Annotated in this window: 216 protein-coding genes, 1 tRNA gene, 1 other RNA gene, 10 pseudogenes and 1 riboswitch (2 of these 229 only partly in view); of the genes and pseudogenes, 128 read left to right on the top strand and 100 right to left on the bottom strand. The window is 62.0% G+C overall.

The annotated features are described in order from the left end of the window. The 7 genes from ftsA to ligA form a co-directional block, all read left to right on the top strand. On the top strand, positions 1–553 hold the end of the coding sequence (gene ftsA, locus J0663_RS01720) for a cell division protein FtsA (RefSeq protein ID WP_004668807.1). It extends 779 nt beyond the left edge of the window; only the last 553 of its 1,332 coding nucleotides appear in the window; its start codon lies off the left edge, out of view; it ends in the stop codon at positions 551–553. Positions 554–609: 56 nt separating this feature from the next. Further along, entirely contained in the window at positions 610–2,328 is a 1,719-nt protein-coding gene (gene ftsZ, locus J0663_RS01715; RefSeq protein WP_207242762.1) for a cell division protein FtsZ, read from the top strand. A 261-nt stretch (positions 2,329–2,589) separates the two neighbouring features. Further along, on the top strand, positions 2,590–3,546 hold the full coding sequence (lpxC, locus tag J0663_RS01710; RefSeq protein WP_207242761.1) for a UDP-3-O-acyl-N-acetylglucosamine deacetylase: 957 nt from the start codon (positions 2,590–2,592) through the stop codon (positions 3,544–3,546). Positions 3,547–3,814: 268 nt separating this feature from the next. Next, positions 3,815–4,684, top strand: a complete 870-nt coding sequence (locus tag J0663_RS01705) for an outer membrane protein assembly factor BamD (protein WP_174824440.1) — start codon at positions 3,815–3,817, stop codon at positions 4,682–4,684. A gap of 5 nt (positions 4,685–4,689) precedes the next feature. Further along, complete coding sequence (gene recN / locus J0663_RS01700; protein ID WP_207242760.1) at positions 4,690–6,363, top strand: DNA repair protein RecN; 1,674 nt, start codon at positions 4,690–4,692, stop codon at positions 6,361–6,363. A 92-nt stretch (positions 6,364–6,455) separates the two neighbouring features. Continuing rightward, a complete protein-coding gene (locus J0663_RS01695) occupies positions 6,456–6,992 on the top strand; it encodes a DUF6886 family protein (RefSeq protein ID WP_207242759.1) in 537 nt (178 codons plus the stop codon). 102 nt (positions 6,993–7,094) lie between these two features. Beyond that, the gene (gene ligA / locus J0663_RS01690; protein ID WP_207242758.1) at positions 7,095–9,251 is read left to right on the top strand and encodes an NAD-dependent DNA ligase LigA; all 2,157 of its coding nucleotides are present in this window, start codon (positions 7,095–7,097) and stop codon (positions 9,249–9,251) included. 175 nt (positions 9,252–9,426) lie between these two features. Here the strand turns inward: ligA and J0663_RS01685 are convergent, their stop codons facing one another. Beyond that, positions 9,427–9,963: a GNAT family N-acetyltransferase gene (locus J0663_RS01685; RefSeq protein WP_207242757.1), complete on the bottom strand. Its 537-nt coding sequence runs from the start codon at positions 9,961–9,963 to the stop codon at positions 9,427–9,429. A gap of 270 nt (positions 9,964–10,233) precedes the next feature. Here J0663_RS01685 and J0663_RS01680 point away from each other — a divergent pair, with 270 nt between their 5' ends. Continuing rightward, positions 10,234–10,824 (top strand): 3'-5' exonuclease, encoded by a 591-nt coding sequence (locus J0663_RS01680; protein ID WP_207242756.1) that lies wholly within the window; start codon positions 10,234–10,236, stop codon positions 10,822–10,824. Between the two features lie 78 nt (positions 10,825–10,902). Next, positions 10,903–11,394 (top strand): CreA family protein, encoded by a 492-nt coding sequence (locus tag J0663_RS01675; RefSeq protein WP_207242755.1) that lies wholly within the window; start codon positions 10,903–10,905, stop codon positions 11,392–11,394. A gap of 255 nt (positions 11,395–11,649) precedes the next feature. Here the strand turns inward: J0663_RS01675 and J0663_RS01670 are convergent, their stop codons facing one another. Then, positions 11,650–12,117, bottom strand: a complete 468-nt coding sequence (locus J0663_RS01670; protein ID WP_011426076.1) for a chemotaxis protein CheW — start codon at positions 12,115–12,117, stop codon at positions 11,650–11,652. Positions 12,118–12,119: 2 nt separating this feature from the next. After that, the gene (locus J0663_RS01665; RefSeq protein WP_207242754.1) at positions 12,120–14,084 is read right to left on the bottom strand and encodes a methyl-accepting chemotaxis protein; all 1,965 of its coding nucleotides are present in this window, start codon (positions 14,082–14,084) and stop codon (positions 12,120–12,122) included. Positions 14,085–14,579: 495 nt separating this feature from the next. Here J0663_RS01665 and J0663_RS01660 point away from each other — a divergent pair, with 495 nt between their 5' ends. Continuing rightward, positions 14,580–15,182, top strand: a complete 603-nt coding sequence (locus tag J0663_RS01660) for an SCO family protein (RefSeq protein WP_207244398.1) — start codon at positions 14,580–14,582, stop codon at positions 15,180–15,182. Positions 15,183–15,235: 53 nt separating this feature from the next. Continuing rightward, positions 15,236–16,114: a 50S ribosomal protein L11 methyltransferase gene (locus J0663_RS01655; RefSeq protein ID WP_207242753.1), complete on the top strand. Its 879-nt coding sequence runs from the start codon at positions 15,236–15,238 to the stop codon at positions 16,112–16,114. Positions 16,115–16,520: 406 nt separating this feature from the next. Here J0663_RS01655 and J0663_RS01650 read toward each other — a convergent pair whose 3' ends face one another. Then, positions 16,521–16,694 (bottom strand): hypothetical protein, encoded by a 174-nt coding sequence (locus tag J0663_RS01650; protein ID WP_207242752.1) that lies wholly within the window; start codon positions 16,692–16,694, stop codon positions 16,521–16,523. A gap of 276 nt (positions 16,695–16,970) precedes the next feature. On the opposite strand from J0663_RS01650, the gene J0663_RS01645 reads away from it, so the two are divergent. Continuing rightward, a complete protein-coding gene (locus J0663_RS01645; protein ID WP_207242751.1) occupies positions 16,971–18,806 on the top strand; it encodes an aminopeptidase P family protein in 1,836 nt (611 codons plus the stop codon). A 36-nt stretch (positions 18,807–18,842) separates the two neighbouring features. On the opposite strand, the gene J0663_RS01640 is transcribed toward J0663_RS01645, so the two are convergent. Continuing rightward, on the bottom strand, positions 18,843–19,151 hold the full coding sequence (locus J0663_RS01640; protein WP_207242750.1) for an AzlD family protein: 309 nt from the start codon (positions 19,149–19,151) through the stop codon (positions 18,843–18,845). A gap of 3 nt (positions 19,152–19,154) precedes the next feature. Beyond that, complete coding sequence (locus J0663_RS01635) at positions 19,155–19,886, bottom strand: AzlC family ABC transporter permease (protein WP_207242749.1); 732 nt, start codon at positions 19,884–19,886, stop codon at positions 19,155–19,157. 132 nt (positions 19,887–20,018) lie between these two features. Here J0663_RS01635 and J0663_RS01630 point away from each other — a divergent pair, with 132 nt between their 5' ends. Beyond that, the gene (locus tag J0663_RS01630) at positions 20,019–20,282 is read left to right on the top strand and encodes a DUF2164 domain-containing protein (RefSeq protein WP_207242748.1); all 264 of its coding nucleotides are present in this window, start codon (positions 20,019–20,021) and stop codon (positions 20,280–20,282) included. Positions 20,283–20,297: 15 nt separating this feature from the next. On the opposite strand, the gene J0663_RS01625 is transcribed toward J0663_RS01630, so the two are convergent. Continuing rightward, entirely contained in the window at positions 20,298–20,963 is a 666-nt protein-coding gene (locus J0663_RS01625; protein WP_207242747.1) for a dihydrofolate reductase family protein, read from the bottom strand. Positions 20,964–21,202: 239 nt separating this feature from the next. Here J0663_RS01625 and J0663_RS01620 point away from each other — a divergent pair, with 239 nt between their 5' ends. Beyond that, positions 21,203–22,792: a hypothetical protein gene (locus J0663_RS01620; RefSeq protein WP_207242746.1), complete on the top strand. Its 1,590-nt coding sequence runs from the start codon at positions 21,203–21,205 to the stop codon at positions 22,790–22,792. A gap of 15 nt (positions 22,793–22,807) precedes the next feature. Here J0663_RS01620 and pncA read toward each other — a convergent pair whose 3' ends face one another. Further along, a complete protein-coding gene (pncA, locus tag J0663_RS01615; RefSeq protein WP_207242745.1) occupies positions 22,808–23,434 on the bottom strand; it encodes a bifunctional nicotinamidase/pyrazinamidase in 627 nt (208 codons plus the stop codon). A 283-nt stretch (positions 23,435–23,717) separates the two neighbouring features. On the opposite strand from pncA, the gene J0663_RS01610 reads away from it, so the two are divergent. Continuing rightward, complete coding sequence (locus J0663_RS01610) at positions 23,718–24,065, top strand: hypothetical protein (RefSeq protein WP_207242744.1); 348 nt, start codon at positions 23,718–23,720, stop codon at positions 24,063–24,065. Between the two features lie 21 nt (positions 24,066–24,086). On the opposite strand, the gene J0663_RS01605 is transcribed toward J0663_RS01610, so the two are convergent. Continuing rightward, on the bottom strand, positions 24,087–26,564 hold the full coding sequence (locus tag J0663_RS01605) for an ATP-dependent helicase (protein ID WP_207242743.1): 2,478 nt from the start codon (positions 26,562–26,564) through the stop codon (positions 24,087–24,089). A 236-nt stretch (positions 26,565–26,800) separates the two neighbouring features. Between J0663_RS01605 and J0663_RS01600 the strand changes: the two genes are divergently transcribed. The 10 genes from J0663_RS01600 to J0663_RS01555 all read left to right on the top strand — a co-directional run bounded on the left by J0663_RS01600 (position 26,801) and on the right by J0663_RS01555 (position 40,932). Beyond that, positions 26,801–27,277 (top strand): VOC family protein, encoded by a 477-nt coding sequence (locus J0663_RS01600; RefSeq protein WP_207242742.1) that lies wholly within the window; start codon positions 26,801–26,803, stop codon positions 27,275–27,277. A gap of 406 nt (positions 27,278–27,683) precedes the next feature. Continuing rightward, positions 27,684–29,627, top strand: a complete 1,944-nt coding sequence (locus J0663_RS01595; RefSeq protein WP_207242741.1) for a PrkA family serine protein kinase — start codon at positions 27,684–27,686, stop codon at positions 29,625–29,627. Between the two features lie 12 nt (positions 29,628–29,639). Beyond that, complete coding sequence (locus J0663_RS01590) at positions 29,640–30,914, top strand: YeaH/YhbH family protein (protein WP_207242740.1); 1,275 nt, start codon at positions 29,640–29,642, stop codon at positions 30,912–30,914. Then, positions 30,911–32,461: a SpoVR family protein gene (locus J0663_RS01585; RefSeq protein WP_207242739.1), complete on the top strand. Its 1,551-nt coding sequence runs from the start codon at positions 30,911–30,913 to the stop codon at positions 32,459–32,461. The genes J0663_RS01590 and J0663_RS01585 overlap by 4 nt, the downstream gene beginning before the upstream one ends. Before the next feature lie 395 nt (positions 32,462–32,856). Next, complete coding sequence (locus J0663_RS01580; protein ID WP_207242738.1) at positions 32,857–33,765, top strand: adenylate/guanylate cyclase domain-containing protein; 909 nt, start codon at positions 32,857–32,859, stop codon at positions 33,763–33,765. Positions 33,766–34,054: 289 nt separating this feature from the next. Beyond that, positions 34,055–35,263, top strand: coding sequence for an efflux RND transporter periplasmic adaptor subunit (locus tag J0663_RS01575; RefSeq protein WP_207242737.1), 1,209 nt, complete (start codon positions 34,055–34,057; stop codon positions 35,261–35,263). Further along, positions 35,260–38,415, top strand: a complete 3,156-nt coding sequence (locus J0663_RS01570) for an efflux RND transporter permease subunit (RefSeq protein WP_207242736.1) — start codon at positions 35,260–35,262, stop codon at positions 38,413–38,415. The genes J0663_RS01575 and J0663_RS01570 overlap by 4 nt, the downstream gene beginning before the upstream one ends. Before the next feature lie 271 nt (positions 38,416–38,686). Then, complete coding sequence (locus J0663_RS01565) at positions 38,687–39,685, top strand: flagellin N-terminal helical domain-containing protein (protein ID WP_207242735.1); 999 nt, start codon at positions 38,687–38,689, stop codon at positions 39,683–39,685. A 258-nt stretch (positions 39,686–39,943) separates the two neighbouring features. Beyond that, the gene (locus tag J0663_RS01560) at positions 39,944–40,609 is read left to right on the top strand and encodes a YiaD family glycine zipper/OmpA-like lipoprotein (protein ID WP_064694663.1); all 666 of its coding nucleotides are present in this window, start codon (positions 39,944–39,946) and stop codon (positions 40,607–40,609) included. Between the two features lie 35 nt (positions 40,610–40,644). Next, a complete protein-coding gene (locus tag J0663_RS01555; protein WP_207242734.1) occupies positions 40,645–40,932 on the top strand; it encodes a hypothetical protein in 288 nt (95 codons plus the stop codon). Positions 40,933–40,986: 54 nt separating this feature from the next. Here the strand turns inward: J0663_RS01555 and J0663_RS01550 are convergent, their stop codons facing one another. Further along, on the bottom strand, positions 40,987–41,394 hold the full coding sequence (locus J0663_RS01550) for a DUF2000 family protein (protein ID WP_207242733.1): 408 nt from the start codon (positions 41,392–41,394) through the stop codon (positions 40,987–40,989). A 30-nt stretch (positions 41,395–41,424) separates the two neighbouring features. On the opposite strand from J0663_RS01550, the gene J0663_RS01545 reads away from it, so the two are divergent. Continuing rightward, positions 41,425–42,408, top strand: a complete 984-nt coding sequence (locus J0663_RS01545) for an AraC family transcriptional regulator (RefSeq protein WP_246590352.1) — start codon at positions 41,425–41,427, stop codon at positions 42,406–42,408. A 180-nt stretch (positions 42,409–42,588) separates the two neighbouring features. Beyond that, positions 42,589–43,578: an NmrA/HSCARG family protein gene (locus tag J0663_RS01540; RefSeq protein WP_207242732.1), complete on the top strand. Its 990-nt coding sequence runs from the start codon at positions 42,589–42,591 to the stop codon at positions 43,576–43,578. Positions 43,579–43,626: 48 nt separating this feature from the next. On the opposite strand, the gene J0663_RS01535 is transcribed toward J0663_RS01540, so the two are convergent. From J0663_RS01535 to J0663_RS01525, 3 genes are all read right to left on the bottom strand, one after another. Then, entirely contained in the window at positions 43,627–44,547 is a 921-nt protein-coding gene (locus J0663_RS01535) for a LysR family transcriptional regulator (protein WP_207242731.1), read from the bottom strand. 84 nt (positions 44,548–44,631) lie between these two features. Next, positions 44,632–45,726, bottom strand: a complete 1,095-nt coding sequence (locus J0663_RS01530; RefSeq protein WP_207242730.1) for an AbrB family transcriptional regulator — start codon at positions 45,724–45,726, stop codon at positions 44,632–44,634. A 210-nt stretch (positions 45,727–45,936) separates the two neighbouring features. After that, the gene (locus J0663_RS01525; RefSeq protein ID WP_207242729.1) at positions 45,937–46,839 is read right to left on the bottom strand and encodes a LysR family transcriptional regulator; all 903 of its coding nucleotides are present in this window, start codon (positions 46,837–46,839) and stop codon (positions 45,937–45,939) included. Between the two features lie 92 nt (positions 46,840–46,931). Between J0663_RS01525 and J0663_RS01520 the strand changes: the two genes are divergently transcribed. The 3 genes from J0663_RS01520 (at position 46,932) to J0663_RS01510 (ending at position 53,443) form a co-directional block, all read left to right on the top strand. After that, positions 46,932–47,966 (top strand): aldo/keto reductase, encoded by a 1,035-nt coding sequence (locus J0663_RS01520; RefSeq protein ID WP_207242728.1) that lies wholly within the window; start codon positions 46,932–46,934, stop codon positions 47,964–47,966. A gap of 240 nt (positions 47,967–48,206) precedes the next feature. Then, positions 48,207–49,619: an FAD-binding oxidoreductase gene (locus J0663_RS01515; RefSeq protein ID WP_207242727.1), complete on the top strand. Its 1,413-nt coding sequence runs from the start codon at positions 48,207–48,209 to the stop codon at positions 49,617–49,619. Between the two features lie 113 nt (positions 49,620–49,732). After that, positions 49,733–53,443 carry an AsmA family protein gene (locus tag J0663_RS01510; RefSeq protein WP_207242726.1) on the top strand — a complete coding sequence of 1,237 codons (3,711 nt, stop codon included), beginning with the start codon at positions 49,733–49,735 and terminating at the stop codon, positions 53,441–53,443. A gap of 93 nt (positions 53,444–53,536) precedes the next feature. Here the strand turns inward: J0663_RS01510 and J0663_RS01505 are convergent, their stop codons facing one another. The 4 genes from J0663_RS01505 to ssrA form a co-directional block, all read right to left on the bottom strand. Beyond that, positions 53,537–53,758, bottom strand: a complete 222-nt coding sequence (locus tag J0663_RS01505; protein ID WP_207242725.1) for a ribbon-helix-helix domain-containing protein — start codon at positions 53,756–53,758, stop codon at positions 53,537–53,539. Positions 53,759–53,861: 103 nt separating this feature from the next. Continuing rightward, complete coding sequence (locus J0663_RS01500) at positions 53,862–54,056, bottom strand: DUF4169 family protein (RefSeq protein ID WP_207242724.1); 195 nt, start codon at positions 54,054–54,056, stop codon at positions 53,862–53,864. A 49-nt stretch (positions 54,057–54,105) separates the two neighbouring features. After that, on the bottom strand, positions 54,106–54,618 hold the full coding sequence (locus J0663_RS01495; RefSeq protein WP_207242723.1) for an SspB family protein: 513 nt from the start codon (positions 54,616–54,618) through the stop codon (positions 54,106–54,108). 128 nt (positions 54,619–54,746) lie between these two features. After that, positions 54,747–55,109, bottom strand: a transfer-messenger RNA (tmRNA) gene (gene ssrA, locus J0663_RS01490). Between the two features lie 112 nt (positions 55,110–55,221). Between ssrA and J0663_RS01485 the strand changes: the two genes are divergently transcribed. The 5 genes and pseudogenes from J0663_RS01485 to J0663_RS01465 all read left to right on the top strand — a co-directional run bounded on the left by J0663_RS01485 (position 55,222) and on the right by J0663_RS01465 (position 60,673). After that, complete coding sequence (locus tag J0663_RS01485; protein WP_207242722.1) at positions 55,222–56,016, top strand: thymidylate synthase; 795 nt, start codon at positions 55,222–55,224, stop codon at positions 56,014–56,016. Between the two features lie 12 nt (positions 56,017–56,028). Continuing rightward, complete coding sequence (locus J0663_RS01480; RefSeq protein ID WP_207242721.1) at positions 56,029–56,547, top strand: dihydrofolate reductase; 519 nt, start codon at positions 56,029–56,031, stop codon at positions 56,545–56,547. 149 nt (positions 56,548–56,696) lie between these two features. Continuing rightward, a complete protein-coding gene (hflK, locus tag J0663_RS01475) occupies positions 56,697–57,779 on the top strand; it encodes an FtsH protease activity modulator HflK (protein ID WP_207242720.1) in 1,083 nt (360 codons plus the stop codon). Positions 57,780–57,782: 3 nt separating this feature from the next. Further along, positions 57,783–58,751, top strand: coding sequence for a protease modulator HflC (gene hflC, locus J0663_RS01470; protein WP_207242719.1), 969 nt, complete (start codon positions 57,783–57,785; stop codon positions 58,749–58,751). Positions 58,752–58,958: 207 nt separating this feature from the next. Continuing rightward, positions 58,959–60,673, top strand: a pseudogene (locus tag J0663_RS01465) (Do family serine endopeptidase). Positions 60,674–60,772: 99 nt separating this feature from the next. Here the strand turns inward: J0663_RS01465 and serB are convergent. Continuing rightward, complete coding sequence (gene serB, locus J0663_RS01460; RefSeq protein ID WP_207242718.1) at positions 60,773–61,663, bottom strand: phosphoserine phosphatase SerB; 891 nt, start codon at positions 61,661–61,663, stop codon at positions 60,773–60,775. Here serB and miaA point away from each other — a divergent pair. Continuing rightward, positions 61,662–62,558 carry a tRNA (adenosine(37)-N6)-dimethylallyltransferase MiaA gene (gene miaA / locus J0663_RS01455; RefSeq protein ID WP_207242717.1) on the top strand — a complete coding sequence of 299 codons (897 nt, stop codon included), beginning with the start codon at positions 61,662–61,664 and terminating at the stop codon, positions 62,556–62,558. The two genes, serB and miaA, sit on opposite strands and share 2 nt — an antisense overlap. Before the next feature lie 3 nt (positions 62,559–62,561). On the opposite strand, the gene pdxR is transcribed toward miaA, so the two are convergent. Further along, positions 62,562–64,058: a MocR-like pyridoxine biosynthesis transcription factor PdxR gene (gene pdxR, locus J0663_RS01450; protein ID WP_207242716.1), complete on the bottom strand. Its 1,497-nt coding sequence runs from the start codon at positions 64,056–64,058 to the stop codon at positions 62,562–62,564. 96 nt (positions 64,059–64,154) lie between these two features. Here pdxR and J0663_RS01445 point away from each other — a divergent pair, with 96 nt between their 5' ends. Next, on the top strand, positions 64,155–64,769 hold the full coding sequence (locus tag J0663_RS01445) for a LysE family translocator (protein WP_207242715.1): 615 nt from the start codon (positions 64,155–64,157) through the stop codon (positions 64,767–64,769). Between the two features lie 21 nt (positions 64,770–64,790). Continuing rightward, on the top strand, positions 64,791–65,702 hold the full coding sequence (locus J0663_RS01440; protein WP_259665878.1) for a dihydrodipicolinate synthase family protein: 912 nt from the start codon (positions 64,791–64,793) through the stop codon (positions 65,700–65,702). Here J0663_RS01440 and J0663_RS01435 read toward each other — a convergent pair. Beyond that, positions 65,687–67,714 carry an ATP-binding protein gene (locus tag J0663_RS01435; RefSeq protein ID WP_207242714.1) on the bottom strand — a complete coding sequence of 676 codons (2,028 nt, stop codon included), beginning with the start codon at positions 67,712–67,714 and terminating at the stop codon, positions 65,687–65,689. The genes J0663_RS01440 and J0663_RS01435 overlap by 16 nt on opposite strands. A gap of 325 nt (positions 67,715–68,039) precedes the next feature. Between J0663_RS01435 and J0663_RS01430 the strand changes: the two genes are divergently transcribed. Both J0663_RS01430 and ilvN read left to right on the top strand, forming a co-directional pair. Next, positions 68,040–69,830, top strand: coding sequence for an acetolactate synthase 3 large subunit (locus J0663_RS01430; RefSeq protein ID WP_207242713.1), 1,791 nt, complete (start codon positions 68,040–68,042; stop codon positions 69,828–69,830). 79 nt (positions 69,831–69,909) lie between these two features. Further along, positions 69,910–70,482, top strand: a complete 573-nt coding sequence (ilvN, locus tag J0663_RS01425) for an acetolactate synthase small subunit (protein ID WP_064694644.1) — start codon at positions 69,910–69,912, stop codon at positions 70,480–70,482. A gap of 167 nt (positions 70,483–70,649) precedes the next feature. On the opposite strand, the gene J0663_RS01420 is transcribed toward ilvN, so the two are convergent. Next, complete coding sequence (locus J0663_RS01420; protein WP_207242712.1) at positions 70,650–71,498, bottom strand: aldo/keto reductase; 849 nt, start codon at positions 71,496–71,498, stop codon at positions 70,650–70,652. A 151-nt stretch (positions 71,499–71,649) separates the two neighbouring features. Between J0663_RS01420 and J0663_RS01415 the strand changes: the two are divergent. Further along, positions 71,650–72,242 (top strand): annotated as a pseudogene (locus J0663_RS01415) (LysE family translocator). Here the strand turns inward: J0663_RS01415 and J0663_RS01410 are convergent. Together J0663_RS01410 and J0663_RS01405 are read right to left on the bottom strand one after the other, a co-directional pair. Then, the gene (locus J0663_RS01410) at positions 72,234–72,710 is read right to left on the bottom strand and encodes a DUF2269 family protein (RefSeq protein ID WP_207242711.1); all 477 of its coding nucleotides are present in this window, start codon (positions 72,708–72,710) and stop codon (positions 72,234–72,236) included. The pseudogene J0663_RS01415 and the gene J0663_RS01410 overlap by 9 nt on opposite strands. After that, positions 72,710–73,981, bottom strand: coding sequence for an SDR family oxidoreductase (locus J0663_RS01405; protein WP_207242710.1), 1,272 nt, complete (start codon positions 73,979–73,981; stop codon positions 72,710–72,712). Before J0663_RS01405 ends, J0663_RS01410 begins: the two co-directional genes overlap by 1 nt. Before the next feature lie 315 nt (positions 73,982–74,296). Between J0663_RS01405 and nthA the strand changes: the two genes are divergently transcribed. The 3 genes from nthA to J0663_RS01390 are packed head-to-tail and all read left to right on the top strand — an operon-like array spanning position 74,297 to position 75,910. Continuing rightward, a complete protein-coding gene (gene nthA / locus J0663_RS01400) occupies positions 74,297–74,893 on the top strand; it encodes a nitrile hydratase subunit alpha (RefSeq protein ID WP_246590389.1) in 597 nt (198 codons plus the stop codon). Next, a complete protein-coding gene (gene nthB, locus J0663_RS01395; protein ID WP_207242708.1) occupies positions 74,893–75,552 on the top strand; it encodes a nitrile hydratase subunit beta in 660 nt (219 codons plus the stop codon). Before nthA ends, nthB begins: the two co-directional genes overlap by 1 nt. Continuing rightward, positions 75,539–75,910 (top strand): nitrile hydratase accessory protein, encoded by a 372-nt coding sequence (locus J0663_RS01390; protein ID WP_207242707.1) that lies wholly within the window; start codon positions 75,539–75,541, stop codon positions 75,908–75,910. The genes nthB and J0663_RS01390 overlap by 14 nt, the downstream gene beginning before the upstream one ends. A gap of 3 nt (positions 75,911–75,913) precedes the next feature. Here the strand turns inward: J0663_RS01390 and J0663_RS01385 are convergent, their stop codons facing one another. The 3 genes from J0663_RS01385 to J0663_RS01375 are packed head-to-tail and all read right to left on the bottom strand — an operon-like array spanning position 75,914 to position 77,620. Then, the gene (locus J0663_RS01385; RefSeq protein WP_207242706.1) at positions 75,914–76,696 is read right to left on the bottom strand and encodes an anti-sigma factor family protein; all 783 of its coding nucleotides are present in this window, start codon (positions 76,694–76,696) and stop codon (positions 75,914–75,916) included. Next, positions 76,693–77,208, bottom strand: a complete 516-nt coding sequence (locus tag J0663_RS01380; protein WP_207242705.1) for an RNA polymerase sigma factor — start codon at positions 77,206–77,208, stop codon at positions 76,693–76,695. Before J0663_RS01380 ends, J0663_RS01385 begins: the two co-directional genes overlap by 4 nt. A 31-nt stretch (positions 77,209–77,239) precedes the next feature. Continuing rightward, entirely contained in the window at positions 77,240–77,620 is a 381-nt protein-coding gene (locus tag J0663_RS01375; RefSeq protein WP_207242704.1) for a COG4315 family predicted lipoprotein, read from the bottom strand. 208 nt (positions 77,621–77,828) lie between these two features. On the opposite strand from J0663_RS01375, the gene J0663_RS01370 reads away from it, so the two are divergent. Further along, complete coding sequence (locus J0663_RS01370; RefSeq protein WP_207242703.1) at positions 77,829–78,317, top strand: RrF2 family transcriptional regulator; 489 nt, start codon at positions 77,829–77,831, stop codon at positions 78,315–78,317. 16 nt (positions 78,318–78,333) lie between these two features. Here the strand turns inward: J0663_RS01370 and J0663_RS01365 are convergent, their stop codons facing one another. From J0663_RS01365 to J0663_RS01350, 4 genes are all read right to left on the bottom strand, one after another. Next, on the bottom strand, positions 78,334–79,815 hold the full coding sequence (locus tag J0663_RS01365; protein ID WP_207242702.1) for a cyclic nucleotide-binding domain-containing protein: 1,482 nt from the start codon (positions 79,813–79,815) through the stop codon (positions 78,334–78,336). Positions 79,816–79,909: 94 nt separating this feature from the next. Next, a complete protein-coding gene (locus J0663_RS01360) occupies positions 79,910–80,326 on the bottom strand; it encodes a cupin domain-containing protein (protein WP_207242701.1) in 417 nt (138 codons plus the stop codon). 66 nt (positions 80,327–80,392) lie between these two features. Next, entirely contained in the window at positions 80,393–81,148 is a 756-nt protein-coding gene (locus tag J0663_RS01355; RefSeq protein WP_207242700.1) for an SDR family oxidoreductase, read from the bottom strand. A gap of 61 nt (positions 81,149–81,209) precedes the next feature. Then, positions 81,210–81,689 carry a carboxymuconolactone decarboxylase family protein gene (locus J0663_RS01350; RefSeq protein WP_207242699.1) on the bottom strand — a complete coding sequence of 160 codons (480 nt, stop codon included), beginning with the start codon at positions 81,687–81,689 and terminating at the stop codon, positions 81,210–81,212. Positions 81,690–81,819: 130 nt separating this feature from the next. On the opposite strand from J0663_RS01350, the gene J0663_RS01345 reads away from it, so the two are divergent. Further along, complete coding sequence (locus J0663_RS01345) at positions 81,820–82,746, top strand: LysR family transcriptional regulator (protein WP_207242698.1); 927 nt, start codon at positions 81,820–81,822, stop codon at positions 82,744–82,746. 82 nt (positions 82,747–82,828) lie between these two features. After that, positions 82,829–83,956, top strand: a complete 1,128-nt coding sequence (locus J0663_RS01340; RefSeq protein WP_207244396.1) for an ATP-dependent DNA helicase — start codon at positions 82,829–82,831, stop codon at positions 83,954–83,956. Positions 83,957–84,258: 302 nt separating this feature from the next. Here J0663_RS01340 and J0663_RS01335 read toward each other — a convergent pair whose 3' ends face one another. After that, a complete protein-coding gene (locus tag J0663_RS01335; RefSeq protein WP_207242697.1) occupies positions 84,259–84,951 on the bottom strand; it encodes a MerR family transcriptional regulator in 693 nt (230 codons plus the stop codon). 454 nt (positions 84,952–85,405) lie between these two features. Here J0663_RS01335 and J0663_RS01330 point away from each other — a divergent pair, with 454 nt between their 5' ends. Continuing rightward, the gene (locus J0663_RS01330) at positions 85,406–86,158 is read left to right on the top strand and encodes a pyridoxine 5'-phosphate synthase (protein WP_207242696.1); all 753 of its coding nucleotides are present in this window, start codon (positions 85,406–85,408) and stop codon (positions 86,156–86,158) included. A gap of 246 nt (positions 86,159–86,404) precedes the next feature. Here the strand turns inward: J0663_RS01330 and J0663_RS01325 are convergent, their stop codons facing one another. Then, positions 86,405–87,310 carry an SDR family oxidoreductase gene (locus tag J0663_RS01325; protein ID WP_207242695.1) on the bottom strand — a complete coding sequence of 302 codons (906 nt, stop codon included), beginning with the start codon at positions 87,308–87,310 and terminating at the stop codon, positions 86,405–86,407. A gap of 123 nt (positions 87,311–87,433) precedes the next feature. Here J0663_RS01325 and J0663_RS01320 point away from each other — a divergent pair, with 123 nt between their 5' ends. Next, entirely contained in the window at positions 87,434–87,850 is a 417-nt protein-coding gene (locus tag J0663_RS01320) for a winged helix-turn-helix transcriptional regulator (protein WP_207242694.1), read from the top strand. Positions 87,851–87,944: 94 nt separating this feature from the next. Here the strand turns inward: J0663_RS01320 and J0663_RS01315 are convergent, their stop codons facing one another. The 4 genes from J0663_RS01315 to J0663_RS01300 form a co-directional block, all read right to left on the bottom strand. Then, positions 87,945–89,168, bottom strand: coding sequence for an MFS transporter (locus tag J0663_RS01315; protein ID WP_207242693.1), 1,224 nt, complete (start codon positions 89,166–89,168; stop codon positions 87,945–87,947). Positions 89,169–89,275: 107 nt separating this feature from the next. Beyond that, complete coding sequence (locus tag J0663_RS01310) at positions 89,276–89,899, bottom strand: TetR/AcrR family transcriptional regulator (protein WP_207242692.1); 624 nt, start codon at positions 89,897–89,899, stop codon at positions 89,276–89,278. A 70-nt stretch (positions 89,900–89,969) separates the two neighbouring features. Beyond that, entirely contained in the window at positions 89,970–90,887 is a 918-nt protein-coding gene (locus tag J0663_RS01305) for a bifunctional helix-turn-helix transcriptional regulator/GNAT family N-acetyltransferase (protein ID WP_207242691.1), read from the bottom strand. A gap of 236 nt (positions 90,888–91,123) precedes the next feature. Beyond that, positions 91,124–91,843, bottom strand: a complete 720-nt coding sequence (locus J0663_RS01300; RefSeq protein ID WP_207242690.1) for an aspartate/glutamate racemase family protein — start codon at positions 91,841–91,843, stop codon at positions 91,124–91,126. A 155-nt stretch (positions 91,844–91,998) separates the two neighbouring features. On the opposite strand from J0663_RS01300, the gene J0663_RS01295 reads away from it, so the two are divergent. Beyond that, a complete protein-coding gene (locus tag J0663_RS01295) occupies positions 91,999–92,463 on the top strand; it encodes an Lrp/AsnC family transcriptional regulator (protein WP_207242689.1) in 465 nt (154 codons plus the stop codon). Between the two features lie 316 nt (positions 92,464–92,779). Next, entirely contained in the window at positions 92,780–94,045 is a 1,266-nt protein-coding gene (locus J0663_RS01290; RefSeq protein ID WP_207242688.1) for an NAD(P)/FAD-dependent oxidoreductase, read from the top strand. A gap of 361 nt (positions 94,046–94,406) precedes the next feature. Here J0663_RS01290 and J0663_RS01285 read toward each other — a convergent pair whose 3' ends face one another. Next, entirely contained in the window at positions 94,407–95,453 is a 1,047-nt protein-coding gene (locus J0663_RS01285) for an NAD(P)-dependent alcohol dehydrogenase (protein WP_207242687.1), read from the bottom strand. Positions 95,454–95,656: 203 nt separating this feature from the next. Between J0663_RS01285 and J0663_RS01280 the strand changes: the two genes are divergently transcribed. The 3 genes from J0663_RS01280 to J0663_RS01270 all read left to right on the top strand — a co-directional run bounded on the left by J0663_RS01280 (position 95,657) and on the right by J0663_RS01270 (position 99,405). Further along, positions 95,657–96,565: an AraC family transcriptional regulator gene (locus J0663_RS01280; protein WP_207242686.1), complete on the top strand. Its 909-nt coding sequence runs from the start codon at positions 95,657–95,659 to the stop codon at positions 96,563–96,565. 99 nt (positions 96,566–96,664) lie between these two features. Beyond that, positions 96,665–97,723, top strand: coding sequence for a glycosyltransferase family 2 protein (locus J0663_RS01275; protein WP_207242685.1), 1,059 nt, complete (start codon positions 96,665–96,667; stop codon positions 97,721–97,723). Continuing rightward, positions 97,723–99,405: a hypothetical protein gene (locus J0663_RS01270; RefSeq protein ID WP_207242684.1), complete on the top strand. Its 1,683-nt coding sequence runs from the start codon at positions 97,723–97,725 to the stop codon at positions 99,403–99,405. The genes J0663_RS01275 and J0663_RS01270 overlap by 1 nt, the downstream gene beginning before the upstream one ends. Here the strand turns inward: J0663_RS01270 and J0663_RS01265 are convergent. Further along, positions 99,400–100,404 carry a sugar-binding transcriptional regulator gene (locus J0663_RS01265; protein ID WP_207242683.1) on the bottom strand — a complete coding sequence of 335 codons (1,005 nt, stop codon included), beginning with the start codon at positions 100,402–100,404 and terminating at the stop codon, positions 99,400–99,402. The two genes, J0663_RS01270 and J0663_RS01265, sit on opposite strands and share 6 nt — an antisense overlap. Positions 100,405–100,490: 86 nt before the next feature. Then, positions 100,491–101,525 (bottom strand): sn-glycerol-3-phosphate import ATP-binding protein UgpC, encoded by a 1,035-nt coding sequence (locus J0663_RS01260; protein ID WP_207242682.1) that lies wholly within the window; start codon positions 101,523–101,525, stop codon positions 100,491–100,493. A 152-nt stretch (positions 101,526–101,677) separates the two neighbouring features. Between J0663_RS01260 and J0663_RS01255 the strand changes: the two genes are divergently transcribed. The 6 genes from J0663_RS01255 to J0663_RS01230 all read left to right on the top strand — a co-directional run bounded on the left by J0663_RS01255 (position 101,678) and on the right by J0663_RS01230 (position 108,217). Beyond that, positions 101,678–103,036 carry an extracellular solute-binding protein gene (locus J0663_RS01255; RefSeq protein WP_207242681.1) on the top strand — a complete coding sequence of 453 codons (1,359 nt, stop codon included), beginning with the start codon at positions 101,678–101,680 and terminating at the stop codon, positions 103,034–103,036. Then, positions 103,023–104,015, top strand: coding sequence for an ABC transporter permease subunit (locus tag J0663_RS01250; protein WP_207242680.1), 993 nt, complete (start codon positions 103,023–103,025; stop codon positions 104,013–104,015). The genes J0663_RS01255 and J0663_RS01250 overlap by 14 nt, the downstream gene beginning before the upstream one ends. A 2-nt stretch (positions 104,016–104,017) precedes the next feature. Further along, positions 104,018–104,938 carry an ABC transporter permease subunit gene (locus J0663_RS01245; protein WP_207242679.1) on the top strand — a complete coding sequence of 307 codons (921 nt, stop codon included), beginning with the start codon at positions 104,018–104,020 and terminating at the stop codon, positions 104,936–104,938. Positions 104,939–104,966: 28 nt separating this feature from the next. After that, positions 104,967–105,695 carry a glycerophosphodiester phosphodiesterase family protein gene (locus J0663_RS01240; RefSeq protein WP_207242678.1) on the top strand — a complete coding sequence of 243 codons (729 nt, stop codon included), beginning with the start codon at positions 104,967–104,969 and terminating at the stop codon, positions 105,693–105,695. A gap of 3 nt (positions 105,696–105,698) precedes the next feature. Continuing rightward, a complete protein-coding gene (locus J0663_RS01235) occupies positions 105,699–106,415 on the top strand; it encodes an HAD family hydrolase (protein ID WP_207242677.1) in 717 nt (238 codons plus the stop codon). A 170-nt stretch (positions 106,416–106,585) separates the two neighbouring features. Further along, positions 106,586–108,217 (top strand): FGGY-family carbohydrate kinase, encoded by a 1,632-nt coding sequence (locus tag J0663_RS01230; protein ID WP_207242676.1) that lies wholly within the window; start codon positions 106,586–106,588, stop codon positions 108,215–108,217. A 14-nt stretch (positions 108,218–108,231) separates the two neighbouring features. Here the strand turns inward: J0663_RS01230 and J0663_RS01225 are convergent, their stop codons facing one another. Continuing rightward, a complete protein-coding gene (locus J0663_RS01225; RefSeq protein WP_207242675.1) occupies positions 108,232–108,690 on the bottom strand; it encodes a hypothetical protein in 459 nt (152 codons plus the stop codon). 182 nt (positions 108,691–108,872) lie between these two features. Here J0663_RS01225 and J0663_RS01220 point away from each other — a divergent pair, with 182 nt between their 5' ends. Together J0663_RS01220 and ilvC are read left to right on the top strand one after the other, a co-directional pair. Further along, positions 108,873–109,529, top strand: a complete 657-nt coding sequence (locus J0663_RS01220) for a TetR/AcrR family transcriptional regulator (RefSeq protein WP_207242674.1) — start codon at positions 108,873–108,875, stop codon at positions 109,527–109,529. Positions 109,530–109,580: 51 nt separating this feature from the next. Next, the gene (gene ilvC / locus J0663_RS01215; RefSeq protein WP_004668557.1) at positions 109,581–110,600 is read left to right on the top strand and encodes a ketol-acid reductoisomerase; all 1,020 of its coding nucleotides are present in this window, start codon (positions 109,581–109,583) and stop codon (positions 110,598–110,600) included. A gap of 49 nt (positions 110,601–110,649) precedes the next feature. On the opposite strand, the gene J0663_RS01210 is transcribed toward ilvC, so the two are convergent. The 4 genes from J0663_RS01210 to J0663_RS01195 all read right to left on the bottom strand — a co-directional run bounded on the left by J0663_RS01210 (position 110,650) and on the right by J0663_RS01195 (position 113,154). After that, the gene (locus J0663_RS01210) at positions 110,650–111,237 is read right to left on the bottom strand and encodes a class I SAM-dependent DNA methyltransferase (RefSeq protein WP_207242673.1); all 588 of its coding nucleotides are present in this window, start codon (positions 111,235–111,237) and stop codon (positions 110,650–110,652) included. Next, positions 111,230–111,559, bottom strand: coding sequence for a type II toxin-antitoxin system RelE/ParE family toxin (locus J0663_RS01205; RefSeq protein WP_207242672.1), 330 nt, complete (start codon positions 111,557–111,559; stop codon positions 111,230–111,232). Before J0663_RS01205 ends, J0663_RS01210 begins: the two co-directional genes overlap by 8 nt. Further along, on the bottom strand, positions 111,546–111,794 hold the full coding sequence (locus tag J0663_RS01200; RefSeq protein WP_207242671.1) for a ribbon-helix-helix domain-containing protein: 249 nt from the start codon (positions 111,792–111,794) through the stop codon (positions 111,546–111,548). The genes J0663_RS01205 and J0663_RS01200 overlap by 14 nt, the downstream gene beginning before the upstream one ends. A 259-nt stretch (positions 111,795–112,053) precedes the next feature. After that, entirely contained in the window at positions 112,054–113,154 is a 1,101-nt protein-coding gene (locus tag J0663_RS01195; protein WP_207242670.1) for a branched-chain amino acid aminotransferase, read from the bottom strand. Between the two features lie 301 nt (positions 113,155–113,455). Between J0663_RS01195 and J0663_RS01190 the strand changes: the two genes are divergently transcribed. Further along, positions 113,456–114,676, top strand: a complete 1,221-nt coding sequence (locus tag J0663_RS01190; RefSeq protein ID WP_207242669.1) for an aminotransferase-like domain-containing protein — start codon at positions 113,456–113,458, stop codon at positions 114,674–114,676. 216 nt (positions 114,677–114,892) lie between these two features. On the opposite strand, the gene J0663_RS01185 is transcribed toward J0663_RS01190, so the two are convergent. The 3 genes from J0663_RS01185 to J0663_RS01175 all read right to left on the bottom strand — a co-directional run bounded on the left by J0663_RS01185 (position 114,893) and on the right by J0663_RS01175 (position 117,774). Continuing rightward, a complete protein-coding gene (locus J0663_RS01185; protein WP_207242668.1) occupies positions 114,893–115,936 on the bottom strand; it encodes a DUF2278 family protein in 1,044 nt (347 codons plus the stop codon). A gap of 103 nt (positions 115,937–116,039) precedes the next feature. Continuing rightward, a complete protein-coding gene (locus tag J0663_RS01180; protein ID WP_207242667.1) occupies positions 116,040–117,098 on the bottom strand; it encodes an aldo/keto reductase in 1,059 nt (352 codons plus the stop codon). A gap of 205 nt (positions 117,099–117,303) precedes the next feature. Then, positions 117,304–117,774, bottom strand: a complete 471-nt coding sequence (locus tag J0663_RS01175) for a MarR family winged helix-turn-helix transcriptional regulator (protein ID WP_207242666.1) — start codon at positions 117,772–117,774, stop codon at positions 117,304–117,306. A 200-nt stretch (positions 117,775–117,974) separates the two neighbouring features. Here J0663_RS01175 and J0663_RS01170 point away from each other — a divergent pair, with 200 nt between their 5' ends. The 13 genes from J0663_RS01170 (at position 117,975) to J0663_RS01115 (ending at position 129,067) form a co-directional block, all read left to right on the top strand. Further along, the gene (locus J0663_RS01170) at positions 117,975–118,742 is read left to right on the top strand and encodes an alpha/beta fold hydrolase (RefSeq protein WP_207242665.1); all 768 of its coding nucleotides are present in this window, start codon (positions 117,975–117,977) and stop codon (positions 118,740–118,742) included. A gap of 100 nt (positions 118,743–118,842) precedes the next feature. Beyond that, on the top strand, positions 118,843–119,091 hold the full coding sequence (locus J0663_RS31140) for a hypothetical protein (protein WP_246590351.1): 249 nt from the start codon (positions 118,843–118,845) through the stop codon (positions 119,089–119,091). 42 nt (positions 119,092–119,133) lie between these two features. Beyond that, entirely contained in the window at positions 119,134–119,736 is a 603-nt protein-coding gene (locus J0663_RS01165) for a helix-turn-helix domain-containing protein (RefSeq protein WP_246590350.1), read from the top strand. Between the two features lie 128 nt (positions 119,737–119,864). Further along, entirely contained in the window at positions 119,865–120,611 is a 747-nt protein-coding gene (locus J0663_RS01160; protein WP_207242664.1) for an SDR family oxidoreductase, read from the top strand. A gap of 86 nt (positions 120,612–120,697) precedes the next feature. Further along, complete coding sequence (locus J0663_RS01155; RefSeq protein ID WP_207242663.1) at positions 120,698–121,675, top strand: ABC transporter substrate-binding protein; 978 nt, start codon at positions 120,698–120,700, stop codon at positions 121,673–121,675. Between the two features lie 7 nt (positions 121,676–121,682). After that, complete coding sequence (locus J0663_RS01150) at positions 121,683–123,377, top strand: ABC transporter permease (protein WP_207242662.1); 1,695 nt, start codon at positions 121,683–121,685, stop codon at positions 123,375–123,377. After that, a complete protein-coding gene (locus J0663_RS01145) occupies positions 123,365–124,384 on the top strand; it encodes an ABC transporter ATP-binding protein (RefSeq protein WP_207242661.1) in 1,020 nt (339 codons plus the stop codon). Before J0663_RS01150 ends, J0663_RS01145 begins: the two co-directional genes overlap by 13 nt. A 439-nt stretch (positions 124,385–124,823) precedes the next feature. After that, positions 124,824–125,933 (top strand): endonuclease/exonuclease/phosphatase family protein, encoded by a 1,110-nt coding sequence (locus J0663_RS01140; RefSeq protein ID WP_207242660.1) that lies wholly within the window; start codon positions 124,824–124,826, stop codon positions 125,931–125,933. After that, positions 125,930–126,700 (top strand): NUDIX hydrolase, encoded by a 771-nt coding sequence (locus tag J0663_RS01135; RefSeq protein WP_207242659.1) that lies wholly within the window; start codon positions 125,930–125,932, stop codon positions 126,698–126,700. Before J0663_RS01140 ends, J0663_RS01135 begins: the two co-directional genes overlap by 4 nt. A 326-nt stretch (positions 126,701–127,026) precedes the next feature. Beyond that, positions 127,027–127,938, top strand: coding sequence for a PhzF family phenazine biosynthesis protein (locus tag J0663_RS01130; protein WP_207242658.1), 912 nt, complete (start codon positions 127,027–127,029; stop codon positions 127,936–127,938). 216 nt (positions 127,939–128,154) lie between these two features. Continuing rightward, a tRNA-Lys gene (locus tag J0663_RS01125) sits at positions 128,155–128,230 on the top strand. A gap of 143 nt (positions 128,231–128,373) precedes the next feature. Then, the gene (locus J0663_RS01120; protein ID WP_207242657.1) at positions 128,374–128,670 is read left to right on the top strand and encodes a hypothetical protein; all 297 of its coding nucleotides are present in this window, start codon (positions 128,374–128,376) and stop codon (positions 128,668–128,670) included. 91 nt (positions 128,671–128,761) lie between these two features. Continuing rightward, on the top strand, positions 128,762–129,067 hold the full coding sequence (locus tag J0663_RS01115; protein WP_207242656.1) for a hypothetical protein: 306 nt from the start codon (positions 128,762–128,764) through the stop codon (positions 129,065–129,067). A gap of 370 nt (positions 129,068–129,437) precedes the next feature. On the opposite strand, the gene J0663_RS01110 is transcribed toward J0663_RS01115, so the two are convergent. Beyond that, positions 129,438–129,749 (bottom strand): hypothetical protein, encoded by a 312-nt coding sequence (locus tag J0663_RS01110; RefSeq protein ID WP_207242655.1) that lies wholly within the window; start codon positions 129,747–129,749, stop codon positions 129,438–129,440. Between the two features lie 382 nt (positions 129,750–130,131). Between J0663_RS01110 and J0663_RS01105 the strand changes: the two genes are divergently transcribed. Further along, positions 130,132–130,947, top strand: a complete 816-nt coding sequence (locus tag J0663_RS01105) for a chromate resistance protein ChrB domain-containing protein (RefSeq protein ID WP_207242654.1) — start codon at positions 130,132–130,134, stop codon at positions 130,945–130,947. 1 nt (position 130,948) lies between these two features. Continuing rightward, positions 130,949–132,370, top strand: a complete 1,422-nt coding sequence (gene chrA / locus J0663_RS01100) for a chromate efflux transporter (protein WP_207242653.1) — start codon at positions 130,949–130,951, stop codon at positions 132,368–132,370. Here chrA and J0663_RS01095 read toward each other — a convergent pair. Both J0663_RS01095 and J0663_RS01090 read right to left on the bottom strand, forming a co-directional pair. Further along, positions 132,367–133,698 carry a hemolysin family protein gene (locus J0663_RS01095; protein WP_207242652.1) on the bottom strand — a complete coding sequence of 444 codons (1,332 nt, stop codon included), beginning with the start codon at positions 133,696–133,698 and terminating at the stop codon, positions 132,367–132,369. The two genes, chrA and J0663_RS01095, sit on opposite strands and share 4 nt — an antisense overlap. 156 nt (positions 133,699–133,854) lie before the next feature. Then, positions 133,855–134,247, bottom strand: coding sequence for a VOC family protein (locus tag J0663_RS01090; protein ID WP_207242651.1), 393 nt, complete (start codon positions 134,245–134,247; stop codon positions 133,855–133,857). A gap of 304 nt (positions 134,248–134,551) precedes the next feature. Between J0663_RS01090 and J0663_RS01085 the strand changes: the two are divergent. After that, positions 134,552–134,699: pseudogene (locus tag J0663_RS01085) on the top strand (RcnB family protein); the annotation flags it as partial. A 110-nt stretch (positions 134,700–134,809) separates the two neighbouring features. After that, positions 134,810–135,242, top strand: a pseudogene (locus J0663_RS01080) (nuclear transport factor 2 family protein). Positions 135,243–135,251: 9 nt separating this feature from the next. On the opposite strand, the gene J0663_RS01075 reads toward J0663_RS01080, so the two are convergent. From J0663_RS01075 to znuA, 3 genes are all read right to left on the bottom strand, one after another. Further along, positions 135,252–135,410 (bottom strand): hypothetical protein, encoded by a 159-nt coding sequence (locus tag J0663_RS01075; protein WP_207244577.1) that lies wholly within the window; start codon positions 135,408–135,410, stop codon positions 135,252–135,254. 11 nt (positions 135,411–135,421) lie between these two features. Continuing rightward, a complete protein-coding gene (zigA, locus tag J0663_RS01070; protein ID WP_207242650.1) occupies positions 135,422–136,627 on the bottom strand; it encodes a zinc metallochaperone GTPase ZigA in 1,206 nt (401 codons plus the stop codon). A 113-nt stretch (positions 136,628–136,740) separates the two neighbouring features. Then, entirely contained in the window at positions 136,741–137,832 is a 1,092-nt protein-coding gene (gene znuA, locus J0663_RS01065; protein WP_207242649.1) for a zinc ABC transporter substrate-binding protein ZnuA, read from the bottom strand. Positions 137,833–137,933: 101 nt separating this feature from the next. On the opposite strand from znuA, the gene J0663_RS01060 reads away from it, so the two are divergent. The 4 genes from J0663_RS01060 to J0663_RS01045 all read left to right on the top strand — a co-directional run bounded on the left by J0663_RS01060 (position 137,934) and on the right by J0663_RS01045 (position 140,564). Beyond that, positions 137,934–138,887 (top strand): ATP-binding cassette domain-containing protein, encoded by a 954-nt coding sequence (locus J0663_RS01060; RefSeq protein ID WP_207242648.1) that lies wholly within the window; start codon positions 137,934–137,936, stop codon positions 138,885–138,887. Beyond that, a complete protein-coding gene (gene znuB / locus J0663_RS01055) occupies positions 138,880–139,692 on the top strand; it encodes a zinc ABC transporter permease subunit ZnuB (protein WP_207242647.1) in 813 nt (270 codons plus the stop codon). The genes J0663_RS01060 and znuB overlap by 8 nt, the downstream gene beginning before the upstream one ends. Next, positions 139,689–140,087, top strand: a complete 399-nt coding sequence (locus tag J0663_RS01050; RefSeq protein ID WP_003564680.1) for a Fur family transcriptional regulator — start codon at positions 139,689–139,691, stop codon at positions 140,085–140,087. The genes znuB and J0663_RS01050 overlap by 4 nt, the downstream gene beginning before the upstream one ends. A 78-nt stretch (positions 140,088–140,165) precedes the next feature. Further along, positions 140,166–140,564: an ester cyclase gene (locus tag J0663_RS01045; RefSeq protein ID WP_207242646.1), complete on the top strand. Its 399-nt coding sequence runs from the start codon at positions 140,166–140,168 to the stop codon at positions 140,562–140,564. Positions 140,565–140,579: 15 nt separating this feature from the next. Here the strand turns inward: J0663_RS01045 and J0663_RS01040 are convergent, their stop codons facing one another. Next, positions 140,580–140,948, bottom strand: a complete 369-nt coding sequence (locus J0663_RS01040; protein ID WP_207242645.1) for a hypothetical protein — start codon at positions 140,946–140,948, stop codon at positions 140,580–140,582. 306 nt (positions 140,949–141,254) lie between these two features. Between J0663_RS01040 and J0663_RS01035 the strand changes: the two genes are divergently transcribed. Both J0663_RS01035 and J0663_RS01030 read left to right on the top strand, forming a co-directional pair. After that, positions 141,255–141,656, top strand: a complete 402-nt coding sequence (locus J0663_RS01035) for a hypothetical protein (RefSeq protein WP_207242644.1) — start codon at positions 141,255–141,257, stop codon at positions 141,654–141,656. Positions 141,657–141,854: 198 nt separating this feature from the next. After that, the gene (locus J0663_RS01030) at positions 141,855–142,556 is read left to right on the top strand and encodes a methyltransferase family protein (protein WP_207242643.1); all 702 of its coding nucleotides are present in this window, start codon (positions 141,855–141,857) and stop codon (positions 142,554–142,556) included. A gap of 314 nt (positions 142,557–142,870) precedes the next feature. Here the strand turns inward: J0663_RS01030 and J0663_RS01025 are convergent, their stop codons facing one another. Both J0663_RS01025 and J0663_RS01020 read right to left on the bottom strand, forming a co-directional pair. Continuing rightward, a complete protein-coding gene (locus tag J0663_RS01025) occupies positions 142,871–143,401 on the bottom strand; it encodes a gamma carbonic anhydrase family protein (protein ID WP_207242642.1) in 531 nt (176 codons plus the stop codon). Positions 143,402–143,413: 12 nt separating this feature from the next. Next, positions 143,414–144,109, bottom strand: coding sequence for a fumarylacetoacetate hydrolase family protein (locus J0663_RS01020; protein WP_207242641.1), 696 nt, complete (start codon positions 144,107–144,109; stop codon positions 143,414–143,416). Positions 144,110–144,381: 272 nt separating this feature from the next. Here J0663_RS01020 and J0663_RS01015 point away from each other — a divergent pair, with 272 nt between their 5' ends. Next, positions 144,382–145,134 (top strand): nucleotidyltransferase domain-containing protein, encoded by a 753-nt coding sequence (locus J0663_RS01015; protein WP_207242640.1) that lies wholly within the window; start codon positions 144,382–144,384, stop codon positions 145,132–145,134. Between the two features lie 231 nt (positions 145,135–145,365). Here J0663_RS01015 and J0663_RS01010 read toward each other — a convergent pair whose 3' ends face one another. The 4 genes from J0663_RS01010 to J0663_RS00995 form a co-directional block, all read right to left on the bottom strand. Further along, positions 145,366–146,337, bottom strand: coding sequence for a DMT family transporter (locus J0663_RS01010; protein ID WP_207242639.1), 972 nt, complete (start codon positions 146,335–146,337; stop codon positions 145,366–145,368). A 208-nt stretch (positions 146,338–146,545) separates the two neighbouring features. Further along, a complete protein-coding gene (locus J0663_RS01005) occupies positions 146,546–147,655 on the bottom strand; it encodes a sulfite oxidase (protein WP_246590349.1) in 1,110 nt (369 codons plus the stop codon). A 199-nt stretch (positions 147,656–147,854) separates the two neighbouring features. Next, on the bottom strand, positions 147,855–148,835 hold the full coding sequence (locus tag J0663_RS01000) for an SDR family oxidoreductase (protein WP_207242637.1): 981 nt from the start codon (positions 148,833–148,835) through the stop codon (positions 147,855–147,857). 157 nt (positions 148,836–148,992) lie between these two features. Next, entirely contained in the window at positions 148,993–149,550 is a 558-nt protein-coding gene (locus J0663_RS00995; protein ID WP_207242636.1) for a DUF308 domain-containing protein, read from the bottom strand. A 139-nt stretch (positions 149,551–149,689) separates the two neighbouring features. Here J0663_RS00995 and J0663_RS00990 point away from each other — a divergent pair, with 139 nt between their 5' ends. Beyond that, a complete protein-coding gene (locus J0663_RS00990; protein WP_207242635.1) occupies positions 149,690–150,277 on the top strand; it encodes a TetR/AcrR family transcriptional regulator in 588 nt (195 codons plus the stop codon). A gap of 121 nt (positions 150,278–150,398) precedes the next feature. Beyond that, positions 150,399–150,624: pseudogene (locus tag J0663_RS00985) on the top strand (GNAT family N-acetyltransferase); the annotation flags it as partial. 104 nt (positions 150,625–150,728) lie between these two features. Here the strand turns inward: J0663_RS00985 and J0663_RS00980 are convergent. Together J0663_RS00980 and J0663_RS00975 are read right to left on the bottom strand one after the other, a co-directional pair. After that, positions 150,729–152,699, bottom strand: a complete 1,971-nt coding sequence (locus tag J0663_RS00980; protein WP_207242634.1) for a CHASE2 domain-containing protein — start codon at positions 152,697–152,699, stop codon at positions 150,729–150,731. Continuing rightward, complete coding sequence (locus tag J0663_RS00975; protein WP_207242633.1) at positions 152,699–156,490, bottom strand: FecR domain-containing protein; 3,792 nt, start codon at positions 156,488–156,490, stop codon at positions 152,699–152,701. The genes J0663_RS00980 and J0663_RS00975 overlap by 1 nt, the downstream gene beginning before the upstream one ends. A 130-nt stretch (positions 156,491–156,620) precedes the next feature. Between J0663_RS00975 and J0663_RS00970 the strand changes: the two genes are divergently transcribed. Next, positions 156,621–157,160 carry a Pycsar system effector family protein gene (locus J0663_RS00970; RefSeq protein WP_207242632.1) on the top strand — a complete coding sequence of 180 codons (540 nt, stop codon included), beginning with the start codon at positions 156,621–156,623 and terminating at the stop codon, positions 157,158–157,160. A gap of 53 nt (positions 157,161–157,213) precedes the next feature. Here the strand turns inward: J0663_RS00970 and J0663_RS00965 are convergent, their stop codons facing one another. Both J0663_RS00965 and J0663_RS00960 read right to left on the bottom strand, forming a co-directional pair. Continuing rightward, positions 157,214–157,702 (bottom strand): RidA family protein, encoded by a 489-nt coding sequence (locus tag J0663_RS00965; RefSeq protein WP_207242631.1) that lies wholly within the window; start codon positions 157,700–157,702, stop codon positions 157,214–157,216. Next, complete coding sequence (locus J0663_RS00960) at positions 157,696–158,421, bottom strand: SDR family NAD(P)-dependent oxidoreductase (RefSeq protein ID WP_207242630.1); 726 nt, start codon at positions 158,419–158,421, stop codon at positions 157,696–157,698. Before J0663_RS00960 ends, J0663_RS00965 begins: the two co-directional genes overlap by 7 nt. Before the next feature lie 187 nt (positions 158,422–158,608). On the opposite strand from J0663_RS00960, the gene J0663_RS00955 reads away from it, so the two are divergent. After that, positions 158,609–159,511 carry a LysR family transcriptional regulator gene (locus J0663_RS00955; protein ID WP_207242629.1) on the top strand — a complete coding sequence of 301 codons (903 nt, stop codon included), beginning with the start codon at positions 158,609–158,611 and terminating at the stop codon, positions 159,509–159,511. Positions 159,512–159,904: 393 nt separating this feature from the next. After that, positions 159,905–160,681, top strand: a complete 777-nt coding sequence (locus tag J0663_RS00950; RefSeq protein WP_207242628.1) for a DUF1194 domain-containing protein — start codon at positions 159,905–159,907, stop codon at positions 160,679–160,681. Between the two features lie 295 nt (positions 160,682–160,976). Here J0663_RS00950 and J0663_RS00945 read toward each other — a convergent pair whose 3' ends face one another. Together J0663_RS00945 and J0663_RS00940 are read right to left on the bottom strand one after the other, a co-directional pair. Beyond that, complete coding sequence (locus J0663_RS00945) at positions 160,977–161,666, bottom strand: VOC family protein (RefSeq protein ID WP_207242627.1); 690 nt, start codon at positions 161,664–161,666, stop codon at positions 160,977–160,979. A gap of 149 nt (positions 161,667–161,815) precedes the next feature. Beyond that, the gene (locus J0663_RS00940; RefSeq protein ID WP_207242626.1) at positions 161,816–162,250 is read right to left on the bottom strand and encodes a 6,7-dimethyl-8-ribityllumazine synthase; all 435 of its coding nucleotides are present in this window, start codon (positions 162,248–162,250) and stop codon (positions 161,816–161,818) included. A gap of 80 nt (positions 162,251–162,330) precedes the next feature. Beyond that, positions 162,331–162,473, bottom strand: a riboswitch (FMN riboswitch). A gap of 477 nt (positions 162,474–162,950) precedes the next feature. On the opposite strand from J0663_RS00940, the gene J0663_RS00935 reads away from it, so the two are divergent. Further along, entirely contained in the window at positions 162,951–163,397 is a 447-nt protein-coding gene (locus J0663_RS00935; RefSeq protein ID WP_207242625.1) for an SRPBCC family protein, read from the top strand. 186 nt (positions 163,398–163,583) lie between these two features. Continuing rightward, on the top strand, positions 163,584–163,895 hold the full coding sequence (locus J0663_RS00930) for a GCG_CRPN prefix-to-repeats domain-containing protein (RefSeq protein WP_207242624.1): 312 nt from the start codon (positions 163,584–163,586) through the stop codon (positions 163,893–163,895). 72 nt (positions 163,896–163,967) lie between these two features. Here J0663_RS00930 and J0663_RS00925 read toward each other — a convergent pair whose 3' ends face one another. Continuing rightward, the gene (locus J0663_RS00925) at positions 163,968–164,192 is read right to left on the bottom strand and encodes an alpha-amylase family protein (RefSeq protein WP_207242623.1); all 225 of its coding nucleotides are present in this window, start codon (positions 164,190–164,192) and stop codon (positions 163,968–163,970) included. 179 nt (positions 164,193–164,371) lie between these two features. On the opposite strand from J0663_RS00925, the gene J0663_RS00920 reads away from it, so the two are divergent. The 5 genes from J0663_RS00920 to J0663_RS00900 all read left to right on the top strand — a co-directional run bounded on the left by J0663_RS00920 (position 164,372) and on the right by J0663_RS00900 (position 169,442). Next, complete coding sequence (locus J0663_RS00920) at positions 164,372–165,475, top strand: adenylate/guanylate cyclase domain-containing protein (RefSeq protein ID WP_207242622.1); 1,104 nt, start codon at positions 164,372–164,374, stop codon at positions 165,473–165,475. A gap of 113 nt (positions 165,476–165,588) precedes the next feature. Beyond that, positions 165,589–166,557, top strand: coding sequence for an ABC transporter substrate-binding protein (locus tag J0663_RS00915; protein WP_207242621.1), 969 nt, complete (start codon positions 165,589–165,591; stop codon positions 166,555–166,557). A 20-nt stretch (positions 166,558–166,577) separates the two neighbouring features. Beyond that, positions 166,578–167,582 (top strand): FecCD family ABC transporter permease, encoded by a 1,005-nt coding sequence (locus J0663_RS00910; protein WP_207242620.1) that lies wholly within the window; start codon positions 166,578–166,580, stop codon positions 167,580–167,582. Then, positions 167,579–168,616, top strand: coding sequence for a FecCD family ABC transporter permease (locus tag J0663_RS00905; RefSeq protein ID WP_246590348.1), 1,038 nt, complete (start codon positions 167,579–167,581; stop codon positions 168,614–168,616). Before J0663_RS00910 ends, J0663_RS00905 begins: the two co-directional genes overlap by 4 nt. 7 nt (positions 168,617–168,623) lie before the next feature. After that, entirely contained in the window at positions 168,624–169,442 is an 819-nt protein-coding gene (locus tag J0663_RS00900; RefSeq protein ID WP_207242619.1) for an ABC transporter ATP-binding protein, read from the top strand. On the opposite strand, the gene J0663_RS00895 is transcribed toward J0663_RS00900, so the two are convergent. After that, entirely contained in the window at positions 169,423–170,106 is a 684-nt protein-coding gene (locus J0663_RS00895; protein WP_207242618.1) for a class I SAM-dependent methyltransferase, read from the bottom strand. The two genes, J0663_RS00900 and J0663_RS00895, sit on opposite strands and share 20 nt — an antisense overlap. Before the next feature lie 142 nt (positions 170,107–170,248). Between J0663_RS00895 and J0663_RS00890 the strand changes: the two genes are divergently transcribed. Further along, positions 170,249–170,896 carry an ArsR/SmtB family transcription factor gene (locus tag J0663_RS00890; protein ID WP_207242617.1) on the top strand — a complete coding sequence of 216 codons (648 nt, stop codon included), beginning with the start codon at positions 170,249–170,251 and terminating at the stop codon, positions 170,894–170,896. After that, positions 170,893–172,131, top strand: coding sequence for an MFS transporter (locus J0663_RS00885; RefSeq protein WP_207242616.1), 1,239 nt, complete (start codon positions 170,893–170,895; stop codon positions 172,129–172,131). The genes J0663_RS00890 and J0663_RS00885 overlap by 4 nt, the downstream gene beginning before the upstream one ends. A 10-nt stretch (positions 172,132–172,141) precedes the next feature. Here J0663_RS00885 and J0663_RS00880 read toward each other — a convergent pair whose 3' ends face one another. The 4 genes from J0663_RS00880 to J0663_RS00865 all read right to left on the bottom strand — a co-directional run bounded on the left by J0663_RS00880 (position 172,142) and on the right by J0663_RS00865 (position 175,752). Beyond that, positions 172,142–173,047 carry a LysR family transcriptional regulator gene (locus J0663_RS00880; RefSeq protein WP_207242615.1) on the bottom strand — a complete coding sequence of 302 codons (906 nt, stop codon included), beginning with the start codon at positions 173,045–173,047 and terminating at the stop codon, positions 172,142–172,144. A gap of 154 nt (positions 173,048–173,201) precedes the next feature. Further along, positions 173,202–174,224, bottom strand: coding sequence for an LLM class flavin-dependent oxidoreductase (locus J0663_RS00875; RefSeq protein WP_207242614.1), 1,023 nt, complete (start codon positions 174,222–174,224; stop codon positions 173,202–173,204). A gap of 287 nt (positions 174,225–174,511) precedes the next feature. Continuing rightward, on the bottom strand, positions 174,512–174,949 hold the full coding sequence (locus J0663_RS00870) for a hypothetical protein (RefSeq protein WP_246590347.1): 438 nt from the start codon (positions 174,947–174,949) through the stop codon (positions 174,512–174,514). A 5-nt stretch (positions 174,950–174,954) separates the two neighbouring features. After that, positions 174,955–175,752, bottom strand: a complete 798-nt coding sequence (locus J0663_RS00865) for a DUF899 domain-containing protein (RefSeq protein ID WP_207242613.1) — start codon at positions 175,750–175,752, stop codon at positions 174,955–174,957. A 115-nt stretch (positions 175,753–175,867) separates the two neighbouring features. Between J0663_RS00865 and J0663_RS00860 the strand changes: the two genes are divergently transcribed. The 3 genes from J0663_RS00860 (at position 175,868) to J0663_RS00850 (ending at position 178,880) form a co-directional block, all read left to right on the top strand. Next, positions 175,868–177,088 (top strand): helix-turn-helix domain-containing protein, encoded by a 1,221-nt coding sequence (locus tag J0663_RS00860; protein WP_207242612.1) that lies wholly within the window; start codon positions 175,868–175,870, stop codon positions 177,086–177,088. Positions 177,089–177,116: 28 nt separating this feature from the next. Then, a complete protein-coding gene (locus tag J0663_RS00855) occupies positions 177,117–177,755 on the top strand; it encodes a Vgb family protein (protein ID WP_207242611.1) in 639 nt (212 codons plus the stop codon). A gap of 210 nt (positions 177,756–177,965) precedes the next feature. Further along, positions 177,966–178,880 carry a phosphotriesterase family protein gene (locus J0663_RS00850; RefSeq protein WP_207242610.1) on the top strand — a complete coding sequence of 305 codons (915 nt, stop codon included), beginning with the start codon at positions 177,966–177,968 and terminating at the stop codon, positions 178,878–178,880. A 13-nt stretch (positions 178,881–178,893) separates the two neighbouring features. On the opposite strand, the gene J0663_RS00845 is transcribed toward J0663_RS00850, so the two are convergent. Beyond that, complete coding sequence (locus J0663_RS00845; protein ID WP_207242609.1) at positions 178,894–179,421, bottom strand: GNAT family N-acetyltransferase; 528 nt, start codon at positions 179,419–179,421, stop codon at positions 178,894–178,896. Positions 179,422–179,485: 64 nt separating this feature from the next. Between J0663_RS00845 and J0663_RS00840 the strand changes: the two genes are divergently transcribed. The 3 genes from J0663_RS00840 (at position 179,486) to J0663_RS00830 (ending at position 182,184) form a co-directional block, all read left to right on the top strand. Continuing rightward, positions 179,486–181,228: a sensor histidine kinase gene (locus tag J0663_RS00840; protein ID WP_207242608.1), complete on the top strand. Its 1,743-nt coding sequence runs from the start codon at positions 179,486–179,488 to the stop codon at positions 181,226–181,228. Between the two features lie 10 nt (positions 181,229–181,238). Next, entirely contained in the window at positions 181,239–181,640 is a 402-nt protein-coding gene (locus J0663_RS00835) for a response regulator (RefSeq protein WP_207242607.1), read from the top strand. Between the two features lie 118 nt (positions 181,641–181,758). After that, positions 181,759–182,184 carry a hypothetical protein gene (locus J0663_RS00830; protein ID WP_207242606.1) on the top strand — a complete coding sequence of 142 codons (426 nt, stop codon included), beginning with the start codon at positions 181,759–181,761 and terminating at the stop codon, positions 182,182–182,184. Positions 182,185–182,591: 407 nt separating this feature from the next. Here J0663_RS00830 and J0663_RS00825 read toward each other — a convergent pair whose 3' ends face one another. Beyond that, positions 182,592–183,983, bottom strand: coding sequence for an aminotransferase-like domain-containing protein (locus J0663_RS00825; RefSeq protein ID WP_375337260.1), 1,392 nt, complete (start codon positions 183,981–183,983; stop codon positions 182,592–182,594). Positions 183,984–184,184: 201 nt separating this feature from the next. Here J0663_RS00825 and J0663_RS00820 point away from each other — a divergent pair, with 201 nt between their 5' ends. Together J0663_RS00820 and J0663_RS00815 are read left to right on the top strand one after the other, a co-directional pair. Then, on the top strand, positions 184,185–185,048 hold the full coding sequence (locus J0663_RS00820; protein WP_207242604.1) for a DMT family transporter: 864 nt from the start codon (positions 184,185–184,187) through the stop codon (positions 185,046–185,048). A 172-nt stretch (positions 185,049–185,220) separates the two neighbouring features. Beyond that, the gene (locus tag J0663_RS00815; RefSeq protein WP_207244394.1) at positions 185,221–185,667 is read left to right on the top strand and encodes a DUF4168 domain-containing protein; all 447 of its coding nucleotides are present in this window, start codon (positions 185,221–185,223) and stop codon (positions 185,665–185,667) included. A gap of 175 nt (positions 185,668–185,842) precedes the next feature. Here J0663_RS00815 and J0663_RS00810 read toward each other — a convergent pair whose 3' ends face one another. Together J0663_RS00810 and J0663_RS00805 are read right to left on the bottom strand one after the other, a co-directional pair. Further along, on the bottom strand, positions 185,843–186,229 hold the full coding sequence (locus J0663_RS00810; protein WP_207242603.1) for a cupin domain-containing protein: 387 nt from the start codon (positions 186,227–186,229) through the stop codon (positions 185,843–185,845). A 153-nt stretch (positions 186,230–186,382) separates the two neighbouring features. Beyond that, positions 186,383–186,649 (bottom strand): DUF2277 domain-containing protein, encoded by a 267-nt coding sequence (locus J0663_RS00805; protein WP_207244393.1) that lies wholly within the window; start codon positions 186,647–186,649, stop codon positions 186,383–186,385. A 229-nt stretch (positions 186,650–186,878) separates the two neighbouring features. Here J0663_RS00805 and J0663_RS00800 point away from each other — a divergent pair. Further along, a pseudogene (locus J0663_RS00800) lies at positions 186,879–187,632 on the top strand (beta-galactosidase trimerization domain-containing protein); the annotation flags it as partial. An 81-nt stretch (positions 187,633–187,713) separates the two neighbouring features. On the opposite strand, the gene J0663_RS00795 reads toward J0663_RS00800, so the two are convergent. Both J0663_RS00795 and J0663_RS00790 read right to left on the bottom strand, forming a co-directional pair. Further along, the gene (locus J0663_RS00795; RefSeq protein ID WP_207242602.1) at positions 187,714–187,998 is read right to left on the bottom strand and encodes a hypothetical protein; all 285 of its coding nucleotides are present in this window, start codon (positions 187,996–187,998) and stop codon (positions 187,714–187,716) included. A gap of 304 nt (positions 187,999–188,302) precedes the next feature. Beyond that, positions 188,303–188,896, bottom strand: coding sequence for a hypothetical protein (locus J0663_RS00790; protein ID WP_207242601.1), 594 nt, complete (start codon positions 188,894–188,896; stop codon positions 188,303–188,305). A gap of 61 nt (positions 188,897–188,957) precedes the next feature. On the opposite strand from J0663_RS00790, the pseudogene J0663_RS31130 reads away from it, so the two are divergent. After that, positions 188,958–189,065 (top strand): annotated as a pseudogene (locus tag J0663_RS31130) (dihydrofolate reductase family protein); the annotation flags it as partial. Here J0663_RS31130 and J0663_RS00785 read toward each other — a convergent pair. After that, positions 189,065–189,514 carry a DUF6130 family protein gene (locus J0663_RS00785; RefSeq protein WP_207242600.1) on the bottom strand — a complete coding sequence of 150 codons (450 nt, stop codon included), beginning with the start codon at positions 189,512–189,514 and terminating at the stop codon, positions 189,065–189,067. The pseudogene J0663_RS31130 and the gene J0663_RS00785 sit on opposite strands and share 1 nt — an antisense overlap. A 73-nt stretch (positions 189,515–189,587) precedes the next feature. Next, positions 189,588–189,998: an organic hydroperoxide resistance protein gene (locus J0663_RS00780; protein WP_207242599.1), complete on the bottom strand. Its 411-nt coding sequence runs from the start codon at positions 189,996–189,998 to the stop codon at positions 189,588–189,590. Between the two features lie 406 nt (positions 189,999–190,404). Between J0663_RS00780 and J0663_RS31685 the strand changes: the two are divergent. Further along, positions 190,405–190,626 (top strand): annotated as a pseudogene (locus J0663_RS31685) (DUF2798 domain-containing protein). 94 nt (positions 190,627–190,720) lie between these two features. Here the strand turns inward: J0663_RS31685 and J0663_RS00770 are convergent. Beyond that, positions 190,721–191,635 (bottom strand): LysR family transcriptional regulator, encoded by a 915-nt coding sequence (locus J0663_RS00770; RefSeq protein WP_207242598.1) that lies wholly within the window; start codon positions 191,633–191,635, stop codon positions 190,721–190,723. 245 nt (positions 191,636–191,880) lie between these two features. Between J0663_RS00770 and J0663_RS00765 the strand changes: the two genes are divergently transcribed. Continuing rightward, a complete protein-coding gene (locus J0663_RS00765) occupies positions 191,881–192,981 on the top strand; it encodes an EamA/RhaT family transporter (RefSeq protein ID WP_246590345.1) in 1,101 nt (366 codons plus the stop codon). A 54-nt stretch (positions 192,982–193,035) separates the two neighbouring features. On the opposite strand, the gene J0663_RS00760 is transcribed toward J0663_RS00765, so the two are convergent. After that, the gene (locus tag J0663_RS00760) at positions 193,036–193,797 is read right to left on the bottom strand and encodes an SDR family NAD(P)-dependent oxidoreductase (RefSeq protein WP_207242597.1); all 762 of its coding nucleotides are present in this window, start codon (positions 193,795–193,797) and stop codon (positions 193,036–193,038) included. Between the two features lie 151 nt (positions 193,798–193,948). On the opposite strand from J0663_RS00760, the gene J0663_RS00755 reads away from it, so the two are divergent. After that, positions 193,949–194,536: a TetR/AcrR family transcriptional regulator gene (locus tag J0663_RS00755; protein ID WP_207242596.1), complete on the top strand. Its 588-nt coding sequence runs from the start codon at positions 193,949–193,951 to the stop codon at positions 194,534–194,536. A 266-nt stretch (positions 194,537–194,802) separates the two neighbouring features. Here J0663_RS00755 and J0663_RS00750 read toward each other — a convergent pair whose 3' ends face one another. The 11 genes and pseudogenes from J0663_RS00750 to J0663_RS00705 all read right to left on the bottom strand — a co-directional run bounded on the left by J0663_RS00750 (position 194,803) and on the right by J0663_RS00705 (position 205,579). Then, on the bottom strand, positions 194,803–195,444 hold the full coding sequence (locus tag J0663_RS00750) for a hypothetical protein (protein ID WP_207244392.1): 642 nt from the start codon (positions 195,442–195,444) through the stop codon (positions 194,803–194,805). Positions 195,445–195,632: 188 nt separating this feature from the next. Continuing rightward, complete coding sequence (locus J0663_RS00745) at positions 195,633–195,971, bottom strand: slr1659 superfamily regulator (RefSeq protein ID WP_207242595.1); 339 nt, start codon at positions 195,969–195,971, stop codon at positions 195,633–195,635. Positions 195,972–195,978: 7 nt separating this feature from the next. After that, positions 195,979–196,539: a slr1658 superfamily regulator gene (locus J0663_RS00740; protein WP_207242594.1), complete on the bottom strand. Its 561-nt coding sequence runs from the start codon at positions 196,537–196,539 to the stop codon at positions 195,979–195,981. 3 nt (positions 196,540–196,542) lie between these two features. Continuing rightward, positions 196,543–198,900: a SpoIIE family protein phosphatase gene (locus J0663_RS00735; protein ID WP_207242593.1), complete on the bottom strand. Its 2,358-nt coding sequence runs from the start codon at positions 198,898–198,900 to the stop codon at positions 196,543–196,545. Beyond that, a complete protein-coding gene (locus J0663_RS00730) occupies positions 198,900–200,072 on the bottom strand; it encodes a class I SAM-dependent methyltransferase (RefSeq protein ID WP_207242592.1) in 1,173 nt (390 codons plus the stop codon). The genes J0663_RS00735 and J0663_RS00730 overlap by 1 nt, the downstream gene beginning before the upstream one ends. After that, positions 200,069–200,578: a hypothetical protein gene (locus tag J0663_RS00725; protein ID WP_207242591.1), complete on the bottom strand. Its 510-nt coding sequence runs from the start codon at positions 200,576–200,578 to the stop codon at positions 200,069–200,071. The genes J0663_RS00730 and J0663_RS00725 overlap by 4 nt, the downstream gene beginning before the upstream one ends. A gap of 80 nt (positions 200,579–200,658) precedes the next feature. Then, positions 200,659–202,305 carry a putative bifunctional diguanylate cyclase/phosphodiesterase gene (locus tag J0663_RS00720; protein WP_207242590.1) on the bottom strand — a complete coding sequence of 549 codons (1,647 nt, stop codon included), beginning with the start codon at positions 202,303–202,305 and terminating at the stop codon, positions 200,659–200,661. 244 nt (positions 202,306–202,549) lie between these two features. Then, positions 202,550–202,976: pseudogene (locus tag J0663_RS31120) on the bottom strand (sugar phosphate isomerase/epimerase); the annotation flags it as partial. A gap of 164 nt (positions 202,977–203,140) precedes the next feature. Beyond that, positions 203,141–203,452 (bottom strand): MocE family 2Fe-2S type ferredoxin, encoded by a 312-nt coding sequence (locus J0663_RS00715; protein WP_207242589.1) that lies wholly within the window; start codon positions 203,450–203,452, stop codon positions 203,141–203,143. Continuing rightward, positions 203,449–204,483 (bottom strand): sterol desaturase family protein, encoded by a 1,035-nt coding sequence (locus tag J0663_RS00710; protein ID WP_207242588.1) that lies wholly within the window; start codon positions 204,481–204,483, stop codon positions 203,449–203,451. The genes J0663_RS00715 and J0663_RS00710 overlap by 4 nt, the downstream gene beginning before the upstream one ends. A 94-nt stretch (positions 204,484–204,577) precedes the next feature. Further along, entirely contained in the window at positions 204,578–205,579 is a 1,002-nt protein-coding gene (locus J0663_RS00705; RefSeq protein WP_207242587.1) for a LacI family DNA-binding transcriptional regulator, read from the bottom strand. 248 nt (positions 205,580–205,827) lie between these two features. Here J0663_RS00705 and J0663_RS00700 point away from each other — a divergent pair, with 248 nt between their 5' ends. Beyond that, on the top strand, positions 205,828–206,520 hold the full coding sequence (locus J0663_RS00700) for a type 1 glutamine amidotransferase domain-containing protein (protein ID WP_207242586.1): 693 nt from the start codon (positions 205,828–205,830) through the stop codon (positions 206,518–206,520). Positions 206,521–206,738: 218 nt separating this feature from the next. After that, positions 206,739–207,182, top strand: a complete 444-nt coding sequence (locus tag J0663_RS00695) for an SRPBCC family protein (protein WP_207242585.1) — start codon at positions 206,739–206,741, stop codon at positions 207,180–207,182. Positions 207,183–207,329: 147 nt separating this feature from the next. Here J0663_RS00695 and J0663_RS00690 read toward each other — a convergent pair. Together J0663_RS00690 and J0663_RS00685 are read right to left on the bottom strand one after the other, a co-directional pair. Next, positions 207,330–207,539 (bottom strand): annotated as a pseudogene (locus J0663_RS00690) (hypothetical protein); the annotation flags it as partial. Positions 207,540–207,720: 181 nt separating this feature from the next. Continuing rightward, entirely contained in the window at positions 207,721–207,894 is a 174-nt protein-coding gene (locus J0663_RS00685; RefSeq protein ID WP_020921649.1) for a hypothetical protein, read from the bottom strand. A 126-nt stretch (positions 207,895–208,020) separates the two neighbouring features. Between J0663_RS00685 and J0663_RS00680 the strand changes: the two genes are divergently transcribed. Together J0663_RS00680 and J0663_RS00675 are read left to right on the top strand one after the other, a co-directional pair. Then, entirely contained in the window at positions 208,021–208,221 is a 201-nt protein-coding gene (locus tag J0663_RS00680) for a hypothetical protein (protein ID WP_207242584.1), read from the top strand. A gap of 1 nt (position 208,222) precedes the next feature. Beyond that, complete coding sequence (locus J0663_RS00675) at positions 208,223–208,432, top strand: hypothetical protein (protein WP_207242583.1); 210 nt, start codon at positions 208,223–208,225, stop codon at positions 208,430–208,432. 64 nt (positions 208,433–208,496) lie between these two features. Here J0663_RS00675 and J0663_RS00670 read toward each other — a convergent pair whose 3' ends face one another. Further along, positions 208,497–209,387 carry an SDR family oxidoreductase gene (locus J0663_RS00670; protein WP_207242582.1) on the bottom strand — a complete coding sequence of 297 codons (891 nt, stop codon included), beginning with the start codon at positions 209,385–209,387 and terminating at the stop codon, positions 208,497–208,499. A 91-nt stretch (positions 209,388–209,478) separates the two neighbouring features. Between J0663_RS00670 and J0663_RS00665 the strand changes: the two genes are divergently transcribed. Further along, a complete protein-coding gene (locus tag J0663_RS00665; protein ID WP_207242581.1) occupies positions 209,479–210,303 on the top strand; it encodes a helix-turn-helix transcriptional regulator in 825 nt (274 codons plus the stop codon). A gap of 154 nt (positions 210,304–210,457) precedes the next feature. Here the strand turns inward: J0663_RS00665 and J0663_RS00660 are convergent, their stop codons facing one another. Then, entirely contained in the window at positions 210,458–210,868 is a 411-nt protein-coding gene (locus J0663_RS00660; protein WP_207242580.1) for a hypothetical protein, read from the bottom strand. 118 nt (positions 210,869–210,986) lie between these two features. Further along, on the bottom strand, positions 210,987–212,009 hold the full coding sequence (gene ftsZ, locus J0663_RS00655; protein WP_207242579.1) for a cell division protein FtsZ: 1,023 nt from the start codon (positions 212,007–212,009) through the stop codon (positions 210,987–210,989). A gap of 314 nt (positions 212,010–212,323) precedes the next feature. Between ftsZ (J0663_RS00655) and J0663_RS00650 the strand changes: the two genes are divergently transcribed. Continuing rightward, complete coding sequence (locus J0663_RS00650) at positions 212,324–212,758, top strand: hypothetical protein (protein ID WP_207242578.1); 435 nt, start codon at positions 212,324–212,326, stop codon at positions 212,756–212,758. 236 nt (positions 212,759–212,994) lie between these two features. On the opposite strand, the gene J0663_RS00645 is transcribed toward J0663_RS00650, so the two are convergent. Continuing rightward, entirely contained in the window at positions 212,995–213,990 is a 996-nt protein-coding gene (locus J0663_RS00645; RefSeq protein WP_207244391.1) for an AraC family transcriptional regulator, read from the bottom strand. Between the two features lie 102 nt (positions 213,991–214,092). Between J0663_RS00645 and J0663_RS00640 the strand changes: the two genes are divergently transcribed. From J0663_RS00640 to J0663_RS00625, 4 genes are all read left to right on the top strand, one after another. Beyond that, positions 214,093–214,461 carry a DsrE family protein gene (locus tag J0663_RS00640; protein ID WP_207242577.1) on the top strand — a complete coding sequence of 123 codons (369 nt, stop codon included), beginning with the start codon at positions 214,093–214,095 and terminating at the stop codon, positions 214,459–214,461. A 113-nt stretch (positions 214,462–214,574) separates the two neighbouring features. After that, entirely contained in the window at positions 214,575–215,855 is a 1,281-nt protein-coding gene (gene blh, locus J0663_RS00635; protein ID WP_207242576.1) for a bifunctional sulfur transferase/dioxygenase Blh, read from the top strand. Positions 215,856–215,964: 109 nt separating this feature from the next. Beyond that, positions 215,965–216,534, top strand: coding sequence for a hypothetical protein (locus tag J0663_RS00630; protein WP_207242575.1), 570 nt, complete (start codon positions 215,965–215,967; stop codon positions 216,532–216,534). Positions 216,535–216,642: 108 nt separating this feature from the next. After that, positions 216,643–217,566, top strand: coding sequence for an MYG1 family protein (locus J0663_RS00625; RefSeq protein WP_207242574.1), 924 nt, complete (start codon positions 216,643–216,645; stop codon positions 217,564–217,566). Between the two features lie 184 nt (positions 217,567–217,750). Here J0663_RS00625 and J0663_RS00620 read toward each other — a convergent pair whose 3' ends face one another. Further along, complete coding sequence (locus J0663_RS00620) at positions 217,751–219,118, bottom strand: lactonase family protein (RefSeq protein WP_207242573.1); 1,368 nt, start codon at positions 219,116–219,118, stop codon at positions 217,751–217,753. 132 nt (positions 219,119–219,250) lie between these two features. Here J0663_RS00620 and J0663_RS00615 point away from each other — a divergent pair, with 132 nt between their 5' ends. The 4 genes from J0663_RS00615 to ctaD all read left to right on the top strand — a co-directional run. Then, the gene (locus J0663_RS00615) at positions 219,251–220,129 is read left to right on the top strand and encodes a LysR family transcriptional regulator (protein ID WP_246590344.1); all 879 of its coding nucleotides are present in this window, start codon (positions 219,251–219,253) and stop codon (positions 220,127–220,129) included. Between the two features lie 158 nt (positions 220,130–220,287). Further along, on the top strand, positions 220,288–220,677 hold the full coding sequence (locus J0663_RS00610; protein ID WP_246590343.1) for a c-type cytochrome: 390 nt from the start codon (positions 220,288–220,290) through the stop codon (positions 220,675–220,677). A 145-nt stretch (positions 220,678–220,822) separates the two neighbouring features. Further along, positions 220,823–221,638, top strand: coding sequence for a cytochrome c oxidase subunit II (locus tag J0663_RS00605; protein WP_207242571.1), 816 nt, complete (start codon positions 220,823–220,825; stop codon positions 221,636–221,638). Between the two features lie 74 nt (positions 221,639–221,712). After that, a protein-coding gene (ctaD, locus tag J0663_RS00600; protein WP_207242570.1) for a cytochrome c oxidase subunit I crosses the window boundary here: on the top strand, positions 221,713–223,181 show its 5' portion. Its footprint extends 310 nt past the window's final position; only the first 1,469 of its 1,779 coding nucleotides appear in the window; the start codon lies at positions 221,713–221,715; its stop codon lies off the right edge, out of view.

Genomic DNA, 223,181 nt, shown 5'->3' with positions numbered 1-223,181 from the left:
TGGCCATCACGTCACCACCGATCTGGCGCGCGGCCTTTCGACCCGTATCGAGGATGCGGAGCGGCTGAAGGTGGTGCATGCCTCCGCGCTTTCGAATTCCTCCGACGAGCGCGAGCTGATTTCGATCCCGCCGATCGGCGAAGACGATCGCGACCAGCCGTCGCAGGTGCCGCGGGCCCTGGTCTCGCGCATCGTATCGGCGCGAATCGAAGAGACGATGGAACTGATTCGCGACCGCATCCAGCGCTCCGGCTTCAGTCCAATCGTCGGCAAACGTGTCGTGCTGACCGGCGGAGCGAGCCAGCTGACCGGGCTTGCCGAGGTGGCGCGGCGCATCCTTGCCCGCAACGTCCGCATCGGCCGCCCGATGGGCGTTTCGGGGTTGCCGACGGCGGCCAAGGGCCCGGCCTTTTCGACGGCCGTCGGACTGATGATCTATCCGCAGGTCGCGGACATGGAGACACATGCGTCACAGAGCGGTCTGCTCATGTCGCTTGGGGGAAATAACAGCCGCATAGCCCGGATGGGTCAGTGGCTGAAGGAAAGCTTCTGAAATTCGAGTAATTGGCCGGCGTGGCGATGCGGCCAGAGAGAGAAGGAACAGGTACCATGACCATCAAGCTGCAAAAGCCTGACATCACAGAGCTGAAGCCGCGCATCACCGTGTTCGGCGTCGGTGGCGGTGGCGGCAACGCCGTCAACAACATGATCACCGCCGGCCTGCAGGGCGTCGACTTCGTCGTCGCCAACACCGATGCGCAGGCGCTGACCATGACGAAGGCCGAGCGCATCATTCAGCTCGGCGTCAACGTCACCGAAGGCCTCGGTGCCGGTTCGCAGCCGGAAGTCGGTCGTGCGGCCGCAGAAGAATGCATCGACGAGATCGTCGATCACCTGAATGGCACGCATATGTGCTTCGTCACTGCCGGCATGGGCGGCGGCACCGGCACGGGCGCTGCTCCGGTCGTCGCACAGGCGGCCCGCAACAAGGGCATCCTGACGGTCGGCGTCGTCACCAAGCCCTTCCATTTCGAAGGCGGACGCCGCATGCGCCTGGCCGAGATGGGCATCCAGGAACTGCAGAAGTCTGTCGACACGCTGATCGTCATTCCGAATCAGAACCTCTTCCGCATTGCCAACGACAAGACAACCTTCGCCGACGCTTTCGCCATGGCCGACCAGGTTCTCTATTCGGGCGTTGCCTGCATCACAGACCTGATGGTGAAGGAAGGCCTCATCAACCTCGACTTCGCCGACGTCCGCTCGGTGATGCGCGAAATGGGCCGCGCGATGATGGGTACCGGCGAAGCCTCCGGCTCCGGCCGCGCGCTGCAGGCGGCCGAGGCTGCCATCGCTAACCCGCTGCTCGACGAAACCTCGATGAAGGGCGCTCAAGGACTGCTGATCTCCATCACCGGCGGTCGTGACCTTACGCTCTTCGAAGTCGATGAAGCCGCGACCCGCATCCGCGAAGAAGTCGATCCCGACGCCAACATCATCCTCGGCGCCACCTTCGACGAATCGCTGGAAGGCATCATCCGCGTCTCGGTCGTCGCCACCGGCATCGATCGGGCGATCAGTGAAGCCGCCGAGCGCACCTTCCAGCCGGCCGCAAAGCCCGCTATCCGTCCTTCCGCGGCTGTTGCTCCGGCAGCGGCCGCAGTTCAGCCTGCCCCGGTGATGCAGGCACCAAAGGCCCTCGATCCGATCGCGCAGACCATCCGTGCAGCCGAGATGGAACGCGAGCTCGAAATTCCGGCCCCGCGTGCCGCCGCACCGCTCCAGCAGCCGGTTGTCCAACAGGAAGCCTTCCGTCCGCAGAGCAAGATCTTCGCGGCTGCACCGGAAACTCCGGTCATCCGTCAGGCACCGGTGCAGCAGCCGGCTCCCGCGCCCATCATGAGCCAGCCTGTCCAGCAGCAGCCCATCCAGCAGCAGGCGGTCCGGCAAGAGCCGATCATCCGCCAGGCGCCCGAACCGATGCGCATGCCGAAGGTCGAGGATTTCCCGCCGGTCGTCCAGGCCGAGCTCGACCACCGCGCGCAGCCGGCTTCCGCGCATGGCCAGGAAGAGCGCGGCCCAATGGGCTTGCTCAAGCGAATCACCAATTCGCTTGGCCGCCGCGAGGATGACGCCGTTGCCGCCGACATGACCGCCGCACCACCGGCCGCTTCGCAGCAGCGCCGTCCGCTGTCGCCGGAGGCAAGCCTCTATGCGCCGCGTCGCGGCAACCTCGACGATCAGGGCCGTGCGGTTCCGCAGGCCCGCATGATGCAGGAAGACGACCAGCTTGAAATTCCGGCATTCCTGCGCCGCCAGTCGAACTGAGGCTGCGGTTCGACACCGTTTATGCCCGGGATCCAGGTCCCGGGCATTGGCGTTTTTCGGGCCGGAATTCCTGAGCGATATCAATCGTGTGACTTCGTAACAAAACGAAAGAAACAGTGATTTGGATTGGAGCGCCGGCGCACGTAAGTATGGTGCAAGAATACTGCCCTAGGACCCTTCTGAACAAGGCTCCTTCTGCAGAATGAATGAAAACCGCGCCGTGGGACCAATCGCTGGAGCGGAAAAATAAAGGCAGATTTTATGGCAATTGGCTTGCTGGGTTTTCAAACGACGGTATCGCGTCCCGTGACGCTCTCGGGCATCGGCGTTCATTCGGGCGCGAATGTTTCGATTACGCTGAACCCGGCCGAAGCGGACACCGGCGTCGTTTTCCAGCGCTTGCATGACAATGGCGACATCACCGAGCTGAAGGCCGTCTCTTCGCAGGTCGGCAATACCGATCTCTGCACCGTGCTCGGCTTCTCGCCCATGCATTCGGTCGCGACGATTGAGCATGTCATGGCCGCTATCTATGCGCTCGGGCTCGACAATGTCGTGATCGAAGTGCAGGGCGCCGAAATGCCGATCATGGACGGCAGCTCGCTGCCTTTCGTCGAGGCGATCGAGCAATCCGGTCTCGTCTCGCTCGGCGTCAAGCGTCGCTATATCCGTATCACCAAGCCGGTGCGAATCGAGCATGGCGGCTCCTGGAGCGAATTCCGCCCCTATGATGGCACGCGCTTCGAAGTCGAGATCGATTTCGACTGCCCGCTGATCGGCCGCCAGAAGTGGGCCGGCGACATGAGCGCCGCCGTCTTCAAGACCGAACTTTCGCGCGCCCGCACCTTCGGCTTCATGCGTGATGTCGAGCGTCTCTGGGCGTCGGGCCACGCGCTCGGCTCCTCGCTCGAAAATTCCGTCGTCATCTCGGACGACAATACGGTCATCAACGTCGAAGGCCTGCGTTACGCCAAGGACGAATTCGTCCGCCACAAGACGCTCGATGCCGTCGGCGACCTGTCGCTCGCGGGTGTCCAGTTCATCGGTTGCTACCGGTCCTATCGTGGCGGCCACAAGATGAATGCCAACGCTTTGAAGGCGCTGCTCGCCGATCCCTCGGCCTATGAGGTTGTGGAGACGTCGACGCCGCGCCAGCGTGTCGCCGCTCGTGAAATGATCGCTGTCAGCGCTTCGGAATTCGCTCCCTGGTCGGCATGACCTCCAGCATCTTCTCAAGACCAGGCCGCCTCTTTCCCGGAGGCGGTTTTTTTATGTCGATGCGAGGCTGCGGCGATAGGTGCTTTATCGCAGTTGCTTAGCTGCCACAGGTTGGCGAGAAGAGGAAAAGCCGGTCATTCTGGCGGCTGCTGCCACAAAAATGCGTTAATGCCTTATCATTGCGTTGCTCTCGATGCACATTTGTGGCTAGAAACGCCAGCGAGGCGTGGCTGCCGTGGAGCGAGCGGCGGCAGTGGGGTTCTTTCGAATGGGTTATGCAGGATCTGAAGGTATGATGAAGACAGCGCGCGCTTTGTTCGCATCGCTTCTGGTGCTCAGCGCAGGCGCCGCGATCTCCGGCTGCCAGTCGGATCCCGATATCGACATCACCAAGCTCGGCCTCGAAACTGATCCGCCCGACGTCCTCTACACCCAGGGCCTTGCCAATATGAAGGCCGGCAACATGGCGGAAGCAGCGCGCAAGTTCGACGCTATCGACCGCGAGAACCCATTCTCCGAATGGGCGCGCAAGGCGCTTGTGATGAGCACTTTCGTCAAATATCGCCAGGGCCGCCTCGACGATGCGCTGGCCTCCGGCAACCGTTACATGTCGCAATATCCGAAGTCCCAGGATGCCGCCTATGTGCAGTATCTCATCGGTTTGACCTATTCCAAGCAAATTGTCGATGTGACCCAGGACCAGCGCGCCTCGGCCAAGACGATCGAGGCCATGCAGGCTGTCATCGACAACTACCCGAACTCCGAATATGTCGACGACGCGCAGGCCAAGATCCGCTTCGCCCGCGACCAGCTGGCCGGCAAGGAAATGCAGATCGGCCGCTACTATATGGAGCGGAAGGAATATCTCGCCGCGATCTCCCGCTTCCGCATCGTCGTCGAGAAATATCCGAACACCAACCAGATCGAAGAGGCACTTGCCCGTCTCGTCGAGGCCTATTACGCGATGGGCATCGTCGACGAGGCGCAGACCGCCGCTGCCGTTCTTGGTCACAATTATCCCGACAGCCAGTGGTACGCCGATTCCTACAAGCTGCTGCAGACGGGCGGCGCCGAGCCGCGTGAAAACAAGGGCTCGTGGATCGCTGCGGCAGGCAAGAAACTCCTGCTTGGTTCTTAAGCCCAATGCTGATCCAGCTTTCGATCCGCGATATCGTCCTGATCGAGCGGCTGGATCTTGCCTTCGAGACCGGCCTCTCCGTGCTGACGGGCGAGACCGGAGCGGGCAAATCCATCCTGCTCGACAGTCTGTCGCTGGCGCTCGGCGGGCGCGGTGACGGCGGCCTGGTACGTCATGGTGAAGACAAGGGCCAGGTGACGGCGGTGTTCGACGTCGGCATGGACCATGGCGCCAGGCTGCTCCTGCGCGAGAATGGCATCGACGACGAGGGCGACCTGATCTTCCGCCGTCAGCAATCTGCCGACGGGCGCACCAAGGCCTATGTCAACGACCAGCCGGTCAGTGTCCAACTGATGCGGCAGGCGGGCCAGATGCTGGTCGAGATCCACGGCCAGCACGATGATCGCGCGCTTGTCGACACCAATGCCCACCGCACCCTGCTCGATGCCTTCGCCGGCCTTACCGATGAGGTTGCAGAGGTCTCCCGGCTGTATCGTCTGTGGCGCGACAGCGAACGGACCCTGAAGAAGCACCGCGAGAAGGTGGAAAGTGCGGCGCGCGAGGCCGACTATCTGCGTTCCTCTGTCGAAGAGCTTGAGAAACTCTCGCCGCGGGACGGTGAGGAGGACGAACTCGCTGAAAGCAGGCAGAGGATGATGAAGGCGGAGCGAATCGCCGGCGACATCGCCGAAGCCTCCGAATTCCTGAACGGTAATGCCTCGCCGGTGCCGCATATCGCCTCGCTGGTGCGCCGGCTGGAGCGCAAGAGCCATGAGGCGCCGGGATTGCTCGAAGACACGGTCACGCTGCTCGATGCAGCGCTCGACCAGCTTTCCAACGCGCAGATGGAAGTCGAGGCAGCGCTGCGCAAGACCGAATACGATCCGCGAGAGCTGGAGCGGGTGGAGGAGCGGCTTTTCGCGCTCCGCGCCGCTTCGCGCAAATATTCCGTGCCCGTCACCGAGCTGCCGGCGCTAGCGGTGCGCATGATCGCTGATCTTGCCGATCTCGATGCCGGCGAGGAGCGGCTTGCGCGGCTCGAAGCGGAGGTCGGTCTGGCGCGAGAGAATTACGATTTGGCGGCCCGCTCGCTTTCCGACAAGCGCCATCAAGCCGGCACTGCGCTCGCTGCCGCCGTGATGGCCGAGCTGCCGGCGCTGAAGCTTGAGCGTGCTCGTTTCATGGTCGAGATCACCACGGATGCGCACGAAGCGCTCGCCGAAGGCATCGACGTCGTCGAATTCCACGTTCAGACCAATCCCGGCACGCGCCCAGGCTCGATCATGAAGGTCGCCTCCGGCGGCGAACTGTCGCGTTTCCTGCTGGCGCTGAAGGTGGCGCTCGCCGATCGCGGCTCGGCGCCGACGCTCGTCTTCGATGAAATCGATACTGGTGTCGGCGGCGCGGTGGCCGATGCGATCGGCCAGCGGCTGAAGCGGCTGTCCGAGCGGGTCCAGGTGCTGTCGGTCACGCATGCGCCGCAGGTCGCGGCACGGGCGGCGACGCATCTTCTGATCTCCAAAGGGCCGGCGGCCGAAGGATCCGAAAAGATCGCCACGCGTGTCGCGACGATGGCGCAGAAGGACCGCACCGAGGAAATCGCCCGCATGCTCGCCGGTGCTTCGGTGACGGAAGAGGCGAGGGCAGCGGCGAAGCGGCTGCTTGCCGGCAACGGCTGATTGCAATTGAGCTCTCGGTCAGGCCGACGGCGGTGACGAACGTCTCGCTTTGCGCTAATCCGTAGCATCCCGATCCGCGACGATCCGTTGCCATGCGCCTTTTCCATTTCAGCGATAACCCCGATATTGCTGCGTTCGAGCCGCGCCCTGTTCGCATTCCCTCAATCCGTCGGGCCGGCCAGGAATGGCTGAACGGTCCGCTTGTCTGGGCGATCGATGGCGATCATGACTTCATGTATCTCTTTCCGCGCGATTGCCCGCGCGTCCTGATCTGGGCGACACCCGAGACGCCGGCGGCCGAGCGGCGACGCTGGCTCGGGGATTGCCGGGCCGCTGCCTATGTCGAACGTCATTGGTTGGAAAGGCTCTCGGTGGAGACGATCCATCGCTACGAGCTGCCGGCTGGGGACTTCGAGGATTTGGATGATGCGGGCATGTGGGTGGCCCGCAGACGCGTTGTTCCCATTGCGCGCACCGCCATCTCGCGGTTCGACCGGGAGTTTGCGCCGCGCGGCGTGGACCTCAGGGTGGTCGATAGTCTTCGGCCGTTGAAGAGTCTTTGGGACACCGGCCTGCATGTCAGCGGCATCCGGCTGCGGAATGCGAGCGATTGGGTACAGGATAGGTAGGCCAATCTTCCCGATGCGGCATACGCGGCCTCCCTTTTCATCCGGCAATTTTGCTCTAAAAACAATGCAGATTTCTGGCCAGATTCTCTGGAGTGAGGTTTCATGTCCACCGAAGGTTCCGCTGCCGATATGTTGACGATCGATGAGGCCGCCGCCGAGCTCGAACGGCTGGCAAAGGAGATTGCGCGTCACGACGCGCTCTATCACGGAAAGGACCGGCCAGAGATTTCGGATGCGGATTACGATGCGCTGAAGCGTCGGAACGATGCGCTGGAAGCGCGGTTTCCTGAGCTGATCCGCGAGGACAGCCCGTCGCGGCGTGTCGGTGCTGCGCCTTCCGTCACCTTTTCGCCGGTCGTTCATGCACGGCCGATGCTGTCGCTCGACAACACGTTTTCGCAGGAGGACGTGCAGGATTTCGTCGCCAGCGTCTATCGTTTCCTCGGTCGCCTGCCCGACCAGTCGATCGCCTTTACCGCGGAGCCGAAGATCGACGGCCTCTCGATGTCGATCCGCTACGAGAACGGCAGGCTGACGACGGCTGCCACGCGCGGCGACGGCACGACAGGGGAAAACGTCACCGCCAATATCCGCACCATCGCCGAAATCCCGAACCAACTGCCGAAGGGCGTTCCCGCGATCGTGGAGATCCGCGGCGAGGTCTATATGGCCAAGAGCGACTTCCTGGCGCTGAACCGGCAGATGGAAGCGGAGGGCAAGCAGACCTATGTCAATCCGCGCAACACGGCTGCCGGATCGCTGCGCCAGCTCGATGCCAAGGTAACGGCGAGCCGCAAGCTGAAATTCTTCGCCTATGCCTGGGGCGAGATGTCGGAAATGCCTGCCGATACGCAATTCGGCATGGTGCAGACATTCAAGGATTGGGGATTTCCGGTCAATCCGCTGATGAAGCGGCTGAACTCGGTCGCCGATATCCTGGCGCATTACGACGAAATCGGCCTCGGGCGCCCGGATCTCGATTACGACATCGACGGTGTCGTCTACAAGGTCGACAGTCTGGAACTGCAACAACGCCTCGGTTTCCGCTCGCGTAGCCCACGCTGGGCGACTGCGCATAAATTCCCGGCCGAGCAGGCGTTCACCGAGGTCGAAAAGATCGAGATCCAGGTCGGCCGCACGGGGGCGCTCACTCCTGTGGCCCGGCTGAAGCCGATCACGGTCGGCGGTGTGGTCGTGACCAACGCGACGCTGCACAACGAGGATTACATCAAAGGCATCGGCAATAGCGGCGAGCGCATCCGCCCGGAGGAGCACGATATTCGTGAGGGCGACACCGTGATTGTCCAGCGCGCTGGCGACGTCATTCCGCAGATCCTCGACGTGGTGATGGAAAAGCGGCTGGTCGAGGCGAAGCCCTATGAGTTCCCGAAGACATGTCCGGTCTGCGGTTCGCATGCCGTGCGCGAAGTGAACGAGAAGACCGGCAAGATAGATTCGGTGCGCCGCTGCACCGGCGGCTTCATCTGCCGGGCGCAGGCGACCGAGCATCTGAAGCATTTCGTTTCGCGCAACGCCTTCGATATCGAAGGACTCGGTTCCAAACAGATCGACTTCTTCTTCGAAAACGAAGACCCGTCGCTGCAGATCCGCACGGCGCCGGAGATCTTCACGCTGGAGAAGCGCCAGCAGCAATCGCTGACCAAACTGGAGAATATCGACGGCTTTGGCAAGGTCAGTGTCGGCAAGCTCTATGCGGCAATCAATGAGCGCCGCAGCATTGCGCTCCATCGCTTCATCTATGCGCTCGGCATCCGCCACGTCGGCGAGACCACGGCGAAGCTCTTGGCGCGCTCCTACGGCACCTACGAAGCCTTTGCGACCGCGATGAAGGAGGCCGCACCGCTTTCCGGCGATGCCTGGAGCGATCTCAACGCCATCGAAGGCATCGGCGAGGTCGTGGCGCGTGCCATGGTCGAGTTCTACAAGGAGCCGCGCAATATCGAGGTGATTGGCCGCCTGCTTGAAGAAGTGACGCCCGTTGACGCCGAACAGCCGGTGACCACAGGCAGTCCGGTTGCCGGCAAGACCGTGGTCTTCACCGGCTCGCTCGAAAAATTCACCCGCGACGAGGCGAAGGCAAGGGCCGAAAGCCTTGGCGCCAAGGTGGCGGGATCGGTCTCGAAGAAGACCGACATCGTTGTCGCCGGTCCCGGCGCCGGCTCGAAGCTCGACAAGGCCCGTGAGCTCGGCGTCCAGACGATGGACGAGGACGAGTGGCTGGCGCTGATCGGCGGGTGATCCAAGGCAGGTCCGGAACTTCGCGGTTTACTCGGCGTCATCCTCGGCCTTGTGCAGCCTTGTGCCGAGGATCTGCTACCGTTGCAGATGCTCGGGACAAGCCCGAGCATGACGGAAGAGTAGTTTACAACCTCTCCAGATGATCCAAGGCGGGTGTTAAACCGGCGTTTTTGTTTCAGCTTCTCAACCGCGCCATCGTATAGGCGTCGACATATTGGCCGGCGCGGAAGGCGAAGGCGCGCAGAAGCCCTTCCTTTTCGAAACCGAATTTTTCGTAGAGGGCGATCGCCGGCTCATTGTCCGTGTAGACGGTCAGTTCGAGCCGCTTGATGTCGAGCCAGTCGTCGGCGGCGTCGACCATCGCGCCAAGCAAGATGCGGCCGAAACCGCGGCCTGTGAAATCGTCATGCACGCCCATGCCGATGCTGGCGACATGCTGCCGGCGGCCGCCGAGGCGGTTGAGACCGCAGTTGCCGACGATCCTGCCGTCCAGGGTGACCACGAGGTCGAGCGCGCCCGGCGAAGGATTTTCCATGTGCTTGCGGACCTCTTCGACCCGCTGGTAAGGCGGCCGTAGCGTGCCGGCGCGATAACCAGGCAAATTGATGAGATCGGTAATCTCCTCGGCATCGGAAAGGCGTCTGGCGCGCACGACGACGCCGTCCGGCAGGCGCGGTCGGTCGCGGGGTTCATTCTGTTCGTTGTCTGACATTGAATGCTCTCCTTGGAGTTCAGGAGGAGAGCCGGATTTCGAAAAACCCTGCTCGCCTCGGCAGGGTCTTCGGGAAGATTGGATGGCTAGTGACGCACCATCGCTCCCGCGAACCCTGGAAGGGTCGTGGCGATATGATGGGTGGTTGATGTCACAGAGTTGATCATGCGCAAAAGTTTCCCCATTTGCGTGCAGATGTCAACAGGCCGGAATTTGCCTTCGCCTGCGGCTGAGATTATTCCGGTAGGGCAGACGATTCGGATTTTGCCCTTGAAGACCATCGCCATCGATTTCGAGACCGCCAACGAGCAGCGCGGCAGCGCCTGTTCCGTCGGCCTTGCCTGGATCGAGGAGGGCAGGGTGACACGAGTCGAGGAGCGGTTGATCCGACCCAGGGACATGCGCTTTTCCGGCATGAACATTGCCATCCACGGCATCCGGCCGGAGCATGTCGAGGACGCGCCTGAATTTCCCGAGGTGATGGACGAGTTCTATGATGATTTTCGCGGCGCGACGATGATCGCCCACAATGCCGCCTTCGATTTCAGCGTCTGGCGGGCGAGCCTCGATCTCTACCGGCAATCCTATCCTGAACTGACCTATCTCTGCAGCCTGAAGATGGCTCAGCGCATCTGGCCGCATTTCCTCTCGCACCGGCTGAACCTGATCGCGGAACATCTCGGCCTGCGTTTCATGCACCATAATGCCGCCGAGGATGCGGTGGTCTGCGCATCGGCGGCGATCGAGATGGCGAAGGCGGTCAAGGCGAAAGCCGTGGAGGCAGTCCCGGCACTGATCGGCATGACGCCGGGGCGGCTGACGGCGAAGGGCTATGCGCCCTGCACCTGCCGAAAAGCATGAGCGCTGTGTCGCAGCGGCGATTTCTTGCAAAGGCCGGGTGCATGCTTATCTAGAATGCGGATCATCCAGGGAGCCGCCATGTCCAAGCTGAGCACGTTTTTTCTCGCCGCATTTTCCTTCGCCGCTGTTTCAGCGGGCGCAGCCTCGGCCGAGGTCGTCGGCAAGGTCGGGGTCGACTGGATCGGCAACGATATCATGGTCGAGGCGGTTTCCGATCCCGAGGTCAAGGGCGTCACCTGCCACGTCACCTATTTCGACCGCAGCCTGATCGATCGTCTCAAGAACGGCAACTGGTTCGAAGATCCCTCCAACAATTCCATCGCCTGCCGCCAGACCGGACCGATTGAGATCGGCAACATCGACCTATCCAAGGACGGCAGCGAAGTGTTCCGCCAGGGCATGTCGCTGATCTGGAAGACGCTTGTTGTCAACCGCATCTACGACAAGACCAACGACACGCTGATCTATCTCGCCCATTCGCGCCAACTGACCGATGGCTCGGCGAAGATGTCGATCTCGACCATTCCGCTTTATGGGCAGAATGTGACATGGAAGAACGGGAAGCCGTAGGGGCTGGAGATCCTTTCTTCTGATGTGCCGCTGGCCCCCTCATCCGACCCTTCGGGCCACCTTCTCCCCGCTGGGGAGAAGGTGGATCTGCCGTACCGTCTCCGCATACTGTCGAGGCTTCGTTTGTCACGTCCCCTCTACCCTCTGGGGAGAGGGTTAGGGTGAGGGGGCTGCACACAAAGTCAGCTAACTCTCCAGACCGAAACGGAGAAGGCCCGGACGAACCGGGCCTTCGAATTCCATATTCAGATAAAATCAAGCAGCCTGATTCAGCTCGTCGGCAATGACCGTATCGAGGTTCAGGAAGCAGACCATGGTCTTTTCCAGCGCGACGATGCCGCGGCAGAAGGCGCGCTGGGCTTCCGGGATGATTTCCGGCGGCGGCTGCAGGTCTTCGCTCTTGATGGTCATCATGTCGGAAACCTGCTCGACCAGCAGGCCGACCAGCTTGCCGGCGATGTCGGTGACGATGATCGCCGAGCGCTCGGAAGGTTCGGTCATCTTCATGCCGAGGCGGCAGGCCATGTCGATGACCGGGATGACCGCGCCGCGCAGGTTGATGAGACCGAGAACGTAGGGCGGAGTATGCGGCATCGGCGTCACCGGCGCCCAGCCGCGGATTTCGCGGATGGCCATGATATCGATGCAGAATTCCTGGTCGCCCAGATGGAACGAAACGATTTCGAGATAGGCGCCCGACTGTTTGATGGCACTGTTGTTCATGGTCAGAATTCTTCCCAGTTATCCCCGGCAGGAGAGGCGATGGCTTTGGCGGCAGAGCCGCCGTTGAATGCGCCCGCGACTTTGCCGATCAGGCTGCGTGCGGGAGAAGGTCTCGAATGCGAGGCGGCGGTTGCCTCTCGCGGCGTTTGCCGGGCGCTCATGCCCTCGCCGATCTTGAATTGCCTGACCAGTTGCGTCAGGTTTTCCGCGTCGATGGCGAGCGTATGACTTGCGGCATTCGTCTCTTCCACCATGGCCGCGTTCTTCTGCGTGACCTGATCCATCTGGCTGATGGATGTGTTGATTTCGTTCAATCCGACCGATTGTTCGCGCGCAGAGGTTACAATTGATTTAACATGTTCGTCGATGCGCAGAACATCTTCGCCGATCTGGCGAAGCGCTTCACCGGCGGCCGTCACCAGTTCGCCGCCGGTCTTCACCTCGTCGCCGGATTTGCCGATCAAGGCCTTGATATCCTTGGCGGCGCCTGCAGCACGGCCGGCGAGTTCGCGCACTTCCTGGGCAACGACGGCAAAACCCTTGCCGGCCTCGCCGGCACGCGCGGCTTCGACGCCGGCGTTGAGCGCGAGCAGGTTCGTCTGAAAGGCGATCTCGTCGATGACGTTGATGATCTTGCCGATCTCGCGCGAGGCGCCTTCGATTCGCTGCATGGCGGCCATCGCATCGCCGACGACGATGTCGGACTTTGCGGTATTCTCACGGGTGTGGGAGACCATGTGGCCGACTTCCTCGGCGCGGCTGGTGGCGTTGCGGACAGTGGCGGTGATCTGATCGAGTGCGGCCGACGTCTCTTCCAGCGAGGCGGCCTGCTGCTCGGTGCGTTTGGCGAGATCGTCGGCCGCAGCGCGCATCTGACGGCTGTTGGCCTCGATCGAGCTGCTGTTGATGGCAATGTCGCTCATCGCCTTGCGCAGCGTCGCGGTCGTCTGGTTAAAGTCCAGACGCAGGCGTTCCAGCTCTTCGCGGAATGGCTGGTCGATCGTCACGGTCACGTCGCCCGCCGACAGCCGGGTGAGGCCGGCGCCGAGAGCGGTGACGGCGGCGTTGAGCGCCTCGGCGTCGGCGAGCTTGGCGGCTTCGCGTTCGCGATGCTCGGCGTCGCTGCGTTGCCTGTCGCTCTGGCTCCGCGCCTCGAGGTCACGCTTCTCGATTGCGGCAAGGCGGAAGGCGTCGGCGGCGCGAGCCATTTCGCCGATCTCGTCGCCGCGGGTTTTTTCCGCAACGGCGCTGGCAAGATCGCCGTTCATGATGCGCCGCATGCTTTCGCTGACCGCTGCGATGCCGCGGCGGATCGATCCGCCATGGACATATTGCAGGACGGCCATGGTGAGGATGGCGAGGATGCCGAGCCCGATCTGCAGGTGGAGGGCTCGCTGCGATGTTTCATTCGCAGCCTGGACGTGCTGATGGGCAAAGGCGGTGCCGTCGGCGGCAAGCTTGTTAAGTGTATTGCTCAGTTCTTCGCCGGCGCCGTCGATCGTATCATCGATCTTGTCGAATTCGGCATCGGGCGCTCCCTGCTGAACCAGTGCGACGAGATCGACCTCGATCGCCTTGCGCATTTCGGCGACATCGGTGTCGTAGTTCTTCAACAGGTCGGCATCGTTCATCTCGCCGGCATGCAGACGTATGTCTTTCGAGCCATTGGATAGTGTGGCCAGAGAATCGGCCATCAGCTTGATGCGCGCCGGTTGTACCGTCTTGTCATCCTTGTCGACGATGGTGTCCATCGCGGCTAGCACCAGGGTCAGGTTCGCAAGCCGCATGTCGTTGATGCGGTCGACGCTCGCCTGGATCTCGCTGGCGCGGCGCAGGCCGGCGTCGATACGGGCGTTTTCGTACCAGCCGACGCCGAGCATCGTCCCGAAGCCGAAAAGAGCGGCACCGCCGAGCGTCCAGAGCCGCTGGCTGACCGACAGGCTCTTGCGCACTGCTGAATTCGTCATGAAAAGACCCCTCCACAAACCGCTTGGGTTTATGTTTTCCTACCCTCATGCGGACGTCCGGGGTTTTCGCCACACGGCAGACTTCATGTCAGAACGGCTCTATCGGGCCGCACGCACTGCGAAATATAGATATGACGGCTTAAGTCTTTCCTAACGATACCATCTTGAGATTGTCTGTCCTGCTGCGATCCAAGCCATTCCAAATGCAGGCAATTTTTGAAATTTTCTCATTTTAGTGGGACGGCTTTTCGACAGTTGCCGCGCTGTCCGGTGAGACAATAAATCACGGGTCAGAAAACATATTCTTGAATTGCGTGTATACGGCCGAGACTATAATCACGCGGAACGCGTAAGCGCGTAGCGATCTTTCAGATTCGCTCCTCGCGCTTTAGCTCTTTGTTTTTACGCATGTCGTTATCGCAAAACCGCTGCGCGCTTTTGCGCGACATGCTCGGGGGTGGGCGGCGCATATCCGCCGGATCGAGGTTCATGCCAATGAAGACATTCCGCATCGTCATCTGGGTCGCTGTGTTGATAGTTGCCGCGTTTCTCGGCGGGTTCACGTATTATCTCAACAAAACGGGAAACGTGGTGGCCGAGGCTCCGTTCGGCGTGCCCTTTACCCTGGTCTCCCAGAGCGGTCAGCCGATCACCGAGCAGGCGCTGCGCGGCAAGCCTACGGCGCTGTTTTTCGGCTTCACCCATTGCCCCGAGGTTTGCCCGACGACGCTCTTCGAGCTGGACGGCTGGATGCAGAAGGTCGACCCCGACGGCACCAAGCTGCAGGCCTATTTCGTCACCGTCGATCCCGAGCGCGACACGCCCGAGATCATGAACCAGTATGTTTCCAACGTGTCCAAGCGTATTACCGGCATCTCGGGCTCTCCCGACAAGATCGCCGAGGTCATCAAGGGTTATCGTGTCTACGCCAAGAAGGTCCCGGTCGACGAGAAGGATCCGAACGGTGATTACACGATGGATCACACCGCCTCCGTTTTCCTGCTCGATTCGGCCGGGCGCTTTTCCGGAACGATCGCCTATGGTGAAAACCCGGACACGGCGATAAAGAAGCTGGAGAATCTCGCCAGCAAGGGGTGATAGGGCGCTTGCCCGACCGTGGCGGGTAACGGAAACGGGAAAGACCGCATATTGTGAGTGAAATCCGCCTTTACGTGTCGACGACCGAAAACGAGGCCGAACAAATCCTCGACCTCTTCACCGAAGTCTTCGGCGAAGAAGACTTTGCCATCGGCACCACCGAGATCGATGAGAAGAAGGATATCTGGGAAGCTTCGGTCTATATGATGGCCGAGGAGGAGGCGGATGTGCGCTCCCGAGTCGAGGCGGCGCTGAAGACCACGTTTCCCGATGCCCGGCTGCAGCGGGAGGTCATTCCTGATGTCGACTGGGTGGTGAAATCGCTGGAGGGATTGAAGCCCGTCAGAGCAGGGCGCTTTCTGGTGCATGGTTCGCATGACCGCGACAAGGTCCGCTCCGGCGACATCGCCATCGAGATCGATGCCGGCCAGGCCTTCGGCACCGGCCATCACGGCACGACGGCCGGCTGCCTTGAAGTGATCGACGCCGTGGTGCGCTCGCGCCCGGTCCGCAACGCGCTCGATCTCGGCACCGGCAGCGGCGTGCTGGCGATAGCGGTGCGCAAGCTCAAGAACATACCGGTTTTGGCGACCGACATCGATCCGATCGCAACGCGGGTCGCGGCTGAGAACGTGCGCCGCAATGGCACCGCGTCGGGTATCGTCACCCGGACCGCGCCGGGTTTTCATTCGACGGCCTTTTCCGAGCACGGCCCCTTCGATCTCATCATCGCCAATATTCTCGCCCGACCGCTGATCAAGATGGCGCCGCAGCTCGCCACGCATCTTGCACCCGGCGGCTCGGTAATTCTCTCGGGGATATTGGCTGCGCAGCGATGGAAAGTGATTGCCGCCTATAGCGGCGCGAGGCTTCGCCACGTCAGGACGATCTGGCGGAATGGCTGGGTGACAATCCATTTCGATCGGCCTTGACGAGGCTTCCTTTTCTCCCCAGCGGGGAGAAGATGCCCGAAGGGCAGATGAGGGGGTGAGCGGCGAGCTGCGAATGCGCTGAGCGTAAGCGAAGGGCAATGAATGGTATGCCGTGCGGCCCCCTCATCGCCTCGCTGTCGCTCCGGCACCGACCGGGGTTGAGCCACGGGTCTCAACCCGTCCTTCGGACCCCCGCTGGGAGAAGAGACTCGCCGCGACCTTGGTCATACACAGCATAGCGCTTCTCATGCTTCCCAAGACAAAAGAAAAGGCGGCGCCGATGGCACCGCCTTGGACCGGTCTATCCGGTCGATGCCCGCGAGCTCAAGGGGAGGAGCGCTCGAGCGGGCTCTACTGCATTCCAATAGGCCTGTCCGGGAGGGAGGAGACGGACGGGCTTTCAGACTTAGAACGCGTAGCTGGGAGCGCCCTTGTGGCGCGTGGCGCGCTGGCCGGCGCCGAGCAGCCTCAGGCTGTCGTCGTTCTGCGGCCGGCGGGCGCCGATGACGTGACGCACGGTCTGGCGTTCGCCAGCCTGCACCGGGCTGCCATATGCGAAGCGCGAGAGAGAGGCGGTCATTTCAAAAATTCCTTTGTTTGCTGGTCCGTCCGAACCGTTCGATGGCGTCTATATAGCTATTCTGAAACGCGGAGGCAGAGGCTTTTGCTCATGGGAGCCATGCGGCCAATGCATAAAGCGTGCCAAATTAACTTTTGTCGTCACAGTTCTGTCAAAATATTGAGCGGGCTCAATGGTTTCGACTCGTTTGTCGCTTTTTCTCCCCATCGATTGAAATTTCGCTAACATGGCGGCTATCCATTCACCGGATTCGTCTCAACCATTCGGGTTTCCAGCATGTTCCAGTCCTTCGACGTCACCTCCACGCCGCAGTTCGGCAGGGATCGGGTATCGGCGCTGCGCGCCACTTTCGATTCGCTCGGCATCGATGCCTTCCTCGTGCCGCGCGCCGATGAATTCAACGGCGAATATGTTCCTGCTTGTTCCGAGCGGCTGGCATGGCTGACGGGCTTTACCGGTTCGGCCGGTATTGCGCTGATCCTGCGCACGCAGGCGATCGTCTTCGTCGACGGGCGTTATGTGACGAAGCTTGCCGAACAGGTCGACGGTTCGGTCTTCTCCGGCGGCGATCTCGTCAACGCGCCCCCGCATGTCTGGCTTGTCGCAAACGGAGCCAAGGGCCTGCGGCTCGGCATCGATCCCTGGCTGCATTCGGGGGCGGAGGTTCGCCGCCTGGAAAGGGCGCTTTCGGAGATCGGCGGCACGCTGGTCTTCCTGCCGCACAATCCGCTCGACAAGCTCTGGAGCGACCGGCCGGCCGAGCCGCTCGGCGCCGTCACCATCCAGAATGTCGCCCAGGCCGGCGTGCTGGCGAGCGACAAGATCGCGACGATCGCCGCCGATCTTTCGAAGAGGAACCTCGCAGCGGTACTGATCGCCGATCCCTCCTCGGTTGCCTGGACCTTCAACATCCGCGGCGCCGACGTGCCGCACACGCCACATCCGCTGGCGCGCGCCATTATTCATGCCGATGGGCGCGCCGAGCTTTTTCTCGACAAGCGCAAGACCGGCATCGAGGCCGAGGCCTATCTCGGGCAGATTTCGACGCAGCTGCCGCCCTCGGCGCTGGAGGAGAGGCTCACTGCCGTGTCCAGGGATGGCGGCCGCGTGCTGATCGATCCCGACATCGCTTCCTACGCGCTCGCCGAAATCATCCGCAAGGCGGGCGGCGAGGCAGTGGAGGGCGTCGATCCTGCCAAGCTGCCGCGTGCGGTGAAAAACGACGTCGAGATCAACGGCTCGGCCGCCGCCCACCTGCAGGACGGGGCGGCGATGGTGGAATTCCTCTATTGGCTGTCGCAGGAAAAACCCGGCACGGTGAGCGAGATCGCTGCCGCCGAGCGTCTCGAAGCGGTCCGCGCCAGCGTCGGCCAGAGCATGCAGAATCCGCTGAAGGACATTTCCTTCGATACGATTTCGGGTGCGGGCGAACATGCGGCGATCATGCATTACCGCGTGACGACCGAGAGCAACCGGATGATCCGGGCCGGCGAACTCTTCCTGATCGATTCCGGCGCGCAATATATCAACGGCACGACCGACATCACCCGCACCATCGGCATCGGTCCGGTTTCCGAGGAGCATCGCCGCTTCTTCACGCTGGTGCTGAAAGGCATGATAGATATCAGCACGGCGCGTTTCCCGAAGGGCACGCGCGGCTGCGACCTCGATCCGCTGGCGCGCATCGCGCTGTGGCGGGCAGGTGCCGATTTCGCCCATGGCACCGGTCATGGGGTCGGCTCCTATCTGTCGGTGCATGAGGGGCCGCAGCGCATCTCCCGGCTTTCGACGCAGGAGCTGTTGCCCGGCATGATCCTCTCGAACGAGCCGGGCTACTACCGGCCAGGCAGCTTCGGGATCCGTATCGAGAACCTGATCTATGTGCGTGGTGCCGAGGAGGTCGACGGCGGCGACATGGCCATGCTCAGCTTCGAGACGCTGACCTTCTGCCCGATCGACCGCAGCCTCGTCATCCCCGAGCTTCTGACCCATGACGAGCTGCAGTGGTTCAACGACTACCACCGCCGCACGCGCGAGGCGCTGATGCCGCTGATCCACGATCGCGACGTCAGGGCGTGGCTCGAGAACGCGACGTTGCCGCTCGAACATTAGGGAAAAGGCGTCTGCGCATCGGTGTTAAGCCGGTGCTCAGAGCCCGCCGCTATGTCGCCAGATCATCACGACGATCCATGCGGCGACGAGCATCCATGTATGGGTGAAGCGCAGGCCGATGAAGAGGGCGACGATCAGCGCTAGCTTCGATTCCCAACCGCCGATGAAGAAGGCGGGCGCGACGAGCGTCGTCAGCACCGCCGCCGGCACGGCATTCAGCGCTGCCTCCATGCGCGGGGGAATGCTCTTCATCCGGGTGATGAGGATATAGCCGCCGATGCGGGTGGCGAAGGTGGCGAGCGCGGCGGCGAGGATGACGAGCGCCATGTGAAGATCGAATTCCATGGCTCAGACCTCGTGCACTTCGGATCGAAGGGCATCGGCTTCGAGATCGGGCTCCTGCGGCGGCAATGGCAGCAGGGCGGCGAGCACGATGCCGGCGGCAGCGCCGAGGCTGACATGCCACGGCGAGCCGACATAGCGGTAGGCGAGCACGGATGCCGCTGCGCTGACCAGCGCCACCGGTAGGAAATTATCGCGCTTGCGGAAGCCGAGGACGATGCCGAGGAAATAGGCAGGCAGCAGGATATCGAGGCCGATCGCCTTGGGATCGCCGATGAAGCTGCCGAGCATGCCGCCCGCGACGCTGATCAGCACCCAGGGAATGTAGATGATGATGGCAAAGCCGAAATACCAGGCGAAGGTCAGCGGCCGGCCGGATTCTCCGCGCTTCACCGCTTCGGCAAATTGCGGATCGACGAGCAGGAAGAAGGTGAAGAACTTCTGCACCGGCGTGAAATGGCCGATGTAGCGCGCCAAGGCCGCCGAATAGAGCACGTGGCGGAAATTGACGGCGAGGATCGACAGCACGATCAGCCAGGCATGGACATTGTGCCCAAAGAGTTCGATGCCGACCATCTGGCTGGCTCCGGCGTAGACCGTGGCGCTCATGAAGGCGGCTTCTGAGAGCGACATGCCGTTTTCGACCGCGAGTGCGCCGAACAGGGCGCCAAAGGGCGCCGATGCCAGGGCAACGGCGGAGCCGCCCCGCAAACCTTCAACAAAGTCGGCGCGATCCATATGAGTGATCCTGTTGGAAATTCAGCTTTCCCTTATGGTTTATGAGTTGCCGCGGCAATTGAATTTCGTTGATTGACCAATCGATTTCGCTGAAGCATCAAAGCCCTTATCGCATCCGGCCGAGAGGGACCCATGAAGAAGATCGAATTTTCGAAGGAGGCGAAGGCGACGATCGTTTCCAGCATTCGCCGTTATTTCGAGACGGAGCTCGACCAGCCGATCGGCGCGATGCCGGCCGAATTCCTGCTCGATTTCTTCGCCGAGGAGATCGGCGCCCATTATTACAATCAGGGCCTTCGCGATGCCCATGCAGCCCTCCTGAAGAAGATGGAGGATCTGGCGGAGGACATCTATCTCCTGGAGCGCGACGAGAAGAACAAGACCGTTGGCTCGTAAGCGGGCAGCGGCGTCTCAGCCCTCGCGCTTAATGCGCTCCCGGCGCGCGATTTCGGCTTGTGAAGGCTCCTGCATCGCAAAGCTGCCGGTTTTGACCTCGCCGGCGCGCTCGTAGACGCTCATGATGACACCGGTCGTGGATACGGAGGTCGTCGTAAGCTTCAGCGCCTGCGGTTTGGCGCCATCGGCGAACAGGCGCTTGCCGGGACCGAGAATAAGCGGGAAGGTCAGAAGCCGGAGTTCGTCGATCAGATCGTGCGCCAGCAAGGTCTGCAACAAGCCGCTGCTGCCCTGCGTTAGGAGATCCGGGCCGTCTTCCTGCTTCAGCCGGGCGATTTCGCCGGCGACGTCGCCACGCAGGGCGACGGTGTTTTCCCAGGTCAGCTGTTCTTCCGAGGTGGTCGCGACATATTTGGTCGCGGCATTGAAGACCTTTCCGATGGGATCGTCTTGACCGACGAAAGGCCAGTGGGCGGTAAAGATCTCGTAGGTCTTGCGGCCGAGCAGCAATGCGAAGGGATCGCTAAAGATCCCGCCCATGAACTCGCCCATGGGCTCGTCCCAGTAATTGACGGTCCAGCCGCCAAGGCTGAAGCCGCCGGTCGGATCCTCCTCGGGCGCGCCCGGCGCCTGCATGACGCCGTCCAGGCTTACGAAGGCTGCGGTCACAAGCTTTCTCATTCTCAGCTCCCATGGTTGCTCTGTACAAAGCCAAGGACGGATTGAGCTGGGTTCAGCCGACACGGATGCGCTATTTTACTCGCCGTCGCCGGAGCCGCCGCCGGCAACGAGATCGACCGCAGCGCTCGTGAAAGCGGAAATCATTCCAAGTTCCATCCAGGCGCAGACGCCCCATCTTAACACCAAATTATCGGGGCGCCGGTATCGTCGCGACAATTTCGGTCACCGGGTTGCGTCATTTGGCTGTGATTGTCTCCGATATCGATCAACCTCGATCAACCATGCTCGGCAAGATATCGATCTTTCTGGTGTGGCTTGCGCTGGCCTCCGCGCTTTGCTGGTCGGAAACCGTGTGGCGCGACGAGGTCCGCGCCTTGTCGCTCGCCCTGCAGGGGGAGAGCTTCATCGATATGCTTCGCCAGATGCGTGGCGAAGGTCATCCCGCTCTCTGGTATATCCTGCTGCGCGCCGCCCATGTCGTGATCGGCTCACCCGTCGTCCTGAAAATCGTGGCATTGACGGTCGCGACGGCCTCCGCCTACCTCCTTGTTTTCAGGCTGAAACTGCCGGTCTCAACGATGCTGCTGTCGTTGTTCAGCAGCTTTTCGGTTTTCGATTACGCCGCGATGTCGCGAAATTACGGCATCAGCATGCTGGTGACCTTCCTTATCGTCCTGAGCTGGAAGAGGGGGGCACGCAAGGGGATATTGCTCGGCCTGTTGTTTGCCTTGCTGGCAAATATCAATGTCCACTCGGTCGTCCTCGTCGGCGGTTTCCTCGCCTATTGGTTTTTCGATCTGGTTCTGACGCGTCCAAGACCTCCTCTGTCGGCATTTCAGGCCTTTGCGACAGCTGTTGCCCTGGCCGCGGTCGGCGTAGTTCTGTGCCTGCTGACGGTCTATCCGACCTTCAATGACGCCGGGCAGAACGATCTCGCAGGCAAGAATTTCGCTTTGCTAGCCCTCCATGCCCTTTCCGCGGCCAGTTCCTATTTCATGGGGTTCTACCCTGACGGAATCCTTCAACTGATCGTGGCTGATCCCTTGCTCGCCGGGATTTTCGCATCGCTGATGGCCGTGCTCATCTATGGCAGTCTGCTGGGCCTGGCGAACCGGCGACAGGCGATGTTTGCCGCAGCACTGGTTCTCCTGGGGCTCTCGCTGCTCTTTACGCTTGTCTATCCAGGAAATTACAGGCATCAGGCGCTGTGGCTGGTCTTCATGATCGCAATCACCGCTTTGACGATGCCTCGGCCTGGCTCTGCGGAGGTTGCCGGCACCGAGGCCGCCGGCGGCGTCGTGAAGATCGGGCGTCTGTGCTTCATGATATTGCTGGCGCTGCAGGTCGTCTCCGCTATCGAAAAGGTCTCTCAGTTCCTCTTCACCGACATACCGCTGAGCCGAGCCCGTGATCTCGGCTCGTTCATTCAGTCTCGCCCCGATCTCAAGGAGGCGATCATCATGGCGGATCCCGACTATCTCGTGGAACCTTTGCCCTATTACGTCTCCAATCGCACCTATCTGGTGCGGGAGGAGCGGTTCGGCGCCATCGTGCGATATACCCGCAATGCGCGGCTTTCACTCAGCCTTGCCGATATTCTCCGGACGGCGCGGCAATTGCAGCAGAGCGAGCATGCGCCCATCGTCATTCTTCTCTCGCAGCGGCTTGAGCGAATTGGCGGGCCCGTCTCGTTGCATGAAAGTTACAATTGGCTACTGTCTCTGACGCCGGAGGACATTTCCGCATTTTTGAGCGAGACGACCCTCATCAAGCGCTTTGGCCCCGTTGCCGGCAGCGATGAGACGTTCGATGCCTATCTGTTGAAATAGCCGGCGATCGGACGCTCATTCGCGCAAGGCATCCGTGCTTTTGATCACTGCGATGCCATGTGCCCGCATCTCGTCGATGGCGGCGGCAACACCTTCGGGGGTGATGCCGCGGCTTGCGTCCTCGATGAAGCGCACGCGCACACCCGGCATCATCTCGAGCGCGTCGAGCGCCGAGAACTTGACACAATAATCGGTCGCCAGCCCGCAGACGTCGAGATCGGTGACACCCTGATCCTGGAGGAAATTGGAAAGACCGGTCGTGGCATCCTGGTCATTGTCGCGGAATGCCGAATAGCTGTCGATCCTAGGATCCTCGCCCTTCTGCTGAATGAGGTCGATCTCTTCGGATTTCAGCTGAGGATGCAGTTCCGCGTCGAGCGTGCCCTGGATGCAATGGTCCGGCCACATCATTTGCGGCTTGCCGGACAGTTCGCCCATTTCGAAAGGGGCGGCACCCGGATGGGCCGAGGCGAAGCTGCCATGGCCGGGCGGGTGCCAGTCTTGGGAGGCGACGATGAGATCATATCTGCCGCTGTCGATTAGTCGGTTTGCGACGGGAACCACCTCGTCGCCGTCCGGCACGGGCAGATTGCCGCCCGGACAGAAGCCGTTCTGAATATCGACGAGCAGCAGCGCTTTCATCAAGGCCAATCCCTTCGCGTGATTACAATGCAAAATGCGAAAATGCACGAATGCATCACTAGTGGATTTCCTAGCGCGGGCGCGCAAGTGTTAATTCTGGCACCAGCGGTAGCAGTTGGTCGAAAAAGTATTCGCTAATACAATCACAGCGATAGGTCGTTCGCGAAACGGAGGGAAAGCGGATGGTGCTTGCGGTCGGCAGATCGAAGCTTCCGCGTCTCGATCTTGCTCACGGCCGCGATTTCTGCCTTTCTTGCATCAACAGCAAGTCGAGATTGAAACCATGTTCGAGCCTCAAGCAGACGAAAAGATCGACGCTACCTTCCGCAACGGGTCGCTGACGGCGACCGGGATCATCCTTGGTTTCTCGCTCAATTTCATCAGTCTCTGGGTGTCCAATCCGAATGACTGGAGCCGTGTCGATCTGCTGCCGATGGCGTTCCTGACCGTCGGCATCGCCATTCAGGTGAAGGTGTTTGCCGATCTCTTGGCGCGCGACTCGCTGCTCGCGGCCAAATATGACCGGGCTCGGCGGCTCTTCCTGATCGGATTGTCGATCGTCGCCCTCGGAATGGGGATCGCTCTGCTGAACGATATTCTCGGGCTCAGCAGTATGCGGATGTTTGGGTGAGGGTTCCCGCTCGCCGCAAGATCACACGCGCTCGACGAAGCCGTCCAGCACCCGCTTCTGCCCCGCGCGATCGAAATCGATCGTCAGCTTGTTGCCTTCGATGCCGGTGATATTGCCGTTGCCGAACTTCAGGTGGAACACGCGGTCGCCGAGGGTGAAGCGCGACGGCTCCGACGACGTCGATTTCGCCACCAGCTCGCCTTCGATCGTTCGTCCCTTCGGGCCGCTTTCGCCGTAGCCGATGCGTTCCACCGCGTGGCCGGAGCGGGTGCCCCAATTGTCGCGGGTGGCGTCGGTCTTATTGGCCTGGGCACGTTTCCAGCCGGGGGTGGAATAGGAATTGGCAAAGGGCTCGGCCTTGTCGAAGCGGGACTGACCGTAGCCGCCGCGGCCGTAACCGCCATAGCTCTGCTCCATCTCGGCGACCTCGACATGGGTTTCCGGCAGTTCGTCGAGGAAGCGCGAAGGCAGGGTCGATTGCCAGAGGCCGTGAATGCGGCGGTTGGAAACGAACCAGATGTGGCAGCGGCGCTTGGCGCGGGTGATGCCGACATAGGCGAGGCGGCGCTCTTCCTCAAGGCCGGCGCGGCCGCTCTCATCGAGCGAGCGCTGGTGCGGGAACAGGCCTTCCTCCCAGCCAGGGAGAAAGACGGTGTCGAATTCCAGGCCCTTGGCGGAGTGCAGCGTCATGATCGAGACGGCGTCGAGATTCTCATTGGTCTCGGCGTCCATGACCAGCGAGACGTGCTCGAGGAAACCGCGCATCGACTCGAAGCTTTCCATCGAGCGGATCAGTTCCTTCAAGTTTTCGAGGCGGCCGGGCGCTTCCGCGCTCTTATCGTTCTTCCACATGTCGGTATAGCTGGACTCTTCGAGGATCTGCTCGGCAAGTTCGGTATGCGGTGTATTTTCAAGCAGTTCCTGCCATCGGCGGAAAGATTGAATCACGTCGAAAAGGGCCTTTCGCGCCTTCGGCTTCAGCTCGTCCGTTTCGATGATGTCGGCCGCTGCCGCAAGCATGGGGATGTCGCGAGCGCGCGCATAATCGTGCAGCGCGCGTACCGTCGTGTCGCCGAGGCCGCGCTTGGGTGTATTGATGATGCGCTCGAAGGCGAGGTCGTCGGCCGGCTGTGCGACGAGCCGGAAATAGGCCATGGCGTCGCGGATTTCGAGGCGCTCGTAGAAACGCGGGCCACCGATGACGCGGTAGTTGAGGCCAAGGGTGACGAAGCGGTCTTCGAATTCACGCATCTGGAAGGAGGCGCGCACCAGGATCGCCATGTCGTTCAACAGATGCTTTTGGCGCTGGAGCTGCTCGATCTCCTCGCCGATGGCGCGGGCCTCCTCCTCCGAATCCCAGGAGGCGTGGACCTGCACCTTGACGTCATCGGGGTCGGCGCGGTCGGTGAACAGTGTCTTGCCCAAGCGGCCTTCATTGTGGGCGATCAGATGGGCGGCGGCACCAAGGATATGTTCGGTCGAACGGTAGTTGCGCTCAAGCTTGATGACCCTGGCGCCGGGGAAATCCTTCTCGAAGCGCAGGATATTGTCGACCTCGGCGCCGCGCCAGCCATAGATCGACTGGTCGTCGTCGCCGACGCAGCAGACGTTCTGCGGCTCTCCTTTGGCGCGCTGGGCCAGCAGCCTCAGCCACATATATTGCGCGGTGTTGGTGTCCTGGTATTCGTCGACGAGGATATAGCGGAATCTGCCGTGATATTCCTTCAAGAGATCCGGGTTCTTACGGAAGATCGCGATCGGATGCATCAGCAGGTCGCCGAAATCGCAGGCATTCAGCGTCGAGAGGCGCGCCTGATAGGCGAAATAGAGATCGCGGCCGCGGCCGTTGGCAAAGGCGCGAGCGTCGCCCTCGGGAATATCGGCCGGGCCGAGGCCCTTGTTCTTCCAGGTGTCGATCATGCCGGCGAATTGCTTGGCCGGCCAGCGCTTGTCGTCGAGGCCCTCGGCCTGGATCAACTGTTTGATCAGGCGGACGACGTCGTCGGTATCGAGAATGGTGAAATCGGAGCTCAGGCCGACGAGTTCGGCATGGCGGCGCAGCAGCTTGACGCCGATCGAGTGGAAGGTGCCGAGCCACGGCATGCCTTCGACGGCGCCGCCGACGAGCAGCGCGATGCGCTCCTTCATCTCGCGGGCGGCCTTGTTGGTGAAGGTGACGGCGAGGATCTGCGAAGGGAAGGCGCGGCCCGTATTGAGGATATGGGCGATGCGGGTCGTCAGCACACGCGTCTTGCCGGTGCCGGCGCCGGCAAGCACGAGCACCGGACCCTCAAGCGTTTCGACGGCTTCCGTCTGCTCGGGATTGAGGCCTGCCAGATAATCCGGCCGCTTGCCGCCGTCGCGCGCCGCCATGGCGCGGGCGGCGATGCCGCCGGCGGCGGCGGGCCTTCCGGCCGCTGCGACAGACGGTTGCGGCTTGCGCGCTGCTTCGCCCGGCTCTTCGTCGAAGAAGGGAATATCGTCGAAATTATTGCTCATGGCGCGTAATGTAGTGATTCGGGAGGGAAAGACCAGAAATGATGTTCTGCTTTCATTCCTGAGTCACCGTTGCCGACGGATACCGGCGGCAAGGCCGCCGCCGGGTGCGGCTGCGATCGTCGCGCAGGTAAGCGGCGAAAATATTCCGATCGCAGCTTGTCGGCGCCGGCTCCGATAAGACGTCCTTGAAGCATCGGACGGGAGTCCGGGGTACTCGCCAACAAGGAGGCTGTCTTATGCCGCAGGTCGTTTCAAATCTCTGGTTCGCGGAGCAAGCGCGCGAAGCCGTTGAATTCTACGTGTCGATCATTCCGGATTCCAGGATCGGCCGCACCACTATATTGCCGGCGGAAACGCCGAGCGGGCCTCCCGGCAGCGTCGAACTGATCGAGTTCACGCTCGGCGACCAAGCCTTCCTGGCGATGAAGGCTGGTCCGCTCGACAGCTTCAACCATTCCTTCTCGATCGCCATCCTTTTGGAAAGCCAGGCGGAGATCGACCGGATATGGGATGCCTTCCTCGCCAATGGCGGCACGCCGGAGGCCTGCGGCTGGCTTCGGGATCGCTGGGGTCTTTCCTGGCAGATCGTGCCGCGTATACTTTCTGAAATGGTCGCCGACAGCGACCACGAGCGGGCAAAGCGCGTCACCGAGGTCATGCTCGGCATGGTCAAGATCGATGTGGCAGCGCTGGAGAAAGCGTTCAACGGCTGAGAGCCGGGAAGCGCGTGATCGGGATAAACCGGGCGGGCGGTGACGTTCACCCGGTTCCATCCTGCAGGGCTGGCGCTCGCTGCCCCACAGTCGGAGCCGGCTTGCTCTCACCGGCGGGAAATCGCCGATTTTCCATGGCTCGAATCACGGGCGCTATTGCACACCTTTTTAACGTGCATGTCACGTCGCTAAATGTGCTGATATCGCGAGGACCCTTTTCTCAACTACAATAAGAAACAGTTTCGTGGAGTAAAAAAAATACCGGTGCATGCACAATTTTGTGCATTGCCACAAACCGCCGGTCAGCGTGGAATATACCTACGAAACTATTGATTCTTAGGAACGCCGTGGCCATCTCGATGGTTATACGGCTTAGAGCCTGCGGCATAACCTTAATGGAGGTCCCATGCTGAGTGAATCCGTATTCGATGCGTTTACCCGCAGTTATGAAGCACGCCGCGAAAGCGACATGTCGGTTTCGGAGTATCTCAATCTCTGCAAAACCGATCCGATTGCCTATGCCAACGCGACCGAGCGTCTGCTCGCTGCAATAGGCGAACCGCAAATGGTGGACACTGCCAGGGACGCGCGCCTCGGCAGGATCTTCATGAACAGGACCATCCGGGTTTATCCGGCCTTTGCCGGTTTTCACGGCATGGAAGAGACAATCGAACGCATCGTCTCCTTCTTTCGGCATGCGGCGCAGGGGCTCGAGGAGCGCAAGCAGATTCTTTATCTGCTCGGCCCGGTCGGCGGCGGCAAGTCGTCGCTGGCGGAGCGGCTGAAGCAGCTGATGGAGGTTCATCCAATCTACGTGCTGAAGGCGGGTGAGGAGATCAGCCCCGTGTTCGAAAGCCCGCTCAACCTCTTCGATCCGGAGACGATGGGCTCGCTTCTGCAGGAGCAGTACGGAATTCCGCCGCGGCGCCTGAGCGGATTGATGAGCCCGTGGTGCCTGAAGCGGCTCGACGATTTCGGCGGCGATATTTCCCGCTTCCGCGTCGTCAGGATACAACCTTCGCGATTGCGTCAGATCGCCATCGCCAAGACCGAGCCCGGTGACGAGAACAATCAGGATATTTCCTCGCTGGTCGGCAAGGTCGATATCCGCAAGTTGGAGACTTATTCCCAGAACGATCCCGACGCCTACAGCTATTCGGGCGGGCTTAACCGCGCCAATCAGGGCATCCTCGAATTCGTCGAGATGTTCAAGGCGCCGATCAAGATGCTGCATCCGCTGCTGACGGCAACGCAGGAGGGCAACTATATCGGCTCCGAAAATATCGGCGCGATACCCTTCTCGGGCATCGTCCTTGCTCATTCGAACGAGGCGGAGTGGCAGACCTTCAAGGCCAACAAGAACAATGAAGCCTTCATCGACCGTATCTGCGTGATCAAAGTGCCCTATTGCCTCAGGGTGACGGAAGAACAGAAGATCTACGAAAAGCTGATCGAGGGATCGGAACTGGCGGATGCACCATGCGCCCCGGCAACGCTCGAAATGCTAGCGCGTTTCTCCGTCCTTTCGCGTCTGCGCAAGCATGAAAATTCGACGTTCTTCTCGAAGATGCGCACCTATGACGGTGAAAGTCTGAAGGAAAGTGATCCGCGCGCCCGCAGCGTCCAGGAATACCGGGATGCCGCCGGCATCGACGAAGGCATGGACGGGATATCGACCCGCTTCGCTTTCAAGGTGCTCGCCTCCACCTTCAATCACGACACCACGGATATCGGCGCCGATCCCGTCCATCTGATGTATGTGCTGGAACAAGCGATCCGTCGCGAGCAATTTCCGGACGACGTTGAAAAGCGTTATCTCGAATTCATCAAGGCCGATCTTGCGCCGCGTTACGCAGAGTTCATTGGCAATGAGATTCAGAAGGCCTATCTTGAATCCTATGCGGACTACGGACAGAATCTGTTCGACCGCTATGTAGATTATGCCGACGCCTGGATCGAAGATGTGGACTTCAAGGATCCCGATACTGGTCAGCTTCTCGACCGTGAGCTCCTCAATCAGGAGCTGACGAAGATCGAAAAGCCGGCGGGAATCGCCAATCCGAAGGATTTCCGCAACGAAATCGTCAAGTTCTCGCTGAGATCGCGGGCAGCCAACGGCGGAAAAAATCCGTCATGGACGAGCTACGAGAAGATCCGGGAAGTCATCGAGAAGCGTATGTTCTCGCAGGTCGAAGATCTTTTGCCGGTCATTTCCTTCGGATCGAAGAAGGATTCGGAAACAGAAAAGAAGCATAGCGAATTCGTCTCGCGCATGGCCGCGCGAGGTTACACGGAACGGCAGGTTCGGCGCCTTGTCGAATGGTACATGCGCGTCAAACAGGCAAGTTAATGCGGAGCCATTATGCACATTGTCGACCGGCGGCTAAATCCGCGCGGTAAAAGTCTGGAAAATCGTCAGCGGTTCCTTCGACGCATGAAGGGAGCCGTGCAGCAGGCGGTGAAACGTTCTCTGCAAAATCGAAACATTCGGGACGTGCTCGACGGCGGGGAGATCAGCCTGCCGATCGATGGGATGGCAGAACCAAGCTTTCGAAGGGGTGAAGGCGGCATCGCCGACCACATCCTGCCAGGAAACCGGGCTTTCGTCGAAGGGGACATTATTCCGCGGCCACCGGGCGGGAAGGGTGGAAAACCAAAAGATGCAGGCGAAGGCGACGGTGAGGATGGCTTCCGCTTCGTGCTGACGCGGGAGGAATTCCTCGATGTGTTCCTTGATGATCTCGAACTGCCAGATCTTGCCAAGCGGCGTCTAGCCGAAACCGAGGAGGAAACTCCATTCCGGGCCGGCTATTCCGTATCGGGCTCGCCCTCCAACATTGCGGTCGGTCGCACGACGAAGCTCGCGATGATGCGCCGCGTTGCGCTCGGCCGCCCACGCCGCGAAGAAATCGAGGCCCTGGCGCGGCAGATCGAGGAGTGCGAGGACGAGGAGAGTCGCCTGGCGCTTGAGGCAAAACTCAAATCCCTGACGGAAAAAAGCCGGCGCATTCCTTATATCGATCCGCTCGACGTGCGATATCGCCGTTTCGAAAACGAGCCGAAGCCGGTCGCGAAAGCAGTGATGTTCTGTCTGATGGACGTCTCCGGCTCCATGTCTGAACACATGAAGGATCTTGCGAAACGGTTCTATCTGCTGCTCTACCTTTTCCTGTCGAAGCGCTACAAAAAAGTGGAAATCGTCTTCATTCGCCATACCGACAGGGCCGAGGAGGTCGATGAGGAGACCTTCTTCTACGGCCCGGCGACGGGCGGCACGCTGGTGTCGAGCGCGCTTGCGGCAATGCGGGCGATCATTGCGGCGCGTTTTGATCCAGCCGAGTGGAATATTTATGGCGCCCAGGCCTCGGACGGCGACAATGCCCATTCGGACGGAAATCTGACGGGGCAGCTCCTGCGCGAGATTTTGCCGTTGTGCCAGTATTTCGCCTATATCGAGGTCGGCGAGGAAGGCGGCGATTCTTCGGTATCGCGATCGCCGCTGTGGATGCTCTATGATGGGATCCGTTCCGAACTTCCGCCGCTTTCGATGCGCAAGGTCTGCCGGCGGAGCGAAATATTCCCGGTTTTCCATGATCTCTTCCAGAAACGTGACGCACAGTCGAGGGTGACGCCATGACCATGACGGTGAGGCCGAGAGAGCGGCTTTTGTTCGAGGGGGCCGACTGGGACTTTGCGACCCTGCAACGCATTCACGATGCGTGCGAGGAGATTGCGCTCGGCGAACTAGGCCTAGATGTCTATCCGAACCAGATCGAAGTCATCACCTCGGAACAGATGCTTGATGCCTATTCCTCAACCGGCATGCCGCTCTTTTACCGCCATTGGTCCTTCGGAAAGCACTTCGCGCATCACGAAACCTTCTACCGCCGCGGCATGCGCGACCTTGCCTACGAAATCGTCATCAACAGCTCTCCCTGCATCTCCTACCTGATGGAGGAGAATACGGCGACGATGCAGACGCTCGTCACCGCTCATGCCGCCTTCGGCCACAATCACTTCTTCAAGAACAACTATCTGTTCAAGCTGTGGACCGATGCGGAGGGAATTCTCGATTACCTCGATTTCGCCAAGGGTTATATCACCCGCTGCGAAGAGCGTTATGGCGAGACGGCCGTCGAACGAACACTCGATGCGGCGCATGCGTTGATGTCGCATGGGGTGCATCGATATGCCGGCAAGACCACCATCGACCTTCGCCAGGAGGAGAAGCGGCTGCAGGAGCGTCGCGCCCACGAGGAGCAGATGTTCAACGACCTGTGGCGCACGGTCCCCGTCGGCAAGGCGAAAAAGCCGGGTGACATCGGCTTGGAAAAGCGGCGTGCCGCGCTCGGTCTCCCGCAGGATAACATACTCTATTTTCTCGAGAAGTCCGCGCCGCGGCTGCAGCCGTGGCAGCGTGAGATCCTTCGCATCGTGCGCCATGTCGCGCAATATTTCCATCCTCAGCGGCAGACCAAGGTGATGAACGAGGGCACCGCCACCTTCGTCCATTACAAGATCATGAGCCGGCTGCACGAGCGGGGGCAGATCAGCGACGGGAATTTCCTCGAATTCCTGAAATCGCACGCCAACGTCGTCTTTCAGCCAAGCTACGACGATCGGCGCTTCTCGGGTTTCAATCCCTATGCGCTTGGTTTCGCGATGATGCAGGATATCGAGAGGATCGTCACGAAGCCGACGGAAGAGGACCGCACATGGTTTCCCGATATCGCGGGACGCGGCGACGCGATGGGTGTGCTGCGCGACGTCTGGGCAAATTACCGGGACGAAAGCTTCATCAGCCAGTTCCTCAGCCCGAACCTGATCCGGCAATTGCGGCTGTTCCATCTCTACGACGACCCCGAGCAGACAGAGGGTGTGCTGGTCTCTGCGATCCACAACGAGCGAGGTTATCTGCGCATTCGTCGCCAGCTCTCCCGCGAATATGACATCGGCTGGACCGATCCGGCGATCGATATCGTCGATGTCGATCTCGCCGGCGACCGCCGCCTTTTGCTGCAGCATATCGTCATGAACGGCTGCTATCTGCAGGAAAGCGACACGAAACTCGTCCTGCAACATCTCGCCGACCTTTGGGGCTATGACGTCCTGCTTCAGGAAATCGACAGTTCCAGCACCGTGGCGAAGGAACATACGGCGAGCCCGCGCAAGATCGCTCAGTGATCTGACGGCTCGGAGTTTTTGGCCAGTCAGGCAAGGCTGTCGTGCGGTGTGTATCATGATAGCGTCGCTGTAAGCCGTTATCACGGCACGGGATGGATGTTCTTCCTGGGGGTCACGATGTCGTGCGAGGCTACAGCGACTTGCGCGCCTTTGACGCCAACGGCGTGCCACTGGCTGCCTTGACAGATGATTGCCGCTCATGTGCCGCAACCTCCTCAACTCTCGTCAACCGCGACAAGGCTTTTGCTCAGGTTTCAAAGCCTTTAAAGATAGACGACTGGGCGAACGAGGGAAGCTGAGCATTCACGCAGCTTTGCGATCGCCCTACCGATTTTACGCAACCCAGATTCGGCCTTGCAGTATTTGCCGGATGCGTGACGTGGGGACGAGTGGCCATGAGTGAAACGCGGCGCAAGCTGACGACGATCTTCTGTGCTGATGTGCAGGATTATACGCGGCTGATGGGCGCCGACGAGGAGGGGACTCTCGCGGCGCTGAAGCGCTGCCGGGAGGCGATGGCGCATTTGATCGCAAGCCATGGGGGCCGTGTCGTCAACACCTGGGGCGACGGGCTGATCGCCGATTTCCCGAGCGTGGTCGAGGCGGTACGCGCGGCCGTCGATATCCAGAACGAACTTGCCGGCTTCAATGCCGGCCGCCCGTCCGACGGGCGCATGCTGTTCCGCATCGGCATCAATCTCGGCGACGTGATCGTCGACGGCGACGACATCTATGGCGACGGCGTCAATATCGCCGCGCGGTTGCAGACGTCGGCGGCACCGGGCGGCATCGTCATATCGAGCACCGTCTACGACCAGGTGCGCAACAAGGTGGCGGTCGGTTTCGAGTTTCTCGGGCCATTGATGGTGAAGAACGTTGAAGAGGGTGTGCCGAGCTATGCGGTGAGAATCGGCGACGGAAGCGACGAGGTGCCCCCTGCCGAACGTACCGCCGCCGCCCGCCCGCCGCCGGCCTCCGTCATGGCCGGGTCAGGACCGGCACCCGGCGGACGAAGGCTGTTTGCCGTGCTCGGCGTCATCGCCGCCGTGCTGATCGTCATCAATCTCCTGTTATGGCAGGGCGTTTTCTGGGCGCGTTTTCCCGTGCTTGCGCTCGCGGTCATCGCAGCACTTGCCTGGAATCGCGGCCAGAGCCGGTTCGATCGCAAGATCGCCGCGCTTGCGATCGTGGCGCTCGGCATTATCGGGATCAACCTCTTCACCTGGGAGGGCAGGTTCTGGGCGGTGTGGCCGATATTGGGGCTGGCGGCGGCGATGGGCCTGCGGTGGGCGATGCGCCGATAGACATCTATCTGCACCGGGGTTTGCTGAATTTCTCGCTGCGATTAAGATGGCGTCAAGACGTTTTCGAGGTTCGTTCAAGCAAAAGTGAGCGGCCGGGTTATTTCCAATCTTCGCTGATATTACAAATCGGTAATGCCGGGTGCTTATGCTTGCCGCTAAGCTGCAAACGCGCGATATTGTCGCATCAGTCGGGATCTTGAAATCCTCGGATCCATACTCCCCGGATATCGATCCCGCAGCGCCTCTTTCGACCGACCTGGTCTAACCTCGAGTCCCTCCGGAGACGTGAATGGCCTTTTGGAAGCAGTTTGTACTTTCGCTCATCGTCATCATTGCCGGCTTTGCTGCGTGGGTTTCCTTTGCGCCCGGCGCCGGCCAAACGATGCGAGATGCAGGCATTCCGGACGGCATCGTTTCCAGGATCACCCCGAAGGGCGAAGAGATGGCCGATGCCGGCGCTCCGGCGGCGCAAGGCCAACGGCGCGGTCAGGGGGAGGGTCAAGGACAGAACCGCCGCATTGGCGGTGGGCGCAACAGCGCTATTCTTGTCGTGACGGAAGCCGTCGTCCAGGGCGTCGTCAACGACCGGCTGAACGCCATCGGCACGGGAGACGCGATCCGCTCGGTCGCGGTGACACCGCAGGCCATGGGAACGATCCGGGAAATCCTCATCAAGTCGGGCGACAGGGTGAAGGCCGGGCAGGTGCTCGCCAAGCTCGACAGCGAAGAGCAGGTGATCGCCCGCGGCCAGGCAGACGTGGCGGTGAGGGCCGCAGTCGAGAAGTCCAATCTCTATCACAACATCAAGTCCAGCGTGTCGCGGATGGACGTCTTCGATTCCGAGATCGCCGAGCAGGGCGCACGGCTGCAATTGCAGGCCGCCGAGCTCAATCTCGCCCGGCGCAACATCATTGCCCCGATCGACGGCATCGTCGGCATCGTGCCGGTCAATATCGGCGACAATGTCACGACGTCAACGCCGATCGTTACGCTGGACGACCGTTCGGAAATCCTCGTCGACTTCTGGGTGCCGGAGCGCTTTGCCAATACGGTTAAGGTCGGCCAGCCGGTCGAGGCCATGTCGGTCGCACGGCCGGGGCAGGTGTTTTCGGGCGCGATCGAGGCCGTAGACAACCGCATTGATGCGGCAAGCCGCACGCTGCGCCTGCGCGCCCGGATCGACAATTCGTCGGATGAACTGCGTGCGGGCATGTCCTTCAATGTCAGCATGAAATTTCCCGGCGACAAATATCCGGCGGTCGATCCGCAGTCCCTGCAGTGGGATTCGCAAGGATCGTTCGTCTGGCAGGTGACCGACGACAAGTCGCACAAGGTGCGGGTAAGCGTCGTGCAGCGCAATCCCGACTTCATTCTGGTCAACGGCGACCTCAAGGACGGCGACAAGATCGTGACGCAGGGCCTGCAGCGCGTGCGTGAGGGCGGGGCGGTGCGCGTCTCCGCCGATGTGGCCTCCAGCGAGGAGGTCGCGGCCCAATGAACGTGACCGAATTGCCGCAAGACCGGGCGTCGGGCAAGCAGGGTTTCACCGCGCTTTTCGTTCGCCGGCCGATCCTGGCGCTGGTGTTCAACACGCTGATGGTCGTCGCCGGCCTTGCAGCCTATGTCGGAGTCGAGGTCCGCGAACTGCCTGATGTCGACCGTCCCGTCGTCACCGTGCGTACCACCTTCGACGGCGCTTCGCCGCAGACGATCGACCAGGAACTGACCAAGGTGATCGAGGGCGCGGTCGCCCGCGTCAGCGGGCTGAAATCAATCTCCTCGACCTCTTCCTTCGGCCAGAGCCGGGTGACGCTCGAATTCTCCGATGCGATCGATCTCGCTGTCGCCGCCAACGACGTGCGCGATGCGATCGGCCGCATCACCCAGAACCTGCCCGACGAGGCCGACGCGCCGCAGATCGTCAAGGCGGACTCAGATTCCTCGGCGATCATGCGCCTCGCCGTCACCTCCACCAAGCTCAACATGGACGACCTGACGCAGCTCGTCGAGAACGAGGTGATCGATCGCCTCGCCTCCGTCGACGGCGTGGCCGATGTCGAGGAATATGGCGACCAGGAGAAGGTCTTCCGCGTCGATGTCGACCAGGGCGCGCTTGCGAGCCGCGGGCTCACTATCGGCGACCTGACGAAGGCGCTCGACAATGCCGCGCTCGACGTGCCGGCCGGCTCGCTGAAGAGCACGACGCAGGATATCGTCGTGCGCGCCACTGCAAACCTGCAGACGCCTGCGGATTTTTCCAATGTCATGCTGCAGGACCGCGTCCGGCTCGGCGACGTTGCGACAGTGACGCTCGGGCCCCGCGACGGGGATACGGCGCTGCGCTCCAACGGCAAGCCGGGCATCGGCCTCGGCATCATCCGCCAGGCGCAGTCGAACACGCTGAATATCTCGACCGGCATCAAGGCCGCCGTCGAGCAGCTGTCGAAGACCCTGCCGGAGGGAACGGCGATCGCCATCACCAGCGATGACGCCGTCTTCATTCAGGGGGCGATCCACGAGGTGGTGCTGGCGCTGGTGCTCGCCGCCGTCATCGTCACCGCCGTCATCTATCTCTTCCTGCGCGACTGGCGGGCGACGCTGATCCCTGCCGTCAGCATGCCGGTGGCATTGATCGGCACGCTGGCTGCCATCTACATGGTCGGTTTCTCGATCAACATCCTGACGCTGCTGGCGATCGTGCTGGCGACCGGTCTTGTCGTCGACGACGCCATCGTGGTGCTCGAAAACATCGTGCGCCGGCGCGCCGAGGGCATGGGGCCGCGCGCCGCCGCTGTGCTCGGCACGCGAGAGGTGTTCTTCGCCGTCATCGCCACGACGGCGACGCTCGCAGCGGTTTTCATTCCGCTCTCCTTCCTGCCGGGACAGGTCGGCGGCCTCTTCCGCGAATTTGGTTTCGTGCTCGCCTTCTCCGTCGGGCTCTCGTCGATCGTGGCGCTGACATTGTGCCCGATGCTCGCCTCGCGCATGCTGACGAAGCCGATGATCGAGGATCATGGCGCGCTCGGCCGGGTCGGCGAGGCCTTTGCCAGCCTATACAAGTGGGCGCTGCATGGCTGCCTCAACGCACCGTTCGTCGTCATCCTGTTCTCGATCGTCTTCGCCGGCGCGGCATTGATCGGCTTCTCGAGCGTGAAGAGCGAGCTGACGCCCGAGGAAGACCGATCGCTGGTGATGATGCGGCTGACGACGCCTCAGGGATCAAGCCTCGAATATACCCGCGACAAGATGCAGCTCGTCGAGGAATATCTTCAGCCGCTGGTCGACAGCGGCGAGATCCGCAACGTCTTCTCGATCTCCGGGCAGGGCGGGTCACTGAACAGCGGCTTCATGGTGTTGACGCTCGCGCCCTGGGGCGAGCGGCACCGGACGCAGGCCGAGATCGTCGGCGACATCAACCAGGCGGCGGCCAAGGTGCCGGCGCTGCGCGGCAACGCCATCTCCTCCAACAGTCTGCGCATCCGCGGGGCCGGCAGCGGCGTGCAGATGGCGCTGGTTGGTAACGATCACGAGGCCCTGACGGCGGCCGCCGCCAAGCTGGTGCAGGCGCTCGACGCCACCGGCCAATATGATACGCCGCGCCTGACCAACGAGCCCAGCCAGGCGCAGGTATCGGTGGCGATCGACCGCGAGCGCGCCTCCGATCTCGGCATCGACATCACCGGGCTTTCGACGGCGATTCAATCGCTGCTGGAAGGGCGCTCGGTGGTCGACGTCTTCGTCGACGGCGAATCCTATCCCGTGCTGCTGACCTCGACGACGCGGCCGATCGACGATCCCACAGATCTCGAAAACGTCTTTCTGAAGACCGGTGACGGCAAGATCGTGCCGATGTCGGTCATCGCCACGATGAAGGAAGGTTCGGTTGCGCCGCAGTTGAACCGCGAGCAGCAGCTGGCCTCGGTCGCGATCACCGCCGGCCTCAGGAACGGCATGTCGCTCGGCGATGCCGTAAAACAGGTGACTGAGCTCGCCGAGCCGTTGCTGCCGCCCGGCGCACGCCTGCTGCCGCTTGCCGAAGCCGCGACGCTGGAGGAGAACTCGAACGGCATGGCGTTGACCTTCGGCTTCGCCATCGTCATCATCTTCCTGGTGCTGGCCGCCCAGTTCGAAAGCGTGCTGTCCTCGCTGATCATCATGTCGACCGTGCCGCTCGGCCTTGCCTGCGCCGTCTTCGCTTTGATCATCACCGGCTCCAGCCTCAACATCTACAGCCAGATCGGCTTGGTGCTGCTGGTCGGTGTCATGGCCAAGAACGGCATCCTGATCGTCGAATTCGCCAATCAGCTGCGCGACAGGGGCGAGAACGTGCGTTCCTCGATCGAGAAGGCCTGCGCGCTGCGCCTTCGCCCTGTGATGATGACAATGATCGCCACCATCCTCGGCGGCGTGCCGCTGGTCTTCGCCCATGGCGCGGGCGCGGAAGCACGCGTGGCGCTCGGCTGGGTGATCGTCGGCGGCCTCGGCTTCGCAACGCTGGTGACGCTGTTTATCACACCGGTCGCCTATCTGCTGCTTGCCCGCTTCGCCAAGCCGCACGCCCATGAGGAAGCACGCCTGCACGAGGAGATGGCGGTCGCGACACGGCCGCGTCCGGCACCCGACGAGGCGCAGCTGCAGGCCGCAGAATAAGCCTTCCATCCGAAATGAACGCGCCGCCGGATCGGCATCCGGCGGCTTTTCTTATGGTGTATGAAGCCTTGCGGAATAAGATAAATTTCGTCTGAAGATTAGCCGTTTGTTAAGTATAAGCGGCAATGATCGTGCCCAGGAAACGACTGGTCTTCTCTGTTTCTTGAAGGCTGCAATGCGCTGGAGATCCAGCGACCCCGGACATGAATGTCTGCGCGGAAGGTTCAATCCTGTTCAGTTGCGTTCTGTTGTGTTTTTGGAGTTTCGTTCCGTGAGTCTTTATCAGCGCGTCTCCGTTGATGCGGCGCTCTATGTGCTGCGTGATATCAATCGCAATATGACGGTGACGCAGAACCACATCACGACGGGCATGCGTGTCGCCAAAGCGGCCGACAACGCCGTTTACTGGTCGATCGCCACCACCGCTCGGACCGATAACAAGGCGGTGGCGGCAATTCAGGATGCGCTCGGCATGGCGGCTGCCACGATGGGCACGGCCTATACCGGTGTGCAGAACGTCATCGACGTCGTCTCCGAGATCAAGGCCAAGCTTGTTGCCGCCACCGAGGACGGGGTCGACAAGAACAAGATCAACGAAGAACTCAAGCAGTTGCAGGAGCAACTGCGCAGCGTTTCGGAATCGGCGACCTTCAACAGCGACAACTGGGTGATCCTCACCAACGATGCGACGCCGACGCAGCCGCGGCAGATCCCGGCCTCCTTCATCCGCAATGCCGACGGCACGGTGTCTGTGGGCATGCTGAGCTACCATATCGACAACACGCCTGTGGGGGCCACGACCTCCAAGGATGCGCGTTACCTGATCGACGACCGGGCCACCGGCTCGGGCGAATATGGCGTGCTGACCTCGGCCTATTTTGCCACCGAGCTCGGGACCTCGCAGAATTACGTGCTGATGACCAGCAAGAACGGCACCACGACCGGCCAAGTGGTGATTTCGCTATCATCAAGCACGACGAAAGGCCAGATCGGCCAAATGATCAGCGTAGTCGATGCCGCGCTGACGCAGCTGACGACGGTCGGTTCGGCCTTCGGCGCCCTGGAAAAACGTATCGAGCTGCAGAACGATTTCGCCACCAAGCTGCACGACAACATTACCGCCGGTATCGGCCGGCTCGTCGATGCCAATATGGAGGAGGAGTCGAGCAAACTCAGGGCGCTGCAGACGCAGCAGCAGCTCGGCCTGCAATCGCTGAATATCGCCAATGCGACCTACGACACGGTCAGGCAGTTGTTCCAGAATTTCTAAATGTGTTTGAGCGCTCTGGGCGGCGCTGCGTTGTCTATTCGATCGTATGGCGTCCCGGTTCCCTCATTCCTGTGCTGTCACAGGAATGAGGGAGGAGAATTAGGCGCTCCCCACTAAAAACTGGTGATATCAGCGCATCGCTGCAACATGGCTGCTGTTTCGGCGCCTGAAATTCCCCTATCAAGGGAACATCTTCATTTTCTTGCCGTAATCCTTGCCATTTGCTCGCATCAGTTTTGAACGGAGACCATCCTGTCCATGATCAAGAAATTCATACTTCTGGCTGTCGCGGCAAGCTATCTCAGTGCCTGCACGACCACCGATCCCTATACTGGTGAGCAGAAGGTTTCCAATACGGCGGGCGGCGCGGCGCTCGGCGCGCTCGGCGGTGCCCTCGTCGGCGTTGCCGTCGGCGGCGGCGGGCACGGCAAGCGCAATGCGGCGCTGATCGGCGCCGGTATCGGCGCTCTGGCCGGCGGCGCGATCGGCAATTACATGGACCAGCAGGAAGCCGAGCTTCGCGCCCAGCTCGAAGGCACCGGGATTTCGGTGACTCGCCAGGGCGACAACATCATTCTCAACATGCCTTCGAACATCACCTTCGACGTCGACCAGGACGCGGTGAAGCCGGGCTTCTATCCGACGCTGAATTCGGTGGCGATCGTGCTGCGCAAGTTCAACCGCACGCTAATCGACGTCAACGGCCATACGGATTCGACCGGCAGCCTGCAGCATAACCAGGACCTGTCGCAGCGCCGCGCGCTTTCGGTTGCCGATTATCTCGGCGGCCAGGGCATCGACCAGCGCCGCGTTTCGGCCGTCGGCTTCGGCCCGTCGCAGCCGGTCGCCTCCAATGCGAGCGAAGCCGGCCGGGCCCAGAACCGCCGCGTCGAAATCCAGATCGCGCCGATCACGCAGGGCTGAGTCTGGCTTTGCAGCTTGCTAGGGGAGGCCGGGTCATGTGCCCGGCCGCCAACCACTTCGATTGCCGGCCGCAGTTAGATGATGAAGCTGATGAGAGCGGCGGCGATCACGCTCGCCGGGATAGCGCCGATGATCACGATAGAAGTCTGACGCGGCGACATTTTCAGGATCGCCCCGACGACGCCGGCAATGATGATATTGCTGAGGGTGGCCAGAACGAGATTATCGATATTCAGCAAAGTGAGCGTGACTATCGTCAGAATGGTCGCCACGGCAATGATGACGAAGCCTTTCGAAGAATTTCAACTCAGTTGAGTGATTGATTGCCCTTTTCGGCTGCATGATCGGGAGCAGGCTTCGTGGCCCGTGATCTGGCTTTAATGCTGCATCGTCGCGCCCTTGGTGATCTTGTCGACGATTTTCTTGTCGGCGCGTAGCGCGATGCCGACGACCTTCGCGTCGTCGGGGGCATATTCGGCAAAGACGGCACGGTTGGCCGCATCGTGGCCGGTTGCAAACATTTCCTCGATGAAGATGGAGGAAGTGACATCGCGCTCCAACGCGCGGCGGTGGATCGTCGAAATCGTCGCTTCGTCGGCCGACAGGACGATGATCGGCTGGATGGATAGCGGGTTATAGAGATTGCCGGCGCGATCCTTGTATGGCTCGCCGATGATTTCAGGATATTGCCCGGCAATGCCTGTCGACAGGAAGGCTGTGACATTCAGCTTCTGCCAGCCGGCAAGATTGTTTCGCAGGACGATCGCAATTTTGGTATCAAACATTCCAGTCTCTTTCATCGGGTGTCGAACGCGTTGAACCAGGATCTAACGCCGCAGGCCTTTGAGGGTCTTGAACGTTTGTGCGAGCCGCAGGGGCGCAGCGGCATAATGGCCGCGTCCGCCGGCAGCGGAATCCTGACTGCGCCGTCCTTTCCGGGTATCGAGCGCATCGAGGCGCAGTTCTCGGGCAATGTTTTCGAGCCGCACCGGCATGATACCTATGCGCTCGGCGTCACGCTGAAGGGCGTGCAGACCTTTACCTATCGCGGCGAGCGGCGCTTCAGCCTGCCGGGACAGGTGATCGTGCTGCATCCGGACGAGGAGCATGACGGCGGGGCAGGGACCGAGGACGGGCTGCAATACCGCATGCTCTATCTGGAGCCGTCGCTGCTGATGGAATGCCTGGAGGCGGAGAAGATCGGGCTTCCCTTCGTCGAGCAGCCCGTGATTGCCGATGGCGCGCTGGCGCAGGTGCTGCTCGCCGCGCTCGGCGAACTCGATCGGGAGTTGGACGAGCTTTTCGTCGACGATTTCGTCAGCCGCGTGGCGGGCGGTCTGTCGCGGCATTCGCAGGTGCGCCGCCGGGCTTTGGGTGCCGTCGCATGGCGGCAGGTGCGGGCGGCGCGCGATTATCTGGAGGCGCATGCCTTACGGCCCGTGCGCTCCAGTGAGCTGGAGAGCATTACCGGCCTCGATCGCTTCACCCTGTCACGGCATTTCCGCACGGCCTTTGCCACCAGCCCGCACCGCTACATGCTGATGCGGCGGCTGCAGCAGGCAAAGGCGCGGATGGGCGAAGGCGAAAGTTTTGCCGATGTGGCCGCCGCCACGGGCTTTGCCGATCAGGCGCATTTCATCCGGCATTTCAAGAAGGCCTATGGCGTGACGCCGGGGCGGTGGGCCGGACTGCATCGTGCCCATGTTGCAAGGCCGGCAATGGCAGCCTGGCGTAGTCCTCTTCCGGAAGAAGATCTGAGAAATGCAGCCACCACCGTTGATCTGACTGTGATCAGGTGACATCCGTATTTATCCAGAAAACGGCATTATCATATGCATTGCGCATGCCTTCAGCAAGAAAGCTAGATCCGATAACTTGCCTCCACGGGTCCAAGCTATCGGCGTCCGCCGAATGCTCTCCTCAGTATGCCGCCTGGCTAAGCAGCAGGCGGTCTGTGACAGGAAAGGTCAAGGCACATTATGTCTGCAAACGATAAGCCACTCATCGCAATTGCCGGTGCCACCAGCAAACAGGGTCGTAGCGTCGCATCAACGCTCCTTCGCAGCGGACGTTTCCGCGTACGCGCCCTGACCCGGAAAAAGGATTCACCCGAGGCTTTAAATCTGGAGAAACTTGGAGCCGAGATTGTAACCGTCCCTCTCCAGCTTGGCTTCCAGAAGGATGTCGTTGCTGCCTTCGAAGGGGCGGACGGGGCATTTCTGATGACGCCGCCCATCATTCCGCCGGAGACAACAGAGGCTCCGATCGGCCGCCAACTTGCGGATGCGGCGGTCGAGGCAGGCGTCGGACATATTGTCTTCAGCACGCTCGAGAATGTCGACGCCATCTCCGGCGGGACGAAGTTTGCTCCGCACTTCACCGACAAAGCGCGCGTTGCGGACCACATTCGCGGTCTGCCGATCTCTCATTCCTTCGTCATCCTGGCATTCTTCTACACGAATCTTCTCGAATATTATCTGCCGCGCATGGAAGGTGACACGCTGCTGCTGCCGATCTATCTTCCCGAGGATTTTCGAGCACCTTTTGTCGATCCGCTCACGGCGACCGGGCCGGCCGTGCTCGAAATTTTCTCAAACCCCGAGCGCTACAACGGGAGAACGCTGCCGATCGTCGGCGATGTCATCTCTCCGCGCGAGATGGTCGAAACCTTCCGGGAGGTAACCGGCCTCAAGGCGGAATATCGAAATGCTTTCACCAGGGGCGGCCTACTGCAGTATTTTCCGGAGTTCGCCGCCAACGAGCTTTTCGTGCAAGAACTGCTGGGGATGGTCGAGTATGCCGTCCAGTATGGCTATTTCGGAAAGGAGCATGATCTGGAGTGGAGCCGTCGCCTGAATCCCGACACGCTCGACTGGAAGCAATATCTTCGCACCACGGGTTGGCGCGGCGACAAGCGATCTTTCGGGCTCCAGGAAAAGCGCGAAGCGGTTTTGTCGGGAATTACATAAAAACAAACACTTAGAGCGGCGCTTCCGTGAAAGCTGAGCCGCTCTAAGTCACGATGTCCGGATTCCCGGGAGTTTGGGAATCTCGGCGACAAGAAAGTCGGTGAGAAGGCGAACGCGGGCGATGGCAGAGCGCTCTGGTACGATGAGCAGGCTCAGCGGAACCGGCGACGGGCGATAGTCTTCGAGCACGACCTCGAGGCGACCGTTATCCAGGAGATCGTGGACTAGCCAAAGGTGAGCGGGACCCATGCCGCGTCCTGCAGCCAAGGCTTCGCGCGCCGCAAGCCCGTGATCGACGCGCAGCTTCCCGTTGACTGGAACCGTAAAATTCCCGCCATGGCGGGAGGAGAGAGCGATCTGATCACTCCCGGCCACATTGGACATTATGACGGTTTCGTATCGCGAGAGATCGTCCGGGTGCTCCGGCCGCCCGTGAGCGGAGAAATAGGCCGGAGCACCGACCAGCATCCGGTGGCTTTTTCCGAGCGCATGAAGCTTCATGGAACTGTCAGTGAGAGGTCCAAGCCGGAGCGCCAGGTCAACGCCTTCGCGAACCAGGTCGATGCGTTCGTCGGTCAAGTTGAGATCGACGCTGATATCAGGATGCCGGTCCTGAAATTCGAAGATGAGGCGGGTGACGTGCATCACGCCAAGCGCTGCGGTACACGAAAGCCTGACAGCGCCTGCGGCCGCCCGACGTGCATTCCTGGCTTCCTCGGCAGCCTGCTCGACCAGGCGCAATACCTGAAGGCAGTTCGCATAATAGCGACTGCCTTCGTCGGTGAGCGTCACGCGACGCGTGGTTCGGTTGAGGAGAGGCACACCGACTGCATCCTCGAGTTCGTTGAGATGCCGCGTCACCGTGGATTGACCAACGCCGAGTTCTCTTGCCACCATAGACAGGTTGCCTCGCTCGGCAACGCGAACAAATGTGCGCATTCTGTCGAGAGACAGTCCTGAGTTATCCATTTTTCAGCACAGTGACGTTCATTGAATCAATGTATGGAATAGTCGGGCGCGAGGCTAGAGCCGACGAGCTGACGATTTCCTGACTTAGGCGGGGTTTTCCGCAAGGCCGGAACGGCGGGCGATGAAGCGGGCCAGCATCGGGCCGATCAGCAGAATGACTAGGAAACGGCCGGTCTGCATCGCCATCACGAAGGGCACGTCGACATCGCTGGACGCGGCGATGATGGCGACGGAATCGGCGCCGCCCGGGCTGGTGGCGAGATAGGCCGTCAGCGGATCAATGCCGGCGAAGACGTGAAGGGCTGCCGCCATGCAGCCGCAGAGCGCCATCAGCAGCACGATACAGGCCGACACCCGCGGCAGGGCCCGCGCCACATGCTGAAGGATAGAGCGGGTGAAGCGCAAGCCAATGCTCCAGCCGACGAGTGCATAGGCGATGGCGAGCAACCACATCGGCAACTCGATCTTCATGAGGCCGATCCCCTGCAGGAAGGCGCCGAGAAAGAGCGGTACGATGATCATGCCGCCCTGGATGCGCAGGCGGCGCACGCCGTAGACGCAGAAGCCGGCAAAGGCGATCGTTGCCGCGAAGGCCGGCCAGTCGACTTCCGGAAAGAGAACGAGCGGCGGCGGTTCGGCCCCGTCTGCCGCGACCCAAAGACGCGAAATCACCGATGCGCCGACGGCGACGAAGACGACGCGCAGATATTGCATGAAAGCGACGAGGCGGGCATCGGCGCCATAGGCTTCCGACATGATGACCATCGCCGACGCCCCGCCCGGCGAGGAGCCCCAGACGGCGGTCGTTCCCGGCAGCACCTGCCAGCGCGTCAAAAGCCAGCCGAGGCCTGTGGCGATGGCGATGACCGAGAAGATGAACAGCAGGAAGAGCGGCGCGTCCTTCGCCATAGTGCCGAGAATATCAGGAGTGATGGTGCGCGCCATCATCAGACCGACGAGGACCTGTGCCAACTGCAGGGGCCAGAGCGGCACGCGAAGCTTTCCCTTGCCGACAGTCAGCGCCAGCACGATGGCGGCAGCCATCGGCCCGATCAGCAGCGAGGCGGGCAGGGCGAAGAGTTCGAGAAAGACGGTGAAGGCGGTCGAGAGCGCCAGCAGCAGCGCCCATTTTGGCAGGCCGGCATCACGCAGCATGCGGCGGGCGTGGCTGAGTGGCATGAATCCCCGTATTTTCCCGGCCGGTGCCAAGCCCTGAGGCTGAAAATGGGAAGGTGCTCCGGCATGACGAAGAGAGGCCGGCTCAAGGCCGGTCGGTGCGGCCTCGGTATAGGTGGCTGCCGTGAGCGCGGTCAATTGCGAAATCTGGCTTCCCGGCGAACTCTGATGCGAATTTGATTCAAGATGCCGACTCAAGCCATTGTTGTCTCTTCAGAAATGCACATATCTTACGAGGAAATCGAGCAGTGCGCGCACACGCGCCGGCAGCGGTCCGCCCTGGCCGATATAGAGGGCGTAGAATTCCTCGGTGTCGCCGGGATTGGCCTCTTCCAGCACTGTTATCAGCCGGCCGGCATCGATATCGGCGCGCACGGTGAAGGCGGCCAGCCGCGCAAGGCCTGCGCCGGCAAGCGCGAGATGTCGCATGGCCTCGCCGTCTGCGACCTGCACGCCCGGTGTGATCGGCACCGTTACTGTTTCGCCGTTCTCGCGCAGCGGCCAGCCTTCGACCGCGCGGGCATAGGAAAAGCCGATCCGGCAATGGCTATTGAGGTCGGCGACGCTGCGCGGCTCGCCGTGGCGCCTGAGATAACCGGGCGAGGCGACGATGATTTTGCCGGCCGCGCCGAGCTTGCGGGCGATCAGGCTGGAATTCTTCAAGGGGCCGGCGCGGATCGCGACGTCTGCGCGCTCCTCCATTAGGTCGACGATCCTGTCGGTATGGGCAATATCGAGCGTCACGGCCGGATGAAGCGCCATGAAGGCGGGCACGAGCGGCGCCAGTATATGGTTGCCGAACGAGCCACTGGTGTTGATACGGATGCGACCCGATGCCTGTTCGCCGGACGAAGCCTGACGTTCCGCCTCGGCGATATCGGCGAGGATGGCGATGCTGCGCTCATAGAAGGCGCAGCCCTCCGGCGTCAGCTGCAGCTTGCGGGTCGAGCGGTTGACGAGGCGGGCGCCGAGGCGCGCCTCCAGCCTGGCGACGAGCTTGCTGACGGCCGAAGGCGTCATGCGCCGCGCTAGCGCGGCGGCCGAAAAGCCACCGCGCTCGACAACACTGACGAAGACTTCCATTTCGCCGGAGCGGTTGATGTCCTGACGGCTCATGATGATTTCAAATCACAGATGATGTGCTGAGAGGCAATCTATATCAACGAGGTGCCAAGGTCTATTCTCAGAGGAAACAAGGAGACCAATCCATGGAATATAGAAATCTCGGCGCCTCCGGCCTCAGAGTGCCGCTCTTAAGTTTCGGCGCGGGCACGTTCGGCGGCAGCGGACCCCTGTTCGGCGCCTGGGGCAACACCGATGCCCAGGAAGCGCGGCGACTTGTCGACATCTGCCTCGAAGCGGGGGTCAATCTTTTCGATACGGCTGACGTCTACTCGGCGGGCGCTTCCGAGGACGTGCTCGGCCAGGCGATCCGTGGCCGGCGCGACGCGGTGCTGATCTCGACGAAGACCGCATTGCCGATGGGCGAGGGCCCGCAGGACTGGGGGACATCGCGGGCGCGGCTGATCCGGGCGACAGAGGATGCGCTGCGCCGGCTCGGGACCGATTATATCGACCTTTTGCAGCTTCACGCCTTTGATGCCTCGACGCCGATCGAGGAGGTGCTTGCGACACTCGACGCGCTCGTGGCCGCCGGCAAGATCCGCTATGTCGGCGCTTCCAATTTTGCCGGGTGGGAACTGATGAAGTCGCTCGCCGCTGCCGAACGTCACGGCAAACCGCGTTACGTTGCCCATCAGGTTTATTATTCGCTGGCGGGGCGGGACTACGAATGGGAGCTGATGCCGCTCGCCGCCGACCAAGGCGTTGGCGCGCTCGTCTGGAGCCCGCTTGCCTGGGGACGGCTGACCGGAAAGATTCGCCGCGGCCAGCCGCTGCCTGCGGCAAGCCGCCTGCACGAGACGGCCAAGTACGGCCCACCCGTCGACGATGAGCGACTGTTCGACATCGTCGAGGTGCTGGATTCGATTGCGGCAGAGACCGACAAGACTGTGCCGCAGATCGCCATCAATTGGCTGCTCGGCCGGCCGACGGTATCGAGCGTCATCATTGGCGCCCGCAACGAAGAGCAGCTCAGGCAAAATCTCGACGCGGCCGGCTGGAGCCTGTCGAAGGATCAGATCGAAAAGCTCGACGCAGTCAGCGCCGTGACGGCACCTTATCCGTATTTTCCCTATCGACGGCAGGAGGGCTTTGCCCGCCTCAATCCGCCGATCGTCTGAGCCGGACCGCCTACAACAAAAGGGGAGTAAAATCTTTTCCCAATCTTAACTGGACAGCCGCTTTGACTTGCCCCATACCCAGCCTGTTGCATAGTTCCTTAAATCGGAATCGGCTTAAGGATCAAATTATGCAGCAATTTTAAAGTTCTACAGCGTCCTTTGCGCCTCTGAACAGACGCATGGCGCTCTAGTCTGCGGGACATGATCTCGTCTACGCGGAATGGCAGGGAGATCAAAGGGATGGCGCTGAAGGACGCAAAGGCCGGAACACGCAACGAGGCGGGCATTGCCGCTGTGCTCGGCATTCTCAAGCAGAGTTTTGGCGAACGCTTCCAGACGGGGCAGGCCTTCCGCGAACAGCATGCCCATACGACGACCTATATCCCGCCGCAGCTGCCCGACGGCGTGCTCTTCGCCGAAAGCGCCGAAGACGTGAAGATGGCCGTCAGGGCCTGCGCGATCCATAAGGTGCCGGTCATCGGCTTCGGCACCGGCTCCTCGCTGGAGGGGCAGGTCAATGCCGTCAATGGCGGTATTTCCATTGATTTCAGCCGCATGAATCGAGTGCTCGAAGTCAATCCCGAGGATCTCGACTGCACGGTCGAGCCTGGGATTACGCGCGAGGCCCTGAACATCCACCTGCGCGATACCGGCTTGTTCTTCCCGATCGATCCCGGTGCCAATGCCTCGATCGGCGGCATGGCGTCGACACGGGCTTCCGGCACCAATGCCGTGCGCTACGGGACGATGAAGGACAATGTGCTTGCCGTCACGGCCGTCACCGCCAATGGCGAGGAGATCCGCACGGCGCGACGTGCCCGCAAATCCTCAGCCGGTTATGACCTGACGCGGCTTTTCGTCGGCGCCGAAGGCACGCTTGGCATATTGACATCGGTGACGCTGCGCCTGCAGGCGATCCCGCAGAAGATAGCCGGCGGCGTATGCGCCTTTCCGAGCATCAAGGCGGCTTGCGATGCTGTCATCATGACGATCCAGATGGGCATTCCGGTGGCGCGTATCGAACTGCTCGATGCTGTGCAGATGCGGGCGTGCAACGCCTATTCCCGGCTTTCTTATGCGGAAAGCCCGACACTGTTCCTCGAATTCCACGGCACCGACGAAACCGTGCCGCTGCAATCGGCCGCCTTTGCCGAAATCGCCGCGGAATGCGGCGGCGGCGAGTTTCTTTGGACCGCCAATGCCGAGGAGCGGACGAAACTGTGGAAGGCGCGCCATGACGCCTATTGGTCCGCCAGGGCGCTGGCGCCCGGGCTTGCCGCACTTTCGACCGATGTTTGTGTTCCGATATCGAGACTTGCCGACTGCGTGTCCGAAACGCAGGCGGATATCGAAGCGCACGGGTTGCTTGGCCCGATCGTCGGTCATGCGGGCGACGGGAATTTCCATGTGCTGTTGCTGTTCGACGACAAAAGCGCCGAAGACATCGCCATGGCCGAGAGCTTCGTGCAGCGTCTCAATCGGCGAGCGCTCGATATGGATGGGACGTGCACTGGCGAACATGGGATCGGGCAGGGGAAGATGGCCTTTCTGGAGCAGGAGCTTGGGGGAACGGTGGATCTGATGCGACAGGTGAAGCAGGCGCTCGATCCGGACGGCATCTTCAATCCGGGAAAGATTTTCCACCAAGGCTGAAAACGGAATATTCTCATGAACTTGGGCCTTGCCCCCGGCATGAATAGCGCTAGTGTCGACAACAGAATCCCAAGCAATGTCGGCAACAGAATCCCGAATGGAGAATCCTTGCATTGGTAGGCCGGTTCCTCGTCTTTCTGGGGGGAGTGATCGTCGTAGTGCTGTTTGTGGCGCTGCTTGCGCCGCTGTTCATCGACTGGACGGATTTCCGCAAGAATTTCGAGGATCAGGCAAGCCGCATTATCGGTAAGAAAGTCACTGTCCACGGCACGGTGGATGCCCGCCTGCTGCCGTTTCCGTCGGTCACCCTGCACGATGTGCGCGTCGGCCAGGAGGCGGACGGCACGCCGATCGTCAAGGTCGAACAGTTCTCCATGGATGCAGAGCTTGCGCCTTTCCTGTCGGGCGAGGCGTTGATCTTCGACATGCGCGTCGTCAATCCGAAGGTGCGCCTCAGATTGCTCAAAGACGGCACACTCGACTGGATGCGCGGCAGCCGCGCCGAGATACCGGCCAAAACAGTCGTTCTCGAAAATGTGCATGTCAGCGGCGGTGAAGTCGACTTCCTCGATGACCAGTCGGGCCGGGCGCGCCGCATCACCGGCCTGAATGCGGAAATGTCGGCCAAGTCGCTCGCCGGCCCCTGGCGCATCGAGGGCGATGCGGCGCTCGACGGCGAACACGGAAGTTTCTCGATCTCCAGCAGCCAGCCGGACGAGAAGGGCGTGTTGCGGATGCGCACGAAGCTTTCGCCGGACCAGCATCCGGTCAGTGTCGATCTCGACGGTGAACTGAAGCTGGTCGACCGCAAGCCGAACTATCAGGGCCAGCTTTCGGCGGCGATCGAAAACCGCAACAGTGCCAGGTCGGCCAACAAGAACGAACAGCCGCCGAGGGTCAAGGGCCGTTTCGAGCTTACCAACGAACGTATCCGCATTCCCGAGTATCGGATGGAGATCGGCCCGACAGACGATCCCTATGTGATAACCGGGGAGGCGACGCTCGATACCGGCAATGCGCCGGAATTCCTGTTGACCGCCGACGGGCAGCAGATAGACGTCAACCGCATCGGCAATCAGGGCGCGGCCGGCAAGACGACGCGGGATCCCGCGGTTTCGGCACGCGAGCGGTTGAATTCGCTGATCGACATCGTCGCGCAGGTTCCGATCCCGCAGGTGCCGGGCAAGGCGAGCGTCAAGCTGCCGGCAATCGTCGCCGGCGACACGACACTCCGCGATGTACAGCTGGAGCTGGAGCCGGCCGGCACCGGCTGGATGATCGACAGCGCCATCGGCACGCTGCCGGGGCGCACGCAGGTGGAAGGCAAGGGCAAGCTCCTGCTTCAGGGCGAAGCCTCGTTCAACGGCAAGATCGTGCTGGCCTCGAACCAGCCGACCGGGCTTGCCTCCTGGCTGGCGGGCTCGGTCGATCCGGCAATCCGGCAATTGCGGCAGGCGGGTTTTTCCGCCAATGTCAGTCTGACCCCTGAGCTGCAGCGTTTTGAAAATCTCGAAATCGCCGTCGGATCGGCGACGCTGAAGGGCCGGCTGGAGCGGCAGGCGATCTCCGGCCAGCCGCCAACCCTGTCGGTGGCACTGAACGGCGACACGCTCGATCTTGACGCGCTGCAGGCGCTGGCCGGGCTTGCGACAGGGCAGGAAAGCGGCGACAACGTCCTCGACCATAAGATCGCCGCGCAGCTCAGGGCCGATAAATTCACCGCCTTCGACGTTGAGGCCGAGAATGTCGAGACCACCTTCACGATCGCCGACGGGGCGCTTGCGGTCGACCGGCTGTCGGTCAAGAACCTCGCGGGCGCCGAGTTGACGGCGACGGGCCGGGCGGAAGGTTCGCTGCTCGACTACAAGGGGGCGGGCGAGATCACCTTCAAATCGGCCGATCCCGGCGGCTTCTTCACCATGCTGCGCGAGCATCTTCCGCACCACCCGGTGCTCGACCGGCTGGTACGCAATGCCGGCTGGTACGGCAATACAGCGTTGCGCGGGGCGCTGACGCTCGGCGGCGACGAGGGTAACGCGCTGACGGTGACCTTGGCCGGCGTCTCGAACGGCAGCCGGGTCAATCTCGATTACCGCATGTCCGATCTCCTGGCGTTAACCGGCAACGGCACGACCAGCCTCGAGGCGACGCTCGAGAACGCCGTGCCGTCGATCCTGTTCGGTCAGGCCGGGCTCGACCCGCTGCCGGTCGATGTCGGCGCCAACGGCCGCCTGACGCTCAAGGTGAAGGCGTCGGGCAACGATCCTGCCGATGCGGCGCTGACGTTTGCGACCGACCGGACCTCGTTTACCGCCAACGGCAAGGTTGACGTGCGGCCAGAGAGCTTCATGAACGGCCAGATCGCGCTGTCGCTCGACAGCGCCGATATCGACCCCTACCTCATCATGAACGGTATTGCCCTGCCGCAGACCGGAACAGGACTGCCGGTCGGTGTGCAGGTCAATGCCGCCGTCGATAGCGACAAGATCGTCTTGTCCGATCTCAAGGGGCGCGCGGCCGACAATGAGTTTTCCGGTGCGCTGACCTTCGACCGCAAGGCTGCGAAGACGACCGCGAACGGCGAGCTGAGACTCGCCAAGGCCGATGCCGGCTGGCTCGGCGAGGCGGTGTTCGGCCAGATCGTTGATCCGGCCAGCGGCACGCTCTCGAAGGCGCCGCTGGGCTTGCCGATGTTCAAGGATCTCGACGTCAAGGTGAAGCTGTCGGCCAAAGAGTTCTGGCCCGGCCTGCCCCAAAAGTCAGTGTCCGACTTCACCAGCAACGTCGCCTATCAGGGCGACGAGCTGCAGCTCAATGACATGGCCGGCAACTGGGATGGCGGCAAGCTCTCCGGCAACCTGCTTTTCACCAATGCCGGGGGCACCGGTTTTCTGCAGACGAAGCTGGCGCTTGCCGATTCCGATCTTGCCGGCGTCATCTGGCTGCGTGACGGCGCGCCGATCGCCAACGGCAAGTTCGGATTGTCGCTGTCGATGGAGGCCTCTGGCAAGACGGTCGCCGAGATCGCCAGCTCGCTCAATGGTTCGGGGGAGCTCAGGCTCGGCGATACCAGCATACGCGGACTGAACCTTGCCATCCTTCCGCCGCTGCTTGCCGCCACCGACACGATGCAGGAACAGATCAATGCCGGCAAGGTGCATCCGATCGTCGAGACGCTGCTCAACAACGGCGAGGCGAAGTTGCCGCCGCTCGGAATTCCCTTCAATATCACCGACGGGACTCTCAGGGTGCAGAATGTGACGGTCGCCAACGAGTTGGCTCGTGTCAGCGCCGACGCCCAGATCGCGTTGCCGGAGGAGCGGATCAGCGCGACGGTCGGCATCGGGCTCAATCCGGGAAAGGAGACGCTTCCCGGTGCCGAGCCGGCACTGAAGCTGAATTTTTCCGGCCTGCTGCCGTCCCCCGGCAAGACGATGGATGTGACCGATATCACCAGCTACCTGTCGCTGCGCGCCTTCGAGCGCGAGCGGCGGCGCGTTGAGCGGCTGCAGGCAATCGTGCTCGAAAAGCAGCGGCTGCGGCGCGAGGCGGCGCTCTATCGATTCAATGAGGCCGAGCGCGTCAGGGCGGCCGAGATCGAGCGGCAACGGCAGGCGGAGGAAGAGCGGTTGCGCGCATTGGCGCAGGAAGCGGCCGCGCAGAAGGCTGCTGCCGAGGCGGAGGCCGCACGCGCGGCGGAAGCCAAAGCCAAGACCGATGCCCAGGCGAGGGCGGCCGCCGAGGCGGAAGCGGCCCGGCGTGGCGGCCAGGCGCAGCCCGGTCAGCTCAATTTCGACCAACTGCCGGGCGTCCAGGCCCAATGAAGACGCGTGGTATCTGCTGCACTTGAGGGGTGCGTCGGGTGTTTTATGAAATCGCCGTTCCAATATCGCCGCAGGACTTTGATACGCCCCGCGTCACGGCTGGCGACCGCCGGCCTTGGCCCAGGACAGCACATGGAGCCGCAGCGCCGACGACAGGTTGCCGTTCGGGGGGCGGTGGTCGTCAATCTCGGAAATCAGCGCGGCAAGCGACATCGAACGGCTTGCCGCAATCGTCTTCAGTTCGGCCCAGAATTCATCTTCCAGCGAAAAGCTGGTGCGATGGCCATGCAATGTCGCCGAGTGTTTGCGGATCATAAGCCGGTTCACACCGCAATCAGCTTTGAGGATCGATTCAAGGAAGCTGCGCAAGTCACTGATCGCAGGTTCGTTTCCAGCCCTTCAAGCTTTGCGCGAAGCTTCATTCGCCGTCGTCATCCGTCTCGATCCGGCCATCGCGGTGAGCCTTGTCGGCCTTTTCGTTCAGGCTGCGGGTGAGCTGCTTCTCAGCCTTTGTGCGGCCGAAGGAAATGCGGTTCTGCTCGGCCTGTTTCTCCTTTTCGGAGCGGGCCTGCTTCTTGCGGAATTGGCGCAGATTGATGATTTCGGCGCTCATGCAGGGGCCTTAAACCTTATGGAAAGGGAGGCTAGGCCTCCCTTGTCAATCACTGTTTCTTGCGGAAGGAGTCGAGCGAGACGACGGAGCCCGGCTTCTTCTCCTCGCCGTCGGCCGGTTTTGCGCCGGCTTCATCAGGCTTTCCTGCCGCGTCGACTGGATAGGCGGTGATCTCGCCGGATGGCAGCTCCTCGCCATCGGCGAGCGGTACGTCGAATTCGAGCTCAAAATTGACCGAGGGATCGTAGAAGCCGCGGATCGCATTAAACGGAATAACCAGCTTTTCCGGAACGTCGGAGAAAGAAAGGCCGATTTCGAAATGCGTCTCGGTGATCTTCAGGTCCCAGAACTGATGCTGGATGACGATGGTCATCTGCTCGGGATATTTCGACTTCAGGTGCTGGGAAATGCGCACGCCGGCCGCACCCGTGAGAAAGGTGATGAAGAAGTGATGGTCGCCGGGCAGACGGCCCGTTGTTGCGACTTCCGCCAAAACCTTGCGGATGACGCCGCGAAGTGCATCCTGCGCTAGAATGTCGTAGCGGATATGATCCTGCCCCATGCTTTTCCTGTCTTTCGTCGGTTCGGAAGTCTTTTCACAAGGTTATATGCCATGTCCGGGCGCCTTGGGAAAGACCGGAGCCGAGTCACGTTTTTAAGGAGCATACATGATTTCGATGGCAGGGAGAAGGTGAAGGCTTCTGTTGCCAGGTGCCTTCGGACCCCGCCTAGAGGTGCGAACCACTAGGACTTTGATTGAAGTGTCACACCGCGATTAAGCAGCGAGACGAGCTTCCGCATAGTTGTCGTTTGCAACTACAATTTTAGCCCGATAACGGCGGTACAATGCCGAGCAAAAAGTCGATCTTTACACCCTTGTCGATCCTGTTTCGCCCCCATCAAAAGCCGGCCTTCGATACCGCCGGTTTTTGGTGGAGGCGCCGGGTACCGCCCCCGGGTCCAATAGGTTTATTACACCGCTCATTTATTGCCATAGCCGGCCCGAGAGCCGGCAGGGCTGATATAGTGATTTCCTTCGCCCAAGGAAAGGGCAATCGTCATAAAAGCTTTATGCCAGGCGGCAGAAAGAACGGGAAAATACCGCCCCGGTGATTGGTTTCCTCAAGGCGAAGGCTTAAATTGGAGAAAACGGAATCAGCGCGACATGCAGCAATATCTCGATCTCCTCGCCCACGTGATGGAAAATGGCTCCGACCGGGGCGACCGCACCGGCACCGGCACGCGCTCGGTCTTCGGCCACCAGATGCGCTTCGATCTTGAGGAAGGCTTTCCCGTCCTCACCACGAAGAAGCTGCATCTGCGTTCGATCATCCACGAGCTGTTATGGTTCCTGAAGGGCGAAACGAATATCCGCTATCTCAAGGAGAACGGCGTCTCGATCTGGGATGAATGGGCCGACGAGAACGGCGAACTCGGGCCGGTATACGGCGCCCAGTGGCGCTCCTGGCCGGCACCCGATGGCGGCCATATCGACCAGATCGCCAATCTCGTCAAAGGCATCGTCAACAATCCAAATTCGCGCCGCCACGTCGTCTCAGCCTGGAATCCGGCTGAGGTCGACCAGATGGCACTGCCGCCCTGCCATTGCCTGTTCCAGTTCTATGTCGCCGACGGCAAGCTCTCCTGCCAGCTCTACCAGCGCTCGGCCGATATCTTCCTCGGCGTGCCCTTCAACATCGCCTCCTATGCGCTTTTGACGATGATGGTAGCTCAGGTGACCGGGTTGAAGCCCGGCGATTTCGTTCACACGCTCGGCGATGCCCATCTCTACCACAACCATTTCGACCAGGCGAAGCTGCAGCTGACGCGCCGGCCGAAGCCGCTGCCGTTCATGCGGATCAATCCTGATGTGAAGGATATCTTCGGCTTCACCTTCGACGATTTCGAGCTGATCGGCTACGAGGCCGATGCCAGCATCAAGGCGCCGATTGCTGTCTGACCGGAACATCTCATGGCCAACATCCGCAGGACCATTATTGCCGCCGTTGCCCGCAACGGCATCATCGGCCGCGAGGGCGATATGCCCTGGCGGTTGTCGAGCGATCTCAAACGCTTCAAGGCGCTGACATTGGGAAAGCCTGTCGTAATGGGCCGCAAGACCTACAATTCCATCGGCAAGCCGCTGCCGGGACGGCCGAACGTGGTCATCTCGCGGCAAGCGGCGATCGATCATTCCGACATCAGTATGGCGCATTCGCTGACCGAGGCGATGGACGCTGCCGAAAGGCTGGCGCTCCAAACCGGTGCCGACGAAATCTGCATCATCGGCGGGGGGCAGATCTATGCCCAGGCAATCGACCTCGCCGATCGACTGTGCATCACCCATGTCGAGGCCGATTTGGATGGCGACGCGTCGTTTCCGGCGATCGATCCCGCCACCTGGCAGGCGGGCGAGGCGCTCGAGGTGTCGGCCGGTGAGAAGGACAGCTATCCCACGCGCTACATCGTCTATGAACGCCGTCGCGGCTGAAAATGAACTATTTTCCAATTAAATTGACCAAGTTTCTCACGCTGCGTTGAAAGCCGGTGCGGTGATACCTATAACGGTCTCCAACGCATCCGCCGGTCAGCCCCCACGGTCCCGGATGCGGGGAAGACTTAACGAACAACGAGGTTTTGATGCCCTGGAGCAATCAGAATGGCGGCGGCGGCCCTTGGGGCGGCGGCGGTAATAATCAGGGACCATGGGGCCAGGGGCCGAACCGCCCGCGTGGCGGCGGCAAAGGCGGACCGCCCGATCTGGAAGACATTATCCGGCGCGGCCAGGATCAGCTGCGCAACATCGTTCCCGGCGGTTTCAACGGTGGCGTGGCGGTCATCGTCGTGGCGATCGTCGCCATCTTCTGGCTGATCCAGTGCGTCTACACCGTTCAGCCGGATGAACGCGGTGTCGAACTGCGCTTCGGCAAGCCGCGGGAAACGGTATCGATGCCGGGTCTGCATTTCCATTTCTGGCCGATGGACACGGTCGAGATCGTCAAGGTCACCGAGCAGTTGCTGAATGTCGGCGGCACGCAGGGAAGCAGCAACACGGCCGGCGGACTGATGCTGTCGGGCGACCAGAACATCCTCAACGTCCGTTTCAACGTGCTCTATCAGATCAGCGATGCGCGCGCCTATCTCTTCAACGTCGAGAGCCCGGCGCAGACGCTGCAGCAGGTGTCCGAAAGTGCGATGCGCGAGGTCGTCGGCCGCCGCCCGGCGCAGGATGCGTTCCGCGACCGGCGCCTGGAGATCGCCAGCGAAGTCGCCAACATCATCCAGGATACGATGTCGCGCTACAATTCCGGCATTTCGGTCAACAAGGTGACGATCGAGGACGTGGCGCCGCCGCGTGAAGTCGCCGACGCCTTCCAGGAAGTGCAGCGCGCCGACCAGGACAAGCAGCGCCTGGTGGAAGAAGCCAACCAGTACGCCAACCAGAAACTCGGTCAGGCGCGCGGTGATGGTGCGCGCATCCGCGAAGATGCAGCCGCCTACAAGGACCGTGTCGTCAAGGAAGCGGAGGGCGAGGCGCAACGCTTCATCGCCATCGACGAACAATATTCGAAGGCGCCCGACGTCACCCGCAAGCGGCTGTTCCTGGAAACGATGGAACAGGTGCTGAAGAATTCCAAGAAGGTCATCATCGAAGAGAAGCAGGGGGTCGTGCCCTATCTGCCGCTCAACGAGATCTCCAGACCGTCGCAGCAGGGAGGTTGAGCCATGACTTCGAACAGGCTTCCCGTCATTCTCATCATCCTCGCCGTCGTGCTGGTCGGGCTTTACTCCTCGGTCTACGTGGTCAATGCCCGCGAACAGGCGATTGTCGTGCGCTTCGGCGAAATCCAGTCGGTCAAGACCGAGCCCGGCATCTATTTCAAGCTGCCGTTCAGCTTCATGGATGCCGACCGCGTTCAGCTCGTCGAAAAGCAGAAGCTGCGCCTCGACCTCGATAATATCCAGGTGCAGGTCAAGGGCGGCGCGACTTTCGACGTCGATGCCTTCGTGATCTATTCGATCAACGATGCCCGCCGTTTCCGCGAAACCGTCTCCGGTGATCGCGATGCGGCGGAAGCACGGTTGCGCACCCGTCTCGATTCGGCGCTGCGCCGGGTCTATGGTCTGCGGGAATTCGATGCCGCACTTTCCGACGAGCGCGTGTCGATGATGCTCGAGGTGCGCGACGATCTGCGTCCGGACGCCGAGCTTCTCGGCCTCAATATCGAGGACGTGCGCATCCGCCGCACGGACCTCACGGCCGATGTGGCGCCGAACACCTATAACCGCATGCGCTCCGAGCGTCTGGCCGAAGCCGAACTCCTGCGCGCACAGGGCACGGAAGACGGCCTGCGCCGCAGGGCGGTCGCCGATCGCCAGGTGGTGGAAATCACGGCCGATGCCCAGCGTGACGCGGAAATCCTGCGCGGCCAGGGCGATGCCGAACGCAATCGTGTGTTCGCCGACGCCTTTTCGAGGAATCCTGCCTTCTTCGAGTTCTATCGCTCGATGGCGGCTTATTCCTCGGCGCTTTCCTCGCAGGACACGACGCTGGTGCTGTCGCCGAATTCGGAATTCTTCCGCTATTTCGACAGCGCCGCCGGCGGGCTGCAGGCGCCGGCAAATACCGCCGCACCTGCTCCGGCTGCACCCGGGACAACTGCTCCGGCAGCACCCGCCCAGCCGGCGAACTGACGGCAGGGGCGCCATTCGCCTACCAGGCAATGTTGAAAGGGCCGGCCCGCGTGCCGGCCCTTTTTGCGTGGGATGATCGCGTTAATCCGGCTTTTGCGAGGACGCCTCGGATTGCACGGGGATTTCGCGAAAAGGTGATTTCGCCCTCCATCATTCCGCCTTATGCTGGTGCTCAATGTGCGCATTTACCCCCTATGAGGAAGCTTGATGGCCCCCACGATACGCTCGCCCTTCAGACGAACGCTCGCGCTTTTGGCCAGCGCCGCAATCCTGGCGCAAGCCGGCATGAGCGGGATTGCTTTTGCGCAGACTGCGCCTGAGGCGACCGTACCCGGAGCGGCCCCACTCACGCCCCCGCGGCTTCACAGACCGCTCCCGCCCCCGCTGCTCCGCAGGCAACTCCGCCGATCGGGGCTGTCGTTCCCACCAGCGGTCCGGCTTCGGTCGCCGATCTTGCCGAAGGGCTGCTGGACGCCGTGGTCAACATCTCGACCTCGCAGAATGTGAAGGATGACGAAGGCGTCGGTCCGGCACCGCGCGCGCCGGATGGATCGCCCTTCCAGGAGTTTTTTAACGACTTCTTCAATAAAAAGCAGGGCGACAAAGGCCCCAACCACAATGTCAGCTCGCTCGGCTCCGGTTTCGTCATCGATCCGGCCGGCTACATCGTCACCAACAACCACGTGATCGAGGGTGCAGACGACATTGAAGTCAATTTCGCCAACGGCTCGAAGCTCAAGGCGAAGCTGATTGGAACGGATACGAAGACCGATCTCTCTGTGCTGAAGGTCGAACCGAAGACGCCGCTGAAATCCGTGAAGTTCGGCGATTCCAGCGAGATGCGCATCGGCGACTGGGTGATGGCGATCGGTAATCCGTTCGGCTTCGGCGGTTCGGTGACTGTCGGCATCATTTCCGGGCGCGGCCGCAACATCAATGCTGGCCCCTACGACAACTTCATCCAGACGGATGCGGCGATCAATAAGGGCAACTCCGGCGGTCCGCTTTTCAACATGAAGGGCGAAGTGATCGGCATCAACACGGCGATCATCTCGCCGAGCGGCGGCTCGATCGGCATCGGGTTTTCGGTGCCATCAGAACTTGCTTCCGGCGTTGTCGAGCAGTTGCGCCAATATGGCGAGACGCGGCGTGGCTGGCTCGGCGTGCGCATCCAGCCGGTGACCGACGATATCGCCGACAGCCTCGGGCTTGACACGGCCAAGGGCGCACTGGTCGCCGGCGTCATCAAGGGCGGTCCCGTCGACGACGGCTCCATCAAGGCCGGCGACGTCATTTTGAAATTCGACGGCAAGACGGTCAATGAAATGCGCGACCTGCCGCGGGTCGTGGCGGAAAGCACGGTCGGCAAGGAAGTCGACGTCGTGGTGCTGCGTGACGGCAAGGAGCAGACCGTCAAGGTGAAGCTCGGCCGGCTCGAGGACAGCGATCAGGCTGCATCCGGTGATGCAGTGCCCGATGGCTCGCAGGACGGTGTGATTACCCCTAATCCCGACGAGAACAACGATATGGACCAGCCGGATGGCGGCGACCAGGGCCAGCGCGCACCGGGCGCGCCGGCACCGGACCAGAATCAGGGCCAGGCGTCGCCGGATGCAGCGACGCCGAAGAACGTGCTCGGATTGTCGCTGTCGCTCTTGAGCCCCGAGACGCGCAAAGCCTTCGGCATCGCCGAAAGCGTCGACGGCGTCGTCGTGACCGAGGTAGCGCCCGGCTCCGCTTCGGCCGAAAAGGGGCTGAAGCCAGGCGACGTGATCGTCGAAGTGGCGCAGGAATTCATGAAGTCGCCGGATGCGGTCGCCGCCAAGGTGAAATCGCTGAAACAGGAAGGCCGGCGCAACGCCCAGCTGATGATCGCGTCTGCAAACGGCGACCTGCGCTTCGTGGCGGTGCCGATGGAATAAGTAGTTGCGGCCGTGGTGAATGAGCCGCCAAGGTCTCCAACTTCTTCATATCATTCCCGTGACGCACAGGAATGATATAAAGGTGCACCGCGTTGGTTTTCAGGCCGCCACGAAATCGGTCTTCCGGTAACCCTGGATGTAGAGTAGCGCCGTCAGGTCAGCGTGATTGATACGCATCTGCGCCTGGGCGGCCACAGTTGGCTTGGCATGCAGGGCGACGCCGGAGCCGGCGAGTTGCAACATGCCGAGATCGTTGGCGCCGTCGCCGACGGCGATCGCTTCCTTGGGCGAGATGCCGAGGCTGGCCGAAATTTCATTCAATGCATCGACTTTCGCCTGCTTGCCGAGGATAGGCTCGGCGACGAAGCCGGAGAGGATGCCGCCGTCTTCGAGCAACCTGTTGGCGCGGTTCTCGTCGAAGCCGAGAGTGGCGGCGATGCGACTGGTAAAGACGGTGAAGCCGCCGGAGACGAGGGCGGTGTAATGGCCTTTCGACTTCATCGTGGCAATCAGTTCCGGACCGCCTGATGTCAGGGTGATGCGATTGGCAATGACCTCGTCGACGACCGAGATCGGCAGGCCCTTCAAGAGGGCGACGCGCTCCCGCAGCGCCGGCTCGAAGGCGATCTCGCCGTTCATGGCGCGGGCTGTGATGTCGGCGACCTTCTCCTTCAGGCCGACTTCGGCGGCAAGTTCGTCGATGCATTCCTGGCCGATCATCGTCGAATCCATGTCGGCGATCAGCAGCTTCTTGCGGCGGCTGTCCTGTTCCTGGATGACGAGGTCGATCGGGGCGCTTGCTATGACGGCGAGGAGATTGGCCTCGGCCGCTTGTGCATCCGTGCCGTCGCGCAACGCGATGTCGCAGGCAATGCCATCGGCCAGCCAGTAGAGGCCGGAAGCCTTGACGGCCTCGGCGGCCTGTTCGGCGAGGCCGGCGGTCAGCACGGGATTTGACGGATTGGCAACAAGCGTGGCAACGAGGGCCATGATGAAAAACCTTCTGAGCGTAGAGAACGCGATCCTGATAACCGGGCCGACCGCCAGCGGCAAGTCCGCGCTCGCCGTCGAATTGGCCAAGCGCCATGGCGGCGCGGTCGTCAATGCCGACAGCATGCAGGTCTACGACACCTTGCGAGTGCTGACGGCACGTCCGTCGGAGGAGGAGATGCAGGGCGTGCCGCATCATCTCTACGGCCACGTACCGGCAGGTGCCGGCTATTCCACAGGCGCCTGGCTGCGCGATGTCGCGTCGCTGCTGCCGGCGCTGAAGGCGGCCGGGCAACTGCCGGTCTTCGTCGGCGGCACCGGGCTCTATTTCAAGGCCCTGACAGGCGGCCTGTCCGATATGCCCGACATACCTGAGGCGCTTCGGGCGGGCCTGCGGACACGGCTGCTGGAGGAGGGACCGGACCAGCTGTATGCCGAACTTGACGCAGTCGACCCTGCCATGGCGGCAAGTCTCAGCCGCCAGGACGGGCAGCGCATCGTCCGGGCTCTGGAAGTGATCAAGGCGACGGGGCGGTCGATTGCCGATTTTCAAGGACGGTCAGGACCCGTGTTGATCGACGCTGAGGCGGCTCGCAAGATCGTCGTGCTGCCGGAAAGGGCGGTGCTGCATGCCCGCATCAACGGCCGTTTCGGGAAGATGCTGCGCGAGGGCGCGGAAGACGAGGTGAGGGCGCTGCTTGCGCTCGGCCTGCCGGCCGCTGCGCCTGTCATGAAGGCCATCGGGGTGTCCCAGATCGCGGCGATGCTGAAGGGCGAGATGACGCGCGATGAGGTGCTGGAGAAGGGGGCCGCGGCGACACGGCAATATGCCAAGCGGCAAATGACCTGGTTCCGCAACCAGATGGATGAGAGGTGGCAACGGCTGGCAGCGTAGTCCTCAAGCACCAGGCGCAGTTTGCGCGATGCACACTCGCAGCAGTCGGGCGAGTTCGCTTACCGCCGCCTGCAATTGCTCCGGTGGGAAGCCGCCGAAACCGAGCATCAAGCCGGGGCGCGCGGGCTGCGCGGCATACATGGGAGAAATCGCCCGCACCGCGAGGCCGGCAGAGAGGGCGTTCGCTGCAAGTCGCACGTCGTCGGCCTCCTGGGGCAGCCAGAGAAGAATATGCATGCCCTGATCGCTTGGCTGAACGTGGCACCCCTGAGGCAAGGCTCGTTCGAGCGCCGCGAGCAGAATGGCGCGGCGCTCGGCATAGAGACCTCGAATGCGCCTGATATGGGCCTCGAAGTAGCCTTCCCTGATATAGGCAGCCAGAACGTGCTGTTCGGAGATCGGCGAATGCCGATCAAGAATGGCGCGTGCGCCGGCAAAGGCTTCTGCGAGCGGCAAGGGGGCGATGACGTAACCGAGGCGTAACGAAGGAAAGAGGACCTTGCTGAAGGTGCCGAGATATATGACACGCGAGGGACGCAGCCCCTGCATCGAGGGAAAAGGGTGTCCGGCATAACGCAATTCGCTGTCGTAATCGTCCTCGACGATCCAGGCGCGGTTCTTGTCGGCCCATGCGATCAGGGCGTTGCGCCGCGCCATGCTGAGCGGCATGCCGATGGGATATTGATGCGAGGGAGTTACGAATGCGGCGCGCGCTGCCGGACATAGCTCGAGGCCGCGTTCGACGTTCATTCCCTGAGCATCGACCGGCAGGCGATGCGTCCGGACCCCGAGATCGTCCAGGACGGCCGTGAGCCCTGGATAGGCCGGGTCTTCGGCCCAGACGGGATCGTCGCGCGACAGCATGACCCGACCTGCCATGTAGAGGCCTTGCTGGGTGCCAGATGTAATGATGACCTGTTCCGGCTCGCATTGAACGGCCCGTGCGCGGCGGACGTGGTCGGCGATGGCGATGCGCAGTTCCATCACACCCATCGGATCGTGGTAGCCCGAAGGTGCGGCCTGTTTGGACGCGCGCACCCGATTGCCGAGACGGCGCCAGTTGTCGTCTGGCGCGATGCCCGAAGCGGGCACGGCGATGGCGAAGGGAACGGGCGGGTGAGGGCTGAGTGTACGGGCCATTGATATCAATCGCGCCGCCGGGGCAGGCAGGTCGATCGCATCCTCGGCCGGCGGCACGGCCGGCGTCGCGTGGAGCGGCGGCGCCGCTTCCGTCAATGCCGCGGCAACACGGGTTCCGGCTCCCACGCGCGCTTCGAGATAACCTTCGGCGGTCAGCTGATCGAACGCTTCCACGACTGTGCCGCGGGCGATCCTTAGCGAAGCCGCAAGGGTGCGCGTCGAGGGAAGACGCTCGCCCGGTCTCAGCTCTCCGCGGGCGATCGCGGTCCTGAGGGCCTCCGCAAGCCGACGGCTGATATTGGCCGTCCGGTCGATCGCATTCAGCGACGGAATTTCGATGATGCTGCGCCGCTTGGACATTGAAAATGGTCCATGAAGATTCTTGAAAATGGCGCTTCATGATGAACCAATTTTTTAGGAGAAGGAAGCGACGTCACGGCTTGCGGAAAGAGGGACATGCAGGATCTTATCGTCGTCTATATCGCCTATGTCATCGCGGCAGGCAGCCCCGGACCAAGCAACATGGCCATCATGAACGTGGCGATGAGCCAGGGCCGCCGGCCGGCGCTGGTGCTTGCCGCCGGAGTCATCACGATGTCGACATGCTGGGGTCTAATCGCCGTTACCGGCATTTCCACAGTGCTGGTCCGCTATGCGAATGCCCTCATCGTTCTCAAGATCGCGGGTGGACTCTATCTCCTCTGGCTCGCCTGGAAGGCGGCGCGCTCGGCCGCTGCCGAGGATACGCCGACAAGCGGACTTGGCCGGCCAGCGGCGGCGCTCGGCACGCTCTATCGCCGCGGGATCCTGATGCATCTCGGAAATCCGAAGGCGGTTCTGGCCTGGGTGGCGATCATGTCGCTCGGCCTCAAGCCCGGCGCCTCGCCTGATATGGCCCTGATGGCCTTCGGCGGCTGCGTGCTTTTGGGGATCTCGATATTCGGCGGTTATGCCGTGCTCTTCTCGACGGCGCCGATGGTGCGCGGTTACGCGCGGGCGCGGCGCTGGATCGAGGCTAGTCTTGCCGTCTTCTTCGCGGGCGCCGGGTCGCGCCTGCTGTTTTCCCATTGACCGTATCTTGAGGACTGCATCATGTCTTCTTCGCCGTTTCGTGGGCTCTCGGCTTTCCCGCCAACGCCCGCTGGCCTGTATGGCCGGGTCGATATAGAGGCGCTCGGCCGCCTGCTGGAGCGCCTGTGTGATGCAGGTGTGGCCTCCATCGGCCTTCTCGGCAGCACCGGGATCTACGCTTATCTTACGCGCGAAGAGCGGCTGCGGGCCGTCAATGCGGCGGTCGAATGCGTCAACGGCCGTGTTCCGCTCGTCGTCGGCGCCGGCGCTCTGAGGACGGACTGTGCCGTGGATCTCGCCCGCGACGCCGAGGCCGCCGGCGCGGATGCGCTTCTGCTCGCGCCGGTGTCCTACACGCCGCTGACCCAGGAGGAGGTCTACCAGCATTTCCTCGCGGTGGCGAAGGCGACGAGGCTTCCGCTGTGCATCTACAACAATCCCGGCACGACGCACTTCACCTTCAGCCGCGAGCTTCTGCAGCGCCTCTCCGATATCGGAACGATCAGGGCGGTGAAGATGCCGTTGCCGGCGGACGGCGATTTGCGCGGTGAGCTCGCTCTATTGCGGGAAAAGACCCGCCTTGCGATCGGCTACAGCGGAGACTGGGGTGCGGCGGAGGCGCTGCTTTCAGGCGCAGACGCCTGGTACAGCGTCATCGGCGGCCTGCTTCCGCGCACGGCGCTTGCTTTGACCAAGGCCGCGATGGCTGGCAATGACGGCGAGGCGCGCCGGCTCGATGGCCTTCTGCGGCCGCTCTGGGACGTGTTCAATGCCTATGGAAGCATTCGGGTGGTCTATATGCTGGTCCAACATCTGCTGGATGTCCGGGCGGACCTTCCGCGGCCGCTCCTGCCGCTCGGGCCGGCAGACCGCCAGCGCGTGTTCGACGCCGCCAGCCCGGTGATCGACCTGGAACGTCAATCCTTGTTGTAAAGGCTGCTCAGCGGCTTTTTCAGGATGCTTTCGCGCAGCGACGTGCCGGGTTCCCGGCGGGTGACCGGCGGCTGGTCGGTCGGCGGCGCCGGCCGGGGAAAGACCGGCTCCTCGCGACGCAGCTCGCGGCGCAGCGCATCCAGCCGCGGATCGATCGGGGCCGATTCGGCCGGATCCAGTCGGGGCGCCTGCGGCAGCAGTTCACGCCGGTAGGATTCGAGCGGCGTTGAAGCCGTCGGCGCGGGCGACGCGTAGGGCGTGGCGTCGAGATCCTCGCCGGCAGTTTCCGCCTCGTCGAGACTTGCCATCGAGGCGGCAACGCTCTGCTGGAAATTCGAAATGTCAGGCCCGACCGTCACCGCCCGCATACGGGTGACGATCTTGCGCAGATCGACGGTATCGGGATCTTCCTCGCTATGCTTGCTATTGGCGCTCGCAGCCTTCGGCAGCAGATGCTCGTCGACGCGGGAAAAGCGCATGCGCATGGGCACGCTGATCGCCTCGCCGAAGGCGATCGCCTCGCCATTGCCGATCGAGGAGATGAAGCTCGTCGTCGAGATCGACGAGTTCGGGATGGCCGAGCGGATGATCTCCTGGTCGCGATCATTGGCAAGCCGCATGGCAAAGAGCGTCGAGCACTGCGAAAGGATCGTCTGGTCGAGCTCGCCGGGCCGCTGGGTGATGATGCCGAGAGACACGCCGTATTTACGGCCTTCCTTGGCGATACGCGCGATTGCCTGGCGGGTCGGGACGAAGCCGAGCGTCGGGTCGGACGGGATGTAGCGATGGGCTTCCTCGCAGACCACGAGCATGTGGATGGCGCCGTCGCTCCACAGCGCCACCTCGAAGGCCATGCGGCAGAGCACTGAGGCGACGGAGTTGACGACTTCGGACGGAATGCCGGCAAGCTGGAAGGTGCAGATCGGCCTGTTGTCGCCGGGGATGCGGAAGATCTGCGCGATCGTGTCGGTGATCGTGTCGCTGATCGTATTGTTGGAGAACATGAAGTGATAGCGCGGATCGTTGATCGCGGCGATGAGACGCATTTTCAGCGATCGCAGGAAAGGCTTTTCCGCGCGGCCTTCCAGGCGGCCGATACGCTCGTCGATCAGCGCCAGTAGATCGGCCATGCGGTAGGGTACGGGTGTGTCGGCGGTGATGGAGCTCTTTTCCGCCGTGCGGCGCACGAGCGAATTGTCGCTGCCGCGGAAGGCGCGCTTGGCCTCCGGCATGATGTCGCGCAGCATGTCGAGCTCTTCGGGCACCGGCGGGCGGCCGCGAAATACGACTTCGGCAAATTCTTCAAGCCGCATCAGCCAGAAGGGCAGATCGAGCGTATCTGTATCGATGGTGACGGCGTGCTGGGGAAAGGCGGCGGCAAACTCATTGTGCGGATCCAGGATCAGCACGCGCAGCTTCGGGTCCGCCACGATTGCCTTGTGCAAGAGCAAGGAGACGGCCGTGGACTTGCCGACGCCGGTAGAACCGACGACGGCGAAATGTTTGGAGAGCATCGACGGGATGTGGATCGCCGCGTCGATGCTTTCATCCTGCGTCAGTTTGCCGATGACGGCCGTCGTGCCCGTTCCGGCATCGTAGATGCGCATCAAGTCGGCGGCGCGGATGCGGTGGGCGATGGCGCCTAGATAGGGATAGCGCGAGATGCCGGTCGAAAATTCCTCGCGCCCATCCTCATCGACACGCACTTCGCCGAGGAGCTCGGTCTCGATCCTGAAAGTATTGTCCTCGCCTTCGCCCCAGGCATGGCTGCCGGTGTTCATGGAATAGACGAGGGCGACGACGCGGTTGCGGCCAACGCTGATCGAAATCAGCCGGCCGACGGACCAGAGTTCGGTGAGATCGGTGCCGCCCTGTTCGGCCACGGCGGCAATCGTCGCTCTGGAGCCGCTGCATGCAACGACGCGGCCGAGAAAGCGATTTCCCGGCGCATGGCCGTCGCGTCGATCGTGCTCGCCTGCCTTGCCAGACATGCGCAAGTCGTTGTTCAGCAAAGGCTACTCCCTGCAGTAGCGTTAAAGGATAAAGTCGATCCTTTAACAAATCCTTCATCCTAATCGATTTTGGGAGGTGCCAAGCGCGGGGCAGTTTTTTATTGCGGCATGCGTTGACGCTGCGAAATTTTCTGTCTATCACTTCCCGCCATGAAAATCGCAACGGCTCTTATCGTGGTGGGAAAGCGCATGGGCAGGATGGTGTAACCATCCGGCGACAGCCACCCATGCGCTAGACGAAGGCTCCTCCGGGGCCTTTTTTTGTGCCCGAATTTCGGGCTTCCGGCCACAAACGCAAATCCCAGCATTCAAACGGAACAGACAGATGAGCACGGACAATCAGGCGGCAGGCAATCGGATGACGGGAGCGGAGATCGTTCTCAAGGCGCTGAAGGACAACGGCGTCGAGCATATCTTCGGCTATCCCGGCGGCGCGGTTCTGCCGATCTATGACGAGATCTTCCAGCAGGACGAGATCAAGCACATCCTTGTGCGCCACGAGCAGGGGGCAGGTCATGCCGCCGAAGGTTATGCCCGCTCCACCGGCAAGGTCGGCGTCATGCTGGTGACCTCCGGTCCGGGCGCCACCAATGCGGTCACACCGCTGCAGGACGCGCTGATGGATTCGATCCCGCTCGTCTGCCTGAGCGGCCAGGTTCCGACCCCACTGATCGGCTCCGACGCCTTCCAGGAGTGCGATACCGTCGGTATCACCCGGCCCTGCACCAAGCACAACTGGCTGGTCAAGGATGTCAACCAACTCGCCGCCATCATTCATGAGGCCTTCCGCATCGCCCAGTCCGGCCGTCCAGGCCCCGTCGTCGTCGACATTCCGAAAGACGTGCAGTTTGCGACCGGCACCTACACGCCGCCTGCCGATTACGCGATCCAGAAGAGCTACCAGCCGAAGATCCAGGGCGATCTCAATCAGATCCACGCGGCAATCGAGATGATGGCCAATGCGCGCCGTCCCATCATCTATTCCGGCGGCGGCGTCGTCAATTCCGGCCCCGAGGCTTCCAAGCTGCTGCGCGAGCTGGTCGAGCTCACCGATTTCCCGATCACCTCGACGCTGATGGGTCTCGGCGCCTATCCGGCTTCGGGCAAGAACTGGCTGAAGATGCTCGGCATGCACGGCTCCTACGAGGCGAACATGGCGATGCACGATTGCGACGTCATGGTCTGCATCGGCGCCCGATTCGACGACCGCATCACCGGCCGTCTCAACGCCTTTTCGCCGAACTCGAAGAAGATCCATATCGATATCGATCCTTCCTCGATCAACAAGAACGTTCGCGTCGATATCGGCATCCGCGGCGATGTTGGCCATGTCCTCGAAGATATGGTCCGCCTGTGGCGGGCGCTGCCGAAGAGGCCTGAGAAGAACCGCCTCGAAGACTGGTGGAGCGATATCGCCCGCTGGCGGGCGCGCAACTCCTTCGCCTATACGAAAAGCAACGACGTGATCATGCCGCAATATGCGCTGGAGCGGCTCTACGCGCATACAAAGGACCGTGATACCTACATCACGACCGAAGTCGGTCAGCATCAGATGTGGGCGGCGCAGTTCTTCGGCTTCGAGCAGCCGAACCGCTGGATGACGTCGGGCGGCCTGGGCACGATGGGCTACGGCCTGCCGGCGGCCCTCGGCGTCCAGATCGCCCATCCAGGCAGTCTCGTGATCGACATCGCCGGCGACGCGTCGATCCAGATGTGCATCCAGGAAATGTCGACGGCGATCCAATACGACGCGCCAATCAAGATCTTCATCATGAACAACCAGTATATGGGCATGGTGCGCCAGTGGCAGCAGCTCTTGCACGGCAACCGCCTGTCGCATTCCTATACGGAAGCGATGCCCGATTTCGTCAAGCTGGCGGAAGCCTATGGCGCGGTCGGCCTGCGCTGCGACAAGCCGGATGAACTCGACGACGCGATCGTCGAGATGATCGAGGTCAAGAAGCCCGTCATCTTCGATTGCCGCGTCGCCAATCTTGCCAACTGCTTCCCGATGATCCCGTCGGGCAAGGCCCATAACGAGATGCTGCTGCCCGACGAAGCCACCGATGAAGCGGTCGCCAACGCGATCGACGCCAAAGGCCGCCAGCTCGTCTAAGATTTTTAATTGCGCATAATTCCTTTCCGAAAATCGTGGCCGATTTTCGGGGTTATGCGGCAAGAGGAAACCCAGGATCATGAACGCACACCTTCAGCCCACGGGCTCTGCCTACTTCATCTCTCCGGAAACGACGGCGATCGAGAGCCATACGCTCTCGGTGCTCGTCGACAATGAGCCGGGCGTGCTTGCCCGCGTCATCGGCCTGTTCTCCGGCCGCGGCTACAATATCGAGAGCCTCACGGTTTCGGAGACCGAGCATCAGGCGCATCTGTCGCGCATCACCATCGTCACCCGCGGCACGCCGCACGTGCTGGAGCAGATCAAGGCGCAGCTCGAGCGCATCGTGCCCGTTCATCGCGTCGTCGATCTGACGGTGCGGGCTCGCGAACTCGGCCAGGATCGTCCAATCGAGCGCGAAGTGGCGCTGGTCAAAGTGATCGGCGAGGGCGAAACCCGCGCCGAGACGCTGCGCCTTGCCGATGCCTTCCACGCCAAGGTGGTGGATGCGACGATCGATCACTTCATCCTGGAGATCACAGGCAAGTCGTCGAAGATCGACCAGTTCATCGCGATCATGAAGCCGCTCGGTCTCATCGAAGTCTGCCGCACGGGGATTGCGGCAATGAACCGCGGCGCGCAGGGGATGTGATTTCGCCTTGCCCTTTTCCGCGCCATCCTAGGCCTTGTGCCGGGGCTGTGCGGTGAGTGAGGAACGGAGAGGCCGCCGCAGGTCTCTTCTCCCCGCTGGGGAGAAGAGGGAATCGCGAGGCTGCGGCATATAACCGGGCAGCAAGAAACAATATGAGCCGCTCAAGGTTACAGCATCTCCAGCGGCTTTTTTCTAGCCGGCGGCGGGAAGGCGGCGTCGAGGGCCTGCCAGTCCTCGTCGGTGATGTCGAGCGAGATGCAGTCGCGGTTTTCGCGCACTCGTTCGGCATTCGAGGTCTTCGGGATGACGATAACGCCGTCGCGTTCGAGCAGGAAGGCGAGCGCCAGTTGGGCGGGCGTCGCCTGATAGGCCTTGGCGATGCGAATCAGTTCCGCATTGTGCAGAATGTGTCCCTGCTCGATCGGCGAATAGGCCATGACGGGAATGCCGCGGCTCTGGCACCAGGGCAGCAGATCGAATTCAATGCCGCGGCGGGAGAGATTGTAGAGCACCTGGTTGGCGGCGACGTTGACGCCGTCTGGCACCTTCAGCAGTTCCTCCATGTCGTCGGTGTCGAAGTTGGACACGCCCCAGGCGCCGATCTTGCCGGCGTCCTTGAGCATCTCGAAGGCGGCGACGGTTTCGGCGAGCGGATAGTTGCCGCGCCAGTGCAGGAGATAGAGGTCAATGCGGTCGGTGCCCAGCCGTTCGAGGCTGTGTTCGCAGGCTTCGACCGTGCCTTTCAGGCTGGCGTTCCAGGGATAGACCTTGCTGACGAGGAAGATCTCGTCGTGCCGTCCCCTGATCGCCTGGCCGACGATCTCCTCGGCGCCGCCGTCGCCATACATTTCGGCGGTATCGATCAGCGTCATGCCGAGATCGATGCCGGCTTTCAGGCTCTCGATTTCGGTCTTCGCATGTCCGGCATCCTCGCCCATGGCCCAGGTTCCCTGGCCGAGTGCCGGCACTTTCGCGCCGTTCGGGAATATGACTGTAGGGATCGGATCATCTTGCATGATTTTTTCCATTTTGCAGGAGATTGCGCAGTGTTCTTATCTTTCAAGTAATCCTGTCATCGTGACAATGATATCATGGCATCAAGAGTTTAGGGCAGCTATGCTGACCTAAATAAAGCGTGCTTGATAAAAGCCCGCTTCGGGAGGTCTCATGCCGCTGGATACGTTTCTCGCCCTTGTTCTTTTCGCCTTTACGACGTCGATCACGCCGGGGCCGAACAATATGATGCTTTTCGCCTCGGGCGTGAATTTCGGCTTCCGCAGAACGATCCCGCATATGTTCGGCATCGGCGCCGGCTTCTTTTCGCTGCTCATCGGCGTCGGTTTTGGGCTCGGGGCCTTGCTGCACACGTTGCCGGCTGTTTATACGGCGCTGAAGTTCGCCGGCGGCGCCTATCTCGTCTGGATCGCCTGGAAGATTGATCTTCGCGCTCGCTCGGCGAAGGCAAGAGCGGTGCGGCGCCGATGTCCTTTTTCGCGGCGGCCGCCTTCCAATGGGTCAATCCGAAAGCCTGGGTAATGGCAGTCACCGCGATGGCGACCTACACCAATCCCGAACTCTATCTCGTGAGCGTGCTGATCGTCGGCCTGGCTTTCGCGGTGGTCAACGTGCCGAGCGTTTCGACATGGGCGGGCTTCGGCTCGGCGCTCCGGGAATGGCTTTCCGCTCCGGTGCGGCTGAAATGGTTCAACATCAGCATGGCAGTGCTGTTGGTGGCGAGCCTCTGGCCGATGCTAAAATAGCGCGATCGACGGTTTCGTCAGCATCAGCCAGAAAATGCAGATGACGGCTGAGAAGGCCGGAAAGCCGCAGGCGAACCAGATGCGGTAGAGGCTGTAATAGCGGGGCGGCAGGGCGTTTGCCGAGCTTGCCGCGGCGCGGGCGAGATCGCGCAGCCGGATCTGAATCCAGACGACCGGCAGCCAGAACAGGCCCGTGACGACGTAGAGCAGCAGCGACAGCGCAATCCAGCCCTCCGACAGATCCCAGCCGATCGACCGCGCCAGGAGATAGCCGGTGACCGGCTGGAGAACGGCAGCGGTGGCGGTGAAGATGGTGTCGGCGATGACGACGGTCGCAGCGACATGGGCGATGAGCGCGGGATCGCGCGTGCGATGCGCCATGACCATGAAAAAGGCGATGCCGGCACCGGTGCCGAACAGAACGGTCGCGCCGATGACATGGGCAAGCAGCAGCCATTCCTGGAGCATCAGCGTTCATCCAATGTGGCAAGGGCCGTCAGCGTCAGCAGGATCGACGGCAGCACCTTGACGAGGGGACCGAGCGGATCGAGCCAGAGCGCCGGTTCGAGAAGTGTGCCGCCTGTGAGATAGGCTAATGAGACGGCCAGCATGCCGAGAAGGGCGCGTTTGGCGAGCGGGCGGACGAGGACGGCAGCGCCGAGAGCGATGTCGATGAGGCAGGTGACGAGCGTCAGCGCCATTGCCGCCGCCGCGGGCATGAAGGGCAGGAAGTGCGCGGAGGCCTTCTGCAGCGCCAGCAGCGGGATCAGCCCGGAGAGCAGCCAGAAGGCCGACAGACCCGAGATGACGAGCGGCTTCAGGAGATAGAGCCGGGCGAACCAGAGATCCTGCACGCCGGAGGGATTGGCCGTAAGCGTCGCTGCTGCTGACGTTGCGGACAGCTTGCTTTGCGCTTCAGAGCGCCGCACGCCTTCCGACATCACGGTCATCGGCGTCGAGCGCAGCGGCGAGCGCCAGCCGAGCAGGCCGGAGAGATCGGCAAGCCAGGTCACAGGTTTGGCAAGCACAGGAGCGAGGGAAAACACGCGGGCGGGCGGCAGGCCGAGCCATTGTCGGTGGAGGCGTACCAGATCGGCAAGCGTCAGCACCTCATCGGCTGCAAGAACGATATCCCCACGAAGGTCGCCCGCCACCGCCCGCGATACAGCTTCCGCCACATCGTCCACGGAAAGCGTTTCTACCGGGCTTTCTGCATGTACGAGCGGCAGCGCCAGAGGGAAGGCGGCCAGCGCCCGGAGGAGCGACGAGCCGCCGTGGGCATTGCGGCCGAGAACCAGGGCAGGGCGCAGGATGAGATGATGCAGAGCGCTTGCCGCCAACGCTTCATCGGCCCGCCGCTTGGTGGCGAGGAAGGGCAGGTCGCCGGCCGCGCCCACCGTCCTTGCCGAGATCTGCACGATCAGAGGGCTTGAACGTTGTGCGGCGGCATAGAGCGCCAGCATCGCATCCGTCTGGGTTGCCGCCAGATCGTCCGACAGGCCGTCCTGCAGCGCGCCGGCGCAATTGACGACGACGTGCTGGCCCGCAAGCAGTTCGTCCCAGTCCTCAGGCCTCGTCATGTGCGAGAGATCGGCCGGCCGCCAGTTTATCGCAGGCTGCTTCAAGCGCGCACGCGCAGGGCTGCGGCCGAGCCCCGTCACGGTATGTCCATCGGCCGCGAGCCGAGCCGCGACGACGGAGCCGATGAAGCCGGTTGCGCCGAGAATCAGGATGTTCATGGCGGGAGATTAGCGGAAAAGTTCGAGGGGGATAGGAGGGCTTGGCGGGGTTGTGGTGTATGATAGAAAGGATAGACGTTTCGTGAGGGATGCTTTGTGAGGTGGGACGTCTCCGCGTATCCCCTTCTACCTGGCGGGGAGAAGGTGCCGGCAGGCGCCCCCTCATCCGGCCCTTTGGGCCACCTTCTCCCCGAGGGGGGAAGAGGGAGCAAGCCGCGAACCCTAGCCATGCTTCAAGCGGCCGTTTGAGAGGAGATTGCCTTGCAAGACCACGACCACCATCACGGGCACGACCACGACAACCACTACTCCGACATGCAGGCGCGCGTGAAAGCGCTGGAGACGCTGCTGACTGAGAAGGGGTTGATCGATCCGGCGGCGATCGATGCGATCGTTGAGACCTATGAGACGAAGGTCGGGCCGAGGAACGGTGCGCGTGTCGTCGCCAAGGCCTGGAGCGATCCGGATTTCGCGGACTGGCTGAAGCGCGATGCGACGGCGGCGATTGCGAGTCTTGGGTTTACCGGCCGGCAGGGCGAGCATATGCGCGCCGTCTTCAATACGGCCGAGACCCATAACCTCGTCGTCTGCACGCTCTGCTCCTGCTATCCCTGGTCGGTGCTCGGCCTGCCGCCCGTCTGGTACAAGGCGCCGGCCTATCGCTCGCGCGCCGTGATCGATCCGCGCGGCGTGCTTGCCGAGTTCGGGCTGGTGCTGCCCGAGGAGAAGAAGATCCGAGTCTGGGATTCGACGGCGGAGCTACGCTACCTCGTGATCCCCGAGCGGCCGGAGGGGACGGAAGGGATGGACGAGACAGCGCTTGCCGGCCTCGTCAGCCGCGATGCGATGATTGGCACGGCAATCGCAGGCAGCTCGAAGATTTCAGCTGCCGGCAGTCCGGAGGCACTGTGATGAACGGACCGCACGATCTCGGCGGGCAGATGGGCTTTGGACCCGTCGCGCCCGAAATGAACGAGCCCTATTTCCATGCCGACTGGGAAAAGCGGGCGCTCGGCATCACGATTTCCTGCGGCGCTTTCGGTGCCTGGACGATCGATGAGAGCCGGCATGCCCGCGAAAATATTCCGCCGGCCGATTATCTCTCGGCAAGCTATTACGAGATCTGGATCCGCGGCGTCGAGACCTTGCTGGAACGGCACGGCTTTGTGACGCGCCAGGAGCTCCTGTCGGGGCGCAAGCTGCAGGAGGGCGCCGTCCCGAAGCGGGTGCTGAAGGCGGAGATGGTGCCTGCGGCTCTGGCGAAAGGCGGCCCTTGCGATCGTCCCGTCGAGGCCGCGCCGCTCTTTGCAACCGGCGAACGCGTGAAGACGAAGAATTTCAATCCGGCGACCCATACGCGGCTGCCGCGTTATGCGCGCGCCAAGCTGGGCGTCGTCGAAGCGGTGCAAGGCTTTTTCGTTTTTCCTGACGACAATGCGCATGGCAAGGGCGAGAATCCGCAATGGCTCTATACCATCGTCTTCGATGGAGGCGAGATCTGGGGCGAGGGCGCGGACCCGTCGCTGACGGTCTCGATCGATGCGTGGGAGAGTTATCTTGAGCCTGTGTGAAATGCCCTCGCAGCTCTCGCATTCACCTGATCTGCCGAAGTCGCCGGAGGGCGATCCCGTCTTCCCGGAGCCTTGGGCGGCCGAAGCTTTCGCTATGACTGTGCATCTGCACGAAAAGGGTGTCTTTTCCTGGAGCGAATGGGCTGCGGCGCTTTCGACGGCGTTGCACAGGCCCGGCCGGGCCGAAGACGGCAGTGATTATTTCGACTGCTGGGTCGAGGCGCTTTCGGATCTGCTCGTCAGCCGCGGCGTGGGGGATGCCTCCGCCATCCTCGACTTGCAGAAGAGCTGGCAGCGAGCGGCGGAGGCGACGCCCCATGGCAAGCCGATTGAGCTTGGCAACGATCCGCTACGCTAAACTTCACGATGGAAACTGCCGATAGCACTCCTCGGCCACCCCGCGCAGCGTCTCGCGCGAGATTTCGCCGGTGACGGCGTAGCCGAGTTCGCCGTCGATCCAGTAGAAGGTTTCGACATTGCCTGAGGAGGCGAAGCGGAAGCTGGTGGTGCGGTTTTCCTTGTTGCGGCCGACCATCACGGTCAGGCGCTCGCCGGCCTGGTTCTCGTACATGAACATCGCCCCCGGCCTGCCGTCGACCGGCAGCAGGCGGCCGCCGACCAGCTTGAAGCCGAGCGGATGCAGGTTCGGGATCTTGAGGTTTTCGATCTCCAGGCGCTTGCCGAGCCAGGTGGCAAGATGCGCCTCTTCATCGGCGAAGACCTCGACGGGGTGGCGAACCTCGGCGGCATAGACAGTGAAGGCGGTCTCGGCCTGTTTCGGCAGGGTTTCGGAGCCGGCAAGCTGCAATTCCGGCCTTTCCAGAAGGGTCGAGCCATAATGGCCGCTGACGGCGCCGAGCGCGAAGACGAGGAGAGCGGCGGCGGCCATCGCCCACCGCCTCGCTCGGAGTGAGGCGGTGCGCGGGGGCGTGACGAGCTGAGGATCGGTGTCCCGAACCTTTTCGTAGCCAGCAAAAAGGGAACGGATGCCTGCATTTTGGGCCTGCCACTCGGCGACCATTGCCGCTTCGTCCGGATTGTCGGCGAGGTAGGCCTCGATGCGGGCGCGTGCCGCTGCCGGCAGTTCACCGTCGGCATAGGCGTGGAGATCGGCTTCGGTGACGCTCGGATTGGTTTCGTTCATTTCGGTCTCCGAAGCGTAATGATGTTATCGGCCTTCAGGTGCTCGGCGACGCGCCGGCGGGCGCGTGACAGGCGGGACATCACGGTGCCGATCGGAACGTCGAGAGCGGCGGCGACCTCGCTGTAGCTATATCCTTCGATGACGACGAGCATCAGCACGGCCCGGTGTTCCTCAGTAAGGCTGTTCAGCGCATCGTTGAGCCGGGCGCGCTCCAGCGGATCGGCCGCCTGTTCGGGAGCGGCCATACCTTCTGCGGCGTCGAGCTCGACAAGGCCGTCGCGCGCCTTGCCGCGCCGGCCGTTGCGATAGAGATTGGTCATGATAGTCAGAACCCAGCCGCGCAGATTAAGGCCGCGCCATTGGCCGCGGCGCGTCAGAATCTTCTCGACACAATCCTGGAGCAAATCCTCGCCATCGGCATCCGAGCGCGTCAGGCTGCGCGAATAGCGCCTGAGCGAGGGGAGGAGGGCCAGGATCTGGCCCTCGAAACTTTCGGGTGCGGGTGTCTTCACGCCGGCTCTCTTGTGGTCAGGGCCCCTACGATCAAGGTTTGGCGAGATCCCAATTGCCGCCGACGCCGTCGCCGGTGATGTCGCCTGCCTTCTTGTCCTTGACCCAGTAGTAGAGCGGCATGCCGTCCTTGGCCCATTGCTTCGTGCCGTCCTTGCGTTCGATGATCGAATATGCACCATCGGCCTTGGCATCGGAAGCGGCCATCAGCGGGGGCCAGTTCTTGGCGCAATCGTCGTAGCAGTTGGAAACGCCCTTGGTGTCCTTCTTGAAAGTGTAGAGGGTCATGTCGTTTTCGCCGGCGAGCACCTTGCCCTTTGCAGTTTCAATTTCCTTGACGGGAGGGGCGGCGAAAGCAGCGGTTGCCATAAGGGCGGCTGCGGCTGCTAGGGACAGGAATTTCACGGACTTCATGATGTCTCTCCTCGGGTTGGGCAGGCGATTTCGCGCTACCGGAGATGAGACACGGCACGAGGCCGTTTTATTCCCCATACAGCGAAAATAGTCGTCGCAGGGGAAGCGCCCATATGCCGCCTGGGCGGATCATTTACATCATATGGTTTTGCGGATATCATATGTCCTTAATTCCCGCCGCCGCGCCGGCCATGACACGAGTTGCTGAATGATCCTGAAAAGCCAGGTCGAGTGGGCGCTGCATTGCTGCGCCATTCTCGCGGGCCTGCCTGAGGGCAGGTATCTCTCCACCAAGGCGCTCGCCGAACTTCATGGCCTGCCGAAGGAATATCTCTCCAAGGCGCTGCAAAGTCTTTCGCAAGCCTCCCTCGTCGAGACTACACTTGGCCCGACCGGCGGCTACAGGCTTGCGAGATCTCCCTCCGAGATCAATTTCCTCGACATCGTCGAGGCGGTCGAGGGAAAGGCGCGCAGCTTCACCTGCACGAATATCCGCGAGAACAATCCGTGCCGGCCGGCAGGCTATTGCGACAGCAAGCCCTGCGCGGTCGCGCGCATCATGTGGGAAGCCGACAAAGCCTGGCGCGATACGCTGAGGCGCGTCTGCCTCTCCGATCTCGTCAATACCCTGTCCGAGGACGTGCGTCCCGACATCTGGCAGAGCACTTTCGAATGGGTGCTGAAGCGCGCCGGCTGAAAGGGCTTGCGGATTTCTACGCCCTGAAAATGGTCCTGATGGTCTTCAGGATGGCATGCGCGTTGTGCGCCCGTTCGGGTGGCAGGGCCGCGCCGTCGCGGAAGCGTTCGGCGCGGCCGGCGAGGGCCTCGGCGATCTCTTCGGCCAGGGCAGGACGTTCGGTCAGCAGCGGCGCGAAAGCCTCCTGGTCGGTTTCATAGACCGTCACCGGGGTCATGGCCTCCAAGGTGCAGACTTCCTGCATGCCGGCGAGCAGCCCGGTCTCGCCGAAGAAATCGCCAGGTGCGAAGCGCCCGCGCTCTTCGCCTTCGCGCCGCGCCACGATGATGCCGGCGCGCACCATCATCAGCGAGGGCAGCATTTCTCCTTCCCGCACGATCACATCGCCCTTGCGGAACTGCCGCACGGTGGTGGTCTCGGCGAGTTTTTGCTTTTCATCCGATGTCAGCGTTGCAAAGACCGGGATGGCTTCGATCAGCGCAAGCGGCGTCACGTTTGGCGGCTGCGCGTTTTCTTCCGTCGGCAGATCGGCGGTCAGGATTCTGGCCGAAGGTGGAACGGCAAGAAGCAGACCGGCGGATTTGCAATGGCGATAGACGAGGTCGAGCACCTCGTTTCGCGCCGGAACGCGCTGGCTGGGGCTCATCACCCGAAACTGCAGCTCGACTTCGAGCGCGGTGGCATCCAGACCCCTCAGGGCGACGATCGGCGGCGGGTCGCGCACGATCGTATTGCAGCCCGTGAGAGCGGTGAGCATGACCTGGCGGATCGATGTCGGCATCCGCGTCGGCGCGATGCGGATGGTGAGGATCAGGAGATGCGTCTCGTCCGGCCGGCTGACATTGGTCAGGCCGAGTTTCGCCAGAAAGCTGTTCGGCAGGACGACGACGTTGTTTGCGCTGGTCAGGATGTGCGTCGCCCGCCAGTTGCTTTCGACGACGCGTCCTTCCGTGCCGTCGCTCAAGAGGATCCAGTCGCCGATGACATAGGGCCGGCCGAGCGTCAGCGCAATGCCGGAGAAAACGTCGGCGAGCGTGTTCTGCAGCGCTAGGCCCAGAATGATGGCGACCACCCCAGATGTCGCGACGAGGGTGCCGATCGGCACGCCGAAGACGAAGGCGAGGATCGAGAGTGCCATGCCAATATAGACGATGCCGATGACGAGATCCTGCAGCAGGCGGGCTTCCCGCGGGCTGCCCTCCAGCACCAGATAGAGCCTGATGAAGCCGATGACGGCCCATGCCAAGTGGATCCACCATAGCGATTTCGCCACGATGACGAGCAGGGCTTGCGGGTCCTCGGACGGATATTCCTGAAAGCGGTGGGGTTCGATGCCGCTGCCGGCGAGGATCAGTGTCATCAGGCCGAAGAAGAGGATCTGCACCACCAGCCGCGTCGTCGGCCGCTGGCTGGAGAGGAAGTACCAAACGACGATGCCGGCGAAGCCGAGCGTTATGAGCGAAAACAGCGGCTTGCCGAAGAGCGCGTCGTAGATCATCTCTCTCTGTCTCCGGAGGGGCGGGCGGCACATGATTCAGCATGTCGGCCACCCGCGTAAGCATCGGCTTGCGCAGGTGGCGAGCGACGGATCATCAGTTCTGCAGCGGGAAAGTCAGCTCTTTCTGGTCGGTGTCGACGACGAAGACGGCAAGCAGACGGGCGGGCTTGGTCTCGCTGCCGTTGGCGCTGACGCCATGGCGGTCGCCCGGCATTTCGGAGAAGCTCTCCCCGGCCCGATAGACTTTGACAGGGCCGTCATTGACCTGGCTGCGGATCGACCCTTCGAGCACGGTGGCGTAGATGAAGGCCGAGTCCGGATGGGTGTGGCCTTCCGAAAAGCCGCCCGGGCCGTATTCGACCAGCACGCCCTTGATGCTCTTGCCGGGCACGTTCGGTAACTCGTGCTCATAGACGAGGGTCACTTTCGCAGACTTGCTGCTGTCGTGGGCGGTGGCGCCGGTTGCTGTCAGGAAGGCGAGCGCGGCGGCGAGGATTGATGCTCTGATCATGGGAAACTCCTTATTGCTGGGATGAGCAGGACGCGCCCGAGCGGTCGTGTCCCGGGGCAAGCCGGATCATCTCGGCTGGGCCGACTTTGCGAACCACTCTTCGAAGGTGATCGAGCCGAGCCGCGGATTGTCGTCGGAAACGAGCGACTGGTCGTTCAGTCTCGCGCCGAAATACCTCGCCTCGGCATCGGCTTCGACGGTGCGCGGGTCCTTCATGGCCTTCAGATAGCGGCCGACGAGTTCGCTGAGGCGGGCACGTTCCGGACCCGATATCTCGACCGTCGCGTTGGCAGGGGCAGAGAGTGCCACGTCGGCCATGGCGTCGGCCACGTCGTCGGAAGCGATCGGCTGCACATAGGCAGGCGACAGGCGGACCGTCTGGCCGACCGTGCCGGATTGGGCAATGTCGTTCAGGAATTCCATGAACTGCGTCGAATGCACGATGGTATAGGGAATGCCGGAAGCCTCGATCAGTTTTTCCTGGGCGAGCTTGCCGCGGAAATAGCCGCTCTCCTGCAGGCGCTCCGTGCCGACGACGGAAAGCGCGATATGGTGCTTCACGCCGGCGACCTTCTCGGCGGCGAGAAGATTGCGTCCCGAGGTCTCGAAGAATTCGAGTACGGCCCTGTCCTCAAAGGAGGGCGAGTTGGCAAGGTCGAGAACGACCTGGGCGCCGGCGACCGCTTCGGCCAGTCCTTCTCCCGTGATCGTATTGACGCCGGAATTCGGAGAGGCGGCAATGACTTCATGGCCGCGCTTGCGCAGACGTTCGACAGTCTTCGAACCAATGAGGCCGGTTCCGCCGATGACAACGATTTTCATAACAAATCTCCCTTCGCTGCCGGGATGCGGCAGCGTCAAAGTTTGAATCTTCCCGCGATGGTTAGTTCAGGCCAGCCTTGTCGAGGCCATAGGCCTTGTCAGCCGTGCCGGGCACCGTCTTGAAGCCGATATTGACGCGGTTCCATGCATTGATGGCCATGACGACGAAGGTCAGGTCCGAGATTTCCTTCTCCGAAAGCTGGCCGCGAACCCGCTCGTAGATCTCATCGGGAACGCCGCCTTCCGGCAGCTTCGTCAGGGCTTCGGTCCAGGCGAGTGCGGCGCGCTCGCGAGGAATGAATAGATTCGATTCCCGCCAGATGGCGACGTGATAGAGCCTGAGTTCGCTCTCGCCATGGATCTTTGCCTGTTTCACATGCATGTCGAGGCAAAAGCCGCATCCATTGATCTGCGAGGCGCGGATCTCGACCAGCGCCTGCAGCTTCGCGTCGATAACGCTGCTGCGGAGCGCCATGCTGAATTCCGTGAACTTCTTGAAAAGCTCGGGGGACTGCTGGGCGTAGTTCAATCGCTGGGTCATGTTTTTCTCCTCTAATTAAGGACATTTAATATCCTTATGGATAAAAGATATCCTTAATTGCTGGACTGTAAAGCCATTCTCGCTTAGTCTGGCAGCATAAAGCCTATGCGCAAAAGTATGAGGGGCGGGGATGGATATCGTTTCGGCATTGCGGACCTTCCAGCGCGTCGTGGAGACGGGCTCGTTTTCAGCCGCCGCACACGATCTCGACCTGACCCAGCCGGCGGTCTCACGCCAGGTCGCAGCACTGGAAGGTCATTTCAACATGCGCCTCCTGCATCGCACGACGAGCGGCCTGTCGCTGACGGCGGAGGGGGAACGGATGCTGCCGATGGCACTGAGGATTCTCGAAGCGGTGGAGGAGCTCGGCGATGCTGCCGGATCGGATGGAGCGATCGCTTCGGGGAAGGTCAGGCTCAGCGTTCCCGCGCCGCTCGGCCTCTATCTCAGCGAGCGGCTGGGCGATCTTCTCGCCGCCCATCCCAAACTCTCGGTCGAACTGCTTTTCCGGGAACAGAGCTCCGACATGATCGAGGAGCGCCTGGACCTCGAAGTGCGTCTGGGGCCGGTTGCCGACAGCAGCCTGGTCTGCCGGCGGATCGGCTGGACGACCGCCTTCCTCGTCGCGTCTCCCGCCTATCTCCAGCGCAAGGCTGCGCCACGCGCCCCGAAGGACATCAAGGACCATGAATGCCTGTGCTACAACAGGGCGGGCGAGGCCAATACATGGTCCTTCTCGAACGGCTCGGAAGACATATCGGTCAGGATCTCGCCGCGGCTGACCGCCTGCAACGCCGTCGCCATTCACAGGGCGGCGCTTGCCGGCGCGGGTCTCGCGGTACTTTCCCACATCATCGCCATGCCCGATATCGCCGCCGGCCGGCTGATCCCGGTGATGAAGGATTTCCAGCCGAGCCGCCTGCCGGTCACCGTCGTCTATCCGTCGCGACGCAACATGCCGCTGCGCGTCAAGACGGTCTTGGATTTTCTGACCGATGCCATGGCGCAGGACCCTTCGATGTGTGCGAGCGGTGCCGACCGAAGGTGGAATGGATGAGCGCGGGATCTGCCTTCATCGACCGTTCCGCGTCAGTTTCCGCCTTGCCTATTACCGGCGAATCCTGCCAAGTCGTGTGATCATGCAATTTGCGCCGCAACAAGACGAAGCCCTCAAGGCTGTTTCGAAATGGCTGAACGAAGGGCGCTCGCCGCTCTTTCGCCTGTTCGGTTATGCCGGAACGGGCAAGACCACGCTTGCCCGGCATTTCGCCGAGAATGTCGACGGCGACGTGCTGTTTGCTGCCTTCACGGGCAAGGCCGCGCAGGTGTTGCGCTCACGCGGCGCTTCCAACGCCAAGACGATCCATTCGCTGATATATCGCCCGCGCGGCGAGGAGGCAGTGGAAGACGAGGAAACCGGCAAGACCTCGATCGCGCCGATGTTTTCGATCAACCGGCAAAGTCCGGTCGCCAAAGCGGCGCTGATCATCGTCGACGAATGCTCGATGGTGGATGAGGCGCTCGGCAAGGACCTGATGAGCTTCGGCACGCCGATCCTGGTGCTCGGCGATCCCGGCCAGCTGCCGCCGGTTTCGGGCGGCGGCTACTTCACCAATCAGGAGCCGGATTTTCTGCTGACCGATATCCACCGGCAGGCGCGCGACAATCCGATCATCAAGCTTGCCATGCAGGTGCGCGAAGGCAACGAGGTGATGTATGGCGATTACGGCACGGCCAAGGTAATCTCGAAGAACGAGGTGACGCAGGACCTTGTGATGAAAGCCGATCAGGTGCTGGTCGGCACCAACCGGACGCGGCGGCGCTACAATCAGCGCCTGCGCGAGTTGAAGGGCTTCAGCGCCGATTATCCGCAGACCGGCGACAAGCTCGTCTGCCTTCGCAACGACCCGGCCAAGGGCCTGCTCAACGGCTCGCTCTGGCAGGTGATGACCTCGTCCAAGGAAACGACGAAGCCCGGCATCAATCTCCTCGTCCGCCCCGAGGACGACGACATGGATCGCGGAGCGGCCAAGATCAAGCTGCTCAAGCAGGCCTTCGAGGATGTCGAAGGCGAGATTCCATGGAATACCCGCAAGCGCTACGACGAGTTCGACTACGGCTATGCGCTGACCGTTCACAAGGCGCAGGGCTCGCAATGGAACGACGTCGTGCTCTTCGACGAGAGCTGGGCCTTCCGAGACACGCGGGAGCGCTGGCTCTATACCGCAATCACGCGTGCGGCGGAGACACTGACGATCGTGCGCTGATCGCAATCGTGCTCGGCGATCTCTGTCGAACAGACGGCTTTCCGATTAAAAGGGGCCCTCATCCGGCTGCCGCCACCTTCTCCCGGCTGCGGGGAGAAGGGATATGCCGCGATGGCTTCCCTCAATCCGCGGCGTCGTTGAGCACGTTCCCTCGCCCCGTTTGCGGGGGTCCGCAGGACGGGTCGAGACCAGTGGCTCGACCCCGGTAAGGGTTAGGGTGAGGGGCAGCCGTCGGAGTACGAACCGGACAGCCGTGGTCGAATAGGGAAGGGGATGGTGGCGGCCATGGGTCGCGTGTCGGATTATGCCTGGACGATGCCGAGCAGAACGGCCTTGGCGATCGCCTGGAAGCGGTTGTTAGCACGGAACTTCAGGATGATTCCGGCTTCGAGATCCTTGGTCTCGTCGTGTTTCAGATCGAGCGCCCGGGCAATGCGCTGGGTGGAATAGCCCTCTGCCATCAATTCCAGGCAACGCCGTTCCTGCGGGGTCAGGCTGGAACTGTCCTGATTGTCGTTGAGCGGCTGTGTCGCCGCGCTGTCGTCGAAATCCAGGAGATCGCCCACCTGCTGGAGCTGGCGGTGCAGCGTCGACATCTCAGCGGTCAGCTCACGCTTGCGCACCTGCAGGGCCTCGCGGAACATCGCCTCGGCCGATTCCTGCGACTTGGCGTTGCGAAGCTCGTCCATCAATTCCTGGATGACGGCGATCGGCATGCCCGTCTCGCGGCAGACTGTGATGACAGCCATACGCATCACGTCGTCCTGACCGTAGACGCGCATCAGGCCGATGCGATTGGCTGAAATCAACCCCTTCTCTTCGTAGAAATGCAGTGTCCTGTGCGTCACCCCGAATGCGTTGGCCATATCGGCGATGGGCACCGGACCCTCCGGCAGATCCGGCGGCAACGCGGCCGAAGGCAGGAATCGGTATTTCGACCGGGCCTCCGAAGCGATACCGGCGGCAGCAAACAGGCGTTTGGAACCGTCTGGCATGAACCCTCCTAGGGCATCTTGTTGCACCTCATGCGGATTTGCCAGTTGCTTCCCGGGCGCGGCGAGTGGGGTTTCCTCTATGCGTTCTTGTCAGTGGGAAGGAAGCAGTACGCGGCTAACGATTACGCGACACAATGTCCACGTTATGCGTGAACGATCTTTTTTATAAGTGCTAAAAATAATCTCTTTTAAATGGGATAGCAACGCGACGGCAGCAATTGCAGTACTGTCGGGGTGTGCTGCAGCAAAACATGTGCTGCATTGCGTCATCGACCGGTCGTCTTCAAGGACGGCGAGAATTACTGTTTTCGGTGCGGCGGAGCTAGCAAATATCGGGCACCCACGGCAATCCCATCAACAATAGGTATCGGATTCATTTGCGAATCTCGTTGGCCATCCGAGCACACTTGGCTTAAAAGCGGAGCCTCCGTTTCAGCGCAGATGGATATCAGACATGCCCGCCAAGCTCTCCGTGAATCTCAACGCCATCGCCATGCTGCGCAACCGGCGCGACCTGCCATGGCCGAGCGTCGAAGCCTTTGGGCGAATCGCCCTTGCATCAGGCGCCAGCGGGTTAACGGTGCACCCGCGCCCGGATCAGCGGCACATCCGCTTTTCCGATCTGTCTGTGATCCGCAACCTGATCGATGACGAATTCCCCAGGGCCGAGTTCAACATCGAGGGCTACCCGACCGAGGAATTCTTCGAACTCTGCGCCGAGGCAGCACCCGAGCAGGTAACGCTGGTGCCGGACGATCCCGCGCAGGCGACCTCCGATCACGGCTGGGATTTCCGCAAGCACCAGGCGTTCCTTGCCGATACCGTCGCCCGGCTGAAGACGATGGGGTGCAGAGTCTCACTCTTTGCCGACGGCGATGGCGATGCGGAAGCGGTCAAGATCGCCAAGGCGGTCGGCGCCGACCGGATCGAACTTTATACCGGCCCCTATGGCGGCTGCTACGATGCACCCGAACGGGCAGCACCGATCCTCGAAGCTCTCGGGAAGACGGCTGACGCGGCCTTGGCCATCGGCCTTGCCGTCAATGCCGGCCATGATCTGACGGTCGCCAACCTGCCGGCGCTGGTGAAGCGCATTCCGGATCTCGCTGAGGTCTCGATCGGCCATGGGCTGACCGCCGATGCGCTGGAATATGGCATGGCGGAAACGGTGCGGCGGTTCTGCAGGGCGTGCGGGCAGAAGGTTTGAAAGTATCGTCCAGCGACGGCACGGTGGCATCAACTGGTTTTGCTGTCGCATCGGCAGTGCAGAGGGGGGTGTCCCACGGCACCTTCTATCCTCCATTCCTGCGCCTCGGGGTCCTTGTCCCAAGGGATGTCACAGGAATCCAGCCACGGCGCGTTGGCGCCGTGAGTGACTCATCTGAGGTAACGAGATTCTCATTCAAAACAAGACCGCTCATCCCTGCCACAAGCGCAGGGATGAGCAGAATGTTCAATGGGTAGCGCCGCCGGCTGCCGTCAGCGCCGCCTTATGCGCGACGAAAAAATCCTTCAGCGGTTGCGGCTGTTTGCCCGTCAGCTTGGTGAAGTCTCCGGTAACGATGTCGAAATTGCCGGCGCGGATATTGGCGTCGGCGGAGACCAGCATATCGGCGATGAAGCCGGGGAGGCCGGCGCCGCGCATGCCCTGGCCGAGCTGTTCGTCATTGACATCGACGACTTCGAGCGGCTTTCCGGCTGCCTCGGAGACGATGGCCGCAATCTGGCGGTTGGTGAGCGACACCGTGCCGGTCAGCGTATAAGCGGCGCTCTCGGATGTGCCGGAGGCGAGGGTAGCTGCGATCGCCAGCGCGCAGTCGTCGCGCGAGATGGTCGAGACCTTGCCATCGCCCGTGGCGCTGTACCATTTGCCGCCCTGGAGGTTGTGCGGCATGCTGTGCAGGTAATTGTCGTGATACCAGGCGTCGCGGATGATCGTGTAGGCGATGCCGCTTGCCTTGATGGTGTTTTCGGTGCCGAGGTGGTCGGGTGCGAAGGTGACGAGCGAATTATCCGGCGCCGGCATCGAGGTATAGGCGATGTGCTTGACGTCTGCCTTGACGGCGGCGGCGACGGCGGCCTTGTGCTGGCCGAGCCGCTTGCCTGGAGTGTCGAGCGCGTCGGTGCTGATGATCAGCAGCCGGTCGACGCCGGCGAAAGCCTTCTCCAGATCGGCCGCATCATCGAAATCGGCCTTGCGGGTGACGACGCCTCTGTTTGCGAGCGCGACGAGCCTTTCCGGGCTGCGCGTCGCCGCGACAATCTTGCCGGGGGCGACCTTATAGGTCTCGATGAGGTGATGGATGACACGCTGGCCGAGCTGTCCGGCAGCGCCGGTGACCAGGATGGTTTCGCTCATGGGTCGTTCCTTTTGCGTTTGATAAGGCAGTCTCAAAAAGAGACTAACGCTAGAATAGGAATTGACTTCGGCGTGTAAAGGAGGCAGCTTTTCGGCTGAAAGTTACCAAAAGGGAACCGGCACATGAGCAGCGCAGTCCTCAGTCTGAAGAACAGGATGCCGGGTGCGCGGCGCGAGATCGATCTTGCCGGCCTCGATTTTTCCAATTGCCCGGTGCGGGACATGATGCAGCAGATTGGCGGCAAATGGTCGACGTTGCTGCTCGAAGTGCTGGCCGACCGACCCTATCGTTTCGGCGAATTGCGGCGGATGCTTCCCGATATTTCGCAGCGCATGCTGACCCAGACGCTGCGCGACCTGCAGAGGGACGGTTACATCGGCCGCGAAGTCTTCCCGACGAAGCCGCCGAGCGTCGAATATTCGATGACCGATCTCGGCCGCTCGCTTTACCAGCCATTGTCGCAGCTTCTTAACTGGGCGGAAGCGAACCATGATGCTGTGCGGGCCGCCCGTTCGCGTTTCGATTCCGCCGACAGCTAGGCCCGCTGATAAATCTGCTCCGATGAGCGGGTGCGTAACCCGCTCATCGTCTGTCCGCATTATAGACTGGCGTTGGGGTTTTAGATATCCGATCTCAGATTTTACCGTCCTGCTTGCCGCGACCTTCCGTCAGGAACAGCAGGAAGGCGAGCGCCGGGAAGGCGAAGCCGATCCAAGCCGTCATCGGCCAGCCGCCGGTCGCATAGGCCCAACCGCCAAGGGCCGAGCCGAGCGCGCCGCCGGCAAAGAAGGTGGCCATGAAGAGGCCGTTCAGCCGGCTGCGGTGTTCCGGGTTCAAGCCGTAGATGGCGCGCTGGCCGCAGACGAGATTGGTCGTCACGCCGAAATCGAGCATGATCGCGGCCACGGTTAGAAGGATCAGGGCGGTGAGCGAGCCGTCGCTTGCCAAATGGCTGATCAGGAAGGAGGCCATGCCGAGCAGCATGGCGATCGTTGAGGCGATCTTGGTCATGCCGCGGTCGGCGAGCCGGCCGGCGATCGGCGAGGCGACGGCGCCGGCGGCACCCGCGAGCGCGAAGAGAGCGATGCCGTTCTGCGTCAGGCCGAAGGCCGGGCTTGCGAGCAGCAGGGGCGTCGTCGTCCAGAACAGGCTGAAGGCGCCGAACATGCCGGCCTGGTAGAGGGCACGGCGCTGCAGCACGCGCGAGGTCAGCGCCAGATGGGCCATGGAGGCGAGCAGTTCGCCATAATGCAGCTTCGTCTTCGGCACGCGGACCGGCAGGTTGGCGCGCAGCACAATGGCGAGCACGAGCATCAATGCCGCCGTGACGTAGTAGACCATGTGCCAGGAGGAGGCTTCGGCGACGAAACTCGCGAAGGGCCGCGCCAGCATGATGCCGCAAAGCAGGCCGCTCATGACATTGCCGACGACCTGGCCGCGCGTGGCATCGGGCGCCATGTTCGCGGCAAAGGGAACCAGCACCTGGACGGCGACCGAGGCGAGGCCGATGGAGAGCGAGGCGGTGAGGAACATGGCAGGCGTCGTCGACAGCGCCGCGCCGATCAGCGCGACGGCGGAGACGGCGATCAGCAGCAGCACCAGGCGGCGATTTTCCGTGAGGTCGCCAAGCGGCACGATCAGCAGCAGACCGAGGCCGTAGCCGATCTGCGTCAGGGTGACGATCAGGCCGGTTGCGGCCGGGGTGAAGCCGAGATCGGCGCTGATCGGGCCCGCAAGCGGCTGACCGTAATAGAGATTGGCGGCCACCAGCCCGCAGGCGGCGGCGAAAAGGAAGGTGAGCCAAGGGGACAGCGTTCGTGGAATGGCGTTTTCAGGCGTGGTGGCTGAAATGCTCATCGGAAACTCCGGTATTAAGGATTTGCGAGGATTGAATGCAAAAATGCTGGCTGCGGCCACCCGATCCTTGACCGGATGCCGTTATTTTCGATCGCCTGGGCCTGACCTCACGTCACGAGCTTCATCGACGCTTCGGCCGCGGCGACCATTTCCTGCCTGCCGCGTCCTGTTTTGCCGATGACGCGCAAGCCCTTGGTGAAGCAAAGAAAGGCGAGGGCGGCGGCATCGGCGTCCACCGTCTGCGCGATGGAGCCGTCGGCCTGGCCGGTGCGGATGAGATCGGCCATCAGCTTCTCGTCGGCGGCAAAGGCAGTCGCGACATGGGCGGCGGCCTCCTCGTCGAGCAGGGAGAAATCGTTGGCGCCGCCGACGACGAGGCAGCCTTTGCGGCCGGCATCGCCGTAGGAGAGCTCGGTGTAATACATCACCATCTGGAAAACTTTTTCGCGACCAGTCTCCGCAGAGGCTATCATCGCCTCCAGGCGCCGGCGGCCGAGCTGGCGATAGCGCGCAAAGGCCGCAAGAAAGACGCCGCGCTTGTCCTTGAAGGCCTTGTAGATGCTGCCCGAAGCGAGATCCATCGCTCCGGTCAGGTCGCTGATCGACGTGGCGTGGTAGCCGCGTTCGGAAAAGACCCGGAGCGCCGCATCCAGAGCGGCGTCCATATCGAACTCGCGCGGACGGCCAGGGCTGCGGGCTTTTCCATCTGATGTGAACTTGGCAAGGGTCATGACTCCTAATTAGGGAATGACCGTTTCCAAATCAAGCGAATTTTTTGCGACGCAACAAGTCAGGAGGAGATCAGAGGGTAAGAACCCAGTTCTGGCCGTTCGCCTCGGGGCCGAACATGCGATGTCTCTCTTCGGAGACAAGGCGGAAACCTGCTTTGATGTAGATGGCGCGGGCGGCTTCCAGCATGTCGTTGGTCCAAAGCGAAAGCTCGTGGTAGCCCTTCTGCCTGGAGAAGCGGATGCATTCGTCGACCAGCAGCTTGCCGAGGCCGAGACCGCGGGCTGATTTATCGACATAGAGCAGCCGCAGCTTGGCGACGCCATCGCCGCCATTGGTGACAAGGACCGAGCCAACATTGATGCCGCCGCGCTCGGCAATCCAGCAATATTCTGTCTCGGGGTCGAAATTGGCGAGGAATTTTCCGCCGACTTCGGCAATCAGTGCTTCGAAGCGCAGGTCCCAGCCATATTCCTCGGCGTAGAAGCGGCCTTGGCTCTGGACGATCCAGCCGATGTCGCCGGCGCGGTGGGGGCGGAGGATGGCCGGAGCCGGTTTTGCCGCCGGGTCGAGCAGAGCGCGGATCGTGTTCATGGCGCGGACCGCCACCTGCGGCTCGCCGGCGGCGAGATTATCGAAACGGGCGGCGATCTGCGCATTGGCACGCCGGCCGAGCTCGTCGAACTGCTCTCGTCCCCGCTCGGTGACAGTGATGACCTGGCTGCGCAGATCGGCCGGGTCGGGGCTGGTCTCGATCAGTCCCTCGGCGCGGAAACGCTTGAGGATGCGGCTGAGATAGGCGGGGTCGAGATGTAGGTCGCGCACGAGGCCGACGGCGCTGACGCCATCATGCGAGCCGATCTCGAAGAGGATGCGCGCGTCGGTCAGCGTAAACGGCGAGTCGAGATAGGCCTTGTTCAGGAGGCCGAGGAAATTCGTATAGAAGCGGTTGAAATCGCGGGCGGTTTCGATGAGGGCGGTATCGGCCATGGCAAGGATCTCCAGATGGAGATCTTGCCAGACTGCTGACAAACGTCGCCCCTTGCTCGACGTCATCCTCGGCCTTGTGCCAAGGATCTGCTGCCCTATCGACCGGAGGCAGATGCTCGGGACAAGCCCGAGCATGACGAAAGAGGGTTGGTCGACCGTGTCCATGCCGACAGGACCTCCGAATGGAGATTTTGTCGTGCATTTAGTTGACTGAGTCAACTAAATTATCGTTGCGATCAGGCGGCCTCGTTTTCCGCTTCTTCTTCAGCGCCGAGCACGAAATCGACAGCCGCGCGAGCATGAATCGTGGTCGTGTCGAAGCCCGGCAGCGGCAGACGGTCGGGATCGAGGATCAGGCAGATCTCGGTGCAGCCGAGGATGATGCTGTCGGCGCCGTTGTCTACGGCGCGGTCGATGATGGCGATCAGCTTTTCGCGCGAGCGATCGTGCACCCTTCCGGCGCAGAGCTCGTTGAAGATGATGTCGTGCACGGTGGTGCGGTCGGCAGCATCGGGAACCATGATATCGAGGCCGAGGTTTTTCATGCGCTCGCCGTAGAAACCGTGCTCCATCGTGTAGCGGGTGGCGAGCAGCAGCGGGCGCTTGCGGCCGCTCGCATGCAGCGATTTCGCCGTCTCGTCGATGATGTGGATCAGCGGCACGGAGACCCTGGCCGCGACTTCGTCGGCGATCAGGTGCATTGTGTTGGTGCAGATCAGGACGCAGCCGGCGCCGGCAGCCTGCAGGCGTTCGGCGACATCGCCGAGACGGCGGGCAGCTCCAGCCCAGTCGCCGGCCTTCTGAAGAGCGACGATCTCCTCGAAATTGACCGAATGCAGGATGAGTTCGGCCGAGGCGAGACCGCCCTTGCGGGCGCGCACCATCTCGTTGACCAGGCGATAATAGACCGCCGAACTTTCGAAACTCATGCCGCCGATCAGGCCGATCGTTTCCATCTCTTCATGCTCCCTTGCTTTGAACTTGGGAAAATAATGCCGCAATGCTGGCGCGGCATGTTTGCATTATTTGTCCTGCTGGCGATATATGTGCTATGATTTTGCGTTATTCGATCTAATCGCGCAAATTCGGCGCGCAAGGTTCATTTCACACGATGCTTGACGATCGCGACAGACGGATTCTCGACATGCTGCAGAAGGATGCCGGCATATCCGTGACCGATCTTGCCGAGCGCGTGGCGCTTTCGGTCTCGGCCTGCTCGCGGCGCATCCAGCGGCTGGAAGAAAGCGGCCATATCGCCAGACGCATCGTCGTGCTCGACCGCGAACGGATGGGCGTGCCGACGACGGTCTTTGCCCTGGTCAAGACGGCGCACCATTCCGACGAATGGACGGAGAGCTTTCGCAGGATCATCAGTGATATTCCCGAGATCGTCGAGGCACACCGGCTGACCGGTAATCACGATTACATCCTGAAGATCGTGCTGCCGCGCGTCGAGCATTACGACGTGATCTACAAGCAGATCGTGCGTCGGCTCGAACTTTTCGATGTCTCGGCGTCGATCTCGATGGAAGAATTAAAACATGGAATGGCAATACCCGTGGGTTATGTCAGCTGAGCCGGTTTTTGATGGGCCGAGGCCGACCCAAACAGGGCTTTCTCCTGACAGTGCGGGATTTCCTCCTTGTTCCATTCTCGCTTTTTTGGGGCGTTTTGCGATTTTCTGGGAATCCAGCGTGATAAGCACGCCCGGAACGCCGGTTTTCGTGCTCTTACGGGGCGTACCGTTCGTGTCATTGGATCGGCTCGCGAACCGCCGACCTTGATGCCATTGACTGCTGCCGGTGCAGGGCAGGCATGCCGAAACCGCGGTTGCAAACCCTGCGGCGAAAGCCACATTGGCTTTCAGCGAAATGGCGCAAAAGGGGTAGGTCATGAGCGATCATCGTGTCGTCGTTGTCGGCGGCGGTTTCGGCGGGTTGCAGCTCGTCAACGGGTTGAAGGGCGCAGGCGTGAAGATCACGCTCGTCGACCGGCGCAACCATCATCTGTTCCAGCCGCTGCTCTATCAGGTGGCGACGACCATTCTCTCCACCTCGGAAATCGCCTGGCCGATCCGCCGCCTCTACGCCGACCGGCCCGAAGTGACGGTGCTGCTCGGCGAGGTCACCGGCGTCGACAGCGGCGCGAAGACGGTCTCGTTACGCAGCGGCATGACTCTAGGTTACGACACGCTGGTGCTCGCGACCGGGGCGACGCATGCCTATTTCGGCCATGACGAATGGGAGCCGGTCGCGCCAGGCCTGAAGACGCTCGAGGATGCGACGACGATCCGCCGCCGCGTGCTGCTCGCCTTCGAGAGGGCGGAGATGGAAGCCGATCCCGCCCTGCGCGATGCGCTTCTGACCTTTACCATCGTCGGTGCCGGACCGACCGGGGTCGAGCTTGCCGGGATCATCGCCGAGCTCGCGCATTTCACCCTGCCGAAGGAATTCCGCAATATTGACACGCGAAAGACCCGCGTCGTGCTGGTCGAGGCCGGCCCGCGGGTGCTGCCGACCTTCGCCGAGCAGCTTTCGGCCTATGCACAAAAGGCGCTTGAGAAACTCGGCGTCGAGGTGCTTCTCGGGAAGCCGGTGACGGAGTGCAGCGCCGATGGCGTGCAAATCGGCGAGGCCTTCATCCCGAGCCGGACGATCGTCTGGGCGGCCGGCGTCACCGCCTCGCCGGCCGCCCGCTGGCTCGGCGTGGCGGCCGACAGGGCAGGGCGTGTCGTCGTCGAAAAGGACCTGAGCGCGCCGGGTCTGCCAGATGTCTTCGTCATCGGCGACACCGCCTCGGTCATGCGCGAGGACGGCAAGCCGGTGCCCGGCATCGCGCCAGCCGCCAAGCAGCAGGGCGGCTACGTTGCCAAGGTCATCCGCGCCCGCCTATCGGGCAAACCGGCGCCGGCGCCTTTCAAGTATCGGCACCAGGGCAGTCTGGCGACCATCGGCCAGAGCGCCGCGATCATCGATTTCGGCCGGATCAAGCTGAAGGGCTGGATCGCCTGGTGGATCTGGGGCCTCGCCCATATCTACTTCCTGATCGGAACCCGTTCCCGCTTCTCCGTCGCCTGGAGCTGGCTGTGGATCTATCTGAGCGGCCAGCACAGCGCCCGGCTGATCACCCAGCGGGAGACGATGCGGGAGGAGGGGTAGGCTTCTTGCTTTTGGGTCAAGCCGGAGGATAGTTAGGAGAGGCGTGCATGCGGGCACCCCCTCTGTCCTGCCGGATATCTTTCCCACAAGGGCGGAGATCGGCAAGAAGGTGGGCCATCCGTCCCTCGCTGCTGTATCGAAATACCATGCGGTAGTTGTTTGGAGATGCCCTCGCGCCCAGCCGAGATGCCCTCGCGCCCAGCCGATCTCCCCACCTGTGGGGGAGATGCCCGGCAGGGCAGAGGGGGTGCCCCACGGCGTGCCGGTAAAGGATCCAGCCATCGCACCTTCGCGGGAGGGCCGATCGAGGATGCCGTTCGGTATTAAAAAGGCGGCTCTTTCGAGCCGCCTTTCCATTTCCTCAAGCCGCCAGCGAGGCGATGTCGATGACGAAGCGGTAGCGGACGTCGCTCTTCAGGACGCGCTCATAGGCTTCGTTGACCTGGTCGATGTTGATCTTCTCGATCTCGGAGACGATGTTGTGCTCGCCGCAGAAATCCAGCATTTCCTGCGTTTCCTTGATCGAGCCGATCATCGAGCCGGAGATGCTCTTGCGGCCGGGAATGATCGAGAAGGCGTGCACAGGGATCGGGTTCTCCGGCGCCCCGACGACGACGAAGGAGCCGTCCACCTTCAGGAGGCCGAGATAGGCGTTCCAGTCGATCTCGGCGCTGACGGTGCAGATGATCAGGTCGAAGGTACCGGCGAGCTTGGTGAAGGTTTCCGGGTCGTTGGTGGCGTAATATTCCTTGGCGCCGAGCTTCAGGCCGTCTTCCTTCTTGGAAAGGGTCTGGGAGAGAACGGTGATGTCGGCGCCCATGGCCGAACCCAGCTTGACGCCCATGTGCCCGAGGCCGCCCATGCCGACGATCGCGACCTTCTTGCCGGGGCCGGCCTTCCAGTGGCGCAGCGGCGAATAGAGCGTGATGCCGGCGCAGAGCAGCGGCGCGGAGGCGTCGAGCGGCAGATTGTCCGGGATGGACATGACGTAACCTTCCTTGACGACGATCGAGTCGGAATAGCCGCCCTGAGTGCGCGTCTTGCCGTCCGCTTCGAAGTCGTTGTAGGTGCCGGAAAGACCCGGCATGTACTGTTCGCGGTCGAGGTCGCGCTCGGCGCAGCCGATGCAGGAATCGACGAAGCAGCCGACGCCGACGCGGTCGCCGACCTTAAACTTGGTCACGGCGGAGCCGACGGCCGAGACGATGCCGGCGATCTCATGGCCCGGCACGATCGGGTAGACAGCGTTCTTCCATTCGTTGCGCACGGTGTGGATGTCGGAATGGCAGATGCCGGCAAACTTGATGTCGATGACGACGTCGTCGGGGTTCGGGTTGCGGCGTTCGAAGGTGAAAGGGGTCAGCGGCTTGGAAGCGTCAGTTGCGGCATAGCCTCTTGCGATAGGCATGGAACCGTCCTTTTCATTTTCGGAAGGGGTTGAGCAGGATGGCGAACTATTGCCTGGAATGGTGGGAGAGGGTTAGAGCGATCCTCTCAGCTTTTTGCACGATCCTGCAAAAGTGGGGCGCCTGCCTGTTTGAGAAATGGTCCAGACACTCTAGATAAGTGCGGTACTGATGACGTCGAATACTAGACAGAAAGAGTTGCCGTATGACCTTGCCTTTCAGCCCCTATCAGGAGATGGTCGACCTCGCGATGCGCTTTGCGCCCAGCGACGGCGAGTTCTCGACCGCGATCGGCAATCTTCATATCAGCCGCAGGTCGAAGCCCAGCGATCCCTTGCACAGCAGCTACCGACCCTGTTTCGCCTTCGTGCTGCAGGGGGCCAAAAGCCTGCAGCTCGGCACGGAAATGATCAGCTACGGCACCGGCGATTATCTCTTGACCTCGCTCGATCTGCCGGTCGCCTGGCGGGTTACGGAGGCAAGTCCCGAGGTGCCGCATCTCTGCCTCGGGATGGCGATCGATTCCGAAAAGCTCCTGGAGCTGCTCAGCCGCATCGATGTTCCGCGCCCGGCCGCCCATACGGACGGGCAGCGCGGGATGGTGGTCAACGTCGCGCCGCCGGAACTCATGGATGCCGTCGTCCGCCTGCTGCGTTTGCTCGATCGTCCGGGCGATATTCCCGCCATGGAGCCGCTGATTGAGCAGGAAATCCTTTACCGGGTGCTGACCGGGCCGCATGGAGCCCGGCTGATCAACATCGCCACGACCGATAGCCACAGCAACCGGATCGCGCGTGCCGTCGCCTGGCTGAAGGAGAATTTTGCGCGGCCGCTGCGCATCGAGGACCTGGCCGAGCGCGTCAATATGAGCGTGTCGTCCTTCCATCACCACTTCAAGTCGGTCACGGCGATGACACCGGTCCAGTATCAGAAGCAACTTCGCCTGCACGAGGCGCGCCGGCTGATGTTGGTCGAGCGGCTCGATGCCGGCACGGCCGGCCACCGCGTCGGCTACCAAAGCCCCTCGCAGTTCAGCCGCGAATACAGCCGCCTCTACGGCGCATCGCCGGCCCGCGATGTCGATGGCGTGCGCGAGATGATTGCGGCGGAGTAATTTAAGGACGGTCGGTGCGGCTGCTTGCCAGCCATTAAAGGATGTTTGACGATTCCCGCCTAGGCTGGTGCCATCCATCAAGCAGGCACCGCCGTCCGCATGACACAAGCACCGTTTCTGTCCATCGTCGCGCCTTGTCACAACGAGGAAGAGGGCCTGCGCGAGTTCTGCCGCCGGGCCGCCGCGGCTGCGCAGAGCGTTGCCGGCGACGCCTTCGAGCTTATTCTCGTCGATGACGGCTCGTCGGACGGTACGTGGGAGATCATTTCGGATCTGGCGGCCAATGTGCCACAGGTTGTCGGGGTGCGTCTGCTGCGCAATCACGGCCACCAACTGGCGTCGACGGCGGGTCTTTCGGCGTCGCGTGGTGAGCGCGTTCTTCTGATCGACGCCGATCTTCAGGATCCACCCGAGCTGCTGTTGATGATGATGCCGATCATGGAGCGCGGCGCCGACGTCGTCTACGGCCAGCGCACGCGCCGCGAGGGCGAGACATGGTTCAAGCTTGCCTCCGCTTCGCTTTTCTATCGGGCGCTCTCCAGGCTCGCTTCGGTGACCATCCCGCGCGATACCGGCGATTTCCGCCTGATGCGCCGGCGGGTCGTCGATATCCTGCTGGCGATGCCGGAGCGCGATCGGTTCATCCGCGGGATGGTCAGCTGGATCGGCGGCAGGCAGGTCGCTCTCCCCTATGAGCGCGACGCGCGCTATGCCGGCACGACCAAATATCCGCTGCGCAAGATGATCAATTTCGCGCTCGATGCGATCACCAGCTTCTCGACGACGCCGCTGCGCATCGCTACATGGTTAGGGATTGTTAGCGCCGGCGTCGCTGTCGCGTTGCTCGCCTATACTTTCGTGCGCTGGCTGCAAGGCGAAACGGTCACCGGCTGGTCGTCGATCATGGCCGCTGTCAGCGTCTTCAGCGCCATCCAACTAATCTGCATCGGCATCATCGGCGAGTATCTCGGCCGCTTGGTGCAGGAGAGCAAGAGGCGGCCGATGTTCATGATCGAGACGATCCTGCACGGTGGCGACCAGGCTGAACTGCCGCCGGCTTTTTCAGAGATGAGCGCCGGCGACAAGCGCGCTGCGCTGGATGCAGCCCTTGGCTCGAACGAGCCGCCGCGGCCACACAAGAAGAGTCGGGTCAGTTGATGGACCGGATGGCGGGACCACCAGCGGCCGCAACCGAATCTGCGGAGGCGACCGCCCGGCAGGATTCCACCATTGCGATTGCCGTGTTCGTCGCGCTTGCGGCGGCACTGGTCGTCCTCTTTCCCTTCCCGCCGGTTCTCGACTACGCCAATCACTACGCCCGGATATGGCTGCTTTCGGGCGGGATCAGCGAACGGCCGTTTCCGGAGATCTATGCGGTCGACTGGAACCGCACCTTTACAAATGTTGGGATCGATCTTCTAGCGACCGGAATAGGCCCGCTCGTCGGCGCCGACCGGCTGGCGCGGGCTTTGCTTTTCCTGGCGATCGTGCTGCCGCCGCTCGGCGCGATCAGCCTGCATCGCACGCTTTTCGGCGGTCGGCACTACTGGCAGATCGCCATGCTGTCGCTCGGCTGGTGCGCCACCATGATCGGCGGCTTCATCAATTTCCAGATCGGCCTCGGCATGGCCTTGTTCTTCGCCTGCGCCGATCTTCGGCTGCAGCGCCGCAACTTCGCCCTGCTGTTTGCCTGGCGGCTTGCCGCCGCGCTGCTGCTGACGGTGATGCACATCTTCTCGCTCGGCTTCTACATGGCGATCGTCTGCGGCCTCGAATTTTCATGGCGTTTCAACATAGTGCGGTCGAAGGCCGGGCTGGTAAGGCTCGCCGGCCGGTTGGCACTGGCGCTCGGCGCCTGCGTTCTGCCACCGTTCGCCCTCTACCTCCGATCGCCAGCTTTGCCCGACGCCGGTGATAACGGCCTTGCCCTTGCCTGGAATGACAGCGTCGTCCTGATTGTCATGAATTTGCTCTCCGCGATCACCACATACATTCCGCTGGTGGACGTGGTGCTGGTTCTGCCGCTGCTCCTCATCTGCACACGTGCTTCACGCGCGGGCGATATCCGCGTGCATGCGGGCCTTGCCGTGGCCGCCGGCGGGCTGCTGCTGCTCTCTTGTGTTTCGCCTCGCCATATGCTCGGAACCGGATGGATCAGTTGGCGCTTTCCGATCATGACGGCGCTCGTCGCCATGGCCATGGTGTGTCCATTCGCCAGTCTGTCGCGCCGGCAGGCGCTGATGCTGGCGCTTGTCGTCAATCTCGCGGTTTTCGGCCGGACGGGCTGGATCGGCTGGAACTGGTGGCTTGCACAAAAGGACGTTGCTGCCGTCGAGGCCGTACTCAAAAAGGTGCCGGTCGGCGCGGCCGTTCTGCCCTTGGGGCATGACCCTGGCATGGTGAGCGGACTTGCGCACTCAAGCCGGTATTTTTTCTTTAGGGAGGAGACTTTCTGGCACCTGCCAACGCTTGCCACGCCTCTCGCGCATGCGTTCGTGCCGACGCTCTTCACCGCAAAAGGCAAGCAGCCGCTATCGGTTCTGCCACCATGGTCTGAGATCGCGGTCCCCGAAGGCAATCTGCTATCGATCGGCGTGCTCTTGTGCCCGGCAATGATGCAGGTCTATGAAAACTTCACACCCTATCTGTCGGACTGGCGCGGACGTTTCGATTTCATTCTCGTCGCGAACGCCGATATTCTCGACCGCTATGTCGGCACCGTGATGCCGGCTGGTCTGACGCTGATCGAGGATGCCGGTTTCGCCAAGCTCTACGCGATTGACAAGGCGCCGCCGGCAGAACCGCTTTCGATTCCCGCCGGCTGTGCGGCGGCTCTATGAACCGCCGCCTGCCCTGAGATCGAACGCAAGCTGTCGCGCTTGCCGTGCAGTGTCTTCATCGCAAATCAACACGTTGCCCAGGCCGGACAGCAACACGGCTGCGATCGCCTGCGCCTTGTTTAGGCCGCCTGACGCGAAGACGACATTGGGAATGGCGCGCAGGGCTTCCAGCTCGGGGGCGATCGCGCACCTGTTTATCGCGTGCTCGATGGGGCGCCCGATCTTATCGACGAACTGGCCGAGCACGTCACCGCAGGCGCCGGCTGCGACCAGTTCTTCTATGTTGACGTTGTTCGGCAGGCCGTAACGCATCAGCAGCGAGCGCTCGGTCATGTCGCCGATGCTGAGCACGATGACGTCATTGGCCTCGATCTGCCGGAAGGCGGTCTCAAAAACGTCCTGCCGGACGATCGCCGTCCGTGATTCCGGGCTGCCGGCATAGATCGGCGCCGCAAGATAGGAGCATTCGGCATTGAGCTGGCGGGCAAGATCGCTGGCGATGTCAAAGGTATTGATTTCGATCCCGTGCGTCAGCCCGCCCATCACCGAATTGACGCAGATCTCAGGCCGTCGGAGCGAAGGCATATGACGCACCATCTCGCGAAGCGTAGCCCCCCAGCCGACGCCGACGCCGCGGATATTGCCGCCGTTCAGCAATTGCACGAGATAATCGGCGGCCGCCTGGCCGAGCAGGACCGGGATGAGCTCTTCGTCCTGCGGTGTCGGCACGATGATGGCGCGATTCAGCGAGAATTCCGTCGCCAGCTGCTGCTCCAGTGCGATGCAGGACGTCAGTCGGGAGTTGAGGGTAATCGTCACAAGGCCGGATCGGCGTGCCTCGGCGATGATCTTGTTGACGCGAAGCCTGTTGGTCGAAAGCGCTTCGGCGATCTCACCCTGCGTGCGTCCCTCCATGTAATAGAGCCAGACGACGCGCACCTGCATCTGCTCGTCCGGCAGCGCAACGGGCGCGAAGGGAACACTTCTGTTCTGTGACATGCGATAATCTGCGCCTCCGCTTCGACGCCATGGATGTTGAATCCCCAACGCTTGTCAATCGCAAGGGTCGGATGTGATGACTTCCCTCAGTCGGTCCGCCGCCCCGTCGCCGTGTTGAAGGGATGCAGGCCATCGATTCCGACATAACACGTCACTCGATCGCCCTCCCGCAAACGCTGATCGCTGGGGACACTGGCCACGAGGCGCTTATCAGTGCCGTCGATGCGCAGATGCACATTGTTCTCGTCGCCGACCGTTTCGATCAATTCGACGTTGGCGTCGAAGCCGAGATCGTCCGCCGCACCCTTGCCGAGTTTGATTGCGCCAGGTCGGATCCCAATGAGATTCGTCTCTCTGGGAAGCGCAAGCGTGCATGGGCCGAGTTCGTCGAGACAAACAAGGTTCATCGGCGGAGAACCGATGAAGCCGGCAACAAAGACGGTTTCAGGACGGCGATAGACCTCGATCGGTGTCCCCACCTGTTCGATCCGACCGCCATTCATGACGACCAGCCTGTCGGCGAGCGTCATCGCCTCGAGCTGGTCGTGCGTGACATAGAGGCTTGTCGTCTTGAGCTGCCGCTGCAGCCTGCGGATTTCGACGCGCATTTGCAAGCGAAGCTTCGCATCCAGGTTCGATAGTGGTTCGTCGAAGAGGAAGGCGGCGGGGTTGCGGACGATGGCGCGGCCCATGGCAACGCGCTGGCGCTGTCCGCCCGAGAGCTGACGGGGGCGTCGCTCGAGGAATTCGCCGATTTCCAGAATGTCGGCGGCGTCAGCGATCCGCCGATCAATCTCATGGCGAGGGACGCGGCGGTTCTTGAGCCCGTATTCGAGATTCTGCCGAACGGTCATGTGCGGATAGAGCGCGTAGTTCTGGAAGACCATCGCAATGTCGCGGTCGGCCGGATCGACATGACCGACCTCGCTTCCGGCAATCCTGAGATGCCCCGAGCTTATGGCTTCGAGACCGGCAATCATCCGCAGCAAGGTGGATTTTCCGCATCCCGATGGCCCGACCAATACGATCATTTCCCCGTCTGCGACGGTAAGATTGATCCCTTTTACCGCGGGAACCGGTCCGTAGTTTTTCTTCAGGTCGATCAGTTCGATGGCCGCCATGGCATCCTTCCTCCGGGATCGTCATACATTTGTAACATGCTATTGACATTTGTAACAGGTAACCCCAACCTTCTTTTATCGCCACTCTGGGAGGGGTTGATCGGCGTTGGACGCGCCGGTCGGCGAATAACGGCAATGGAGAGGAAAACGAGATGACGGCAAAGTCTTCGATCGGCGCCCGCATGGGGCGAACGATCCGGTCATTCGCGGCGGGCGCTGCACTGGCGGCAATCGGATTGGCAAATGCTGGCGACGCCAGCGCAGCCGATCGCGTCAAGATCGAATGGTGGAATGCGGCGGGCGGGCGCCTCGCCGAAATCACCAACAAGCTGATTGCGGACTTCAACGCCTCGCAAGACAAATACGAGGTCGTCGGCATCGGCAAAGGCAATTACGAGGAGACTATGGCGGCGATGGTGGCCGCCTACCGCGTCCACCAGCAGCCGGTGCTGATCCAGGCCGCCGAGCGAGGCTTCCTGACCATGTACAATTCAGGCGCCATCATTCCGGTGCCGCAGCTGATGGAGAAGGAAGGCTATAAGGTTGACTGGAACGATTTCGTCGCCCCGGTCGCCGGCTTTTATCTCGTCGACGGCAAGCCGGCGGCGATGCCCTTCAACAGCTCGACGCCGATCTTCTGGTACAATGCCGAGCATTTCAAGGCAGCCGGCTTCGACAAGCCGGGCGAGACCTGGCAGGAACTCGACAAGCAGCTCCGCGCTATCAAGGAGAACGGAATTTCGAAGTGCCAGATGGCGCTTGCGAACGACTTCTACTGGAGCCTGATCGAGAACTACGCGGCGATCCAGGACCAGCCTTACGGCACCAAGGCGAATGGCTTCGGCGGCCTCGACACCGAATTCATCTTCAATAAGAGCCCATTGGTGGTCGGTCAGGTGACACGCCTCAAGACGTGGATGGACGCCGGCATCCTGCAGATCGCCGGGCAGGGGCTCTCGCCAGACCAGCTGTTTACCTCTGGAACCTGCTCGACTTATGTGGCCTCCACCGCGGCGCACGCCGCCGTCGAGAGCGCAGCGAAATTCAATTGGAGCGCATCCTTCCTGCCGCATGAGGAAGGCATCGAGCCGAAAAACAGCACCATTGGCGGCGGGGCCCTCTGGGTTCTCAAAGGCAAGTCGGAGGAAGAGTATGCTGGTGCTGCGGCCTTCCTGAACTTCATCGCCTCACCGAAAACGCAGGTCTGGTGGAGCAAGCAGACCGGCTATGTCCCGGTCACGAACGCTGCCTATGAGCAAGCCAAGTCGGAGGGCTATTTCAAGGATCACCCGACCCGCGAGATCGCCATTCTCCAGCTTACGCGCGGTACCCCGTCCGACAACTCGCGTGGCTTCCGCTTCGGCAATCATAACCAGTCGATGGCGCTGCTGGTGGAAGAGATCCAGGGCGTGTGGACCGGCCAGAAGACACCGCAGCAGGCACTGGATGCCGCGGCGACCCGCGGAAATCAGATCCTTCGGCAGTACGAGCAGCTTCATGCAGCAAAGTAGGACCTTCGGAACGATCGGAGGCGCCGCCCGGCGCCTTCGCATCGCGGATATTCTGTCGACGGGACGCTCGTTCGCGCAGCCGTCGGAGGCCGGGTTGAAGTCCGCTCACTTCAACAAGCCCTGGCTCGCCTTCAGCCTGGTGGCGCCGCAGCTGCTGATCCTCCTGTTCTTCTTTTTCATACCTTCTTACAAGGCGCTGTCGCTGGCCTTCGTCCAGGTGGATCCGTTCGGCGGGACACAAATTTTCGTCGGGCTGGAGAATTTCTACAACCTGTTCGCCAGTCCGGAATATCGTGCCAGCGCGTTGTTCACGCTGTGCTTCACCGTTGCGCAGAACGCCGCAACGCTTCTGCTTGCCGGCCTGTTCGCCTTTGCGACCGATTTCGTCATCAGGGGCAGGGGAATTTACAAGAGCATCATCCTGTTGCCCTATGCAATTGCGCCGGTCATATCAGGGGTTATCTGGGCCTTCCTGTTCAATCCGGCGGTGGGACCGATCGCGCAGTTCCTGCACGGACTCGGCTTTCAATGGGATCCGAACCGGCGTCCTTTCGATGCGCAGCTTCTGGTGACGATCGCCTCGGTCTGGAAGAACGTCTGTTACGACTACATCTTTCTTGTCGCCGCACTGCTGGCCGTGCCTGTCTCGCTTCTGGAGGCGGCAAAGCTCGACGGTGCAAGACCCGTCCGGCGCTTTTTCACGATTTCGCTTCCGCTGATTTCGCCGACGGTCTTCTTCCTCGTGGTAATGAACTTCGTCTACGGGCTGTTTGAAACCTTCGGCATCATCGATGCCGTCACGCGTGGCGGCCCGGCGGGAGCGACGAACAGCCTGGTCTACAAGGTCTACCAGGACGGCTTCGTGCAACTGGATCTCGGCTCGTCCGCCGCCCAATCCGTGCTGTTGATGCTGATCGCCATCCTCTTCACCATCGTCCAGTTCCGCGCGCTCGAGCGCAAGGTCAATTACCAGGTGTAGTCATGCCCGAACGTCATCTCGGTCTTTCGATCTTTTGTCATGCCGTGCTGCTGATCGGCGCGATCTTCGTTTGCCTGCCCCTCTACTTCGCCTTCGTCGCGGGGTCGCTGACCTTGCAGGAAGTTCAGCAGGCGCCGTTCCCGGTGACGCCGGGTGAGCATTTTTTGGAGAACCTGGCGGCCGCCTGGCAGCAAGGGGAGTTCTCCCAACTGTTCCTGAATTCGATCATCGTCACCGCCGGCATCGTCATCGGCAAGCTTGCGATCTCGCTGATTGCCGCGTTCGGCGTGACCTATTTCCGTTTCCCGTTTCGCATGACGGCGTTCTGGCTGATCTTCGTGTCGCTGATGCTTCCGGTCGAGGTCCGCATCATCCCGACTTATGAGGCGGTCGCCGATGCCGCCGGCCCGATCCGCTGGCTGGCCGGGACGATCGGCCTTGCCGGTATCCTCGAACAGCTGACGGGATACAGCATCGAAGCCTCGTTGAAATGGAACATGGTCAACAGCTATGCCGGCCTGATCCTGCCGCTGATCGCCTCTGCCTCGGCAACCTTTCTGTTCCGGCAGTTCTTCCTGACCGTTCCCGACGAGCTTTGCGAGGCGGCCAAGCTCGACGGCGCCGGTCCGCTGAAATTCTTCAAGGATATCCTTCTTCCGCTGTCGAGCGCCAACATTGCGGCCCTGTCGATCATCCTGTTTCTCTACGGCTGGAACCAGTATTTGTGGCCGCTGCTCTTCACCACCGACAAGGACATGGGAACGGCGGTGCTCGGGCTGAAGCACCTCGTTCCCGTCTCGGACTCCGCACCTGCCTGGAACATTGCGATGAGCGCGGCGCTTCTCGTTATGCTTCCGCCTGCGGCAGTCATTCTCTTCATGCAGCGCTGGTTCACCAAAGGACTGGTGGACTCCGGAAAGTAACACGCCGAATCTCAAGGATATCAAAACGATGGTGCTTATCATCGGCCACCGCGGTGGCCGCAATCTCTGGCCCGAGAACAGTCTTTCGGGTTTCCGTAACCTTGCGCAAATGCCGGTCGATGGCGTGGAATTCGACGTCCACCTGACACGATCCGGAGAAATGCTCGTCATACACGACCCGACGCTCGATCGCACGACCAATGCGCAAGGCCCGGTCGCCGACCTTAGTTCCGGAAAACATCGCGAAGTCCGGCTCAAGGAGAGCGGCGGGGAGACGATTCCGACTCTGGACGAGGTACTTGCCGTCTTCAAGGACACCACGCTCGAGCTTCATATCGAACTGAAGACCCATGCCGATGGAACGCCTTATGAAGGGCTTGCCGCCAAAGCCTTTGACGCTATCAACCGGCTTGAGCTGGCGGAGCGCTCGATCCTGACAAGCTTTCATCCCGACGTTCTTGCCGACATTCGCAAGGCCGCTCCCGGAATTCGCCCCTTGTCCTCCTTCGATGCCAATTCAGCCGAGCGCCTCGGCCTGACCGGCGGTCTCAGCCTGATGAAGCAATGCTCGGATATCATCGCCGTCGAAGTGTCTCTTCTTCAGGCGCAATGGGAAGAGATCACCCGGCTTGTTCCGCTCGACCGCCTCGGCGCATGGGTTCCGAATGAAATCAGCGACCTCGAATACTGGCTTGCGAAGCCGATCCGGCAGATCACCACGGACCGGCCGGATCTAGCCTTGCAGGCGCGGAGATGAGACATGCTCACTAGTCGTGTCGATTATCCCGGTATAACGGGGGCCATGAGTAGCATCGATCTGGTGATCTTCGATTGCGACGGCGTGCTGATCGACAGCGAACCGATCGCCAGCCGCACGCTGGCGGAGACGCTGCAAGGCGCCGGCATTGCGATCACCGCGGCGGAGGCGCATGCCAAATTCACCGGCAATTCGGAAAGCATCATCGCCGAGATGTGCCGACGCGAATATGGAATCATCGATGTCGCCGCGCTGTTTGAGGCATGGCATCGTCATCTGTTCGAGGAATTTGCCCGCTCGCTGACGCCGATCCCCGGCATTTCCGAGGTCGTCAAGAGCCTCGACCGTCCGAAATGCGTCGCATCGAACAGCACGATGCGGCGGCTGCGCAACAGCCTCGGCAAACTCGATCTCTGGAGTGCCTTCGCCGAAGGCGTTTTCAGCGCCGAATTCGTATCCCGGCCGAAGCCGGCGCCTGATCTGCTGCTGCATTGCGCCGAGCGTTTTCGAGCCCGGCCGGCCAGATGCGTAATGATCGACGACAGCGTCCACGGCGTGGCGGCGGCAATCGCCGCAGGCATGACGGCCATCGGATTCGTCGATCCGGCCGATCCGAGGCCCGGCCGCCGCGCGGTCCTCGATGCCGCCGGCGCTGCCGCGGTGGCGACAGGAGCAGGGGAGCTCACCGCCATTCTGGAACATGTCGGAGGGAGGCTGTGATGGCGCCCCCGGGGTGGAGGGCGCGCTCAGCGCCCAGCCTCCTTGCTATGTCGCCGCAGGCGCGTAATGTCAGCCTCCCTGGAGGCGGGGATCGTTCCAGACAACAGACTTTGAAATTCGACCGTAGCTGCTAATCAATCCGATCTTTGACGATCCGAAAACGAGAGATCATGAGCGACACATCTCATACCTCAGAGACCGGCGCTAAATATGTCATCGGCGTCGATGTCGGCACCGGCAGCGCCCGGGCCGGCCTGTTCGATATGGCCGGCAGCATGCTGGCCTCCGCTAAGCGGAATATAAGCCTGTTTCATGAAGCCGGCTCCATGGTCGAGCAATCGAGCACCGAAATCTGGAGCGCCGTTTGCGCGGCAGTGCGAGAGGCGGTTGCCGCAGCCGGCGTCGATCCGGCGTCGGTGGTCGGGCTGGGATTCGACGCCACCTGTTCGCTCGTCGTCCTCGGCGAAGGCGGCAAGCCGCTTCCCATCGGGCCTTCGGAAGATCCGGACCGAAATATCATCGTTTGGATGGACCATCGCGCCGTCCCGCAGGCGGAACGCATCAATGCGTTTGGACACGATGTGCTGCGCTATGTCGGCGGCCGCATCTCTCCCGAAATGGAAACGCCCAAGCTTCTCTGGCTTAGGGAAAACCGTCCCGACGTCTTCAATGCCGCCTGGCAATTCTTCGATCTTGCCGATTTCCTGACCTGGCGTGCGACCGGCGATCTATCGCGCTCGACCTGCACGGTCACCTGCAAGTGGACCTATCTCGCCCATGAAAAACGTTGGGACAGCGGTTATTTCCATCAGATCGGTCTCGGCGTGCTGGCGGAGGAAGGCTTTGCCCGCATCGGCGACGTTGTCGTCGAGCCCGGTGCGGCGCTGGGCAAGGGACTGACAGCGGCTGCAGCAGAAGAGCTCGGCCTCACGCCTGGAACGGCCGTCGCAGCCGGGCTGATCGATGCCCATGCGGGCGGTGTCGGAACCGTCGGCGCCGATCCGCAAACAAACCTTGCCTATGTTTTCGGGACTTCTTCCTGCACGATGACATCGACGGCGGAGCCGTCCTTCGTTCCCGGCGTCTGGGGGCCTTATTATTCGGCGATGGTGCCGGGCCTGTGGCTGAACGAGGGCGGCCAGAGTGCCGCCGGCGCGGCGATCGACCATCTTCTCTCTTTTCATCCGGCAGCCAGCGAGGCGAGGGAGCTTTCGAAGGGCGCGGGCGTTCCGCTGCCGGTCCTGCTTGCAGACATGGCCACCGGAAAGGCGGGCCGTCCTTCAGATGCCGTCAAGCTGGCGGCCGGGCTGCACGTCGTTCCTGAATTCCTCGGTAACCGTGCCCCCTTCGCCGATCCGCATGCCCGCGCGCTCATTGCCGGTCTCGGCATGGAGCGGGATGTCGAAAGCCTGGTCTCGCTCTACATCGCGGGGCTTTGCGGCATCGGTTACGGCCTCCGGCAGATCATCGACACGCAGGTTGAGGCGGGTGTGAGCGTCGAAAATATCGTCATCAGCGGCGGGGCCGGCCAGCACGATTTCGTCCGTCAGATGCTCGCCGATGCGACCGGCAAGCCGGTGACGGCGACGAGGGCCGAGGAGCCGGTGTTGCTGGGGGCGGCCATCCTCGGCGCCGTCGCCGGCCGGCAATTTGCCGGTGTTGGCGAGGCGATGCGCAGATTGACAAAGGTGGAAAGGCGTTTTCTGCCATCGGAAGCCCCGATTTCCGACCTTCACGACAGACGCTACGAAGCGTTCAAGGCCCTTCAGGCCCTGGCACGCAAGCTTCGCAATGACGGCTGATATCTTCGCGCGGTCTAGTTATTGACCGCGATGATCGCCCAGTGGCTGTCCTCGCAGGCATTATCCTCGCAGACCGCGCCCATCCAGACGGCGCCGTTTGCGAGCATGACGCCGTCGCTGCTGACGAAGAGATCTTCATATTGCTGGCGCCCGACGGCGCGGCGGGTATCCGTTGTGACCAGGTCGTCGAAATTTTCGATGAAATCCTCGGCATTATCGACATCGTAGGTCTCGCCATTGGCCTTGACGGTCAACGGATATTCGGCGAGGCCGGCGATGGTCTCGGCATCGCCCGTTCGCATCGCCTGGACGAGCCGGCGCAGCGGCCGGTCGAAGCCCGCGGCATCGCCATGCAATTCCTCGATGCGGTTATAGACCTCGTTTTCCGATTGCGCGAAGGCGCGGTCTGTCAGGGGAGCCGTTGCCAGGAGCATCGCTCCCGCCAGGAGAAGGACGTCAGAAAGGCGCGACATTGAAGGCTCCTGGCAGATGGCGTTTCCTGACACTATGCAATCCCTATGAGCGCGCGCCTATCCAATTCTGGTATCGCACCCGCCTTTCCCGTATAAAAATCTGCCGGGCCCGGCTTGACGGCCCGATCTGTTTGCCGCATAAAGCCCGCGAACCGTACCGTACGGTACGTATTGTGGGAGCCATGACCGTGTCCGTCGATACTGCAGAGCCGAGCGAGTTTTCGCCGCGCCAGAACGCCGTTCTGGAGCAGGCGCTGCAGCTGCTGGTCGATGGCGGCGAGAAGGCGCTGACGACGTCTGGTGTCGCGCGCGCCGCCAACTGCTCGAAGGAAAGCCTTTACAAGTGGTTCGGCGACCGCGACGGGTTGCTATCGGCGATGATCGCCTATCAGGCGAGCAAGGTGCGCACCTTCGAGCGCAACGGCGAGCGACTGACGGCGACGAGCCTGCACGACCATGTCGTCATCTTCGCGCGTGACCTGCTCGAGGTTCTCGCCGGCGATGTCTCGCTGGCGCTCAACCGTCTCGCCATTGGGCAGTCGCACCGCGACGGCTCGAAGCTCGGCAAGCTCCTGCTCGAGCGCGGCCGCCGCCAGATCGACCGGCGCGCCATGGCGCTGATCGACGCCGGAAAGAGGGCGGGGCTGCTGCGCTTTGCCGATGCCGACGAGGCCTATCACACGCTTTATGGGCTTGTCGTTTCCGACCTGCATGTGCGCATGCTGCTCGGGGAACCCGGCCTCAAGGATACCGCGCGACAGGCGGAGAAGGCGGTGACCGCCTTCCTCCGGCTTTATGGCACGGAGAAGGTACTGGCGGAGATGCCGGCTCTCGGCTGATTTCGCCTCAAAGGACAGTCAACAGGACAAGCACAAGGGAAGGAACTTCAAATGCGCGTCTATTACGATCGTGATGCCGATCTCAACCTCATCAAGGCCAAGAAGGTCGCCGTCATCGGCTACGGCTCGCAGGGCCGCGCCCATGCGCTGAACCTGAAGGACAGCGGCGCCCAGAACCTCGTCATCGCGCTCAAGGCTGGTTCGCCCACCGTCAAGAAGGCCGAAGCCGATGGCTTCAAGGTCATGACGGTCGCCGAAGCCGCCGGCTGGGCCGACCTGATGATGATGGCGACGCCGGATGAACTGCAGGCCGACATCTACAAGGCCGATATCGCTCCAAACATCCGCGACGGCGCTGCGATCGCTTTCGCCCACGGCCTCAACGTCCATTTCGGCCTGATCGAGCCGAAGGCTTCCGTCGACGTCGTCATGATCGCGCCGAAGGGCCCGGGCCACACGGTTCGCGGCGAATACCAAAAGGGCGGCGGCGTTCCCTGCCTCGTTGCCGTTCACCAGAACGCTTCCGGCAATGCGCTTGAACTCGCGCTCTCCTACGCCTGCGGCGTCGGCGGTGGCCGTTCCGGCATCATCGAAACCAACTTCCGCGAAGAGTGCGAAACCGACCTCTTCGGCGAACAGGTTGTTCTCTGCGGCGGTCTCGTCGAGCTCATTCGCGCCGGTTTCGAAACGCTGACCGAAGCCGGTTACGCGCCTGAGATGGCCTATTTCGAGTGCCTGCACGAAGTGAAGCTGATCGTCGACCTGATCTATGAAGGCGGCATCGCCAACATGAACTACTCGATCTCCAACACGGCCGAGTGGGGCGAATACGTCACGGGCCCGCGCATCATCACCGAAGAAACCAAGGCTGAGATGAAGCGCGTGCTGAAGGACATCCAGACCGGCAAGTTCACCTCGGAATGGATGCAGGAATACCGGTCGGGTGCGGCCCGCTTCAAGGGTATCCGCCGCAACAACGACAGCCACCAGATCGAGGAAGTCGGCGCCAAGCTGCGCGGCATGATGCCCTGGATCGGCAAGAACAAGCTGGTCGACAAGAGCGTGAACTAAGCGTTTCCAGACCGCTGGGATCGAGAGGCCGGGGCGGAAGCTCCGGCCTTTATCTTTGGGCGCTCACCACGATCCAGCGGGTCGGCTTGCCGTCATATCCGCCACCGTCGCTTTCCTCCAGGACGAGGTTGCGCCAGCCACCCTCCGTCAAAAGCGCCGACAGCCATTCGGCGGAAGGATAGTTGTAATAACGTCCGAAGCCGTCATAGCCCTCAGCTTCCCCAGCCTTGAAGCTTGCGTGAAGGAGGCCGCCGGGCTTCAGGGCGCGGTGGATGCGGGTGAAGACGTCGGGCAGCTCGGATCTCGGAACATGGAGAAGGCTTGCATGCGCCCAGACACCGTGGAAGGCGCTGTCGGCGTCGAGTTCCTGGAATAGCATCACCTTCACCGGCCTGCCGATCCGCGCTTCGGCCTGTCTTGCGAGTTCAGCAGAGCCGTCGGTCGGCGTCACGGCGAAACCCTGCGCTAGCATATAGGCGCTGTCCTGCCCGCCGCCGCAGCCGAGTTCAAGGATCGCAGCTCCCGGCGCGAGCCGGGCGAGGAAGGCGTCGAGCTTCTGTTTCGGCAGGCTGCGTGCGCGGTTGGCGTATAAGTCTGCGTTGTTGTCGTAGAAGGCGGATGTGCTGTCATCAGGCATGCGGGGCGCCCGATCCGGGTTGTCGGTTGGATTGAAGATGTCTATCGGCGAGCCGGTCGGCGCCGATGATGTCGATGACGAGGATGCCATCCGGTATTTGCCGATAAAATGCGACGTGACGCATGTGAAGAAGGCGGCGAAGGCCGGCGCCGAGTTCGTCGCACGCGTCTCCCATGGAAGGCACGCGCGAGAGAAGTATGAAAATCCGATCCCAGTCGAGGAGATAGGCATCCGCCTGCGCCTCGCCGAAATGCAGGCTGGCATATTCGTCGATGCCCGAGAGCACGGCATCTGCGGTTCGGGTCAGCCTATAGGTTGTCACGCAGCTTTGCCTTCGTTTCCAACAGAATATCGGCAATGCGCCGGTCGCTGATGCCGCTCTCCTCAGCCAACCTCAGCATCTCACGCAATTCTTCGTCATCGAGCTTGCGATGATCCTGGTCCTTGAGGACGAGCTCCGCCAGATATGCGCTGGCGTTGGCGTATCTGCCGCTTGCGACACGGCGTGCGACGTAATCCGCCAGATTGTCCGGAAGCGAGATCGTCATTTTCGCCATTGAATTCGGTGCCGTCCGTACATGCCGGTTTCAGCTATCTCTGACGCCGGATTACCATTTCCCACGTGTGATAGAAGCGTTGCGCTCCGCCGTCGAGCACTTGGGTCACATCGGGGTCAGTCTTTTTATCGATATAGATGACGCGAATCGAGATCCTTGAAATGGGGCGTCGCAATCGGCGGTCGCGAGTTTGTGACGAGACGGAGAGCGGCGCCACCATGTCGGTGGTGAGGCCGCCATTTACGTGGAACGTCCGGAGTTAGGCCGGGATGAGGCGCGTCCAGCCGTGCTCATCGTTCGTCACGCCCTTCTGCAGGCTGACGAGCTGCTGGCGCAGTTCGCTGGTCAGCTTGCCGGTCTGTCCGTCTCCGATCAGAAACTCGCCGCCGGCATGTCGAACCAGGCCGATGCCCGCCAGGACCGCGGCAGTGCCGCAAGCGAAGGCTTCGACGAGCCTGCCGCTGGCAGCGTCGTCCTGCCACTCCGCGAAGGAGTAGGGACGTTGCTCGACGCGCAAGCCTCTTTCTTCAGCGAGCACAATCACGGAGGCCCGGGTGATGCCTGGCAGGATCGTGCCGCCAAGGGGCGGGGTCACCACCGATCCGTCATTCATCACGAAGAAGACGTTCATGCCGCCGAGTTCTTCGACCCAGCGATGCTCTGCGGCGTCCAGGAAGACGACCTGATCGCAACCCTTCTTTGTCGCCTCGGCTTGCGCCACGAGACTGGCTGCGTAGTTTCCGCCACATTTTGCAGCTCCCGTACCGCCAGCGGCTGCACGCGTGTATTCAGTCTCGACCCATAGGGAGACGGCCTTCGCGCCGCCCTTGAAGTAGGCGCCGACCGGGGAGGCGATGATGCAGAAGACATATTCCTGAGCCGGACGAACCCCGAGAAACGCCTCGTTGGCAAACATGAAGGGGCGGAGGTAAAGGCTGGCGTCGCCCGAGGGGATCCAGCTCCTGTCGACGCGGACCAGCTCTTCGACGGCCTTCAAGAAAAGTTCTTCCGGGACTTCCGGCATTGCCATGCGGGCTGCCGACTGAGCGAAGCGGCGGGCATTTTCCTCCGGACGGAAGAGCAGGATGCGGCCGTCGTCGGCCTTGTAGGCCTTCATGCCTTCGAAGATTTCCTGGGCGTAGTGCAGCACGGCGCTTGCCGGATCGAGTTCCAGAGGGCGGCGCGGCGTGACCTTCGCATCGTGCCAGCCCTTGTCGGCCGTCCAGCGTGCCAGGACCATATGATCGGTGAAGATCTTGCCGAAGCCGGGTGTTTCCAGTGCCTTGATGCGATCGGCGTCGGGGACGGGAGACTTGTGGAATTCGATTGTGATTTCAGGAGAGGTCGACGTCACGGTCATGCTGGCACCTTGATAGTCCATTGAATAATGGGCGGCACACTACTGCCCCCGGGCCGGTTTTGGAAAGGACTGTATCGACCGCTTTCGGCTTTTTGACCAGAGGAATAGTCGCTCGAGGCGGCAAATTTCACGCGGAGTGCGCCATTTGCGTGGAACCTCCAACGTCCGTCCGATTTTGCGTCGGCTCTCGAATGCCGGATCTTCCAACTTTGTCCCAGTGACAAGAAAATAGGTCAGTATTGTTGACATAAATTTCCCTGCATGATCAGCTGCGGATATTAGAAAATAAGAGGAAACCTCCATGCTGAACTGGGACGCAATGTTTGCGACGCGCTCCTCCCGTATGCGCGCTTCGGAAATCCGCGAGCTTCTGAAACTTCTCGACCGGCCTGACATTATTTCCTTCGCCGGCGGCATTCCGGACCCTGCGCTGTTCCCGGATCAGGAATTCAAGCAGGCTTACGCGGATATTTTCGGCAGTTCGGCCGTCACCTCCGCTCTGCAATATTCGGTTTCCGAAGGCTACAAGCCGCTGCGCGAATGGCTGGTCGGGCAGATGGGTGCGCTCGGCATTCCCTGCGAGCTCGACAATGTCTTCATCGTTTCCGGCTCGCAGCAAGGGCTCGATTATCTCGGCAAGCTCTTCCTGTCGCCCAACGACACCGCGCTGGTGACCTGGCCGACCTATCTCGGCGCGCTGCAGGCCTTCAACGCCTATGAGCCGGCCTATGACCAGCTGACGCCGAGCGGCAACCGGACGCCGGAATCCTATCGCCTGGCGGCGGCCGCCGCCGGAGGCAAGGTCAAGTTCGCCTATCTCTCCACCGATTTCTCCAATCCCACAGGTGAAACGGTCGATCTCGCCGGCCGCAAGCGGGTGCTGGCGCTCGCCGAAGAACTCGATATCGCCGTCATCGAGGATGCGGCCTACCAGTCGCTGCGTTACGACGGGGAGCCGATCCCGCCGATCCTGGCGCTTGAAATCGCCGAGAAGGGCCATATCAACGATACGCGCACGATCTATTGCGGCAGCTTTTCCAAGACGCTGGCGCCCGGACTTCGCGTCGGCTTCATCGTCGCCAGTGCGCTCGTCATCCGCAAGCTGGTGCTGATGAAGCAGGCGGCCGACCTGCACTCCTCGACGATCAACCAGATAGCGATAGCAGATGTCGCCGAGCGCGGTTTCGACGCGCAGGTCGCCAAGATCAAGGCCGTCTACAGCAAGCGCCGCGATTGCATGCTGGCGGCACTGGAAAAATATATGCGGCAGGGCACCAGCTGGACGAAGCCGGAGGGCGGCATGTTCATCTGGATCACGCTGCCGGAAGGCATGGATGGCGCCAAGCTGCTCGCCAGATCGCTGGAAACCGCCAAGGTCGCCTTCGTGCCCGGCAAGGCCTTCTTCGCCGACGGCTCCGGCGCCAACACCTTCCGCGTCAGCTTCTCCTGCGCCAACGAGCAGATGATCGAGGATGGCATCAGCCGGTTGGGGAGGTTGATTTCGGCGGAGATCGGTGGGTGAGCAGGTAGGTTGAGGGCTTTGTGCTCTTTGGCTGATCTTCTGCAGATGTTCTTTGGAACGAGCCTCTGCCCCTCACGCTAACTCTCCCCGTAAACACGGGGCGAGGGGACGTGCCAAACGCAACGTTGAAGATGAGGAAGGCGGTGCTGCATATCCCCTTCTCCCCGCAGGCGGGGAAGAAGGTGGCGGCAGCCGGATGAGGGGCTTGCGCGCCCATCAAAAGATCGTCGTCCAACCTTCATTCGCCGTCTCGCTCTTTCCGTAGCCGACGCGGTCGGCGACCGCTCCGTCGGCGTTGCGCAGGATGATGTCGCCTCCGCGATTGGCGAGCTGCGGGCCGCCGGCGGCTGCATTGAGCGCGATCGTGCGGGTCTCGCCTGCGGCAAGCGCTCCCGCCAGCGTCTGCGTCCGGCCGTTCTCGTCCTCCAGCTTCCAGCCGTCGAGCGAAGCAACCATGTCGGAGCGGTTGATGATTGTTACCGTTTCGGCTCCCGCGCCGCCTTCGCCATTCACGGGGTTGATCAGCGCGGCGATGATGCGCAGCGACGAGGCGACGACCGGCTGCGGCCGGCGGGTGCCTTCGCCGCGGCCCTGGCCGCCGCGGTTTTCGGCGACGGGATGGCCGGTCTTCTCATCGGTGTTCCAGTTTTGCGACTGGAAGCAGAGGAAGATCGCGGCCCATTCGTCGGTATCGGTGAAATGGACGAGCAGCGCCCCGTCCTGGTTCGGACCGTTTGTGGCCTTGAAGCTGCCGCCGTCACCCTGGTTCATGTGGATGTCGTGGATGCCGTTGCCCGGTTCGAATTCAAAATATTGGTCCGGCTTGTTGTGCTCGGGCCCCCAGGCTTCACCGAAGGCATAGAAATGGATGTCGGGATCGGCAATCGCTTCCTCGACGATCGGCTCGATGAACTCGCGCAGATCATTCTTCGGGCCGGAGAGCTGGAAGGGCGCGACATCCATGTCCTCGCGTTCTATCAGCCCGCCGCGGACATAATCGATCGTAAGCTCGGGGCGGTCCCTGCGGATGTCGGTCAGGCCCATCGGCAGGGCTTCGAGCGCCTCCGTCAGCGCCCCGTGCTTGAAATCGACGATGTTGGCATAGAGCAGGTCGTGGGGCGATTGCTTGGAGCGGACGTTGACCGCGATCCGGTAGCTGACGCCGTTCGCCTCGATGCGGATCTCGATATGCGGATCGTTGTCATCATCGAGGGCGAGCGCGCTCGCCGTACCCTTCAGGACCTTGTAATTCTTCAGCATGGCGAGCCTCCCTGGCGATGCGGGATCTCACGCTAGCACGGTGAAGATGCATCTTTTATGACGCATATCCTTCACCGTGCAATGCCGTCATCGCGTCCGGCTTCTATTGCTGAAGATGCGGGCCGAAAAGCTCGAGATCGGCTTCGCCAAGCCTGTCGCTTGCCGTGTTCAGCTGATGCCAATAGGGATAGATCACCGGCGGCTGGCTTACGGCGTCGAGGCGCTTGCGCTCCTCATCCGTGAGCTTCAACCCTGCGGCGGCGATGTTGTCGCGGAACTGGGCTTCGGTGCGCCCGCCGATGATGACCGAGGTAACCGCCTTGCGGCCGATCAGCCAGGCAAGCGCAACCTGAGCGGCGGAAACGCCGCGTTCCTCGCCGATCGCGACCAGCGTCTCAACGATGTTCCAGAGGCGGTTTTCGTCGCGGATCGGCGGCTCGGTCCAGCCGGCGAACTGGCGGGTGCCTTCGGGCGCGGCCTGGTTGCGGCGGTGTTTGCCGGAAAGCAGGCCGCCGGCGAGCGGGCTCCAGACCAGCACGCCGAGGCCCTGGTCGATCGAGATCGGCAGCAGCTCGTATTCGGCGTCGCGGGCTTCCAGCGTGTAATGGATCTGCTGGCTGATGAAGCGCTGATAGCGGTGCTCGCTGGCGATCCCGAGCGCCTTCATGATGTGCCAACCGGAATAGTTCGAGCAGCCGACATAACGCACCTTGCCCTGTTTGATCAGGGTGTCGAGCGCTTCCATCGTCTCTTCGAGCGGCGTCTGGCCGTCCCATTCATGCACCTGGTAGAGGTCGATGACATCGGTCTTCAGGCGCTTGAGGCTCGCCTCGCATTCGCGGATCAGGTGGTAGCGCGAGAGCCCGCGGTCGTTCGGACCGTCGCCCATGCCGAAGCGGGCCTTGGTCGCGAGCAGGACGCCCTGCGGCCGCTTGCCGGCGAGCGCCTCGCCGATGATGTTTTCGCATTCGCCATTGGAATAAATATTGGCGGTGTCGATCAGGTTGATGCCGGCATCGATGCACATGTCGATCATCTTCTTGGCCTCGGAGACGCCGAGATGGCCGACCATCTTCGCCCAGCCGACGCCGCCGAAAGTCATCGTGCCCATGGTCAAAGTCGAAACCTTCAGGCCGGAACGGCCGAGCAGACGATATTCCATTGAACTCCTCCTTCATCGAAACGCGATTGACGTACCGCAAAGCGCCAGAATGGCAACGGCGGCGTGTTCGGCCGGCGTGAGGAGTGGCGATGGGAGCGCCATCGATCGCGGTGCGCTGGGCCGCCGGCAGATCGTACAATATGCGATCGGCTTGTCGACGAAAATCGTCCTGGCGTGGTGACTGCGCGGCGGGCGCCGCCTCGCGTCAGGTCTCGTTCCTGTCCTTCTTGTGAATATTGTCGCGAAGCGCAGCGATCGTGTCCCGAATTTTGTCGACGGTGTCGGCGTCGAGGCCGACGGCCTTGCCGATGCAGTCGAACACGTGGGCGGCGCGGCTCTTGAGGGCCTGTCCTTCCTTCGTCAGGCGCAAGAGCACCTGGCGCTCGTCGGCGGGATTGCGGTTGCGGGTGACGAGGCCGACATTTTCCAGCCGCTTCAGCAGCGGGGTGAGGGTGCTGGAATCAAGGAAAAGCGTCTCGCCGAGATCCTTCACCGTGCGGTCGTCACGCGCCCACAATGCGGTCATGACCAGGAATTGCGGATAGGTCAGATCCAGCTCATCGAGCAGGGGGCGGTAAAGCTGGTTGAAGGCGTGGCTTGCCGAATAGATTGAAAAGCAAAGCATTTCATCGATCTTCGGCACGTCGGCGATATCATTCGATGGGGTGTTTTTCATCACGCTCTCCTCCGCGATCAATATAATTTGTGCGCGATCTGTTTGCAAGCTATTGACGTCACACACGAGGCTGGCTATTTAGATCGTGTACAAAGAAATCGCTTGCAAATTAAATGAAAGCGGGGACTTGAAGGCACGTGAACGTCCCGTGCGGTTCCCGCTTCGGCTCCCTAGACTCAACCGACGAAAGGAATTGACCCATGTTCAAGTTTGCTGCTGTCGTCGCCCTGGCGGGCGCACTTCTGTCCGGTGCTGCCTTCGCTCAGCCGGCCAAGCCGACCGTCGTTCTCGTCCACGGCGCCTTTGCCGATTCATCCAGCTGGAACGGCGTCGTCGAGATCCTGCGCAAGGACGGCTTTCCGGTCGTGGCTGCCGCCAATCCGCTGCGCAGCGTTTCGAGCGACGCCGCCTATGTGTCCGACGTCGTCGGCAGCATTGCCGGCCCTGTCGTCCTCGTCGGCCATTCCTACGGCGGGCAGGTGATCTCAACCGCCGCCAACGGCCATGACAACGTCAAGTCGCTGGTCTATGTCGCGGCCTTCGCGCCCGAAGCCGGAGAATCGGTTGCCGATCTCGCCGGCAAGTTTCCCGGCGGCACGCTGGCCGGGGCGCTTGCTGCGCCTGTAAAACTCAGCGCAGGCGGCGTCGATCTCTATATCGACCAGGCCAAGTTCCGTGACCAGTTCGCCAGCGACGTACCGGCCGAGCAGGCGCGCCTGATGGCAGCGGCCCAGCGGCCGATCACCGAAGCGGCGCTCACTGAAAAATCCGGCGAACCCGCCTGGAAGAAGCTGCCGTCATGGTTCGTCTACGGCACCGGCGACAAGAACATCCCGGCCGCAGCCCTCGGCTTCATGGCCGAGCGGGCAGGGTCCAAGCGGACCGTCGTCGTCGATAGCGCCTCCCACGTCGTGATGGTGTCGCATCCTGACAAGGTTGCCGAACTGATCGAAGAGGCTGCGAAGTAATAGTCGATCCAGAGACCACGGCGCGATTGCGCCGTGGTGCGAATGCTGCGCGCCCATTATGGGCTTGAAAAGACCGCGGGCGTTCTCGCAGAATACGCGCATGCTCAGAACCTCGGCCGACAAGCTCAACGACCACATCCATGGTCGTCTTCTCTCGCGAAGCGAGGGGCCAGCCTGGAAGAACGTGCTCGTGCATCTCCTATCCCATAGCTGGCGGGAGGACGGGCTTATCGTTCCCGCCGTTGCCGAACCGCTGCTGGTTTTGATCGTTTCCGGCTCGGCCGTCATAGAAGAGCGCGAATTCTCCGGTGAGTGGCAAGGCGCCCGCGCCGATGTCGGCGACTTCTAACTGACCAATTCAGCGACGCCCTATGAGATGCGCTGGACCTCCATGTCAGCCGAACCGTTCCGCGTGATGCATGTCTATCTGGGCCTGCCGCTGATCGAGGCGGCGGCCGCGGAAGTCCTGTCCGCCAGTCACGATCGGCTTTGCCTACGCGACGTTTCGGCCGGACGCGACCCTTTGATCAACCATCTACTGCAACTGATCCTCAGCGAATTGACCGAGGCAAGGGAGCCGAGCGAGATTTTCGTGCAGGGGGTTGCCCAGGCGCTGGCCGTCCATCTCGTGCGTTCCTACGCGGATGCAGATCTGCCGCCGCGGCGCCGGGTTGGCCTTCCGGCGTTCAAGCTTCGCCGGGTGACAGATCTGATGGCAAGCGGGATTGCCGAAGCCTTCAGCCTCGAAGCGCTTGCGGCCGAAGCTGGGCTCAGCCCGTTCCATTTCAGCCGGGTTTTCAAGCAGTCGACGGGATATTCGCCCTCGGAATATTTCATCCGCATGCGGATGGCCGAGGCGCGAAGGCTGCTTCGGGAAACCGATCGGAGTATCATCGAGATCGGTCTCGATGTCGGCTATTCCAGCCCCAGCCATTTCGCCACTGTCTTTCGCAAGGCCGTCGGCATTACCCCATCGGAATATCGCAACGGCTGATGTTTGCCGCAAGATCGCGATATCGGCCGCAAAGGCCCGAGCGCGAAGGTTGGTCGCCTCTCCTAGATTGTCTTCCGTCAACAGCGGCCGGCTCCGCATTCGGGGCCGCCACATGAAAGGAAGCAAACATGTCTATTGATGGTAAGGTTGCTCTCGTCACCGGTGCGTCGAGCGGTATCGGCGCCGCCACCGCGCTGAAACTCGCAAAGGCAGGCGCCAAGATCGGGCTCGCCGCCCGCCGGCTCGACCGGCTCTCTGCGCTGCAGCAGCAGATCGCTGATCATGGCGGCCAGGCCGTCGCTCTCGAAATGGACGTTGTCGACCAGGCCTCCGTCACGGCGGGCGCTGAAAAGCTCGCAGAAGCCTTCGGCTCGATCGACATTCTCTTCAACAATGCCGGCCTGATGCCGATCTCGGATCTGGAGGCGCTGAAGACCGATGAGTGGCATCGCATGGTCGATGTCAACATCAAGGGATTGTTGAACACGACTGCCGCGGTCCTGCCCATGATGATCAGGCAGAAGGGCGGGCATATCGTCAACACCTCGTCGATCGCCGGGAGGAAAGTCTTCCCGGGTCTTGCCGTCTATTGCGCCACCAAACATGCGGTGACGGCGATCTCGGAAGGCATGCGTCTCGAGCTTTCCAAGAAGCATAATATCCGCGTGACCTGCATCCAGCCGGGCGCGGTGGAATCCGAGCTCTTCGAACATATTTCCGACGGCAATTATCGGGGCCAGATGGAAGCGCTCAAGGAGCAGATGGAATTCCTGAAGGCCGACGACATTGCCGAGACGGTGCTCTTCGCACTGCAGGCCCCGGGCCGGATGGATATCGCCGAGCTCTTCGTGATGCCCGCGCAGCAGCCCTGGTGACATGGGCGGCAGAGGCCACCGCTTGTCACATCTCTGTCAACGACCCCTAATAAGGGAGGGGTGACGCAATCCCGAGGACCCCTCCCATGAAAACAATCGTTTCCGCCGCGGCCCTTCTTGCCGCGAGCCTTTTTGCCATTCCGGCTTCGGCCGCAAACCTCGTTCTCTACACCAGCCAGCCGAACGAAGACGCGCAGGCGACGGTCGATGGCTTCATGGCCGCCAATCCCGATATCAAGGTCGACTGGGTGCGCGACGGCACGCCGAAGATCATCGCCAAGCTGCAGGCCGAGATCCAGGCTGGCAATCCGGTCGCCGATCTTCTCCTCATCGCCGACGTGGTGACGCTGGAGCGCTTGAAGGAAGAGGGCAAGCTGCTTGCTTACAAGTCGCCGGAAGCAGCAGCCTACGACGCCACCCTCTATGACGCCGACGGCTACTACTACTCCACCAAGCTGATCACCACCGGCATCATGTACAACACTTCCGCCGCGATGAAGCCTGCGAGCTGGAAGGACCTGGCCAAGCCTGAGGCCAAGGGGCTCGTGACGATGCCGAGCCCGCTCGCGTCGGGTGCGGCCCTCATCCACGCACAGACGCTTGCCGCTGTTCCCGGCCTCGGCTGGGACTTCTACAAGTCGCTGCAGGCCAACGGCGCGATCGCCGCCGGCGGTAACGGCGCCGTGCTGAAGTCGGTCGCCTCCGGCGAGAAGGCCTATGGCGTGGTCGTCGATTACCTGCCGATCCGCGAGAAGGCCAAGGGCGCTCCCGTCGAGTTCGTCTTCCCGAGCGAAGGCGTATCCGCCGTCACCGAGCCGGTCGGCATCCTCGCCAGCAGCAAGAATGCCGAGGCCGCCAAGAAGTTCGTCGATTACGTGCTTTCTGAAAAAGGCCAGGAAGGCTTCCTCAAGCTCGGCTATATCCCGGCACGCAACGGCATGAAGGTTCCGGATGGTTTCCCGGCGCGCGACACGATCAAGGTCCTGCCGATCAAGGCGGCCGAAGCTTTGAAGAATACCGATCAGGATCTGAAGATCTTCTCGGGCATCTACGGCTCGAACTGATCCTTCCATGCAAGGATACGTGAGACCGGGAAACAGCCAGCCCGCCTGGCTGTTTCCTTTTATCGTTATATCAGTTCTGTTCCTCAGCGTGCTGCCGCTCGCTCGCCTCGCCATGGTCGGGATTGCGGCCTTCGCCAGCGGCGGTGTCATCGATGTCTTGAGTGAGCCGTTGCTCTGGCAGGCCACCTATTACACCATGGTCACGTCGGTTCTCGGCACGATCATCTCGCTTCTCATTGGCTGCCTCTTCGCTTTCCTGCTGACGCTGACCGATATCCGCGGCAAGGGGCCGCTCAGCTTCTTCTTTGTGCTGCCGATGATGATCCCGCCGCAGGTGACGGCGCTCGCCTGGGTGCAGATGTCCGGCCCATCCAGCCCGCTGCTGAAGGCGCTCTCGCTTGCGCCGCCGCTCGGCTCGCCGCAGTCGCTCTATTCGGTTGGCGGCATCGCGCTGCTCTATGGCGTGCAGCATGCGCCGCTGGTTTATCTCGCGCTGCGCGCCGGGTTGATGACGCTGCCGCGTGACGGTGTCGAGGCGGCGCGGCTTTCCGGCGCTTCCAGCTTGCGTGTGTTCCGCGACATCATCCTGCCTCTGTCGCTGCCCGGCATCATTGCCGGCGCGGCGATCTCCTTCGTTTCCTGCACCGGCAATTTCGGCATCCCCGCCATTCTCGGCATCCCGGCCTCGATCTTTACCCTACCGACCTTGATCTTCACCAAATTCTCAGCCTTCACCAGCCGCACCTTCGGCGATGTCGCCGTGCTTTCAGCGATTATTGCGATGATTTCGGTCGCAGGCCTGATGATCCAGGATCGGGCGCTCCGAGGCCGCGACTATCGCGTCATCGGGTTATCGGGAGCCAATGCCGCCTTCGAACTTGGTCCTTGGCGCCTCCTCTTCACGCCGTTCCTGTGGACTATCTTGTTTTTCATGCTGGCAGCACCCTTCTTCGCGCTCGTTGCCGGCGCGCTGGTGCCGGCCTATGGCGTGCCGCTCTCCTTCAAGACCATGTCGCTGCATGCGTTCCAGGAGATCCTCTTTAGGCAGGCGGTGACGCGCACGGCCTTTATCAATTCGCTGTCGCTCGCCGGCGCGACCGCGCTTGGTCTCCTTGTCGTGGCGGTGCTTGCGGCCTATGCGCTGGCGCGGCGCAGGGACGCGGTATCGCGCATCATCGCCAGCCTGATCGAGATACCTTATTCGCTGCCCGGCATCGTCATGGCGGTTGCCTTCATCCTGGTCTTCGCCGCTCCCATCCCGGTCCTCAACGTCTCACTCTATGGCACGATCTGGATCATCCTGATCGCCTATTTCTCCTCCTTCTTCGCCGTCAGCCTGAAACCCGTCGTCAGCGCCTTCCACCAGCTCGATCCGGCGCTCGAAGAGGCGGCGCGGCTTTCGGGGGCCGGCTTCTTCCGCAGGCTTTTCGACATCATCGTGCCGCTGATTGCGCCGGCTGCCGGCGCTTCCGTCATCCTCGTCTTCCTGATCGCCTGCAACGAGCTGACGATCTCCGCGCTCCTCTGGTCGGCCGGCACCCAGACGCTTGGCGTCGCCATCTACAATCTCGACGACAGCGGCAGTTCAGACCTTGCCTCGGCACTCTCGGTGCTCGTCGTCCTCATGGTCGTCGTCATGATGCTGCTCCTGGAACTCCTGGCGAAACGCCTGCCGAAAGGAGTGGTCCCATGGCGAAGCTGATCCTCAACCGTGTGGCCAAGGATTTCGGCACCGGGCGCGCCGCCGTCAGCGGCTTTTCATTGGATGTGCGCGAGGGTGGTTTCCTGGCGCTGCTCGGGCCTTCCGGCTGCGGCAAGACCACGGTGCTCAGGATGATCGCCGGTTTCGAGACGCCCTCCGACGGCTCGATACATCTCGGCGAACGGCTGCTGGCCGATGCCGCGCAATCGCTGCCGCCGGAAAAGCGCAACATGGCGATGGTCTTCCAGTCCTATGCGCTCTGGCCGCATATGAGTGTGGCGGATAATGTCGGCTATCCCCTGAAGGTGCGCGGCATTTCGGGCGCGGCTTACCGGGCTAAGGTCGGCGAGGCGCTCGCCACCGTGCGGCTCGCCGATTACGCTGCACGCCGGCCGGCCGATCTCTCCGGCGGCCAGCGCCAGCGCGTGGCGCTCGCCCGCTGCCTGGTGACATCGCCCGACGTCGTGTTGCTCGACGAGCCGCTCGCCAATCTCGACCGGCACCTGAAGCAGGAGATGGAGGAAACCTTCCGCGAGTTCCATCAGCGCTCGGACGCGACGATGATCTACGTCACCCACGATCAGAGCGAGGCGATGGCGCTGGCAACCGACGTCGCCGTCATGTCCGAGGGCCGCCTGCTGCAGGTGGCGCCGCCCGCCGAAATCTATGCCCGGCCGGAAGGCCGCATCGTCGGCGGGCTGATCGGGCGCGGCGCGATCCTGACGCTGCCGGTGATAGGTGGCGAACGCCAGTTGGAGTGGGACGAGCTGCAGGATGCGCTTCAAGCCGCCAATACCGACGGCGCCGATATTCTCGTGCGGCCGGAGGATGTGATCATCGGCGGCGAGGGGACGCCCGCGACCGTCGAATCCGTTCTCTTCGAGGGCGAGCGTTATGCCGTCAAACTCACGCTCGGCAACGGCCAGACGCTGCGCGCCTACAGCCGCGTCGTCGTCGAGGCCGGCGAAGCCGTGCGTGCCGTCATCCGCGCCGGCTGGCGGCTTTGAGGCTGGGTTACGATTTCAACGAAGAGATAAAAGAATCCAGGTCTGAGGAATCGTCGAGAAGAAGCATTCCCTTTTCCGTCCATCGGCCACCTTGAGGAGCTGGCTCGACCAGACCGTACGCGGAGAGAACTTCTATCGCCAGTTCGCCCGCGTGCATTGCCTTGTGGTTCAGGTAGCCATTGTCTTCGCTTATGTATTGCTCACACATAGATGCTAGGGCTTCCAGGATCACTTTCTCTTCGGTGTCATGATTTTTGCGGCTCCGGGGGCAGAATACCTAAACGATATCAGAAGTTATATGACTTCACCGATCTCCGCCACGCCCCTTTGAGGCGATGGCCGATGGTTCAAGATGGCGCTATCCGCACATTTCTTGCCTCCGCCATCTTTTCCTGCGGCGATTGCCGGATAATGTACCGTCCGCAACCGGACTCATTCCATGTCGCTTCGCCTCGCCACCTTCAACGTCGAAAATCTGCTGACCCGTTTCGATTTCACCGGCTTCCGCAACGAGCTGCGCCAGGATCGTGTCATCAAGCTTTTCGAGGTGAATAGCGAAGGCGTTTATCAGCAGCTCGAGCAGGCGCGGGTCATCGCGTCGACCGACGACACCAGGCAGATGACGGCGCTCGCGATCGCGGATGCCGACGCCGATATCCTTTGCCTGCAGGAAATCGACAACATGGCCGCGCTTCAGGCCTTCGAATACGGCTATCTCTTCCGCATGGTCGGAAACGGCTATCGGCAGAAATTCCTGGTCGAGGGCAATGACAGTCGCGGCATCGATGTCGCGGTGCTGATGCGCGAGGAAACGCGCGACGGCCAGAAGATCGAGCTCAGGGATATCAGAAGCCACGCGATGACGACCTATCGCGATTTCGAACTCTTCGACGAGGAGCTCGCGCTTACCAACCGCATCGACGACAAGATCTTCAAGCGCGACTGCCTGGAGCTCGACCTCCTGATCGGCGGCAGGCCTTTCTCGCTCTATGTCGTGCATTTCAAGTCGATGGGCAACCCTCGCGACGGGCTGGACGGGCGGCAATCGACGCTGCCGATCCGTCGCGCCGAGGCGCGCGCCGTGCGCCGCATCATCGAGGACCGGTTCGGGGCGGGTCATACCAGCAGCAAGAGCTTCGTCATCTGCGGCGACATGAATGATTACCAGGAGCGGGTCGACGTCATCGGCCGGCGGGGGACCGACTACCGCTTTGAGCATCAGGACGAGGCTGAAAGCGCGCTCGATGTCTTCAGCCATGATGGCTTTGCCGAGAATATCGTACGTCGTCGCCAGCCGCTCGACCGCTGGACGCTTTATCACGCGCGCGGGCCGCAGGAGCAGCACCTTTGCCAGCTCGATTATATCTGGCTTTCGCCGGCTCTTGCCGCCCATAATGCGGGCCGCTTGCCCGAAATCATCCGCAACGGCCAACCCTACCGCACCGTCTTCCCGCCCGGGCAGGAGGTGGAGCGTTACCCGCGCACCGGCTGGGACAGACCGAAGGCGTCCGATCATTGCCCCGTCGTCATGACATTGGATCTCCCATGAAAACCAATTTGAACGTGAAGTCTCCAAACGCAGATTTTTCCGATGATTTCGCCGGCTGGCCGCCGGAAGCCACGGTCTTCCCGATCGCCGGCGTCGATCTCAAGATCCTGCCCGGCACCCATCCTTTCGTCGCGGCCGAGGAAGCGGCGATCCGCGAAAACTGGGTAAGGGAGACGGCCGCCAATCCGGCACTCTTCGACGGGCGCCTCATCTTCCAGCAACGACTGTCGCTCGGTGAAGACGGGATTTCCGGCGAGGGTTATGTGACGCCCTTTTCCGCGTTCATGCACTGGCGGCGGCAGCCGCAGCGCCAGGGCGGACTGCACATTTTCGCTTACCCGGTGCTTGAAAGCTCGGATGGCGCTTTGGTGGCGATCCGAATGGGCGCACACACTGCCAATCCCGGCCAGGTCTATTTCGCCGCCGGCTCGCTGGAGCCCGAGGATATTGTCGACGGGCGCTGCGATGTCGAGGCCAACATGCGCCGCGAGGTTCTGGAGGAGACCGGCCTCGACCTTTCCGATTCCGTGGCGGAGCAGGGGCTCTACGCCAGCCACGCCAGGCGTACGGTGACGCTGATGCGCCTCTTCCGCTTCGATTTGACGGCCGACGAGATGGTCGAGCGGATCGAGGCCCACATGCTGGTCGCTGAAGATAAGGAAATCGCAGGCGCGGTGGCGATCCGGTCGGCCGATCATGAGGCCAATCCGTATAATGTCTCCATGCTGCCGGTCCTTGATTGGTATTTCGGCAGGGGCGGTGTGTGAGATGTAGAGGCCAGGAAACCAAGGGGTGAGGCATCCTCGGGTGCAGCGTGTCTAGATCCCTGCGCCGGCGTGCCTGGGTGTCCCACGGGCACACCGGCGCGTAAGCATGATGCACCCTCTCCATTCCCGGGACAGCCGCGCGTTCGCACGCGCTCCAACACCACCCTCCCGAAAAACAAGATCGTTTTCATTAACAATCACGCATAAATCCGCGACTGTCGGCGTTTCCTGCCGGAGATGGGTTGTTCTTAGCGGACATAGCGCCTTGCACTCGACGGCTTGGTCGGGCAGGTTGGCGACGCGAGGATCGATTCAAGGAGGCCGAGGTGGCGCGAAGCTACAGCGTCTATGACGTGTTCACCGATCGAAAGCTTGCCGGCAACCCGCTGGCGGTAGTCTTCGACGGGGATGATCTCAGCGACGAGGCAATGCAGGCGATCACCCGAGAGATCAATCTCTCCGAGACGGTTTTCGTGCAGCCTTCGACCAACCCCGCCTATGCGGCGAAGCTCAGAATCTTCACGCCGGGCCGCGAGCTGCCTTTTGCCGGCCATCCAACGGTCGGCACGGCGATCGCGCTGGCCGAGCGGGCCCATGGCGCAGCGGCGCTCGATCTCGTGACGGTGCTCGAGGAAAATATCGGGCCGGTGCGCTGCGCGGTGCGGCTGCGGGAGGGCGAGGCGAGCTTTGCCGAATTCGACCTGCCGCGCAAATCGCAGCAGGCCGTCATGCCGCTCGACAAGCTCGGCATCGCCGATGCGCTGTCCTTGAAGGTCACCGAAATAGGCTTCGAAAATCACGTCCCCTCGGTCTGGAGCGCCGGTGTTCCGTTTCTGCTCATTCCGGTGCATGATGTCGGCACGGCGCAGCGGGTGGAATTCGATCCGCAGCTTTGGGAGAAGATCGTGCCTTTCGCCGATGGCGCTCTCGCCTCGGCCTATGTCTATTGCCGCGGCGGCGTCAACCACGTGGCGAAGTTCCATGCGCGTATGTTCGCCAGCGGCATGGGCCTCGTCGAGGATCCGGCCACAGGCGCGGCGGCCGCCGCCCTCTCCGGCGCAATCCGCCATTTTGACCGGCTGACGGACGGGCACCACCCGATCATGATCGAGCAGGGCTTGGAGATGGGGCGTCCGTCTTTCATCCACCTGCATATCGATGTCGAGGGCGGGGCAATTTCCAACGCGCGCATCGGCGGCCAGGCGGTGCGGCTGGCCAGCGGCACGCTCGACCTTTGATTTTATGCGAGTGCTGCGCGTCCGGCAGGACGCGCTATCACTTTGAATCTGCCCATAATCCTTTCCGAAAATCGATTTCGAATTTCAGGATCATGTCCCGCATTTCAGCCATGCAGAAAAATCTTTGAGATTAACCAAAGAATTTTCGCCGATGCGCTGGACAAGCCAGCCGATCCTGTTTATACGCCCCGTCACACCGCGCAGCCAAGCGCGAACGGGTGATTAGCTCAGTTGGTAGAGCAGCTGACTCTTAATCAGCGGGTCGTAGGTTCGAGCCCTACATCACCCACCATTCTTCTTGATAAGATTGATTAATTGCATCGAGGCCGGGTCCGCCCGGCCTTGTTTCGAGGCAGGCGGTATGTTGCGGACCGGCCGCAGGGCTGGCTGCGTCGATCTGCGCGCCCTATGTCCCTCTCACAAATCGGAGGGTCCATGAGAATCGTCATTGTCGTTGTAGCTTTATCGTTGCCTCTGCCGGTGTTTGCCGCAGGGGCAATCGAGGTCAGAGCAGGCGATCACAGCTGCGGCGAGCTTGCACGGATCATCCGGCAGAATAAAAAGGTCTTTGTCCGTGTCGGTCTTGGCGGCCGCAGTTTCCGCTATCCGCCCGCACAGTGCAACATGGGCGACAAGCGCGTCACGACGAGCGTTCGCGATGCTGAAGGGAGGGCTTGCGTTCTGGATTATGCTTGCGTGTTCGACCCGGCGTCGCCCTATAATTTCCCCTAGATCGGAATTTCGTCGTCAATTGCGCCGGATGTCATCCGAAAACCGCTCACACATTTCGCCATTCCTCATACTCTGATATTCAGGAGCTTCCATGAAAAGCGTCGCCGTGGCGTTCTTCCTATTGTTTCCGTCCGCAGCCGCCCTTGCCGTCGAGGCGGTCGAGGTCAAAGCCAGGGATCACAGCTGCGAGAAGCTTGCGCAGATCATCCGCAAGGAGAAGGCAGTTTTCGTGCGCATGGGCATCGGCGGCCGCAGCTTCCGTTATCCGCCGGCCAGATGCAATCTGGGTGACAAGTATGACACTGCAACGGTGAGGGACGCGGACGGCAAAATGTGCCGTCTCGACTATGAGTGCGTGTACGATCCCCAATCCTTCTACAACAGGATCCCGAACTAATCTCGCCGGCAGGCGCCGACCGCGTCTGCCTCAAGCGCCGACGTCTGTGTACGCGTGTCCTTCCGGCAGGGGCAAGAAAAAAGGCCGGGCGAAACTCGCACCGACCTTCCTCGATCTGTCTCAATGACGGCTGCCAGTACATCCGTGGTCAGCCGTCAGAGACAAATTTCAATATATCCTAGGTAGGAGACTGCCTGGAGATATTCAAGGGTTTTCTAAAGAAAGAAGCTGGTACCGATGGCATGACCGAAAATCTGGATCGATCTCGAGGTGAGGGATGCCCCGCCGTATACGCATAGATCCTCCTTGGCGTATCCTGCGGGATACGCCAAGGAGGTATCCAGCGCGACTTACCTAAACCGTGCAGCGGTTACTGCTGGGCAGGGGCAGCCGGCGGAGTGGCTGGCGCAGGTGCCGGGGCAGGCGTTGCGCTGTTATCGGTAGGAGCGATCGGCTTAGCCGGTGCCGGCTCGGATTGGGTCGTGGAAGCTGTCGTGTCCGGGGAGGTGCCGGGGGTGCTGCTCCACTGCGAATAGGCGAATGCAGCGACAGCGATCACGGCCAATGCAGCAACCCAGACGACCCACGTGTTGCTGCTGCGCGTACCGGGCGTGGTGCGCAGGTCCAGATTTGGGTTCAGCGGGCGGTTCGGGTCGTTGGCATTATTGGGGTCGTACGTCATGGTACTTTCTCCTGTTTCGGTGAGAGAGAAATGGCCGAGTGGGCTTTTTGTTCCATTCTGGGGCCGAAGTGCCTGTGTTGGCGGGGTTTTTGGGCTTTGAGCAGCTCCTTGAGCGGCGGTGATTACTCTGTATTGCCCTTCGCTTATGCTCCTGCCTTGAGCGGCAAGCGAAGGGCTTGGGCAGGATGACACCCGAAATGCTCGTCGCCCGTCATACACACAGCACAGCCGCCATGTAGACAGTCCTCACCGCAGCGAATGCGCCGTCCTTGACAGGACTGGGTCTCTTTGCCAATGCTTTGGTTCTGGGGTCGCGATCACCCCACGAGGCGCCATGCTGAAGAATCGCGTCCGGTAAAACCGATCAACGGAGGGACGCGTCATGCCGTCATTTCTCGAAATATCTCCCGACAAGCTCAGCCGCCTCATCGGAACCCCCGGTGCGCCCTGTATCATCGATGTGCGCACGGAAGAGGATTTCGCGCTCGATCCTCGCCTGGTGCCGGGCTCGACCCGGCGCGACCATACCGAGGTCGGCTCCTGGGCGCACAGCATCGATGCCGATGCCGCCGTCGTGATCTGCCAGAGGGGCGCCAAGCTCAGCCATGGCGTCGCCGCCTATCTCAGACATGCCGGGATCGAAGCGGAAAGCCTCGAAGGCGGCTTCGAGGCCTGGGTCGCGGTTGGGCCTGTCGTGCCCGAGGCGAAGCTGCCGCGCCGAGACGAGCAGGGGCGTACCGTGTGGGTGACGCGGGCGCGGCCGAAAATCGACCGCATCGCCTGTCCGTGGCTGATCCGGCGTTTCGTCGATCCGAACGCCGTCTTCCTGTTCGTGCCGGCGCCTGAGGTTATCGCCGTCGGCGAGCGCTTCGGGGCAGTACCCTTCGATATTGAGGACGTGTTCTGGAGCCATCGCGGGGAACTCTGCACTTTCGACGTTATGGTCGAGGAGTTCGGGCTGGCGTCCGAGCCACTTCTGCGCCTCGCGAGGATCGTCAGAGCGGCCGATACCGCGAGGCCGGATCTTGCGCCCGAGGCGGCCGGACTGCTTGCCGCCTCTCTCGGCCTCTCCAGAATGTATTCCGACGATCTGGAGCAGCTCGAGGCCGGAATGCTTCTCTACGATGCCTTCTTCCGCTGGTGCCGCGACGCGACCGAGGAAACACACAATTGGCCCGCGCCGAAGAAAAGAGCATGAGATGGTCGAGATGACGGAGAATGCGCCCGCCGGGCAGGCGGGGAAGAAGAGCGCGGGCGAGGGGCATCATCACGGTGTCTCGTTCGCAGAAGCCTTCCGGGTCTGGCTGCGCGTCGCCGCCTTGAGTTTCGGCGGCCCGGCCGGCCAGATCGCCGTCATGCACCGGATCATCGTCGACGAGAAACGATGGATAGGCGAGCACCGTTTCCTGCATGCCCTGAATTATTGCATGCTGCTGCCCGGCCCGGAGGCGCAGCAGCTCGCCGTCTATATCGGCTGGCTGATGCATCGCACATGGGGTGGTCTCGTGGCCGGCGTGCTCTTCGTGCTGCCGGGCTTCCTGTCGATCCTCGGCCTCAGCTACATCTATGCGGCCTATGGCAGCGTCGGCATCGTCGCCGGGCTTTTCTTCGGGCTGAAGGCGGCCGTGTTGGCTGTCGTCGTGCAGGCGGTCATCCGCATCGGCGGCCGGGCGCTGAGAAACCGCGTCATGCTTGCCATCGCCGCCGCGGCCTTCGTCGCCATCTTCTTCCTTCACGTGCAATTCCCGCTGATCGTGCTGGCCGCCGCTATTGCCGGTTTCCTCGGCGGCCGGTTCGGGATTGCCGCCTTCAGCCCGGGCGGCGGCCACAAGGCCGCAAGCGGCGCGGTGCTGTCGGATGCCGACTCGGCGCTCGGCGAGGGCATACCTGATCATGCGCGTCCCAACCTCGCCTGGTCGCTGCGCATATCGGCGGTACTGCTCGCCCTCTGGCTCGTGCCCGTCGCCACACTTTACGTATTCTTCGGACCGGGCAACGTCTTCAGCCAGATCAGCCTGTTCTTCAGCAAGATGGCGGTGGTCACCTTCGGCGGCGCCTATGCAGTGCTCGCCTATGTCGCGCAGGAGGCCGTGCAGCATTTCGGCTGGCTGAAACCCGGCGAGATGCTCGATGGCCTCGGCATGGCCGAGACGACGCCGGGGCCGCTCATCATGGTTGTTCAATTCGTCGGTTTCATGGGCGCCTTTCGCAATCCCGGGTCGCTCGATCCGATGCTCGCCGCCACGCTCGCCGCGATCCTGACGACATGGGTGACCTTCGTGCCCTGCTTCCTCTGGATCTTCCTCGGCGCGCCCTTCATCGAAAAGCTCCGCGGCAATGTGGCGCTCGCCGGCGCCATGTCGGCGATCACGGCGGCGGTGGTCGGGGTCATCCTCAATCTCGCGATCTGGTTCGGCCTGCACACGCTGTTTGCCGAGGTCGCCTCGGTCAGTTTCGGCAGCCTGCAGCTCGACGTTCCCGTGCTGCAATCGGCCGTGCCGTCGGCGATCGCGCTCGCCGCCGCCGCCGCCGTCGCAATCTTCCGGTTCAAGACCTCTGTTATCACGACGCTCCTTGCCTGCGCGATCGCAGGCATGCTCTGGACGCTGGCGGTGAGCTAGCCCTCTACTCTGTCCGCCGGGACGCGGGTCGCCAGCATCTTGTCGATGCGCATGCCGTCCATGTCGATCACCTCGAAGCGCCAGTCTTCGAAGAGGAAGGTTTCGCCTGTTTCGGGGATATGCTGGAGCTGATGTAGCGCGAAGCCGGCGAGCGTGTGAAAGTCAGCGTCGGGGCGATCCTTGAGGCCCAGCCGTTCGAAGGCGTCGAAGGCAGGCATCATAGCGTCGATCAGCAGCGAACCGTCTTCGCGGACGACGATATCGGGCTCCTCGTCGGCGCCCGGCAGATCGCCGGCGATGGCTTCGAGCAGATCGGTCTGGGTGACGATGCCTTCGAGGCTGCCATATTCGTCGATGACGATGGCAAGCCGCACCGGCGAGGCCTTGAAGCTGTCGATCACGCGCACGACCTTGGTGCCCTCATGCAGCACCAGGGGCTGCTTGATCACATCCATCGGCCGCACCTTGCCGCCATCGAGCACCTGGTCGAGAAGATCCTTCTTCAAGACCATGCCGATCGGCTCGTCGATCGAGCCGCGGGCGACCAGCAGCTGTTCATGGCTGCATTCGCGGATCGTCTTCAGGATCTCGGCTTCGCTGTCATCGGCATCGAACCATTCGATATCGAGGCGCGGCGTCATGATGTCGGAGATCGGCCGGTCGCCGATATTGAACACCCGCTCGACCAGCTGCTGCTGCACCGGATTCAAGAGTCCGGCCTCCTGGCTTTCGGCGACCAGGAGCTTCAGCTCCTGCGGCGAGTGGAAGGAGGATTCCCCGGTTCCGGCACGAAGCCCGACGGCCTTGAGCACGAGATTGCCCATGCCGTTCAATGTGAAGATCGCCGGTTTGAACAGCACCAGGAAGAAGCCGAGTGGGCGCACCACGGCAAGCGAGGTGGCTTCGCTGCGCTGGAGCGCCAGGCTCTTCGGGGCGAGTTCGCCAAGCACGATGTGCAGCGCGGTGATGATGACGAAGGCGATGACGATGGCGACGGTGTGGGCGCCCGTCGTCGCCCATCGCCCGGGCAGCCAGGAGAGCAGGGGCTCGATCAGGTGGGCAAGCGCCGGTTCGCCGACCCAGCCGAGCGCCAGCGAAGAGATGGTGATGCCGAGCTGGGTGGCTGCGAGATTGGCGTCGAGATTGTCGACGGCGCGTTGAAGGGCCTTGGCATTCATCCGGCCCGCGGCGACGAGCTCGGCGACGCGGCTGCGCCTGACGGACACCATCGCAAATTCGGCAGCGACGAAAAAGCCGTTGGCGGCCACGAGAAAAATCACGGCGAATATCCCGACATAGTCGAGGAGCCCGCCCGCGGATTCGGACATGTTTTGCCTACCTCTGAATTGACGCGAGTCCGAAACTACACGCTCGCACACAAGTGACAAGGCGCAGCCGCCAATCTCGCCATCAGTAACGTCCACGCCGGACAACCATCACTCGGACCTTTTGTGCGATAAGCCAGGCACCCAGAAAGATGAATGTCACCGCGTTGATTTTTTCGGCGCTTCGAAGAGCTCTATCGGGTTTCCGGCCGGATCCTCGAGCAGGATCTGCTTGCCCCCCATGCCCTGTACGATCTCATTGCGAAACCGTGCGCCGACCTGCCGCAATCTTCCGACTTCCGCCTCCAGGTCCTCGACTTCGATCTGGATGCGGTTCCATCCACCAGGCTTCGGCTTTCGTCCGTCGGGCATAGCCTGGGGCGCTCCGCCTGGTCCCGTCATGCCGCTGACGAGCAGACGAAAACCATCCCTGGTCAGAATGGCGAAGGTGGGGGCTGGGCGAAACGCGACGGAGAAGCCGAGATGCTGCCTATAGAAATCGACAGCGGCGTCGACGTCATCGACGATGTAGCGCGTGCTGATGCCAGGCATGGTTTCCTCCATTTACACCATTGTTGTCTCGAACGAGGGGATGTGCGCGGGACGCTCCAAATTTCGAATCTGCGCTCAATCTTTCTGGAAATCGAATCCGTTTTCCGGCAACGCCGACCGTGCCCGATTCTTGAAACGATCGATCTGAGGAGAGTGGCCGTTTGGGAACGCGTATAAGCTTAATCTAAAATATTGCTTCCTCGGGGCACTGCACTGATTTCATTAGAAAAATTTAATTTCAGTTTCAGTTTCGGTTCATCCTTTCGGTCCTTTTTGATCCGTTGCCCAGCACGAGGAACCTGACATGAAAAAGATTCTTGCAACTCTTCTTTCTGCTTCCTTCCCTCTCTCGCCGATGAACGTTTCTCAGATGAGCGCCGACGATCACCGCCGCTTATCGCGTCAACGCTGGCGAGCGCCGCCGGTTTCACGACGCCAACGACTACCGCCGGACGTCACGGGCGGTTTTCCTTGCCGGAAAGGTCTTGCTGAAACACTTTCAGCGAAGGTGTGATTTCGCGAAGTCGTAAGATGCAATTGCAAACCCCGACAGGAGGAAGCCATGGAGGCCAGCGTGGGAAAGCTCTTCGAACGCTACGAGCGCTTTTTCAATCAGTCGCTTGGCGGTGACATTGAAATGGATGAGGTCGCATCCTTGTATGCCTCCGACTTCATTGCTGCCTCGCGTGCCGGGGTCATGACCGGGAAGAACGACGATCAGTTCATGCAGATCATGACGCAAGGTTATGCACATTACCGAGCGATAGCGACCAAAGAGATGCGGATACGCAATGTCCGCCTCTCGCCCATAGACGATCATCATTGCGTGGCACATGTCGCCTGGTCCGCAACCTATCGCCGCTAAGACCATTCGGAGGTCTCGATCTATTTCGGCGTGCACACTACCTCGTCCAGGAACTCAATGGTGAGCCCAAGGCTTTGGCTGGGTGTCGGGCGACGAACAGGCGCTCTTGCGCAGACACGGGGTCATCTGAGCCTTCCCGTCAGGAGGGTCTCCTGGCGGGAACGATGCGGTCGGTGAGGCTCTGGAACAGGGCGCTCAATCTCCGTTCCGGCTCGGGCCCCTCGAAGGTTTCGGGATGAAGCCCTTCGATCGGTGGCAGCGGGTCGCATTCCTCGCAGACGCAACGGTAGCGTCTCATCGCCGTCGCCTTCATGCCGCCTGCCTGCTCCAGCTGGCGAAGGGGTCGGGCAGGTCGCGCCAGCGTTCGGGCGTAAACACCGTGGTGTCGACCAGACAGGCGTCGAGTTCCCTCCTGATCCATGCCTCGTCCATCGGGTCGGCGCCGATGAAGACGATTTCCTGGCGGCGGTCGCCCCAGACGGGATCGAGATAGGGGCCGATGGCGCTGAGGAAGCCCGGCTCGTCAGGCCATTGCTCGCGCGGGACGGCCGCCCACCACAGGCCCATCTTGCCGGTGCGCACGATCGCGCCCGCCTGGCTGACCTCGCCGACATGGTGCGGGCGGGTCGCCAGCCAGAAGAAGCCTTTGGCGCGCACCACGCCCGGCCATGTCAGATCAAGAAAGGCCTGAAGCTTTGCCGGATGGAAGGGCCGCTTCTCGCGATAGACGAAGGAGCGGATGCCGTATTCCTCTGTTTCCGGCACGTGATCCCTGAACCCGTGCAGCTCCTTGTACCAGAGGGGATGGGTCTCGGCCCGGTCGATATCGAAGCGTTCGGTGCCGAGCACTTCCTTCAGCGCCACCTTGCAGAAATCGGCCTCGATCAGCTTCGCATCCGGATTGAGTCCGATGATGATTTTCCGGGCGGCGTCGCGCTGTTCATCGCTTGCCGTGCCGATCTTGTTCAGCACCACGACATCGGCGAATTCGATCTGTTCGACCAGCAGGTCGACGATGGTGCGGTTGTCGCCGTCGCCTGCCGTTTCGCCGCGGTCGGCGAGGAAATCAGCCGAGGCGTAATCGGCCAGCAGATTGGCGGCATCGACGACGGTCACCATCGTATCCAGCCTTGCGACGTCGGAGAGGCTCTCACCGTGTTCGTCGCGGAATTCGAAGGTGGTGGCGACGGGCAGGGGCTCGGCGATCCCTGTGGATTCGATCAGCAGATAATCGAAGCGGCCTTGGGTCGCGAGCTGGCGGACCTCCTTTAACAGGTCGTCGCGCAGGGTGCAGCAGATGCAGCCATTGGTCATCTCGACCAGCTGTTCCTCGGTGCGCGAGAGATTGGCGCCGCCATCGCGCACCAGGCTGGCGTCGATATTCACTTCGCTCATATCGTTGACGATGACGGCAACGCGCAGGCCCTCACGATTGGTGAGCACGTGGTTCAGCAGCGTCGTCTTGCCGGCTCCGAGAAATCCGGAGAGCACCGTGACCGGAAGTCTGTTGTCCATGGGAACCTCAGTCGAGTTAATGTTATATCATTACATAGATAGTGTCGAAAAAAGGCGGAACGGGGTCATCCGCCTCTTTCCGCCTCAGCATTCTCCGGAGCGTCGCATGAAAGTCACGCGCTGGAGAGGCAAGCCTTCATGCTGTCGGCGATGCCGCGCATGAGGGTGAAGTAGAGATCCGGCCCGGCCTTGAGCGTTGCGGCTTCCGGGTCCAGCACGCCCGATTTGGCGCGCGTGCCTTCGGTGACGACCTTGACGAGGCGCGGCTCGAACTGCGGCTCCGCGAATACACAGGTTGCGCCGAGTTCACCGACCTTGCGGTGGATTTCCGAGACGCGCTCGGCGCCGGGAATGGTTTCCGGGCTGACGGTGATCGAGCCGGCGACGCGGATGCCGTAGCGATGCTCGAAATATTGGTAGGCATCGTGGAAGACGACGAAGGGCTTGTCCTTGACGGGGGCGACGGTGGCGGCGATCTCCTTGTCCAGCGCCGTCAGCCTGTCATCCAGCGCCTTGGCATTGGCCTGATAGGTCAGCGCATTGGCGGGATCGGCGGCGACCAGCGTCGTCGTGATCACGGCCGCCATCGCCTTCGCATTCATCGGGTCGAGCCAGAGATGCGTGTCGAAGGCGCCGTGCCCGTGCTCATGGTCTTCATGATCATCGTGATGGGCCTGGCCACCATCCTGTCCGGTTTTGGCGGCATCGTGATCATGATCATGATCGTGATCGTGATCACGATCGGGATCATCAGCGGAGGCGCTGTCGTGGCCGGCGTCGTCATGCGGCTCGAAGGCCCCGCCTTCGCGGAAGGGCAGTTTGGTCAGATCAGGCGCATTGTCGAGCTCGACGACGCTCGCGTTCGAGCCCAGCGCCTCGAGCGGCTTTTCCAGGAAAGCCTCCAGGTTCGGGCCGACCCAGAAGACGACCTTCGCCTCCTGCAGGGCTCGCGCATTCGAGGGCTTCATGCTGTAGGTGTGCGGCGAGGCGGCGCCATCGACGATCAGTTCCGGTTCGCCCACGCCTTGCATGATCGCCGAAACCAGCGAATGGATCGGCTTGATCGAGGTGACGACGACAGGCGCATCGGCAGCCCGCATCGTGCCGGCAAAAAGCAGAGCGGGGACCGCAAGGGCGGGGATGGCGAGGGCAGCCGGAATTCTGAGGGCCAGGGTTTTCAGGGCAGGCGCCAAGGCGCGTTTCATCATGTGCTCCGCTTGAATTGCAAATGTTATGTTATTACATCAATTGCGTTATGCTATAACGTGTGCAATAGCAGGATGCAACAGCGCTTTCGGAAAATTTGATGCTCTCTCCCGCAAATACCAAGGGCGAACAGTTGGTCTCGCTCGAGAATGTCGGCGTTCTGCGCGGCGGCCGCTGGCTGGTGCGCGGCGTCGAATTTTCCGTCTCGCGGGGCGAGATTGTCACCCTGATCGGGCCAAACGGCTCCGGCAAGTCGACGAGCGCCAAGGCAGCGATCGGCGTGCTGAAACCCGACGAGGGCAGGGTGGAGCGTCTCTCCGGCCTCAAGGTCGGCTATGTCCCGCAGAAGCTTTCGATTGACTGGACGCTGCCGCTGACAGTGCGCCGGCTGATGACGCTGACCGGCCCGCTGCCGGAGCGCGACATGCAGGCGGCACTAGAAGCCGCCGGCATCGCCCATATGATCGGCGCCGAGGTGCAGCATCTTTCCGGCGGTGAATTCCAGCGGGCGCTGATGGCCCGGGCGATTGCCCGCAAGCCCGACCTGCTGGTGCTCGACGAGCCGGTGCAGGGGGTGGATTTCTCCGGCGAGATCGCGCTTTACGACCTCATCAAATCGATCCGCAACGCCAGCGGCTGTGGCATCCTGCTGATCTCCCACGATCTCCACGTCGTCATGGCCGAGACCGATACGGTCATCTGCCTCAATGGCCATGTTTGCTGCCGTGGCACGCCCGAGGCCGTAAGCCGCAGCCCTGAATATGTTCGCCTGTTCGGCAGCCGCGCGGCCCAGACGCTCGCCGTTTACAGCCATCACCATGATCATACGCACTTGCCGGATGGGCGCGTGCTGCATGCGGACGGCTCCGTTACCGATCATTGTTATCCCGAGGACGGACATCACGCTCATGCCCCGCATGAGCACGCTCATGGTGCCCATGAGCACGAGCATGCCCATGAGCACGCGCATGATCACGCTCATGACGATCATCATGGTCACGAGCACGCCCATGAACACGCCCATTCCCGCAGCGGGGAGGGCCGTCATGCTTGATGATTTCTTCTTGCGCGCCATCCTTGCCGGCGTCGGGCTGGCGCTGACGACGGGGCCGCTCGGCTGTTTCATCATCTGGCGGCGCATGGCCTATTTCGGCGACACGATCGCCCATTCCGCGCTGCTCGGCGTCGCACTGTCGCTGCTCTTCGAGCTCAACCTGACGCTGGCGGTCTTTGCCGTCGCCGCGCTGGTGTCAGTGCTGCTGCTCTTTCTGCAGAAACGCCAGGCACTGTCGTCCGATGCGCTGCTCGGTATTCTCTCGCACGCCACATTGGCGATCGGCCTCGTCATGGTCGCCTTCATGAGCTGGGTGAGGATCGATCTCATCGCCTTCCTGTTCGGCGATATCCTTGCCGTTTCCACATCCGATATCGCGTTGATCTGGGGCGGAGGGCTCTTCGTGCTGGCGGCGATCGCCTGGCTCTGGCGGCCTCTCTTGGCGGCGACCGTCAACGCCGAGCTTGCCGAGGCCGAGGGGCTGAGACCTGAGCGGGCGCGGCTGTTCTTCATGCTGCTGATGGCCGTCGTCATCGCCATCGCCATGAAGATCGTCGGCATCATGCTGATCACCTCGCTCCTGATCATCCCGGCGGCCGCGGCGCGCCGCTTCTCGGTCACGCCGGAGATCATGGCGGTGCTCGCCTCGCTGATCGGGGCGGCGGCTGTCGTCGGCGGGCTGTTCGGCTCGCTCACCTACGACACGCCGTCCGGCCCCTCGATCGTGGTCGCGGCGCTGATTCTCTTCATTCTCAGCCTGCTTCCCGTCAGGCGCCGCACGGTCGTGCAAGGACAGAGCTTATGACAACACCGCAACTCACTAAGAACCAGTCGCTGGTTTTCGACGTGCTCGAAAAGGCCGAGGGCCCGCTCAGCGCCTACACCATCCTCGACAAGCTGCGCGATCACGGTTTTCGCGCCCCGCTGCAGGTCTACCGGGCGCTGGAGAAGCTCCTCGAATACGGCGTCGTGCACCGGCTAGAAAGCATCAATTCCTTCGTCGCCTGCGCCCATCCCGGCGACGACTGCCACAGCCACGGCATCGTCGCCTTCGCCATCTGCGAAAGCTGCGGCCAGGTGATGGAATTCCACGACCACGAGGTCGACCACCGGCTGATGGGCTGGGTGCGCGGCCAGAAGTTCAAACCCGAGAAGACCACGATCGAGATCCGCGGATTGTGCGAAGCCTGCGCGGCGTGAGCGGAGGCGTACTCGCTGAAGCCTCAGGCGGCGCAATTCACAGCCCTACCTCCGGACTCGGCAGCAAGGAGCGCCGGCATGACCAAAACCGAACTTGCCGATCTCTATCGCGGCTACATCGCCTGCCTGAACCGGCAGGACTGGCCCAACCTCGGTCAGTTCGTCGACGACGATGCCGTCCATAATGGCCGGCGGCTTGGGCTTGCGGGTTACGTCGCCATGCTGGAGCGGGATTTCGACGAGATTCCCGATCTTTCTTTCAACGTCCTGATGCTGGTTTGCGATCCACCTTACGTCGCCTGCCGGCTGGGCTTCGACTGCTCACCGAAAGGGAAGTTCCTCGGCCTGGATGTCAACGGCAGGCGCCTTTCCTTCACCGAGAATGTGATCTACGAAATTCGCGGCGGAAAGATCGTCGAGGTCTGGTCTGTTATCGACAAGGCTACGATTGAGGCTGCGCTTGCGGGCGGCCGTTGACTGGGCGGGAGGTCGTCAGATGATGGCGACGCGCTCGCCGAAGGGCGTATCCTCGTCTAAGTTGCGGGTGCCGATGCGCTCGCTTTCCCCTGACAGCAGCGGCTGTTTCACTTCTCCGCCGGGCTCTTCCGCTTCTTCCGGTGGCGCGTGCCCATGGCGCTGTCGTGGACGCTCCTCGTCGACGATCATATCAGCATGCGGAATGAGGCTGCCTGCGCCATTCGTCTCCGTACTTTCCTTCGATGCCTGCTGATCGGCCGTGATCTGCGACTGGCGAGCGGCAACCCAGGCATTGTCGGGTTCCGAGCCGATCGACGTGCTGATACCAACCTTGGTGGGCTCTGACGCGCCGGCGGAGGAGATGCGGTTAACGGCTTCGACCATGGAACACACCTGCTGTTAATCGGTAGAAGAGGCTGCCGCGGTTTCGGCTCTTATCCGCCGACCCGAATGGCCAATCTGGGATTCAATATTAGGCCTAATCGGGAAAACGCAAGGCTGCTCCCTGGTCGGAAGCAGGTGCAATGGCAGGAAATTCGACGACGAATTGTATAGCCGGCGTGCGCCGGAGTGCCTGCAAAATGTAAGAATCAGAAACACTTTGTGACTAAGTTACTACAAAAGCTGCACTTTTCGACTTGCGGCGCAAGTAGAGATAGCAGATATTGCCCTCATGTTGAGGACGCTGTCATGATTAGAATGATAGAGAATCCGGCCGAGCTCGCCGGTGAGGACATCACTGGCAAATATATTCTCCGCAGGCTGAACTATCATTGGTTCGCTTACGGCAAGGCGGCTATCGTGACCGCCTGCAAAGGAACGATCCTCCATCTCGATCGGGAGGAAACCGTCTATTCCGAGCGCTGGGGCCGTCGTGCCTACACGGGAACCGGTAAGCGTTATCCCGGCGGCATCTGCCCCGTTTCGGCGGTCGCCTGTGTTTGCGATACACCCGATGATGTCAACGCCGTCATCCAGCTGGATTTCGAAGCGCAGGACGAATTCTACCAGCTGATCGCCAAGACGGAAGCCAAGGTTCGGGCACTTGCCGCTTCGTCTGGAGAGAGCCAGTTTCTGGAAGCGGCCGAGTAGGGCGGCTTTCATTTGACGCGTGACCAGCGGGTTGTCGCGGGCGTTTCACCTTGTAAATTCAGCGGGGGGCTGCTGGGGCATCGGTCTGAAAATCGGAATCGATTTTCAGACCGATGCCCGTTCGTAAGGACACAAGGCAATCCAGGCTTGGGGTAGCAATCGATAGAGCAGGCGCGTCCCCGAGAACAGAGAACGGTCATGACACAGCGGAAAATCGAACCCTCCCGCGCCTTGGTGCCGTCGCTCGGCTCGCTCGCCATCACCATCATCGTCATGTTCGCGGCGTTGTTCTGGCCGGCGGGAACGCTCGACTGGCCGCGCGGCTGGATGTTCCTCGGCCTCTTCCTCGTGCTGACGGCGATAGCGATCATCTGGATCTGGCGGACCAATCCGGAGCTGTTTGCGGCGCGCAGCCGCTATCAGAAAGGCACGAAGGCCTGGGATGCCGTGGTCGCGACGCTGACGATCATTCTCTTCGCCGCCATTCTTCCGGTCGGGGCCTTCGATGACGGGCGCTTTCATTGGGCGCCGCAGCCCGATTGGATCGTCTTCACAGGCTATCTCCTGATGATCGCGGGCTATCTTGGTCTCACCTGGGCGCAAGCGGTCAACCGCCATTTCGAGCCGACGGTGCGCATCCAGACCGACCGCGACCACAAGGTAATCGACACCGGCCCTTACGCCGTCATCCGCCATCCCGGATATGCGACTGCCATTCTGCTCGCTGCCGGCATAGCGCTGTCGCTCGGTTCGCTCTACGCGCTAATCCCGGCGGGGCTGCTGGTCGGGGTGCTTTTCGGCCGGACGCTGGGGGAGGAGGCGGAGCTGCGCAAGGGGCTCGCGGGATACAAGGAATATATGGAGCGGGTGCGCTGGCGTTGGATTCCGGGGATTTGGTGAAGGCGTGGAAGCGCCTATCACCCGCCTTCGTCCTTCGAGGTTCCGGCCTGTGGCCTGCGCACCCCAGGATGAGGCTCTCTTGAGCCAGATACTTTCTTCGTTCTTTTACTGGCGTGGCTTGTTCTGCCCTGCCGGGCATCTCCCCCACAGGTGGGGAGATTGGCTAGGTGTAATGGCTTCGGCAAACAATCAGCCTACATTACGCCGAAACGGTAGATGAACAGGAAGGTCAAGCCACATCCGATCTCCACCCTTGTGGGGGAGATGCTCGGCAGGGCAGATGGGAGTGTCCCACGGCCCAAGATTCCACTCAATCACCCAATCACCCTGAGATCCCGGGCAAACCGCTGCCAATTCGCCACATAATTTCCCGCCGAGCGGCGGATGCCTTCGACAGCCTTCTCATCCAGCACCCGCACCACACGGGCGGGCGCTCCGACGATCAGGGAATTGTCGGGGAATTCCTTGCCCTCCGTCACCAGCGCATTGGCGCCGACGAGGCAGTTGTTGCCGATCTTGGCGCCGTTCAGGATGGTGGCGCCCATGCCGATCAACACGTTGTCGCCGAGCGTGCAGCCGTGGAGGATGGCGTGGTGGCCGATGGTGCAGCCTTTGCCCGTCGTCAGCGGGAAGCCCATGTCGGTATGGGCCATAACGCCTTCCTGGATGTTGGTGCCGGCGCCGATGGTGATCCTCTCATTATCGCCGCGCAGCACCGATCCGAACCAGATGCCGACATTCTCGCCGAGCTCGACATCTCCGATCACATGCGCATCCGGCGCGATCCAATGGAGGCCGGCGGGCGGCAGTTTCGGGGTCAGTCCGCCAAGGGCATAGATCGGCATGATATCCTCCGCTCAGATGACCTCGACCGACAGCGTCGCGACACCCTCGATGCCGCAGGTGATGCGGTCGCCCCTCGCAACCGCGCCGACGCCGGCCGGCGTGCCGGTCATGATCACGTCGCCGGGCGCCAGTATGAAGAGCTTCGACAGTTCGGCGATGATTTCCGGCACCTTCCAGATCATTTGGTTGAGGTCGCCGTCCTGGGCGCGCCTGCCGTTCTGCTCCAGCCATATCCGGCCGTTTGCGGGATGGCCGACGCGGCTTGCCGGCACGATGGCGGAGACGGGCGCGGAGTGTTCGAATGCCTTGGCGAGCTCCCAGGGACGGCCGAGCTTCTTGGCCTCAGCCTGCAGGTCGCGCCGGGTAAAATCGATTCCGACGGCATAGCCGTATATGCAGTCGAGCGCATCCGCGGCCTCAATGTTCGCGCCGCCCGATTTCAGGGCCAACACGCATTCCACTTCGTAATGCACGTCGATCGACAGCGGCGGGTAAGGGAAAGGGTTGCCAGCCGGCAGCAGATTGTCGGGGTTCTTCTGGAAGAAGAAGGGCGGTTCGCGAGAGGGATCGTGCCCCATCTCGATCGCGTGATCGGCATAATTGCGCCCGACGCAATAGACGCGGCGCACCGGAAAGCGCTCGTCGCTGCCTTCGACCGGCAGCAAAACCGGTGCGGGACGAGGAACGACGGTGGCGGGATTGGGCATGGGGGCTTCCTGTGAAACGAGTCTTTGCGCGCATCTTAGCCGGAAAACAGCGCGGCGGGGAAGCGTGCTTGACAGATTGACGCTGTCGCCGGCGGACGATAACCTCGTGTCCATGGACAGGATTTTCGCAGCATCCACGACGTCTACGACCACCATTTGGCGGTGGGTGGCAGACGCGTGAACTGAATTCCGTTCATTGCAGAAGATACCAACCCGCCGGAAACGAGCGGGTTTTTTGTTGCCGCTCGTCTCCCGCATTCGAGGACGAGATGGTGGACGATATACAGAAGCAGATTCTTGCCGAGCGGGCGCTCGCCGCCGCCCGCCTTTGTCTCGCCAGCCGCTATGCCGGGGCAGCCTTCGCCTATGTCACCGGCTCCGTCATGCGCGGCGAGGGGACCGCGTTTTCGGATATCGATCTGGTCGTCGTCTTCCCGTCACTCGAAAGAGCCTGGCGGGAGTCCTTCACTGAAGACCGTTTTCCGGTCGAGGCCTTTGTCCACGATCCCCAAACGCTGGCGCGTTATCTCCATGCAGACGCAGAGAGCGGCTATCCGATCACGGTCAATATGGTTGCGACGGGAAGCATCGTGGGGCCTAATATCGAGCACGCCCGCGCCATCCAGGCAAAGGCAGCGAAAGTGCTGGCGGCAGGGCCGAAACCTCTCGACGGCCCAAGCTACGATATGCTGCGCTATCAGGTCACGGATCTCGCCGACGATCTGCGCGGCGCCCGCCCGCCCGAAGAGATCGGCGCTATTTCAGCTCTTCTCTACCAGAAGCTGGCAGACCTGATCCTGCTCGGGCGCGGCGCATGGACCGGCCGCGGCAAATGGGCGCCGCGCCTCATCACGAAACTCGATGCGCAACTAGCTGCGGAATTCGACGCTGCGTTCAGGTTGGCGGTACAGGGTAACTGCGCCCGATTCCTTGCCTTGGCCGACCGGGAGCTCGACTTGCACGGCGGGCGCTGTTTCGATGGCTTCAGGCAGGAGGCTCCGGTGGCGGCGCGGCGGTCGGAATAGGTGCGAGTGCTCTAGAAAGCTTCATCCTGAGTTGCCCCGAAGGACGTTTGAGCGATGCTTCGAGGCTCCGCGCTCTCGGGCAGCGCGTCTCAGCATGAGGAGCCTTGGAGAACGCCGTGATTGCCCCTCACCGTGACCCTCTCCCCGCTTGCGGGGGAGGTGACGTGCCTCGCGAGAGGCCGGGAGGCTGCAGCGCCAGAAGCGGTCACTGGGATGCCATTCCGCTCGTCCTCAGGCTTTGGTCGTCTCCGCGCTGGTCGCGGGCCTCAGCAAGATGATGAGAAGCAGGCCGGCGACGATGAGTACCGCGCCTTCGAGATGATAGCGTTGCAGCTGTTCGCCGAGGAACAGGTAGGCGAGCACGGCGATAAAGACCGTCTGGATGTAAAGCAGCACGCCCGCGCGCGCCGCACCCAGGGCCTCGATGCTGCGATTGAAGAGATAATACATCACCGCGCCGCCCGGTATCGCGACATAGCCGAGCGCGATAAGGCCGCTGGCATTCAGTGTCGAGCGCTCGTCGGAGACAAGCTCAAACAGGTAGAAAGGCAGCGCCGTCAGCACCGCCGCCCCGAGGAGGAGAACCAGGAGCGCAAGGCGGTTCAGATCGAATTTCGCCCGGCGGAGCAGGACGGTATAGAGGCTGAAACAGAACGCGCCAGCTACGATCCACAGCTCTCCCGGATCAAGGTCGAGACGCAGAAGCGCCGCCGGGCTGCCCTTGACGATGATGACCACGATCCCGAGAAAGGCGACGATCGAGCCGATCACCTGCCAGCGTCCCATCGGCTCAGCCAGAATGAAACGGGCAAGAACCATGGTGATGATCGGGATCAGGGCGATGATGATGCCGGCGGTCGTGGCATCGGCATGTTCGAGGCCGACAAAAATCAGCCCCTGGCAGATCGCAAGCCCCATGCCGCCGATGGCGAGCAGCTCGAGGCCGCGATCCCGCACGAGTGTCACCATGGCGCCGAAATGCCGGTGCACGATCGGCATCAGGATCGCCCAGGCGATCAGAACGCGCCAGAAGCAAAGCGCCCAGGGCGGCATCTCCGAAGAAACCCATTTCGCGGCGATATAGACACCGGCCGACAGCAGCCAGCAGAAACCCCCAACGGAATAGGCGCCTGCAAGCGAACCGCCCGCCGCCTGTTCCGTCCCGACCGTGTCGCGATGGACCGCCAAGACATGTATCGCCATGGCCCCGTTATGCCACAATTCCCGAGGGGTGGACAGATGAACGCGGCTGCACTTCGCCTCATGCGCAAGACGACGTTCAGCGTCGGCCGGCCAGCGAGGATTAAAACGCAGCATTTCTCAAGAACTGAGCGCTGGCTGCTTGGGATCGATCGACGACGAGCCTCGGCCGCTTAGCGCCAAAAGCCGCCAATCCGCCCCATGCGGGTGATCAGATCACGAATTCCTCCTCGTACGTCTTTGGCTCGGGAACGACCGTAACCTCCACCGGAATGATCCAATTGGCCGCGTAGCTCTCGCAGTCGGAACGCTGGAGGTCGGGCTGCACGCGCCCCGCTCCATCGGTCGCGCGACATTGCAGTACATATCGCCCCACTTCTTCAGGGGTCCACATGTACTCCCACAAGCGCCATGCAAAGGGACGTTCTGCTTCGAGGAGCCTTGCCTCGCGCCAACCCCTGCCATCTCCAGTGCAGACCTGCACCTGCCGGATAGCAGCCTCTCCGCTCCAGGCGGCTCCGAAAATCCGGTACGGCTGGCCTTCGATGAGATGTGCTCCCTGCACGGGACGCGCGATCTGCGCTTTGACCTCCATCTCCGCAAGGGGGACCAGTCTGGGTTCCCCGAGGTTGCGCTCCCAACGGAAATAGTCGCGCGCCTGCCAGTAGCCGAGGAACGGTTGCTCCACAACCGTGATATCAGTGATCCACTTGACCCAAGCCATGCCGAACCAGCCACCCACGACCGCGCGTAGCGGGTAGCCGTGATCGCGCGTCAACGGTTCCTCGTTCATCGAATAGGCAAGGATCGTGCTGTCAGCGATGGCCTTCTCAAGCGGTAAACTGCGCGCAAAAGCGATGGGGCCGGGAGAAGCCGTTTTCTTGTTCGTGTCGACGACGCCGCTGTCGGCGCCTGCGAGCAGAACCTCACATGCGGTCCGCTTGACGCCCGCCATTTCCAAGATCTCGCGCAGAAGAACACCTGTCCAGGCGGCATTGCCGACGGCTCCGTTCTGCCACTGCAACCCCTCCCTCGGCGGCACATAGTAGACGCGCCCGTTCCCTGCGCACTCGACGACGGCTGTTAAAGTCGTGCTCCGCATCGCCTTGATGCTTTCGAGGTCAAGTTCGATCGGCCGCTCCACCGCCCCGCCAACGCGCAATCTCCAGTCTCGCCCATCGAGGTCAGGTGAGGGGAAATGATTTCGCACGAAGAACTGCTCGGTTGGGATCAGCCAATCGGAGAGCGACGCAAACGGAAACTCGATGTTCGGTGGGGACTTCTGTCGAACTATTAGACTGGGTTGCTGTGGTGTCGGCATCGTTCTCGTCTCCCCTTCGAAGAGCACAATGTCGGCTCTCGGTCGCGCGAATTCTGGTTCGATCACACCGCGACCCGCATTCTAGCACATACCGCACGTTCCTCGGATCGACCTCGAACGGCAGCAAAGGGCTGCGAGCGGTCGGAGCGTCACGGCAATTTTGTACCAATCGCGGACGCCCAGTCGCCAACGGAGCAACCTAACCAAGAGCACCTTGCTCAGCACAGATCCTGTCGATCAGCGCATCGAGTTCACCCCTCGGTGGTGGGTTTTTGACAAGCCGCTGCTTGAGATGCATGATCGGGTCGGCCAGGATTTCATCCAGCCTCTCGGCGCACGTGAAGTCTCCGGCCACGCGCTTGACCTTCGAATTGTCGAAAATGGCAGTCCAGGCCTTGTCTCCGAGGAGGGGGCCGATCCATTCGGGATTGTATTTGATCAGCGTGTCCGTCGGCACGTGGACGATCTTTGCCTCGACGCCCAGCAATCTCGCGATGGTCTTCTGGATATCATCCCAGATATGGGCGCGATCCGAGGTGATGTGGAAAATCTCTTTCAGTGCCGCCTGCTTGCCGAAAAGGCCGACGAAGGGCACGGCGAGATCAATCGAGCGGGTGAGCGTCCAGGGCGTGTGGCCGTCGCCCGCCACGATGATGGGGTCGCCGTCCAGCATGCGTCTCGCCATGATGTCGCTGTCGCCCATCATGATCGGCAGGCCGGTGCGGACGGTGTGGCTGGGGCGGATGATCGTCCAGGCGAGATTATCGGATCTCTTCAGCAGTTCCTCGCAGGCGATCTTGGCCTGGCTGTAGGGCCAGTAGGGATTGATCGCGGGCGTCTCCTCGGTGATCACGTAATGACGCGGCGGTTTTTCATAGACCGAGGCCGAGGAGATGAAGATGTACTGGCCGCACTTGCCCGAGAACACCTCGATGTCGCGCGCCACCTGATCCGGCGTGAAGGCGATGAACTGGCAGACGACATCATAATTGGCCCTGGCGAGATCGGCATAGGCGCGCGATCCGAGCTCCCCGGCGATCGAGGTCACCCCGGCGGGCAGGGCCGCACGTCGCAAACCGCGATTGAAAACGCTGACATGATGGCCCTCGGCAACGGCGCGTTCGACGCAGGGGTGGGAGATCTGGCCGGTGCCGCCAATGAAGAGAACTTTCAAAGCCATGGGAGTGACCTCGGGGGCGATGGGCGGGAGCTATGATCACTCTTCATAGCGCGAAAGGAGGTGGTCGTCTCCCGCAAATCTCGTGCGCCGAGATCAGGAATGAAGCGTTGCCCGGCGGCGGCAATATTTCAGATTGCCGCCGCGCGACCGGGCACGCCTATGCATTTGCCTTGCGATAGGCTGCGACGACAAGCCAGATCGACGACAGCAGGAAGTAGAATGCGCCGAACCCGGCATAGGGCACGATATCCAGGATCGCCGGCGCGTCGGCGCCAAACGACCGGCTGATCATGAAGCCGCCGGCGAGGGCCGATTGCGCGCCGCTCAGGATCATGACCCATTGGGCGCCGTAGACCCGCCAGCGCCTGACGCCGGTATAGAGCTGCAACAGGCCCGCGAGGATCGCCCAGGCCCCGAACACGGCAAGGACGGCGTAGGTGCTATTGCTGAGTGCGATGACGACGGCGAGCGCCGTGACCGTGCTAACGACGACATTCAACGTCTGAGACGGATTGGCCTGCAGGCCGCCATTGACCCGGGCGTCGATGACATTGGCCAGCGCGTCCCACAGGGGATAGACCACCAGCAAAAAGGCTACCGCGCGTGGCTGCCCGGCAAGGAGAATGGCCGCGGCAATCCAGACGATCGAGAAGACCGCGCGGGTGAAATAATAGGAGCGCAGCCAGTTGGATTGGGGGGATGAATGAGTTTGCATGGGACAATTCCTTCAATGTTTGCCATCCTACTAGTAGGTAGATTGAAAACCCGAGTCAACGCCGTCTCCGCACACCTTCTTGTGAAGACGGCACCTGCAGAGCTCTTGACAATCTGCCTACCAGAAGGTAGGCGACGCTATGAAATCAACGGCTTCGACTTCTGATAAAATCCTCGACATCGCCCAGTCGCTCATCGTGGCGGGAGGCTATAACGGCTTCAGCTATGCCGACATCTCGGCTGCGATCGGTATCAGGAAGGCAAGCATCCACCATCATTTTCCGACAAAGGCCGAGCTGGTCACAGTCCTTGTGGATCGCTACCGGAAGCAGGCGGACGCGGGTTTACAGTCTCTGCGCGAGCAGGCGGCAAACCCTGCCGATCAGCTGCAATTCTACGTCAATTATTGGCACACCTGCATTCGGGACGCCTCGCAGCCCTTCTGCGTCTGCGCGATGCTCGCCAGCGAAATGCAGATGCTGCCGGAAGAGGTCGCCTCACGCGTCCGCGCCCATTTCCAGAGTCTTGCGGCATGGCTAAGCTCGGTGCTGCAGGCCGGAGTCGAGCAGGGGGTGTTCCGGCTGGACAAGCGGCCGGAAGAGCAGGCCCAGATGCTGATGGCCTCTGTTCATGGGGCGATGCTCTCGGCGAGGGCACTCGGCGATCCCGGGCTATTCATCGCAGTTATTGCGCCTGAGATCGTGAGGCTGCGGGCGGCGGATCGCTAGGGAGTTCTCTAGCCGACAGGCGCTCTGTGCATGCTGGCGCTCGTCGAGGCGTGACGTTCGGATGGTTACACACCCGGTTCCGGGATTGGATGAAAAATGCGCAAAAGAGAACTCAATGGCGCAGCCGGAAAGCTGGGGGCAGGGATATGCCACGGAACTGGTCCGGGAAACACTGACCTTTGCCTTCTACGACCTCAATGCTGATCGCGTGATCGGGCTGGTTCGTCCCGTCAATGCGGCGTCAAGGCGTATCCTGGAAAAATGCGGCTTCCGTTTCGAGCGCGAGATGATTATGCCGCACGGTGCAACCGACCAATATGTATGCGATAGGCAACTTAACATCCTGACGGCAAGCGCTAAGGAGTTCCCTGGAAGGTATCCGGTAGCCGGATTGCTCCAGAAGCGGACGTCTCCGAATTCCGCCGGCGGCATTGCCTCCTGCCGACAACAGTCACTCTTTGCCATCAGCGGCCAGCGCATCCCGAATGACCGCGTAATAGCCGGCAAGTTCGGGAATGTCGGCGGCCAGAGTGTCGAAGACAGGATCGGACGGCGCCAGCGTACCGGCATATTTGGCCTCAATGAAGGCCTGGTGGGCGGCCAGTGCTTCGGCGTCGGCCTTGTGTACGACGGTGAAGATGGGTGAGGGGGCAGTGCGGCCTTTGACGATAATGCGGTCGAGTTCGACGATGATGTAGGTCTCAGTGACGAGCCTGGCGGTCTCCTCGCCGAGCAGCAGCGCCACGCCGTAATTCTTCGAGGCGCCTTCGAGGCGGGAGGCGAGGTTGACGCTGTCACCAAGGCAGGAATAATCGAAGCGGCGGGTCGAGCCCATGTTGCCGACGATGCATTCGCCGGTGTTGATGCCGACGCCCATCTTCAGGACATGCGGCTTGCGGCCGAGTGTGGCCGCCTCCCGCTCCAGCTGGCCGTTCAGCCTCGATATCGCCGCTTGCATGGCGAGCGAGGCGCGCACGGCGTGAAGCGCGTGGTCGGGATCGTCGAGCGGCGCGTTCCAAAAGGCCATGATGCAGTCGCCCATATATTTGTCGATCGTGCCGCCGTGATCCATCACCACATCGGATAGCGGCGTCAGCAGCCGGTTGATCAGGCCGGTCAGCTGCTCCGGATCGTCCTTCAGCGTCTCGGCGATGGTGGTGAAGCCGCGCACATCGGAAAACAGCACCGAGAGCGTGCGCCGCTCGCCGCCGAGCTTCAGCTGCGTGGGATCGCTCGACAGGCGTTTGACCAGATCGGGCGAGATATATTGGGCGAAGGCGCGGGTGATCTGGCGCTTGTTGCGGCGCTCTTCGGCGAAATCGAAAGCGGCCTGGCCGAAGACGACGGAGATATAGGCGACCGTCGGGCCGAGCGGTGAGACGAAGACATAAGCGAGCCGGATGCCGGCGGCACTGACGGCCGCGAAGGCGAGGAGGGCAGCCGCGCTCGTCACCACCGTCAGCCATCCCGTCGAGCGCCAGACGGTTGCGGCGGCAAGCAGCACCGATATCAGGATGCAGGCGGCAACAGTCGGCAGCCGCGCTTCGGCGATCGACAGGCCGCCCCGGATATTGTCGTAGATCGTCGCCTGGATCTCGACGCCGGAGACGAGCTTGCCGGTGTGAACCGTATAAGGCGTCGCAAAGGCGTCGACGCCGCCCTTGTCGATGGCTGGCGCATTCTGCAGGCTGAGGCCGACGAGCACGACGCGGCCTTTGAAATAATCCGGCGGCAGCAGGCCCTTCGGATCGAGCGCCTGGTAATAGGAGACCGTGGGATAGCTGCGGGCCGGGCCGAAGGTTTGAATCAGCCGGCCCGCCGGCAGGGCTTCGGGCGCCACTCCCGCGGCCTTTGCCAGCATCGCGGCAAAGCCATCCTGATATCCCGGAATGCGGCGGAAGGTGCCGTCGCCGCTGAGATCGATCGAGGCGATGCCGGTCACGGCACCCGCTTCGGTCAGCTGCGGTAGGGGTGTCGCGCGGATCAGCTGGGAGGCCTGCGGCGTCTCGATCAGCGTCTCGTCGCCGGCCAGCACGACATCGGGGCCGACGGCCCTGGTGATCGCCGCGTCATTATCGGGGTTCGAGGGCTCGGCCATGATGATATCGAGGCCGATGACGCGGGCGCCGGCGGCGCGCAGCTGGTTGATGAGCTCGGCATGCAGGCTGCGCGGCCAGGGCCATTGCGCGTTGATATCGGCAAGCGAGGGTTCGTCGATCGCGACGATGACGGGCCCGCCCTGCGGCGGGCGGGGATCGTCGACGGTCGAGAGATAGTCGAAGCTTCTGAGCTCCAGCAGCGACCAGGCGGGCAGGCGCGACAGCAGCGAGATGGCGATCAGTGTGGTCAGCGACAGCACCAGAAGCCTGAGATGACGGCCCCTGATCTGCCTGGCCTGCCGAGGTTTGTCCCGCCTCCGCATCAGAAGCGGACTTTGAGTGTGCCCTTGAAGGCGCGGCCCCAGCCGGGCACGCCGGGGGTGATCTCGAAGTCCTCGTCGAGCAGGTTATAGGCGGCTGCCTCCAGCTCGACGCGCTTGTCGAATGGCTCCCAGACCAGGTGGGCGTCGAGGCTCCAGTAATCGTCGAGCTTGGTGCCGAGATCGTCGCCGTCGCGCTCGCCGATGTAATTCGCCGCCACCGTCGCCTTGACCTTGGCCTCATTGACCCAGGTCAGCGCGATCTGGCCGGAATTCTTCGGGATATAGGGCAGGTTGCCGCCGTAATTCGGCTCCAACGGATCCTTGTTCTTCGATTCCATATAGGCGTAGGTGGCCGACAGGCCGAAACCGACGCCGAGGACCACATTGGCGGTCACGGCGGCGCGGTCGATGCTGCCGCGCGATAGTGGCAGGCTGTCGGCGGCCGGCAGGGCGATCAGTGGCAGATCGATCGAGAAATCATGCAACTCCTGATGCTGGTATTCGATCGACGTGAAGAAGCGGTCGGTCCACTCGGCGTCCCATTGCAGCGCTACCGTGTCGGCGTAGCCTTCGGCACTGACTGAGAACTGATTTGCCTGCAGGCCAAGGATGCCGATCGGGGCCAGAGTCGGGACGCCTGCATCGAGGCTCTGGCGCATGAAAGCCGCGCGGAGCCAATGGTTTTGAACTGGCGCCCAGGCAAGGCCGAAGCGTGGTTCCAACCGGCTTACCTCGACTCCGTCGCCATCCAGCCATGTGCCGAACAGAGCATATTCACCCTTCAGGTCCGGCGTGATTTCGTGCAGGAGGTCAATATAAGCGCGACCGATATTGGTGCGGGTTTCCGTTTTCCTGGGTCCGTCTGTCTCGCCGTCAATGAAGCCCGGGACGATATCTTCGAGATGGAAGTAGGTCTTGAGAGACGTATCGATCCAGCCGCCTTCGACGCCATAACGCCAAGTGAGCGGTCCATCGCCGATGCTGTGGCTGATCGCTGCGATATAAGCTTGCGATTCCGTTTCCCTGCTTGTCTGGCCGAATGGTCTGATGTCGCCTGAGCGGGGAATGCTGAAGAAAGGCACGTCCGACCAATCGTATGACAGGTCAATGGCGCTTTTCGATTTTGTCTCCTGATAGAGCAATGCTCCGTTCAAGATATTCTCATAGGCGAAGGTGTGGCTCCATCCGAGCCCAGCGTTCGTCACTTCCGAGTTGATAGTCTGCGTGCGGTAGAGCGGCAGTTCGTCAGGTGCCGGCGGGAAGCCGAAGATGGGAGTGAGAATAGGATCGAATACGCGTAAGTTCAGGATAGTGGAGAGCGAAGGATCCGTCGACAGCGCATTCAGCGTTCCATCATTCTTGGCGTGATTAAAATAAGCTACAACGCGGTCATCCGGCGTCACCGTCGCCGTCAGATAGCCGTTGCCGCCGAGGAGCTTATTGTCGGTCGCATATCCGCCGAAGTCGCGATAGTCCCCATCGAGCGCCAGTTCTTCCCAGGTCAGATTGCCGTAAAAGCTGATCGGGATCGTCGCGTTCGAATAACCCTGGATTTCGGCCTCGCCAATGCGGCGCGTATGGCCGTCGACGCTGTTGATGCCGCCGCCGAGCGAGCCTTCGATGAACGGCACGTCGAACAGCGTTGCCGACCGCGAACGGCCCGACAGCATATGCGGAGAGAGCAGCAGGCCCTGGATGAAGGATGAGTAGCTCGACGCGTTGCCACGGTTCTGAATGATGTTATCGTCGCTGAAGCTCGTCGCGTTGACGAAAGGAAAGATGCTGCCCTTGATCGACTGGTCGATATAACCGGTGCCTTCGAATGGATCGAAGACGGCATCGCCGTAATAGCGGCCCCAGGCATCCAGGCCCTGCAGGCGGAAGGCGTTGTTGAGCGTCGAACCGGCGCTCGCATTGGCGCCGAGCGAGCTGTAATCGCCGCCGCGGGCGCGCGAACGGCGCAGATATTCCTGAGCATTGCGGATTGCGCCATCGGCGTCGTAGTCGTCGATATCGACCGCGGTTCGGAAAGCGGAGATCGACGGGTCGTTGTCGTCGAGCCGGTCGGCATTGTCGAGCGCCTGCTGGGAAGGGATGCGGTCGCCTTTTTCGTAGTGCGCGGCGGCGAGCATCAATTGCGACTGCGAATGGCCGGGATTGGCGGTGCTGGCGGCGAGCAGGTCCTGAAGCGCCTTCTCGCGCTCGCCGGTTTGCAGGTAATAGCGGCCGCGAGCGAGCAGGGCGAGATCGAAGGATGGATCGAGGGCAATCGCGGTGTCGATCTCGCGCTTGGCTTCCTTCATCCGCCCCTGGTCGAGATAGAGGATCGCGAGGTTCGCGTGTAGCAGCGGATCCTGCGGATCGAGCTCGATCGCCTTCTTGAAGGCCTTTTCCGCTTCGCCATTGGCATCACGAGAACTCTGCAGCAGGCCGAGCGAATTCAGCGTGCTCGAGGCGCCGGGCGCAAGCTCAATGGCGCGGTTCAGGTCCGCAAGCGCACCATTGATATCGCTCTCATAGCTTGCCCTGTAGCCAGCACGGGCCGACAGCGCCATCGGATGATCGGGGTCGAGCGACAGCGAGCGCTGTATCGCTTCCTTCATCTGCTCGCGGTCATCGGTGAGTTCCGCCAGCTGGGCGCGGACCGCCGGCAGGGTCGGATCGTCGGGATAGCGCTGCTCGGCTTTCTTGATGATCTCGATCGCTGCGCGCGGGTTCTTGAGGAAGCCTATCGTATAGGCCTCCATGATCGCGCCGTAGGGGCCGGTGGTGTTGGCCGGCGGCTGTTCGGCATGGGCGGGGTTGGCGAGCGAACGAGCGAAATAGCCGCCGAATTGCGCCATGGTGCGGCGTGTCGGGTCGAGATGCGGCAAGGCCTTCTGGAAGAGCCTGGCGGCATCGGAATAGCGCTTCTCCGAGCCGGCAATAGTGGCGTCGATCAGATCGACGCGCGCCTGCTGGGCCACGGTCAGCTTGCGACCGCGAATTTTCTGCAAGGCTGCGGCCGCGGCCTGGCGGCCGTCGAAGGCGCTCTGCACTTCGGCAAGCTCCAGCCAGTCTTCGGTCGTGCGCCGCTCCGGCGGCAGCGCCAGCAGGCGGCGGCGCTCCGCAGCCATGCGGTCGGCCCTGAGCGGCGATGTCGGCATCAGGTCGAAACCGTCGCGCAGGTCCAGATAGAACAGCATCTGCTCGCGGTCGTCAGGATTGACGCTGATGATCTTGGTCGGCGCCTGGCCGATGGTGGCGACGGCCCCTTCGCCTTCGCTCACCTCGACGCTGCCCTGCGGATTGGAGAGCGCCACGCGGCCTTCCAGCACGATCATCGAGGTCTTGGCGCCCTCGACGGTCATCGTCCAGTCCGTGCCGCGGATGGCGGCTGCGGCCGCAGGCGTCTCGACCGTCAGGCCCTGACCGCCACGCTCGGCGCGCGCCCAGATGGTGCCGGATTGGAGATTGAGCACCGTATCGCCGCTCGCCGCCATCTTCTTGACCAGCAGCGAGGAATTGCGGCCGAGGCGGACCTGCGTATGATCGGAAAAGACGATGGCGAGCTGGCCGTTGGCATTGGTGCGCAGCACGTCGCCGGTCAACAGATCCTGGTGCAAGTCTACGACGCGCCAGTCCGACACGTCGATGAAGCGCACTTCCTCGCCGGTCTTGCGGGCGATGACGGAGCCGGCGACCGGCGTTGCACGCGGCAAGGGATCGGCCATCGCCGGCAGTCCGAATCCGGGCACGGCAAACGCAAGCGCCATCCCGACGCGACAGATGTTACTGGAATAACCCCGCATGTCCTCGACCCCATACCCCGCTTCCCCTTTGTCCGCGTAGAGTGGAAAAGTCAAGCTTGTTGCACACGTGTTCTTGCTTTCGCCGGCAAGTGTAATATCAGGGAAACACTTTGACGTATGGAGTATTCAGGTGAGCGAATTTGAAAGTGCCACTGAGGTAATGCTGAGCAAGCCCTCTAGCGGGGACGTCAGCACCGAGTATTTCGATCATATTAAGAAAATCAATGATATATTTTATGATCAGATCAAGATATCCGATCAGAAGGCCGCCTATATCTTTACTTTCATGCTCGCATTTCTGGTGAGCTCCAGCGAGGTGAGGGCCGTCTTCAGCCTGGGGCGCTACACCGCGGGTACGCCCGGGAGCATATTATTCTCCGGCCTGCTTGCCGCCGCCTCGGTCTTCTCCATCCTGTCGGCGATTCTCGTCGTGCTGCCACGGCGCTTGGGCACCTCGACATCGCTCTTCTGGGGCGCCTGGCCGAAGCATCGCGACATGTTCTTCGAGGCCGCTGTTCGCCGTGACGAGCGCTACCTCTTCGACCAGTATTTCGAAAACGCCAACATCCTCTCCGCGATTGCCTGCAACAAATACCGCTGCGTCACCTTCGCCTTTCGTGGCTTGATGGTGAGCGTGATCGCCTATGTCTTGCTTTTGATTGCCGGGTGAGTGAGGCGGCGACGCCGGGAATGCAGGGCACGCCTAGGCGCGCCCCTGACCATTCAATCTTCGACTTCGAGGACGAACTCGATCTCGATCGGCACACCTAAGGGCAGGCTGGCGACGCCGAGGACGACCCGGCCGGAGAGTCTGTCTTCGCCGAAGACCTGGAGCAGCATTTCGGATGCTCCGTCAGCGACCTTCGGGTGGTCGCGGAAATCGCCTTCGGTGGCGATATAGACGCCGAGCTTGACGACCCTGACAACTTTATCCAGCGAGCCGAGGTACTCCCTGGCGGCGGCGAGGGCGCTCAGCGTCGCCGTTTCGGCGGCCTTCCTGCCGTCCTCTGATTTCAACGCGCCGCCGACGCGGCCTATATAGCGCGGCTTGCGGTCGACGACCGGCAGCATGCCGCTAAAGAAGACCAGCTTGCCTGTCCGGACCGCCTCGACATAGGCGCCCAAGGGCGTCGGCGGCGGGGGAAGCGTGATGCCGAGGTCCTGCAGCCGCCGTTCCGCGCCGGCTGCCTGCGCTTGTTGATGGTTTACCATTTGCCCAGATGTGCGCCGCCGTCGACGTGCAGCACCTCCCCGGTGACACGCGGAGCTTCCGTCAGGAAGACGACCGCATCGACGATTTCGCCGACGTTCGATATGCCTGCTATCGGTGACAGCGTGCTCAGGAAATCCTTCGGATTGTCCTTGTGCAGCGGCGTGTCCACCACCCCGGGAGCGACGATATTGAAGCGTATCTTCTCGTTCGCATATTCCATCGCCAAGTTCTTGGAGATGGCGTTGACGCCGCCCTTTGTCATCATAGATACCGAAGCAGGGAAGCCGGCGATCGGATGATCGGTCAGTGGCGTGGTGATGCTGACGACGCTGCCGCCTGACTTCTGCGCGCGCATCTGCCTGACGACCAACTGCGTCAGATGGATGAAACCTTCGAGATTGGTCGAAGACAACGTCCTGAAGTCCGTCATCGTGAAATCGACAAACGGCTTGGCCAGGAAAATGCCGGCATTGTTGACGAGCGCATCGATCGAGCCGAAGCGGTCGATCGCCGTCTTGGCGACCCGCGCCGCGGTTTCAGCATCGCCGATGTCGCCATCGACGAGGGCCAGCCGGTCGGAGGCCTCGAAAGCATCCGAGGCGCTGACCTGGCGCGAGGTGGCAACGACGTTGTAGCCGCGCGCGATGAAGGCGTTGACGAGGCCCGCTCCGATACCCTGGGAGGCGCCCGTAACGATGACAGTCTTTTGCGTAGTCATGTTGAACTCCATGATCTGGTTCGGGCAACGTCGAGCCTGATCGGCCGGGTCGCTCGAGATGGGGCCGCCGCGATCGCGCCGCCATCCGGGTTGTGAATTGTTTCGCCAAGTGAATATGGCGAAAACTCCATTCCGCGATTAGATGGAAATATCTGGATTCTCTTTTGCATCAGTGCAAAAATGGCGCATGGCCGATCTCAACGACATCGCGGTTTTCGTGAAGGTGGCGCAGTATGGCAGCTTCAGCCGTGCGGCCCATTCCCTCGGCATGCCGGTTTCAACCGTCAGCCGGAAGGTGACGTCGCTTGAAGAGCAGCTCGGCGTGACGCTGCTGCAGCGCACGACCCGCAAGCTGAGCCTTACCGCGCAGGGTCGGGCCTATTACGACAGATGCAGCGAACCGCTTGCCCATCTCATGGACGCCGAGCAGGCGCTGACGGAAACGCAGAGGAAGCCGGAAGGCCTGCTGAAGATCTCCGTGCCGGTCATCTTCGGGCAAAACGTCTTCTACGAATTCATCTCGTCTTTCCTGAGGACCTATCCCGATATCCAGATCGATCTCTTCGTCACCAACCTGTTCCTCGATCTGGTCGCCGAGAATATCGATGTCGCCATTCGTTTCGGCGAACTCAAGGATTCCTCCATCGTCGCGCAGCGGCTAGGCAAGAGTGTGCGCTATCTCGTTGCTACGCCCGACTATCTGAAGGGCAGGGCGCTTCCATCAAAACCCGAGGACCTGAAGGATCATCGATGCGTGCTCCTGAACGGCCGCAACGGCGAGGCGGATTGGCATCTCGTCAGCGGCCGCAGGTCGATCGACGTGCGCGTGTCGGGGCCGGTTTCCAGCCGGGATTTCGATGCCGTCAGCGCCTTTACCTATCGCGGCCACGGCATCGGGCTGCTGCCTTCGACCTATTGCGACGAAGAGATCAAGCGCGGCGAGCTCATCCGCCTGCTGCCGTACTGGTCATCGCCGGAGATTTTCGTCCACGCCGTCTATCCGACCCGCCGCTTCTTGCCACTCCGCCTGCAGGTTTTTCTGGAAGCGTTGAAGGCATGGAAGAGTCCTTTGTGGCTGCCTTTGCGTTGAGGTCTAGAGAGCGGGCCTGCCCCACAGCGCCTTGAAGGGCGAGGCGGTGCGCTGGCCTTCTTCCCTCATCAGTCAGTTTATGCGGAGCTGGCCACCCCTCTGCCCAGCCGGGCATCTCGGGGAAGCCATTGCGTCCATCCGATCTCCCTCGTTGTGGGGGAGATGCCCGGCAGGGCGGAGGGGTGCTCCTCTCCGGGCAAGCTGACTTGGTGACGGAAGAGAAATGAGCCTACTCAATGAAGCACCATAGGGAGCCAGCCGATCGTGGTAACGTTTAAAGGGCGCAGGCACTCCTAATATCACCGAAAATTGAAGCCCCGCGCGCGGCCGGGCGTCCTGCGCGGGGCAAGCTGTGCTAAGGTTCGCAAGCTTGGATGGCGCGGGGATTTGCCGATGCTGACGACACTTGCGGTGCTCATGGGTCTTTCCGGCGTCGTTCCGGCCGCAGGCGCTGGCGGAACTGAAGTCGACGTGACGCTGGTGCTTGCCGTCGATACCTCGCGGTCGATGGATTTCGAGGAGATCGGCATTCAGCGCCAGGGTTATGTCGATGCGCTCAAGCACAAGGAATTCATCGACGCTGTGAAGGGCGGGCTCACCGGCCGCATCGCCATCAGCTATTTCGAATGGGCGGGTTATGTCGTCCCGGATTCCGTGATCGACTGGCAGGTGATCGAGACGGAAGCCGATGCGATCGCCTTTGCTGACAAGCTCGACGCCCGGCCGATCGCCACCCAGCGGCGCACCTCAATCTCCACCGCCATCACTCAGGGCGTCAGCATGATCATCGCCAGTCCCTTTCAGGGCAGACGGGAGGTGATCGACGTTTCCGGCGACGGTCCGAACAATTCCGGCAATCCCGTCACGCCTGTCCGCGACAGAGCGGTGGAGGCCGGCATGGTCATCAACGGCCTCGCCCTCATGCTGCGGCCTTCCGACGCGCCCGACGGTCTCGACAAGTACTACGCCGACTGCGTGATCGGCGGCCCCGGCGCCTTCGTCCTGCCGGTCTACAAGATCGAGGATTTCGCCATCGCCGTGCGCCGCAAGCTCGTGCTTGAAATCAGCGGCCTTTCGCTGCCGCCGACGGTGCAGGAGATAGCAGGAGCCCAGCCCACGACAGACTGCCTGATCGGGGAGAAGCAGTGGCGGGATATGTTCGATCGGTGAACTGGCGGTTGTCGACTCGGCCTTCGCCTCGGGATGAAAAGGGAGAGGGTGCCGTAGGACACCTCTCTCTGCCCTGCCGGGCATCTCTCCCACAGGTGGGAGGTCGGCTGGCTCACGGGCTTTCCCAAACGACCGGCGTCACGTGAACCGCAAATTCAGGACGAGGCATGGCTTTTTGCGATCTCCCCCTTTTGTGGGGGAGATGCTCGGCAGGGCAGAGCGCGGTACCACGCGGCGCTCCGATATGGAAAATAAATACCGCGTCCGAGAGAGCGTCCTCCTCCCGCGTCCGCGCCTACAACGGCAACTCCCTGCCTGTCTGTTCGCTGACCATGTATTCAGCGTACCAGTCCGGCCAGTTTTCATCGTATTTGCCGCCGTTTCGTTTCTCGTGTTCGCCGTGGGCGGTGGCGGCGCGGCGCAGCGCCGACGCAAGGTCGCCCGACGTGGCGAAGGCTGTCTCGTCGGCGTCGATGCGACCGGGCAGGCGGGTGGTGACTTCCTGGAACAGCCAGCCGTTGCCGTCGGGATCCTTGAAGGAGGCAAAGGAGCGGTAGCTACGGTGTTCTGGATCGCGCCCGGCGATGCGCAGCCGCCCGAAGAGATAGGGTTCGTCCTTGCCGGCATAGACGCCCGATGCGTCGTGGAAGACCTCGCTCACCTCGACGCCGCGGGCGATGAGATCGCGCCTGGCGGCCTCGATGTCGGAGACGATGAGGTAGAGGCCCTGGGCGGAGCCGGGGGCGGCGGCGGTGACATTCTTGCCGAAGATGATCGCGCAGCCGGAGCCGGGCGGGGTGAACTGGATCACGCGGAAATCGGCGTCATTGGCGAAGTCGGCGTCGAGCCGCCAGCCCAGGCTCTCGTAAAAACGTTTGGCGCGGTCGACGTCGGAAACAGGGATGACGACCACTTCGAGCTTGGTGTCGACCGGTCGTGTTCTCGTGGATTGGGTGGGGGTTTCACTGCGCATTGCATTGCTCATCTTCAGCTCCCTTGAGGTTTGGACGCATTAAGAATGGCGATACATGTCGGGATCGAGTGGACCACAGCGCGGAGAGGCGGTCGAATCAATTCTTCTGTCGGTATGGAGAAAGACGGCGGACCGATCCCGCCGCCTGTTATGCGGGCTTTCTACGCCGCAAGGGCGGCGCGCGTCTTGCCGATCATGAGCGCGGCGCGGGCTGCCTCGCGGCCCTTCTCGACGAAATGAGCGCGGTAGATCTGGGTGTGATGCTCGGTTTCCTGGTAATGATGCGGCGTCAGCGAGACCGACAGCACCGGCACACCGGTGTCCATGCCGGCGCGCATCAGGCCATCGACGACGGCCTGGGCGACGAATTCGTGGCGGTAGATCCCGCCATCGACGACGAAGGCGGCGGCGACGACGGCGGCATAACGGCCGGTGGCGGCAAGATCGCGCGACAGGAGCGGCATTTCGAAGGCGCCCGGAACATCGAACACGTCGATCTGCTCGGCGGGAACAAGCTGTTGGAATCCTTCGAGCGCACGGTCGACGATATCGGCGTGCCAGCCGGCTTTGACGAAGGCATAACGGGTGGGTGTCATGGTGATCTCCTTTGGCGTACAGACACGTCACCCAAGGCGATCACGAGCATCCGCCGACAGCCCGGGAGGGCAGCAGCAACGCACGTTCTCTTTCATCCGGACTATGACCGTCGGCTCAGGCCTCTCACCTGATCTGCTGACCCTTCCGAGGAAGGCGCTCGCGGGCTCGCAATCGAAACTGCATACCGCCGGTAGGGACTTTCACCCCGCCCTGAGAACGGCGCGACAATAGGGGCAAGGCGGCGGGCTGGCAATAGGGAAGATGGTTTCGTGGGCGGGTGCGTCGGTGTATCCTCTCATATGCCATATGCCATATGCCATATGCCATATGCCTTTCGCCTGCCGCTCAAGGCGCTCGTCGCTAACGCTCCTCACCCCCTCATCTGCCCTGACGGGCATCTTCTCCCCGCTGGGCGAAGGGGGAGCAGTTGCCTGCCCTCGCTTCCACAAGAGGCATTTCTGAAGGAGCGAGGCGCCGCCACGAGTCCGCTTCTCCCCAGCGGGGAGAAGATGCCGGCAGGCAGATGAGGGGGTGAGCGACGATGGGAGCGAATGCGCTGAGCGCGAGCGAAGGGCACATGCCCCACCACCCTTGCTGATCACTCCCTTCCGCCTACATGCTCCTGCTGAGGACATCCATCTTGAAAAAGCATGCCGCTCGGCCTCATTAGGGGCAGGACAGCAACCATCGGAGACAGACATGCAAGACCCCTTCGTCGTGCGCCGCGAGGCGCATATCGCCGCGCCGCCGGCTGCGGTGTTTGCGCTGATGACAGATCCTGAGAAGATCCTGCGTTGGATGGGAACGGAAGCGCAGGTCGAGCCTGAGCCGGGTGGCCTTTATCTCGTCAACGTCACCGGCGCCCGCTTTGCGCGCGGCTCGTTTCGTGAGGTGGTCCCGGTGCATCGCTTGGCCTACAGCTTCGGCTGGGATGGCAGCGAAGTGGTGCCGCCGGGCTCAAGCCTTGTCGAGATCGATCTGATCGAGCAGCCGGACGGGACGCTCTTGCGGCTCACCCATAGTGGCCTGCCCAATGCGGAACAATGCGCCGGCCATGCCGAGGGCTGGGAACATTATATGGGGCGGCTCATCGAGGTTGCCGCTGGGCGGGACCCGGGTCCAGATCCTTTTTACGGCAGGACATGAACGGGTTTTCCGGGGCAGGGTAACGCTCCTCAAGTGCTTGACGCTGCGGAAAGAGCAGCCGGCCGGCGCTGCAATACGCCGTCCGAAAGCGCTGTTTTTTCTCCCGCAAACATGAACGCGCAGTTCATCTCCAGTTCAATTTGGCGGACCTAAGGTGGTTGCGGCTGGATTGAATTGGAGTTTTCGATGAAGGCACTTTCTATCGCGGCTGCCTTGCTCGCTGGCAGCCTCTCGATCGGCACAGCTCAGGCGATGCCGGTTGGGACAATCAAGGTTGAGAGCACTGTCACAAAGGTCGACTACGCCTGTGGCCGGGGCTGGCACCTGACCCGCTGGGGCGAATGCCGGCGCAACTGGCGCCGCCCGCCGCCTGTGGCTTTCTATGGCGGCCCGCCCCGCTGGGGCTGGGAGCGGCGGCATCACCGGCATTGGGATGGCCCGCGCTGGCGCGAGGAGCGGCGTTGGGATCGGGACCGTCGTTGGCGGGACGATTATTAAGGGTCTCGTTCAAAGAGAAATCGATGGAGGCCGGCGCAATTCGTCCGGCCTCTAAGGGTTGCGGCGCCTGATTCAGATCTGGCTCACGAGCCAATGCTTGCCGTCGATCAGTTCTTCCAGCTCGGCCGGGTCCTTGACGCCGAACTCGAACCATTCAACGAGCTCCTTCGCCTTCCGCTTGCTTTCCTCCGCGGTGAATTCGATCCCATAGCGCGTGCACCAGCGCCGCAGGATCGACGTCAACAGCGTCAAGTCGTTTCCGTCCAGCGGATCTTTCGGCCAGAATGTCGTGCCCATCGCAACCCCTCAATCGCGGATGATGACCCAGACATTATAATGGAATCAAAGTGGCGCAAGTTTAAAGTGTTATTTTTCTGTTTTCCACCATAATGATGGATTTTCGACAGTGTTTTGGAGCCATGGAGGATGCGGAGGCGTCCGCTTGCGGACATTTCCGGGTGGTGTCATCCTAAGCCATGGATCTGACTTCCTCCCTTGCCTGGCTGGTTGACGAGGCCGCTGCCTCACCTGGTCCCGAACGGTTCCTGGCCGAGCTCGGGCGCCAGCTGCTTTGCGACGGTCTGCCACTTGCCGGCGGCGCGCTGACGCTTTCGGTGCCGCATCCGATCATCGCGCGGCGCACCTGGCTTTGGCGGGCCGAGACCGGGGTTGTTATCGAGGCGCTCGGCTTTGCGGCGGCCCCGCCTGTCGAGGCCGGGCGCGAATGGCTGGCCGGGCTCGGGCGGGTTTGGGAGGAAAGGATCGGAAAATCGCAGGAGAGCCCGGTGCTCGGCTGGGCAGGCACTGCCAATGGGGCAGGGGACGGCGCTTTCGGCACGGCCGAAGCCCGGCGACTGCAAGAGATCGCGCGTTTTGCTGCCGCACCGCTGGCCGCACTCTCGGCGCGGGAGGCGCGGACAGCCTTGCTCGAAGCCTATCTCGGCCGTCGCAGTGCGGCCCGGGTGCAGGCCGGCGCGCTTGCCCGCGGCACCGGCGAGACCATCCGCGCAGCCCTCGTTTGCGCCGACCTGCGCGATTTCACCGCCCTCTCAGAGGCCACCGAGCCGTATGCGATGATCGCCACGCTGGACGCCTGGTTCGACCGGATCGCCGGCGCCGTGCACGCTTTTGGGGGCGAGGTCCTCAAATTCATCGGCGACGGTGTGCTGGCGATCTTTCCGGTTGCGCCTGCCTCCGGCGAAGAGACGCAGGCTGATCGAGATGCCTGCGAGGCAGCACTGAGGGCGGTCGCCGCCAGCTGCGCCGGCATGGCCCATCTCGATGAATTGCGCCGGGCGCAGGGGCTGTCGCCGCTGCCCTTCGGGGCGGCGCTGCATTTCGGCGAGATATTGTGGGGCAATATAGGCGCTGCCGACCGGCTTGACTTCACCGCCATCGGTCCTGCGGTCAATCTGGTCAGCCGTTTGGAGGGGCTCTGCAAGCCGCTCGGCCGAACCGTGCTGATCTCCGGCGCGGTGGCGGCGAATACGGAGGCCGTCCTGACGCCGCTCGGCGAGCACGCCCTGCGTGGTATTGCCCGGCCTTGCGCCGTCTTCGCCCTGCCCGAGGAGCGAGCCTAGCGTAAGCGGGGTGCTGCCGAGGGTGCGCTCAGAAAACGGACCAATAGAATCATGATTGTGAAACTCCGCTTTTTTGGCTAAAGCCTCTGCGCACTAGAGGGGAGTTTGCAGATATGACTCGATACGCACGTACATTTTTCTCTGCCCTGGGGCTGTCGGCAATGCTGATCACAGGGGCCGCCCAAGCGGATGACGGCAAGAAAGTCTCGATCGTCGATGATCGCGGCGTTACCGTGGAAGTCCCGGCGCAGCCGAAGCGCATTGCCTCGATTTCCTATTTCGCCGATGACGTCGCGCTGGCGCTCGGCATCAAGCCGGTTGCCAGCACCTATATGACGTCAGGACGCGAGCCAGCTTTCCTGCTCGGCCTCACCTCCGGGATGAAGCAGATCGGCCAGCGCGCCAAGCCCAATCTGGAGCTTCTCTCCGAAGCCAAGCCGGACCTGATCATCGCGATCCGCCGCTATACGGTCGGCAATGCGGCACAACTGCAGAACATCGCGCCTTATGTTGCCTACAACATGGAACTGCTGGAAGAGAGCTACAAGGAGGTTGCCTCGCTTTCGAAGCTGCTCGGCAAGCCCGAGCGCGGCGAGCAGCTGAACGCCGATTTCCGCAAGCATCTTGCCGAATTCACCGCCAAGGCGCCCAAGGATGTTCATCCGCGTTTCCTCATCATGTGGGGCGGCGCGACGCCTTTCGCTTTCCACACGGAAAACACCTCGGCCTCGATCGTCGCCGCGATCGGCGGTGACAATGTGCCGGGGCCAAAGACCCCCGGCGGCGAGTTCGGCATCGACATCAGCCTGGAAACCATGCTGGAGAAGGATCCGGAGGTCATCTTCGTCTATGATTCCGGCCCGGATCGCCCGCATGAGAGCAATCCGATCTGGTCGCAACTGTCTGCGGTCAAGAACAACCGGGTCTTCTATGTCGGCGACCAATGGGTGGAGACCAACGGCCCGATCGCCCGCGAAATCGTTCTGCGCGAGGCCGCGCATTACCTCTATCCCGAGACCTTCCCGGCCGTCGACGTCAAGGCCGAAGCTGCCAAGCTGATCCCGGCTGAGCTGCAGAACTAAGCTCAAGGATGAGACCTGCGATGAGCCCCCGGCAATCGCATCTGGCCATCGGGCTCGTCGTCGTCGCCGCCATCCTGGCGGTGATGCTCGGCCTGCTGGTCGGCGCCAAGACGCTGTCGGTCGAGACGGCGCTTCGCGTGCTGCTCGCGCCCGACGGCAAGATCGAATCCGTCCTCGTCTGGACGCTACGCCTGCCGCGCAGCCTGGCGGCTGTTGCCGGCGGGGCTGGGCTTGCCGTTTCCGGTTACATCTTGCAGACGCTGACGCGCAATCCGCTGGCTGATCCCGGCATCACCGGCGTTACATCGGGAGCGGTTGCGCCGATCGTCTGCTGTTTCGTCTTCGTGCCCTGGCTTTCGCCTGCCTTCTATCCCTTCGTCGGCCTGGCCGGCGGGCTTGCGGCGGCTTCGTTGACCTTCTGGGTTTCGCGCGGCGGGCAGGGGCGGCCGCTTCAGCTTGCGCTCGGCGGCGTGAGCGTCTCGCTCTTCCTCAGCGCGATCACGACCTACGTGCTGCTCTTGACCGGTCCACAATCGGCATCGCTGCTCTTCTGGCTCGCCGGCGGCTTCCAGGGGCGCACCTGGTCGCATCTCTTCTATATGCTGCCCTGGACCATCGTCGGCGTCATAGGGGCGCTCGCTCTGCGGCGGGTGATCGGCATGTTCATGCTGAGCGATCACGCGGCGGCAGGCATGGGCCTGCAGCTCGGCCTGTGGAAACCGCTCATTCTCATTCTTGCCGTCATTCCTGTCGCGGGCGTCGCGCCGGTTGCAGGGCCGGTCGCCTTCGTCGGCCTTGCCGCTCCCCACATCGCCCGGCTGCTCAGGCCGCGCGGCACGGGCTTCGAGATCGGATTGAGCGTTGGCCTCGGCGCGTTGATCGTGACCGTTGCCGACATTTTCGCGCGCAGCATCGCCCTCCCACGCGAATTGCCGGTCGGGATCATCACCGCGCTCATCGGTGGCCCCGTCTTCATCTATCTCGTCCAGCGCGGGCAGCTTAATCTTGCAGGTGAGGCGCGATGAGCGGCCCTCAGTCGATACCAGCCGATGCGGCGCCGATATGGATGTTTCCCGCGCTCGTCGCGCCGGCCATCCTGTCGCTTGCGGCGGCGATATTCCTCGGCGTCGCCGATATTCCTCTGGGCGACGTCGCGGCGGTCTTGACCGGCGGCGGCGCGGCGGAAGCGCGGCTGATCATTCTCGATATCCGGCTGCCGCGTATCGCCACCGGCATTCTGGCCGGCATCCATTTTTCGCTGGCGGGCTATCTGCTGCAGACCATCACCCGCAATCCGCTGGCCGATCCGTCGCTGATGGGCGTGTCGCAGGGGGCGACGCTGTCGGTGACGATCTTCCTGCTCTTCACCGTCTATATCCTCGAACCGGGCTCGAACACGCTCGCCGAACTGCCGGTCGCATGGCTGCCGGCCGCAGGCCTGGCCGGTGGCTTGCTCGCCGGCGGTGTGATCTATCTGCTCGCCTTCCGTCTCGGCCTCAGTGCGCTGCGCATCACGCTTTGCGGCGTGGCGGTCGGCGCCGTGCTGCATGCGGTGGCGATCGGCCTCATCGCCGGCTGGGGATCGGCCCGCATCGAAATCATTCTCGAATGGCTGTCGGGCAGCCTCTATGCCCGCAGCTGGGATCACGCGGTCTTCCTGCTGCCGTTCACGATCGCCGGGCTCGGCATGCTGCCGGTCATCTATCGCCCGCTGATGCTGCTGCAGTTCGATGTGCCTGTCGCCCGGTCCTTCGGGCTTGCCTATCGCTGGCAGTTTTCGGTCGTCCTGATCGTTTCCTGCGTGCTTGCGGCGAGCGCCGTCGGCGCCGTGGGCCCGGTCGTCTTCGTTGGTATCATCGTGCCGCATCTCGCCCGCCTCCTGGCGGGCCGGAATTTCATGCTGTCGCTGGCGCTGACCATCGTGCTCGGCGCCGTCACCGTTACGCTCGGCGATCTCGCCGGCCGGCTGCTGGGGCAGGCCGAGGAAATCCCGATCGGCGTGGTCACGGCCGTCTTCGGCGCACCGCTTCTGCTCGCGCTGCTGCGCAAAACCATGTGAGGCCGAAATGCCATTGTCCTGCTCCGACCTCTCGGTGATGTACAGCAAGCGAAAGGCCCTCGACGGCTTCAGCCTTTCGCTCGAAAGGGGCGAGATCCGCGCTCTGATCGGCCCGAACGGTTCCGGCAAGAGCACGGCGCTGCATGCGCTGGCGGGCCTAATCAGGCCGGCGGAGGGCAGGGCATCGCTGAATGGTGTTCCCGTCGCCACCATGTCGCGCCGGATGCTGGCAAGGCGGCTCGCCTTCCTGCCGCAGCAGCCGACCGCGCCCGACGAAATGACCGTCGCCCAGCTCGTGCGCCAGGGGCGCTATCCGCATGTCGGCTTGTTCCGCTCTTATGACAGTGGCGACGAGGAGGCGATCGAATGGGCGCTCGAAAGCACTGGACTGTCAGGGCTTGCCGACCGCAGCCTTCGGGAACTGTCAGGCGGCGAACGGCAGAGGGCGTGGATTTCGGCCGCGCTCGCCCAAGAAGCAGAGATCTTGCTGCTCGACGAGCCGACTTCCTTCCTCGATATCGGCTATCAGGTCGAAGTGCTCGATCTAGTCCATCGCCTGAGCCGGGAGAAGGGGGTGACCGTCGTCATGGCGATCCACGACATCAACCAGGCGATCGCCGTCAGTGACCGCATCTCGCTGCTCGAAAAGGGGCAGCTCAGATTCGACGGCCCCCCGCGTGAACTCGCCGAACGCGACCTGGTCCAGGAAATCTTCCGCGTCAGAGGTCGCTTCGTCCAGGTCTCACCCGATAACCCGCCGCATTTCGATGTCGAGCTGACGAGGCTTCAGCGGGCCAATGCCAGCTTTAGCGCTTTACCAACCTAAAGACGATTTTCGTCTGGGTGTAGTAATTGAGCGCATCGGCAAAGTCCGGCGTCCAGCCGTCCGCCACGAAAGGAATGAAGCCGTCATATTCGAGTTTTCGGGCGGAGACGTCGAAGCCCGCTTTTTCGAAGGCGCAGCCGTAATCGGTGATCGAGCGATCCTGAACGACGGTGTTGGTGCGGTTGGCGACCAGCTCGCGCCATTGCGGCCAGAGCGGGTTGTCGGTGTGGCATCCGGTCACGGCATAATAGACCCCGCCCGGCTTCAGCGCCCGCCGGATATCGGCGGCGTGGGCATCGATATCGGGGACGAGGTAAATGACTTCATGGCTAACGGCGAGATCGAATTCTTCGTCCCAGCCTTCCAGCCTGCCGCCGACCTGATGCTGGATCGGGAGATCGCCCTTCAGCTTCTCGGCCTTGGCGATCGAGGTTTCGGCGATGTCGATGCCGAGCGCCTTGCGGAACGGGCGGATCGCATAGAGATGCCGCAATAGGCCGCCCTGATTGCAGCCGAAATCGAGCACGCTCTTGCCGGTCAGGTCGCGCTCGACGATGAGATCGATCAGGTGGCGCCAGATGGGAGCATGTCCATCAGCCATCCTGTCCTCGGCGTCGGGGTCGATGTACCACGTGCCGATGTTTTTCTGCGGTTCCTCAGCCATCCCTTGCCCCTCAAATCATGCGGATCACGGCGACGGTCTTAGGGCGCGTGTCCCGGCTTGGCTAGAGCATGTCGCGCAAAACTACGCAGGCGTATTACAAAGAAATCTTTGCAAAGATAAGTCTGCAATGTATGCTTGGGACATGAAAGATCCGAGCTCCGAACCTGCCGCAGAGGCCGTCGCTTCACGCGCCGTCAGCCGGGTCGTGCCCGACCCAACTGCACTGAAGGCGCTTGCGCATCCGGTGCGGCTGCGCATGCTTGGCATGCTTAGGGTCGACGGCCCCGCCACGGCGACGCAACTTGCCGTCCGGCTGGGCCTGAACAGCGGTGCAACGAGTTATCATCTGCGCCAGCTCGCCCAATACGGCTTCATCGAGGAGGCGCCGCATGTCTCGCGGCGTGACCGCTGGTGGCGCGCGAGCCATGAACTGACCACCGTGCTCCCTAGCGAAGCCGCGGGGGAGGCGCTCGATCTCGACATCGCCTTTAATCAGGCGGCACTCTCGCTGCAGGTCGGCCAGATGCAGCAGGCGCTGGAGGAATATGCCGAACTGCCGGCAGAATGGCGCAAGGCGACGGCCGCCGACGATGTCATCATTCCGATGACGGCGGCACAGGCCGAAGCCCTGACGAAACGGCTGACCGACCTCATCCTCGAAGCGATGCGGGCAGCCCCGCCGCTGGGGGAGGCGGCGTCCCAGAATCCTGACATAGTCCCCTTTTCGATCATGCTCCATGCCTTTCCCTATCCGGGCCGCCTTCCGCATCGCGAAGGGGAGGAGCCGTGAGACGGGGCAGGCCTTTCCTGGCGTTTGCCGCCGCCGAGACGCTTTCGCTTTCCGGTACGCGGCTTTCGACCATCGCCATTCCCTGGCTGGTGCTGAGCGCGACCGGCAGTCCTGTCCTGACGGGGCTGACGGCGATGATGGAAATGCTGCCCTATGTGGCCGCCAAGGCGCTCGGCGGGCCATTAATCGACCGCGTCGGTGCCAAGAGTATCGCTATTGCCTGCGACGCCGCCTCCGTGATCGTGGTGGGGCTGGTGCCGCTTCTCGATCTCTTCGGCCTATTGAGCGTGCCGATGCTGCTGCCTGTCGTCTTTGCCATGGGCGTGTTGCGCGGCCCATCCGATGCCGCCAAGCAGGCGATGGTTCCCGATATCGCCGCGCTGACCGACCTACCGCTCGAAAGGGTGACCGGCGTCGCCGGGGCGATTGAGCGGCTGGCCTCGACCGCGGGCGCGGCCGGCGCCGGCGCGTTGATTGGGATGATCGGCCCGGGCCAGGCGCTCCTCGTTAACGCCGCCACCTTTGCCGCCGCCGCCCTGATCGTTGCGGCTGGCATACCCGGCATCAGGCGCACTGCCGAGCCGGCCGCCACATCAGGCGACCGGCCGGGCATGGTGTCTTCCTATCTCGACGATCTCCGGGAAGGCTGGCGCTTCCTGCGCGGCGATGCGGTGCTCGTCAGCATCGTCACCATGGTCGCCGTCACCAATCTCATGGACCAGGCCTATGGAGCGGTGCTGCTGCCCGTCTGGACGCGCGACTCCGGCCACGGCCCGGAGCTGCTCGGCGCCATTCTGGCTGCCTTCACCGGCGCCTCGATCGCGGGGGCAGCGATTGCGGCTGTTATCGGCGAGCGAATGCCGCGCCTGATGGTCTATACGGTGGCCTTCCTGCTGACGGGATTTCCACGCTTTTTCGTGCTTGCGCTGGATGCGCCGCTCGGCTCTGTCTTTGCGACGCTCGCCGTCGCAGGATTTGCCTCGGGGTTCCTCAACCCCATTCTGTCGGCGGTGATCTTCGAGCGCATTCCGAAGCCGCTGTCCGGCCGCGTCACGGCGATGAACGCCGCCCTCTGCTTCGCCCTCATTCCCTTCGGCGGCCTCGTCGGCGGCGCTTTGATCGGCGGCATCAGCCTCGCCGCGGCACTGTTCGTCACCGGACTTGCCTATCTCTGCGCAACGCTTGCGCCGCTGGCGCTAAAGAGTTTCCGCGGCTTCGAAAAGGCGCTCGCCTGAGGGCCGAGCCTCACGCTTTATGCCCCAATTCTTCGACGATCAGATCGATAAAGCCGCGCACGCGCGGTTCGATAAGGCGTTTGTCGGGATAGAGGATCACGATCTTTGCCTCGTCGGTCTCAGGCTCCGGCAGGACCTGCCGGAGGCGGCCGGCTGCGAGATCGGCGGCGATGAGGAAGTCGGGCAGGAGAGCGATGCCCAATCCTGCCAGCGCCGCATCGCGGATGGCCTCGCCGCTGTCGAGCCGCAGGCGGCTTACCCCCGGCGCCTTGATCCAGGTCCCGCCTTTGCCGCGAAAGCGCCAGCGCTGCCGTTGATTGCGGCTGGTAAAATACAGGCAGTCATGGTCGGCGAGATCCTCGATATCGCGCGGCTCGCCGCGCTCGGCGAGGTAGGAGGGCGAGGCGCAGAGTCGCGCCTTGTCAGCGCCGATGACACGCGAGGCCAACCCTTCACCTGACGATGCACCGGCGCCGATCCGGATCTTGAGATCGAAGCCTTCCTCGACGATATCGGCCAGGCGATCGGTGAAGCTCACCTCAGCCTGGAGATCGGGCCAGGCGCGAAGATATTTCTCGAGCAGCGGCAGCACGACGAGCCGGCCGAAGGCGCGGGGAACGGTGAGCCGGAGAATGCCGCGCGGCGTGCCGCTGCGCCCCGCGACACTTGCTTCCGCCTCGTCGACCGAGGCGAGGATCTGCAGCCCGCGCTCATAAAACAGGCGCCCTTCGTCGGTTAGGCTCAGCGTCCGCGTCGTGCGGTTGAGCAGGCGCGCGCCCAGCCGGTCTTCCAGGCGGATGACGGCCTTTCCCGCCGCCGAACGCGACAGTCCCACGGCCTGTCCGCCGGCAACGAAGCTTCCGGCATCGACGACGGCCATGAAGATCAGGATATCGTTCAGGTTGGTGCGCGGCATGAGGCAACTCGAGCGGTTCTACGGCCATAACTCGGTCAGCCATGCAATGGTTCAAGCTTGGGGCGTTGATGCGTTAAGAAGGGGCGCCGAATGGCTGGCGCTCTCTCTGTCCTGTGCCCGCCTGTCGATTACGCCATCAACGCAGCGCCCAACCTCACCGCCAGCCGAGCGCCGGCGCGACGTGGGTCAGGATCCCTTCGATGACATGGGCGTTATACTCGACACCGAGCTGGTTGGGGACGGTGAGCAGCAGCGTGTCGGCCTCGGCGATCGCCTCGTCCTCGGCAAGCTGCTTTACGAGCACGTCGGGTTCGGCGGCATAGCTGCGGCCGAAGATCGCCCGGGTCTTTTCGTCGATGAAGCCGATCTTGTCGCCTTCGTCGCCGCCATAGCCGAAATAGGCGCGGTCGCGGTCGTCGACCAACGCGAAGATGCTGCGGCTCACCGAGACGCGCGGCTGGCGCGTGTGGCCTGCTTCTTTCCAGGCTTCGCGATAGGCACGGATCTGGGCGGCTTGCTGGACGTGGAAGGGCTCGCCCGTCTCGTCGTCCTTCAGCGTCGAGCTCTGCAGGTTCATGCCGAGCTTGGCCGCCCAGACGGCTGTGGCATTCGAGCTTGCGCCCCACCAGATCCGCTCGCGCAGGCCTTCGGAATGCGGCTCGAGGCGGAGAAGGCCGGGCGGGTTCGGAAACATCGGCCGCGGGTTCGGCTTGGCGAACCCTTCGCCGCGCAGCACTTCGAGGAAAACCTCGGCGTGATGCCTGGCCATGTCGGCATCGCTCTGACCTTCCGGCGGCGCATAGCCGAAATGGCGCCAGCCGTCGATCACCTGCTCGGGCGAGCCGCGGCTGATGCCGAGCTGCAGCCGGCCGCCGGCGATGAGGTCGGCAGCACCGGCATCCTCGGCCATATAGAGCGGGTTCTCATAACGCATGTCGATGACGGCGGTGCCGATCTCGATCCGGCTGGTCCTAGCGCCGACGGCCGACAGCAGAGGGAAGGGCGCGGCGAGCTGCCGGGCGAAATGGTGCACGCGAAAATAGGCCCCGTCGGCGCCGAGCTCTTCGGCGGCCACCGCAAGGTCAATCGACTGGAGCAGCGCATCGCCCGCCGAACGCGTCTGCGATTGAGGCGAGGGCGTCCAGTGCCCGAACGAGAGAAAACCGATCTTCTTCATGGCCAGGCCTTTATCCGTTGCGTCTCTGGTGGATCGGTCATGGCACAGTTTCGGGCCGGAAGACAATTGTAAGCGGAGGGGTGCGGCGGATCAACTATCCGGCATTAGGCGTGCGGCTCCGGGTTTTGCTGAATTGTCTGGGGCGAAATCAGGTCGATTTGACGAGGTCGGCGCAAACTTGGACGGCTGGCAATCCCTTCCGGGGCACTTCAGGGTAAGTCTCTCTTGAGTGCCGTGCCGTCCTTCTCCTTTGCCGGCAGGCCAGAGGGGTATTCCCACGGCATGCCCTATCCTCCATTCTGCGACGAGCACGGAACAGAGACGTGTAAGCGACGCCGGAACCACCATCGGCGACCCTTCCAGCCGCCGGCAAGCCGCAGCCACGGCGCCAGGTGGAAGCCGCTCATCAGCAGGTACATCGGTGTCATTCCCGTGAGCGGAAAAGCACCCGGCGTGGTCGTGCAGATCATGTCGGCGCTGCCGGTTGCCGCCGTCAGCAACGCCATGAAGGCGAATGTCGGCGCCGCGGCAAACGACAGCCAATCGGCCGCGAGGACGGCGTGGCCATTGCGGACGACCCTTTCGGCAGCCGGAGCGGCTGGTTTTCCAGCCGATCCGTCTGCGGCGGCGGCCAGCGACAGCCAGTCGGCGGTTGAAAGACCGGCATTCCCGCCCGAGGCGGCCGGATCGCCGCCTCCTTTCTCGCCGTGGAGGGAAAGGGCCATTGCCGTCACTCCTTGCCGTAGCGGTCGTGATGGCGCCACCAGATGCCGGTTTCGTTGCGGCCTTTAGGCGCGCGGTCGAGCCATTGGTACATACCCCAGAGACCGTCCAGCCCACGGGCATAGCTGGAATAGCTGTGGTAGACGGCGCCGTCGATGAGTTCGAAGGCGCTGACGCCGGGCCGGTCGCGGGTATAGGTGGCGACGTCGGTACCGGTCATGGAAGCGATCTGGACGATCGGCGCTTCGCTGCCGCGCAACTGCCATTCCTGGACGGCGCCGCCGGGTGCCGGCTCGGGCGCCGCCGGCTCCTGGCGGTAGTTGTATTCAATCCCGCCCTGGCGCTGCTGTTCGGGGCTGAACCAGACGCTGAAATCGGCGTTGAAATCGCTGCCGGCCGAGGAGGCCCAGGGAAAGCTCCAGTCCATCCGCTGCCTGAAGGCCAGAAGCTTTTCGAGGGGCGCGCGCGAGACCGTCCAGAAGGCGACGTCGTGGTTTTGGAGATGGACGAAGAAGCCGTTGAAGCCGTCGGCGATCGAGGAGCAGGAGGGGCAGCCGGCGCTGTAATCCGGTCCGAACATGAAGTGATAGATCAGCAGTTGCGAGCGGCCGCCGAAGAGATCCTTCAGCGAGGCATCGCCGCTTTCGGTGTCGAAGCGGTATTGCTTGTCAATCCTGACGCGGGGCAGTTGCTGGCGTTTGGCCGCCAGTGCATCGCTTTGCCGCGTCAGTTCCTTTTCTTCCTCGAGCAGATCGAGTCTCGCCGCCAGCCATTGCTCGCGGGTTGCGTTCAGCATTGCCGTCATGGGTCTTCTCCTTTGCCTGTCAATCGTCGTAGCATCCGGCGTGATTGCTGCCGGTTGAGAGAAGATTACGGCCGGGCAGCGGAATGGCGGGAGTGACAAGTGTGACGGGATTTGAATGGACTCGCTGATCACGGCCGCCGCACTGGCGCTGGCGTCGGGTGACGCGCTCGGTGCCCTGAAACGGGTGGCGCTGCGTGACGATGCGCCTGCTTTGGCGCTGCGCGGCATCGCCATGGCACAGCTCGGCGATCTCGTCCGCGCCAAGGCGCTGTCGAAGAGCGCGGCGCGCGCCTTCGGGCCGCGCGAGGCGGTGGCGCGGGCCCGCTGCGTCGTCGCCGAGGCCGAGATCGCGCTGGTCTCGCGCGATCTCACCTGGCCGGTCAAGGCGCTGGAGGCGGCGCGCAAGGTTTTGGAAGCGCATGGCGACCGGGTCAATGCCGCTCATGCCGGCAATGTCGCTGTTCGCCGGCTGGTGCTGATCGGCAGGCTCGACGAGGCCGAGCAGGCGCTTGGCCGCCTCGACCCGACGCCCTTGCCGCCGGCACTGCGGGCCGCCCACGAGCTGGTGGCATCAGGCATCGCGGTCCGGCGCCTGAAGACGGAGGCGGCGCGCGCCGCCATTGACCGTGCACGGCTTGCGGCGCGGCAGGCCGATATACCCGCACTGTCGGCGGAGGTCGAAACCGCAGCCCATTTGCTCGACGCGCCGGCCGCGCGGGTGATTTCACGCGGAGACGAGCGCCCGCTGCTGCTCGGGCAGGTGGAGGCGCTCTTTTCGGGCGGCACGCTCGTCGTCGACGCCTGCCGCCATGTCGTGCGCGATGCCGGTGCTGTCGTGCCGCTGGCGAGCCGGCCGGTGCTGTTTGCGCTTGCGCGCACTCTGGCCGAGGCCTGGCCGGCGGATGTGGCGCGGGGCACGCTGATTGCGCGCGCCTTTCGCGGCAAACATGCCGATGAATCGCATCGCGCCCGGCTGCGGGTCGAGATCGGCCGGCTGCGTGCCGCGCTTGCCGGGTTGGCGGAAGTCTCGGCGACGAAACGCGGTTTTGCCCTTTCACCCGGCCGCGCAGGCGACATCGCCGTGCTCGCGCCGCTGATGGAAGGACCGCACGGCGCAGTACTTGCCTTCCTCGCCGATGGGGAGGCATGGTCGAGCTCGGCGCTTTCGATCGCGCTTGGCGCGAGCCCCCGCACCGTGCAGCGGGCGTTGGATTCGCTCGCTGGCGAAGGCAAGGTGCAGGCGATCGGGCGCGGGCGGGCGCGCCGCTGGATGAGCCCGCCGCTCTCCTTTTTCCCGACGATCTTGTTACTCCCCGGGCCGCTGCCGAGCGACTAGTATGGGGGCAACCCACAAGGAGGAAGAGATGAAGAAATCGGCCGCGACGATCCTGCGTGAATATGGACCCTTTCCGAATGCCGATCGTGTCAACGGCGTCACCTTCGACGGCCGGCATGTCTGGTTTGCCTCGGGCGACCGGCTGAACGCGCTCGATCCCGACAGCGGCGAGGTGGTGCGTTCCATCGAGGTCGCCTCCCATGCCGGCACGGCTTTCGACGGCGAGTTTCTCTATCAGATCGCCGAGGATGTCATTCACAAGATCGACCCGAAGACCGGCCAGATCCTTTCCACCATCCCGGCTCCCGGCAATGGCGGCGATTCCGGCCTCGCCTGGGCCGAAGGCACGCTCTGGGTCGGCCAGCATCGTGGCCGCAGGATCCACCAGATCGATCCCGAGACCGGCAAGATCCTGCGCACGATCGAATCCAATCGCGTGGTGACAGGCGTCACCTGGGTCGACGGTCAGCTCTGGCACGGCACCTGGGAGGGTGACGACAGCGATGTCAGGCGCATCGACCCCGAAACCGGCGAGGTGCTGGAGCGCCTGGAGATGCCCGAAGGCACCGGCGTCTCCGGCCTCGAATCCGACGGCGCGGACCGCTTCTTCTGCGGTGGTGGCGGCAGCGGCAAGCTACGCGCCATCAGCCGGCCGCAGGGGAAATAGCCCAAGAGGCTACCTCTCCCGAGCGACAGTCAGCTCGCCAATCATCCGGTGGCCAATTCGAAGTCGACATAAGGGTCACGATGTCTGAATTTCGATTGGGTGAGCGATTGATTTCCTCACCTGACGATCTAGTTTCGCGGCAGTGTCGGTCGAGGCTTGGATGACGGCCGGGGGTTGCACGCAAAGCGCACGTGACCGGGGGAGAAGACTTTGAAGCATCTGCGCACGACACTCGGGCCCAGGAGCAAATCCGAACTTGGGATGATCCTGCCGCACGAGCACGTCTTCGTCGACCTCAGGACACCGGACCAGCCCGGTTATGCCGAGGCAGAGATCGAAGATGTCGTTCGGCTGATGGCCCCCGAAATCGAGAAGATCAAGAAGCTCGGGGTGACGGCACTTGTGGAATGCTCGACGGGTGGCGTCGGACGCCGCGCGGATATCGATCTTGCCGTGTCGCTCGCGACGGATTTTCCGATCGTCGTTCCCACCGGCAATTACCGCGAGCCCTGGATTCCCGAATGGGTCCGCCATGCTTCCGAGAAGGAGCTGGAGGCGTGGATGCTGCGCGAACTGACGGATGGGATTGACGAGACCGGGTTTCAGGCAGGCTGGATCAAGCTCAGCGCCGGTGATGACGGCATGACGGCGCTCGAGACGAAAATCCTGCGGGCAGCCGCGCGCGCCGCGGCACAGACGGGTGCGGTCATCGGCAGCCATACGATCAGGGGACGGGTCGTCATGGATCAGCTCGACGTCATCGAGGCGGAAGGCTATCGGGCCGACAGGTTCATTTCGATCCACACGCAGGAGGAAAAGGACTTCGGCTATAATGTCGCCGTTGCCGAGCGAGGCGCCTGGATCGAGTATGACCATGTCGGCCGCGCCGGAGACGACGAGGTGGCCGAGCTGGTGATCAAGGCGCTGGAGGCGGGCTGCGGCGGCCGCCTGTTGCTGAGCCATGACCGAGGCTGGTTCGATCCGGCGCTGCCGATGGGCGGCACACCCAAGCCGTACACCCATCTTTCCACGGTCTTGTTGCCCGAGCTGAAACGGCGGGGCGTGGACGACGGGACGCTGATGCGCCTGACCCATGAGAATCCGTTCGAGGCTTTTGCCCGGTGAGGGAGGCCAGCACCTAGCTCTCATCAAAGAACAGTGCCATCCCGATCGCATCGATGAACCGGCCGTCGATCCGTGCTGCGCGCCGGATGATGCCTTCGCGGGTGAAGCCTACTTTTTCATAGAGAGCGATCGCCCGGCTATTGTCTTCGTAGACATCGAGTTCGACCCTGGCAAAACCGGCTTCCTGCGCCGCTTTCAACGTCGCATCGATGAGCTGTCGTCCCAAACCCTTGCCGCGATAGGTGGGAAGGATGCCCATCCCGAGGCGGCCGCGATGGGCGTGCGAAGGGAAGAAATGGCGACCGATATCGCACCAGCCGACGACCTCGTCTGCGATGACGGCGACGAATTGCGGATTGCCTTTTGCAATCATACCCATCACGAACTCACGGGTCTCAGGCAGCGGCGTTGCTTCCAGCATGGACAGGTATTTTTTCTCCCGCGCAACCACGTCAAGGGCGCGATGAAAGCTGTCGATGTGCGTGGCAGCGATCGGTTCAATCCTGGCGCCTGAGGCATTGGGCGATGGTGCGGCGTCCACAAGCTCTCCTTCGAAGATAGCGAGAGACCCGCACTGGAGCGCATAATTCACCCTCCGTCAACTTTTGCGTGTCAATTTTCAGGCAGCGAACGCCGTCACAAGGTTGCGGGTATTGAAGGTCGGGCTCACATCGCACATCACGTTCGTTCTGGTGACGCTCACCTGCGCGGCGGCGGTGTTGCTGTGCGGGTTTGCGTGGCTTGCCGCGGTGAAGGTCGATGATCTCTACCTGCGCCGGCAGGCCGATTTCGTCGGCCAGGGACTGGAAGAGCAGATCAGTGCGCTTCCCAGGGAACAGGAAAGCGTCACCAAATGGGACGACGCCTTCCTTTATGCCAAGCAACGGAATCATGAATGGTTGCTTGACAATGTCGGCCGCTGGACGAGCCGATATTTCGGACACGACAGAACCTACATCTTCGACGACACCAATCGCCTGATGTTTGCCTTCCGCGACGGAACGGACCCCATGCCGCCGCGCCTCGGCAGCGACGACGGTCGGGAGATGACGGAGCTGGCCGGCGAGATGCGGGCAGCTCTCATCGAGAGCAAGAAGCCTGGCGGCGAACCGCTCGGTCAGCTGGCCAGGGTTCGCACGATCATGATCGGCAACAGGCCGGCGATAACAAGCGCCCGTCCCATTCTCCCGAGCTCGACAAGGATGCAGATCGAGGCGGGTCAGGAATTCATCGCCGTTTCTGTCAAGTTCCTCGACGGAAAGGCCGCTGAAAACATTGCCCATTATGCGCGGCTCGAAGGATTGCACTTTTCCCGTTCGAAGGGTGATGACGAGCGGGCGCAGGTGCCCGTATCGTCCCATGAGGGCGGCACGATCGGCTATCTCGTGTGGCACCCGATCCGGCCTGGCTTCATGCTGCTCAAGCAGATCGCGCCGGCCGGGCTTGGCTGCCTCGCTCTGCTGATCGCCGCGGTGTTCTGGCTCGGAAGGGGGCTGCATCGCACGTCGCTGACCCTCTTGGACAGCCGGGCTGAGCTCACCCACCACCGCAACCATCTGGAGGAGATGGTGGCGGATCGCACCGCCGAAATCGAAAGACAGAGGGAGGAACTCGACCGGCTTCTGGCACACGAGCGCCACGTCAATGCGCTGCAGCGCCAGTTCGTCGCCATGGCGTCGCACGAGTTCCGGACGCCGCTCGCCATCATCGACGCCGCCGCCCAGCGGCTCTGCCGCTCGACGACCAACGTCAGCGGAGATTACGTCCTTGAGAAAGCCGGCGTGATCCGCAGCGCGGTCGTGCGCATGGTCGGCCTCATGGAGAGCATCCTTGCCAGCGGCAGGCTGGAAACCGGGCAGATCATCCTGAAGCGCAGCGAGGGCGATCTGAAAGCGCTGCTGACCGAGTGCTGCGAAAAGCAGCGCCCGCTCAGCCGCGCGCATGTGCTCCATCTCGATATCGATGCGATCCCCGACAGTTTGAGCTTTGACCGCAGCGCGATGGAGCAGGTGTTTACCAACCTTGTCTCGAATGCCGTCAAATATTCGCCAAATGCGGGCGATATTCGTATCGGCGCTCGAGTCGACGAGAAGACGGTGGAGATCTCGGTCGCCGATAGCGGCATCGGCATGGATGCCGAGGATCTGCCGAAACTGTTCCAACCTTATTTCCGCGCTCGCAGCGCAACCGGCATTGCCGGAACCGGCATTGGCCTCAACCTCGTCAAACAGGTCGTCGAACTGCACGGCGGCAGGGTCGAGGTGAGAAGCGAGCTCGGAAAGGGCACGACGTTTACGATCCTCCTGCCGATAGAGCGCCTGTCGCAGGGGCAACAATTTGCAGCCTAAGGAAAATCTCATGGTCACTGTCCTGTGCATAGAAGATGAAGTCGAGATCCGGAACCTCCTCGTCGAGGAGCTGAACGAAGCCGGATACAGGACGCTCGAGGCCGCAAACGGCGCCGAGGGGCTGGAAATGATCCTGTCGAAATGGCCCGACATCGTCATCAGCGATATCTCGATGCCCGTCATGGACGGACACCAGCTGCTAGCCGAAATCCAGATCAACCATCCGGAACTCTCCAACATCCCGTTCATCCTGCTGACGGCGCTGACAGATCGGGAAAACACGCTCGCCGGTTTGCGTGCCGGGGCCGCGGATTATCTGACGAAGCCGCTCGATTTCGACCTGCTGCTCGCCAAGCTGGAAGGCTGTGTCACCCGGCTGGAGAACGACAAGGCGGTCAATCGGTCGTTTTGATGGGGTGGTAGTGAGAAGGGCGAGGGGCTGCGCGCAGCAGGAGTCAAGCTTCTCGACAAAAGTGGATGTCGCCGGTCGTGGTATTCCTTGAAGTTGAGTTGTTTGGGAAGGGCAATGAGTGAGATTTAGGTTATTCTACGAAGGAGATTTGCTTTCCTCGGCCAATAAATCTAAACGCCCGGCCCATAAACACGATATTCGTCGTGCATTCCACAAGCAGCTTCAAGAGCTTTGGAGAGTGGATGGAAATCTACGCGATTGGGTAGACCGTCTTGACAATAACGATGTTCCTAAGTTTCAAGGGATTGCCGATCGCTACGGTAAATGGGGCCATCGTTGGGTTCCCCTCGTGGACGATGTGCACTCTACCCACTGTTCTTTAGACGTGTTGATGTTGCGGCCTGGTAGAGTCGGTGGGCTCATTGTCGAAACGGACATAGACAACAGACTCAAGACATTGTTTGATGCTCTTCAAATTCCAACTAGCCAATCGCAGTTGGAACCACCAACCTCCGACGAAGATCCTTTTTTTTGTTCTGCTTGAAAATGACAGTTTGATCTCATCAGTGAGTGTCACGACAGATCGACTTCTGGCGACAGAGCGATATATTCGGAACGACATTCCGGATAAGCTGACACTTTCCCGAGATCAATCAGCCAACCGCGATCATGTGGTTCTTATCCTCTCGGTGGCGATCCATGCTGCAAAAACGACGATGGATAACCTTCACCTAATTGGGTGAATACAAGGCTGGTGAGTGGCTCTAGCGCGAACCTCTCCTCCCTCATTCCTGTGCTTGTCACAGGAAACCAGTGCGCCCAAGTCCTTGGGCGCGGGAGACCTCTTCTAGGTAAGGGTCAATCACCGCGCGGACGCGCGGTGGCTGGATTCCTGTGACGAGCACAGGAATGAGGGAGGCTAGAGCCGGAGCTGGATATCTCTCACCCTCTCTACCTCGCCAACACATCCCTCAGCACCTCAAACACCCTCGGATCCAGGGTCTGCGACACATTGAATCGCATGAAACTCGTCGCCGATTGCGACAGGCTGAAGGCATTGCCCGGCGCCAGCACGATCCGCTTTTCCAGCGCCGCCCGCGCCACATCAGCGGCGTCGATGCCATCGGGCAATCTGCACCACAGGAACATGCCGGCCTGGGGCTCCAGCCAGGGCGTTATTCCCAGGTTCTTCAGCCGGGCCGAGACCTCGGTCATGGCGCGGGATAGCCGCTGCCTGAGCGTATCCATGTGCTTGCGGTAGCCGCCGTCGCTTAAGGCATTCAGCACCACTTCCGCCGCCATCCGGCCGCCGCCGAAGGAGGTGGCGATCTTGAGGTCGGTGAGGCCTTCGACCCATTCCGGTTTCGCGGCAACGAAGCCGCAGCGGGCCGAGGCCGAAAGCGTCTTGGAGAAGCTGCCGATATGGATGACGCGCTCCAGCCCGTCGAAAGCGGCGAGGCGGGGCGCCGGCGTAATTTCGAAATCGGCGAAGATATCGTCCTCGATGATCGTCAAGTCGAACTGGTCGGCGAGTTTCAGAACGCGGTGGGCCGTGACCGGGGAGAGCGTTGCGCCGGTCGGATTGTGGATGGCCGAATTGGTGATGTAGAGCCGCGGCCGGTGTTCGGCGAGCGTCTGCGCGAAGAGTTCGAGATCGGGGCCTGAAGGCGTATAGGCAACGCCGACGATCTTCGCCCGGTGGGCGCGCAGCAGCGCATGGAAATTGAAGTAGCAGGGATCGTCGACCAGCACGGTATCGCCGGGTTCGAGCAGGAAACGGCAGAGCAGGTCGATCGCCTGGGTGCCGGACTCGGCGAGCAGGATCTGATCCGGAGAGGCCTCGATGCCGCGCTCGCTCATGCGGCGGGAAATCAGCTGGCGCAGCGGCGGCAGGCCGAGCGGCGAGCCGTAGTCTGCAAGCGCCGAGGCGTCGGCGCGGGCAAGCGTCCGGAGCGCCCGGCGCATGCCTTCGCCGGGCAGCCAGGCGGGCGGCAACCAGCCGCAGCCGGGCTTGAGATCTGATACATCGGCCTCCAGCGATTGGCGCGAGATCCAGAACGGATCGACCGCGCGGTCGAGCTTCGGCCCGGCTTCGGCGAGCGCAAAGGGTGCTGCCTGATTGGCGACGTAAAAGCCCGAGCCCGGTCGTGACAGGATCGCGCCCTCGGCGACCAGGCGCTCATAGGCGTCAACGACCGTCGAGGTCGAGAGTTTCATGCTAGCCGCGAGGCCTCGCACGGAGGGCAGCCTTGCGCCCGGTGTCAGGCTGCGCCCGGCGATGCGCTGCCGGATCGTTCCCATGACAATCTCGACGCGCGTACGTCCCGCCAGCTCTTCGTTCATCTGTACTGTTCTCCGCACCATAACAGTTTTGCGAAATCGTACCAGACCGTTTCTGTCATGGCTATCCGGATCGGCGGATAAGGGTGAAGAGCGCGTTCTTCCGACTTCGATTCAGGGAACACGCCTTAGGTCATTGTTTTTATGCAGGCCGTTCTCAAGGCCACACGGTTTCGGCGGTATGCATCTGGGAAGGAATGAAGGATGGAGCGCATGACGACAGGGTGGATCAATGGTTTGATCGGGGTGGTGATCTTCAGCGGTTCGCTGCCGGCGACCCGCGTGGCGGTGGCGCAGTTCGACCCAGTCTTCCTCACAGTGGCGCGGGCGGCGATTGCCGGGCTGCTGGCGCTCTGCCTGCTGATCATCTTCCGTGAGAAGCGGCCAGCCGGGCGCGATATCCTCTCGCTCGCCGTGGTCGCGCTCGGCGTGGTCGTGGGCTTCCCGCTGCTGACGGCGCTGGCGCTGCAGCACGTCACATCAGCCCATTCTATCGTCTTCGTCGGCCTGCTGCCGCTTGCCACCGCGAGTTTCGCGGTCATCCGCGGCGGTGAACGGCCGAAGCCTGCCTTCTGGCTTTTCTCCGTTCTCGGCAGCGCGCTGGTGGCTGGTTTTGCTCTGACGCAAGGCCTGACAGCCTCGCCGGTCGGCGACCTCCTGATGCTGGCGGCGATCCTCGCCTGCGGCCTCGGTTATGCCGAGGGCGGGCGGCTGTCGCGCACGCTCGGCGGCTGGCAGGTGATTTCCTGGGCGCTGGTCTTGTCGCTGCCGATCATGATCGCGGTCGCGTTTGTCTACCGGCCGGAAAGTTTCGCCGGGATCGAAACGCCGGCGCTGATCGGCCTTGCCTATGTGTCGCTGTTCTCGATGCTGATCGGCTTCATCTTCTGGTATCGCGGCCTCTCGCAGGGCGGCATCGCTGCCGTCGGCCAGCTGCAGCTGCTGCAGCCCTTCTTCGGCCTGGCGCTCGCCGCCACCCTGCTGCACGAACCGGTGACGTGGACGATGCTCGGCGTGACTGTCGCGGTGATTTTCTGCGTAATGGGTGCACGGAAGTTTGCCAAGTAGCGGCGGTCTCCGGTCACAAAGCCGCCGCTCAATCGTCAGCAAATGGCCTCGTTACCGCCGCACTGAGCCCTCTTGAAGCCTTATCGTCGCGGGCTCGCCAGCCTTTTTGAGCGGCTGAGCGATCGACCGAGGCGGTCTTGCTGCCGTCCAAATCACCGGAAAAGGAATGAAAATGATCACTCGTTACACATCCCTCGCAACGATGACCGCCGCGGTGTTCAGCCTGCTTGCCTTCAGCCTGGCATCGGCTCAGCAGCAGCCGGCACAGGCGCAGCCGCCGGCACAGGGCGAGGCGCCGATGCAGGGACAGGGCGGCGGTGCGGCCGCGCCCGTCAGCGACCAGAAGCTCGAAGCCTTTGCCGTCGCCTATGTGCAGGTCGACAAGGTCCGGCAGGAATATTCGGCCAAGATCGATGCGACGAAGGACCAGGCCGCGAAGCAGAAGCTGCAGGAGGAAGCCAAGCAGCAGATGGTCAGCACCGTCCAAGCCTCGAACGACATCTCCGTCGAGGAATATTCATCGATCCTGACGGCCGCGCAGAGCGACCCGGCGCTCGCCAAGAAGGTTCTGGAAAAGATCGGCACCCCGCCGCCGGCGCAGCCGCGGCAGCAGCAATAGGCGGCCGCCTAAGGTGCAGTGCCCCGCCGTTTGGCCGGGCGCTGCTTCGGCCCGGTCTTTGTCCGCAGCGCCGGTCGAAACCCCCCGGGATGCAGTTTTCGAATCCTCAGGCGCGAAATGACCGAAATCGAAGGGGCGGACTGAGTTCCAAGCGCCCGCCCAATCTTACGTGATCTCACTTGGCCGGCATGACGAGCGCCTCGCCCTTGCGCACGATATAGGTCGCCAATTCCGAAGCCTTGCCGCTGCCGACGTTCTTCGCCGAGTGTACCACGCCCGAGGGAATGAACAGCGACTGGCCGGCCTTCAGCGTCACCGGCTCCCTGCCTTCGAGCTTATATTCCAGGGTGCCCTCGAGAACGAAGGCGACCTCCTCGCCGGGGTGCGAGTGGTTCGGCGCAAGAACACCCGGGGCGATATCAACGCGCACCTGGACGACCTCGTGGCGGGGTATGTCGATATCGTTCTCGATGAGGTCGGTGCGCTGTATCGGCTGGTCCGCATGTGCCGCTGCCGCGCCGCCGACGGCAAGGGCGAGCGCTATGGCCTGGATCATTTTCATCGTGTCATCCTTCCTGAAGTGATCGTTTCGGCTCGTTGGCCGCGTCGCCATTTCAGTCGATGAATGAACCAGGCATGTGTCTGGAAACCCGCATTTTTGTAAGCGAGTGTATCGAGGGACCTGACTGGGATCCCTCATGAGCGGGGACTTTGCTTATGCGAACCGGACAGCGTTTCTCGCGCGCGCCTTCGCCGCTTCTTCCTCGCGGTCGCGAGGCGGCTGAGAGGTCTCCAGTGAATCGAGCAGTTCGCGGGCGCAAGCCGCGATCGAACTCACAGCGCGCTCGAACGCGGCCTCATTGCGCTTCGACGGCTTGGTCGTTCCGCTGAGCTTGCGCACGAATTGCAGCGCGGCATCGTGTATCTCTTCGTCCGTCGCCGGCGGATCAAAATTGAACAGAGGTTTTATGTTTCGGCACATGGTTTGCTCACGGTCGTTGCTGTTTGCCACTTGGGGTAGGGTGGCCTCGGATAAAAGGTAGTCGCGTGGGCGTGAAATGCAACGGACCACAGGGGACCGGCGCGCCAGCGTGTTTGGACTCTGTCGTGCCGTGTGGTACCCCCTCTGCCCTGCCGGGCATCTCCCCCACAAGGGTGGAGATCGACCGGGCGAGATGGCTTCCCCAAACAACTGCGGCATAGCTGATGCTCTTCTATGTCCCCATTGGGTGATGTGGAAGGACGGGTGGACGGCCGGGCTTGAAGCCTTTGCTGCATCCGGCGGCACCGTCGTCATCGGCGTGCGCACCGGCACCCGCACTGGGGATAACCACGTCATCCGCGAGACCGCGCCGGGTACTGCGCTTTCCAAGCTGACGGGCGTGCGCGTCGAAGATTTCGGCCGTCTCGCCGCCCCCCCGGCGCCAACGGCCTGTGATGGAGCGTTCCGGCGGCCTGGTCATCCCGCCGAACAAACCGGCCGAAAGCAACCGCCGCCAGCGCCGCTTCAAGATCGGCAACCGCGAAATGACCGCCGGCCATTTCTACGAAAACCTCGTGATCGACCCCGACGTCGAGGTGATCGCCGCCTGGTCCAACCGCTACGCCGAAGGCTAGCCGATGGCGACCTCCCGCAAGGTGGGCCAAGGCCAGGTGGTCTATCTCGGGTCGTATCTGACGCCCGAGCTGACGGAAGCGCTGAGGGAGCGGCTGTTTGCGCCCGCGGGCGTGGAGCCGTTGGTGGGCGGGCTACCCGAGGGGGTGGAGGTGACGATGCGGATTAATGACGACCGGCGGCTGCTGTTTGTGCAGAACTATATGGATCAGGCGGTGACGGTGGGTGGGGTGCCGGCCGGGCGGGATCTGCTGGATGGGGAGAAGATGGTGGCCGGGAGGCTGGAGCTTGAGGGGTATGGGTGTGCGATTGTGGAGTTGGAGGGGTGGCGCGCCGAGAAAGGCAATTAGGAAAAATGGACAGCGTCAGTTCGAAAGCCGTTGCCTTGAAAGCCAAGGCAACTGTGCATCGATCGCCATCAATCCGCGAATTCACAGGCCGATGATAAAGGCACGTTGGATTGCGACCCATTCGTCAGGATATGGCTCGTGATCTTGCGGATGCTCCGTCTGATATTCACCCCAGCCCTGAAGCTTCCAATATTTCGTCATCACATCGGAGTGGCTATGCCCAGTTATCTCGCCGGCTTTCACTGCTCCCTCGTTAAGGAGGGACCTGAAGCTGTTCCCCATGGGGCCGGCAAGACAAAGGCCGGGCAGCATCTGACCATCAGGCCCGGGGTCGAGCCAGATTTCGTGGATCAGTTCGTTTTTCATTGGGATGTCTTAGTTCAAGAGTCGCCTTGCCGGAAGAGGCGCAAAGGGCCGGTTACTGTGTCGCGAGGGTACGCGGCTTCAGCGTCCCAAATAGATGGCCTCGATCGTCATCTGGGAATGATCTCCATTCACCTTAACCGTCGGCCACAGATGCCTTCGTCCAGCTGCCCGCCTCGCCATCGTGCGGTTTCGAGCGCCCGAACTAGCAAAACCCAGAGTGGCAGGCCGGCAGGGAGCGCCCACCATCACTTAGAAGCCTTAGAGAGCGGGCTTTTTGGGATGATAGAGGAGACACAATATCCCCCTAGTTGCCCCAGCCAACTTCGAACCGATCAAATCGAACCTCGCTCAACGGCTGGTCGTAGGCGTTTAGCCTTACCGAACGAAGAACGAGATGAAGCTCGGGGGAATAGTATTGTTCGAAAATAATCGGAGGCAATCCCGTCAGTTCCAGCCGGCTGTTGATGGCCCAAACTTTGTAGGAACAGGATGCAATGGTTTCATCTCCCCAGCCGTCGAACGTGAGGGACGTCGTGCCGGAAACGGATTTCCTGCCGTTGATGAAAAGCGTCGTGCCGGATTGCCAGTTCTTCCTCTGTGGCAGATCGTCCAACGCAATCGCATTCGCGTATTTCAGCTCATGCGTCCCGTTGGCAGTCACTCTCTTTTCGACGAGCAAGGGGTGCAGATAGACAACCGATGCCGGCTGCAGCGAACGGTCACGCTCCATCAGCCGTTGTTCGGTGAGGACCGGGCCGTCCGGCTTGTAGAAGACGGAATAGAAGGGCGCTTCTCTGGTCAGCAGCACGCCCTGTTTGGTCTCATTGGCGGTTAGGCAATTGCCAAAGGCCGGCACCGCCAAACTTATTCCGACCAGTAGCGACAAACTTCTTAGCAAGATCGACTTCCCAGATCCCTCTCATCCAAATTCGCTACAACAGTGCTTGGGTGAAATTAGGGAGATCGGAGTCAAAGGCCTGGTGCTCGCCCACAGCTTGACCGAACTTGGTCTGGTCGACGAGTATCGCATCTACCTGCATCCGGACGTGGTGGGGCAGGGCGAGCCCTAATGTTGCGCACCGCCGACCGGCGGTACGGTGAATTTCACAAGCTTTCCGCCCAGCACTTCGTGCACGGGTGTGGCGAGTTCGATAAGTACCTTGTGTTCGCCTGGCGGCAAGCCGGTCAGGACGATGGCGCCGGTGCCGCCCGCATCCGCCCACCGCCATGGCAGGTCATCGATGCTGACATGAAGGTGCCCGGCGCGAGGCGAGACATCGGTTGCGCTGGCGCCGAAAATGGGCAGGATGCGGAAGTTCTCGGTTCGATAGGCAATGATGGCCACGCCTCTGTTGGCCAGCGGTTCTGCAAGGGGCTGATCCACGAAGAGCGCGGGCGCGGGTTCGTTCTTGATCGGAAGAAACTGCGTGGCCACCTCATGCGGCGTCTGCGCGTGGAGGGATGTGCCGGCGAACAGGAGAGCTGCCGTTGCGAGGGCTCTTGCGACCATGGTCATGACATAATCCTTTGTAGTCGCGCCTGTCGTGCCGGCATTGCCGGGACACCGGCGCGACGTTGAGTTGAGCCGATCAGGCGGCGTTTAGTTCGACGGCGATGTTGCCGCGCGTGGCTTTGGAGTAGGGGCAGAGCTGGTGAGCGCGCTCGACCAGGGACTTGGCGAGATCAGGCTCGATGCCCGGCAGCTTCGCGTTCAGCCGCGCCTGCAGGACATAGCCACCGTCATCGTTCGAGACGAGGTCGATCTCGGCGTTGACGGCTGCATCGGCGGGCACGCGAAGCTGGCGTTCGGCAGCGGCTCGTCCGATTGCACCGAGGAAACAGGCGGACCAGGCGGCGGCGAAGAGCTGTTCGGGATTGGTGCCCGGAGCCGAAGAGCCGGGCGGGGAGAGTTTCACATCGAGGCGACCGTCGGACGTGCGGGACGCGCCGTCGCGTCCGCCGGTGGTGTTGGTGGTGCCAGTATAGATGACTTTCGACATTGGATGCTCCTTGTTCAATTTCAGCTGGTGAGACAGCACACTGCTGGTTTGTTGGGCGCCGCCACGGCCCAGCAGGGTTCCGGGCGGCAATGACGGGAATATGAGATCGGGGAAATCCGTCCGGTAGCGAGCAGGAGTGAGAGCAAGCCTCTCGTTTTCGCTCAGTCTTCCATCAGGTTGCGAGAAGCCGGATCGCTGTGGAGGGTGTCGAAAAGCAGCGCGTTGCGGGGCATATCGCTCCGAACTGCCGAGGTTTCCACGCCGTTCGAAACTTGCCGAACTCAAGAGGCTGCCTCTCAAGTTTCGCCGCTACCGCCGGTGCCGGCGTTGCGCGATTTTCGAAGCGCTAACCGGGATTGAGACCTGCCGAGGCGGTCTTGATCTCTCATCCAGTCGGGAGACGGACATGAACACGCATTTCAAGCGCAAGATCGCCTTTGCCCTGTCGATGGGCATCGTAACCACAGGGCTCATCTCTTTCGCGCTGCTTGCGCTCAATCTGGGTTTTTCCGAGGGATTCATGCTGACGTGGCTGCGCTCTTGAGGCATCGCCTATCTCATCGTCATTCCCGCCATCCTGCTGATTGGCCCAAAGCTTCAGGCGCAGGTCGACCGCATCGTCCGCTGAGGAACCGAATCTCAGCGGCCGACATGCAACGACTACGCTTGGCGATTATCGGCATCTCCAGGATTCGGCGCGGACGGTCGAGGAAGGACGCGTTTCATTCCGGGGATGGCGCATCGCCATAATTGCCGCAGGCCGCGCGAAGCCGCGGCAGAATCCAGTCGATGAAGGCGCGCACCTTGAGGGTAAGCAGGCCTTGACGGGAATAGACGATGTGGATGGGCTTGGGCCCGCCGTTATAGTCCTTCAAGATCTGCACGAGCATGCCCGAAGACAGCTCCTCGGGAACTTGATAGTCGAAGAGGCGGGCGATCCCGGCTCCATTGCACGCGGCGGCGACACAGTTGGCCGCGGTGTTCACTTCGATCCGGCTCCGGGGCATCGCCTCGACCGGTTTGCCGTCGATCTGGAAATTCCAGAAGAAGGACCGGTCGTTGAACATGATGCCGTCGTGATCGGTGAGCTCGGTCGGATGCTGGGGAGTGCCATGCCGCTCCAGATAGGCCGGGCTTGCGCAGGTCAAGAGGCGGAACTCGCCGGCCTTGACTGCGTAGAGCGAGCTGTCGGCCAACTCGCCAAGTCGGATGGCGACGTCGATCTGTTCATTGACCAGATGAACAGAGCGGTCGAGGGACAGGAGGTTCAAGGTCACCTCGGGATGCTTGTTCATGAATTCGAGCGCGATCGGCAGGATATAGCGGTGGCCAAACTCGATCGGCATCGTAATGGTCAGCAGTCCCCGCGGCGTCTGATATTCGCCTGACGCCCTTCGTTCCACCTCCTCGAGATCGGCAATGATCCTGCGCGCCGCTTCGACATAGTCGCGACCGGCATCGGTGAGCTGCAGGTTGCGGCTTGTCCGGATGATGAGGTTTGCGCCGAGATATCGCTCCAGATCGGCAACCTTGCGGCTGACGCTCGGCAGCGGCGCGTTCAGCTTCCGGCTGCCCGCCGACAAGCTGCCGGCGTCAACCACCGCAAGCAGAACCCGCATTGCATCAAGCCGATCCATGACACCCCGACGACTGAAACCCTCGATATTGAGGATATGAGAAATCGGTGCTGATGAACAGCAATGGCCGCGGGCGCCACCTCGCCCCGGGGTAGCCCGAGAGGGTGGTTCTCATTTTCACCGACTGCCGGCCAAGGCTCTCGGCCAGTACTTTTCCGCACAAGGATTTCGTTTCGCTGCCAACGACGCGGTCGGTGTCACTGAGATCAAAGCACGGTGACGCAACTTCAAAAGGGGTAATCGTCATGGACAGACTCTTCTATGTTGGCGTGTCAGCCGCTCTCTTTGCGGCCTTTGCTTTTTCACTCAACTTTATCGTGCCCTTCATCATCGGCGACTATTCCACCTTTGATTTTGCCCTTATTCGTCATGTTGTTTCGGCGCTCGTCGGGTTTTACATCCTGTTTTCCGAGAAGGGCGTCCTGCGCCACTTGACACTTGGCAACTGCCTGAATGCCATCTGGCTCGCTTTCGTCGGATATGTCGGCTACTTCCTGACCGTAACGGGAGCGGCCGTCTTTGCCGGCCCGGTCATCGCTCCCGCCTTCCTCGGCCTGGTGCCGATCGTATTGATGGTCGTTGGTAACAAGCGTCAGGGATCATTGCCATGGCGATCCCTCATGATACCGCTGGCACTGGTGCTGGCCGGCCTCGTTCTCGTCAACGGCACGGCATTCACGGCCGAAAAATTGGATTCTGTGCGCTCGTTGTGGATCGGTGTGCCGCTGGCACTTGCTGCCGTGGGACTTTGGGTCTGGTTCGCGCTTGCCAATCAGGCTGCGCTGGCGGCCCGGCCAGAAATGCCCTCCGGTGTGTGGGCTGCGCTGATACTGGTCGGAGGTGGCGTCCTGATGCTGGCCTTCTACCCCGTCGGTGCCGCGCTGGACCTCTTCCGGCTTCCAACGCTGGGATTCGGCTGGAGTGCCGCCGGCAGCTTGTATGTTTGGGGCGCTTCTTTCGCGCTGCTGGCAACCGTAGGCGGCGTCTGGGCCTGGAACATTGCGTCGCGGAGCCTGCCGGTTGCCTTGGCCGCGCAATTGATCGTCTCGGAAACGGCCTTCGGTGTAATCGGTGGACTTGTGGTGCATGCTCGTTGGCCGACCCCGATCGAGGGTGCCGGGATTGTTGTCCTGATCGCCGGCGTCGTTCTGTCCGTGCGGATTTTCTATGCACTCCGATTTGCGCCGGGAAAGATATTGTTTGCGCAGGAGCGCGCTGCCGAACGCGAGACAGGCTATCGTCATGGCTACGCCTCGCTCTCGGCCGCAGGGGCAGGGCTAACCGCTCTGAAAGCCGCAGGCGACGCGCGACCCTGGTTGAAGAGCGGTTTAGATGGCGAGGCGTAATCCTGAGCTCCTTTGCAGCTCAGGATCACATGCATCTGCCACTGTCTTCGGCGCCTAGATCGCCAAACCGCCGGCAATGTTGATCTGTTCGCCATTGATATATCCCGCATGCGGGCCGGCGAGGAAGCAGATCGTTTGCGAGACTTCTTCCAAAGTTGCGATGCGGCGGATCGGGTGCATGTCGAGGATGGCGTCGCGGTTGGGGAGTTCGCCGGCGACTTCTGCCGCCATATCGGTCGGCATGATGCCGGGTTGGACGACGTTGACGGTGATGTTGCGCGGGCCGAGCTCGCGGGCGATGCCCTTGGCATAACCGACGAGCGCCCACTTGGTGCCGGCATAATCGGCAACGCCGGGGAAGGGCACGTAGGAGCCGAGCAGCGAGCCGACGAAGATGATGCGGCCGCCATCTGTCAGTCTCGGCGCTGCCGCCCGTGTATTGGCGATCGTGCCCAGCACATTGACCTGCCACTGGCGGTTATATTTCTCCCCGTCGAGCGTGGGATCGTCGATATTCTGGCCCTGGATGGCGATGGCGGCATTGTTGACGAGGATATCGAGCTTGCCGAACTCTGCGATGACCCGGTCGATCAGCGGCTTGGCGGAGGCAAGGTCTGCCTGGTCGCTCTTGACCGCGATGGCGCGAACGCCCTTCGCCCTCAGCTTCTCCACCACCGTTGCAGCCTTGTCGGCCGAGGCGGCGTAGCTGATGGCGACATCAGCGCCCTGATCGGCGAAGGCCTCCGCGGTTGCGGCGCCGAGGCCACGCGATCCGCCGGTCACCAGCACGACCTTGCCCTTGAGTATATCAGACATGAGAATCCGTCCTTCATAGTGGCGGCGCCCGAACTCGTCAGGTCGCTGCTTGATTTCATAACGTATGTTACGATAACGATCGGTATGAAATTTGACATCTGGCGTCAAGCGATTTAATAACGGCCATTATGGAATTATCCGAGCCGAGCTGATGGGGCGCCATCGCGAATTTGACGTGGGAAAAGCGCTCGATGCCGTCCTCTGCGTTTTCTGGCGCAAGGGTTACGAAGGCGCGTCCTATGCCGACCTTACCGAGGCGGCGGGAGTCGAGAGACCGGCGCTCTATTCCGCCTTCGGCAACAAGGAAGCGATGTTCCGCCAGGCGCTGGCGCGCTATTACGAGCGCCATCTGGATTATGTCCCGGCGGCGCTGGAGCTACCGACAGCGCGGGAGGTCGCCGCCCATATCCTCCGCAGCGCCGTCGATCTCAATACGCGTTTTGCTGACCACCGGGGCTGTCTCGTCATCAATGGCGTGCTGGCCGGATCGGATGAGGCCGAACCCATACGGCAGGCACTGATCGAAGCGCGCGCTGCGAGCGAGGCGCAGCTTCGCGAGCGCTTCGAACGGGCGAAAGCCGAGGGCGACCTGCCGGAGACGGCCAAGCCCGACGTGCTTGCGGCCTACCTGATGGCCGTGCTGCACGGCATGGCGGTGCAGGCCAAAGCCGGCTTTAGCCGCGACAGGCTTGAGGCCGTCGCCGAGCTGGCGCTGTCGACGTGGCCGGCGGGGCGGTGAGCTGAGGTGTGCGCCCGAGAGGGCGGAGCCTCGAAGCACGAGCCGCAACGTTGCTCCCGGGCCTTCTCTCGACAGTTGAGCGGAAGGGAAAAGGCGCACCAATCTGAAAGGCTGAGGCGGCCAAAGGCCGATAGAAGGCCCGGACTGCCGGAGAATGGGCAAAAAAATAGAGCATTTCCGGTACTCAAACAGAACGGAAATGCTCTCCTAGTTTGGTGCGCTGTAATACCAGTGTCGGCTTCGCACCTCACGCACTTCGCTGGTGGCTATTCGTCTGACGTCGCCGACGCGGCGTTTTCCAGCGAGGTGCGGATCTGATCAATCTTTCCGTCGGCATCGCCGACCCCGAGAATGGACTTGGCTTCATCCAGGACCGCCGGGCTGACCTGACCGGATTTCGTTGCCGAAGCCAGGGCGTCTTCCAGCGCCTGATCGCCCAGCAGCGGATCATCGGCCGCAGGCTCGATACCGTTGTCGATCTCATACTGGGCATAGGCCACGGCGTAGGCCGAGATGGCGGCCATGCGCGGGTCCGATGTGTTCATCAGTGCCCTGTAATTCCGCTTCAAGGAGTTCAGGCCCCCAAGCTGCGCCGACAGGTTCTTCTGTTTCGTGCCGGTTGCCGCCGTGTCTGTTTTGGTGGACTTGGACTTGCCTGCTGCCTCGGACGATTTGCCTCTCAGGCCTGACGATTTGGAGCTGCCATGGCTCGAGCCGCTGTTGTGGCCGCCGTTTCCGTTGCCGCCGCCGTTCCCGCCGCCATTACCGCCGCCGTTGCCGCCACCATTGCCGCCGCCGTTTCCGCCGTCCTTCGCAAGTGCGGTCATGTCGAGCCCGGAAATCGTCGCCGGGCTTGCTGCAAGCGCCAGCGAAAGCACGGCCATGGACGCTAAGGTTGCTATCCGCATCGTATTCCTCCGAATCAGACCATCAGTTGCCGTGCAACTGCACGACCTGACCTGACTTGAAAGATAGATTGCCATCGCGCGTTGCACATCGGACTGAGGTCCTGTGCATGGCACCGGCTATGGTCCTACTACAAGGACCCGATCGGGCTATCGTGAGGATGAGGCGGCGCGACCTGCCCCGAATGCGATCACGCCAGGCGCAGATCGAGAAGCGGGTGCAGCTTCTTCAAATTCGGAAGGGACTTCGCCTGCCACGGATGTTGATTGGTGCCTTTGACGACGAGCAGGAGGTCACCCATTTTTCTCGCTTCGATAGTCAGCTTCGCCAGGAGATTGATGCCCGAGGAATTGAGGAATTCGAGGCCCGTCAGGTTGAACGTCACCTGTTTGTGCCCCTCGTGGAGCAGGCCTGATATCAATGAATAAATCGGCGCATAGGCGTCCGGTCCTGCCAGGCGGAATACGCCATCGAAAAACACTTCGTTTTTTTCCGCCCATACGCGGAAGTTTTCGTCGCTGATTTCCATTCTTTACTCACCGATTGGAGGAGGGTGGCATCGCCACAGCTGCAGTCGTCGTCAGTATGATATGCTGGTCTTCGTTCTCTTCGAATGTCCATGCCATTCTTGCATCGTAATCGCTCAGAAGGGTGAGCAAACCCAAGCCGGAACCGCTGGTTGAGGATATGGCATTGGTTTCGATTTGCTCAAGAAGAAGGATCCCGGGTTCGTTCGATTGGAGGCGATGCAGGAGCTGCTGAAGGCGAAAGGATGTCGCGCTGTCGATGGCGTTCTTCACCCGGAGCAAAAAGCTTCCATCGATGATGCCGGCTTCTATCAGGATCTCGCCAGGCTGTCGGAATTTGACGGCATTTTCGATCAGCTCGTTGCTGAGATATCCGATGTCGTGATGCGCCTGCAGGTAATCTTTCCGCGACCGGGAATAGGGCAGCGCCATGATCTCGGCTATGAAGTCCGACGTCATTCCCGAATGCTTCCATCCAAGCTGCAGCGGCCCGTCGCTCAATGTGAGCCGAGCGCCGGAATCCAGGCTGATGTCGGCCAGAGATTCGATACCGAATATTTGGGGCGCCATGTCTCACCTATGCCGCACTGCGAGAAGTGTTATGTCGTCGTAGATTTTCTGCGATCCGATAAAGCGCATCAGCGTCGCGACAATTCCGGAAACGACCTTATCGGCGCTCTGACCCTTCAAGCGCAGCGCCTCGCTGCAGAGACGTTCGATGCCGAACAATTCTCCCGCGTCGTTTTCGGCTTCTGTTACGCCGTCGGTGTGCAGCAGGATGAGGTCGCCTTTCTCGAACGCTATTTCACGTGTTTTGATGAATGCGGAAATGTCGGCTTCCAGACCGATCGGTATGCCGAGATCCATGGTGTCGATGCGTTGGATTTCACCATTTGACCGTATGATCACAACCTCCTCGTGCTGTCCCGACAGGATCAATTCCTTGCCGTCATAGTCGAGAAAGGCCAGGGTCAGATGCTTGTCTATTTTCGTTCTGACTATGTTTTTGAACAGGGCGCTGTTGAGATTGGCCAGGAATTTGACGGCGTCGGTATTTCCGGCCTCCTGGAGGGCACGGGCGACAGACTGGACCATCAACATCAACACGCCGCTTTCCAGCCCGTGGCCGGTGACGTCGCCGATGCCGATCTTCAACCGCCTTCCATTCTTCAACACATCGTAATAATCGCCGCCGACTTCTTCCGCAGGTCTCATATAGGCTGCGATCTCGATGTCCTGAAACTCCTCCAGCTCCTGTTGCAGCGGAAGAACCATGAGCTGGATCCTCTCGGCGACGGCGAGCTCCGTTCCAAGGCGGCGATTTTCTCGTTCGAGCTGCGCGTTCAGCGCTGAAATCTCTTCCTTCTGATCTTCGATCTGGGCCGTTCGTTCTTCGACGAGCTGCTCGAGATTTTCGGTGTGATAGCTGATCTGTTCGGCCATCCGATTGAAGGCTTCACCAGCGGCGCCGACCTCATCCTTGCTTGTTATCGCCACCCTGACGGAATAGTCCTGCGCCTGAATCCGCTTGGCGGCACCCGCAAGTGCGCTGATCCCGCTCGTTATGCGTTTCGAAGCCGCAAACACGGCGATTGCCACGATAAGCAGCGACATCAGGATCGCGATGATCTGGTAGATAACGATCCGGTTGGTGGCTTCGGAAATTTTCGCCTGGGCGGCATAGAGGGAGGCATCGATTTCCCTTTCCGGCACGACCAATCCCAGAAGCATCGCCTCCTGCCGAACCGGGCCGCTGGACCAGAGATTGGTGGCGGGCAGCTTCTTTACCGTGAGGATATAGGGAACCTCGTCGCCGTCGCGCTGCAACAGCAGATGCTGAATGCCCTGTTCCCGGTCGAGCGCCAGCTGCGCTATCGCGGGCTGGGAACTTCCTTTCAGCGAACGCTCCAGCCCGGTCACACCGGTTCCGCTCGCACCGCTGGCGGCACGCAGGCCGAGCGTCTTTTCGCCGGTGCTGTTGATCGCGACCACGTTTCCGTCGGACATTGCCAGAAATCCGAAGCCGGACTGCGCCACTTTCACATTTTCAACCGTCTCGGCGAGCTGGTCGAGGGTGATATCCGCGCCGGCCGTCCCGGCGACATCCTGCCTGTCGGCAGTCCAGAGCGGATGAAAGAAACTGACGATCAGCTTGCCGGTAATGGCATCCGTATAGGGAGCTGTCTGGGTGATATCGTCCGCCACCGGCCGCGTTTTCGCATCCTTTGCCCAGCCCTGCCAGGACTCATACAGGCCGGGAAAAAAGAAGTTCCAGAAATCAGCTTCGTTATGCCCGGGATAAAGGCGGTCGAAGGTCTGAGCCTGATCGGTGTAGGGGGCCGTCCTGAAGATCGGCCGTTCCCTCGGTCCGATGTAATACATCTGCAGTTTTGAAGCGCCGTGCTGCAGCAGGCTCGGTGCAACGAGGTCGAGGACCGCGCTGGTCTGTATGTCGCGCTCAATATCGGGTTTCGGCTGGTGATCCTGCCCGAGCAGGTATCCCCAGACGCTGACGACCGAGGCGGAGCCGGGCGCGTTCTGCGACCATTTTCCCTTCTCGTCGTAAGACAGACTGACGCTGTCCGGCGATGTCCGGGCGATCGCCGCGCCGACGTCGGAATTGCGGACGGGGTTGTCGATCTGCGCCTGCAGCACGCCGGCCAGAGTGTCGACGTCGTTATGAACCTGCTTGAGGAGTAGATTCACCTGGGCCGCGGTCGAATCGGCATAGGTGCGGATATATTCCTGGCTGGCAGCTTCAAGACCCTGGCCGACTTCGAGCGTTGCGTCACGCGACAGCCTCTGAACGTTCCACAGCGCCAGGCCGCCGCTGACCAGCAGGTCGAAGAGGACGGCGCCACCGACGACCAGGATGAACTTTGCCCGAAACGAGGCCAGTCCTATCGGTTTTTTCGGTAATCCTCCATCCATTACAGCGGCTTTCGACCAGAGGCTGCCCAGATCGGCCAGCCAGCATAACCCTTGGGGTGAAGTGCGGCAAAGACGTGATCCTTGAATCCTTGCCGGAATCTGCGGATGAAATCCGGCGAGTCACCGCGGCGCACGGCCATCTCGCCCGCATAGACATTTTCCCAGGCTTCGATGATATCGGCGAAGTCCTGGGGATCGCCATCAAGGTTCGTCACCATGAAGCAGTCGACCTGGATGTTTTCAAACCCGGCATTGAGGAGGAGGTGGCGGCTTTTAGGCCCCATCTCGACATCCATGTCGAAGTGCCTGAACAATTTCGCGACCTCCTCGTAGGTCCATCTTATGGAGTCGGCATGCGGCTCGCCCAGACAATGCGAATTCTTTTCGTTGGTAATGTAAACACGGCCGCCGGGCTTGCAGATGCGGTAAAGCTCGCGCAGCAGCATCTCGGGCCGGTCGAAAATCTGCAGCGAGTGCCGGCAGGTCACAAAGTCGAACTGATTGTCCCGAAGCAGCATCTGTGAAGCATCGCCATAAGTGTATTCGATGCTTTCCAGGCCGAAGTCGGCGGCGACCTTGCGGGCATAATCGAGACTGCGCACCGAATGGTCCAGTGCGACGAGGCGCGTCGGGTTGAATTCCCGTTGCACCAGAGCTGCGAAATCACCGATGCCGCAGCAGATATCGGCCATGACAAGGCCGCTGCGCAGGCCGTGGCGCGGCAGGAGTTCGCGTTCGTGCCTCCATGTCATTTTCGTCTGCGTGCGCAGAATGGGAATGAAAGTCTCATCCTCGACAAAGGTCTGGCCCGGATAAAACGCCGAATCGTAGACTTCGACTGACAGGTTTGGTTGCGCTGCCGCCAACATCTCGAACAGCGAGGCAGACCACGCCATCACGCTCGACGTAATGATCTTGATCGGTCGTTCCGGCCGTGTTCGGCAGCCTGCCGCGATGACTTCGGACAGGGCGGCGAAGGCCGTCATATTGATGTGCGTCAGGCGTTTGACATTGAGGTAGACGACGCCGCTGTATCTTTCCAAACTTTCCCGCACCAGCTCGAGGGCATCGGCGATCTCTGCGGCGCTTTCGGGCCGCATCTTGCCGGACAGCACAAGTTCTTGATTTGTCGAATCAAACCGCACGGTGAAGGGCATGGGAAGAAGGCTCATTGGAAGTCCTCGGCCGAGGGGAAGTCCGCAACGATCTCGATCCCGTCGGCGCCATCCTCCTCGATGCGGATCGCGGCGCCGAATATTGTTGTCAAATTGTCGAGCAAATCGGTTCCATGGGACTTCGTGACCAGCTCACCGGATCCGCCGTCGAGGGCAGGCGGTGTGTCTCCTGATCTCGGTTTCGTGCGTTGGCGGCTAAGTTCTTCCGCGCGCGGAAACGCAATTTTCAGCCGATTGAACGTCGCGTTGCGATGGAGGCTGAAACTTATCTTTCCCCGCCCGTCTGTCGCACGGAAGGCCAGTTCGATGAGTTCGTTGGCCGCGACCGAAAGAAAGTTGGAATACCTGGCGGGATCGCTGTGACCCTGGCCGAGAATGTCTGAGAAATATTCGGTAATCTCGTCGCAAAACTGCCATTGAGATTTGAACATCGCAACATTCATTTCCAGCGATACCATAGGCGAAAATGCGTCGTCGTCGAAGCGGGATGCTTCCTCTTCCAATACACCCTCCATTCGTCTGTCTGGAGCGTCAGATCTGCATGCGGTCTAAAAGTACAACGAAAAGTCTGCCGGCGTCATGGTCAAGCGTGGCTTTCGGATGTTTCCGCTCGGGCAATGAATTCGTCAATTGCCTCGACGGGAAGTGGCCTGCTCACCAGATAGCCCTGAAGCCTGTCACAGCCCACGCTACGCAACCATTCCGCCTGACCCGGCGTCTCAACCCCCTCGGCTGTCACTTGCATGTCGAGGTCATGGGCGAGGTTCACGACACAGCGGACGATTGCTTGGCTTTTCAGATCGGTCTCGAGATCGGTGATAAAGTATTTGTCGATTTTGATCGTATCGAAAGGGAATGTCTTCAGATAGCTCAGGGAAGAATATTCCGTGCCAAAATCGTCAAGCGAAATTCGCAGGCCCAGCACGTTGAGGGTGTTCAGAGTGTCGATGTTGTTGACGGTCCGCTCGAGCAGTACGCTTTCGGTTATTTCGAGCTCCAAACGCTCGGGCGGAAGTCCGACAAGGTCCAGCGTCTGGGAAATCCGATCGGTGAGGCCGCTTGTCAGGAATTCAGCCACCGACAAATTGACGGCGACTATGTAGTTTTCAGGCCACTTCATCGCCTCACGGCATGCCTGCTCCAAAACCCAGGCGCCTATCTCCGGCATCATTCCATCCGCCTCGGCCATCGGAATGAATGCCGCCGGTGGTATTTTTCCAAGCAGAGGGTGGCGCCATCTCAGCAATGCTTCGAAGCCGACAATGCAGCCGCGCTCGGAAATCGGCTGGTATTCGACATAGAATTGCTGTTGGTCGAGCGCCATGCGCAAGCTGCGGCGCAGCAGCTCCCGTTGCTCCAGCATTTCCAGCATTGTCGGCTCAAAGGCCCTTGCCCGACCGCGACCGTCTTTCTTGGCGGTGTAGAGTGCAAGGTCTGAAGCCTTCATAAGCTGCTCCGGACTTGTCCCGTCCGATGGGGCGGTGGATATGCCGATGCTGGTGCCGACGAAGACGGCGATCCCATCGATCGTGAAGGGTTTTTTGAACGCGGCAACCAGATCTTCCGCCAAGCTGTGCGCTTTCGCCGGATGTCCCCCGCCTACGGAAATCACCGTGAATTCATCACCGGCCAATCGGTAGGCCCTGTCTTCCTGGGAAAGGCAGGCTTGAATTCGTCTTGCCGCCAATTGAAGAAGCTTGTCGCCAGCCGCATGCCCGAGCGTGTCGTTGACCGGCTTGAAGTCGTCGAGGTCGAGCTGCATCAACGAAAGCGTCTCGCTCCCGCCTAAGGTCTCCTGCAAAAGCGCGCTCAGATCCTCGCTGAACTGGCGCCGGTTCGGCAATCCAGTCAGCGGATCATGGGTAGCGAGATGCCAAAGGGTTGCGCGCTCCTCGTCAACATATTCCTCGGACCGGACCACGGCAAACAGGTCGCCGATCCGATAGATCGTCAGTCCTTGTGATCCAGCGCTCCCGAAATCACCCGAGATCCGCAAAGGCTGGGCGTTGTCTTCCAGCGAACGGAAAGCGAGCTTGATTGCCGCTTTATCCAACTCCGGAAAATGCTCCCAAAAGGAAGCAGCTGGTCTGACCGAATCGGGCAGCGCATTGCCAAGCAAATTTTCAATGGGATTTAAATCGCGGTCAAAGAACAAAAGCCGGTCGATCAAGCTCGAAGCTGTTGCCTCCGTTTTTCCGAGGGCCAAGCGGGCAGCAGGAATTTTCCGCATGTCGAAGGCTCCCCCTAATTGAATGTCCTACCAGATATTATAGCAACTTAGCTCCCGCACAACTTGTGCACGTCAAGAAATACATTAGGCATTTCTGATTAACAATCCCCAACTTCTGCGCAATGCGCTCGCGCCTGTGGATGCCCCGACCGATCTGATGATGCTGATTGCTGCCGTCGAAAAGCGGCTGCGCGGGCTGACGAGAGAACGGATTGCCGCGCGATTGTTCGTGCGCCGCCCCGGCTCAGGCAATGGCGGCCCACATCTCGTGCACCATCTGGCGGAGCACCAGAGCTTCGGTCCATCTGTCCATCGAGTCGTTGCCGTCTCTGCCGGTGATCGCATAGGGTTTGGGGCCCAATTCGCAGGGACCAGCTCGGCGTCATCGCCGCCGTGATCGCCAATGGCGAAAGCCGTAGTCCCACCACTGCAGGAAAAGATCGACCCAGGGCCGGTGGTGCGGAAAGGAGATTTCGACCTGCACCTGTTCGCGGGAAGCGACGCGGCCGTGAAATGCATGGGCATTCTGCCGGATGCGGTGGCTGAGCGCGTGGTTTTCCTCATCGACCGGAAAGGCGAATTCGCGCCCGACCAGAAAAATGCGACAGATCGGCCAACAGCGGCAAATCGGGACGCCGATCGAGCAGATCCAACAGGTCGGTGGTCATCCTGTGGACGGCCGCCATACAGATTGATTTCACGTCATCCTCCCGTGGGTACCGGGTCACCCGGTTTTCTCTCGGAGGCCCATCCGGGCCAATCGGAATGCCCTATCTCTTTGTTTTCACCGCAATTCCGGACGCAAAACCGCTAGACATTTTTGCTGGAATTTGCTCTAGCCGAGCGCTACGCGAACCTCCCCGTCGACCACCTCCGCCGGATAGGTTTTCAGGTTCTCGCAGGCCGGCAGCCTCAGCGCTTCACCCGTGCGGTAATCGAAAGCGCCCGAATGTTTCGGGCACTCGACCTCGAAGTCCATGACCAGTCCGTCGGCGAGATGGATCGCCTCGTGCGTGCAGAGCCCGGCCGTGCAGTAGACGCTGTCATCCGGGCCACGGTAGATCGCGTAGGTGCGTCCCCCATGATCGAAGCGGATGGCGCCTTCCTGTTCGATGTCGTCGAGTTTGCCAGCTGAAATCCAGGTCATTCGGCGGCTCCTTCGGCTTCCAGGCGGGCTTTGCGGGCTGCGAGCTTTTCCTTGCGCCTGCGATAACGTTCCTGCATCTGCGCCTCGCCTTCGGGGGAGCCGTCGTGCCAGGTGCCGAACCACTTATCGAGCGGGATCAGGGCGTCGCCGTAATTCACCTCGAAATATTTGTGATGGAGGTAGTGAGCATAGGCGTGGCTATCGACCAGTCTGTCCTTGCCGATCTCGACCTTGTCGAAGCCGACATGGCCGGGAATTGCCCCGAAGCCGGCATAATGCAGCTGATAGAGCATGATCATCGGGTTGGAGGGCAGAATTAGGTGGTAAAATGCCGTTCCGAAATAGAGCAGGTGCTCGACCGGGTGCATCGACAGCGACGACCAGGGCGAGGGGTTGACGGAATTGTGGTGGACCGAATGCACCCATTTGTAGAGGAAGGGCGTGTGGATGAGCCGGTGAATGCAGAAGAAGTGGAACTCGTGAATGATCGGCACCACCAGCGCGACGCATGCCAGCGTCCACGGATTTTCCGCAAAGCCGAGCCACGGCGCATATCCGTTGGCATAGGCCCAGAGCATGCCGACCTCGACGGCGGTCCAGATCATGACGCCCGATAGGAAGGTGCGCAGGATATTGTCGAGGTTCTGGCTTTGGAACCAGAAGGCGTTGCTTTTCTGTTCGGCAGGAAACTTGCCATTATATTTGAAGCGGTTTTCCTGACGCTTCAACACATAGAGATGCAGTTCGAAGGCGCCGTAGAAGAGGAAGACCGCGATCGCGTTGACGGCGTAAAGCCGGGAGATCCAGCCGAGGCTGAGGGTCTGCATCGTTTCGACCGGGGGGATGATCCAGGCCCAATAGGCGAGCGCGGACACCGCAAAAATCAGGTTCCAGGGAAGGAAATAGTGCGGCAGCCATTTCAGGATTGCCGCCAGTTGCGGGGGAAAAGTGAAAAGCGGCGCGGTTTCGGCCGGCTGGTTCGGCGCCCAATCGCCGCGTTTGTTACGCTTGCCGAAGTTCAGATCATCCATTGGCATCTCCTCCGGGCGCCGGAGGTCTCCGCGCCCGCCTCTGTTTTTAGCAGGGGGGATTTCGAATGCCGAAGCCTTCCTTGATCTGATTAGATCAAAGCCCTTCCTTCGTGATGGTGATGAAACGGATCGGTGCCTGGTCCGGCTCGATATCGGTCAAGCCGATGCGGTGCAGGATGAGGTCGATTGCGCGCCGCGCCTGCGCTTCCGGTGCCTGGTCCAGCACCACGTCCATGATGCCATCCTTCAGCGCCGCACGGGTATAGTCCGTCAATTCATGTCCGACGAAGAACACCTCGCCGCCGCGCGGATGCCGGCGAAGCACTTCAATGAGAGCGGCATTGGCGCCGCCGGCATTGTAGAGGCCGGCAAGGCCGGGATACCTCTCCAGGGCCGACCACAAAAGATCGGCGCTGGTGCGCTCATCATCGCCGCCAAATCCCAGCCATTCGAAACTGGAGGTGCCGGGATGATCGCGAAAATAGTCCGAAAAGCCGCGGATCCGATCGCGATGCACCTGATAGATGGGATGGCAGATCGCAACCACAGGCCCGCTTCGAGGGGCCATTCGGCTGATGAAGAGGGCGGCCGTCCGGCCAGCGGCATTGTTGTCGATGCCGACGAATTCTCCGAGGCGCTCGGAAGCTCGGGTGACGACGTGGACCACGGGCAGACCCTGCGCATTGACCTTTTCAACCGCGGCGCTGATCAAGGGGCTGCTTGGCACGGCAAGGATCAAGCCGGCACGTGGACGATCGGTGGACAGGATGCGTCGCGCGATCACCTCCGGGTTCATCTCGTCGGTGAAACTGCGGTGCACGACGACCAATGGGTCGAGGGTTGCCGCAATCCTTTCGAAGGCATGGGAGAGGCGACGATAGAAGCTCGTTTCCGGACGCACCATCAGCACCTCTATCCGAAGCAGGCCGCGATGGGTGTCGGGAAGCTTGCGCGGGTAATCAAGGCGGCGTGCGGCGGATATGACCTTCTCGACCAGCTCCGGACGAACGCCCCCGCGTCCGTTCAGGACCCGCTCGACCGTGGCTGTTCCGACGCCGGCATGGCGGGCGATATCCCGATAATTTGGCTTGCTCACTGTCCAAGTCCTTCGGATGCTGATGCGATCTGGCCGATCCTATGGGCAATCTCTCCTTCTTCATACACCCGCGCCTCAAAACTCACAGAGGCAAGTCGGTGGGCGCCATTGGCAGAAGGGAAAGCTTGTGTCGCGGGTGCCGCCGCTCTATGATTTTTCCCAGTTCAGCATGAGATTGCAGGCAGTAATTCACCGTTAAACCGGACGCGGATGGTTTTGTCCTCCGGGCCGGGTCGAAGGAGCTGGCAATGAAAATTCTCATGGTTCTCACATCGCATGATCAGCTGGGAAATACCGGCAAGAAAACCGGCTTCTGGCTCGAGGAGCTCGCGGCGCCTTACTTCGTCTTCCGTGACGCCGGGGCCGAGATCGTGCTCGCTTCACCGAAAGGGGGCCAGCCCCCGCTCGATCCGAAGAGCAACGAGCCGGCGTTCCAGACGGAAGACACGAGGCGATTTGAAAGAGATCCGGCCGCGACGGCTGCGCTCGCGAATACGTTGAGACTGGCTGACATCGATCAGACGAATTATGACACTGTGTTCTTCCCCGGCGGCCATGGCCCGCTCTGGGACCTGACGAACGACCGCAATGCGCACGCGCTGATCGAAGAGATGCTTGCGGCGGGAAAGCCGCTGGCGCTTGTCTGCCACGCGCCGGGAATCCTGACCAATGTCAAAGCGCCGGATGGCGGACCGATCGCGAAGGGGCGGACGGTGACCGGCTTTACCAATTCGGAGGAGGCGGCCGTCCAACTCGTCGAGGTCGTGCCCTATCTGCTCGAAGACGTGCTGAGAGAGCAGGGGGCGAAGTTTTCGGCGACAGAGGACTGGGCCGTGCACGTCGTCCAGGACGGGTTGCTGATCACCGGACAGAACCCGGCCTCGTCGAAGCAGGCCGCACGCCTGTTGCTCAACGCGCTGGGCGGGCAGGCAGCCGCCTGAAACACATGGGCGGGCGCCGCCTGCAGTGACAGACGAAGGGTGACCTGGCATGAGCAGGAAATATACCGGGAAATGGGCCTGCAGTTCGTAGGCATGCTCAGCTGACGCCCGCACGGTACCGAGTGATTTTTCTTGAAGAAGGGACCGATCCGCTGTCGGATCACCGAAGGCTCATCCGTCCTTAGCGCGTTCATTCCGTTCACCAAAGGATCACCACAATGCCGAACACCATACGCCTGCACCGCGTTTTCGCGACCAGCCCGGAAAAGGTCTATCGCGCCTTCATCGAGGCAGATGCGCTCGCAAAATGGCTTCCGCCGAACGGCTTCCTCTGCACCGTACATCACCTGGAGCCGGCCGTCGGGGGCACCTTCAGAATGTCTTTCCGCAACTTCACGACCGGCAACAGCCACGCCTTCGGCGGCGAATTTCTCGAGCTCGTTCCGGGCGAGCTCGTTCGCTATACGGACAAGTTCGAAGACCCGAACCTGCCGGGCGAAATGGAGGTCACCGTGACGCTGAAGAAAGTCTCGGTCGGCACCGAGGTGGATATTACCCAGGCCGGCGTGCCCGACGTCATTCCGCCCGAGGCCTGTTACCTCGGCTGGCAGGAGTCGCTCCGCAATCTTGCCCGGATCGTCGAGCCTGATATCGACGAATAATGCGGTTGCGCCAGTTTGACAGCGGCACCGCGCAGCCACGCCTGCTTGTTTCTCGGCGCTCTGCCTCTCCGCCGGTTATTCCCGCGATATCCTCGGAATGAGGGTGGAGAGGTGGGCGCGCTGACCTCAAGAGAAAGCGGACATGCCCTAAAGTGTGATCCCGCGCTTGGCGAGCGCTTGGCGCGCCGCCGTCGCCCCCCGTTCCTCTTCAGGGTCGCGGCCTTCGATCTCGGCTTCGGCGATCGCCGTCGCGCGGACCAGCGGCACGGAGCCGAAAGGCATGCCGTCGATGCGGCTGGGGTCGCGGCTCAGTATGATGCGGGTCAGTGGCGCGTAATCCTCCGTAAGCCGACAGAACGCCGATCAATGACGGGCTCGATCGGCATGGGCATATCGTCTTGCGCCAGCAGCGAGAACTCTGCGCTCATTCCACTGCTGGGCTGAGGGAAAGCTTTGCGCCCAGGTCACTGGGCGCAAAGGGCTCTTCGGGTGGAGAGCGTCATTTCGCCGGCAACGCGTTGCCGGCAGCTTGTCGAGCTCAATTGCTGCCGTCGTTCGGCCGGGCCTTGGCGCTGTCGTTGGTGGTATCCGACGCTGTTTTTCCATCCGGTTGCTGACCGAAATAGGTGCCGCCGAGGTGGCCGCCGGCACTGGTGTTCCTCACCTGCTGCTCAGCGCGTTTTTGAAGTTCACGAACGTTGGTCTTGCTCATGTTCGGCTCCTTTTTCGAGGTTCACGACCCTTCACCAACCGATAGGGACCGACCCGGTTCCATATTTTCTGCCGGAACACTTCCCGACTTCGGCGGTTTTCCCTACTCAAACCAAGGAGAACGAAGATGGGCATGACGACACCCAGGGACGGCGCTCCAGGCACCACCGATCAGTCCCCCCGCTGGGAAGGGCCGAAGGGCAACAAGCCGCGCGGCTACCTGAAGGCCAAGGATGACCCGGACAAGAACCGCGACGCCAACGCCGAAAACAACCGCGACCCCGAAATGAAGGATTTCAGCGACGCGATGAAGCAGAAAGGTGAATGACATGGCCGACCCGAAAAAGGATGCGGCGGGCCAGTTCGCCAAATCCCAGGCCGACCGGAAAGCCAGCGGCGTGGCGAGTGCCAAGCCGACCGTGATCACCGGCTCGGAAGACGCTACCGTCAACAAATACCCGCCCGGCAAGAAGAAGCCGGAGAAGGACTGGGACATCAACTACGATCCCGCCGATATGAACGAGGGGCGGACGCGCTGAGCTGTCAGCGCACCCGCCTTAAACTCATGCTGAGGCGTGGAGACCGCCCCTATTGCCACGCTGGCTATTCGCCGAAATAAGCCGGGTGGTCGATATCGGTTAGCAGGCGCGGTTCCGTCGGCTGCCAGCCGAGGAGGGCGCGGGTGTGGGCGCTCGCGGCCGGCACGTCGAAGCCGGCGAACATTCCGAACCAGCCGAAATGCCCAGCCGCCTCTTCCCTCGACAGCGAGACCGTGGGCAAGTCGAGCCGCCGGCCGATGAGTTCGGCGATCTCCCGAAACCGCACGCCTTCTTCCGCCACGGCCAGGAAAGGGCCGCCCACGGCGCCGCGCTCCAGCGCCAGGCGGTAGACGCGGGCGGCATCGAGTCGATGCACTGCGGGCCAGCGGTTCTGCCCTTCGCCGATATAGGCGGAGACGCCCGTTCGCCGGGCGAAATCGATCAGAATCGGTACGAAGCCATGGTCGCCATGGCCGTGCACCGACGGCGGCAGCCGCACGGTAGAGGCGCGCACGCCGCGCGCGGCAAGCGATACGGCGGTGATTTCGGAGGCGCGGGGATAGGTCTCGGTGGTCGGCATGGGCGGGTCCTTCTCGGTGCCGACGCGCCCCGGCGCATGGCCAAGGCCCGCAGTGACCAGCAGCGGGCGGCCGGAGCCTCGCAGAGCTTCGCCGAGCGCCTCGATGGCGCGCCGGTCAAGGGCGCAGTTTTCGGCGAATTTTGAGAAATCATGGTTGAAGCCGGTGTGGATCACGCCATCGGTTTCGGCGGCACCGCGTTTCAGACTTTCCAGATCCTCGAGCGTACCGCGATGGACTTCGGCGCCAACGGCCCTCAGCTCTTCAGCACCCTTTTGCGAGCGGGTCAGGCCAAGCACCTGATGGCCGGTCGCGATCAATTCCTTGACGACGGCCGAGCCGACCCAGCCTGTGGCTCCGGTTACGAATACGCGCATGTCGATACCTCCGTTTTGGATGGAGACACATATCGGCCGATGCTATATCCTGGTAAAGTAGTGACTTTATCATGGTATAAAGGCTAACAGGATGAGCGACTTCGTTACCTCTGAGAACCGATTGGGCGCCTATCTTAGAGACCGCCGCGGCAAGCTCGATCCTGCCAGCTTCGGCTTTGGTGGCGAACGCCGCCGCACGCCGGGCCTGCGCCGTGAGGAGGTGGCAAGCCGTGCCAATATCAGCCCGACCTGGTACACCTGGCTGGAGCAGGGCCGAGGGGGCGCGCCTTCGGCCGACGTGCTCGACCGGATTTCGCGGGCGCTGATGCTGACCGATGTCGAGCGCGAGCATCTCTTCCTCATCGGCCTCGGTCGACCACCCGAGGTGCGCTATCACAGGCACGAGGGTGTGACGCCGCGCCTGCAGGGCGTGCTCGATGTCCTGGACCCCAGCCCGGCGCTGATCCGAAACGCCATCTGGGACGTGATCGCCTGGAACCGGGCGGCAACCGTGCTTCTGACCGATTACGGCGCGCTGCCGCCCGAAGAGCGAAATGTGCTGCGCTTCATCTTCCTCGACCCACGCGTGCGCGCCGCTCAGGACGACTGGGAAAGCGTCGCCCGCTTCGTCGTCGCCGCCTTTCGAGTGGACGCCGCCCGCGCCGGTGCGGCCGAGCAGGTGAAGCCGCTGGTCGACGAACTCTGCCGCAGGAGCCCGGAGTTCCTGGCGATGTGGCGCGACAACGATGTGCGCACCCATGGCGAGGGCGTCAAGCGCATCAAACATCCCGTGCTCGGGCTGCTTTCCTTCGAATATTCGTCCTTCCAGGTGGATGGGCGGCCGGACCTCAGCATGGTGGTGTACAACCCGGCGACGGCGGAGGATACGGCGAAGATCAAGAGCTTGCTGGGGTGAAACGTTTGGCGCTCGTCATTGTCAATCCCGACGAATCTCCCACGCGAAGTTTCCAGAACCGCCGGAATAACGATGCGCTGCAGCCTGGGGGCCGTCTAGAAGAGTTGCTGCTTGGCACCGAGGCTGTTCGACAGCCGGCGTCGGGCAGAGGCGCTCACTTGACCACCTTCACGCTCAACGCGCCTTCTTCGATTTTCCCTTCTTCATAGGGGGAGCGGATGACGAGCTGGTCGCTGCCAGTGTAGCCGGGGTTGGCCGTATAATAGCCGACGACGCCATTGACCTTGATGGTTTCGCATTTCGAGGCTTGTCCGTCGAGCTTGGGGAAGAGCGGTTCGTGGACGATTTCGAGGCGGCCGTGCTTGGGTCGCTCGACGATATCCATGGCGGGGTAATCGATGTGGCGGCAGTCGTCGTCGATATGCCAGTTCTTGGCTACCAGCGTTCTCACGCCGCTGCGCACGGTGATCGACAGTGACTGCCGCCGGAGAACGTCGGAGGTGGTCGTGCAGCTCGAAAGGGGAACCGTTGCTGAGAGTATGATAATTATAATTAGGTTTTTCAATTTCGTATTCTCAGATTCCGGCGAGGCTCTCTCGTAAGCTTTGATGGGGCATCTTTGCGTTTGGCGGGCGGGATCTATCCGGCCAGTGCCGTGACTGGCCGGTATAGCTGTTGGCAGTTTACTGCAGCGTACGCGTCTGGACCTGTTCTGCGGTTGCATGAGGAGCGGATGCGGGAACGGGGCTCCCTTCCAGGCCGGTCGCCACGACCGAAACGCGGAACTTGCCGTCGAGGCTGCGGTCGAAGATCGCGCCGACGACGATATCGGCGTCGTCCTGCACTTCGTCGCGGATCCGGCTTGCCGCCTCGTCCACTTCGAACAGCGTCATGTCGGAGCCGCCCGAAATCGAGACCAGCACGCCCCTGGCGCCCTTCATCGAGATATCGTCGAGAAGCGGGTTGGCGATCGCTGCTTCGGCCGCCTTCATCGCCCGGCTTTCGCCGGCGGCTTCACCAGTCCCCATCATTGCCCGGCCCATGCCGCGCATGACCGATTTGACGTCGGCGAAGTCGAGGTTGATCAGGCCTTCCTTGACGATCAGGTCGGTAATGCAGCCAACGCCGGCATAGAGCACACGGTCGGCGGTCATGAAGGCATCGGCGAAGGTGGTTTTCGCATCGGCAATGCGGAAGAGATTTTGGTTGGGAATGACGATGACCGTATCGGCCGCCTGGCGAAGCGCCTCAATGCCGATTTCCGCTGTTCGCATGCGGCGGTTGCCCTCGAAGGTGAAGGGCTTGGTGACGACGCCGACCGTCAGGATGCCGGCCGCGCGTGCGGCGCGCGCGATGACGGGCGCCGCCCCTGTGCCCGTTCCGCCGCCCATGCCGGCAGTGACGAAGCACATGTGTGATCCGGAAAGGTGATCCATGATTTCGTCGATCGACTCTTCGGCGGCCGCATGGCCGACCTCAGGCAGCGAACCGGCGCCCAATCCCTCGGTCACATTCGCGCCCAGCTGGATGCGGCGCGACGCCTTGGACGTGGCCAGCACCTGGGCGTCGGTATTCGCGGCGACGAATTCGACGCCTGCGAGCTTTTCCGCGATCATATTGTTGATCGCATTGCCGCCGCCGCCGCCGACGCCGACAACGGTGATTTGCGGCCGCAGCCCGGTAATGCCGCTCTTGGCGTCCGTCATCGCACTCTCCTTTGATCTTTCGTTCCCGCACGCCCTCGTTGCGGACAGCGAATCGACGTCGAGCATAGTCGCCCAACAAGGCAGAGGCGAGGCGAAAGAAGTGGCGACGCCTTCGAGGGTGCGAAGCTTTGTCAGCCTTTTGTCCGGGATGCCGAAATGGCCGGCGCGGCGGCGTCTCCTCCCGCCGGACTGGCTTTTGGCAGGCGGGCGTCGTGCCGCGCTGCATATTTCGATCACAAGCTCCGATGGGCGTGAACCAAAGCCGCGCCGCAGTGTTTAAAGACATGCGTCTCGTCTCTGAAAGGAATGTTGCCATGCAAAGACTGCTGCTATCAGGTCTTGCCCTTGCCGCATTGGCCGGCACCGCCTTCGCCCAACAGCCGCCCACGCCACCACCCGCTGCGCCTCCGCCCGCTGCACCTGCACCCGCCGCGCCGCCACCCGCCGCGGCACCGCCCGCCGCGACCGAGCCGGAGTCATCACCTGCGCCTGATGACGAGAGGGTGATGCGCGGCGGGCCGGATGAGCCGTCCAGAGACCGCCCCGATTACCGGTGGCATGGTTCGAGAGGCGATATGGGCTTTCACGGCTTCCGCGGTCATCGCATGCCGCCGCCGTCCAAGGCCGCCCATTTCGAGATCGACGATGGAAACACCCGGATCGACCTGAAATGTGCCGAGGATGAACCGATGAAGGCATGCGCCGAGCTGCTGCTCCAGGTGATCGATCGCCTGCAGGGGCAGGATTGACTTGAGTGTCCGTCAAAGCATGTTGATCGCGCAAGGTCTGCACCAGCTTCGGGTGGAAGAAGGCAATCATTGATTCCTCCCAGGACTTAATGCCGACCGATTTTCAGCATGAACAGCCCCGCCCATGATAGGCGGGGCTTTTTGCTGGCCGGCTGCAGGCGCGCGGTGCCGTCTCGCGATCATGGCGAAGCCAGCCCGGGCGGCAATCGCACTGACCATCATGTTGACCCGATTGCTCAGCCTCGTGCCATCGCTCGCCATGCCGCTGGCGGAGTGGCAAAGGCGCGGGAGAAGGCGCGATTGAAAGCGGCTTCGGTGGCGTAGCCGGCGTCGTAGGCGATGGACGCAATCGGCCGGGCCGTGGTGGCGAGCGCCATGCTGGCGAGGGTGAGACGCCAATCCCTGACATAGCGGATGGGCGAGGTCGCGAGGACGGCCTGGAAGCGGTCGGCGAACGCGCTGCGCGAGAGGTTGGCTGCCGCCGCCAACAGCTCCAGCGACCAGTCGCGGCCGGGATCGCCGTGGATAAGGGAAAGACAGCGCGACAGGGCGGGGTCGGCAAGCGCGGCGAGCCAGCCTGTTGCCTGGGGCGCGGCTCTGCTGATCTGGTGGCGCAGGATCTCGATGAAGATGATCTCCGTCAGCCGCGGCAGCATGGAGACGCCGCCGGCGCGCGGCCGGTCGACCTCCTCGACCATCTGGCAGATGGTGGCGCGCAGCCAATCGCCGTCATTGGCGGTACGAGTTCTCACATGGATGAGCTTCGGCAGTGCCTGGCGCAAAGGACCGAAGCTCAAGCCGTCCCACTGCAGATAGCCGCAGAGCAGCCGTACCCCATGTGCCGCCTCACCATAGCGCAGCACCGGAATCTCGCGCCACGGCTTTTGGGGCAGGTCGCGGGTCGGCAGCACCAGCATGCCGTCTTTGCCCGCGCCAAGCTGATGGCCGGTAGCGAAGGGAAAGACCAGCACGTCGCCGGCCTCCAGAGCGGTCTCTTCGCCTTCTGCTTTCAGCCAGCAGCTTCCGGCCACGACGATGTGAAAGGGCATGGTGCCGGCGGCCTTGGCCGAAAGGGCTGCCAATGTTGGCGCCGCATCCGTCTGCCAGTCGCCTGTCGGCATGAAGCAGAATTGCAACGAGCCGGAAAGGCGGATGCTCGAGAGCAGCGCTGAAAGCACGTCGTCGCGCGCGACACCCCGAGCGTCTGGATTTTCGGGCAAGGCTTCGAGCATTCCGGCCAAATACGCGCCCCGCGCATCCTCCTATCCTGGGTTCGTTCACGCCAAGCGGACAGCTTCGCCTGGGATGAAATGTCAACTCACTGGGAGAATACTATGCAAACGCCAAGCGACAAACTGGTCGTGCTCATCACCAAGGGCATCGAATCCGAACTGTCCTCCGTCGCCTTCACCATTGCCAATGGCGGCATCACCGCCGGGCTGAAGGTCTCCGTGTTCCTCACGAGTACCGGGATCGACCTGGTGCGCAAGGGCGGCCAGCGCATGACGCATGTGCCGCCGCTCGACCCGCTGTCGAGCCTGATCGAAAGTTTCCAGCAGCGCGGCGGCACGATCTGGGCTTGCCCGCCCTGCGTGACCTCGCGTGGTTACACGCAGGAAGACATGCTCGACGGCGTCGTCATCGTCGGCGCCAGCGCCATGCACGCCGAGATCAAGCAAGGAGCGGCAACGCTGTCGTTTTGAGGAGCCGGGCGAGTGCGATAGAGACGCGTCTATTCTTGCGCTCGGCAATATACTTGTGAGATTGTATCGATATACATGCAATGCTGCATGATCGGGGCAGCGCGGAGGCTTCGATGATGTCCGTGAGGGTCAATGAGCGACTATCGGTGGCGGGCCAGCCCGCTGCCGCCGGTTTTGCCGCTTTCGCAGAGCAGGGCTTTGCCGGCGTCATCAATGCCCGGCCGGATGGCGAAGAGCCGGGGCAACCCGGCAATGCGGCGGAAAAGGCTTCGGCCGCTGCCGCCGGGCTTTCCTACAGTTTCGTGCCGGTGAAGGGGAGCGAGATCACCGAGGCCGATATCCGTGCTTTCCAGGCGGCGATGGCCGATGCAAACGGGCCGGTCGTCGCCCATTGCAAGAGCGGCACGCGGGCACTGACGCTCTATGCGCTGGGTGAGGTGCTCGACGGGCGGATGCAGTCGGCCGATGTCGAGAGCTTCGGCAGGGGCCTCGGCTTCGATCTTGGCGGTGCGGGCCGCTGGCTGGAAAGGGCGGCAAGCCAAATTCCTGAGGTGAAGGCTTTCTTCGAGCCCCGCACCTGCAGCGTGCAATATGTCGTTTCCGACCCGCTGACCAAACGCAGTGCCATAGTCGATCCGGTGCTCGATTTCGACGAGACGTCGGGCTCGACGGCGACAAAGAGCGCCGACGCAATCCTCGCGCATATTGAGAGCGAGCGGCTGACGGTCGAGTGGATCCTCGACACGCATCCGCATGCCGATCATTTCTCCGCCGCCCATTATCTGAAGGGAAAGACCGGCGCGCCGACGGCGATCGGAGCCCACGTCACCGAGGTGCAGGCCCTCTGGAAGGAGATCTACAACTGGCCGGCGCTCGCAGCCGACGGCTCGCAATGGGATCGGCTATTTGCCGATGGCGATGCCTTCGGGATCGGCGGGCTTACGGCCCGCGTGATGTTTTCGCCCGGCCATACGCTGGCCTCGGTGACCTATCTGATCGGCGACGCGGCTTTTGTGCACGATACGGTATTCCCGCCGGATTCGGGGACTGCGCGGACGGATTTCCCGGGCGGTAGTGCGACCGCCCTCTGGCGCTCGATCCAGGCGATCCTGTCGCTGCCGGACGAGACACGGCTCTTTTCCGGCCATGACTACCAGCCGGGCGGTCGTCACCCGCGCTGGGAAAGCACGGTCGCCGCCCAGAAGCGCGCCAACCCGCACATTGCAGGTATCGACGAGGCCGGCTTCGTGGCGCTGCGCCAGGCGCGCGATTGCACGCTGCCCAAGCCGAAGCTGATGCTGCATGCGCTGCAGGTCAATATCCGCGGCGGGCGGCTGCCCGAGCCGGAGGGAAATGGACGGCGGTATCTTAAAATTCCGCTGGATGCTTTGTAGACAAGGCCGGTGGTAAATTCCGTCATCCCGACCTCACTGGCCTTTTTTCCGGACGGGCGTATGATTTTTCGGGGCGCGCGCGTGCACCCCGGTCGAATGGAGTTTTGTGATGCTCGAACGCCATCAGCTTCCTCTGCGCCCCGTCCTTCCCGGGTTCGCCATCGCCTGGATCGTGATCATTTCAGGTACCAGTGTTGCTCTCAGCCTTCTTTTTGCCTGCGTGACGCCCTTCGTGGCACTGGCGGCGGTGTCCGCAGTTATGCTCCCTCGGCGGATAGCGGTCGCAACCGTCCTGCTGGCATGGCTCGCCAACCAGATTGTCGGGTATCTCGTGCTCGGCTATCCCCAGACCTGGGACAGCTATGCGTGGGGTCTGGCGATCGGTGTCGCTGCATTCGCATCTCTGGTTGCGGCGCTCGGGATGTTTCGTCTCGCGACCGCCGTTCCTGCAACGGTCATCGGTGCCTTCATTGCCGGTTTTGTTGCTTATGAGGGCGTGCTCTTTGTCGCAACCACGGTGCTTCCATCAGGCGACGGCGCGTTTTCGGCATCTGTTGTGGCTGACATCCTGCTGATCAATGTTCTCGCCGCGATCGGATTGATTTGCCTTCATGCAGGTGTGGCCGCCGGCGGTGCGCTCGTTGCGGGACGCCCGGAACCGGCGCTGCCTCAAAGCTGAATGGCGCTGAGTGAAATGCAAAGCATGGGTTGAGATGGGAACCGGCAACGGTTATCTGGTGCCGACTCCCAAGCGGACATTCCGCGAACCACAAGGCGCACAGCTCCGATGATCCCCGATTTCCTCGTCACCCATTCCGGTGGCTTCCATGCCGACGAATTGCTGTCGAGCGTCATCCTGACTCGGCTTTTCCCGCAGGCGCGTCTGATCCGCAGCCGGGCGCCGGAATGGATTACGCCAGGCCCGGACCGGATCATCTATGATGTCGGCGGAGCCTACGACCCTGCTACGGGCGTATTCGATCATCACCAGCGCGCCGCGCCGCTGCGCGACGATGGCCAGCCCTATAGCTCGTTCGGTCTGATATGGAAGCATTACGGCCGGGAATATCTCGCAGCCTCCGGTCTTCCCGAAGATCATGTCGAGGCCCTCCACGCCTCTTTCGACACCGGTTTCGTGTTGCCGATCGACCTGACCGACAATGGCGCGCTGAGCCCCTCGGGTCCTTTGGCGGGCCTGACGCTGCCGGCGCTGCTGGAGACCCTGAAACCGGTGTTCGATGAGGCGGAGCCCGAGGCTGACGATCGCGCCTTTCACTCGGCGCTGAGCATAACTCGCAGTTTCGTAGAGGCGGGGATCGCCCAGAGCGCCGCAAAACTGCGGGCCGAGGCGATCGTGTATCGGGCGATCGCGGCTGCGGGGCAGGGGCGTGTTCTGGAATTGCCGAGGGGAATGCCCTTCCGGCCGGCCATCGTCAAGGCCGGCGCCGATCACCTGCTGTTCGTCGTCCACCCGCGCGAAAACGATTGGTGCGTGACCGGCATTCGCCGCGGCCAAGAGGGATTCGAGCTGCGAGCCGACCTGCCGGCGGTCTGGGCCGGACTTGCGAATGGCGAGCTGGAAGCGGCTTGCGGCATAAAGGGCGCAAGCTTTTGCCATAACGGCCGCTTCATCGCCGCCGCCAAGACCCGGGCGGCGGCCCTTGCCATGGCCGAATTGGCGGTAAAGCAGGCGCTTTCCGTCGAGGTGTAGTTCAAATGGCAGCAGCTGAGGCCGCTTCATACCGCGGGAGCTTTCCTTCATCGTCGCTGTCGCAAGATTTGTTGACGGAAAGCGATCGCTTTGCCTGATGTTTGCGACAGCTCGGGATAGGCGACTTCGCGGCTGCTAGGAATAGCGCATCCGGAATGTCACCGACGTTGAACTTTCAGACATCCTATGGTGCGAGATCGACATGATGTGCGCCGTGCGGCAGCGGCACGCGGCCGAGCCGGCTGAGCGTCGGCCGGTCGCCTTTTTCAACGCGGAAGACCTCGAGCCCCGGGCCGGCCTCAGGCAGGGATCCATCATGGCCCTGAAAAACAGTGACAAGGAAATGGTCTCCTGTTCGATCGAATGCACCGCCCTCCGGCAGGACTCCCTCGAAGGAATAGTCTGCGCGCTTGGAGATGGCACCGGTTGCCGGGTCGAAGCTCAGAAGCGTGACGCTGGCGTTGCGGTGGAAGCGGGCCGAGCCGGGCGGGAAGGCGGTGCCGCGCATATTGACGGTAGCGACGAGCCGGCCATCCGGGCTGATGGCTATACCCTCGGAGGAGAAGTCAGTCTCAGCGGCGCCGACAAGGTTGTGGCGTGCCGGTCGATGCGATTCCGCGGGATTGGCGAGCCTGATGACGCTGATCGTCGACGGTGTCTGCGGAATGCGGCCCTCCAGGTTCGTCGCAGCGAAGTTCCGGCCCCAGTTCGCGGTTAGATAATGGCGCCCGTCCGGCGTGAAGCGCCCGACGAAGGGATCTGCGCCGACCTTCACGACATTCCCCCAGGGACGCAGCATGGGCGCGTCGTCGCCGCCGATGACCTCGAAGAAGGCGACACGGCTTTGGGTATTGATGTTGACCGCCAGGAAGCGGCCTGAAGGATGCCAGTGGACGTTGGTCGCGGTCACGCCACCGCGCGGGGCCGGTGCGGGTCCCGTCACCCCCAGGTCGGCGAGGTCGAAACGAGCGAGGTGGCCGAAGCGACCGTTTCGATAGGCCACGATCTGGACGAAGCTCGCCTCCGGCGTGTTAGAGACGACGGCGATGCTCTCTCCGTCAGGGCTGATCGACAAAGCCTCGGGAAAGGCTTCAATCTCGATCGTGGCGGAGAGACGTGGGGCGCTGTCCGAAAGATCGACCGCGAAAAGCCGCCGGCCCGGCGGCAGGTCGCCGATCCTTTTACCACCCTCCGGACGCTCCCCCAGCCTTTCCGTGACGAAAGCAGTTCTCCCATCTTTGGTGAGTGCCAGGATTTCTGGCGCCGAGGTCACCGAATTGGAGATCGGTATCGAGCGAGTGACGATCTTGTTCTCAGCTTGCGACATGATAGTCAGCAGGTCGCGATAGCCTGCTTCTCGCGGTGCAAGCTCAGCGGTGCCATAGGTTTGGGCAAGGAAATCGCCGTCGGAGATGACGGCGATCCGACTTGCCGAAACACGGCCGAGAATCTCAGAAGCTGCTTTTGCGCCCCCGGCCGCTTGCGTGCTATCGGGCGCGGCAAGGCTAAAGGCGATGGCGAACGTCGCAGCGGCGAGGATTGGTCCGTTCATAACACTGCTCCCTTGTTGGCGGTCCTTAAAAATGCCGCCGATGCTGATAATCCTCCAATTGGAATTAAGCCGCCTGTGATAGGCGTTTTGCATTAGGAGGGTATCCTGGATATTCGTACGCTCGCCTGTTTCGTGGCCGTTGCCGAAGACCTCCATTTTCGCCGCGCCGCGGAACGGATGAACCTGACACAGCCGGCGCTCAGCCAGCGGATACGGGCGCTGGAAGGCGAGGTCGGAGCCGATCTTTTCGAGCGTGACAGGCGCGGGGTAGCGCTGACGCCGGCGGGCGCGGCCTTCCTCGGCCCAGCCCGCGAAGCGGTGCGGCACGCCAACATGGCGAAGGCCGAAGCGCTGCGGGCGGTGCGCGGCGAGGTCGGGCGCTTGCGGCTAGGCTTTACGCCGATCGCCTTTTACGGCGTTCTGCCGGAAGCGGTGCAGGCGTTTCGTATCCGTCATCCGCAAGTCGAGGTCGATCTCATCGAGATGAGTTCGCCCAAAGTGGAAGCCGCGCTTGCGTCGGCTGACATCGACCTCGGCGTGCTGCATCCGCCGGTTTCGCGGGATCTCATTCTTTACGCCCTGCCGGACGAGCCGTTCGTTCTGGCGCTTCCGGCGACGCACCGGCTAGCGGAGCAGGCGGTCATCCGCGTCGCCGATCTTGCTCACGAGCCGCTATTGATTGCACCGCGGAGTATCGGCCCCAGTATTTACGACCGGGTGATTGCCCTCTTCACTGCCGAGGGGATCAGTCCCCGGATTGTCCAAGAGGTGACGCCTATGACCACATTGGTTGGACTCGTCGCGGCCGGAACCGGTCTGGGCTTCGTCACCTCCAGCATCGGGAGGGCGACCCGACCGGGTGTTGCCTATCGCCCTGTCCTCCCGCCGCCGCCATCCCTGCCGATCGCGGCGGCGTGGCACCCGCCTACATTGTCAGCCAGCGGCGAGCGCTTCCTGGAAGTCGTGAGGGTATTGGTCGAGCAGGGCGAATTTGCCAGAGCGGCGTCATGAACGGCGGCGCGCGGTGGTGAGCGGCCCCGTTGCAATCGTGGAAGCGATTGACTTGCATCCGCGAAGGACTAACTTTATCACAAAGCAACCACCACCCCCGCGCGAATGATGGCCGAGGGTGAGAGTGGCTGGCGACCTTGAGGAGGATGAGGTTTGCCGTGGACTACCGTGTTGTTCTGCTGATTGCTACATCCGTTGTTGCCCTTTTTCCTGCTGACGCCGGAGCGCAGGAAGGCGATGCAACGGCTGGCGCCACCGTTTTCAAGAAATGCGCGACCTGTCATGTGGTCGAGTCCGACACGAACAAGGTCGGTCCGTCGCTGAAAGGGCTGTTCGGCCGCAAGGCCGGAACGCATCCGGGTTTTGCCTATTCAAGCGGGATGAAGGCGGCCGGCGAGGGTGGCCTCGTCTGGGACGAGGCGACGTTGCGCGACTATCTGCACAATCCGAAAGCGAAGGTGAAGGGCACGAAGATGGCCTTCGTCGGAGTGAAGGACGATCAGGAAATCACCAATCTCGTCGCTTATCTCAAGCAATATTCCAAATGAGAGGCAATACTCCAAATGGCGGGTTGCGGCCGGTTAGCAATGGCTAAATCGCCGTAATTGCCGATATTTTCTATCTGTGCGATAATAAATACGGACTTTTTACGGAATGCGCTTTCACGGTCAACCTGCTCGAGGAGGAGCGGAAATGGCTGTCGTGCTGATCCTCGTCCTGCTTGTCGTCGGCTCCGTGCTGTTCCATGTGCTGAGCCCCTGGTGGTGGACGCCGATCGCGTCCAACTGGAGCTATATCGACAGCACCCTTGTCATCACCTTCTGGATCACCGGCATCGTCTTCGTGGCGGTGATTTCCTTCATGGCCTATTGCGTCTACCGCTTCCGGCACAAGCCGGGCAACCGCGCGCATTACGAGCCTGAAAACCGCAAGCTGGAGGTGATGCTCGCCTCGGGAACGGCGGTCGGCGTGGCGGCCATGCTCGCCCCAGGCCTCATCGTGTGGAACCAGTTCATCTCGGTGCCCGCCGATGCCGCATCGATCGAAGTCGTCAGCCAGCAATGGCTGTGGAGTTTCCGCCTGCCCGGGGCAGACGGAAAGCTCGGCCGCGCCGAAACGCGCGACATCACACCCGAAAACCCTCTCGGCCTCGACAAGAACGACGCGAACGGCCTCGACGACATCATCGTCGAAGGCGGCGAGTTGCATCTGCCGGTGGGCAAGCCGGTGCATTTCCTGCTGCGCTCCGTCGACGTGCTCCATGATTTCTACGTGCCCGAGTTCCGCGCCAAGATGGACATGATCCCCGGCATGGTCACCTATTTCTGGCTGACGCCGACGCGCACGGGCACTTTCGAGATCCTCTGCGCCGAACTCTGTGGCGTCGGCCACCCGCAGATGCGCGGCACGGTCACCGTCGACAACGACGCGGACTATCAGACCTGGCTCGGGCAGCAGCAGACATTCACCCAGCTGACGGCGTCATCGGGAGAGCCGCCGGCAAACTGAACCGGCCGGAGGCCGCGTCGGTTCATGGAACCCCCAGCGGTCACAGACCGCTCTGAAGGAAGGGAGGAGATATCATGGTCGAGATTCCGTCCGGCGGCGCAGATGTCATCCCGCCCGCCGAAGTCGAGGATGTCGAGCTCTATCATCCGAGAAGCTGGTGGACGAAATATGTGTTCAGCCAGGATGCCAAGATCATTGCCGTGCAATATTCGGTGACCGCCATCGCGATTGGCCTGGTGGCGCTGGTGCTCTCCTGGCTGATGCGGCTGCAGCTTGCCTTTCCCGGCACTTTCACCTTCATCGACGCCGATCACTATTATCAGTTCATCACCATGCACGGCATGATCATGGTGATCTATCTGCTGACCGCGCTCTTCCTCGGCGGCTTCGGCAACTATCTCATTCCACTGATGGTCGGCGCCCGCGACATGGTGTTCCCTTATGCCAACATGCTGAGCTACTGGATCTATCTGCTTGCCGTTCTGATCCTCGTCGCGGGCTTTTTCGCTCCCGGCGGCCCGACGGGAGCGGGCTGGACGCTCTACCCGCCGCAGGCGGTCCTGTCGGGCACGCCAGGCGGCAAGGACTGGGGCATCCTGCTGATGCTCTCCTCGCTGATCGTCTTCATCATCGGCTTCACCATGGGCGGGCTGAATTATGTGGTGACCGTGCTGCAGGGAAGGGCGCGGGGCATGACGCTGATGCGCATGCCGCTCACCGTCTGGGGCATCTTCACCGCGACCGTGATGGCGCTGCTGGCCTTTCCCGCACTCTTCGTCGCCTGTGTCATGATGCTGTTCGACCGCCTGCTCGGCACCAGCTTCTTCATGCCCGCCATCGTCGAAATGGGCGAGCAGCTCCAGCATGGCGGCGGCAGCCCGATCCTGTTCCAGCACCTGTTCTGGTTCTTCGGCCATCCGGAGGTCTACATCGTCGCGCTGCCGGCCTTCGGCATCGTTTCCGACCTGATCAGCACCCATGCGCGCAAGAACATCTTCGGCTACCGGATGATGGTCTGGGCAATCGTTGTCATCGGCGCCTTGAGCTTCATCGTTTGGGCGCACCACATGTATGTCAGCGGCATGAACCCGGCCTTCGGGTTCTTCTTCGCCACCACGACGCTGATCATCGCCATCCCGACGGCGATCAAGGTCTACAACTGGGTGCTGACGCTCTGGCGCGGCGACATCCATCTGACGCTGCCGATGCTCTTTGCGCTCGCCTTCATCGTCACTTTCGTCAATGGCGGCCTGACCGGACTGTTTCTCGGCAACGTCGTCGTCGACGTGCCGCTGTCGGATACGATGTTCGTCGTTGCGCATTTCCATATGGTCATGGGCGTGGCGCCGATCCTCGTCATCTTCGGGGCGATCTATCACTGGTATCCGAAGGTCACCGGGCGCATGTTGAACGAGGCGCTTGGCCAGATTCATTTCTGGGTCACCTTCCTTGGCACCTATGCGATCTTCTTTCCGATGCATTATCTCGGCCTGCTCGGCGTGCCGCGCCGTTACTTCGAGCTTGGAGAGCTCGCCTTTGTTCC

The organism is Rhizobium lentis (assembly GCF_017352135.1).
In the GTDB taxonomy this organism is placed as follows: Bacteria; Pseudomonadota; Alphaproteobacteria; order Rhizobiales; family Rhizobiaceae; genus Rhizobium; species Rhizobium lentis.
Note: the sequence above shows the minus strand (reverse complement) of the source record. Positions and strands in the feature narration are given on the sequence as shown.

What these genes read in the sequence shown, in the direction of transcription:
- ftsZ (WP_207242762.1), top strand. Translation starts at nt 610, where the DNA reads ATGACCATCAAGCTGCAAAAGCCTGACATCACAGAGCTGAAGCCGCGC.
- lpxC (WP_207242761.1), top strand. Translation starts at nt 2,590, where the DNA reads ATGGCAATTGGCTTGCTGGGTTTTCAAACGACGGTATCGCGTCCCGTG.
- J0663_RS01705 (WP_174824440.1), top strand. Translation starts at nt 3,815, where the DNA reads ATGGGTTATGCAGGATCTGAAGGTATGATGAAGACAGCGCGCGCTTTG.
- recN (WP_207242760.1), top strand. Translation starts at nt 4,690, where the DNA reads ATGCTGATCCAGCTTTCGATCCGCGATATCGTCCTGATCGAGCGGCTG.
- J0663_RS01695 (WP_207242759.1), top strand. Translation starts at nt 6,456, where the DNA reads ATGCGCCTTTTCCATTTCAGCGATAACCCCGATATTGCTGCGTTCGAG.
- ligA (WP_207242758.1), top strand. Translation starts at nt 7,095, where the DNA reads ATGTCCACCGAAGGTTCCGCTGCCGATATGTTGACGATCGATGAGGCC.
- J0663_RS01685 (WP_207242757.1), bottom strand. Translation starts at nt 9,963, where the DNA reads ATGTCAGACAACGAACAGAATGAACCCCGCGACCGACCGCGCCTGCCG.
- J0663_RS01675 (WP_207242755.1), top strand. Translation starts at nt 10,903, where the DNA reads ATGTCCAAGCTGAGCACGTTTTTTCTCGCCGCATTTTCCTTCGCCGCT.
- J0663_RS01670 (WP_011426076.1), bottom strand. Translation starts at nt 12,117, where the DNA reads ATGAACAACAGTGCCATCAAACAGTCGGGCGCCTATCTCGAAATCGTT.
- J0663_RS01665 (WP_207242754.1), bottom strand. Translation starts at nt 14,084, where the DNA reads ATGACGAATTCAGCAGTGCGCAAGAGCCTGTCGGTCAGCCAGCGGCTC.
- J0663_RS01660 (WP_207244398.1), top strand. Translation starts at nt 14,580, where the DNA reads ATGAAGACATTCCGCATCGTCATCTGGGTCGCTGTGTTGATAGTTGCC.
- J0663_RS01650 (WP_207242752.1), bottom strand. Translation starts at nt 16,694, where the DNA reads ATGACCGCCTCTCTCTCGCGCTTCGCATATGGCAGCCCGGTGCAGGCT.
- J0663_RS01645 (WP_207242751.1), top strand. Translation starts at nt 16,971, where the DNA reads ATGTTCCAGTCCTTCGACGTCACCTCCACGCCGCAGTTCGGCAGGGAT.
- J0663_RS01640 (WP_207242750.1), bottom strand. Translation starts at nt 19,151, where the DNA reads ATGGAATTCGATCTTCACATGGCGCTCGTCATCCTCGCCGCCGCGCTC.
- J0663_RS01635 (WP_207242749.1), bottom strand. Translation starts at nt 19,886, where the DNA reads ATGGATCGCGCCGACTTTGTTGAAGGTTTGCGGGGCGGCTCCGCCGTT.
- J0663_RS01630 (WP_207242748.1), top strand. Translation starts at nt 20,019, where the DNA reads ATGAAGAAGATCGAATTTTCGAAGGAGGCGAAGGCGACGATCGTTTCC.
- J0663_RS01625 (WP_207242747.1), bottom strand. Translation starts at nt 20,963, where the DNA reads ATGAGAAAGCTTGTGACCGCAGCCTTCGTAAGCCTGGACGGCGTCATG.
- pncA (WP_207242745.1), bottom strand. Translation starts at nt 23,434, where the DNA reads ATGAAAGCGCTGCTGCTCGTCGATATTCAGAACGGCTTCTGTCCGGGC.
- J0663_RS01610 (WP_207242744.1), top strand. Translation starts at nt 23,718, where the DNA reads ATGTTCGAGCCTCAAGCAGACGAAAAGATCGACGCTACCTTCCGCAAC.
- J0663_RS01605 (WP_207242743.1), bottom strand. Translation starts at nt 26,564, where the DNA reads ATGAGCAATAATTTCGACGATATTCCCTTCTTCGACGAAGAGCCGGGC.
- J0663_RS01600 (WP_207242742.1), top strand. Translation starts at nt 26,801, where the DNA reads ATGCCGCAGGTCGTTTCAAATCTCTGGTTCGCGGAGCAAGCGCGCGAA.
- J0663_RS01595 (WP_207242741.1), top strand. Translation starts at nt 27,684, where the DNA reads ATGCTGAGTGAATCCGTATTCGATGCGTTTACCCGCAGTTATGAAGCA.
- J0663_RS01590 (WP_207242740.1), top strand. Translation starts at nt 29,640, where the DNA reads ATGCACATTGTCGACCGGCGGCTAAATCCGCGCGGTAAAAGTCTGGAA.
- J0663_RS01585 (WP_207242739.1), top strand. Translation starts at nt 30,911, where the DNA reads ATGACCATGACGGTGAGGCCGAGAGAGCGGCTTTTGTTCGAGGGGGCC.
- J0663_RS01580 (WP_207242738.1), top strand. Translation starts at nt 32,857, where the DNA reads ATGAGTGAAACGCGGCGCAAGCTGACGACGATCTTCTGTGCTGATGTG.
- J0663_RS01575 (WP_207242737.1), top strand. Translation starts at nt 34,055, where the DNA reads ATGGCCTTTTGGAAGCAGTTTGTACTTTCGCTCATCGTCATCATTGCC.
- J0663_RS01570 (WP_207242736.1), top strand. Translation starts at nt 35,260, where the DNA reads ATGAACGTGACCGAATTGCCGCAAGACCGGGCGTCGGGCAAGCAGGGT.
- J0663_RS01560 (WP_064694663.1), top strand. Translation starts at nt 39,944, where the DNA reads ATGATCAAGAAATTCATACTTCTGGCTGTCGCGGCAAGCTATCTCAGT.
- J0663_RS01555 (WP_207242734.1), top strand. Translation starts at nt 40,645, where the DNA reads ATGTGCCCGGCCGCCAACCACTTCGATTGCCGGCCGCAGTTAGATGAT.
- J0663_RS01550 (WP_207242733.1), bottom strand. Translation starts at nt 41,394, where the DNA reads ATGTTTGATACCAAAATTGCGATCGTCCTGCGAAACAATCTTGCCGGC.
- J0663_RS01540 (WP_207242732.1), top strand. Translation starts at nt 42,589, where the DNA reads ATGTCTGCAAACGATAAGCCACTCATCGCAATTGCCGGTGCCACCAGC.
- J0663_RS01535 (WP_207242731.1), bottom strand. Translation starts at nt 44,547, where the DNA reads ATGGATAACTCAGGACTGTCTCTCGACAGAATGCGCACATTTGTTCGC.
- J0663_RS01530 (WP_207242730.1), bottom strand. Translation starts at nt 45,726, where the DNA reads ATGCCACTCAGCCACGCCCGCCGCATGCTGCGTGATGCCGGCCTGCCA.
- J0663_RS01525 (WP_207242729.1), bottom strand. Translation starts at nt 46,839, where the DNA reads ATGAGCCGTCAGGACATCAACCGCTCCGGCGAAATGGAAGTCTTCGTC.
- J0663_RS01520 (WP_207242728.1), top strand. Translation starts at nt 46,932, where the DNA reads ATGGAATATAGAAATCTCGGCGCCTCCGGCCTCAGAGTGCCGCTCTTA.
- J0663_RS01515 (WP_207242727.1), top strand. Translation starts at nt 48,207, where the DNA reads ATGGCGCTGAAGGACGCAAAGGCCGGAACACGCAACGAGGCGGGCATT.
- J0663_RS01505 (WP_207242725.1), bottom strand. Translation starts at nt 53,758, where the DNA reads ATGATCCGCAAACACTCGGCGACATTGCATGGCCATCGCACCAGCTTT.
- J0663_RS01500 (WP_207242724.1), bottom strand. Translation starts at nt 54,056, where the DNA reads ATGAGCGCCGAAATCATCAATCTGCGCCAATTCCGCAAGAAGCAGGCC.
- J0663_RS01495 (WP_207242723.1), bottom strand. Translation starts at nt 54,618, where the DNA reads ATGGGGCAGGATCATATCCGCTACGACATTCTAGCGCAGGATGCACTT.
- J0663_RS01485 (WP_207242722.1), top strand. Translation starts at nt 55,222, where the DNA reads ATGCAGCAATATCTCGATCTCCTCGCCCACGTGATGGAAAATGGCTCC.
- J0663_RS01480 (WP_207242721.1), top strand. Translation starts at nt 56,029, where the DNA reads ATGGCCAACATCCGCAGGACCATTATTGCCGCCGTTGCCCGCAACGGC.
- hflK (WP_207242720.1), top strand. Translation starts at nt 56,697, where the DNA reads ATGCCCTGGAGCAATCAGAATGGCGGCGGCGGCCCTTGGGGCGGCGGC.
- hflC (WP_207242719.1), top strand. Translation starts at nt 57,783, where the DNA reads ATGACTTCGAACAGGCTTCCCGTCATTCTCATCATCCTCGCCGTCGTG.
- miaA (WP_207242717.1), top strand. Translation starts at nt 61,662, where the DNA reads ATGATGAAAAACCTTCTGAGCGTAGAGAACGCGATCCTGATAACCGGG.
- serB (WP_207242718.1), bottom strand. Translation starts at nt 61,663, where the DNA reads ATGGCCCTCGTTGCCACGCTTGTTGCCAATCCGTCAAATCCCGTGCTG.
- pdxR (WP_207242716.1), bottom strand. Translation starts at nt 64,058, where the DNA reads ATGTCCAAGCGGCGCAGCATCATCGAAATTCCGTCGCTGAATGCGATC.
- J0663_RS01445 (WP_207242715.1), top strand. Translation starts at nt 64,155, where the DNA reads ATGCAGGATCTTATCGTCGTCTATATCGCCTATGTCATCGCGGCAGGC.
- J0663_RS01440 (WP_259665878.1), top strand. Translation starts at nt 64,791, where the DNA reads ATGTCTTCTTCGCCGTTTCGTGGGCTCTCGGCTTTCCCGCCAACGCCC.
- J0663_RS01430 (WP_207242713.1), top strand. Translation starts at nt 68,040, where the DNA reads ATGAGCACGGACAATCAGGCGGCAGGCAATCGGATGACGGGAGCGGAG.
- ilvN (WP_064694644.1), top strand. Translation starts at nt 69,910, where the DNA reads ATGAACGCACACCTTCAGCCCACGGGCTCTGCCTACTTCATCTCTCCG.
- J0663_RS01420 (WP_207242712.1), bottom strand. Translation starts at nt 71,498, where the DNA reads ATGCAAGATGATCCGATCCCTACAGTCATATTCCCGAACGGCGCGAAA.
- J0663_RS01410 (WP_207242711.1), bottom strand. Translation starts at nt 72,710, where the DNA reads ATGCTCCAGGAATGGCTGCTGCTTGCCCATGTCATCGGCGCGACCGTT.
- J0663_RS01405 (WP_207242710.1), bottom strand. Translation starts at nt 73,981, where the DNA reads ATGAACATCCTGATTCTCGGCGCAACCGGCTTCATCGGCTCCGTCGTC.
- nthA (WP_246590389.1), top strand. Translation starts at nt 74,297, where the DNA reads ATGCAGGCGCGCGTGAAAGCGCTGGAGACGCTGCTGACTGAGAAGGGG.
- nthB (WP_207242708.1), top strand. Translation starts at nt 74,893, where the DNA reads ATGAACGGACCGCACGATCTCGGCGGGCAGATGGGCTTTGGACCCGTC.
- J0663_RS01385 (WP_207242706.1), bottom strand. Translation starts at nt 76,696, where the DNA reads ATGAACGAAACCAATCCGAGCGTCACCGAAGCCGATCTCCACGCCTAT.
- J0663_RS01375 (WP_207242704.1), bottom strand. Translation starts at nt 77,620, where the DNA reads ATGAAGTCCGTGAAATTCCTGTCCCTAGCAGCCGCAGCCGCCCTTATG.
- J0663_RS01370 (WP_207242703.1), top strand. Translation starts at nt 77,829, where the DNA reads ATGATCCTGAAAAGCCAGGTCGAGTGGGCGCTGCATTGCTGCGCCATT.
- J0663_RS01365 (WP_207242702.1), bottom strand. Translation starts at nt 79,815, where the DNA reads ATGATCTACGACGCGCTCTTCGGCAAGCCGCTGTTTTCGCTCATAACG.
- J0663_RS01360 (WP_207242701.1), bottom strand. Translation starts at nt 80,326, where the DNA reads ATGATCAGAGCATCAATCCTCGCCGCCGCGCTCGCCTTCCTGACAGCA.
- J0663_RS01355 (WP_207242700.1), bottom strand. Translation starts at nt 81,148, where the DNA reads ATGAAAATCGTTGTCATCGGCGGAACCGGCCTCATTGGTTCGAAGACT.
- J0663_RS01350 (WP_207242699.1), bottom strand. Translation starts at nt 81,689, where the DNA reads ATGACCCAGCGATTGAACTACGCCCAGCAGTCCCCCGAGCTTTTCAAG.
- J0663_RS01345 (WP_207242698.1), top strand. Translation starts at nt 81,820, where the DNA reads ATGGATATCGTTTCGGCATTGCGGACCTTCCAGCGCGTCGTGGAGACG.
- J0663_RS01340 (WP_207244396.1), top strand. Translation starts at nt 82,829, where the DNA reads ATGCAATTTGCGCCGCAACAAGACGAAGCCCTCAAGGCTGTTTCGAAA.
- J0663_RS01335 (WP_207242697.1), bottom strand. Translation starts at nt 84,951, where the DNA reads ATGCCAGACGGTTCCAAACGCCTGTTTGCTGCCGCCGGTATCGCTTCG.
- J0663_RS01330 (WP_207242696.1), top strand. Translation starts at nt 85,406, where the DNA reads ATGCCCGCCAAGCTCTCCGTGAATCTCAACGCCATCGCCATGCTGCGC.
- J0663_RS01325 (WP_207242695.1), bottom strand. Translation starts at nt 87,310, where the DNA reads ATGAGCGAAACCATCCTGGTCACCGGCGCTGCCGGACAGCTCGGCCAG.
- J0663_RS01320 (WP_207242694.1), top strand. Translation starts at nt 87,434, where the DNA reads ATGAGCAGCGCAGTCCTCAGTCTGAAGAACAGGATGCCGGGTGCGCGG.
- J0663_RS01315 (WP_207242693.1), bottom strand. Translation starts at nt 89,168, where the DNA reads ATGAGCATTTCAGCCACCACGCCTGAAAACGCCATTCCACGAACGCTG.
- J0663_RS01310 (WP_207242692.1), bottom strand. Translation starts at nt 89,899, where the DNA reads ATGACCCTTGCCAAGTTCACATCAGATGGAAAAGCCCGCAGCCCTGGC.
- J0663_RS01305 (WP_207242691.1), bottom strand. Translation starts at nt 90,887, where the DNA reads ATGGCCGATACCGCCCTCATCGAAACCGCCCGCGATTTCAACCGCTTC.
- J0663_RS01300 (WP_207242690.1), bottom strand. Translation starts at nt 91,843, where the DNA reads ATGGAAACGATCGGCCTGATCGGCGGCATGAGTTTCGAAAGTTCGGCG.
- J0663_RS01295 (WP_207242689.1), top strand. Translation starts at nt 91,999, where the DNA reads ATGCTTGACGATCGCGACAGACGGATTCTCGACATGCTGCAGAAGGAT.
- J0663_RS01290 (WP_207242688.1), top strand. Translation starts at nt 92,780, where the DNA reads ATGAGCGATCATCGTGTCGTCGTTGTCGGCGGCGGTTTCGGCGGGTTG.
- J0663_RS01285 (WP_207242687.1), bottom strand. Translation starts at nt 95,453, where the DNA reads ATGCCTATCGCAAGAGGCTATGCCGCAACTGACGCTTCCAAGCCGCTG.
- J0663_RS01280 (WP_207242686.1), top strand. Translation starts at nt 95,657, where the DNA reads ATGACCTTGCCTTTCAGCCCCTATCAGGAGATGGTCGACCTCGCGATG.
- J0663_RS01275 (WP_207242685.1), top strand. Translation starts at nt 96,665, where the DNA reads ATGACACAAGCACCGTTTCTGTCCATCGTCGCGCCTTGTCACAACGAG.
- J0663_RS01270 (WP_207242684.1), top strand. Translation starts at nt 97,723, where the DNA reads ATGGACCGGATGGCGGGACCACCAGCGGCCGCAACCGAATCTGCGGAG.
- J0663_RS01265 (WP_207242683.1), bottom strand. Translation starts at nt 100,404, where the DNA reads ATGTCACAGAACAGAAGTGTTCCCTTCGCGCCCGTTGCGCTGCCGGAC.
- J0663_RS01260 (WP_207242682.1), bottom strand. Translation starts at nt 101,525, where the DNA reads ATGGCGGCCATCGAACTGATCGACCTGAAGAAAAACTACGGACCGGTT.
- J0663_RS01255 (WP_207242681.1), top strand. Translation starts at nt 101,678, where the DNA reads ATGACGGCAAAGTCTTCGATCGGCGCCCGCATGGGGCGAACGATCCGG.
- J0663_RS01250 (WP_207242680.1), top strand. Translation starts at nt 103,023, where the DNA reads ATGCAGCAAAGTAGGACCTTCGGAACGATCGGAGGCGCCGCCCGGCGC.
- J0663_RS01245 (WP_207242679.1), top strand. Translation starts at nt 104,018, where the DNA reads ATGCCCGAACGTCATCTCGGTCTTTCGATCTTTTGTCATGCCGTGCTG.
- J0663_RS01240 (WP_207242678.1), top strand. Translation starts at nt 104,967, where the DNA reads ATGGTGCTTATCATCGGCCACCGCGGTGGCCGCAATCTCTGGCCCGAG.
- J0663_RS01235 (WP_207242677.1), top strand. Translation starts at nt 105,699, where the DNA reads ATGCTCACTAGTCGTGTCGATTATCCCGGTATAACGGGGGCCATGAGT.
- J0663_RS01230 (WP_207242676.1), top strand. Translation starts at nt 106,586, where the DNA reads ATGAGCGACACATCTCATACCTCAGAGACCGGCGCTAAATATGTCATC.
- J0663_RS01225 (WP_207242675.1), bottom strand. Translation starts at nt 108,690, where the DNA reads ATGTCGCGCCTTTCTGACGTCCTTCTCCTGGCGGGAGCGATGCTCCTG.
- J0663_RS01220 (WP_207242674.1), top strand. Translation starts at nt 108,873, where the DNA reads ATGACCGTGTCCGTCGATACTGCAGAGCCGAGCGAGTTTTCGCCGCGC.
- ilvC (WP_004668557.1), top strand. Translation starts at nt 109,581, where the DNA reads ATGCGCGTCTATTACGATCGTGATGCCGATCTCAACCTCATCAAGGCC.
- J0663_RS01210 (WP_207242673.1), bottom strand. Translation starts at nt 111,237, where the DNA reads ATGCCTGATGACAGCACATCCGCCTTCTACGACAACAACGCAGACTTA.
- J0663_RS01200 (WP_207242671.1), bottom strand. Translation starts at nt 111,794, where the DNA reads ATGGCGAAAATGACGATCTCGCTTCCGGACAATCTGGCGGATTACGTC.
- J0663_RS01195 (WP_207242670.1), bottom strand. Translation starts at nt 113,154, where the DNA reads ATGACCGTGACGTCGACCTCTCCTGAAATCACAATCGAATTCCACAAG.
- J0663_RS01190 (WP_207242669.1), top strand. Translation starts at nt 113,456, where the DNA reads ATGCTGAACTGGGACGCAATGTTTGCGACGCGCTCCTCCCGTATGCGC.
- J0663_RS01185 (WP_207242668.1), bottom strand. Translation starts at nt 115,936, where the DNA reads ATGCTGAAGAATTACAAGGTCCTGAAGGGTACGGCGAGCGCGCTCGCC.
- J0663_RS01180 (WP_207242667.1), bottom strand. Translation starts at nt 117,098, where the DNA reads ATGGAATATCGTCTGCTCGGCCGTTCCGGCCTGAAGGTTTCGACTTTG.
- J0663_RS01175 (WP_207242666.1), bottom strand. Translation starts at nt 117,774, where the DNA reads ATGAAAAACACCCCATCGAATGATATCGCCGACGTGCCGAAGATCGAT.
- J0663_RS01170 (WP_207242665.1), top strand. Translation starts at nt 117,975, where the DNA reads ATGTTCAAGTTTGCTGCTGTCGTCGCCCTGGCGGGCGCACTTCTGTCC.
- J0663_RS31140 (WP_246590351.1), top strand. Translation starts at nt 118,843, where the DNA reads ATGCTCAGAACCTCGGCCGACAAGCTCAACGACCACATCCATGGTCGT.
- J0663_RS01165 (WP_246590350.1), top strand. Translation starts at nt 119,134, where the DNA reads ATGTCAGCCGAACCGTTCCGCGTGATGCATGTCTATCTGGGCCTGCCG.
- J0663_RS01160 (WP_207242664.1), top strand. Translation starts at nt 119,865, where the DNA reads ATGTCTATTGATGGTAAGGTTGCTCTCGTCACCGGTGCGTCGAGCGGT.
- J0663_RS01155 (WP_207242663.1), top strand. Translation starts at nt 120,698, where the DNA reads ATGAAAACAATCGTTTCCGCCGCGGCCCTTCTTGCCGCGAGCCTTTTT.
- J0663_RS01150 (WP_207242662.1), top strand. Translation starts at nt 121,683, where the DNA reads ATGCAAGGATACGTGAGACCGGGAAACAGCCAGCCCGCCTGGCTGTTT.
- J0663_RS01145 (WP_207242661.1), top strand. Translation starts at nt 123,365, where the DNA reads ATGGCGAAGCTGATCCTCAACCGTGTGGCCAAGGATTTCGGCACCGGG.
- J0663_RS01140 (WP_207242660.1), top strand. Translation starts at nt 124,824, where the DNA reads ATGTCGCTTCGCCTCGCCACCTTCAACGTCGAAAATCTGCTGACCCGT.
- J0663_RS01135 (WP_207242659.1), top strand. Translation starts at nt 125,930, where the DNA reads ATGAAAACCAATTTGAACGTGAAGTCTCCAAACGCAGATTTTTCCGAT.
- J0663_RS01120 (WP_207242657.1), top strand. Translation starts at nt 128,374, where the DNA reads ATGAGAATCGTCATTGTCGTTGTAGCTTTATCGTTGCCTCTGCCGGTG.
- J0663_RS01115 (WP_207242656.1), top strand. Translation starts at nt 128,762, where the DNA reads ATGAAAAGCGTCGCCGTGGCGTTCTTCCTATTGTTTCCGTCCGCAGCC.
- J0663_RS01110 (WP_207242655.1), bottom strand. Translation starts at nt 129,749, where the DNA reads ATGACGTACGACCCCAATAATGCCAACGACCCGAACCGCCCGCTGAAC.
- J0663_RS01105 (WP_207242654.1), top strand. Translation starts at nt 130,132, where the DNA reads ATGCCGTCATTTCTCGAAATATCTCCCGACAAGCTCAGCCGCCTCATC.
- chrA (WP_207242653.1), top strand. Translation starts at nt 130,949, where the DNA reads ATGGTCGAGATGACGGAGAATGCGCCCGCCGGGCAGGCGGGGAAGAAG.
- J0663_RS01095 (WP_207242652.1), bottom strand. Translation starts at nt 133,698, where the DNA reads ATGTCCGAATCCGCGGGCGGGCTCCTCGACTATGTCGGGATATTCGCC.
- J0663_RS01090 (WP_207242651.1), bottom strand. Translation starts at nt 134,247, where the DNA reads ATGCCTGGCATCAGCACGCGCTACATCGTCGATGACGTCGACGCCGCT.
- J0663_RS01075 (WP_207244577.1), bottom strand. Translation starts at nt 135,410, where the DNA reads ATGAGACGCTACCGTTGCGTCTGCGAGGAATGCGACCCGCTGCCACCG.
- zigA (WP_207242650.1), bottom strand. Translation starts at nt 136,627, where the DNA reads ATGGACAACAGACTTCCGGTCACGGTGCTCTCCGGATTTCTCGGAGCC.
- znuA (WP_207242649.1), bottom strand. Translation starts at nt 137,832, where the DNA reads ATGAAACGCGCCTTGGCGCCTGCCCTGAAAACCCTGGCCCTCAGAATT.
- J0663_RS01060 (WP_207242648.1), top strand. Translation starts at nt 137,934, where the DNA reads ATGCTCTCTCCCGCAAATACCAAGGGCGAACAGTTGGTCTCGCTCGAG.
- znuB (WP_207242647.1), top strand. Translation starts at nt 138,880, where the DNA reads ATGCTTGATGATTTCTTCTTGCGCGCCATCCTTGCCGGCGTCGGGCTG.
- J0663_RS01050 (WP_003564680.1), top strand. Translation starts at nt 139,689, where the DNA reads ATGACAACACCGCAACTCACTAAGAACCAGTCGCTGGTTTTCGACGTG.
- J0663_RS01045 (WP_207242646.1), top strand. Translation starts at nt 140,166, where the DNA reads ATGACCAAAACCGAACTTGCCGATCTCTATCGCGGCTACATCGCCTGC.
- J0663_RS01040 (WP_207242645.1), bottom strand. Translation starts at nt 140,948, where the DNA reads ATGGTCGAAGCCGTTAACCGCATCTCCTCCGCCGGCGCGTCAGAGCCC.
- J0663_RS01035 (WP_207242644.1), top strand. Translation starts at nt 141,255, where the DNA reads ATGATTAGAATGATAGAGAATCCGGCCGAGCTCGCCGGTGAGGACATC.
- J0663_RS01030 (WP_207242643.1), top strand. Translation starts at nt 141,855, where the DNA reads ATGACACAGCGGAAAATCGAACCCTCCCGCGCCTTGGTGCCGTCGCTC.
- J0663_RS01025 (WP_207242642.1), bottom strand. Translation starts at nt 143,401, where the DNA reads ATGCCGATCTATGCCCTTGGCGGACTGACCCCGAAACTGCCGCCCGCC.
- J0663_RS01020 (WP_207242641.1), bottom strand. Translation starts at nt 144,109, where the DNA reads ATGCCCAATCCCGCCACCGTCGTTCCTCGTCCCGCACCGGTTTTGCTG.
- J0663_RS01010 (WP_207242639.1), bottom strand. Translation starts at nt 146,337, where the DNA reads ATGGCGATACATGTCTTGGCGGTCCATCGCGACACGGTCGGGACGGAA.
- J0663_RS01005 (WP_246590349.1), bottom strand. Translation starts at nt 147,655, where the DNA reads ATGCCGACACCACAGCAACCCAGTCTAATAGTTCGACAGAAGTCCCCA.
- J0663_RS01000 (WP_207242637.1), bottom strand. Translation starts at nt 148,835, where the DNA reads ATGGCTTTGAAAGTTCTCTTCATTGGCGGCACCGGCCAGATCTCCCAC.
- J0663_RS00995 (WP_207242636.1), bottom strand. Translation starts at nt 149,550, where the DNA reads ATGCAAACTCATTCATCCCCCCAATCCAACTGGCTGCGCTCCTATTAT.
- J0663_RS00990 (WP_207242635.1), top strand. Translation starts at nt 149,690, where the DNA reads ATGAAATCAACGGCTTCGACTTCTGATAAAATCCTCGACATCGCCCAG.
- J0663_RS00980 (WP_207242634.1), bottom strand. Translation starts at nt 152,699, where the DNA reads ATGCGGAGGCGGGACAAACCTCGGCAGGCCAGGCAGATCAGGGGCCGT.
- J0663_RS00975 (WP_207242633.1), bottom strand. Translation starts at nt 156,490, where the DNA reads ATGCGGGGTTATTCCAGTAACATCTGTCGCGTCGGGATGGCGCTTGCG.
- J0663_RS00965 (WP_207242631.1), bottom strand. Translation starts at nt 157,702, where the DNA reads ATGGTAAACCATCAACAAGCGCAGGCAGCCGGCGCGGAACGGCGGCTG.
- J0663_RS00960 (WP_207242630.1), bottom strand. Translation starts at nt 158,421, where the DNA reads ATGACTACGCAAAAGACTGTCATCGTTACGGGCGCCTCCCAGGGTATC.
- J0663_RS00955 (WP_207242629.1), top strand. Translation starts at nt 158,609, where the DNA reads ATGGCCGATCTCAACGACATCGCGGTTTTCGTGAAGGTGGCGCAGTAT.
- J0663_RS00950 (WP_207242628.1), top strand. Translation starts at nt 159,905, where the DNA reads ATGCTGACGACACTTGCGGTGCTCATGGGTCTTTCCGGCGTCGTTCCG.
- J0663_RS00945 (WP_207242627.1), bottom strand. Translation starts at nt 161,666, where the DNA reads ATGAGCAATGCAATGCGCAGTGAAACCCCCACCCAATCCACGAGAACA.
- J0663_RS00940 (WP_207242626.1), bottom strand. Translation starts at nt 162,250, where the DNA reads ATGACACCCACCCGTTATGCCTTCGTCAAAGCCGGCTGGCACGCCGAT.
- J0663_RS00935 (WP_207242625.1), top strand. Translation starts at nt 162,951, where the DNA reads ATGCAAGACCCCTTCGTCGTGCGCCGCGAGGCGCATATCGCCGCGCCG.
- J0663_RS00930 (WP_207242624.1), top strand. Translation starts at nt 163,584, where the DNA reads ATGAAGGCACTTTCTATCGCGGCTGCCTTGCTCGCTGGCAGCCTCTCG.
- J0663_RS00925 (WP_207242623.1), bottom strand. Translation starts at nt 164,192, where the DNA reads ATGGGCACGACATTCTGGCCGAAAGATCCGCTGGACGGAAACGACTTG.
- J0663_RS00920 (WP_207242622.1), top strand. Translation starts at nt 164,372, where the DNA reads ATGGATCTGACTTCCTCCCTTGCCTGGCTGGTTGACGAGGCCGCTGCC.
- J0663_RS00915 (WP_207242621.1), top strand. Translation starts at nt 165,589, where the DNA reads ATGACTCGATACGCACGTACATTTTTCTCTGCCCTGGGGCTGTCGGCA.
- J0663_RS00910 (WP_207242620.1), top strand. Translation starts at nt 166,578, where the DNA reads ATGAGCCCCCGGCAATCGCATCTGGCCATCGGGCTCGTCGTCGTCGCC.
- J0663_RS00905 (WP_246590348.1), top strand. Translation starts at nt 167,579, where the DNA reads ATGAGCGGCCCTCAGTCGATACCAGCCGATGCGGCGCCGATATGGATG.
- J0663_RS00900 (WP_207242619.1), top strand. Translation starts at nt 168,624, where the DNA reads ATGCCATTGTCCTGCTCCGACCTCTCGGTGATGTACAGCAAGCGAAAG.
- J0663_RS00895 (WP_207242618.1), bottom strand. Translation starts at nt 170,106, where the DNA reads ATGGCTGAGGAACCGCAGAAAAACATCGGCACGTGGTACATCGACCCC.
- J0663_RS00890 (WP_207242617.1), top strand. Translation starts at nt 170,249, where the DNA reads ATGAAAGATCCGAGCTCCGAACCTGCCGCAGAGGCCGTCGCTTCACGC.
- J0663_RS00880 (WP_207242615.1), bottom strand. Translation starts at nt 173,047, where the DNA reads ATGCCGCGCACCAACCTGAACGATATCCTGATCTTCATGGCCGTCGTC.
- J0663_RS00875 (WP_207242614.1), bottom strand. Translation starts at nt 174,224, where the DNA reads ATGAAGAAGATCGGTTTTCTCTCGTTCGGGCACTGGACGCCCTCGCCT.
- J0663_RS00870 (WP_246590347.1), bottom strand. Translation starts at nt 174,949, where the DNA reads ATGGCCCTTTCCCTCCACGGCGAGAAAGGAGGCGGCGATCCGGCCGCC.
- J0663_RS00865 (WP_207242613.1), bottom strand. Translation starts at nt 175,752, where the DNA reads ATGACGGCAATGCTGAACGCAACCCGCGAGCAATGGCTGGCGGCGAGA.
- J0663_RS00860 (WP_207242612.1), top strand. Translation starts at nt 175,868, where the DNA reads ATGGACTCGCTGATCACGGCCGCCGCACTGGCGCTGGCGTCGGGTGAC.
- J0663_RS00855 (WP_207242611.1), top strand. Translation starts at nt 177,117, where the DNA reads ATGAAGAAATCGGCCGCGACGATCCTGCGTGAATATGGACCCTTTCCG.
- J0663_RS00835 (WP_207242607.1), top strand. Translation starts at nt 181,239, where the DNA reads ATGGTCACTGTCCTGTGCATAGAAGATGAAGTCGAGATCCGGAACCTC.
- J0663_RS00825 (WP_375337260.1), bottom strand. Translation starts at nt 183,983, where the DNA reads ATGAACGAAGAGCTGGCGGGACGTACGCGCGTCGAGATTGTCATGGGA.
- J0663_RS00820 (WP_207242604.1), top strand. Translation starts at nt 184,185, where the DNA reads ATGGAGCGCATGACGACAGGGTGGATCAATGGTTTGATCGGGGTGGTG.
- J0663_RS00815 (WP_207244394.1), top strand. Translation starts at nt 185,221, where the DNA reads ATGATCACTCGTTACACATCCCTCGCAACGATGACCGCCGCGGTGTTC.
- J0663_RS00810 (WP_207242603.1), bottom strand. Translation starts at nt 186,229, where the DNA reads ATGAAAATGATCCAGGCCATAGCGCTCGCCCTTGCCGTCGGCGGCGCG.
- J0663_RS00805 (WP_207244393.1), bottom strand. Translation starts at nt 186,649, where the DNA reads ATGTGCCGAAACATAAAACCTCTGTTCAATTTTGATCCGCCGGCGACG.
- J0663_RS00795 (WP_207242602.1), bottom strand. Translation starts at nt 187,998, where the DNA reads ATGAAAAACGAACTGATCCACGAAATCTGGCTCGACCCCGGGCCTGAT.
- J0663_RS00785 (WP_207242600.1), bottom strand. Translation starts at nt 189,514, where the DNA reads ATGACCATGGTCGCAAGAGCCCTCGCAACGGCAGCTCTCCTGTTCGCC.
- J0663_RS00780 (WP_207242599.1), bottom strand. Translation starts at nt 189,998, where the DNA reads ATGTCGAAAGTCATCTATACTGGCACCACCAACACCACCGGCGGACGC.
- J0663_RS00770 (WP_207242598.1), bottom strand. Translation starts at nt 191,635, where the DNA reads ATGGATCGGCTTGATGCAATGCGGGTTCTGCTTGCGGTGGTTGACGCC.
- J0663_RS00765 (WP_246590345.1), top strand. Translation starts at nt 191,881, where the DNA reads ATGGACAGACTCTTCTATGTTGGCGTGTCAGCCGCTCTCTTTGCGGCC.
- J0663_RS00760 (WP_207242597.1), bottom strand. Translation starts at nt 193,797, where the DNA reads ATGTCTGATATACTCAAGGGCAAGGTCGTGCTGGTGACCGGCGGATCG.
- J0663_RS00755 (WP_207242596.1), top strand. Translation starts at nt 193,949, where the DNA reads ATGGGGCGCCATCGCGAATTTGACGTGGGAAAAGCGCTCGATGCCGTC.
- J0663_RS00750 (WP_207244392.1), bottom strand. Translation starts at nt 195,444, where the DNA reads ATGCGGATAGCAACCTTAGCGTCCATGGCCGTGCTTTCGCTGGCGCTT.
- J0663_RS00745 (WP_207242595.1), bottom strand. Translation starts at nt 195,971, where the DNA reads ATGGAAATCAGCGACGAAAACTTCCGCGTATGGGCGGAAAAAAACGAA.
- J0663_RS00740 (WP_207242594.1), bottom strand. Translation starts at nt 196,539, where the DNA reads ATGGCGCCCCAAATATTCGGTATCGAATCTCTGGCCGACATCAGCCTG.
- J0663_RS00735 (WP_207242593.1), bottom strand. Translation starts at nt 198,900, where the DNA reads ATGGATGGAGGATTACCGAAAAAACCGATAGGACTGGCCTCGTTTCGG.
- J0663_RS00730 (WP_207242592.1), bottom strand. Translation starts at nt 200,072, where the DNA reads ATGAGCCTTCTTCCCATGCCCTTCACCGTGCGGTTTGATTCGACAAAT.
- J0663_RS00720 (WP_207242590.1), bottom strand. Translation starts at nt 202,305, where the DNA reads ATGCGGAAAATTCCTGCTGCCCGCTTGGCCCTCGGAAAAACGGAGGCA.
- J0663_RS00715 (WP_207242589.1), bottom strand. Translation starts at nt 203,452, where the DNA reads ATGACCTGGATTTCAGCTGGCAAACTCGACGACATCGAACAGGAAGGC.
- J0663_RS00710 (WP_207242588.1), bottom strand. Translation starts at nt 204,483, where the DNA reads ATGGATGATCTGAACTTCGGCAAGCGTAACAAACGCGGCGATTGGGCG.
- J0663_RS00700 (WP_207242586.1), top strand. Translation starts at nt 205,828, where the DNA reads ATGAAAATTCTCATGGTTCTCACATCGCATGATCAGCTGGGAAATACC.
- J0663_RS00695 (WP_207242585.1), top strand. Translation starts at nt 206,739, where the DNA reads ATGCCGAACACCATACGCCTGCACCGCGTTTTCGCGACCAGCCCGGAA.
- J0663_RS00685 (WP_020921649.1), bottom strand. Translation starts at nt 207,894, where the DNA reads ATGAGCAAGACCAACGTTCGTGAACTTCAAAAACGCGCTGAGCAGCAG.
- J0663_RS00680 (WP_207242584.1), top strand. Translation starts at nt 208,021, where the DNA reads ATGGGCATGACGACACCCAGGGACGGCGCTCCAGGCACCACCGATCAG.
- J0663_RS00675 (WP_207242583.1), top strand. Translation starts at nt 208,223, where the DNA reads ATGGCCGACCCGAAAAAGGATGCGGCGGGCCAGTTCGCCAAATCCCAG.
- J0663_RS00670 (WP_207242582.1), bottom strand. Translation starts at nt 209,387, where the DNA reads ATGCGCGTATTCGTAACCGGAGCCACAGGCTGGGTCGGCTCGGCCGTC.
- J0663_RS00665 (WP_207242581.1), top strand. Translation starts at nt 209,479, where the DNA reads ATGAGCGACTTCGTTACCTCTGAGAACCGATTGGGCGCCTATCTTAGA.
- ftsZ (WP_207242579.1), bottom strand. Translation starts at nt 212,009, where the DNA reads ATGACGGACGCCAAGAGCGGCATTACCGGGCTGCGGCCGCAAATCACC.
- J0663_RS00650 (WP_207242578.1), top strand. Translation starts at nt 212,324, where the DNA reads ATGCAAAGACTGCTGCTATCAGGTCTTGCCCTTGCCGCATTGGCCGGC.
- J0663_RS00645 (WP_207244391.1), bottom strand. Translation starts at nt 213,990, where the DNA reads ATGCTCGAAGCCTTGCCCGAAAATCCAGACGCTCGGGGTGTCGCGCGC.
- J0663_RS00640 (WP_207242577.1), top strand. Translation starts at nt 214,093, where the DNA reads ATGCAAACGCCAAGCGACAAACTGGTCGTGCTCATCACCAAGGGCATC.
- blh (WP_207242576.1), top strand. Translation starts at nt 214,575, where the DNA reads ATGATGTCCGTGAGGGTCAATGAGCGACTATCGGTGGCGGGCCAGCCC.
- J0663_RS00630 (WP_207242575.1), top strand. Translation starts at nt 215,965, where the DNA reads ATGCTCGAACGCCATCAGCTTCCTCTGCGCCCCGTCCTTCCCGGGTTC.
- J0663_RS00625 (WP_207242574.1), top strand. Translation starts at nt 216,643, where the DNA reads ATGATCCCCGATTTCCTCGTCACCCATTCCGGTGGCTTCCATGCCGAC.
- J0663_RS00620 (WP_207242573.1), bottom strand. Translation starts at nt 219,118, where the DNA reads ATGAACGGACCAATCCTCGCCGCTGCGACGTTCGCCATCGCCTTTAGC.
- J0663_RS00605 (WP_207242571.1), top strand. Translation starts at nt 220,823, where the DNA reads ATGGCTGTCGTGCTGATCCTCGTCCTGCTTGTCGTCGGCTCCGTGCTG.